202 protein-coding genes and 4 tRNA genes (1 of these 206 only partly in view) are annotated in these 230,686 nt (G+C 37.1%); 111 read left to right on the top strand and 95 right to left on the bottom strand.

Annotated elements, in window-relative coordinates:
• The first annotated feature begins 314 nt into the window (after positions 1-314).
• The 6 genes from AC3E9U_RS01775 to AC3E9U_RS01750 all read left to right on the top strand — a co-directional run bounded on the left by AC3E9U_RS01775 (position 315) and on the right by AC3E9U_RS01750 (position 10,989).
• A complete protein-coding gene (locus AC3E9U_RS01775; protein WP_488745184.1) occupies positions 315-1,064 on the top strand; it encodes a hypothetical protein in 750 nt (249 codons plus the stop codon).
• A 183-nt stretch (positions 1,065-1,247) separates the two neighbouring features.
• On the top strand, positions 1,248-3,596 hold the full coding sequence (locus tag AC3E9U_RS01770) for a type I restriction-modification system subunit M (protein ID WP_488745183.1): 2,349 nt from the start codon (positions 1,248-1,250) through the stop codon (positions 3,594-3,596).
• A gap of 3 nt (positions 3,597-3,599) precedes the next feature.
• Positions 3,600-4,898, top strand: a complete 1,299-nt coding sequence (locus AC3E9U_RS01765; protein WP_488745182.1) for a restriction endonuclease subunit S — start codon at positions 3,600-3,602, stop codon at positions 4,896-4,898.
• 13 nt (positions 4,899-4,911) lie between these two features.
• The gene (locus tag AC3E9U_RS01760; RefSeq protein ID WP_488745181.1) at positions 4,912-6,111 is read left to right on the top strand and encodes a protein NO VEIN domain-containing protein; all 1,200 of its coding nucleotides are present in this window, start codon (positions 4,912-4,914) and stop codon (positions 6,109-6,111) included.
• Positions 6,104-7,945, top strand: a complete 1,842-nt coding sequence (locus AC3E9U_RS01755; protein ID WP_488745180.1) for a DUF262 domain-containing protein — start codon at positions 6,104-6,106, stop codon at positions 7,943-7,945. Before AC3E9U_RS01760 ends, AC3E9U_RS01755 begins: the two co-directional genes overlap by 8 nt.
• Positions 7,946-7,953: 8 nt before the next feature.
• The gene (locus AC3E9U_RS01750) at positions 7,954-10,989 is read left to right on the top strand and encodes a type I restriction endonuclease subunit R (RefSeq protein ID WP_488745179.1); all 3,036 of its coding nucleotides are present in this window, start codon (positions 7,954-7,956) and stop codon (positions 10,987-10,989) included.
• Between the two features lie 146 nt (positions 10,990-11,135).
• Here the strand turns inward: AC3E9U_RS01750 and AC3E9U_RS01745 are convergent, their stop codons facing one another.
• From AC3E9U_RS01745 to mnmE, 3 genes are all read right to left on the bottom strand, one after another.
• Positions 11,136-11,534 carry a hypothetical protein gene (locus AC3E9U_RS01745; protein WP_488745178.1) on the bottom strand — a complete coding sequence of 133 codons (399 nt, stop codon included), beginning with the start codon at positions 11,532-11,534 and terminating at the stop codon, positions 11,136-11,138.
• A 63-nt stretch (positions 11,535-11,597) separates the two neighbouring features.
• Complete coding sequence (locus tag AC3E9U_RS01740; RefSeq protein WP_488745177.1) at positions 11,598-13,556, bottom strand: T9SS type A sorting domain-containing protein; 1,959 nt, start codon at positions 13,554-13,556, stop codon at positions 11,598-11,600.
• Between the two features lie 401 nt (positions 13,557-13,957).
• On the bottom strand, positions 13,958-15,391 hold the full coding sequence (mnmE, locus tag AC3E9U_RS01735) for a tRNA uridine-5-carboxymethylaminomethyl(34) synthesis GTPase MnmE (protein WP_488745176.1): 1,434 nt from the start codon (positions 15,389-15,391) through the stop codon (positions 13,958-13,960).
• A gap of 313 nt (positions 15,392-15,704) precedes the next feature.
• Between mnmE and AC3E9U_RS01730 the strand changes: the two genes are divergently transcribed.
• A complete protein-coding gene (locus AC3E9U_RS01730) occupies positions 15,705-16,541 on the top strand; it encodes a universal stress protein (RefSeq protein ID WP_488745175.1) in 837 nt (278 codons plus the stop codon).
• Positions 16,542-16,841: 300 nt separating this feature from the next.
• On the opposite strand, the gene dnaN is transcribed toward AC3E9U_RS01730, so the two are convergent.
• The 5 genes from dnaN to AC3E9U_RS01705 all read right to left on the bottom strand — a co-directional run bounded on the left by dnaN (position 16,842) and on the right by AC3E9U_RS01705 (position 21,771).
• Positions 16,842-17,960, bottom strand: a complete 1,119-nt coding sequence (gene dnaN / locus AC3E9U_RS01725; RefSeq protein ID WP_488745174.1) for a DNA polymerase III subunit beta — start codon at positions 17,958-17,960, stop codon at positions 16,842-16,844.
• A 96-nt stretch (positions 17,961-18,056) separates the two neighbouring features.
• Positions 18,057-19,745, bottom strand: coding sequence for a gliding motility-associated ABC transporter substrate-binding protein GldG (gene gldG / locus AC3E9U_RS01720; protein WP_488745173.1), 1,689 nt, complete (start codon positions 19,743-19,745; stop codon positions 18,057-18,059).
• Positions 19,745-20,470: a gliding motility-associated ABC transporter permease subunit GldF gene (gene gldF, locus AC3E9U_RS01715; protein WP_488745172.1), complete on the bottom strand. Its 726-nt coding sequence runs from the start codon at positions 20,468-20,470 to the stop codon at positions 19,745-19,747. Before gldF ends, gldG begins: the two co-directional genes overlap by 1 nt.
• A 57-nt stretch (positions 20,471-20,527) precedes the next feature.
• Positions 20,528-20,824: a putative quinol monooxygenase gene (locus tag AC3E9U_RS01710; RefSeq protein ID WP_488745171.1), complete on the bottom strand. Its 297-nt coding sequence runs from the start codon at positions 20,822-20,824 to the stop codon at positions 20,528-20,530.
• A 119-nt stretch (positions 20,825-20,943) separates the two neighbouring features.
• Positions 20,944-21,771 (bottom strand): SAM hydrolase/SAM-dependent halogenase family protein, encoded by an 828-nt coding sequence (locus AC3E9U_RS01705; protein ID WP_488745498.1) that lies wholly within the window; start codon positions 21,769-21,771, stop codon positions 20,944-20,946.
• 96 nt (positions 21,772-21,867) lie between these two features.
• On the opposite strand from AC3E9U_RS01705, the gene AC3E9U_RS01700 reads away from it, so the two are divergent.
• On the top strand, positions 21,868-22,818 hold the full coding sequence (locus tag AC3E9U_RS01700; RefSeq protein ID WP_488745170.1) for a PhoH family protein: 951 nt from the start codon (positions 21,868-21,870) through the stop codon (positions 22,816-22,818).
• Positions 22,819-22,939: 121 nt separating this feature from the next.
• Here the strand turns inward: AC3E9U_RS01700 and AC3E9U_RS01695 are convergent, their stop codons facing one another.
• On the bottom strand, positions 22,940-23,620 hold the full coding sequence (locus AC3E9U_RS01695) for a hypothetical protein (protein ID WP_488745169.1): 681 nt from the start codon (positions 23,618-23,620) through the stop codon (positions 22,940-22,942).
• A gap of 86 nt (positions 23,621-23,706) precedes the next feature.
• Positions 23,707-24,270 carry a DUF4136 domain-containing protein gene (locus AC3E9U_RS01690; RefSeq protein WP_488745168.1) on the bottom strand — a complete coding sequence of 188 codons (564 nt, stop codon included), beginning with the start codon at positions 24,268-24,270 and terminating at the stop codon, positions 23,707-23,709.
• Between the two features lie 347 nt (positions 24,271-24,617).
• Between AC3E9U_RS01690 and AC3E9U_RS01685 the strand changes: the two genes are divergently transcribed.
• Positions 24,618-25,748: a BamA/TamA family outer membrane protein gene (locus AC3E9U_RS01685; RefSeq protein ID WP_488745167.1), complete on the top strand. Its 1,131-nt coding sequence runs from the start codon at positions 24,618-24,620 to the stop codon at positions 25,746-25,748.
• A 63-nt stretch (positions 25,749-25,811) separates the two neighbouring features.
• On the opposite strand, the gene eptA is transcribed toward AC3E9U_RS01685, so the two are convergent.
• The 8 genes from eptA to tpx form a co-directional block, all read right to left on the bottom strand.
• Positions 25,812-27,338, bottom strand: a complete 1,527-nt coding sequence (eptA, locus tag AC3E9U_RS01680) for a phosphoethanolamine--lipid A transferase EptA (RefSeq protein WP_488745166.1) — start codon at positions 27,336-27,338, stop codon at positions 25,812-25,814.
• 253 nt (positions 27,339-27,591) lie between these two features.
• Positions 27,592-27,676 (bottom strand) — tRNA-Ser (locus AC3E9U_RS01675).
• A 158-nt stretch (positions 27,677-27,834) separates the two neighbouring features.
• Positions 27,835-28,974, bottom strand: a complete 1,140-nt coding sequence (ribB, locus tag AC3E9U_RS01670; RefSeq protein ID WP_488745165.1) for a 3,4-dihydroxy-2-butanone-4-phosphate synthase — start codon at positions 28,972-28,974, stop codon at positions 27,835-27,837.
• 19 nt (positions 28,975-28,993) lie between these two features.
• A complete protein-coding gene (locus tag AC3E9U_RS01665) occupies positions 28,994-30,448 on the bottom strand; it encodes an LptF/LptG family permease (RefSeq protein ID WP_488745164.1) in 1,455 nt (484 codons plus the stop codon).
• A gap of 7 nt (positions 30,449-30,455) precedes the next feature.
• Positions 30,456-31,145: an outer membrane lipoprotein periplasmic chaperone LolA1 gene (gene lolA1 / locus AC3E9U_RS01660; protein ID WP_488745163.1), complete on the bottom strand. Its 690-nt coding sequence runs from the start codon at positions 31,143-31,145 to the stop codon at positions 30,456-30,458.
• 1 nt (position 31,146) lies between these two features.
• On the bottom strand, positions 31,147-33,711 hold the full coding sequence (locus AC3E9U_RS01655; protein WP_488745162.1) for a DNA translocase FtsK: 2,565 nt from the start codon (positions 33,709-33,711) through the stop codon (positions 31,147-31,149).
• 44 nt (positions 33,712-33,755) lie between these two features.
• Positions 33,756-34,130 carry a diacylglycerol kinase family protein gene (locus AC3E9U_RS01650; RefSeq protein WP_488745161.1) on the bottom strand — a complete coding sequence of 125 codons (375 nt, stop codon included), beginning with the start codon at positions 34,128-34,130 and terminating at the stop codon, positions 33,756-33,758.
• Positions 34,130-34,627: a thiol peroxidase gene (gene tpx, locus AC3E9U_RS01645; RefSeq protein WP_488745160.1), complete on the bottom strand. Its 498-nt coding sequence runs from the start codon at positions 34,625-34,627 to the stop codon at positions 34,130-34,132. Before tpx ends, AC3E9U_RS01650 begins: the two co-directional genes overlap by 1 nt.
• 117 nt (positions 34,628-34,744) lie before the next feature.
• Between tpx and AC3E9U_RS01640 the strand changes: the two genes are divergently transcribed.
• The 3 genes from AC3E9U_RS01640 (at position 34,745) to AC3E9U_RS01630 (ending at position 36,121) form a co-directional block, all read left to right on the top strand.
• On the top strand, positions 34,745-35,068 hold the full coding sequence (locus tag AC3E9U_RS01640) for an ArsR/SmtB family transcription factor (protein ID WP_244338664.1): 324 nt from the start codon (positions 34,745-34,747) through the stop codon (positions 35,066-35,068).
• 17 nt (positions 35,069-35,085) lie between these two features.
• On the top strand, positions 35,086-35,556 hold the full coding sequence (locus tag AC3E9U_RS01635; RefSeq protein ID WP_488745159.1) for a DUF6428 family protein: 471 nt from the start codon (positions 35,086-35,088) through the stop codon (positions 35,554-35,556).
• Positions 35,557-35,704: 148 nt separating this feature from the next.
• Complete coding sequence (locus AC3E9U_RS01630) at positions 35,705-36,121, top strand: arsenate reductase ArsC (protein WP_488745158.1); 417 nt, start codon at positions 35,705-35,707, stop codon at positions 36,119-36,121.
• A 68-nt stretch (positions 36,122-36,189) separates the two neighbouring features.
• On the opposite strand, the gene AC3E9U_RS01625 is transcribed toward AC3E9U_RS01630, so the two are convergent.
• The 3 genes from AC3E9U_RS01625 to AC3E9U_RS01615 form a co-directional block, all read right to left on the bottom strand.
• On the bottom strand, positions 36,190-36,447 hold the full coding sequence (locus AC3E9U_RS01625) for a DUF6952 family protein (protein WP_244338666.1): 258 nt from the start codon (positions 36,445-36,447) through the stop codon (positions 36,190-36,192).
• 2 nt (positions 36,448-36,449) lie between these two features.
• The gene (locus AC3E9U_RS01620) at positions 36,450-36,758 is read right to left on the bottom strand and encodes a thioredoxin family protein (RefSeq protein ID WP_488745157.1); all 309 of its coding nucleotides are present in this window, start codon (positions 36,756-36,758) and stop codon (positions 36,450-36,452) included.
• Positions 36,759-36,836: 78 nt separating this feature from the next.
• A complete protein-coding gene (locus AC3E9U_RS01615) occupies positions 36,837-37,472 on the bottom strand; it encodes a peroxiredoxin (RefSeq protein ID WP_488745156.1) in 636 nt (211 codons plus the stop codon).
• 262 nt (positions 37,473-37,734) lie between these two features.
• Between AC3E9U_RS01615 and AC3E9U_RS01610 the strand changes: the two genes are divergently transcribed.
• Positions 37,735-39,675 carry an amino acid permease gene (locus tag AC3E9U_RS01610; RefSeq protein WP_488745155.1) on the top strand — a complete coding sequence of 647 codons (1,941 nt, stop codon included), beginning with the start codon at positions 37,735-37,737 and terminating at the stop codon, positions 39,673-39,675.
• 36 nt (positions 39,676-39,711) lie between these two features.
• On the opposite strand, the gene AC3E9U_RS01605 is transcribed toward AC3E9U_RS01610, so the two are convergent.
• Both AC3E9U_RS01605 and AC3E9U_RS01600 read right to left on the bottom strand, forming a co-directional pair.
• Positions 39,712-40,074: a nuclear transport factor 2 family protein gene (locus AC3E9U_RS01605; RefSeq protein ID WP_488745154.1), complete on the bottom strand. Its 363-nt coding sequence runs from the start codon at positions 40,072-40,074 to the stop codon at positions 39,712-39,714.
• 194 nt (positions 40,075-40,268) lie between these two features.
• Positions 40,269-42,437, bottom strand: a complete 2,169-nt coding sequence (locus AC3E9U_RS01600; protein WP_488745153.1) for a S9 family peptidase — start codon at positions 42,435-42,437, stop codon at positions 40,269-40,271.
• Positions 42,438-42,667: 230 nt separating this feature from the next.
• Between AC3E9U_RS01600 and AC3E9U_RS01595 the strand changes: the two genes are divergently transcribed.
• Positions 42,668-45,928: a T9SS type A sorting domain-containing protein gene (locus AC3E9U_RS01595; protein WP_488745152.1), complete on the top strand. Its 3,261-nt coding sequence runs from the start codon at positions 42,668-42,670 to the stop codon at positions 45,926-45,928.
• Between the two features lie 139 nt (positions 45,929-46,067).
• Here the strand turns inward: AC3E9U_RS01595 and AC3E9U_RS01590 are convergent, their stop codons facing one another.
• A complete protein-coding gene (locus tag AC3E9U_RS01590; RefSeq protein ID WP_488745151.1) occupies positions 46,068-47,297 on the bottom strand; it encodes an aminotransferase class I/II-fold pyridoxal phosphate-dependent enzyme in 1,230 nt (409 codons plus the stop codon).
• Between the two features lie 179 nt (positions 47,298-47,476).
• Here AC3E9U_RS01590 and AC3E9U_RS01585 point away from each other — a divergent pair, with 179 nt between their 5' ends.
• The 3 genes from AC3E9U_RS01585 (at position 47,477) to lpdA (ending at position 49,841) form a co-directional block, all read left to right on the top strand.
• A complete protein-coding gene (locus tag AC3E9U_RS01585) occupies positions 47,477-47,935 on the top strand; it encodes an Lrp/AsnC family transcriptional regulator (protein WP_488745150.1) in 459 nt (152 codons plus the stop codon).
• Between the two features lie 84 nt (positions 47,936-48,019).
• Complete coding sequence (locus tag AC3E9U_RS01580) at positions 48,020-48,220, top strand: hypothetical protein (RefSeq protein WP_488745149.1); 201 nt, start codon at positions 48,020-48,022, stop codon at positions 48,218-48,220.
• A gap of 217 nt (positions 48,221-48,437) precedes the next feature.
• Positions 48,438-49,841, top strand: a complete 1,404-nt coding sequence (gene lpdA, locus AC3E9U_RS01575) for a dihydrolipoyl dehydrogenase (protein ID WP_488745148.1) — start codon at positions 48,438-48,440, stop codon at positions 49,839-49,841.
• A 73-nt stretch (positions 49,842-49,914) separates the two neighbouring features.
• Here the strand turns inward: lpdA and AC3E9U_RS01570 are convergent, their stop codons facing one another.
• The 3 genes from AC3E9U_RS01570 to AC3E9U_RS01560 all read right to left on the bottom strand — a co-directional run bounded on the left by AC3E9U_RS01570 (position 49,915) and on the right by AC3E9U_RS01560 (position 53,164).
• Positions 49,915-50,295, bottom strand: coding sequence for a DoxX family protein (locus tag AC3E9U_RS01570; protein ID WP_488745147.1), 381 nt, complete (start codon positions 50,293-50,295; stop codon positions 49,915-49,917).
• Positions 50,296-50,352: 57 nt separating this feature from the next.
• Positions 50,353-51,267, bottom strand: coding sequence for a DUF4349 domain-containing protein (locus AC3E9U_RS01565; RefSeq protein WP_488745146.1), 915 nt, complete (start codon positions 51,265-51,267; stop codon positions 50,353-50,355).
• A gap of 172 nt (positions 51,268-51,439) precedes the next feature.
• Positions 51,440-53,164 (bottom strand): tetratricopeptide repeat protein, encoded by a 1,725-nt coding sequence (locus AC3E9U_RS01560; RefSeq protein WP_488745145.1) that lies wholly within the window; start codon positions 53,162-53,164, stop codon positions 51,440-51,442.
• 143 nt (positions 53,165-53,307) lie between these two features.
• Between AC3E9U_RS01560 and AC3E9U_RS01555 the strand changes: the two genes are divergently transcribed.
• The 4 genes from AC3E9U_RS01555 to AC3E9U_RS01540 are packed head-to-tail and all read left to right on the top strand — an operon-like array spanning position 53,308 to position 58,351.
• Positions 53,308-54,597: an anthranilate synthase component I family protein gene (locus AC3E9U_RS01555; RefSeq protein WP_488745144.1), complete on the top strand. Its 1,290-nt coding sequence runs from the start codon at positions 53,308-53,310 to the stop codon at positions 54,595-54,597.
• A 16-nt stretch (positions 54,598-54,613) separates the two neighbouring features.
• Positions 54,614-54,988, top strand: a complete 375-nt coding sequence (locus AC3E9U_RS01550; RefSeq protein WP_488745143.1) for a hypothetical protein — start codon at positions 54,614-54,616, stop codon at positions 54,986-54,988.
• Positions 54,989-55,007: 19 nt separating this feature from the next.
• Positions 55,008-56,312: a tRNA lysidine(34) synthetase TilS gene (tilS, locus tag AC3E9U_RS01545; RefSeq protein ID WP_488745142.1), complete on the top strand. Its 1,305-nt coding sequence runs from the start codon at positions 55,008-55,010 to the stop codon at positions 56,310-56,312.
• Positions 56,312-58,351, top strand: coding sequence for a protein-disulfide reductase DsbD family protein (locus AC3E9U_RS01540; RefSeq protein ID WP_488745141.1), 2,040 nt, complete (start codon positions 56,312-56,314; stop codon positions 58,349-58,351). The genes tilS and AC3E9U_RS01540 overlap by 1 nt, the downstream gene beginning before the upstream one ends.
• A 49-nt stretch (positions 58,352-58,400) precedes the next feature.
• On the opposite strand, the gene AC3E9U_RS01535 is transcribed toward AC3E9U_RS01540, so the two are convergent.
• On the bottom strand, positions 58,401-58,778 hold the full coding sequence (locus AC3E9U_RS01535; protein WP_488745140.1) for a PH domain-containing protein: 378 nt from the start codon (positions 58,776-58,778) through the stop codon (positions 58,401-58,403).
• A 390-nt stretch (positions 58,779-59,168) separates the two neighbouring features.
• On the opposite strand from AC3E9U_RS01535, the gene AC3E9U_RS01530 reads away from it, so the two are divergent.
• The 6 genes from AC3E9U_RS01530 (at position 59,169) to AC3E9U_RS01505 (ending at position 66,217) form a co-directional block, all read left to right on the top strand.
• The gene (locus AC3E9U_RS01530) at positions 59,169-60,800 is read left to right on the top strand and encodes a hypothetical protein (protein WP_488745139.1); all 1,632 of its coding nucleotides are present in this window, start codon (positions 59,169-59,171) and stop codon (positions 60,798-60,800) included.
• 11 nt (positions 60,801-60,811) lie between these two features.
• Entirely contained in the window at positions 60,812-61,180 is a 369-nt protein-coding gene (locus AC3E9U_RS01525; protein WP_488745138.1) for a hypothetical protein, read from the top strand.
• A gap of 650 nt (positions 61,181-61,830) precedes the next feature.
• Positions 61,831-62,499, top strand: a complete 669-nt coding sequence (locus AC3E9U_RS01520) for a hypothetical protein (protein ID WP_488745137.1) — start codon at positions 61,831-61,833, stop codon at positions 62,497-62,499.
• A gap of 808 nt (positions 62,500-63,307) precedes the next feature.
• Positions 63,308-64,843, top strand: a complete 1,536-nt coding sequence (locus tag AC3E9U_RS01515) for a YifB family Mg chelatase-like AAA ATPase (protein WP_488745136.1) — start codon at positions 63,308-63,310, stop codon at positions 64,841-64,843.
• Positions 64,844-65,009: 166 nt separating this feature from the next.
• Positions 65,010-65,627 (top strand): DUF4136 domain-containing protein, encoded by a 618-nt coding sequence (locus AC3E9U_RS01510; RefSeq protein WP_488745135.1) that lies wholly within the window; start codon positions 65,010-65,012, stop codon positions 65,625-65,627.
• Between the two features lie 11 nt (positions 65,628-65,638).
• Entirely contained in the window at positions 65,639-66,217 is a 579-nt protein-coding gene (locus AC3E9U_RS01505) for a hypothetical protein (RefSeq protein WP_488745134.1), read from the top strand.
• Positions 66,218-66,364: 147 nt separating this feature from the next.
• Here AC3E9U_RS01505 and ypfJ read toward each other — a convergent pair whose 3' ends face one another.
• Genes ypfJ through panB form a run of 6 tightly spaced genes read right to left on the bottom strand, consistent with a single transcriptional unit; the run spans position 66,365 to position 71,414 of the window.
• The gene (gene ypfJ / locus AC3E9U_RS01500; protein WP_488745133.1) at positions 66,365-67,219 is read right to left on the bottom strand and encodes a KPN_02809 family neutral zinc metallopeptidase; all 855 of its coding nucleotides are present in this window, start codon (positions 67,217-67,219) and stop codon (positions 66,365-66,367) included.
• Positions 67,220-67,255: 36 nt separating this feature from the next.
• Complete coding sequence (locus AC3E9U_RS01495; protein WP_488745132.1) at positions 67,256-68,005, bottom strand: hypothetical protein; 750 nt, start codon at positions 68,003-68,005, stop codon at positions 67,256-67,258.
• Between the two features lie 10 nt (positions 68,006-68,015).
• A complete protein-coding gene (locus AC3E9U_RS01490) occupies positions 68,016-69,380 on the bottom strand; it encodes a hypothetical protein (RefSeq protein ID WP_488745131.1) in 1,365 nt (454 codons plus the stop codon).
• Positions 69,381-69,423: 43 nt separating this feature from the next.
• Positions 69,424-70,059: an RluA family pseudouridine synthase gene (locus AC3E9U_RS01485; RefSeq protein ID WP_488745497.1), complete on the bottom strand. Its 636-nt coding sequence runs from the start codon at positions 70,057-70,059 to the stop codon at positions 69,424-69,426.
• A gap of 49 nt (positions 70,060-70,108) precedes the next feature.
• Complete coding sequence (locus AC3E9U_RS01480; RefSeq protein ID WP_488745130.1) at positions 70,109-70,609, bottom strand: GNAT family N-acetyltransferase; 501 nt, start codon at positions 70,607-70,609, stop codon at positions 70,109-70,111.
• Positions 70,596-71,414 carry a 3-methyl-2-oxobutanoate hydroxymethyltransferase gene (gene panB / locus AC3E9U_RS01475; RefSeq protein ID WP_488745129.1) on the bottom strand — a complete coding sequence of 273 codons (819 nt, stop codon included), beginning with the start codon at positions 71,412-71,414 and terminating at the stop codon, positions 70,596-70,598. Before panB ends, AC3E9U_RS01480 begins: the two co-directional genes overlap by 14 nt.
• Positions 71,415-71,509: 95 nt before the next feature.
• On the opposite strand from panB, the gene AC3E9U_RS01470 reads away from it, so the two are divergent.
• From AC3E9U_RS01470 to AC3E9U_RS01450, 5 genes are all read left to right on the top strand, one after another.
• Positions 71,510-71,950 (top strand): nuclear transport factor 2 family protein, encoded by a 441-nt coding sequence (locus AC3E9U_RS01470; RefSeq protein WP_488745128.1) that lies wholly within the window; start codon positions 71,510-71,512, stop codon positions 71,948-71,950.
• Between the two features lie 93 nt (positions 71,951-72,043).
• Positions 72,044-73,156, top strand: coding sequence for a sensor histidine kinase (locus tag AC3E9U_RS01465; RefSeq protein ID WP_488745127.1), 1,113 nt, complete (start codon positions 72,044-72,046; stop codon positions 73,154-73,156).
• Positions 73,149-73,832, top strand: a complete 684-nt coding sequence (locus AC3E9U_RS01460; RefSeq protein WP_488745126.1) for a response regulator — start codon at positions 73,149-73,151, stop codon at positions 73,830-73,832. The genes AC3E9U_RS01465 and AC3E9U_RS01460 overlap by 8 nt, the downstream gene beginning before the upstream one ends.
• A 122-nt stretch (positions 73,833-73,954) precedes the next feature.
• Positions 73,955-75,895 carry a KUP/HAK/KT family potassium transporter gene (locus AC3E9U_RS01455; RefSeq protein WP_488745125.1) on the top strand — a complete coding sequence of 647 codons (1,941 nt, stop codon included), beginning with the start codon at positions 73,955-73,957 and terminating at the stop codon, positions 75,893-75,895.
• 9 nt (positions 75,896-75,904) lie between these two features.
• Positions 75,905-76,987 (top strand): porin, encoded by a 1,083-nt coding sequence (locus tag AC3E9U_RS01450; RefSeq protein ID WP_488745124.1) that lies wholly within the window; start codon positions 75,905-75,907, stop codon positions 76,985-76,987.
• Positions 76,988-77,036: 49 nt separating this feature from the next.
• Here the strand turns inward: AC3E9U_RS01450 and AC3E9U_RS01445 are convergent, their stop codons facing one another.
• Positions 77,037-78,458: an L-serine ammonia-lyase gene (locus AC3E9U_RS01445; RefSeq protein ID WP_488745123.1), complete on the bottom strand. Its 1,422-nt coding sequence runs from the start codon at positions 78,456-78,458 to the stop codon at positions 77,037-77,039.
• 377 nt (positions 78,459-78,835) lie between these two features.
• On the opposite strand from AC3E9U_RS01445, the gene dnaK reads away from it, so the two are divergent.
• The 11 genes from dnaK (at position 78,836) to AC3E9U_RS01390 (ending at position 93,824) form a co-directional block, all read left to right on the top strand.
• Positions 78,836-80,722, top strand: a complete 1,887-nt coding sequence (gene dnaK / locus AC3E9U_RS01440; protein ID WP_488745122.1) for a molecular chaperone DnaK — start codon at positions 78,836-78,838, stop codon at positions 80,720-80,722.
• A 126-nt stretch (positions 80,723-80,848) separates the two neighbouring features.
• Positions 80,849-81,436 (top strand): hypothetical protein, encoded by a 588-nt coding sequence (locus AC3E9U_RS01435; RefSeq protein ID WP_488745121.1) that lies wholly within the window; start codon positions 80,849-80,851, stop codon positions 81,434-81,436.
• A 175-nt stretch (positions 81,437-81,611) separates the two neighbouring features.
• Positions 81,612-81,788, top strand: coding sequence for a CAL67264 family membrane protein (locus AC3E9U_RS01430; RefSeq protein ID WP_488745496.1), 177 nt, complete (start codon positions 81,612-81,614; stop codon positions 81,786-81,788).
• A 191-nt stretch (positions 81,789-81,979) separates the two neighbouring features.
• Positions 81,980-83,221, top strand: coding sequence for a DcaP family trimeric outer membrane transporter (locus AC3E9U_RS01425; RefSeq protein WP_488745120.1), 1,242 nt, complete (start codon positions 81,980-81,982; stop codon positions 83,219-83,221).
• A 17-nt stretch (positions 83,222-83,238) separates the two neighbouring features.
• Positions 83,239-84,315: a type II asparaginase gene (locus tag AC3E9U_RS01420; RefSeq protein ID WP_488745119.1), complete on the top strand. Its 1,077-nt coding sequence runs from the start codon at positions 83,239-83,241 to the stop codon at positions 84,313-84,315.
• 138 nt (positions 84,316-84,453) lie between these two features.
• A complete protein-coding gene (locus AC3E9U_RS01415; RefSeq protein WP_488745495.1) occupies positions 84,454-85,854 on the top strand; it encodes an aspartate ammonia-lyase in 1,401 nt (466 codons plus the stop codon).
• Between the two features lie 45 nt (positions 85,855-85,899).
• Entirely contained in the window at positions 85,900-87,213 is a 1,314-nt protein-coding gene (locus tag AC3E9U_RS01410) for an OprO/OprP family phosphate-selective porin (RefSeq protein WP_488745118.1), read from the top strand.
• Between the two features lie 64 nt (positions 87,214-87,277).
• A complete protein-coding gene (gene glsA / locus AC3E9U_RS01405; protein ID WP_488745117.1) occupies positions 87,278-88,315 on the top strand; it encodes a glutaminase A in 1,038 nt (345 codons plus the stop codon).
• A 99-nt stretch (positions 88,316-88,414) separates the two neighbouring features.
• Entirely contained in the window at positions 88,415-89,620 is a 1,206-nt protein-coding gene (locus AC3E9U_RS01400; RefSeq protein ID WP_488745116.1) for a DUF481 domain-containing protein, read from the top strand.
• Positions 89,621-89,789: 169 nt separating this feature from the next.
• Positions 89,790-91,481: an energy-dependent translational throttle protein EttA gene (gene ettA / locus AC3E9U_RS01395; RefSeq protein ID WP_488745115.1), complete on the top strand. Its 1,692-nt coding sequence runs from the start codon at positions 89,790-89,792 to the stop codon at positions 91,479-91,481.
• A 114-nt stretch (positions 91,482-91,595) separates the two neighbouring features.
• On the top strand, positions 91,596-93,824 hold the full coding sequence (locus tag AC3E9U_RS01390; RefSeq protein WP_488745114.1) for an ATP-binding response regulator: 2,229 nt from the start codon (positions 91,596-91,598) through the stop codon (positions 93,822-93,824).
• An 83-nt stretch (positions 93,825-93,907) separates the two neighbouring features.
• Here AC3E9U_RS01390 and AC3E9U_RS01385 read toward each other — a convergent pair whose 3' ends face one another.
• The 4 genes from AC3E9U_RS01385 to AC3E9U_RS01370 form a co-directional block, all read right to left on the bottom strand.
• A complete protein-coding gene (locus tag AC3E9U_RS01385) occupies positions 93,908-94,357 on the bottom strand; it encodes an Hsp20/alpha crystallin family protein (protein ID WP_488745113.1) in 450 nt (149 codons plus the stop codon).
• A gap of 185 nt (positions 94,358-94,542) precedes the next feature.
• On the bottom strand, positions 94,543-95,298 hold the full coding sequence (locus tag AC3E9U_RS01380) for a phosphatase PAP2 family protein (RefSeq protein ID WP_488745112.1): 756 nt from the start codon (positions 95,296-95,298) through the stop codon (positions 94,543-94,545).
• Between the two features lie 14 nt (positions 95,299-95,312).
• Positions 95,313-96,587, bottom strand: coding sequence for a DEAD/DEAH box helicase (locus AC3E9U_RS01375; RefSeq protein ID WP_488745111.1), 1,275 nt, complete (start codon positions 96,585-96,587; stop codon positions 95,313-95,315).
• Between the two features lie 60 nt (positions 96,588-96,647).
• Complete coding sequence (locus AC3E9U_RS01370; RefSeq protein WP_488745494.1) at positions 96,648-97,682, bottom strand: formimidoylglutamase; 1,035 nt, start codon at positions 97,680-97,682, stop codon at positions 96,648-96,650.
• Between the two features lie 107 nt (positions 97,683-97,789).
• Here AC3E9U_RS01370 and AC3E9U_RS01365 point away from each other — a divergent pair, with 107 nt between their 5' ends.
• Positions 97,790-98,665, top strand: coding sequence for a hypothetical protein (locus tag AC3E9U_RS01365; protein WP_488745110.1), 876 nt, complete (start codon positions 97,790-97,792; stop codon positions 98,663-98,665).
• A 51-nt stretch (positions 98,666-98,716) separates the two neighbouring features.
• Here the strand turns inward: AC3E9U_RS01365 and hutI are convergent, their stop codons facing one another.
• On the bottom strand, positions 98,717-99,952 hold the full coding sequence (gene hutI / locus AC3E9U_RS01360) for an imidazolonepropionase (protein WP_488745109.1): 1,236 nt from the start codon (positions 99,950-99,952) through the stop codon (positions 98,717-98,719).
• Positions 99,953-100,022: 70 nt separating this feature from the next.
• Between hutI and corA the strand changes: the two genes are divergently transcribed.
• Positions 100,023-101,105 carry a magnesium/cobalt transporter CorA gene (corA, locus tag AC3E9U_RS01355; protein WP_488745493.1) on the top strand — a complete coding sequence of 361 codons (1,083 nt, stop codon included), beginning with the start codon at positions 100,023-100,025 and terminating at the stop codon, positions 101,103-101,105.
• Positions 101,106-101,131: 26 nt separating this feature from the next.
• A complete protein-coding gene (locus AC3E9U_RS01350) occupies positions 101,132-101,827 on the top strand; it encodes a DUF1003 domain-containing protein (RefSeq protein WP_488745108.1) in 696 nt (231 codons plus the stop codon).
• On the opposite strand, the gene fumC is transcribed toward AC3E9U_RS01350, so the two are convergent.
• Positions 101,828-103,210, bottom strand: a complete 1,383-nt coding sequence (gene fumC, locus AC3E9U_RS01345; protein WP_488745107.1) for a class II fumarate hydratase — start codon at positions 103,208-103,210, stop codon at positions 101,828-101,830.
• Positions 103,211-103,344: 134 nt separating this feature from the next.
• Here fumC and AC3E9U_RS01340 point away from each other — a divergent pair, with 134 nt between their 5' ends.
• Positions 103,345-103,506 (top strand): hypothetical protein, encoded by a 162-nt coding sequence (locus AC3E9U_RS01340; protein WP_488745106.1) that lies wholly within the window; start codon positions 103,345-103,347, stop codon positions 103,504-103,506.
• A gap of 61 nt (positions 103,507-103,567) precedes the next feature.
• On the opposite strand, the gene AC3E9U_RS01335 is transcribed toward AC3E9U_RS01340, so the two are convergent.
• Together AC3E9U_RS01335 and arsC are read right to left on the bottom strand one after the other, a co-directional pair.
• Positions 103,568-106,051, bottom strand: coding sequence for a TonB-dependent receptor (locus tag AC3E9U_RS01335; protein ID WP_488745105.1), 2,484 nt, complete (start codon positions 106,049-106,051; stop codon positions 103,568-103,570).
• 97 nt (positions 106,052-106,148) lie between these two features.
• On the bottom strand, positions 106,149-106,490 hold the full coding sequence (gene arsC / locus AC3E9U_RS01330) for an arsenate reductase (glutaredoxin) (RefSeq protein ID WP_488745104.1): 342 nt from the start codon (positions 106,488-106,490) through the stop codon (positions 106,149-106,151).
• A gap of 103 nt (positions 106,491-106,593) precedes the next feature.
• Here arsC and AC3E9U_RS01325 point away from each other — a divergent pair, with 103 nt between their 5' ends.
• Together AC3E9U_RS01325 and AC3E9U_RS01320 are read left to right on the top strand one after the other, a co-directional pair.
• Positions 106,594-107,508 (top strand): CPBP family intramembrane glutamic endopeptidase, encoded by a 915-nt coding sequence (locus AC3E9U_RS01325; RefSeq protein ID WP_488745103.1) that lies wholly within the window; start codon positions 106,594-106,596, stop codon positions 107,506-107,508.
• 89 nt (positions 107,509-107,597) lie between these two features.
• Positions 107,598-108,545 carry an AMP-binding protein gene (locus AC3E9U_RS01320; protein WP_488745102.1) on the top strand — a complete coding sequence of 316 codons (948 nt, stop codon included), beginning with the start codon at positions 107,598-107,600 and terminating at the stop codon, positions 108,543-108,545.
• A 93-nt stretch (positions 108,546-108,638) separates the two neighbouring features.
• On the opposite strand, the gene AC3E9U_RS01315 is transcribed toward AC3E9U_RS01320, so the two are convergent.
• The 5 genes from AC3E9U_RS01315 to AC3E9U_RS01295 all read right to left on the bottom strand — a co-directional run bounded on the left by AC3E9U_RS01315 (position 108,639) and on the right by AC3E9U_RS01295 (position 114,974).
• Positions 108,639-109,064 carry a DoxX family protein gene (locus AC3E9U_RS01315; protein ID WP_488745101.1) on the bottom strand — a complete coding sequence of 142 codons (426 nt, stop codon included), beginning with the start codon at positions 109,062-109,064 and terminating at the stop codon, positions 108,639-108,641.
• A 212-nt stretch (positions 109,065-109,276) separates the two neighbouring features.
• Complete coding sequence (locus AC3E9U_RS01310; RefSeq protein WP_488745100.1) at positions 109,277-110,908, bottom strand: M1 family metallopeptidase; 1,632 nt, start codon at positions 110,906-110,908, stop codon at positions 109,277-109,279.
• Between the two features lie 78 nt (positions 110,909-110,986).
• Positions 110,987-112,522 carry a S41 family peptidase gene (locus AC3E9U_RS01305; protein ID WP_488745099.1) on the bottom strand — a complete coding sequence of 512 codons (1,536 nt, stop codon included), beginning with the start codon at positions 112,520-112,522 and terminating at the stop codon, positions 110,987-110,989.
• Between the two features lie 90 nt (positions 112,523-112,612).
• Positions 112,613-113,173, bottom strand: coding sequence for a hypothetical protein (locus AC3E9U_RS01300; protein ID WP_488745098.1), 561 nt, complete (start codon positions 113,171-113,173; stop codon positions 112,613-112,615).
• A gap of 157 nt (positions 113,174-113,330) precedes the next feature.
• On the bottom strand, positions 113,331-114,974 hold the full coding sequence (locus tag AC3E9U_RS01295) for an acyl-CoA carboxylase subunit beta (RefSeq protein WP_488745097.1): 1,644 nt from the start codon (positions 114,972-114,974) through the stop codon (positions 113,331-113,333).
• Between the two features lie 179 nt (positions 114,975-115,153).
• Between AC3E9U_RS01295 and AC3E9U_RS01290 the strand changes: the two genes are divergently transcribed.
• Complete coding sequence (locus AC3E9U_RS01290; RefSeq protein ID WP_488745096.1) at positions 115,154-115,798, top strand: DUF47 domain-containing protein; 645 nt, start codon at positions 115,154-115,156, stop codon at positions 115,796-115,798.
• A gap of 24 nt (positions 115,799-115,822) precedes the next feature.
• Complete coding sequence (locus tag AC3E9U_RS01285) at positions 115,823-117,130, top strand: inorganic phosphate transporter (protein ID WP_488745095.1); 1,308 nt, start codon at positions 115,823-115,825, stop codon at positions 117,128-117,130.
• Positions 117,131-117,192: 62 nt separating this feature from the next.
• On the opposite strand, the gene AC3E9U_RS01280 is transcribed toward AC3E9U_RS01285, so the two are convergent.
• Together AC3E9U_RS01280 and AC3E9U_RS01275 are read right to left on the bottom strand one after the other, a co-directional pair.
• Positions 117,193-117,954, bottom strand: a complete 762-nt coding sequence (locus tag AC3E9U_RS01280; RefSeq protein ID WP_488745094.1) for a C40 family peptidase — start codon at positions 117,952-117,954, stop codon at positions 117,193-117,195.
• A gap of 90 nt (positions 117,955-118,044) precedes the next feature.
• Positions 118,045-119,223, bottom strand: a complete 1,179-nt coding sequence (locus AC3E9U_RS01275; protein ID WP_488745093.1) for an acetyl-CoA C-acyltransferase — start codon at positions 119,221-119,223, stop codon at positions 118,045-118,047.
• A 278-nt stretch (positions 119,224-119,501) separates the two neighbouring features.
• Between AC3E9U_RS01275 and AC3E9U_RS01270 the strand changes: the two genes are divergently transcribed.
• From AC3E9U_RS01270 to AC3E9U_RS01245, 6 genes are all read left to right on the top strand, one after another.
• A tRNA-Ser gene (locus AC3E9U_RS01270) sits at positions 119,502-119,585 on the top strand.
• Positions 119,586-119,597: 12 nt separating this feature from the next.
• Positions 119,598-119,672, top strand: a tRNA-Pro gene (locus tag AC3E9U_RS01265).
• A gap of 42 nt (positions 119,673-119,714) precedes the next feature.
• A tRNA-Arg gene (locus AC3E9U_RS01260) sits at positions 119,715-119,788 on the top strand.
• 138 nt (positions 119,789-119,926) lie between these two features.
• Positions 119,927-121,135, top strand: coding sequence for a phage integrase SAM-like domain-containing protein (locus tag AC3E9U_RS01255; RefSeq protein WP_488745092.1), 1,209 nt, complete (start codon positions 119,927-119,929; stop codon positions 121,133-121,135).
• 974 nt (positions 121,136-122,109) lie between these two features.
• Positions 122,110-123,597 (top strand): hypothetical protein, encoded by a 1,488-nt coding sequence (locus AC3E9U_RS01250; protein WP_488745091.1) that lies wholly within the window; start codon positions 122,110-122,112, stop codon positions 123,595-123,597.
• Positions 123,598-123,615: 18 nt separating this feature from the next.
• Positions 123,616-124,194 carry a hypothetical protein gene (locus AC3E9U_RS01245; RefSeq protein ID WP_488745090.1) on the top strand — a complete coding sequence of 193 codons (579 nt, stop codon included), beginning with the start codon at positions 123,616-123,618 and terminating at the stop codon, positions 124,192-124,194.
• Positions 124,195-124,427: 233 nt separating this feature from the next.
• Here the strand turns inward: AC3E9U_RS01245 and AC3E9U_RS01240 are convergent, their stop codons facing one another.
• Positions 124,428-124,664 (bottom strand): helix-turn-helix domain-containing protein, encoded by a 237-nt coding sequence (locus AC3E9U_RS01240; protein ID WP_488745089.1) that lies wholly within the window; start codon positions 124,662-124,664, stop codon positions 124,428-124,430.
• A 106-nt stretch (positions 124,665-124,770) separates the two neighbouring features.
• Between AC3E9U_RS01240 and AC3E9U_RS01235 the strand changes: the two genes are divergently transcribed.
• Complete coding sequence (locus AC3E9U_RS01235) at positions 124,771-125,196, top strand: hypothetical protein (protein WP_488745088.1); 426 nt, start codon at positions 124,771-124,773, stop codon at positions 125,194-125,196.
• 594 nt (positions 125,197-125,790) lie between these two features.
• On the opposite strand, the gene AC3E9U_RS01230 is transcribed toward AC3E9U_RS01235, so the two are convergent.
• The 8 genes from AC3E9U_RS01230 to tsaD form a co-directional block, all read right to left on the bottom strand.
• The gene (locus tag AC3E9U_RS01230; protein ID WP_488745087.1) at positions 125,791-126,360 is read right to left on the bottom strand and encodes a hypothetical protein; all 570 of its coding nucleotides are present in this window, start codon (positions 126,358-126,360) and stop codon (positions 125,791-125,793) included.
• Between the two features lie 8 nt (positions 126,361-126,368).
• Positions 126,369-127,547, bottom strand: coding sequence for a THUMP-like domain-containing protein (locus tag AC3E9U_RS01225; protein WP_488745086.1), 1,179 nt, complete (start codon positions 127,545-127,547; stop codon positions 126,369-126,371).
• A gap of 1 nt (position 127,548) precedes the next feature.
• Entirely contained in the window at positions 127,549-128,640 is a 1,092-nt protein-coding gene (locus AC3E9U_RS01220; protein WP_488745085.1) for an AI-2E family transporter, read from the bottom strand.
• Positions 128,641-128,720: 80 nt separating this feature from the next.
• Entirely contained in the window at positions 128,721-129,671 is a 951-nt protein-coding gene (locus tag AC3E9U_RS01215) for a zinc metalloprotease (RefSeq protein WP_488745084.1), read from the bottom strand.
• 301 nt (positions 129,672-129,972) lie between these two features.
• On the bottom strand, positions 129,973-130,923 hold the full coding sequence (locus tag AC3E9U_RS01210) for a zinc metalloprotease (protein WP_488745083.1): 951 nt from the start codon (positions 130,921-130,923) through the stop codon (positions 129,973-129,975).
• A gap of 187 nt (positions 130,924-131,110) precedes the next feature.
• Complete coding sequence (locus AC3E9U_RS01205) at positions 131,111-131,752, bottom strand: DUF4159 domain-containing protein (protein ID WP_488745082.1); 642 nt, start codon at positions 131,750-131,752, stop codon at positions 131,111-131,113.
• 1 nt (position 131,753) lies between these two features.
• Positions 131,754-132,458, bottom strand: a complete 705-nt coding sequence (locus tag AC3E9U_RS01200) for a 16S rRNA (uracil(1498)-N(3))-methyltransferase (RefSeq protein ID WP_488745081.1) — start codon at positions 132,456-132,458, stop codon at positions 131,754-131,756.
• Between the two features lies 1 nt (position 132,459).
• The gene (gene tsaD / locus AC3E9U_RS01195) at positions 132,460-133,482 is read right to left on the bottom strand and encodes a tRNA (adenosine(37)-N6)-threonylcarbamoyltransferase complex transferase subunit TsaD (protein ID WP_488745080.1); all 1,023 of its coding nucleotides are present in this window, start codon (positions 133,480-133,482) and stop codon (positions 132,460-132,462) included.
• A 197-nt stretch (positions 133,483-133,679) separates the two neighbouring features.
• Between tsaD and AC3E9U_RS01190 the strand changes: the two genes are divergently transcribed.
• The 4 genes from AC3E9U_RS01190 (at position 133,680) to AC3E9U_RS01175 (ending at position 141,223) form a co-directional block, all read left to right on the top strand.
• A complete protein-coding gene (locus AC3E9U_RS01190) occupies positions 133,680-138,116 on the top strand; it encodes a translocation/assembly module TamB domain-containing protein (protein WP_488745079.1) in 4,437 nt (1,478 codons plus the stop codon).
• Positions 138,117-138,244: 128 nt separating this feature from the next.
• Positions 138,245-139,231 carry a 6-phosphofructokinase gene (gene pfkA / locus AC3E9U_RS01185; RefSeq protein ID WP_488745078.1) on the top strand — a complete coding sequence of 329 codons (987 nt, stop codon included), beginning with the start codon at positions 138,245-138,247 and terminating at the stop codon, positions 139,229-139,231.
• A gap of 77 nt (positions 139,232-139,308) precedes the next feature.
• Positions 139,309-140,310 carry a type I glyceraldehyde-3-phosphate dehydrogenase gene (gene gap, locus AC3E9U_RS01180; protein ID WP_488745077.1) on the top strand — a complete coding sequence of 334 codons (1,002 nt, stop codon included), beginning with the start codon at positions 139,309-139,311 and terminating at the stop codon, positions 140,308-140,310.
• A gap of 58 nt (positions 140,311-140,368) precedes the next feature.
• Complete coding sequence (locus AC3E9U_RS01175; protein WP_488745076.1) at positions 140,369-141,223, top strand: N-acetylglucosamine kinase; 855 nt, start codon at positions 140,369-140,371, stop codon at positions 141,221-141,223.
• Between the two features lie 107 nt (positions 141,224-141,330).
• Here AC3E9U_RS01175 and AC3E9U_RS01170 read toward each other — a convergent pair whose 3' ends face one another.
• Positions 141,331-141,711, bottom strand: coding sequence for a RidA family protein (locus AC3E9U_RS01170; protein WP_488745075.1), 381 nt, complete (start codon positions 141,709-141,711; stop codon positions 141,331-141,333).
• A 119-nt stretch (positions 141,712-141,830) separates the two neighbouring features.
• The gene (locus AC3E9U_RS01165) at positions 141,831-144,503 is read right to left on the bottom strand and encodes a putative LPS assembly protein LptD (RefSeq protein ID WP_488745074.1); all 2,673 of its coding nucleotides are present in this window, start codon (positions 144,501-144,503) and stop codon (positions 141,831-141,833) included.
• A gap of 121 nt (positions 144,504-144,624) precedes the next feature.
• Here AC3E9U_RS01165 and AC3E9U_RS01160 point away from each other — a divergent pair, with 121 nt between their 5' ends.
• The 10 genes from AC3E9U_RS01160 to bshA all read left to right on the top strand — a co-directional run bounded on the left by AC3E9U_RS01160 (position 144,625) and on the right by bshA (position 156,142).
• On the top strand, positions 144,625-145,692 hold the full coding sequence (locus AC3E9U_RS01160; protein WP_488745073.1) for an N-acetylmuramoyl-L-alanine amidase family protein: 1,068 nt from the start codon (positions 144,625-144,627) through the stop codon (positions 145,690-145,692).
• Between the two features lie 12 nt (positions 145,693-145,704).
• Positions 145,705-146,847 (top strand): N-acetylmuramoyl-L-alanine amidase family protein, encoded by a 1,143-nt coding sequence (locus tag AC3E9U_RS01155; protein WP_488745072.1) that lies wholly within the window; start codon positions 145,705-145,707, stop codon positions 146,845-146,847.
• 53 nt (positions 146,848-146,900) lie between these two features.
• Positions 146,901-147,857 carry an MlaD family protein gene (locus AC3E9U_RS01150; RefSeq protein WP_488745071.1) on the top strand — a complete coding sequence of 319 codons (957 nt, stop codon included), beginning with the start codon at positions 146,901-146,903 and terminating at the stop codon, positions 147,855-147,857.
• A 20-nt stretch (positions 147,858-147,877) separates the two neighbouring features.
• Positions 147,878-149,206 carry a 4Fe-4S dicluster domain-containing protein gene (locus tag AC3E9U_RS01145; RefSeq protein WP_488745070.1) on the top strand — a complete coding sequence of 443 codons (1,329 nt, stop codon included), beginning with the start codon at positions 147,878-147,880 and terminating at the stop codon, positions 149,204-149,206.
• Positions 149,207-149,266: 60 nt separating this feature from the next.
• On the top strand, positions 149,267-150,058 hold the full coding sequence (locus AC3E9U_RS01140; RefSeq protein WP_488745069.1) for a (Fe-S)-binding protein: 792 nt from the start codon (positions 149,267-149,269) through the stop codon (positions 150,056-150,058).
• A 194-nt stretch (positions 150,059-150,252) separates the two neighbouring features.
• Entirely contained in the window at positions 150,253-150,867 is a 615-nt protein-coding gene (locus AC3E9U_RS01135; protein ID WP_488745068.1) for a hypothetical protein, read from the top strand.
• A gap of 140 nt (positions 150,868-151,007) precedes the next feature.
• Complete coding sequence (locus AC3E9U_RS01130; protein ID WP_488745067.1) at positions 151,008-151,490, top strand: ABC transporter ATPase; 483 nt, start codon at positions 151,008-151,010, stop codon at positions 151,488-151,490.
• 39 nt (positions 151,491-151,529) lie between these two features.
• Entirely contained in the window at positions 151,530-154,439 is a 2,910-nt protein-coding gene (locus AC3E9U_RS01125; protein WP_488745066.1) for a serine hydrolase domain-containing protein, read from the top strand.
• A gap of 31 nt (positions 154,440-154,470) precedes the next feature.
• Positions 154,471-154,941: a DUF1801 domain-containing protein gene (locus tag AC3E9U_RS01120; protein WP_488745065.1), complete on the top strand. Its 471-nt coding sequence runs from the start codon at positions 154,471-154,473 to the stop codon at positions 154,939-154,941.
• A gap of 67 nt (positions 154,942-155,008) precedes the next feature.
• A complete protein-coding gene (gene bshA / locus AC3E9U_RS01115) occupies positions 155,009-156,142 on the top strand; it encodes an N-acetyl-alpha-D-glucosaminyl L-malate synthase BshA (protein WP_488745064.1) in 1,134 nt (377 codons plus the stop codon).
• 44 nt (positions 156,143-156,186) lie between these two features.
• Here the strand turns inward: bshA and AC3E9U_RS01110 are convergent, their stop codons facing one another.
• From AC3E9U_RS01110 to AC3E9U_RS01100, 3 genes are all read right to left on the bottom strand, one after another.
• Positions 156,187-156,708, bottom strand: coding sequence for a hypothetical protein (locus AC3E9U_RS01110; protein ID WP_488745063.1), 522 nt, complete (start codon positions 156,706-156,708; stop codon positions 156,187-156,189).
• Positions 156,709-156,813: 105 nt separating this feature from the next.
• On the bottom strand, positions 156,814-157,608 hold the full coding sequence (locus AC3E9U_RS01105; RefSeq protein ID WP_488745062.1) for a hypothetical protein: 795 nt from the start codon (positions 157,606-157,608) through the stop codon (positions 156,814-156,816).
• A gap of 52 nt (positions 157,609-157,660) precedes the next feature.
• Positions 157,661-158,491 carry a UDP-2,3-diacylglucosamine diphosphatase gene (locus AC3E9U_RS01100; RefSeq protein WP_488745492.1) on the bottom strand — a complete coding sequence of 277 codons (831 nt, stop codon included), beginning with the start codon at positions 158,489-158,491 and terminating at the stop codon, positions 157,661-157,663.
• Between the two features lie 148 nt (positions 158,492-158,639).
• On the opposite strand from AC3E9U_RS01100, the gene aroC reads away from it, so the two are divergent.
• The 3 genes from aroC to AC3E9U_RS01085 all read left to right on the top strand — a co-directional run bounded on the left by aroC (position 158,640) and on the right by AC3E9U_RS01085 (position 162,488).
• Positions 158,640-159,695: a chorismate synthase gene (gene aroC, locus AC3E9U_RS01095; protein ID WP_488745061.1), complete on the top strand. Its 1,056-nt coding sequence runs from the start codon at positions 158,640-158,642 to the stop codon at positions 159,693-159,695.
• Between the two features lie 173 nt (positions 159,696-159,868).
• Positions 159,869-160,819, top strand: a complete 951-nt coding sequence (locus AC3E9U_RS01090; protein WP_488745060.1) for a T9SS type A sorting domain-containing protein — start codon at positions 159,869-159,871, stop codon at positions 160,817-160,819.
• Positions 160,820-160,919: 100 nt separating this feature from the next.
• Positions 160,920-162,488, top strand: coding sequence for a choice-of-anchor J domain-containing protein (locus AC3E9U_RS01085; RefSeq protein WP_488745059.1), 1,569 nt, complete (start codon positions 160,920-160,922; stop codon positions 162,486-162,488).
• Positions 162,489-162,538: 50 nt separating this feature from the next.
• Here AC3E9U_RS01085 and AC3E9U_RS01080 read toward each other — a convergent pair whose 3' ends face one another.
• Together AC3E9U_RS01080 and AC3E9U_RS01075 are read right to left on the bottom strand one after the other, a co-directional pair.
• Positions 162,539-162,952 (bottom strand): thiol-disulfide oxidoreductase DCC family protein, encoded by a 414-nt coding sequence (locus AC3E9U_RS01080; protein ID WP_488745058.1) that lies wholly within the window; start codon positions 162,950-162,952, stop codon positions 162,539-162,541.
• Position 162,953: 1 nt separating this feature from the next.
• Positions 162,954-165,125, bottom strand: coding sequence for an endonuclease MutS2 (locus AC3E9U_RS01075; protein WP_488745057.1), 2,172 nt, complete (start codon positions 165,123-165,125; stop codon positions 162,954-162,956).
• Between the two features lie 73 nt (positions 165,126-165,198).
• Between AC3E9U_RS01075 and ung the strand changes: the two genes are divergently transcribed.
• Positions 165,199-165,870 carry a uracil-DNA glycosylase gene (gene ung, locus AC3E9U_RS01070; RefSeq protein WP_488745056.1) on the top strand — a complete coding sequence of 224 codons (672 nt, stop codon included), beginning with the start codon at positions 165,199-165,201 and terminating at the stop codon, positions 165,868-165,870.
• A 34-nt stretch (positions 165,871-165,904) separates the two neighbouring features.
• On the opposite strand, the gene AC3E9U_RS01065 is transcribed toward ung, so the two are convergent.
• From AC3E9U_RS01065 to AC3E9U_RS01020, 10 genes are all read right to left on the bottom strand, one after another.
• Complete coding sequence (locus AC3E9U_RS01065) at positions 165,905-166,453, bottom strand: hypothetical protein (RefSeq protein ID WP_488745055.1); 549 nt, start codon at positions 166,451-166,453, stop codon at positions 165,905-165,907.
• Between the two features lie 12 nt (positions 166,454-166,465).
• Complete coding sequence (locus tag AC3E9U_RS01060; RefSeq protein ID WP_488745054.1) at positions 166,466-167,050, bottom strand: DUF3575 domain-containing protein; 585 nt, start codon at positions 167,048-167,050, stop codon at positions 166,466-166,468.
• 44 nt (positions 167,051-167,094) lie between these two features.
• Entirely contained in the window at positions 167,095-168,027 is a 933-nt protein-coding gene (locus AC3E9U_RS01055; RefSeq protein WP_488745053.1) for a transglutaminase domain-containing protein, read from the bottom strand.
• A gap of 21 nt (positions 168,028-168,048) precedes the next feature.
• Entirely contained in the window at positions 168,049-168,891 is an 843-nt protein-coding gene (locus AC3E9U_RS01050; protein WP_488745052.1) for a substrate-binding domain-containing protein, read from the bottom strand.
• A gap of 6 nt (positions 168,892-168,897) precedes the next feature.
• Positions 168,898-169,425: a GNAT family N-acetyltransferase gene (locus AC3E9U_RS01045; RefSeq protein ID WP_488745051.1), complete on the bottom strand. Its 528-nt coding sequence runs from the start codon at positions 169,423-169,425 to the stop codon at positions 168,898-168,900.
• Position 169,426: 1 nt separating this feature from the next.
• Positions 169,427-169,804 carry a VOC family protein gene (locus AC3E9U_RS01040; protein WP_488745050.1) on the bottom strand — a complete coding sequence of 126 codons (378 nt, stop codon included), beginning with the start codon at positions 169,802-169,804 and terminating at the stop codon, positions 169,427-169,429.
• Positions 169,805-170,677: a nucleoside phosphorylase gene (locus AC3E9U_RS01035; RefSeq protein WP_488745049.1), complete on the bottom strand. Its 873-nt coding sequence runs from the start codon at positions 170,675-170,677 to the stop codon at positions 169,805-169,807.
• A gap of 86 nt (positions 170,678-170,763) precedes the next feature.
• A complete protein-coding gene (locus AC3E9U_RS01030; protein ID WP_488745048.1) occupies positions 170,764-171,096 on the bottom strand; it encodes a translation initiation factor in 333 nt (110 codons plus the stop codon).
• Between the two features lie 42 nt (positions 171,097-171,138).
• Complete coding sequence (locus AC3E9U_RS01025) at positions 171,139-171,537, bottom strand: GxxExxY protein (protein WP_488745047.1); 399 nt, start codon at positions 171,535-171,537, stop codon at positions 171,139-171,141.
• 146 nt (positions 171,538-171,683) lie between these two features.
• Entirely contained in the window at positions 171,684-172,637 is a 954-nt protein-coding gene (locus AC3E9U_RS01020; protein ID WP_488745046.1) for an isopenicillin N synthase family dioxygenase, read from the bottom strand.
• Between the two features lie 221 nt (positions 172,638-172,858).
• Between AC3E9U_RS01020 and AC3E9U_RS01015 the strand changes: the two genes are divergently transcribed.
• The 16 genes from AC3E9U_RS01015 to AC3E9U_RS00940 all read left to right on the top strand — a co-directional run bounded on the left by AC3E9U_RS01015 (position 172,859) and on the right by AC3E9U_RS00940 (position 187,802).
• Positions 172,859-174,835, top strand: a complete 1,977-nt coding sequence (locus tag AC3E9U_RS01015; RefSeq protein WP_488745045.1) for an alpha-ketoacid dehydrogenase subunit alpha/beta — start codon at positions 172,859-172,861, stop codon at positions 174,833-174,835.
• A 231-nt stretch (positions 174,836-175,066) separates the two neighbouring features.
• A complete protein-coding gene (locus AC3E9U_RS01010) occupies positions 175,067-175,642 on the top strand; it encodes a TerD family protein (protein ID WP_488745044.1) in 576 nt (191 codons plus the stop codon).
• 22 nt (positions 175,643-175,664) lie between these two features.
• On the top strand, positions 175,665-176,324 hold the full coding sequence (locus AC3E9U_RS01005; protein ID WP_488745043.1) for an HAD family hydrolase: 660 nt from the start codon (positions 175,665-175,667) through the stop codon (positions 176,322-176,324).
• A gap of 18 nt (positions 176,325-176,342) precedes the next feature.
• The gene (locus AC3E9U_RS01000) at positions 176,343-177,149 is read left to right on the top strand and encodes a phosphoribosyltransferase family protein (RefSeq protein WP_488745042.1); all 807 of its coding nucleotides are present in this window, start codon (positions 176,343-176,345) and stop codon (positions 177,147-177,149) included.
• 4 nt (positions 177,150-177,153) lie between these two features.
• Positions 177,154-177,708 (top strand): TerD family protein, encoded by a 555-nt coding sequence (locus AC3E9U_RS00995; RefSeq protein ID WP_488745041.1) that lies wholly within the window; start codon positions 177,154-177,156, stop codon positions 177,706-177,708.
• Positions 177,709-177,714: 6 nt separating this feature from the next.
• The gene (locus AC3E9U_RS00990; RefSeq protein WP_488745040.1) at positions 177,715-178,323 is read left to right on the top strand and encodes a TerD family protein; all 609 of its coding nucleotides are present in this window, start codon (positions 177,715-177,717) and stop codon (positions 178,321-178,323) included.
• 9 nt (positions 178,324-178,332) lie between these two features.
• On the top strand, positions 178,333-179,421 hold the full coding sequence (locus AC3E9U_RS00985; RefSeq protein WP_488745039.1) for a toxic anion resistance protein: 1,089 nt from the start codon (positions 178,333-178,335) through the stop codon (positions 179,419-179,421).
• Positions 179,422-179,439: 18 nt separating this feature from the next.
• Positions 179,440-180,399, top strand: a complete 960-nt coding sequence (locus AC3E9U_RS00980) for a hypothetical protein (protein ID WP_488745038.1) — start codon at positions 179,440-179,442, stop codon at positions 180,397-180,399.
• 1 nt (position 180,400) lies between these two features.
• Positions 180,401-180,955 (top strand): TerD family protein, encoded by a 555-nt coding sequence (locus AC3E9U_RS00975; protein ID WP_488745037.1) that lies wholly within the window; start codon positions 180,401-180,403, stop codon positions 180,953-180,955.
• A 40-nt stretch (positions 180,956-180,995) separates the two neighbouring features.
• Positions 180,996-181,655, top strand: coding sequence for a TerD family protein (locus AC3E9U_RS00970; protein ID WP_488745036.1), 660 nt, complete (start codon positions 180,996-180,998; stop codon positions 181,653-181,655).
• A gap of 5 nt (positions 181,656-181,660) precedes the next feature.
• Positions 181,661-182,071, top strand: a complete 411-nt coding sequence (locus AC3E9U_RS00965; RefSeq protein ID WP_488745035.1) for a hypothetical protein — start codon at positions 181,661-181,663, stop codon at positions 182,069-182,071.
• Positions 182,072-182,082: 11 nt separating this feature from the next.
• Positions 182,083-182,718, top strand: coding sequence for a vWA domain-containing protein (locus AC3E9U_RS00960; RefSeq protein ID WP_488745034.1), 636 nt, complete (start codon positions 182,083-182,085; stop codon positions 182,716-182,718).
• A gap of 25 nt (positions 182,719-182,743) precedes the next feature.
• Positions 182,744-183,802: a TerY-C metal binding domain-containing protein gene (locus AC3E9U_RS00955; protein WP_488745033.1), complete on the top strand. Its 1,059-nt coding sequence runs from the start codon at positions 182,744-182,746 to the stop codon at positions 183,800-183,802.
• An 88-nt stretch (positions 183,803-183,890) separates the two neighbouring features.
• Positions 183,891-185,243, top strand: a complete 1,353-nt coding sequence (locus AC3E9U_RS00950; protein ID WP_488745032.1) for a PP2C family serine/threonine-protein phosphatase — start codon at positions 183,891-183,893, stop codon at positions 185,241-185,243.
• 11 nt (positions 185,244-185,254) lie between these two features.
• On the top strand, positions 185,255-186,763 hold the full coding sequence (locus tag AC3E9U_RS00945; protein WP_488745031.1) for a helix-hairpin-helix domain-containing protein: 1,509 nt from the start codon (positions 185,255-185,257) through the stop codon (positions 186,761-186,763).
• Between the two features lie 22 nt (positions 186,764-186,785).
• Positions 186,786-187,802, top strand: coding sequence for a TerC/Alx family metal homeostasis membrane protein (locus AC3E9U_RS00940; RefSeq protein WP_488745030.1), 1,017 nt, complete (start codon positions 186,786-186,788; stop codon positions 187,800-187,802).
• Positions 187,803-187,880: 78 nt separating this feature from the next.
• On the opposite strand, the gene AC3E9U_RS00935 is transcribed toward AC3E9U_RS00940, so the two are convergent.
• Entirely contained in the window at positions 187,881-188,714 is an 834-nt protein-coding gene (locus AC3E9U_RS00935; protein ID WP_488745029.1) for a cyclase family protein, read from the bottom strand.
• Between the two features lie 368 nt (positions 188,715-189,082).
• On the opposite strand from AC3E9U_RS00935, the gene AC3E9U_RS00930 reads away from it, so the two are divergent.
• The 5 genes from AC3E9U_RS00930 to AC3E9U_RS00910 all read left to right on the top strand — a co-directional run bounded on the left by AC3E9U_RS00930 (position 189,083) and on the right by AC3E9U_RS00910 (position 193,963).
• Entirely contained in the window at positions 189,083-189,829 is a 747-nt protein-coding gene (locus AC3E9U_RS00930) for a nucleotidyltransferase domain-containing protein (protein WP_488745028.1), read from the top strand.
• Between the two features lie 29 nt (positions 189,830-189,858).
• A complete protein-coding gene (locus AC3E9U_RS00925) occupies positions 189,859-190,581 on the top strand; it encodes a hypothetical protein (protein WP_488745027.1) in 723 nt (240 codons plus the stop codon).
• Between the two features lie 24 nt (positions 190,582-190,605).
• Positions 190,606-192,303: a hypothetical protein gene (locus AC3E9U_RS00920; RefSeq protein WP_488745026.1), complete on the top strand. Its 1,698-nt coding sequence runs from the start codon at positions 190,606-190,608 to the stop codon at positions 192,301-192,303.
• Positions 192,284-192,655, top strand: coding sequence for a hypothetical protein (locus AC3E9U_RS00915; protein WP_488745025.1), 372 nt, complete (start codon positions 192,284-192,286; stop codon positions 192,653-192,655). The genes AC3E9U_RS00920 and AC3E9U_RS00915 overlap by 20 nt, the downstream gene beginning before the upstream one ends.
• 228 nt (positions 192,656-192,883) lie before the next feature.
• The gene (locus AC3E9U_RS00910; RefSeq protein ID WP_488745491.1) at positions 192,884-193,963 is read left to right on the top strand and encodes a nucleotidyltransferase domain-containing protein; all 1,080 of its coding nucleotides are present in this window, start codon (positions 192,884-192,886) and stop codon (positions 193,961-193,963) included.
• Between the two features lie 34 nt (positions 193,964-193,997).
• On the opposite strand, the gene AC3E9U_RS00905 is transcribed toward AC3E9U_RS00910, so the two are convergent.
• Together AC3E9U_RS00905 and AC3E9U_RS00900 are read right to left on the bottom strand one after the other, a co-directional pair.
• Positions 193,998-195,035, bottom strand: a complete 1,038-nt coding sequence (locus AC3E9U_RS00905; protein WP_488745024.1) for a helix-turn-helix transcriptional regulator — start codon at positions 195,033-195,035, stop codon at positions 193,998-194,000.
• Positions 195,036-195,081: 46 nt separating this feature from the next.
• On the bottom strand, positions 195,082-195,693 hold the full coding sequence (locus AC3E9U_RS00900) for an HD domain-containing protein (protein ID WP_488745023.1): 612 nt from the start codon (positions 195,691-195,693) through the stop codon (positions 195,082-195,084).
• Between the two features lie 116 nt (positions 195,694-195,809).
• On the opposite strand from AC3E9U_RS00900, the gene AC3E9U_RS00895 reads away from it, so the two are divergent.
• Complete coding sequence (locus AC3E9U_RS00895) at positions 195,810-197,327, top strand: TROVE domain-containing protein (protein ID WP_488745022.1); 1,518 nt, start codon at positions 195,810-195,812, stop codon at positions 197,325-197,327.
• An 801-nt stretch (positions 197,328-198,128) separates the two neighbouring features.
• Positions 198,129-199,550, top strand: a complete 1,422-nt coding sequence (locus tag AC3E9U_RS00890; protein ID WP_488745021.1) for an RtcB family protein — start codon at positions 198,129-198,131, stop codon at positions 199,548-199,550.
• A 72-nt stretch (positions 199,551-199,622) separates the two neighbouring features.
• Here AC3E9U_RS00890 and AC3E9U_RS00885 read toward each other — a convergent pair whose 3' ends face one another.
• From AC3E9U_RS00885 to AC3E9U_RS00875, 3 genes are all read right to left on the bottom strand, one after another.
• On the bottom strand, positions 199,623-200,072 hold the full coding sequence (locus AC3E9U_RS00885; RefSeq protein WP_488745020.1) for an SRPBCC family protein: 450 nt from the start codon (positions 200,070-200,072) through the stop codon (positions 199,623-199,625).
• A gap of 152 nt (positions 200,073-200,224) precedes the next feature.
• Positions 200,225-201,415 carry a DcaP family trimeric outer membrane transporter gene (locus AC3E9U_RS00880; protein ID WP_488745019.1) on the bottom strand — a complete coding sequence of 397 codons (1,191 nt, stop codon included), beginning with the start codon at positions 201,413-201,415 and terminating at the stop codon, positions 200,225-200,227.
• Positions 201,416-201,719: 304 nt separating this feature from the next.
• On the bottom strand, positions 201,720-202,397 hold the full coding sequence (locus AC3E9U_RS00875; protein WP_488745018.1) for a hypothetical protein: 678 nt from the start codon (positions 202,395-202,397) through the stop codon (positions 201,720-201,722).
• Between the two features lie 255 nt (positions 202,398-202,652).
• On the opposite strand from AC3E9U_RS00875, the gene AC3E9U_RS00870 reads away from it, so the two are divergent.
• The 9 genes from AC3E9U_RS00870 to AC3E9U_RS00830 all read left to right on the top strand — a co-directional run bounded on the left by AC3E9U_RS00870 (position 202,653) and on the right by AC3E9U_RS00830 (position 213,111).
• On the top strand, positions 202,653-203,369 hold the full coding sequence (locus AC3E9U_RS00870; protein ID WP_488745017.1) for a DUF434 domain-containing protein: 717 nt from the start codon (positions 202,653-202,655) through the stop codon (positions 203,367-203,369).
• Positions 203,370-203,569: 200 nt separating this feature from the next.
• Positions 203,570-204,073 (top strand): endonuclease V, encoded by a 504-nt coding sequence (locus AC3E9U_RS00865; protein ID WP_488745016.1) that lies wholly within the window; start codon positions 203,570-203,572, stop codon positions 204,071-204,073.
• Between the two features lie 2 nt (positions 204,074-204,075).
• On the top strand, positions 204,076-204,702 hold the full coding sequence (locus AC3E9U_RS00860; protein WP_488745015.1) for a hypothetical protein: 627 nt from the start codon (positions 204,076-204,078) through the stop codon (positions 204,700-204,702).
• Between the two features lie 50 nt (positions 204,703-204,752).
• Positions 204,753-205,883: an AAA family ATPase gene (locus tag AC3E9U_RS00855; protein ID WP_488745014.1), complete on the top strand. Its 1,131-nt coding sequence runs from the start codon at positions 204,753-204,755 to the stop codon at positions 205,881-205,883.
• Positions 205,856-206,584, top strand: a complete 729-nt coding sequence (locus AC3E9U_RS00850) for a hypothetical protein (protein WP_488745013.1) — start codon at positions 205,856-205,858, stop codon at positions 206,582-206,584. The genes AC3E9U_RS00855 and AC3E9U_RS00850 overlap by 28 nt, the downstream gene beginning before the upstream one ends.
• A 4-nt stretch (positions 206,585-206,588) precedes the next feature.
• Positions 206,589-209,144 (top strand): ribosomal protein L7/L12, encoded by a 2,556-nt coding sequence (locus tag AC3E9U_RS00845; protein ID WP_488745012.1) that lies wholly within the window; start codon positions 206,589-206,591, stop codon positions 209,142-209,144.
• Positions 209,134-210,924: a hypothetical protein gene (locus tag AC3E9U_RS00840; RefSeq protein ID WP_488745011.1), complete on the top strand. Its 1,791-nt coding sequence runs from the start codon at positions 209,134-209,136 to the stop codon at positions 210,922-210,924. The genes AC3E9U_RS00845 and AC3E9U_RS00840 overlap by 11 nt, the downstream gene beginning before the upstream one ends.
• Positions 210,925-210,933: 9 nt before the next feature.
• Entirely contained in the window at positions 210,934-211,569 is a 636-nt protein-coding gene (locus tag AC3E9U_RS00835) for a matrixin family metalloprotease (RefSeq protein WP_488745010.1), read from the top strand.
• Positions 211,570-211,695: 126 nt separating this feature from the next.
• Positions 211,696-213,111 carry a T9SS type A sorting domain-containing protein gene (locus AC3E9U_RS00830; RefSeq protein ID WP_488745009.1) on the top strand — a complete coding sequence of 472 codons (1,416 nt, stop codon included), beginning with the start codon at positions 211,696-211,698 and terminating at the stop codon, positions 213,109-213,111.
• A gap of 186 nt (positions 213,112-213,297) precedes the next feature.
• On the opposite strand, the gene AC3E9U_RS00825 is transcribed toward AC3E9U_RS00830, so the two are convergent.
• The 11 genes from AC3E9U_RS00825 to AC3E9U_RS00775 all read right to left on the bottom strand — a co-directional run bounded on the left by AC3E9U_RS00825 (position 213,298) and on the right by AC3E9U_RS00775 (position 224,465).
• Entirely contained in the window at positions 213,298-214,047 is a 750-nt protein-coding gene (locus AC3E9U_RS00825) for a maleate cis-trans isomerase family protein (protein ID WP_488745008.1), read from the bottom strand.
• A gap of 1 nt (position 214,048) precedes the next feature.
• The gene (locus AC3E9U_RS00820) at positions 214,049-214,678 is read right to left on the bottom strand and encodes a class I SAM-dependent methyltransferase (protein ID WP_488745007.1); all 630 of its coding nucleotides are present in this window, start codon (positions 214,676-214,678) and stop codon (positions 214,049-214,051) included.
• A 48-nt stretch (positions 214,679-214,726) separates the two neighbouring features.
• Positions 214,727-215,635: a fumarylacetoacetate hydrolase family protein gene (locus AC3E9U_RS00815; protein WP_488745006.1), complete on the bottom strand. Its 909-nt coding sequence runs from the start codon at positions 215,633-215,635 to the stop codon at positions 214,727-214,729.
• A 117-nt stretch (positions 215,636-215,752) separates the two neighbouring features.
• Complete coding sequence (locus AC3E9U_RS00810) at positions 215,753-216,862, bottom strand: cupin domain-containing protein (protein ID WP_488745005.1); 1,110 nt, start codon at positions 216,860-216,862, stop codon at positions 215,753-215,755.
• A gap of 74 nt (positions 216,863-216,936) precedes the next feature.
• The gene (locus AC3E9U_RS00805; RefSeq protein ID WP_488745004.1) at positions 216,937-217,917 is read right to left on the bottom strand and encodes a carbon-nitrogen hydrolase family protein; all 981 of its coding nucleotides are present in this window, start codon (positions 217,915-217,917) and stop codon (positions 216,937-216,939) included.
• Between the two features lie 74 nt (positions 217,918-217,991).
• The gene (locus tag AC3E9U_RS00800) at positions 217,992-218,426 is read right to left on the bottom strand and encodes an acyl-CoA thioesterase (RefSeq protein ID WP_488745003.1); all 435 of its coding nucleotides are present in this window, start codon (positions 218,424-218,426) and stop codon (positions 217,992-217,994) included.
• 42 nt (positions 218,427-218,468) lie between these two features.
• Positions 218,469-220,058, bottom strand: coding sequence for an AMP-binding protein (locus AC3E9U_RS00795; protein ID WP_488745002.1), 1,590 nt, complete (start codon positions 220,056-220,058; stop codon positions 218,469-218,471).
• Between the two features lie 31 nt (positions 220,059-220,089).
• Positions 220,090-221,016, bottom strand: coding sequence for an alpha/beta fold hydrolase (locus tag AC3E9U_RS00790; protein ID WP_488745001.1), 927 nt, complete (start codon positions 221,014-221,016; stop codon positions 220,090-220,092).
• Positions 221,017-223,314, bottom strand: coding sequence for an oxidoreductase (locus AC3E9U_RS00785; protein ID WP_488745000.1), 2,298 nt, complete (start codon positions 223,312-223,314; stop codon positions 221,017-221,019). It abuts the gene before it with no gap.
• A gap of 85 nt (positions 223,315-223,399) precedes the next feature.
• The gene (locus AC3E9U_RS00780; RefSeq protein WP_488744999.1) at positions 223,400-223,855 is read right to left on the bottom strand and encodes an SRPBCC domain-containing protein; all 456 of its coding nucleotides are present in this window, start codon (positions 223,853-223,855) and stop codon (positions 223,400-223,402) included.
• A gap of 4 nt (positions 223,856-223,859) precedes the next feature.
• Positions 223,860-224,465, bottom strand: coding sequence for a flavin reductase family protein (locus AC3E9U_RS00775; RefSeq protein WP_488744998.1), 606 nt, complete (start codon positions 224,463-224,465; stop codon positions 223,860-223,862).
• 104 nt (positions 224,466-224,569) lie between these two features.
• Here AC3E9U_RS00775 and AC3E9U_RS00770 point away from each other — a divergent pair, with 104 nt between their 5' ends.
• The 3 genes from AC3E9U_RS00770 to acs are packed head-to-tail and all read left to right on the top strand — an operon-like array spanning position 224,570 to position 228,215.
• Positions 224,570-226,063, top strand: a complete 1,494-nt coding sequence (locus tag AC3E9U_RS00770; protein ID WP_488744997.1) for an MFS transporter — start codon at positions 224,570-224,572, stop codon at positions 226,061-226,063.
• 11 nt (positions 226,064-226,074) lie between these two features.
• Complete coding sequence (locus tag AC3E9U_RS00765) at positions 226,075-226,302, top strand: DUF6814 family protein (RefSeq protein WP_488744996.1); 228 nt, start codon at positions 226,075-226,077, stop codon at positions 226,300-226,302.
• 5 nt (positions 226,303-226,307) lie between these two features.
• Positions 226,308-228,215 carry an acetate--CoA ligase gene (gene acs / locus AC3E9U_RS00760; protein WP_488744995.1) on the top strand — a complete coding sequence of 636 codons (1,908 nt, stop codon included), beginning with the start codon at positions 226,308-226,310 and terminating at the stop codon, positions 228,213-228,215.
• A 32-nt stretch (positions 228,216-228,247) separates the two neighbouring features.
• Here acs and AC3E9U_RS00755 read toward each other — a convergent pair whose 3' ends face one another.
• Together AC3E9U_RS00755 and AC3E9U_RS00750 are read right to left on the bottom strand one after the other, a co-directional pair.
• Positions 228,248-228,853 carry a 3'-5' exonuclease gene (locus tag AC3E9U_RS00755; protein ID WP_488744994.1) on the bottom strand — a complete coding sequence of 202 codons (606 nt, stop codon included), beginning with the start codon at positions 228,851-228,853 and terminating at the stop codon, positions 228,248-228,250.
• Positions 228,854-228,856: 3 nt separating this feature from the next.
• A protein-coding gene (locus AC3E9U_RS00750; protein ID WP_488744993.1) for a DUF294 nucleotidyltransferase-like domain-containing protein crosses the window boundary here: on the bottom strand, positions 228,857-230,686 show its 3' portion. 90 nt of this gene lie beyond the right edge of the window; 1,830 of the gene's 1,920 nt are visible here — the last part of the coding sequence; its start codon lies off the right edge, out of view; its stop codon occupies positions 228,857-228,859.

The following is a 230,686-nucleotide window of genomic DNA, read 5'->3' as shown; positions in this document are numbered from 1 at the left end:
TTTTGTGGTTGTTTTTACTGTTTTTTATTACTCAGCTTCACTCGGACTATGTACGGCTTATATACGGCTTTGGTACGGCTTAAGTACGGAGTAAATATGACGTAATTTTTTATGATTTTTCTTTCAAATCTGAAATACAAAAACAATGCCAGTTTTGTAAGAAAATATATTGTTTTGGAAATTATGGTTTAAAAAGGGCGGTTTTGGTGTTTTTCGGCAAAGGGCGGCAATTTCGGCAATGGCATGGTTTTTTGGCCTGCGCTTTGTTTTGACTTTGGCATGAAACAATTAGTAACTTTTTAAATTTTAAAATTATGGCAAAGTCAAAAGGAATTATCAAGATTGAAGGAACCGTTGAAGATTTGACGTTTTACAAACAGGAAGGTGTTTATTATGTGCGTAAAAAGGGTGGGATCGACAAGGATCGGATTGCAAAGGATGCGAACTTTATCCGTACGAGAGAGAACAACGCGGAATTTGGCGGTAGTGGCAGCAGCGGTAAATTGTTGCGTACCGCTTTGGGTACGATGGTGTTTAAGGCGAAAGACAGCCGATTGAGCAGCCGTCTGACTCAGGTGATGTCGCAAGTAAAGAGTTTCGATACGGTATCGGTCAGGGGAAAACGGAATGTAGCGGTAGGTATTTCCACCCCGGAGGGAAAACAGGCCTTAAAAGGGTTTGATTTTAACAATCATGCAGAGCTTAGCAGTGTGTTGTATGCCCCTTACGCTCTGGACACTGCGACCGGAGTGATTTCTTTAAGCAACCTGATTCCTGCCGAGCAGATCCATTTTCCTCAGGGGGCGACGCATGTGAGTTTTCAGGGGGCGATACTGGCATTGGATTTTGCTACCGAGGCTTCTGAGGTGGCTTACAGTAACATCGTTACCGTACCGATTAACCTTACCCCAACCAACATTACCTTAACACCTACCAGTGTGCCCACGGGAACCGGGCAACAGTTTTTCCTGTTATTGGTTTCGTTTTATCAGGAGGTTAACGGGGTGCAGTATTCGTTGAAGAATGAGGAGTATAATGCGCTGAATATTTTGGAGATTGTTTGATGGTTTGTAGTTTATGGTTTGGAAACCCTGTGCTTTTGGCATGGGGTTTCTTTTTTTGTGCGGTTTGTGGCTGAGGTTCTCGAAGCTACCTTCTTAATAATTTTTTAAAATCACCAATTTTAGTGATTGTACAGGAGTTTATTTATGGCTATGTTTGGGAAAAATTGAAATTTTCCAAACCACATGAATCACACCGTACATAATAAATTAGTTTCCTTTATTTGGTCTATTGCAGATGACTGTTTGCGAGATGTTTACGTTCGAGGTAAATATCGTGATGTTATCTTACCCATGGTAGTTTTGCGCCGTTTAGACGCTTTATTAGAGCCAACAAAAGAAGCTGTATTAGAAGAATTAGCTTTTCAAAGAGATGAAGCTGGATTTACCGAGTGGGATGACAAAGGTTTTACAGATGTAACCGGTTATGTTTTTTACAATACCAGTGAATGGACATTACAACGTTTGCACAATACAGCAACGAATAGCCAGCAGCTTTTATTAGGGAATTTTGAGGACTATCTAAACGGTTTCAGTGCTAATGTAAAAGAAATCGTTGATAAATTTAATCTGAAAAGCCAAATACGTCATATGGCAAACAAAGATGTTTTGTATGATGTATTGGGCAAATTTACTTCTCCCGATATTAACTTAACCCCTTTTGAAAAGTTAGACAGCAATGGAAAAAAATTGCCCGCCTTATCTAATCTGGGAATGGGTTATGTATTTGAAGAATTAATTAGAAAATTTAACGAAGAAAATAACGAAGAAGCTGGGGAACACTTTACACCTCGTGAGGTAATCGATTTAATGACACATATTATCTTTGAGCCTATTAAAGATAAAATTCCTGCCGTAATGACCATTTATGACCCTGCTTGTGGTAGTGGTGGTATGTTAACCGAGTCACAAAACTTTATTGTTGATCCTGACGGAGAAATTAGGGCGGTAAACTCAGATGTGTATTTGTACGGAAAGGAAATCAATGACGAAACGTATGCGATTTGTAAATCGGATATGATGATTAAGGGGAATAATCCTGAAAATATTCGTGTTGGTTCTACACTTTCGACGGATGAATTTGCAGGAACTACTTTTGATTTTATGCTATCCAATCCGCCTTACGGAAAATCGTGGGCCAGTGAGCAGAAATACATTAAAGACGGTAAAGAGGTTATCGACTCCCGTTTTCAGATTAAGTTAAAAAACTATTGGGAAATTGAAGAAGCTGTAGATGCAGTACCGCGTTCATCAGACGGACAATTGCTGTTTTTGATGGAAATGGTGAATAAAATGAAACCCCTTTCCCAAAGCCCTTTAGGTTCCCGTATTGCCTCTGTACATAACGGAAGTAGTTTGTTTACTGGTGATGCTGGTGGTGGTGAAAGTAATATTCGTCGTTACATTATTGAAAACGATTGGTTGGAAGCTATTGTTCAGTTACCGAATAACTTGTTTTACAACACAGGAATTACCACTTACATCTGGATTTTGTCTAACAACAAAGCTGCTAACAGAAAAGGCAAAGTGCAGTTGATTGATGCGGGGCAACTATACAAGAAACTCCGCAAGAACTTAGGAAATAAAAACTGTGAATTATCACCAGAGCATATTGCAGAAATACTAAAAGTATATTCCGGTTTGCTTCCGGTTGAACGTTTGGATGATAATAGCATTGCCTCTAAAGTTTTTGATAATACAGATTTTGGATATTACAAAGTAACTATTGAACGACCAAAACGTTTAAAAGCCCAATTTACACCAGAGCGAATTGCAGATTTACGTTTTGACAAAGGATTGAAAGATATTATGCAGCATGTTTACGAACAGTATGGTGAACAGGTATATGAAGATTTGAAACCTCATAAGAAAGAAATATTAGACTGGGCTGATAAAGAAGGTTTTGATTTGAATAAAAAACAAGAAGAAGCCTTGTTGAAAAAAGAAACATGGACAAAACAATTGACACTTGTTAATACTTCAAATGCTTTAATGAGCAAAATGGGGAATAAAGAGTATTCCGATTTTAACGTATTTAGAGACGAAGTTGAAACCCTGTTAAAAGCCCAAGGTATTAAGCTAAGTGCTACTGAGAAAAATGCTATTTTAAATGCAGTAAGCTGGTATGATGAAACCGCTGAAAAAGTAGTGAAAGGCATCCAAAAATTAAGTGGTGACAAACTAGACCAATTGCTACATCATTTAGATTGCAAAGTGGAAGACTTACCTAATTACGGCTATTATTCAACTGCTAAAAAAGGGGAATATTTAGTTTATGAAACTGAAAGCGATTTGCGCGATACGGAGAATGTGCCCCTAAATAACAATATTTACGACTATTTCTTAGAAGAAGTACAACCACATGTTGCAGAAGCCTGGATAAACCTTGACGCTACTAAAATTGGTTACGAAATAAGTTTTAACAAATATTTCTACCAACACAAACCATTGCGTTCTTTAGAAGCTGTAACCGCCGATATCTTAGAACTTGAAAGACAAAGCGACGGTTTGATTCATGAAATTTTAAATTTTTAGGCGATGGTAGAAATTAAAAATGCCTACTACGTTTATAAAGATTCAGGATCTGAATGGTTGGGTGAGATCCCTGAACATTGGGAAGCAACAAGAGTTAAAAATATATTTAGACTAATTGCAGAACCTGCTCCCAAAAACAATGATTATGAATTATTGTCTGTATATACGGATATCGGTGTTAAACCCAGAAAGGAATTAGAGGAACGTGGAAATAAAGCATCTACAACAGATGGCTACTGGCTTGTTAAAAAAGGAGATCTTGTGGTTAACAAGCTATTAGCTTGGATGGGGGCGATTGGTGTTTCCAATTATGACGGTGTAACAAGCCCTGCATACGACATTCTGAGAGCCAAAGTTAAAATAGAAAGTAATTTCTATCATTATTTATTTAGAAATGATCCTTGTATTTCTGAGCTAAAAAAACATTCGAGAGGAATAATGGATATGAGATTACGTCTATACTTTGATAAATTTGGAGACATCATAATTCCATTTCCCAACTATGAAGAACAACAGCAAATTGTTTCTTTCCTTGACGACAAAACCGCCAAAATAGAACAGGCCATTGCTATAAAAGAAAAACAAATTGCCCTGCTCAAAGAACGCAGACAAATCATTATTCAGGAAGCTGTAACCAGAGGTTTGGATAAAAACGTAAAACTCAAAGACAGCGGTGTGGAATGGATTGGGGAGATTCCAGAGCATTGGGAGGTGAAGAAAGTCACTCATTTATTCAATAAATTAGGAAGTGGAACAACTCCAACTTCTGGTGATTTGAGATACTATGATGGTGAGTTTAATTTTTTACAAACAGGAGATTTAAATGACGGGAGAATTTTAAACACTAACAAAACCTTGAAAAACAAAGCTTTAAAAGACTTTACTAGTTTAAAAATATATCCAAGAGGAAGTCTAGTCATGGCAATGTATGGGGCAACGATAGGTAAATTAGGAATACTAGAAATTGATTCTACAACTAACCAAGCGTGCTGTGTATTTACCCAACCCCAAAATATTTTAGTAGAGTATTTTTTTAATGTGTTATACTCTTTCAGAACAGAAATTATTTCATTAGGATATGGGGGGGGGCAACCAAACATAAGTCAGGATTTAATAAAATCTCTAAGATTTCCTGTTCCATCAAATATAGATGAACAGAAAAAAATAATTGAATTTATAAAAACGCATTCTGCCAAAATAGACAACGCCATTTCAATAAAAGAACAGGAAATTGAGAAGTTAAAGGAATATAAAGTGACTTTGATCGATAGTGTGGTTACAGGGAAGATAAAAGTTTGTTAATAATTTTAAGCTCATGAATTTTGAAAAATTAAAAAGTTATATCGAGTTATATAAAGATAATTTTGATTTTGTAAATCATCAGGAGCTTTATAAGTGGAAAGCTGTAAAGCAGTTTCAAGAACATTGGGATATAGAAGCGGAAAATTTTTATAGTATGCTTTCAACATCATTGAATTTAACTTCTAATTTGCTCGATTCTGGCCGATACTTTCCTAAAGGCATGTTGTTGAGATATGCTGAAGACAATCCCGAGTTAATAAGAAGTTATTTTAAAGAGCTGTATAACGAAGAGCTAGATATTAATAGTCGTATCGAGAACTTTCGGAATAGTTTAGTAGATCTCAATGATGAATATCCAGATGCTGACAACGATTATCAAGATCACAGAGCAATTATTGTTTATTTAGCATTACGATTCCCTGATCGATACTATTTTTATAAACAACGAATGTTCAAATCTTTCGTTGAAAAAGTTGAATATGACTATAACCCTGTGGCGGGCAGAATAGAAAACATAGGCCAATATCATCATTTATGTGACATTATTAAATATGAAGTTTCACAAGATCAAGAGCTTTTAAGATTACACAATCAAAGGCTTACTGAAGATTGCTATTTTGATTCCAATTTAAACATATTGACACAAGACTTTATTTATGCTATTGTTCAACATATACCGTTTGTTGAAGACAATGTAATTGCAGAAGTGAATTATCCTCAAGTTAATGTAGATATTTTTTCTCCAAACGATATTCAGGTTTCGATTTCAAATAGTAGTTTCAGTCCAAGTTCGACAAACTATATACAAAACAACATTGAAAATAAAAGATTAGGAACGTTAGGCGAATTATTTGTACTTGAATATGAAAAAGAAGAATTAAGAAAACATGATAAGTACAATTTGATAAAAAATGTAAGACATGATGCTATAAATCTTGGTGATGGGTTAGGGTATGATGTTTTATCGTTTGATATTAAAGGGAATAAAAAATTTATTGAGGTAAAAACAACAAGAGGTAATGCAGATGCAATATTTTATATTACCAGAACTGAAATGGAGAGAAGTAAAATAGAAAAAGATAATTATTACTTATATCGTGTTTATAATTTTGATGATAAAACCCTAAAAGGAGATATTCAAATTATTAAAGGAGATATAAGTAAATTGTGTATTGAGCCTGTAAATTATAAAGTAAAAATAACTAATGAGTAACAACACAAAAAATAAAATAGAAGCCTCGGATAAAAGTATTAATGATTTATTAAAAGATCAAAAGTTTTTCATTGATTATTTTCAAAGAGAATATCGTTGGCAAGAGAAGCATATGATTGCTTTAATAGAAGATTTAACCAATGCTTTTTTAAAGTCATATAACAAAGGCGACAAACGTTCTGATGTTGCAAATTATCAGAGTTATTATTTAGGACCAGTTGTTTTTAGTGTTGCCGATGGTAAGAACTCAATAATTGATGGACAACAGCGAATTACATCAATCACACTGTTTTTGATATATCTTAATCACTTACAAAAAAACAATACAACTCAGGTTAATATTGAAAACTTAGTTTTCTCTGAAAAATATGGTGAGAAGTCATTTAATATGACTGATGAAGATAGACAGCAAGTATTAAAAGGGTTGTTTGAGAATGGAGAATATAAAATAAAAGATAGTGATGATGAAACAGTAGTGAATATTGTTAATCGATATAACGATATTGACCAATCTTTTCCAGAAGATTTAGCTGATGAAGCATTACCTTACTTTATTGATTGGTTCATAGGAAATGTAATATTAGTTAAAATTACTGCTTATTCTGATGAAAATGCCTATACCATTTTTGAAACAATGAATGATAGAGGTATGAATCTTACGGCAACAGAAATGCTAAAAGGTTATGTGTTATCCAGAATTAACAATTCTAAAGAGCGTAGTTCATTGAATGAAATGTGGAAAACACACATTAAAAATCTTCATGATTTAGATGAAAATGCTGATTTAGATTTTTTCAAGGCTTGGTTTAGAGCAAAATTTGCTATAAGTGTTAGACCTAGAAAAGTAGATTCCGAAAATCAGGATTATGAACAAATAGGAACACGACTACATGAATGGTTTAAAAATAATCATATAGAAAAATTCAATTTAATTTCATCTGATGATTTTAAAGTTTTCTTTGAAAAAGAGTTTGATTATATGGTTAAAGCTTATTTCTATATATGGGAAAAAAGTACGGACTATGATAATTCGTGTCCTCATTTATTTTATGCAAATTATTGGGGTATAGCGTCTTCGTTGTCTGATGCTCTCTTATTAGCTCCATTAAAATCAACTGATTCAATGGATATTATGAAAAAGAAAATTGACGCAGTTGCCAGATTTATTGAAACCTATACAGTTAGAAGAGCAGTTAATTTTATGAAATTTGGTGCTTCCTCTATTCAATATACATTTTTTAATATCACTAAAAATATTAGAAATCTTGGTTTAGAGGAGTTATATGTTGTATTATCTAATGAAATTGATCAAATGGAACAAACGTTTGATGGTATAAATAACTTTAGATTACATCAACAGAACTATTCTTTTGTAAAACATTTACTTTGTCGATTAACAGCCCATGTGGATCAAAGTGTTGGCAAAGGAATGACTTACGAATCATATCAAATTCCAAATGGCAAAAGATTTGAAGTTGAGCATTTATGGAGTAATCATTTTAATAAGCATAAAGACGAATTTGAGCAAGAATGGGAATTTACTGAAGTACGGAATTCAATTGGAGCCCTTATTCTTTTACCAAACGGTACAAATCAATCTTTTAATAGTGATGACTATGTTGATAAATTACCTCATTATTTAAAAGAAAATACATATGCTCAAACATTGCACCCTGATTTTTATTTAAAAAATCCTAATTTTAGGAATAGCGAACTTGCAAGTATTCCTTTTACAGCTCATACTGACTTAAAAAAGCAAAGTATTGAACAAAGAGTTGAAGTTGTAAAATCGCTTTGTGAAAATATTTGGTCGACCGATTATTATAAAATTTAAATGAAACCATGCCTAGCCAAACCAACGAACAAGCTCTTGAAGCTGCAATAGAAAAAAGACTTACCGGTTCTTGTCTTGAAGATTTCAAAGAACAGGGTATTACTATAGAAACCGCAAATATGTATCGAAGCGGTAATGGATACTATATTGGTGCAGCTAATGGGTTCAATGCAAAATATGCAATTGATGAAGTTCGGTTTTGGCATTTTTTAGAAACTACTCAAGCAGAAGAATTAACCAAACTACAGAAACAATCAGATTGGAAATTAAAAATCCTTGAGCGTTTTGACAGGCTGATTAAAAAATATGGTGTTCTTCGTTTGCTGAAAAAAGGTTTGGATGTAGATGATGCGCATTTTACTTTATTTTATGTGGCACCTTTGGCGAGTAGTAGCCAAACCATAAAAGACAATTTTGAGAAAAATGAGTTTAGTGCAACCCGACAGTTGCGTTATTCTTTAAGTAATCCGCTGGAGGAAATCGATATGGTTTTCTTTATAAATGGGATTCCTTTTGCTACTATGGAACTGAAAAACCATTGGACAGGGCAAAATGCTAAAGTTCATGGTATTAATCAATATAAATTTAAACGTGATATTACTCAGCCACTACTGAGCTTTGGACGTTGTATTGTACATTTTGCTGTTGATACTGATGAAGCCTATATGACCACTAAACTTGACGGTGCATCTACGTTCTTTCTCCCTTTTAACTTAGGAAACAATAACGGAAAAGGAAATCCACCTAATCCTTTCGGACATAAAACCACTTATTTGTGGGATGAGGTGTTTACGAGGGAAAGTATTGCCAATATCATTCAGCATTTTGTGCGTTTTGATGGTAAGGATAGTGATGTGTTAAATAAAAAGACATTGTATTTCCCACGTTACCACCAGATGGATGTAGTACGCAAATTAGTAAGTCATGCAGGTAAGTATGGTACTGGCCAGTCTTATTTGATTCAACATTCGGCGGGTTCGGGTAAATCTAATTCGATTACTTGGGCTGCTTATCAATTAATTGAGACTTATCCTGAAAATGAAACTGTTTCTGGAAACAAGGGTATTACAAACCCATTATTTGATTCTGTAATTGTTGTAACGGACAGAAGAATTCTTGATAAGCAATTACGTGATAACATCAAGGAGTTTTCAGAGGTTAAAAATATTGTAGCTCCTGCATTTTCGTCAAGAGAATTAAAAGAAGCGTTGGAAAATGGTAAAAAAATTGTCATTACAACCATTCAAAAATTCCCTTTTATTATTGATGGTATAGCCGATTTAAGTGAAAAGAACTTTGCCGTAATTATTGATGAAGCACACAGTAGCCAAGGAGGTTCTACCGCTGATAATATGAACCGGGCTATGGGTAAAAATAGCTTAGAAGAAGAACCCGAAGATGCACAGGATAAAATTGTGGAAGCCATGCGATCCAGAAAAATGCGTGGGAATGCTTCCTACTTTGCGTTTACGGCTACTCCTAAAAATATTACTCTGGAAAAATTTGGAAGTAAACAAGCTGATGGCAGTTTTCAACCGTTTCATTTGTATTCCATGAAACAAGCTATTGAAGAAGGGTTTATTCTGGATGTACTGGCAAATTATACGACCTATAAAAGTTATTATGAAATTAGTAAGTCTATTGAAGAAAATCCATTATTCGATACCGCTAAAGCACAGAAAAAGTTAAAAGCGTTTGTTGAAAGAGACCCTAGAACCATTGCCACCAAAGCCGAGATTATGCTTGACCATTTTATGAGTCAGGTTGTAAATAAAAAACTTTTGAAAGGAAAAGCCAAGGGTATGGTGGTAACGCAAAGTATCGAATCGGCAATAAATTACTATTTGGCTATTAAAGATATTTTAAAATCTAAAGGCAATCCGTTTGATGTGGTTATCGCTTTCTCGGGTAAGAAAACCATAAATGGAATAGAGTATTCTGAAGAAATTTTAAATGGTTTTGCTGAAAAAGATACCAAAGATAAATTTGATGAGGATAATTATCGCTTACTGGTTGTAGCTAATAAATATTTGACAGGATTTGACCAACCAAAGCTAACTGCAATGTATCTAGATAAAAAATTACAAGGAGTTTTAGCCGTACAAGCCTTATCGAGATTAAACCGTTCTGCCAATAAATATGGTAAGAAAACGGAAGATTTGTTTGTATTAGATTTTTTTAATTCTACAGATGATATAAAAGAGGCCTTTGATCCTTTCTATACTTCTACTACTCTTAGTAGAGCTACTGATGTTAATGTTTTACATGAATTAAAATCAGCCCTTGATGATGTTGGAGTTTACGAATGGTATGAAGTGGAGGATTTTGTAAAGAAATATTTTGATAAAGTAGATGCTCAATTATTAAGTCCAATTATAGATGTAGCCGCAGAGCGATTTAATATTGAGTTAGGTTTGGAAGATTCCAATAAAGCCGATTTTAAAATTAAAGCAAAACAATTTGTTAAGATTTATGGGCAAATGGCAGCTATTTTGCCATTTGAAATGCTTGCCTGGGAAAAACTATATTGGTTCTTAAAATTTTTAATTCCTAAATTAATTGTTGTTGATAAAACGAATGAAATTGATGGTTTATTAGATTCAGTTGATTTGTCTACCTACGGATTAGAACGTGTGAAGTTAAACTCGACAATCGGTTTAGATGATTCTGAAACACAATTAGACCCACAGAATCCGAACCCAAGAGGTGCACACAATAAAGAAGAAGAAAAAGACCATTTAGAATTGATTGTAAAAAGCTTTAATGAGAGATGGTTTCAAGGTTGGGATGCCACACCTGACGAACAAAGAATAAAATTTGTTTCTTTAGGAAAACAAATTCAAGCACACCCAGATTATATAAATAAAGTAGCTAATAATCAAGATGCATCGAATAGAGAACTTGCTTTTAAAAAAATTTTAGACGATGTAATGTCAAAACAAAGAAAAAACGAATTAGACCTTTATCGTATGTATGCCAAAGACGAAGCTTTTTATCAAGCATTTTTAGATACTATGAAGCGAATGGTTAGTGCTAATAGATAATTAATTAAAAATTTGTTCGAAGTAATTTAATGATTAGCTATAGTATTGTGCTAGCAAATGAAGGTTACAGGTTTGAATCCTGTCGAGGTCACAAGAGTTTCCTTGATACAATACAATAACAAAAAACAAAATTAAAAACGGATAAATTAATTATCCGTTTTTACTTTTTCAGCAGGTTTATTTATCAAAACCAATAATAATAAAGGCAAGCACCAATTGGCGGAACGCTCTACAAATTCAACAATGGGTTCGCCGGATAAGGGTCGGCTCATGGCCGCTAAAAAAGCCCATAGGGTTGCCCACATCAAAACGCTTCTTATCGGATAAAATAAAGTAATAAACGCCACCATAATATCCATTATCCCTATGTAGGGCATGAGAGTAATGGCCTGAGCCTCTGTAAAACCAACGCAGGTTAATAACGGAATCCATTTAGGATTAACAAAATAGGCCACAATACCATGACCGAAAAAAGTGCCAAAAACACCGGCACGTGCAATCCATTCAAGTGTATTGGCTATTGATTTGTTTGCTGGGATGATCATAAATTTTAAAAATGAAGAAACCACTGATGTAAAAAATCAGTGGTTTGTTAGTGTGCTTTTATCTTATTTTACCACAATAAGACAGTTGTCTTTTTGTTTTCCGATACTTACTTCCAAATTGTAAACGCCTTTCTGATATTTTGACATATCGTATTTGAAGTTGAAGTCGCTTTGCGACTTATGGGCTTTTTCTTCTGCTACCATTCTTCCGTTCATATCATAAATCTTAATACTGACTTCTCCTAAATCGGCGGATTGGTATTCTAAAGTGAATATATCCGTTATTGGGTTCGGAACAACTTTAATAGGGTTGAAAGTCTCGCTTTTCGCAGTCCCTAAAGCAGTGGTTTTGTTGATGCAGAACGAATCAATTACCACATCGTTGTTATCGACAGAAGTTACACAAAGCGCATTGTCGGTGACATCCATCTTACAGAAATTGTATTTACTTTGATAGGATTGTATGAACCAAGTCGACGTTCCAGTGTACAATGGCGCACCGGCTCCGCCACAAACAATCTGGCATCTTCCTTCAGTTGCTGCGCTTCCGTATGTGGCCACTGCCGCAGTAGTACTTACGTTTCGGTTAATTGGTTTGGTTCTTTCGTACATATGATCGTGCCCGTTCACAATTAAATCAACACCATAATCGTCGAAAGCTTTCCACCACGTATTAAAATACGAGTTCATTTCTCCTGCATGACTTCCGATTGTATAGAATGGTTTGTGGAAGAAAACCACTTTCCAGCGCTTATTAGCATTAGCCTGTAACGTGCTTATCAGCCAGTTGTATTGTGTTGTGTCACCCGGACTTTCCGAGTTTAATGAGATGAAAACAGCATTTCCGTATTCTACAGCATAGTATAATGTGGTTCCGGTATTTGGAACCGATTTAGGAAGTTCAAAGTTGTTTTGATAATCCGGAACACTCGCTGCATCGTGATTTCCCAACGAATGGTAAACAAGGTTGTTTTCTACAAAGTTTTTACCATTATCAAACCAGCTGTCCCAATCAGCCACTGAACCACCATTATTGACAATATCTCCATTAAAGATAGTGAAAGCCGCATTTTTGGAATGTGCTAAATTTGATACCTGGTTCCAGATACTCATGCCGGAGCGGCTGTCTCCAATCGCTAAAAAAGAGAAATTTGTTGCATTTACAGGAGGAGCGGTACGGTAGGTCTTTTGTGCTGTCCAAACTCCGGATTGCGAATCGTATAATTGGTAATAAATAGTCGCATTTGCTGTAACAGTGGGGAAAGTATATTTGAAGAATTTATCGGCATAACCTGTACGCATGATTCCGTTAAACTGGCCTTGTTCATAAGCAGTAGTATAACCCCATTTAATCTTGTCGGCTGTTCCCGTATTGCGCCAGTTGATGGTCAATCCTTCCAGAGGGTTTTTGTTACTGCCCCAACGGATGTGCTTAATGGTTGTGGCAGTTGTTGTATTTCCTTCCAGGGAAAGATCGAAACTGATATCCGAACTTGTGCCGTTGTTTTGATGAATTTCGACAGCGATGGTATTTGTTCCTGCCACAAAAGCGCTTTGCGGAAGAGTGGAAGAGAAGAACGAGCCTCCGTCGTCACTGCATGCTGTTGAAGCGCCCGTAGTATAAGTTACTGATCCGGATGGCATATTGTTACGGTATACTTCTGTTCCGTTAATGTAAATAATCACGCCATCGTCGCGCTTTACTTTTAATGTATAATTTGAGTAAGCGGTTGGATTAGCAATTGTAAGTGTTTTTCGGAAGTACGTCGTGATGTATTTGTTGCTTGAACTCGGTCCGTAACTTAGAACCGTTGCTTCGTCACTGTCTCCGTAGCCAAGTTGTGCGTTACCAGTGCTCCAAGCGGCATCATTGAATGTTGTTTCTTTCCAAAGTGTACCCTGGTTGCTCCCGTTGTCCAAATATTTCCAATTGGAACCTGTTGGGATTAAAGTAGTCTGCGCTGCAATGCTTAGTGTTGCGAAAAGCATTGCAATACTTAAATAGTAATTTGTTTTTTTCATAGTTTTTTTAGTTTGGACAAAACTATACTATGAATTTTAACAAATTCTAACCAGGATTTTGTTAAATGGTTATTTTATAGTTAAATAGAAGTGCTTGAATATTATTGGATTATTGATAATACACCCCCCAGGCCCCCCTCGAGGGGGGAGTTCTCATAAGATGTTTTTATTTTTAAAATAAATTGTTGATTCTCAAGATGATATTTGTTATTGTAATTGTCCCCTTGAGGGGACTTTAGGGGTGTCTGAATATTGTCCCCCTTGAGGAGTCCTAAAAAAGACGTTTTCGTTTTTAATGCAGATCTATGTTTTCAATACAATGCTTATAATAATAAAAAAAAAGAGGAACCAATTAGGATCCTTTTTTTATATGAAGTATATTCTTGATGTTTATTGCAATGTTACTTTCCGATACAGAAATTAGCAAAAATATTACCAAGCAACTCATCATTAGTGACCTGTCCGGTAATCTCTCCGAAGTAGTACAATGCCTGACGGATATCGATAGCCATTAAATCAGCAGAAATACCGCTTTGTAATCCCCATTGTACCTTTTGGATTTCTTCCACGGCTTTCAATAGGGAATCATAATGGCGTGTATTGGTTACGATGGTTTCGTTGTTGCGAAGTGCTCCGGTGTTTACGAAAGAAAGTAACTGATTTTGCAGATCATCTATGCCTTCTTTGTTTTTGGCGGAAATGAAAATTGTTGACAATTGACGGTTAACCGTAGCCAGTTCTTCCTTATACTTGTTTAACCTGTCGTTGATTTGGGTTAGCGTGTCAGGACTGATTGCATCTTTCTTGTTAACAATAACAATTAGCGATTTTAGCGGGTATTGGTTTTGAATTTTGCCTATTTCGTTAATGAATAAGTCCAGTTGACTGTTGGCTGTAAACTGGGAACCATCCACTAAATATAAAACTACCTGAGCCTGTTCGATTTTTTCAAATGTTTTCTTGATTCCGATGCTCTCCACATGGTCTTTTGTTTCACGGATTCCTGCTGTGTCAATGAATCTGAACCCGATACCGTCAATCACCAGCTCATCTTCAATGGTATCTCTGGTTGTTCCTGCTATGTCGGATACAATGGCACGTTCTTCATTCAGCAAAGCATTGAGTAGGGTAGACTTCCCGACATTCGGTTCACCCACAATCGCTACCGGAATACCGTTTTTAATTACGTTACCCACTGCAAACGAATCAATTAGTCGCTTTAATACGAATTCAATTCGGTTCAGCAAATCGTGGAACTGGGTACGGTCTGCAAATTCTACGTCTTCTTCCGCAAAGTCTAATTCCAGTTCAATTAAAGAGGCGAAGTTCAGTAGCTCTTCACGAAGCTTGGCAATTTCGGTACTGAAACCGCCTCGCATCTGCTGCATGGCTATCTGATGGGATGCTTCATTATCCGAGGCAATCAGATCCGCTACGGCTTCCGCTTGCGATAAGTCCATTTTACCGTTTAAAAACGAACGTAAGGTGAATTCACCCGGCTGAGCCATTCGGCATCCCTTACGAAGCAATAACTGGATAATCTGCTGTTGGATATACGTTGAGCCGTGACATGAAATTTCCACCGTATTTTCCCCAGTATACGAATTTGTTCCGATGAAAAGGGATAACAGTACCTGATCCACTACTTTGTTTCCGTCCACAATATGGCCTAAATGCAGCGTATGGCTCTTCTGTCGGTTAATGTCCTTACCGGAAACCGATTGAAATACCAAAGAAGCAATGGCAATGGCATCCTTACCCGAAATACGGATAACCGCAATCGCACCTGCTCCGGAAGGCGTTGCTAAAGCTACAATTGTGTCGTTTGAAATCATTTTTTTGAGTTGCAGAGTTACAAAGGGGCAAAGGTACAAAGTTTTTTAAGAAGGAAAGGGGAGTGAGAAAATAGAAAATAGAAAATAGAAAGTAGAGAATAGAAGATAAGATATAGATATAAGAGCGAATGTGGGGCAAAGTCTTCTATTACTAATCTCTATTTCATGCTTCTTGTCTTTTACTCCTCGTCTATTATCTATTCTCTATACTCTTTTTTCTTTCCTCGGTTAAATAATTGAAAAACTGATATTAATCAGATTTTATTTGCGTTTCTTTTAGTAACTTTATGTAAGAATTTGAAAATCAATGGTTATGAAAAAGATACTTTTCCCTACCGATTTTTCCGAAACAGCGAACAATGCGTTTGTGTATGCTTTGGAAATGGCAAAATCGTTCGATGCAGAGGTAATTGTACTCCACGTTTATGATTTGCCTACGGTGTCATTCGGGGAAGTTCCGGTGACATTGGTTGAGATATACGATTCTATAGAATTGGACAACTTTGAGAATTTTAAAGACCAGATTCCGCTTTTGCGTGAAATAGCCGACAAGCATCAGCTTTCGGATGTAAAAATGAGCCACGTATTGCGTCATGGCGATTTGGTCCGCATCATGAAAGAAATGGCACATGAAGAAAAGATAGACATGATTGTAATGGGAACCAGTGGAGCCTCCGGTTTACAGGAAGTTTTCTTGGGATCCAATACCGGAAATGCCATAGTGAATGTACCGGTAACGCTTTTAAGTGTTCCGAACAATGCAAAATTCACCAGATTGCAAAACATAGGGTTTACAACGACCTTTAATGATCTGGATAGCGAAGCATTGCACCGTGTGGTTGCCATTGCAAAGAAATTTCATGCTAATGTAAAATGTATAGCTGTCAGAACTAAAAATTTCAGTGTAACAGAGGAAGGTATGGAATTCTTCAAAGCGCCTTTTAAAAATGAACCGGTAGAATTCTATTTGGTTCCTCATGATGATGTTAAGGAAACCATTCTCGACTTTGTGGAACATCAGCAGATCGATATGCTGGCAATGGTTACTCACAAACGTAACTTCTTCCAGGAGTTATTTACCCATAGCCTGACACAAAAACTTTCTTACCATAGTGAAACACCTATTTTGGCTTTTCATGAGCATAAGTAAAGTGATCAGTGGTTAGAAGGCAGAGAGCAGAAAGCAGAAGGCAGAAAGCAGAAAGCAGAGAATAGAGAATAGAGAATAGAGAATAGAGAATAGAGAATAGAGAATAGAGAATAGAGAATAGAGAATAGAGAATAGAGAATAGAAGATAAGTGTTGGTAAACAACCATATTTTAACAAAATAAAACCGCAAAGCCTCATAACAGGGTTGCGGTTTCTTGGTATAAAAAGGGTTGGTTATAGACTTTTGAACTTAGAAATATGAAATTAGAATTTAAAAATTTTGAATTTCTGCCTTCTGAATTAGTTATTCAACATTACCGGCATTACCAACATGGTAACGGTTTCGCCTTCGTCTAATCCGTCAACAGGAGTAAGGATACCGGCGCGGTTTGGTAAAGACATCTCCAATTGGATTTCATCAGACTGTAAGTTAGTCAACATCTCCGTTAAGAAACGGGAGTTGAAACCGATCTGCATATCATCACCTTGGTAATCACATGTCAGACGCTCTTCTGCTTTGTTTGAGTAGTCGATATCTTCTGCTGAGATATTCAATTCTGCTCCGGCAATTTTTAAACGGATTTGGTGCGTGGTTTTGTTTGCGAAGATCGCCACACGACGAACAGAACTTAAAAACTGTGATCTGTCCATTACCAGTTTATTTGGATTCTCTTTCGGGATTACCGCTTCGTAATTAGGGTATTTACCGTCAATCAAACGACAGGTTAATGTATAATTGTCGAAAGAGAAAGTCGCATTCGAATCGTTGTATTCAATTTTTACTTCCGCATCCGATGTGCTTAAAATTCCTTTCAAAATGTTCAAAGGTTTTTTAGGCATGATGAAGTCGGCAGCCTGAGATGCTTTTACATCAGCACGGGCATACTTTACCAATTTATGAGCATCCGTAGCAACAAAAATCAATCCTTCTGTAGAGAACTGGAAGAAAACCCCGGACATTACCGGACGTAAATCATCGTTACCTGCTGCGAAGATAGTTTTGCTCACAGCCGTTGCCAATACTTCAGCCGGAACCAATGTAGAAGAAGGTTCTTCTAAAACTACAGCTTTAGGGAATTCTTCACCCGGAGCATACGCCAATGCATATTTACCTGAATTGGAACTGATTTCGATGGTATTGTTATCTTCAACGGTAAACGTTAAAGGCTGTTCAGGGAAGGTTTTAAGTATCTCCAATAATAGCTTTGCAGGAACGGCTACACTGCCTTGGCTTGTAGAATCGATTTCTAAAGTAGAAGACATGGTAGTCTCTAAATCAGAGGATGAAACACGTAACTGGTTGTTGTCTAATTCAAATAAGAAATTATCCAAAATAGGCAGGGTGTTACTGCTGTTGATAACACTACCTAAAACCTGTAGCTGTTTTAACAAATAGGAACTTGATACTATAAACTTCATCTTCTTTCTTTTTTAGGGCTGTAAAACTTTTTTTTCATTTTAAGCTTCACAAATATATTCTAAACTACTTAACTTTTTAATATTTTTTATTAACAACTAGCGGGCATATTTACGCTTTCTCAGGAAGGTAAACAGGAATCCGAAAATACCAAGTACAAGTATTGGTAATCCGACAGTTACGGCCTGTGTGAACGTATAATTCTCATGAACTTTTTCTTTGTCCAATAAAGGTAGATCTACGTCCTTGCCTCTAATGTTGATAAGTCCGTTGTCATCCAAAAGGTAATTTACACAGTTTAATAAGAACTCTTTGTTTCCGAACAGGTTATTGGTCCATTTGTCATACCCCAATTCTAAAGGCTGATATGCCTGATCCAATTGGTTTTTGATTACATCTCCATCGGAAATAACGATCATTTTATTGTTTTTCCCCTGATTAACAAATGATTTGTCTTTAAAAGGAAGTACGCGGTTTTCATACATCGAATGGAATTTCCCTTCCAATAATACGGCTACGGGCAATAAACCACTTCCTGCAGGATAGTCTTTCGGAGAGGTTTCTTCCGTTACCATTTCAAGATTAACCTCGGTAGGAACTCCAATAGCTTTCGAATATTGGGATGATTCCATTAAAACGGTTTTCTTGATATCGTTTTTAAGCAATTCAATCGGATTGGCAAATTCGAATTTAACACCTTCAATGTTTTTTACAATTGGATGCTGTGATTGCGGATATACGAACGGAGCGTATTTCCAAGGATATTGCTGGTATTCCGTTTTGCTTCCCGGTTCACCGGTGGCCAGTTTTATCGGAGTCGCTTGTTCGTCTTTTATCAGAAGCGGATTGATTCGCACTCCGTATTTGAAGAACATGTCGGTGAGGTTCAAATCTTTCGGATAGGCTAAGATAGCTCCGGATTCATTATATAAACTATCCATTTCCGCCTGTACATTATCAACCAGCCAAAGTGTTTTTCCTCCGTTCAAAATAAACTGATCCAATACTTCTTTTTCTTCTTCTGTAAAACGTTTAGAAGGTTTTGCGATGATGGCCAAATCGTATTTTTTAAGCGCTTCAAGCGATCGCTGCGGACTTTTGGCAACAGAATCCATAGTAAACGGCCCAATATAATAACTCTCGCGGATTGTTTTCAGGAAATCAGCAATCTGCATGTCGTGTAATTCGCCAATGCCTTTAATAACAGCGATTTTCTTTTCTTTCTGTTTGGTGATTTTGTTGAATGCATCAGCAAGCGCATATTCCAAATGCTGCACGGAACTTACCACTTTTTCTTCTGTGGTAGCACCCATCATGTTTTTTAGTAATTGTACTTTGGTCGTTTTACCGTTATAGGAGGCAATCGCCCAAGGGAAAACCACTTCCTGAGATTGTTTTCCTTTGTCATCAACCGTAATGCTTACCGGCGTTAAACCTCGTTGGTATAGCATTTTCATATTGGATTCACGCTCTTCTTCTTTTTCCAACGGATTTACAAACTGGAAAATGATGTTGGAGTTGTAAGCTTTGAATTCTTCTAATGTCTGACGGGTTTCTCCTTGCAGACGCTTGAATTCCGCGGGAAACTGTCCTTCCAAAAACACATCAATGTAAAGCGGACTGTCAATCTGCTTGATAATGTTCAGGGAAGCTTCCGATAGTGTATAACGTTTATCTGCGGTTAAATCGAATCGTTTGAAAAAGTAATTTCCGAAAACGTTGATGGCAATTAATCCTGCAATAAGTAAACCTAATTGCTTTAATCCTTGTTTTTTAGCTTCTTTCATTACCACTTCAAAGATTTAAGTTGATAAACCGTTCCCGCTAAAAAGGCGATGGTAACGCTTACGAAATATAAAATATCACGGGTATCTAAAACACCGCGGCTCATACTTTTGAAATGATAATCAAATCCGAAACTTGCAAACAAACCTCCGAAATCACCCATGTATGTTGCTAAACCTTCAAATCCGAAGTAGAAAATAAAGCAAACAAAAACAGCCAGGATGAAAGCAACAATCTGATTGTCTGAAAGGGTAGAAGTAAAGATTCCGATCGAAGAATAAGCCGCGATCAGGAATAATAATCCGAAATAAGAGCCTAACGTGCTTCCCATATCAAGATTTCCTGTCGGGTTTCCTAAATCAGAAATAATGAAAACATAAATGATTGTAGGGATGATCGCAATTACAATCAACAAGAAAGCACCAAAGAATTTTCCGTTTACGATTTCCCATGTACTTAATGGTTTGGTCAGCATTAACTCGATCGTTCCTTGTTTTTTCTCATCCGAGAAACTGCGCATGGTTACGGCAGGAATCAGGAAAATTAAAATCCACGGCGCTAAAGTGAAAAACGGACTCAAGTCGGCAAATCCACTCTTTAAAATATTGAAATCTCCTTCAAAGACCCACAGAAAAAGTCCGTTGAGCAAAAGAAAAATAGCGATAACCAAATACCCGATCGGCGAACCGAAAAACGATTTGATTTCTCTTAGTAGTAATGCTTTCATCTTATCAAAGCGAGGATCGAAACCATCGTAATCCTCATGTTTATTATTATTTAATAATTATTCTAAAGTAACTAACTTATCAACGCTCCATGCTTCAGGTTTGTCGTTAAACAGTTTTTTGGTGAACGTCCAAACATCGTAAAACAATTCTGAATTCCTGTAATTTTCCAAATCCTGTTCCTGTTCCCAATAGCTGTAAGTGAAAAATATACACGGATTGTTTTTATCCTGATACAGTTCAAGCAAACGATTTCCCGGAGCGCTTCGGATTTTCTCTTTCATCAGTTCAAAATTCTCCAGAAATGCAGGGATGTTTTCTTCGTGGAAACTCAGTTTTACAATGCGTACAAACATACAATTTTTTGGTTATTTGGTTATTCGTTTATTTCGGTTATTTACTATTCATTGGTGGGCTGTTAACCCTTCGTTTATTCTTATATCGGATCTCAGGTTTCTTGCTTCTTATCTCTTCTTTAAAGAAATTGAATCGTCACTGCATCCCTAAACTTCAGTCCGAGCAACGAGGTCGCAGAACCAACGGTTGACGGATTACTTTTATAAATGGCTATTTCCAGAAAATCGGCTTCGTTGAAAAGGGCCAGACGTTCTCCTTCAAAGTCTTTTAATGTAAATTTATCACTGACTTTAAAATCCGAATAGCTTTTATGGATGCTTTTAATGGTTTTGGTTCCGAAACGAATTTCAAATGAGCGTCCCTTTCCGGTTTCGTGAATCAGTTTTTTTGAAATATTGGTCACACAGTTTCCGAAATGATCTACGTAAACGACTGCTCCCTTCACAGAACTTAAATCAGATGCGACAGTCGCCTGTAATTCATTTACTTTCTTAATAGTATTTATTTCCCTGCCGATAACACTCATTGCACCGCCTTTGGATAGGTGGCAGGCTACTTTTACAAATACGTCCATATCTGACGCTCCTTCCGGCAAACGGTCGTGAATGTTGATCTCCGCTATTTTTTGGGGAACTATTTTTTGGGTAAGAATGCTTAAGATTCCGTTATCGGCGCAAATGAAGAAATGATCGTTCCATTGCATTGCGATATGTTTGTTTTCCAAAGTGCGTTCAGAATCTACCCCAATTACATGAACAGAACCCTTCGGATAACTGTTGTAAGCAGCACTTATAATGTAGCTGGCTTCAGAAATATTAAAGAGATCTACATTATGAGAAATATCAAAAATCTGAGCCTGAGGATGTTCTGTGATAATTTTGCCTTTTAACGCGCCAACAAAGTGGTCTTTCAGTCCAAAATCGGTTGTTAGCGTAATTATTGACATCATTTTGTTTATAATTATTACAGAAAGTTTTTCTAAAATTCACTAGATTTGAGATAATGCAAAGCTAACTTATTTTTTAATTAAATCCCGCTGCTTTTGAACGAAAGAACCATCGAATTGACAGACATCACTCCAAAAGAATTTTGGGGTGCACAGGATTCACATCTTGAAGTAATTAAAAAATTATACCCAAAATTAAAAATTGTAGCCCGGGGCACGCTGGTGAAAGCCTACGGAGAAAAGGAAATTTTGGACGAATTTGAAATACGTTTTAATCGCTTAATCAATCATTTTTCGCGTTACAATTCCATCGATGATAATGTAATTGAGCGCATCGTGCAAACGAACAGTCAGGATGAGCAGCGTATGGCGGATCATGACAAGATTCTGGTACACGGACTGGGAGGTAAGCTGATTAAAGCCATGACCCCTAATCAACAGAAATTAGTTGAATACGTAAACAAAAACGATATGGTATTTGCTGTAGGCCCTGCCGGAACTGGGAAAACCTATACCGGAGTGGCTCTGGCAGTAAAAGCCTTAAAGGACAAACAGGTAAAAAGAATCATATTAACGCGTCCTGCGGTTGAGGCAGGCGAAAATTTAGGTTTTCTTCCGGGTGACATGAAGGAAAAACTGGATCCGTACATGCAGCCATTATATGATGCCCTTCGTGATATGATTCCTCCTCAGACACTGGATGATTATCTTATGAAAGGGATTATTCAGATCGCACCGTTGGCATTTATGCGTGGTCGTACATTGGATAACGCTTTTGTAATTTTGGATGAAGCGCAAAATACGACGCACTCGCAAATGAAGATGTTTCTTACGCGTATGGGTAAGAATGCTAAGTTTATCATTACGGGAGATCCAGGTCAGGTAGATTTACCGCGAAGAACCATTTCCGGTTTAAAGGAAGCTTTATTAGTGCTGAAAGATATCGAAGGAATCGGAATCATTTATCTTGACGACAAGGATATTGTCCGCCACAGATTAGTGAAGAAAGTAATTGATGCTTATAAGAGCATTGAAAACCATGATTAGAGATAATCAGTTGGATGTGTGAAGGATTTAAATTTCAGAAGAATCCAAGCATCAAAAAACCCTACATAACTTTAAAGTTGCGTAGGGTTTTTTTATCAAAAAATTTAAATGGATCCTTAGTCTATCTTGGGAAGTTGAATACAAGTCCGCCACCCAAAGTAAATTGGTAAATAGAAGAATAGCTGCTTACACCGGCTCCAGGTCCGCCCGTACCGATATATACACCACCACCAACAGATTGCGCGATGGACAGCAATTGTGCCTGAAGTTTGATTCCCACTTTTTCAGTAGCCCAAATTGTGGCACCCCCTTTCATATTCCATGCAAATTTTGTCGAGGAATCTGAATTGCCATTAGCAGGATTTTCCAGTTTTACAATACCCACACCGGCACCTAAGCCAAAAAAGCCTTCTACTTTTCCGCCGGGTTTTCTGAAACTTCTATTCCCACCTAACAAAATATAGTCCAGCCCTACGTCAAAGTTGGCATTTTGATCAAAAGCCGGCCCATTGTAATATTGTGCGGGTACGTTGGTGTCCATCATTTGCCAGGACAGCTCAACAAACGTCATCGGTGCAGCTTCAAATTCGATTCCGAGTCCATACAGGAAACCGGCATCAATTTTTCCATTGTAATAATAGCCGTAGTCATAGTATGAGTCAAAACTGTCTTCAAAAGCGTAAGAGCCGTAAAGGTTCAATCGAATTGAAGGTCCGCTCTTGGGAGCACCGCTAGTCTGCGCCTGTACAAAAAATGAGGCGAATAGTAGCAAACCTGTTATTAAAAGAGATCTTGTTTTCATTTTTTATAGGGTTTTGAGTTGTTTATACTGTTTTGGATATTTTATCGCGTACTTTTCCAACAAAGCATTTTCATGGTCTTATGGATTTATTTTTTTGATTTTGGAGGAAAATTTTCCAATATTTTAGCAACCGCTTCAGGTATGGTTTTGTCTGGATTTTTAGATGGTGAATCGATTTCCTTATTCCCCGTGCCTTGCCATATCAGTTGTTTGTTGGAAGCATCGACAACATCAATAATCAGTGAGCCTTCTTTGTATTCGTAAACATTGTATGTGGTTGTACTGCCTACGTATCCGCCTCCCCAATGGTAAGGACGATAATATCCTCCATAATTGTAATAATCGGTATTTGCTGAAACTGATTTTTTGTCTGTCAAAATAGTAGTGATGTTTATTAGAACATCTGGGTTATCTGTTGATACAACCAAGCCTTTTTTTTCCATTTCAGCTTGTACGGCATTAATAATCCGGTTTTTGTTCAATTGGCTTACAGAACCACTTTTGTCTGCCAATTCATAAAAAGAAAAGGTTTTGTATTTTGAAAAATCGACCGATTTGTCGTAGTCGGATTGGACGGTTACGGAGTTACACGATATAAATAATGCGGTAGCTGCCAGAAGAAGTAATGAGAAAAGTCTAATTGTTTTCATTGGATTGAAATTTAGTTTATTCCATTTACCGACTCTTTGCTACGGCTTTACATTGTTAAAAATGAGTTTTTTGTAGCAAATGTTGTATGTAAATTTAATTATAAACATTTGATTTAATTTATGGTTTTCATTGCTTTTTCGATGTTCTGACAATTAAATACGATGTAATATGATAAAATGTTATTTTTTTAGTGAAATTCATCGGTAAAACGCAAGTAGTATCGAAATTCTGCATCCGAAAAAACAAAAAAAAATAAATTATAGGTTTAAGTAGCGGATTATGAGATGGTGCATAGTATTTTTTTTAAGGAAAATCTGTAAATTAGTAATGCTTAAACTTCTCGGGCATGAAAAAGATTCTCTTGGTTTCAATTTTAAGTTTTTTTACGATTTGGGCTCAGGGGCAAAAGAAAATCTCAATAAAAGATTCTCTAGATCAAAAGCTAGATTTAAGCGATTGGGTTTTGGAAGCCAATGGTTTTATTCCCGTTCCGATGCTGATTACCGAACCGGCTTTGGGTGGAATAGGTGGGGCAGTATTTGCAGTATTTGTGAGTAAAAATAAGGCCTATACAGATACCATAAACGGAAATGTGGTTAAAACGAGGGTAAAACCGAATGTTTATGGAGCCGGAGGTGCATATACGGCAAACGGTACCTGGCTGGCCGGTGGCGTAGCGATGGGAGTAATCAGGAAATGGCGTGCGAATTACAGGATTGCAACTGCTTATGCCAATGTCAATATGGATTTTTACAGGGAAATTCCATCTGTCGGTGAGCAGTCGTTCGAATTTAATCTAAGAAGTTTTCCGTTAACAGGTCAGCTAATCAAACACTTTGGAAGGAGTGACTGGTTTGCCGGTTTGAATTATTTGTTTCTGTATACAGAATTAAAACGAACTAATGCCGAATTCCATACGCCTGCAGAAATCAATAGTATAATCAGTCGCCTGGGAATTTTGGTGGATTATGACGGGCGCGATAATATTTTTACGCCTGATAAGGGTTTCCGGTGGAATACTTTGATAGCGGCTTCTTCGGATGTGATTGGTAGTGATTATCAGTATCAGTCGGTTAACTCGGCCTTAATTGGTTACATACCTATTATTCCAAAGCTGATATCTGGCTATAGGGGCGAATACCAGCAAATTTTCGGCGAATTTCCTTTCTATATTAAACCTTATATAAATATGAGGGGAATTCCTGTTATGCGCTATCAGGGGAAAATTATAACGCTGACAGAAACCGAATGGCGCTGGGACGTAACAAGAAGATACAGTTTAGTCGCTTTTGCCGGTGCAGCCACAGCGATGGAAGAGTGGTCTGACTTTGCTGATTCTCCATGGAGGGTATCCGGAGGGTTAGGCGGGCGTTATCTTGTCGCAAGAAAACTAAAACTCCGTATGGGGCTAGACGTGGCACATGGCCCTGAAAACTGGGCTTATTATCTTGTATTGGGTACTAATTGGATGAGATGATTTCAGAGCAATGTCTAAACAGGATTTGTTCTTCAAATTTATAGTATAGCGGATAAGCATCAATTATTTAAAAATGTTCATGTTTTCATCATATATTGGGCTTTGTATGCCTAAAAAATTTAAAACACTGTGGAACACGTGATTTTGCGACAGGGTTTTATTGGGTTTGAGTTGTTTTGAATTATCAGATAACCAAACTATAAACGGAATCTCATATTGTTCTTTAGGTGCAATACTGAACGGTAGTCCATGCATGTAAAGATTTTTTTCTCCCAGTGATTCGCCATGATCCGAAACAAATATCATTGTGCTATTATACTCTTTTAATTGTTTTAAATCTTGAATTACATTGTCTAGGATATAATCTGTATAAACAATGGTATTGTCATAAGCATTGATTAATTCCTTTTGAGTGCAATTTCCTAATTCGACACTATTGCAAACAGGTTTGAAAGTTTCAAACTGAGGTGGGTATTTTTTACTATAGGTCGGTCCATGGGATGTGCTGGTGTGCAAAACAATTAATATTTTACTTTTCTTACTGGCTGCTATTTGCTCTTTTAGACCGGTTAAAAGAATTTCATCGTAATTGCAGCCATTACCTTTGCAATTTGATGCTAAATCTTCTCTTTTTTGATAATTTTTAATATGAACGGGAGGTTCGCCCCAGTTTGTAGTCCTCCAAATAACTTCGACATTATTTCGGTACAAATAATTGGGTAGAATTTCATATAATTTATCCGTTTTTTTGTGTTCTAAAATACATTTTATGCCTTCGGTTGTATATGTTGCACAAGATGTTGCTTTAAAACTGAATAAATTTTCTTCCTTAGAAAGTAAAGGGTTTGTATTTTTTTTATATCCATACAAAGAAAAGTTTTGACTTCTTGCCGATTCTCCAATTACTAAAACCACAATAGATTTTTTGTTGTCTTTTATTGTTGCATCGGGTAACAGGATTTCTTTTTCACTTTTTTTATGCTTGTGTATATAAAAGAGCGGGATATTTACTGAATAAGACCAAGGCATTGCTAATCCTCCTAATCTTTTTGAATTTTTATCAATCCATAGCCAATTGCTGCCATTTGCAAATACTAAGGCTCCAATGAACAGCAAGGTAAGTGAGCAATTGATTAAAAACTGTTTAAATGGTACACTTGTTATTTTAGTTTTGACAATATAAACGCCGGGAAGCACACCCAGGAAAACTATGTAAAGAATCAGCTTTACAGAAAAAAAACTAATGGATTCTTCAAAATTGGTATTAAGTATATTACCAATCATAGTCTCATCAATGATGACGCCATAGGTTGTAATAAAATAAACTGCAATTGCATTAAGGATAAAAGATAAAGCTAATAAAAGTTTTCCAGCAAATCGGAATAAAAAACAAACGAGGTAAAAAACAAAAGAATTTAGTATCACCATCAGAATTATTAAACTGATAATAGCAGTAATACCATTTAAATTTTTATAGTCAATGTTACTAAAAACAAAGGAAAAAAATGGATAATGAAATAATAAAAAATTAAGTAAACTCATTATCACTACGAAATGATTTAAGTTTAGATTATTTTTTAATACAGACATTAGCTAAGGAATTAGATTTCTAAGTAATCTGACATGCTAAAATATACGACAACATCCATCCAGCTCTATGATGTGACGGATGCTTATGACTGATATATACAAATATACCTAAAACTTTAAAGGAAAGGGTTTGAAAAATAGGAGAGAAGATTATATGCTGGCTTTCATCAATAAGTATGGTATGTCAGGAAAAGCAAAAACCCTTTAAATCGTGAGATTTAAAGGGTTTTGAGTTTGCTTGCTTTTCAGCTTGCGGAGAAAGAGGGATTCGAACCCCCGGACCTGTTACAGTCAACAGTTTTCAAGACTGCCGCAATCGACCACTCTGCCATTTCTCCAGTATGTCTCGCTTTACTTCCGTATTGCGAGTGCAAATATAGACGGTTTTTTTATTTCTGCAAACCTTTTGAGGATAAAAAAATGAAATAAAATTCAATCTATTTTTAATGCTCTCATTTCGTTTATTTTAGGAAATAAAAAAAATGAAAATATTTTTTTAGAATCCTACGTACTCCGTTATTTCAAGGCCGTATCCAATCATTCCGACACGTTTAGTTTGTGCCGAATTGGATAATAATTTGATTTTTGAAATGTCCAAATCATGTAAAATTTGTGCACCGATTCCAAAATCTTTAATATCGATCTTAATTTGTGGCGCTTTGTGAACACCTTTTTCCTGTAATTCTTTTAATTCCGACAAACGGCTTAACAGATCAGAAGCCTGGGTTTGGTGGTTTATAAACAAAATAGCGCCTTTACCTTCCTCATTGATACGTTTGAACATATCATCCAGTTTCTTGTCGGCATCGTCATTTGTAAGCGTACCTAAAATATCATTATTGATATGCGTTGAATTGATACGTGTCAGAATCGGCTCTCCGGCACTCCAACTCCCTTTTGTTAATGCGATATGTACCTGCTTGTTGGTAATCTGCAGATAGGCCCGTAAACGGAAATCTCCAAAACGCGTCTGGATTTCGAAATCTTCCTTTTTATGAATAAGACTGTCGTGCTGCATTCTGTAAGCAACCAAATCTTCGATGGAAACCAGTTTCAGATCTAATTTCTTTGCAACTTCAACCAACTGAGGTAAACGTGCCATCGTACCGTCATCGTTCATGATTTCGCAGATAACACCGGCAGGACGGAAGCCAGCCAAACGTGCAAAATCGATTGCCGCTTCAGTATGACCGGTACGTCTTAAAACGCCTCCTTCTTTTGCGATAAGCGGGAATATATGTCCGGGACGACCTAATTCGAACGGTTTTGTGTCCGGATTTACTAATGCTTCAACGGTTTTCGATCTGTCAGCTGCAGAAATACCTGTAGTTACGCCGTTTCCTCTTAAATCAACGGAAACGGTAAATGCGGTTTGCATTGGATCGGTATTGTTGCCCACCATCGCGTGAAGATCTAATTCCTTACATCTTTTTTCCGTTAGTGGAGTACAGATAAGACCTTTTCCGTAAGTAGCCATGAAATTGATCATTTCAGGGGTAACTTTATCGGCAGCGGCTAAAAAATCGCCTTCATTTTCACGGTCTTCATCATCTACAACAATGATGACTTTTCCCTGACGGATATCTTCTATCGCTTCTTCGATCGTGTTGAGTTTTATTTTTTCAGTAGTTGACATTTTTGTTTTGTTTTTTATCTCAATTCTCGTCGAGATCTGTTTTTTCTGTGTTGCTTAATGTTTTGTTTATTAATTTTTGTACCGGTTCAATGATCCAGTCAAAATTAACCATCACACCAATATCGTTAGTTGCTCTGTATGTTAGTAATATGGCTAGCGGAGACAGGACAAATGAGGATAGCCAACAGCCTAAAAATGGCGGAATACCGTTTTCCTGCGCTACTTTTTTACCGAATGTATTGATGAAATGGAAGATGATGAAAATCAGTACTGCAAAAACAATCGGTAATCCTAATCCTCCTTTTCGGATGATCGCGCCTAAAGGTGCACCTATGAAAAACATAAGAAGACAAGAGAAGGCAACTACAAATTTCTCATGTAACGCAATCCAGTGTTTGTTGATGTTTTTCTTCTTTTCAAACAAATCATTTTTATTGTTTTGAATAGAAAAATCCGTACTGGAAACGTTATTCAGTGCTGATTCCAAAATCTGACTTTTTTCATTTGTTGAAAAAGTGGCCAGGACATCATCACTGCTTTTGAATTTTCCGGTAGAAGGATAAAGTTTGGGTTTCAGAGTAAATTCAATGCCCTGAGAGATATTGTCGGTAAAGGAAATCACGTCTTTTTTATAACTTTTCTGAAGGGAATCAATGGTGAAATTCAATTCACTTACGTTAAGCATCGTATTGGTATTTACGATTTCACCTTCTGCCTGGCTGTTGTTTAAGTTCGTAAGGTCGATATTTATCGTATATTTTTTAAAATTGGCTTTGGCGAAAGGAAGTTTACGCTGTTCTTCATATTTTTTAGGGTAAACGTCCTCATAATAATAACCGTCAATCAAGTCCAGTTTAAGGATGTTAGACCCTTCTTCGCTTTTCAAAACCCCTCTGTTGGCTTTTATAACGGTCTTGTTTCCGAATCCTTGGGCCGACTTAATGTGCATCGTCACACCTTCAAGCAATTCTCCGTTTTCACCTGATTTTTTATCTACTTTGATGTTTGAATTACCGATGGTGTTAAATTGTCCTTCCGCAATAGCCATCGCCGGTTTTGTCTGCAGAATATCTTTTCGCAGATTGATGAATTTATATTCAGCTTTCGGAATTACGGTATTGGCAAAAAAGAATGCGGCAAAACTCAGCAAAAAGATAAAAACCGTTAGTGCTTTCATAGCTCTTCCAAGCGAAATACCTGCTGATTTCATTGCAGCAAATTCATAATTCTCGGCGAAACTTCCGAAAGTCATGATGGAGGCCAACAGTATCGAGAGCGGTAAAACTAAAGGAACGATCTTCGGTGAATAAAAAACAAGGAATTTAATTACGACCATGTAATCAAGATTTTTACCAGCCAATTCCGAAATGAAAAGCCAGATACCTTGTAAAATGAATATGAAAAAAAGGATTACAAATACCGAAGAAAATGTAGTCAAAAAGGATTTAAGAATGTAACGATCTAAAATTTTCACCCGAAATCTAGTCTAAATTATTGATGTAGTAATTAGGATATTTACTCTGGGTAAAGGTAAAATGATTTTTCGAAATAGGCTGATTAGTTTTAAAAGAATTAACAACGATAGTGGTTTTCGCTCCGTTCTTATTCATTTCAATCAGATTATAGATGTTTTTAGTTTGGGCATCTATGCCAAGTAGAATTTCTTTACGGTTGTCTTTTGGGTTTGTCGGAACCAGTTTTACGTATTGGATCTGTCTTCCCTTGATGTTTTGTGTGATATCCCAATAATACTTGTAACCTGAATTAAAGAAGGTCAGCATTTTGGCCGGCGTTAAATTATTGGCATCGTTATCATCGTTTTTTGAAATCGTAATCTCTTGGTCTTCAGGAACGATGGTGTAGTTCTTCTTTCCGTCAAAAATTTTGGTTACCCCCATAAAATTCAACACGTATTGATTTCCTTTCATGGTAACATTTCCTTTGCTTTCCTGATCTACGTTTTGCTTTAAATTCTGTACGGAATAGCTAAAGTTAATGACGATATTATCGTAACTTTTTACTTTGGCCGTAACATCATCCAACAGATCTTTTGCTTTTTGCGAGTTCTGTGCATTAGCCGGAAGACTCAGGAATAAAGCAAAAAATAAAGCAATCACGATTTTGCAAATAAAAAGGGGAGAAGAAGTATTATGGTGTATTTTCGATTTCATTTTACATATTGTTTTGTTCGTTAGCGAAAAAATGTTCCAGAGCTACAAGATCAGGAATATTAACGCTTCTTGCCTTACTGCCTTCAAACGGGCCAACGATTCCGGCAGCTTCCAACTGATCGATCAATCGGCCGGCGCGGTTGTAGCCCAGTTTCAGTTTACGTTGCAGTAAGGACGCAGAGCCTTGTTGTGCCGTAACAATAATTTCGGCAGCTTCCCTGAACATCGAGTCTCTTTCGGAAATATCTATATCAAGACTTATGCCACTTTCTTCGCCAACGTATTCCGGCAACATGTAAGCATTAGGGTAGGCTTTTTGTGAACCAATATATTCAGTAATTTTTTCAACTTCAGGTGTATCCACAAAGGCACATTGAACACGGATGATATCATTACCTTGTGTATACAATAAATCTCCACGACCAATCAGCTGATCCGCTCCACCAGTATCCAAAATGGTCCTGGAATCAATTTTCGAAGTTACTCTGAAAGCAATTCGGGCAGGGAAATTCGCTTTGATCATCCCCGTAATTACGTTCACCGAAGGACGTTGGGTAGCAATGATCAAGTGAATTCCGATAGCACGTGCCAGCTGCGCCAGACGGGCGATAGGCGTTTCTACTTCTTTTCCGGCAGTCATGATTAAGTCGGCGAACTCATCCACTACCAATACGATATACGGTAAAAATTTATGCCCGTTTTCCGGGTTCAGTTTTCGTTGTTTGAATTTCTCATTGTATTCCTTGATGTTACGAACCATTGCATCTTTAAGCAAAGAATAACGGTTGTCCATTTCGATACAAAGCGAGTTCAACGTGTTGATTACTTTCGTGTTATCGGTGATAATAGCATCTCCGTCATCCGGAAGTTTTGCTAAATAATGTCTTTCTATTTTGTTGAATAGCGTCAGCTCCACTTTTTTAGGATCGACCAAAACAAATTTCACTTCGGCCGGATGTTTTTTGTACAACAATGAAGTAAGTACCGCATTCAATCCTACAGATTTACCCTGACCGGTTGCACCTGCCATCAACAAGTGAGGCATTTTGGCTAAATCCACCACAAAAGTTTCATTTGAAATGGTTTTACCTAAAGCAATTGGTAATTCCATCTCGGCCGACTGGAATTTCGGAGAAGCAATAACGCTTTTCATCGAAACCATGGTCGGATTGTTGTTCGGAACTTCGATACCAATGGTTCCTTTTCCAGGGATAGGAGCAATGATACGAATACCTAATGCCGCTAATGAAAGCGCAATATCGTCTTCCAGGTTCTTGATTTTTGAAATTCGGATTCCCGCTTCCGGAACGATTTCATATAAGGTAACGGTCGGACCAACAGTGGCTTTGATTTGGGAAATCCCGATGTTGTAGTTTTTCAGTGTGTCTACAATTCGGTTTTTGTTTTCTTCCAGTTCGGCCTGATTGATGGTAATTCCGCCCGATGAATATTCTTTTAAAAGCTCAATCGATGGGAACTGGTAATTGGATAATTCCAATGTAGGATCGAATTCACCAAAATCCTGAACCAATCGTGCTGCTAAATTTTCCTCAACCGTAGTTTCTTCTTCGATTTTTTCGATTGTAAAACTATCGTCGTCGGTTTGGATAATCTCAGATTTCGGAACTTCCGGTGTAATCGGAATTACCGGTGGAACAACATGCGGAACTGCAACCGGAGGAACTGTTTTTAAAGTGATTTCCGAAGGATGTTCTATTGTCGGTTTTAAAGCTTCCTTGTTTATTTCAAAAGAGGAAGGAACCGTTTTTAATTCGATGTTCGAAAGGATCTCGTCGTCTTCCGCGTCATTGAAATCCAGACTCGGATTTGAAGTCAGAACTTCTTCGTCCTCTATTATAGGTTCATCAATAGCATTGTTGTCGTTAACATCCGTAAACAGTGGAGTAGGGATGTTTGAATTGTTTTCGGGAACTTCTTTTCCTTCGTTTAGTTCTTCTTCGAATGATCGGCTTCTGCTCTCAAAGAAATTTTTGATTCCTTCAGTGGAAACCTTGATTTTCAGAATAAGATAAACGATTACACCGAAAAGCAATACAAGAAACGTTCCGGTCTTACCAATGTAATCCTGAGTGAAAAGATTCATCTCATAGCCAATAACACCTCCCAATTGCGGGATATAATCCCAGAAAAATCCGCAAAGAACCGAAATGACCACCATGGCGAACATATCCCAGAAAATGGAACCTTTCAGTTTTGCCAGTGAAATGTCAACCAACATGTAAGCGCCGGCTAAAAAGAAAAGACGAACGAACAAAAAAGAAGCCGCTCCGAATCCTTTGTATAAAAAGAAATCAGACAGATAAGCTCCGAATTTCCCTAACCAGTTATAGGTTTTCTCGCTTCTGTCTGCGAATGAGGTAAGCGAACTCTGGTCGTATTCCCCATAGATATAATAGGAAACGAACGAAAGCAGTAATGCCACTGAAAATAAAACAAGCAAAGCCCCAATAAGGACTTTGTTTCTACGATTTAACTTCCAGCCAGATTTCGGAGTTTCTTCGTTCGATTTTGATTCAGAAGTTTCTTTTTTTGATGTCTTCGCCATTTAGAATACTGAAATTTGGTAAAAAATAGATAATCGTTTCTAAATTAGATTATTCTTGGTAAATATATAATTAATCCGATTGCGATTGCAGACATTGCAGCGAAAAAAACCGCTCCGGCAGCAATATCTTTTATAAAGCCGATGCGTTCATGGTAATCGGGGTGAATAAAATCAGCGATTTTTTCAACAGCGGTATTCAAGCCTTCAATACTTAACACCAATCCGAAAATCAGAACCTGAAACATCCATTCGGTTTTAGAAATATTAAAATAAAATCCGGCAGCAATCATCAGTACAGCAATAGAGGACTGCACCATCACGCTGTGTTCTGTTGTAATCAATTTAACAGCGCCTTTTACGGCAAAACCTACACTTTTTAACCTTCCTGTTACGAAGGAATTGTCTTTGTTGATTTCCATTAAAGTGCTGCTAAAGCTTTTTCGTAATTAGGCTCGTCAACGATATCCTCAACCTGTTCCGCATGTTTCACAACTCCGTTTTCATCCAAAACGATTACCGCACGTGAATGTAAACCAGCCAAAGGACCGTCAGTGATAGTTAATCCGTAAGTGTTTCCGAAAGAACCGTCTCTGAAATCCGATAGGTTAACCACATTTTCCAAACCTTCGGCACCACAAAAACGATTTTGAGCAAATGGTAAGTCGCGAGAAATACATAGTACTTTCGTGTTTGTGAGGTTGCTTGCCGTTTCATTGAATTTACGAACCGAAGTGGCACAAGTGCTTGTATCGATACTAGGGAATATATTTAAAACCAATTTGCTTCCTTTGAAATCGGTTAATGAAACCGTTGATAAATCAGTTTTTACTAAAGTGAAGTCTGATGCCTGTGTGCCTACCTGAGGTAATGAACCCGTCGTGTTTACTGGGTTTCCTTTTAATTTTATCTGAGCCATTTTTTCTGTTTTTTTAGAGTTTCAAAAGTAATGAATTTATTTTAGAAATGGTTTTTTGCCGAATTCCTTTTTTGTTTAATTTGTTTATCGTAATATTGCAATATAAAAATATATAAAATGGGAGCTTCAAAATCAGAATTCTTTTCGGAGCAGCAAAACGAAATGGCGTCCTTGTTCAAAGCTATCTCGCATCCGGCAAGAGTGGCCATAATTGAGTATCTGTTAAAGGTGGATTCGTGTATTTGCGGGGATATTGTAAATGAATTGCCATTGGCGCAGCCTACAGTTTCCCAGCATCTGAAGGAATTGAAAAGCGTGGGAATCATTAAGGGAAACATTGAAGGTACAGCGATTTGTTATTGCTTAAATCCGGACACTATGAAAAAACTGGAGAATTATTTTTCAGGAATATCGAATAATCTAATTATGAAATGTTGTTAATATAAAATACTGTAATTATGAGACTATCAGAAATTAAAGAAGTATTGAAAACAGTCGAGACGGTAAACTTTCAGTTGCCTGACGGAAGTTTAGTTCCGGAGCATTTTCACGTAACTGAAATAGGGGAGATTACCAAGAATTTTATCGACTGCGGAGGAACGGTTCGAAAAGAAACCGTAGTAAATTTTCAGCTGTGGGATGCTAATGATTATGAGCATCGTTTAAAACCGCAAAAGCTGTCACACATCATCGAATTATCTGAAAAAATATTGAATATTGATGATAATGAAATTGAAGTGGAATACCAGTCCGAAACCATCGGAAAGTATGATTTGGATTTTAACGGAACCGATTTTGTTTTGGCAGCAAAAAAAACAGCCTGTCTTGCGAAGGACAATTGCGGTATTCCGGCTGAAAAACAAAAAGTGTCATTAAAAGAATTGCAAACACAAACGGCATGCTGTGCACCAAATTCGGCATGCTGTTAATATTAAATTGAAATTATAATGAAAGAAAAGATTTTAAAGTTTAAAAAACCTATTATTATAACCAGTTCTGTTGTCCTTCTTCAGCTTGTTTTTGGCTTCGATCCTAAGTTCTGCATCATCAATATGATATGGTTATTTGTTTAAAATGATGAAAAAGAACATTTTGGTACTTTGTACCGGTAACAGTTGCAGAAGCCAGATAGCGGAAGGATATCTGCGTTACTTTTCAAAAGAGAAAGCCAACGTTTACAGTGCCGGTGTAGAAACTCACGGTGTTAATCCGAAGGCTGTGACAATAATGAAGGAAGACGGAATTGATATTTCCGGGCATACCTCAAATAATATTGATGAGTATACGGAAATACCGTTTGATTTTGTAATCACCGTTTGTGACAATGCAAAAGAACGTTGTCCGTTTTTTCCAAGTAAAGCAGTCAAGTTTCATCATAATTTTACGGATCCTGCCAAAGCAATTGGAAACGAAGAGGAAATCATGAATCAGTTCCGATTAGTTCGTGAAGAAATTAAATCGTATTGTAAGCAATTTGTGGAGGATAATTTATAATTCAAATCGCTGTTTCGGATACTAAAAAAGCCTTTCTTGTCAAAAGAAGGGCTTTGGTATGGGAAATGTTATTTGTCGATGGAACCCAAAACACGTTGCATGAACGTATTTAATGCTTCTTTTTTATCGGTTCCGTCCTTTATCATTTTGTTTACTTCCAGGGCGCCATACATGTTGGAAAGTAATTCACCGATAACATCCAGTTCTTCATCTTTTAATGAGGGAACTTCCGTTAAGGCTTCCAATACTTCGATCGTTTCCACAATATAATCCTGATCGTTTTCTTCAATAAACTGCGTCAGTTGTTTTATTACCGGTAACTTCATGATTATACGATTTCGTTTACCAAATCCGTCAAAACTTCCGCTTTATTGGTTTGTGTTTCGTTTACCAGTTTTCCGTTTACGAAAGTTGCAAATGTTGGAAGGTTGGAAACATTAGCCAGTTTTCTTGATTCCGGAGAATTTTCAGCATCTACCAAAACAAAAGCGATATTTTCATTTTCAGATGAAAGTTTTTTGAATTTCGGTTTCATGATTCGGCAGTTCCCGCACCATGAGGCAGAAAATTGCACTACCACTTTTTCGTTTGTGTCAACTATATTTTGAAGCGTGTCTTCGTTTAATTCTATTAACATGGCGTTTTTGATTTTTTTAATTTAAACCCCAAATCCCAATTTTCATCGGAATTTGGAGTTTTGTATAAGTTTTACTGATTAGTTTTTGCTTAAGTAAGCAGCAGTACTTAATCTGTCAGCTGTCATAGCTTCTTTTCCGTTTTCCCAGTTAGCAGGACAAACTTCACCTTTAGTCTGAACGTGAGTGTAAGCATCGATTAAACGTAAGTACTCACCAACATTTCTTCCTAATGGCATATCGTTTACGCTTTCGTGGAAAATTTTTCCAGTCTCGTCAATCAGGTAAGTAGCTCTGTAAGGAACGTTTGAACCTTCGATTAAATAATCTCCTGTTTCTTCATTGAATACTTCTTCCGCATCTAAAATCCCTAAAGCAGTAGATAAATTTCTTGTAGTATCAGCCAATAATGGGTAAGTTACACCTTCGATTCCTCCGTTTGCTTTTGCCGTGTTTAACCATGCAAAGTGAACTTCGTTAGTATCACAAGACGCACCGATTACGATAGTGTTTTTTGCATTGAATTCAGGTAAAGCAGCCTGGAACGCGTGTAATTCTGTTGGACAAACGAAAGTGAAATCTTTCGGATACCAGAATAATAATACTTTTTTATTGTTTTTTGTAGCTTCTTCAAGAACGTTGATTCTTAAGTTATCACCCATTTCTGAAATAGCATCTACGGTAATGTTCGGGAATTTTTTTCCTACTAATGACATAATGTATCGGTTTTTTAAAGATTATTTTTTTTAACAATGCAAAAGTAGCCATTCCAAAATAGTTTCAGCATTGCCCTTTATTATAATTTTTTATTTTATGATAGGAAATAGTTATCATGACGTTATTTTTAGATTTTTCAAACTTATAATGTTATTTATACAATTGGTTTTATATATTTGTTTCCCTCAAAAAAACGTGATAATCTGATGTTTTTGAGAGGTTATTTGTTAAAATCTAATCAAATTACCGAAAACAATATTTATGTCATTTTCTAATTTATTCCGAAAGAAATCGGTATCCGACATTTTAGATCAGGTTGCCAAAAATCAAGCTGACGGTCATCATTCCCTTGGTAAGCATCTTACAGCAAGGGATTTAACAGCATTTGGAATTGCGGCTATTATCGGTGCCGGAATTTTCAGTACCATCGGAAAAGCCAGTGCTGACGGCGGACCGGCCGTTATTTTCTTATTTATTTTTACCGCAGTAGCCTGTGGTTTTGCTGCTTTTGCTTATGCAGAATTCGCATCTATGGTTCCGGTTTCGGGAAGTGCTTATACTTATTCGTATGTTGCTTTTGGAGAAATTGTAGCCTGGATAATTGGTTGGGCGTTAATCATGGAATACGCCATCGGGAACATTACGGTTGCGATTTCGTGGAGTGATTATTTTACCAGTTTGCTCGAAAGTGGCGGGTTGCATCTGCCGGAATGGATTCAGATGGATTATTTATCTGCGACTAAAGGTTATCACGAAGCAATGGCTTTGATGCAAGGAGGAAAATCGTATGAGAATTTGAGTGATAGCCTGAAAATGGCGCACACAGCCTGGACCACATCACCTACAATAGGTTCTTTCCATTTAATTGCTGATTTACCGGCGCTTCTTATCATTTTGTTGATTACTTGGTTGGTTTACAGAGGGATGAAGGAATCAAGAAATGCAAGTAACATGATGGTTGTTGTTAAGTTGTGTATCATTCTATTGGTTATTGCTGTTGGAATTTTTTACGTAGATACTGCTAACTGGTCGCCTTTCGCACCTAACGGAGTATCAGGGATTTTAAAAGGAGTTTCAGCAGTATTTTTTGCTTATATAGGATTTGATGCCATTTCAACTACTGCAGAGGAATGTAAAAACCCGCAACGTGATTTACCGAGAGGAATGATGTGGGCGATCATTATATGTACGATTCTTTATGTGATCATTGCATTGGTACTAACAGGAATGGTGAAATACTCTGATTTGAACGTAGGCGATCCGTTAGCCTTCGTTTTTGATAAACTGAATCTAAAATGGATGTCAGGAATTATTGCCGTGAGTGCCGTTGTAGCGATGGCGAGTGTTTTGCTGGTTTTCCAGATGGGACAGCCTCGTATCTGGATGAGTATGAGTAGAGATGGGTTATTACCAAAACGATTCTCAAGAGTGCATCCTAAGTTCCAAACACCATCTTATGCGACAATAGTTACAGGTTTTGTGGTAGCTATTCCGGCTTTATTCTTAAATCTTACTATGGTTACCGATTTGTGCAGTATAGGAACTTTGTTCGCATTCGTACTTGTTTGTGCCGGCGTATTGGTGTTGCAGAATAAAACCGATATTCCGAGAGGTAAGTTTAAAACGCCGTACATCAATTCGAAATTCATTTTCCCGGTATTACTGGTTATCGGCTTGATTATTTCCTTTACGCAGTTTAAAGAGAATACGATGGGTTTCATTACTAATGAAAAACAAATCAATGACGCTGCTACGATAGTTACTTCTTTGGATGAAAACCAGACGAAAGAAGTTTTTAGCTATTTGCAAACGGTTAAAAAAGATGTACAATCCGCGGATTTGGAGGAAGTTTTAAGTGAAATAAGTCAGGATGAAGCAACTTATAAAACTGTGGTTGATAATATGCCGATTGATAATTCAAAGAAATATGAAAGCGGTTTTGACCTGTTTAAACATAAAATTCCAATGTGGATTTTCTTGCTGTCTTTACTTGGATTTGCCGTTTGGTCATGGAAACAAAACCTGTCTCTGATTCCTTTATTAGGGCTTGTAAGCTGTTTATATATGATGGCCGAATTAAGCGTTTGGAACTGGATTTATTTCACATGCTGGTTGTTAATCGGATTGAGCATTTATTTTGGTTTCAGTCATAAAAACAGTAAGCTGAATTTGAATAGAATTTCAGCGCGAATTGAAGATTAAGATATGAAAATCCCGGGTAACGCCCGGGATTTTTTTTTAGTTCAACAATTCAGTTTCGGTATGAAGGGAACAGTGCCACTTATTATTTTCTTTGACCCAAGTGGAGGTGCAGGCACAATTTTGTTTTTTACCGGCCATTTCGACTTCTATGTGATAGGCTATAATTGCACTGTTTTCATTAATTTCCTGTGTTTCCACGCTTGAAAATTTACCAATTTTCATAGTTGTTTCTGCACCGGAATCAAACATTTTCTTAAAAGTGGGCTCATCTACGCTTTGTACGCCATTTTTACTGGCTACAATACAAGGGAAATGGGTAAGATTCTTTACGGTTTCGTAATTGTGGCTTTCCATTCCCTTCCAATATTTTTTTTCCAATTCAATAATCTGTGGTACCATAATTTCTTAGTTTATAGATTAGACAACTGTAATTACAAAGTTCAGATAAAAACTATATGATATAAAGCACTTTAACACACATTTGTTTGTTTGATTGAAATGCTGAAACAAAAAATCCGTCCTGTTTTCACAAGACGGATTAATTTTAAAACCTTTAAATTCTCAAATTCTCAAATTCTCAAATCTTCAAATTTTTACTTCAAATGAACATTAAAGTAGTCAGCGATTTTAGCATACATATGGATTCGGTCTCTACCGGCCACATTATGCTCGTGATTAGGATATAAGAAGTAATCCACTTGTTTACCTGCTTTAATACAAGCTTCGATAAAGTTCATACTCTGTTGTTGAACCACAACCGGATCCTGAGCTCCGTGAATCACCAATAATCTTCCTTTTAAGTCTTTAGCTTTGTCTAACAATGACGCTTTTGCATACCCTTCAGGGTTTTCCTGTGGTGTATCCATGTAACGCTCACCATACATTACTTCATAATATTTCCAGTCGATTACCGGACCTCCGGCAACACCTACTTTGAACGTATCAGCTTGGCTTGTCATTAATGAAGTTGCCATGAATCCACCAAAACTCCATCCAAAAACACCAATTTTATCAGTATCTACAAATGATTTTGATTTAAGGAATTCAACACCTTTCATTTGATCAGCCATTTCGTTTACACCCAACTGACGGTGGTTAACATCGCAGAATTTCTTTCCACGGTCACCACTACCACGGTTATCCAATGTAAATACTACGTATCCCTGTTGTGCCATATAGTAGTCGAAGTAGCCTCCGCCACCCATCCAACGGTTGTTCACCAATTGCGCATGAGAACCTCCGTAAACATAAACCATTACAGGGTATTTTTTGGTAGCGTCGAAATTAGCAGGGTAGATGATTCTTCCGTTTAACGGCGTTTTACCGTCTGCCGAAGTTATCGTAACCAATTCCATTTTCGGCATCTCTACTTTTCCTGTAAATGGATTGTCCGCTTTGATTAAATTGGTTGCTTTGTTTGATTTTACGTCGATAATTGAAATCTCGTTCGGCGTACTAACATTGCTGTACTGGTCTAAAACCATAGTTCCGTCTGAAGAAACAGAAGCATTATGCGTGCCCGAAACAGTCGTTAGTTGAATTGTTTTTCCGGATTTGATATCAACCTGGAATAATTGTCTGTCTAAACCGTTGTTTGTAGTTCCGATGTAATTGATTTTCGTGTTTTTGGCATCAAAACCTAATAGATCTTTTACGATAACGTCTTTAAAACCTAAGTTTTTCAACAATTTTCCGTCGGTATTGTACAAATACATTTGGTCGAAACCATTGAAGTCTGTCTGATAAATGAATTGGTTCGGATTGTTTGGAACGAAAGTCAATGCATGTTGCGGCTCAACCCAAGTAGTAGCTTTTTCTTCAAACAATGTTTTTACGAAAGCTCCCGTTTTTGCATCGTACTTGTTGAATTTCATGTGATTTTGCTCACGGTTCAAAATTCCGATGAAAATATATTTTCCTGTTGGTTCCCAAGAAACCATTGTTAAATACTGTTCTTTAGGTTCTCCGGTTTGAATAGTGACTTTTTTACCTGATGCCACATCGAAAATAACCAATGTTACATTTTCACTGGTCATACCGGCCATTGGGTATTTAACATCTTTGTTAGCCGCTTCACGCTCATTCCAGTTAACGATAGGGTAGTTGCCCACCATGGTCTCGTCTTTTCTGTAATAGGCCAATTGTGTTCCGGCTTCGTTCCACCACATACCGCGGTCGATACCGAATTCCTGACGATGAACATAATCGTTACCATTTACGATTCCCTGGTTTTCATCATTTGTTACTTCGATTACTTTTCCTGAAGCATCAGTAATTCTGATATTGTTTCCTTTTAACCAAGCGGTGTTGTTGTTAGAAGAGAAAATCGCTGAGGCAGCCTGAGCGTCAAATGCGACGGCATTCGTGATTTGCTTAGAAACTACATCATAAATTACTTTATAATTGTTTTTCTTACCCGAGATTTCGGTTTCGAATGTAGTAGCTGTTTTCCAGCGTATTGCCATAGGGAAAACTTTTACCACAAATTCATCATTTGGAAATTTTGCTTTAAGAGCACTTTCGAACTCTGTCTTTGTTGCTAAAGTGGTTTCTTTCCACGAAGTTGCTGCACTTTTTTCCAATAAATTAGAAAAATCACTGCTTAAATAAGTGATCGCTTTAGAATCTTTACGCCATTGCTGCGCAGTTTGGGTTGTCGGAGCAAATTTTCTGCCACCCATAACAGTTTCTTCTATAGTTAGCGGTCGCTGTGCAAATACTACCGAACCGGTAAGAAGAAAGATCAAAGTAAATTTTTTCATTGTTTGATTAAAATAATTTGGAGGCTAATTTATATAAAGTTGTTTTGTGTTAGTGTTAATGAATACAAAAAAATGATTTACACTGAATTATAGTTACATTTTTCACAAAATTGTTATAAAAAACGAAATAAAAGTGTGGTTTTGAAAACGATATGTTGTTAAAAAATGCTAATTTTAGCAATGTTAACATATTAATTCTGAATAATATGAGAAAAAACTTTACTCTAACCATGTTTCTCTTATTTGTTCTGCTTCTATCCCTGCCGGGCAGATTAATGGCACAAATAAATTGTGGAACACCTACTTATTTAATGGCAACGAACATTAGTCAAACTGGGGCAGTACTTTCTTTAGGAACTACAGGCGCTACCGGTGCATACAATATTCGTTATCACGGTCCTAATTCAACGACCTGGATTACGTTGAACAATGTCACAATGCCTTATCAACTGGGAAATTTGACATGTGGCGCAGCTTACGAATGGCAGGCGCAGCAGGTTTGCGGAACAACCCCAAACAATGTGTACGTTTTAAGCGATTGGTCAGTAGGCTCAATGTTTACTACTACTCCTTGTGCACCGCCGGTATGTCCTGTACCAAGCAATTTGTCGGCTACGAACATTACGCAAACAGGAGCCGTTCTCTCTTTAGGAGCTAATCCAACTGACGGAACGTATAACATTCGTTATCATGGTCCGAATTCAGCAACATGGATTACGGTTAACAATGTTGCCTTACCTTTTCAATTGGGTAATTTAACATGTAATACTTCGTATGAATGGCAAGTACAAAAAAATTGTGCTAATGCGGCTGGTACTACAGGTGCTTTGAGTGATTGGTCAGTGGGTGCTACATTTGCGACAGCTGCTTGTCCGACGCCGCCTGAGTGTCCTGTTCCCTCTAATTTAACTGCAACAAATATCAGCCAAAACGGAGCTGTACTTCATTTTGGAACTACTGCTACGTCAGGAAGGTATAACATTCGTTATCATGGTCCAAACTCCACAACCTGGATTACGATCAATAATGTAACTGTTCCGTTCCAGTTAGGGAATTTGACTTGTGGCACGGCTTACGAATGGCAGGCGCAACAGATTTGTACTATTACAGGTGCTCAAAATTATAATTTTAGTGCCTGGTCAGCGGGAGCAGCATTTACTACTTTGGCTTGTTCAACGCCACCTGATTGTCCTGTACCGACTTATTTATCGGCAACAAATATCAGTCAAACCGGTGCGGTACTTAATTTAGGGACTATTGCAAATACGGGAACGTTCAATATTCGTTATCATAGTGCAAGTTCAGCAACCTGGATTACGATAAATAATGTTACGATGCCTTTCCAATTGGGTAATTTAACATGTCATAACGGTTACGAATGGCAAGCGCAAAAAGTTTGTTCCAACAACGCTGGTACAGCACCTGTTTTAAGTGCATGGTCAGTTGGTTCTGCATTTACTACTTTGGCTTGTCCAACGCCTGACTGTCCGGTACCAACCAATTTAACGAGTACGAACATTAGTCCGAATGGAGCGGTTCTTTCCTTGGGAGCAAACACACCTGCCGGAATATACAACATTCGTTATCACGGTCCGAACTCTGTGAACTGGATTACAGTTAATAACGTTACAATGCCTTATCAGTTAGGTAATTTAATGTGTAATACCACTTATGAATGGCAAGCACAACAGGTTTGTGCTAATTCAGGAACTACAACAGGAGCATTGAGTACTTGGTCAACAGGAGTTGCATTTAGTACACTTGCATGTCCTGCGCCAACTTGTCCGGTTCCAACTAATTTGTCGGCTACGAATATTACACAAACGGGAGCGGTTCTTTCTTTGGGATCAAACACACCTGCCGGAATGTACAATATCCGTTATCACGGTCCGAACTCGACAAACTGGATTACAGTTAATAACGTTACCATGCCTTATCAAGTGGGTGGTTTAATGTGTCATACCACTTATGAATGGCAGGCACAACAGGTTTGTACTAATTCAGGAACTACAGCAGGTGTTTTAAGCGCTTGGTCAGTAGGTGTTTCATTCACAACAGCTGCTTGTCCTACGCCAACATGTGCTGCACCATCTAATTTAACAGCTACTAATATCAGTCAGACAGGAGCGGTGCTTCATTTTGGAACTACTTCAGCTAATGGAATGTACAATATCCGTTATCATGGTCCGAATTCAACGACTTGGATTACAGTAAACAATGTTGCTGTTCCGTTCCAATTGGGTAATTTATTGTGTAACACGGCGTACGAGTGGCAGGCACAACAGATTTGTGCAACTTCTCCGGGAGCAGCACCTGTTTTAAGTGATTGGTCAGCGGGAGCAGCATTTACTACACTTGCATGTCCTACAACAACTTGTCCGGTTCCGACTTATTTATCAACAACGAATATTACGCAAAATGGAGCAGTGCTTAACTTAGGTACAATTGCAAATACGGGAATTTTCAACATTCGTTATCATGGTCCGAATTCAACGACTTGGATTACTATCAATAATGTGACAATGCCTTATCAATTAGGTAATCTAAATTGTCATACAACGTATGAATGGCAGGCTCAAAAAGTTTGTGCTAATTCAGGAACTACTACAGGTGGTCTAAGCGCTTGGTCTGCGGGCGTTACATTCACAACGGCTCCTTGTCCAACGTCTGACTGTCCGGTACCAACCAATTTGATGGCGACAAACATTAGTCCGAATGGAGCCGTACTTCATTTTGGAACTACTACTACTGCAGACAGATATAACATTCGTTACCGCGGCCCGAACTCAGCAACATGGACCACTTGGAATAATGTTACTGTTCCTTTCCAGTTAGGTAATTTAATGTGTCATACTAATTACGAGTGGCAGGCGCAAAGAATTTGCCGTACTGCGGCCGGAACAGTAAGTGGCTTAAGTCCATGGTCTGTAGGGGCTACATTTACAACGACGGCTTGTCCAACGCCAACATGTCCGATAGCAACCGGTTTAACAGCAATAAACATTACTCAGACAGGAGCATTACTTCACTGGAATGGTATTGCAGGTGTTGCTGCTTACATGGTTCGTTACAAACCGGCCAATACTGATTTAGCGTTTACTACGGTTACTACCACGACTAATTCAGTTCAAATCGATGGATTAAGAACCGGAGCGGTTTATATCTGGCAGGTATCAGTGGTTTGTCCGAATGCTACTTCAATTTCAAACTGGTCGCCGCAAGCGATGTTTGCAACAAGATCGTCATTGGTTGCTTATCCTAATCCTGCAAATCAGTCGACATCAGTTTCGTATTGGTCGGACAGGGTAAAAACTGTAGATGTTAAGATATTGGATCTTTACGGGAAAGAAGTAATCATTCAAAAAAGAGACGCTGTTGAAGGTAATAATGTATTTGGAATCAATACTTCAGGAGTAGCAGATGGTTTATATATGATCGGAGTTTATTCCGATGATGTGCTAACTACTTCGAAAGTAATTATCAAACATTAGAAAACTTTTAGAATAGAATTAAAAGTCGGTCGGGAGTATATTCCGGCCGATTTTTTTATGTGAGGAATCCAAAGTAGGAAACAAAAAAAAACCGCTAATGATTACTCAAAAGCGGCTCATAACATTTAACCAAAAAAACTTAATTATTTCTAATACTAAGTTCATCGTTCAGAATTGAAAGTTCCTTCATGCAGTCTTTCATCATGTTGTAGGTTCTTTCAATATCATTGTCCAGACCGATGGAGAAACGAATTAATCCGTCAGTCAGTCCCATTTCTTTTTGTTCGTCAAGCGGAATTTCAGAAGATGTGGAAGTTCCCGGTGCACTGAATAAAGTCTTGTAAAATCCTAAACTCACTGCTAAATAACCCAGGTTTCTTTCCTGCATCAATTCCATTAAAGCATTGGCTTTGTCTAATGATCCCACATCAATGGTCATCATTCCTCCAAAACCGTATTCCGGATTGATCATGGTTTTGTAAATCTCATGACTAGGATGCGATTTCAATCCCGGATAAACCGTTTTAATTCCGTCTGCTTCGAATTTCTCTGCCAAATATTGTGCATTGTAACTGTGCTGTTTGATTCGGATATGAAGCGTACGAAGGTTTTTCATTACAGAAGCCGAACGTAAACTGTCCATAGTCGGACCTAATAACATGCTCGCACCGTCATTTACATTTTTAAGGTCATTTATGAATTCCTGAGAAGCACAAACCACACCACCAACAGTATCACTGCTTCCGTTGATGTATTTTGTCAAACTGTGGATTACAATATCCGCACCTAATTTTATCGGTGCCACAGATAATGGAGAAAAAGTATTGTCAACAACCAATTTAAGGTTGTGTTTCTTTGCGATTTTAGCCAAAGATGCAAGATCAGCCACTTCCAATAGCGGATTACTTACCGTTTCACAGTACAATACTTTTGTGTCCGGAGTAATGGCAGCCTCAACTACATCTAATTTTGTAATATCAACAAAAGTCGTTTTCACGCCCATACGAGGTGCGAAATTTTTAAGGAAAGCATAAGTTCCTCCATAAATAGTACGGCTTGAAACAATATGATCACCGTTCCCGCACAACTGTAATAAAGTAGGAGTGATAGCGCCCATTCCTGAAGCTGCTACGTTAGCGCTTTCAGTTCCTTCCATTGCAGCCAAAGCTTTGTCTAAGTACAAATTACTTGGTGAGGAATGGCGGGAATATAAGTAACAACCTTCAGCATTACCTTCAAAAGTATCAAACATTGTCTTAGCTGAAAGGAAAGTATAAGTTGAGCTGTCAGAAATAGAAGGGTTTACGCCTCCGAATTCTCCAAAATATTGTAAATCCTGAATTTTATCTGCCGGATTGAATTTTTCCATGATAAATATCTTTATTGTGATGTTTTTAGTTATAAAAAAGCCAAAATAAGGTTATTTGTGAAAAAAAATCAATAGATAGGATTGTAATTAGATAATAAAACTATAAAAGTTAATTTTTAAAGATTATATTTAAATTCTATTTGTTAAATTTGGCCTGTAAACCAAAAAATATTCTTCCGATGACATTTGATGCAATCGATAAAAAATTACTGAAGTTGCTGCAAGCAGACAGTAAGCAGACCACAAAAGAGCTTTCCACGAAGTTAAATCTTTCAGTTACCGCTGTGTACGAACGCATTAAAAAGCTGGAAAAAGAAGGCATTATTGATAAATATGTTGCTTTGGTAAACAGAAATAAAATCGACAAAGGGTTTGTGGTTTTCTGTCATTTGAAATTATTGCAGCATACAAAGGAATTCATCAATCAGTTTGAGAAAGAAGTTGTCCAGCTTAATGAGGTTTTGGAATGTTTCCATGTGAGCGGTGATTATGATTACATCCTTAAGGTTTGCGTAAAAGACATGGAAGAATACCGTGAATTTATCATTACTAAACTAACAACATTACAGCATATAGGAAGTACGCACAGTACTTTTATGATTGGTGAAGTAAAAAATACAACTGCTTTTCATATGTAAAAGATTACAATTTTTTTTAAAAATATTTGTTTTTTGTAAATATTGGATTACTTTTATATTTATTAATCAAAAAGTAATTTTTTTATGAAATCAAGATTGTTAAACATTCAGGGAGCTGAAGTGCTTTCAGAAGAAAGTCAGAAAATGATAATCGGATCAGGAAAAGGCGGAAATCCGGATTTATCACTATGCGGTTGTTCATGCAGCGGAGCCGTTACCGGACCTGCTTATTGCGTAGAATACATCGCTTGCCCACAGGTTTATACTTGTAAAGACGAAATATAATTCAGTCGTTATAATCGTTTTGTCCCAAAGAAAGAGAAGCCCTAAAAGAAATTTTAGGGTTTTTTTTGTGTTTTTGGCTTATTTAAAACGGAAGACAGTTGTTCTGTCTAAAAAAAGGAATCATCTTTATTTTCCTAAATAATCGAACTCCGTATAAACAAAATTCCTTAATTTTGTCACTCTAAATTTTTTAAAAACACATCATAAAATAAATACTATGAGTTCATTTGACGTAGTTGTTATTGGTTCAGGTCCCGGCGGGTATGTAGCAGCAATCCGTTGCGCACAGTTGGGAATGAAAACTGCCATCATCGAAAAATATTCAACCTTAGGAGGAACTTGTTTGAATGTGGGATGTATTCCTTCTAAAGCAATGTTAGCTTCTTCCCATCATTATGAAGAATTACAGCACTTTGCAGATCACGGTATCGAAGTTTCCGGAGATGTAAAAGTAAACCTTGAGAAAATGGTTGCGCGCAAACAGGCGGTTGTAGACCAGACTTCAGGTGGTGTAAAATATTTGATGGACAAAAACAACATCACTGTTTTTGAAGGTGTAGGTTCATTCGAAAACGCAACTACGGTTAATGTTACTAAAGCGGACGGTTCTGTTGAGAAAGTTGAGACTAAAAACGTTATCATTGCAACAGGTTCAAAACCATCTTCTTTGCCATTTATCAAAATTGATAAAGAAAGAATTATTACTTCAACTGAAGCTTTAAAATTAAAAGAAGTTCCAAAACACCTTGTAATTATAGGTGGTGGAGTTATCGGATTAGAGCTTGGTCAGGTATACTTGCGTTTAGGCGCTCAGGTTTCTGTTGTTGAGTTCATGGACAGAATCATACCGGGGATGGACGGAGGTTTGTCTAAAGAATTGACAAAAGTGTTGAAAAAACAAGGAATGAAATTCTATACTTCCCACAAAGTACAAGCTGTTGACAGAGCTGGAGAAGGTGTAGTGGTGAAAGCTGAAAACGCTAAAGGTGAAGTTATCACTTTAGAAGGTGATTATGCTTTGGTATCAGTAGGTCGTCGTCCTTATACAGACGGATTAAATGCTGATAAAGCCGGCGTTAAAATTACAGAAAGAGGTCAGGTTGAAGTAAACGATCATTTACAGACATCAGCTTCAAACATTTATGCAATCGGTGATGTAGTTCGCGGAGCAATGTTAGCACACAAAGCAGAAGAAGAAGGAGTGATGGTAGCTGAATATTTAGCGGGCCAGAAACCTCACATCGATTATAACTTAATTCCTGGTGTAGTTTATACTTGGCCGGAAGTTGCTGCAGTTGGTAAAACTGAAGAGCAATTAAAAGAAGCAGGAGTAGCTTACAAATCAGGAAGTTTCCCATTCAAAGCGTTAGGTCGTGCCCGTGCAAGTGCGGATATCGAAGGTTTCGTGAAAATCCTTGCTGATGCTAAAACAGATGAAGTATTAGGTATCCATATGATCGGAGCCCGTGCAGCGGATTTAATTGCAGAAGCAGTAACAGCTATGGAATTCCGTGCATCTGCTGAAGATATTTCAAGAATGTCTCACGCACACCCAACTTTCGCAGAAGCTATCAAAGAAGCGGCATTGGCAGCTACAGATAACAGAGCGTTACACGTGTAATTCAAAGTTTGATTTAAATAAAAACCCATCCCTTTAATAGTAACGGGATGGGTTTTCTTTTTTTGGTTATTCATTAACTGCCAAATATTCCTTTATAACTTTCCCAACTTCTGTAAATCAGGAAGATGTTACTTAAGAAAACAAAGATTGCTATTGCTATCGAAAATCCCGAGTGAATCAAAAAAACATTGATAAGCAAAATATTGATGGAAACCGGTAAAAATACAAGACTGAATAACTTAATGAACTTTCCGGTCAGAAAAGATAAACCGCTAAGTAATTCGACTATTTTTACTAATGTCAATAAATATTTTGTGGCTTTGAATCCTTCAAAAACAGTTTTCAGGTCACCCGTAAGTTCCGGCTGCTTGTTAAATGTTAAAAAGTACGAAATGGAAGCAAACAGCAGCAGTAACCCCAAAAGTACCCTGATGATAATAGTTGCGACTTTCATAACTTTCAGATTTTTAAAGATTTCTACTTCAAAGTTAAGGAATTAAATAACAATGTGTTACGATTTGTTCTTTGTTTTGTAGTATTTTTTGTAAATAAAATAACCTCCGAAAAGAATCAGGAATAAGCCCCATAAACGCACAATAAAAGCAAGGATATTTTCAAGGAAGTACCAACCTGTTTTTAAGGAATCCCATAATTGTAATCCTAAATGCGGACGATAAGAATCAATACTTTCGTCACTGGCCAACATTTCGTGTTTAACCGCTTCGTTTTGATAAATCTGCAGGGTTAGCGTACTGAAATTCACTTGATCATTCAATGAAAGATCGCGCAGTTTACTGTTGTCATTCTGTTCTTTTTTATTGGCAAGATGATCTTCAGCATTAGTGATCGAGTTCAGTTTCTGTCCTTTGGAATCAATCGCTTTTTCCAGTCTTTTTTCGTTGGAATTCAAGCGGTTTTGCTCCAATTTATTAGCCAGCATCTGCAAAGAAACATCATCAGCCTTTATAACTCTGTAATCCAGAAAGTCAATTTGTTTCGCAATTGTTTTGATTACCGTATCCAATTTGGTATTGGGAACGCGGATGGTGATGTCATTCTTAACCTGATATTTCGTGGTTTGCAGTATGCTGTCCTGACTGACTTTAGTCTCATTTTTTTCCGAAATCTCACTCTGCAGGTTGGTATAGGTAACAAATCCTCCAAATTTGGTTGTTGCATCTTCAATAACATAGGTCGATTTAGCAACATTCTTGACTTTGAATTTTATGTCGGCGGTCCTCACGAATTTCCTTCCTGAATCTTTCTTTTCAACGGCTGCCGATGATGAGACGACCGCAGTTGAATCCGTTGCAGCAGATTCAGCAGATTCTCCGTACATGATTTCTTCTTCTTTTGCTCCTTGTTTACAGGAAGCGGCCAAGCCAATTACAAGCAAAGCCAAGCCAACACGAGTGACTGTTTTCATAAAATTACTATTTAAAGGGTTAATTAATGTTACTTCGTAAAGTGGTAATAGTAATTTTCAGTCAATAGCGTCCGGCTTTTTAAATTAGTGATTTTTATAGTTTTGATGCCAATAAAAACCGTGCCAGAAATTTCGGAATCCGGAATTAAGGAAAAATTTATTTTTTTGAAGGTTATTTTATTCTTGAAGTAGTAATGGTTATATCTGCAGTTGCCCAGCTTTTTGCAATCAGTTGTTCCATTTCTTTGACTTTTGCCTGATTGTTGAGTTTTTCATAAGCCAATTTCAATCCGTGATAAGCCCAGCCGTTTTTTGGTAATCGTTTCAGATCTTCTTCATACACTTTAATGGCTTCATTGTATTTGCCGTCTTCAATGAAAATGGCTCCCAAATGATGACGTACGGAGAAATACCAATCCGGTGGTTCGTTGTAATTCAGTCCGTCTTCGATGGCAATGGCTTTTTGAAGCAGATGAATGCTTTGTGTGTAATCGCCTTCTCTGGCTAAAATTTCAGCGTTTAATACTTTGGTCGCGATATTCACAATGGAACTCATCGAATTGATTTGCCAGATGGTCATTTTTTCCAACGATTTATCATTGGCCAACACTTGCAGGCGAATCAACTCGGCTTTCGCTTTACGTAAATCGTTTTTGCCTAAATATGCCATTCCTCTGGCGTAATGTGAAATGGCTTTCGGATATTTCAGGGTATCGGAAACCAATTTCATTTTCAGGATGTCATCCCATTTTCCAAATTTCACATTAACAAAATACGGAATCATGTAATAATGCTGTAACGTTGTCAATCCCGGCACGATCATGTTTTTGGGATGTACCAATTTAGCCGTTTCATTGGCGCCAAGAATTGCCCATTTCGAATTGCCTTCCAAAGTTGCCGTACCTGCCATAAAATGATAATTATGAGGATAATAACCGATGGGATAAGCACCCTGTGCGTGACACATGGTTACATAAGCACTGTCCACTTTGCAGGCATTTATATTGGCCATGGTTCCTTTGTGATAATCTCCGGTTCGGATATAGATGTGTGATGGCATATGCACTAAATGTCCAAAAGAAGCAGCATTTCCATCATCAAAGAATTTAGCAGCCGCATAACCGCGTTGTGGCGTATTGGAAGCCTCTACTGCATGAATATAAAAATGATTTGCACCAATATGTTTAGGATCTTTCTTCAGAATTTTTTCCATCAGACCAACGATTTCGGGAGTCCAGGGTTTTGGAGTTCCATTTTTCTCATACAAATCCCACGGATGCAGATCCATCACCGACTCAGCGTATAAGGCATTGATATTGGTGTCATCCGGATATTTACTGTTGACTTCTTTCATCGCATCAGAATAGGCAACGTCTAACTTGTGGCGGTCTTCAACGGGTTTGGCTACATATCGTTTTGATAAGGCATTGATTAACGCCTTTTCTTTTTCAGTTGCTTTATCCTGCAGTTTTATGGCTTGCTGAATGGCTTTATAAGCTCTTTCGTAATTATCAGGCTCCATTCCCGCATTGTAATTCGGGCCAAGTACATAAGCAAATCCCCAAAAGGCCATAGCGCATTCAGGATCAAGTTTTGTGGCATAATAAAAAGAACGGGCGGCCTCCGCATGATTAAATCCGTAAGCAAGTGCTAATCCCTGATTGAAGTACTTTTGAGCCTCAGGATTCTTGGTAGTTATAGGATAACTAACGACATCCATTCCCTTGAATAATGGCGCTTTTTTATCAGAAGTATACCATTCGGCATCGACAACGGGAGGAGCACAGCTCATACTGTTTTTAGCGGCTATCGGTTTTTCTTCCGTTTCAGGATTAGTTTTTTTACACGAAAAGAATAGGGCAGAGATAACGATCAGAAGTAAAGCAGTTTTTCTCATGGTTACGGTTTTAGTGTGAAAATTCACATAAAGTTACTTAAAATCAATGAATTACAGAGGTGGATCGGAGGTTATTTGGAACTTGGTGATTTCTTTGCACACTTTCCAGTTAAGCAGTACATTTACCGTTTAAATCATACTCTTTGAGAACTTCTGTTTTTAAGCATATTTCAGAACCTAATTCCTTTAAAGCGAATTTGTTGTCATGGGCACAACAGTTCAGGGAAATCGTTTTTCTGGACAGTAATAATTATCCGCAACAATACACCAGCTACGATGTGGTTTTGGCTGCTGATGCATTCACGTCAATTAAAACCGATTATCAGAACGCCTTTGAGGATTTAAAACAATACCAGCAACAAGCAAAAGACTGGTTGTTTGGTTATTTGGCATATGATTTAAAGAATGCTACAGAAGATTTAAAGTCTCAGAATTTTGACGGCTTGCAATTCCCGGATCTGTTTTTCTTTCAGCCGAAGAAGCTTTTTTTATTGAAAGGAAATGACTTGGAAATCCGCTATCTGAATATGTGTGACGACGAGCTTGAAGAAGATTGGATTGAAATAGAAAAAAGGGATAAGATAAAAGGGATAAGTCAAACATCTGTAACTATCCGGCAACGTATTTCAAAAGAAAACTATCTTGAAAAAGTAACCGAAATGCTTTCCCGAATTCATCGCGGCGATATTTATGAGGCTAATTTCTGCATGGAATTTTTTGCTGAAAATGCCACGATTGATCCATTAGGAATTTATGAAAAACTGAATGCTATTTCAGAACCGCCTTTTGCTGTGTTCTTTAAAAACAACACCAATTACCTGTTGTCGGCTTCTCCGGAACGCTATCTCCGGAAGGAAGGCCTTAAAATCATTTCCCAGCCTATAAAAGGGACAGCGAAAAGATCTATTGATGCAGAACTGGACGAACAATCCAAAACGGAATTGATCCAAAATCCGAAAGAACGCTCAGAGAACATAATGATAGTCGATTTAGTACGTAATGATTTATCGCACACCGCTACCAAAGGTTCGGTACAAGTAGAAGAATTATGCGGAATTTATACCTTTAAACAAGTTCATCAGATGATTTCTACCGTAGTTTCAGAGGTAGAGGAATCAACTTCGCTTGCAGAGATCATCAAAACAACTTTTCCGATGGGAAGCATGACCGGGGCGCCAAAAATTTCGGCAATGAAAATCATCGAGGACCTGGAAGAAACAAAACGGGGCTTGTACAGTGGGGCAGTGGGGTATTTCACTCCGGGTAACGACCTCGATTTCAATGTGGTTATCCGTAGTATTCTCTATAACTCAAAAGAAAAATATGTTTCTTTTTCAGTAGGAAGCGCCATAACAGCGGAATCGAAACCTGAAAATGAGTATGAAGAATGTTTGTTGAAGGCAAAAGCAATGAGAGAAGTTTTATCAGAGTAACTATAAAGATCAAAAAATGTTCGGTCAGAAAGTTTTATTTTTAGTTTCGTTAATTGGTGGGATTATCATCTCATTAATTGGTGTTTATCTTAAACTTACTGAGACAATTGCAGGAAGTTATACTTTCAGTAAATCTGGTGGCTTAGGTTATGGAACCATAGATGGGAACGGAGCAATGCTTGTTGGGATTTCAATTTTATTGTTTTCTGCTTGGACTTATTATGAATTTAAAAAAGAGCGTGTCGATAGGAAAAAAAGGATGGAAGATGAGGATAAAATGGAACGGGATACCAGAATAAAATTAATTATCAGAAGATCAAAAACAGATTTAAATACCTTTCTTTATAACAGAAAAGAATTTTACAAAAAACATAAAATAGACAAACAGTAATTACAACTAATTATAAAAAATGCTACAAAAGTTTCAGGATCATATCAATAAAATTCTTCCTTTTTTTAGAAGCAAAAGGTTATTGCTTGCTGTTAGCGGCGGTATTGATAGTATGGTTTTGTTACACCTTTTAAAGGAGTCTGATTTGGATATTTCGGTAGCGCATTGCAATTTTAATTTGCGCGGAAATGAAAGTGACGGTGACACGGAATTTGTAAAATCAGTATGTCTTAAAAACAATATTGAGTTTTTTGTAAATTATTTTAATACAAGCGAATATGCCAGTTTAAATAAACTATCCATTCAGGTTGCCGCGCGCCAACTTCGGTACGATTGGTTTAATGAATTGTTGGAAAAAGAAGGATTCGATTATTTGCTTACAGCCCATCATTTGGATGATTCCATTGAAACATTTTTAATCAATTTTACTAGAGGAACCGGCTTGGACGGACTGACCGGGATTCCGCAGCAAAACGATAAGATCGTTCGTCCGTTTTTGATTTTTACCCGTGAAGAAATTGAAAATTATGCTGATGAAAATCAAATCGAATGGCGGGAAGACAGCAGCAATGCGTCCGACAAATACCTTCGCAACAAACTTCGTCACAAAGTCATTCCAATTTTAAAAGAACTGAATCCGGGTTTTTCAGATTCGTTTTTGCAGACACTTGAAAATCTGCAACAGTCGGAATCCATGGTTGATGATGCTTCGCGAATTGTGTACCGGAAAGTAGTGGAGGACATTGATAATGAGAAAAGGATAAACCTTCCCGAACTGATGATTTTACCCAATTATCAGGCGTATTTGTATCAATGGTTGAAGCCTTTCGGGTTTACCGCCTGGGATGATATTTACGATTTGGTGAATGCACAATCGGGAAAACAGGTTTTTTCAGACTATTACCGACTGCTGAAAGACCGGAATACACTCATTTTAACCGAAAAAAACGAGTCGGAAAAAACAGTTTACTACATTGATGAAACCACTGCAAACCCTGTCGTTCCTATGAAAATATCGGTTTGTAACAAAAGTGACATTCGTTTGGATAATAAACAATGTATCTTTGTTGATAAAGATACGTTAAAGTTTCCGTTGGAATTTCGAAAATGGGAAGAAGGTGATTATTTTTACCCCTTCGGAATGACCGGAAAGAAAAAGCTCAGCAAGTATTTTAAAGACGAGAAGTTCTCGTTGATCGAAAAAGAAAATACGTGGCTTTTATGTTCTGAAAATCAAATAGTTTGGGTGGTTGGTAAAAGATCCGACAGACGATTTTCAGTCAGCGAAACAACAAATACGATTTTAAAAATAGAATTGAAATAATGAAGAAATTAAGCGCCCTGCTGTTATTGTTTTTTGTTTTTTTAAGTGCTCAGGCACAAATTGCCAACAAAGTTTCATGGAAAACTTCAGTTGAAAAAAAATCAGATACCGAAGTAGTTTTGGTTTTTGACGCCGTTATCGAACACGAATGGCACATGTTTTCGCAATTTAATCCGGAAGGTGGTTCTTTACCGGCCGTTTTTAACTTTAAAAACGCAAAAGGAAATTACGAATTAGTAGGAAAAACCAAGGAAAGCCCTTATAAGAAAGTTTATAGCGATATTTTCGAGGTGGATGAATACCTGTTTGAAGGGAAAGCGCAATTCAGACAAACGGTTAAAATTACCAATCCTAATTTAAAATCGATTTCGCTGCATGCTGAATATCAGGTTTGTAAAGAGTCCTGTATTCAGGAAGAAAAGAACCTTGAATTTAAATTGCCTCCAATGGCAGTTACAGCTGCAACTGCAACCACTGCTGAAACACCAATAGATACTTTTACTGCAACAACTGCAACAGCAGCTGAAGTAAAAACAGATACGACTTCTTTATCTGAAGCAAAGGAAACAGCGGCGTCGCCCGAAAAACCTTCAGATAAAAAAGAAGAAAGAAAAGGGCTGTGGGGCATCTTTATTTTTGCCTTTTTAGGTGGATTTGCGGCCTTACTTACCCCTTGTGTTTTCCCAATGATTCCGATGACCGTAAGTTTCTTTACCAAGCAAAGTAAGAACAGATCAGAGGGGATCAGAAATTCATTTTTCTACGGGATTTCCATCATTTTGATTTATGTAGGATTAGGTTTGTTGGTTTCAGCGATTTTTGGGATAGATGCCCTAAATGCGTTATCAACAAATGTTTGGTTCAACTTAATATTTTTCGTGATCCTGATTGTTTTCGCGATGTCATTTTTGGGTGCTTTTGAAATTGTTTTACCGAATTCATGGGCCAATAAAATTGATCGTCAGGCAGACCGTGGCGGTTTTATCGGAATCCTTTTTATGGCTTTGGCCTTGGCAATCGTTTCTTTCTCATGTACGGGACCAATTGTAGGGACGTTGCTGGGAGAAGCAGCTAAACGAGGAGGAACCGGACCAATCATTGGAATGTTAGGATTCTCATCAGCAATTGCTTTACCGTTCATGTTGTTTGCCATGTTCCCGGGATGGATGAATTCATTACCGAAATCAGGAGGTTGGCTTAATACGGTTAAAGTTTCATTAGGATTTCTTGAATTGGCTTTCGCATTTAAATTTTTATCGAATGCGGATTTAGTATTACAGTTACATCTATTGGAAAGAGAAGTCTTCTTAGCTATTTGGATCGCCGTTTTCGGGGCATGGGCACTTTACCTGTTTGGAAGTATATCTTTGCCGCACGACAGTCCGCTTTCCCATATTTCAGTGGGAAGATTGCTATTGGCTTTGTTGGTTACAACCTTTACAATTTATTTGATTCCGGGTATATGGGGCGCGCCATTAAAGATATTGAGCGGATACACGCCACCATTGGAATACAGTGAAAACGTCGGAGGAACTGCGTTTGCCTCAAACCATGGGCCGACATCCAACAGTGAAGGAACATTACCGGACGGTGCTAAAAACGGACCTCACGGAATCCTTGCTTTTACGGATTACGATAAAGGCATGGCTTATGCTAAAAGCAAGAACAAACCGGTTCTTCTCGATTTTACAGGTCACGCTTGTGCCAACTGCAGAAGAATGGAAGAAAATGTCTGGTCGAAGCCTGAAATCCTTTCCATCCTTAAAAATGATTTGGTTTTGATCTCATTATACGGGGATGATCAAAGGGAATTACCGTTAAAGGAACAATATGTTTCAAAAGCTACCGGTCAGGAAGTTACAACAATAGGAAAGAAATGGAGAGACTTCCAGATTGAAAGATATAAAATCAATGCACAGCCTTATTATGTTGTAATCGATAACGAAGGAAAAGATTTGAATAAGCCTGTGGGTTACACACCGGATTCTGAGGAATACAAAGCTTGGTTGGAAAGCGGGATTGCAGAATTCAAAAAATAGACATCAGAAGCTGATATAATTAAAAAGCCACTCAATTGAGTGGCTTTTATTATTTAAGGATATGCTGACTTAAAATCTGATATACCTCGTTGATGTTATTATCTTTCCCGAATTGCTTTTTGATCGGAAGTGTTTCTCCGGTTACCCAGATTTTCAGTTCGGCATCCAAATCCATTAATCCTGCGCTTTCTTTCGAGAACTTTTTGATGCTTGAATAAGGAATGGACTGGTAATCTACTTTGGAACCTGTAATTCCCTGCTTGTCTACTAAAATCAAACGTTTGTTGGTAAACACAAACATGTCTCGAACGATTTTGAATGCTTTTTCAATATGCTCCCCGTTGATTAAGATCGGTTGGAATTCCTGTGAAATCTTTTCGATGCTTACTTCCGAAGCATTACCCATAATGGCGTTAAATAATCCCATAATTTTCTTATATATTTAAGGTTTTAAATGTATGAAATTATTATTATCCTCAAAGCCAATGTTGCGTTAATAATTGGAAAGGTCATAAACATCTAAATAACTATTTAAAATTATGAGAAGTAAAAAACTATTTTTATAACCGTATAAAAATTATTTGTGATTTCTTTATCTGTCAGATAATTCTTTTTATATATAATCGTTTAAATGTCAATGGATTATTTGTCGCGTAGTAGAGCGTATCATTAAAAATAGTGATATTAATATCACCAAATTTGGTGATGCTTTCGTATTGTGCAAAACTGTAATTTGGGGCTCGGTAAAATATTATCAAGGGTTTAATAAATCCTTTTTCAGCCCTATAAACATCAATTGAAAAAGGTAAGAAAAAGTATGATGGTTAGAAAAAACAATTTTTTGGCTAAGTTGCTTTTAGCATCTTTTATTTTATCTTTTTTTGGTTGTACCAAAGATTTGTATGACGATAACATACAGCAGAATCAAGACAAAAAGCTCATTGTAAAGAAGCATGTTTCTATTAAGGATGTAAAGAAAAGCATAGCATCAAAAATTAACGAGAAAGTCGCTGTAATTAAAGGTGGTAAAAAGAATAGTGAAGGTAAATTTGAATACTATGATGCTTACGGTGTTTATATTGATTTAGAAGATGGTATATTAATTGAATGTGATGGAAAATATTTTTATACATTTCCTATGTTTGAGAAAGATGAAGAAAATTTGGAAAACATTTTATTTGTAATTGATGAAAGCACTGAAGACACTCAGGCAATTTTAATTAAATATGATATAACACCTGAAGAATTTAGTGAATTACCAGCAGGTGAAATACATAATTTAACTCCCGATTATGAGAAAATATGGTATAGTGCGAACCCAGGTGGGGGACCATTGTGTATGACTATTCAATATTATTCTCAAACTTATCCAAATTGTACATATCCTAATGGAACACATCCCAATGGTTTGCAATGTGAAGCACAAACAACTATAATTACGTCAACATATTGTACTGCTCCAATAAATCCATGGTCAGATGATACGATGGGTACAGGAGGAGATACAGGAAGTGGAGATTCAGGAACTGGGAATTCAGGAACAGGTCCTGGAACAGGAGCATGGAGTGGAACAGGTGGCGTTTATACTTCACCGAAAGGATTAGATGATTCTCAATTAGCCATTAAAGTATTTGTAAGAAGTTTATCGGCTGACAGATTAGTTTGGTGGAATCAACAAACACCTGAAACACAAAGCCAAATTACTAGTTACATTGGTGATTTACCATTAGACGAATCAAATGGAATGAGTGGTACACAATTTGTACTAAGTGCAATAGATTATTTAATCCAAAATCCTACAATGTCTTGGGACTATTTAATTAATAATAGAACTTCTTTTGATAATTTAAATCAAGATGAAAGTGACGATTATACTGATGGTGGTTATGATATGAATTCGTATTCAAGTTTTAATCCTCAACAACAATGGCCAACTATTTCCCCAGTTATACCAGTAAGTAGATTTGTTGGTTGGGGGGCAGCGGGGATACGTAGAAATTGTATGGACTATGCAAAAGCTCAAATTGCTAAACTTGGCTATCAAATATCAAGTTACGGAGCTGCTGGTCAAACATTTCAAGTGTATACTGCTGCAAATGGAGTGAATCAAACCGCAGTTACGAATGGTGTAAGTTATTTGCACTATGCATTATCACACGGAATTCCAGTAATAGTAGGTGTTGATGATGCGCCAGGTAGTCCAAACCCAGGAACAGATAATACAACTGACCATTTTATCGTTATTGTAGGCATGGGGTCTAATTCAAATGGAAATTATTTTTCGTTTTATGATAATGCCTCAGGTCAAAGTAGTCAAGGAGCAAGTCCGTTAAACTTACTGTACTATAATGCTACAACAGGTATAATAAGCGGGACTTCAGAAACTGATTATGCAAACGGGTTAACCTATATTGTTACAATGATAAGAAAAAGCAAACCAAGACTATAAATAAAACTATTATGAGAACAAAAAATTTAATCTATCTTTTTTTATTAGTTTTTAACTTCAATTGTAAATCTCAAAATGTTAATCAGTTGGAGACAAAAATTTTAAATGTTGAAATTGTTGATTATGGTAAAATTAGTCCAAAATATCATTTAGAGGATTTGTCGAAGGCTACTGGAATTAAAGAAAAATATTTTACTTCTAGTTTATATGTATTGAGAAATAATAAAAAAATTGAAATTCCAATTAATGATGAAGTTTTTAACCACGATTTTTTTGAAAATTATAATTATCACAATAATGATATTGTAAAAGTAAAAGTCAAGGCATTTAAAATTAATGGTAAAGAAGTTTTAATTGCTTCGAAAATTGAAAAGGGATAGTAAAATTTTAATGACGTTCTAAACATCATTAAAGTAGAAGCTGGTATAACACCAGCTTTCTTTATTTAAGATATCCCGCTGCGCAAAGTCTCCCGACTTTGAGCAATAGTAAACAAAAGTGACGGCCTTAAAGTTGTAGCTTTTTCTATTACTAAGAATTGTGATTGATTAAATTTGACATAATGATTTATAGAAAAGCGGAATAGTTATTAATTGGCTCAAAGTCGGGAGACTTTGCGGAGCGAGGACTTTACACAGCGGTGTACTATATCCAGATTTATTAAATAACTGATTTTTAATATTTTGTGTTATTGTAAATCAGTATTTGTAGGTGTATACATGCTAATCACTAAAATTAGTGAATGTTAAATTCAATTAAATTGTTAATAATAATGTTATTGATCGTAGTGGTTTGGAAATCAGGAATTTTGGTAATTGTAGGAAATAAAAAAAGGTTCTAGTTTTGCACTCGCTTTAAAATGCTAATTGTAATTACAATAAAGGCTTAGCTATCCTTTAAACAACATTTGAAAATAAAGGTTGGGTTTTCAAAATGTTTCGAGTTTCCGACCAAAATAAAAAGCAGCCTTACCTAAAAATGTTTGGCGACATATTGTAAGACTGCAATTAAAAAAATAAGTACAATAATAATGAAAAAAAAACTATTTAGTCTTTTCGCATTAGCCTTATTAACGATTTCTTTAATTTCGTGTGAAAAAGATGAACCTACGACTAAAATGACCGAGCAATTTAGAAATATGGGTGTGTCTGATATTAGTATTACTCAAAGGGAATCAGGTGATATTGAATATACATTAAATACTTTTAAAGGTTTCTATATTAATAAAAAATTTGTTGATTTAGCGAACTATTCTTTCGTTGTTGGTGAAGATGGAACAGTTTCATTAACAAAGTATGAAGGGTATAGCATTAAAAATGACGGTGACAGTTTTTATATTTACACTCCAGATTATGAAGGAAATATTAAGGACAATGCAGATGTTTATAATGATTTTAATGCAGCAGTTTTAATGTTAATTCTCCATGAACTGAATACTGATGCCAGCGACAAAGAGACATTTAATATAATGAGTAGATACCCAGCAGGTGGCGGTGGTGGTGGAACTACTCCATGTGGTTTTTTTGATACATTTTATTCAGTAGGTGTAGGTATTACTATGGCAGCTTCAGAAGCTAATTGTCTTCAAAATGCCATTGATTATGCTGGTTCACTACAAGGATGTACAAAAATTGGAGGAATGGAAACTGATTGCTTCACAATGATGTGTTGTACTCGTGTGACGTGGTGTTGTAAATAATAATAATAATAGTAATATATGAATATGTTAATAGGGCCTTATCAAATTATTTTCTTTTTGTTAATATACGTAATAATGTTTTTTTACGCATTGGTTTGTATTTATAAAAGAGAAAAGGGGATTATACAATTTATTTGGATAGCAATTGCTTTATTTATTCCTGTTTTTGGGTCATTGCTTTACATTATTAAATATTTTGCTACTAAAGAAATTAAGCATTAACTTGATTTTTTTAGGATAAAAATAGAGGGAGCATTATGCTCCCTCTATACATTAATATCTATTTTTTTCATAAAACCCAGATAGCGCGGATTTGTAATCCGTGCCTACGATCAATATCGAAACAAATTTTTCAACAATAAATTGCAAAATAAATTCTCTATTATTAGTCCACAATTAAGTTTTTTGAGAATTTTACCTAATAGATATAACACGGATATAACACGGATATAACACGGATATAACACGGATATAACACGGATATAACACGGATATAGCACGGATATAGTACTGATATAGCACGGATATAGTACTGACATAGTACTGACATAGTATTGATATAGCACGGATATAGTACTGATATAGTACTGATATAGTACTGATATAGTACCAATATAGTACTGATATAACTTATTTTCCAGATAATTGGCTCGTAAATAACTTAGGAGAAAAGCCATTTGTTTTCATTCGAAGGTCTTTACATAGGAATCGATCTTCTTGTTACACTTAAAAATAACTCCATAAATCTTCAGCAACATTTTTGTAATTAAAATAAAATTGTAATATTTGTCTTATAATTTTATAAGCCATGTTAGTTAAAGTATTTGGAAGTTCCGTATTCGGAGTTGATGCCACGACCATTACCGTAGAGGTAAACATTGATAAAGGAGTCGGCTACCACTTGGTAGGATTGCCCGACAACGCCATAAAAGAAAGCAGTTACCGCATCGCCGCCGCGCTGAAGAACAACGGTTACCAGCTGCCCGTAAAAAAGATCACCATCAATATGGCGCCGGCCGATCTGCGAAAAGAAGGTTCTGCATATGATCTCACCATTGCCATCGGAATTTTAGCTGCTACCGGCCAAATTAAATCAGAAGAAGTCGGGAACTATATTATTATGGGCGAACTTTCCCTGGACGGCGGTATGCAGCCTATAAAAGGCGCTTTGTCCATTGCAATTAAAGCTAAAGAAGAAGGGTATAAGGGCTTTTTCCTTCCTAAGGAAAATGTCAAAGAAGCAGCAATAGTAGCCGGATTAGACGTTTACGGAGTAGAGAATGTACTCGAAGTCATTGATTTCTTTGAAGGTAAAGGAACGTTGCAACCAACCGTGATTAATACCAGGGAGGAATTCTATAAAACCTTAGATTATCCCGAGTTTGATTTCGCAGAAGTAAGAGGACAGGACTCCATAAAGCGCTGCATGGAAATAGCCGCTGCCGGCGGACATAATCTAATACTAATCGGGCCACCCGGAGCCGGAAAAACCATGTTGGCAAAACGTTTGCCCAGCATCCTGCCACCAATGACATTAAAAGAAGCTTTGGAAACTACCAAAATCCACAGTGTGGCAGGAAAGGTAAAAGATGCCGGACTGATGAATCAAAGGCCGTTTAGAAGTCCGCACCATAATGCTTCGTCTGCCGCATTGGTCGGAGGAGGGAGTTATCCACAGCCTGGGGAAATATCCCTAGCTCATAACGGAGTATTGTTTTTGGATGAGCTACCCGAATTTAAGCGTGAAGTTTTAGAAGTAATGCGACAACCTCTGGAAGACAGGGAAGTGACGATTTCAAGGGCTAAGTTTACCATAACCTATCCTTCTTCATTTATGTTGGTGGCTAGTATGAACCCGAGTCCGGGAGGCTATTTTAATGATCCCGATGCCCCGGTAAGTTCATCGCCAGCCGAAATGCAACGGTACATGAGCAAGATTTCAGGACCATTATTAGACCGAATTGATATCCACGTGGAAGTAACACCCGTTCCTTTTGAAAAACTTTCCGATACCCGAAACGGCGAGAGCAGTGTGGACATAAGAAAAAGGGTAACAAAAGCAAGAGAAATCCAGTCGGTTAGGTTTGAAAATTTTGAAAGCATCCATTACAATGCACAAATGACCACAAAACAAATCAGGGAGTATTGTGCATTGGATACGACCTCACTACAATTGTTGAAAACCGCCATGGAACGGTTGAATCTGTCTGCACGTGCTTATGACAGGATTTTAAAAGTATCGCGAACTATTGCCGACTTAGACAGCTCAGAAAAAGTGGAATCCAATCATATTTCGGAAGCGATTCAGTATCGAAGTCTGGATAGGGAAGGTTGGCTGGGATGATCGTGAAGGTATCTCAAATCTTCTGTAAACACAAAAATGCTTTTCAAAGTGTTTTAATTGTATTTTAACGATTTTTTTGATTTTTATGCAATAAAAATATGAATTGTTTTGTAAGTTTAGTCGTTAGTTTTGTTAAATATTCTTTAATAACTCAAATGAAAATATTATGAAACAGAAAATTTTTGCTCTGACTTTAATGGCATCTTTTGTTTTATTGTCGGGATGTTACCCTAATGGCGCTGAGGATACCGAAGATTTTGATATTGCTTATTCGGCTTTTGATGAGGGTTTTAATTTTCAGAATGCGGGAACGTATTCCATGCCTGATAAGATCGTCATTTTGGGTAATGATGAAGAAGTGGAATTTGTTCCGGATGGACCTGCAGGCGAAATTTTAGATCGAATTGATGCCAATCTTCAGGCTTTGGGTTGGACAAAAATACCTCTTCCGACAACAGCAGGTGATCCTGATCCTGACGTAGAACTTTTACCTGTTTCATGGACAACTACAACGATTTCAGTTTGGGGAGGTGGATATTGGTGTTATTGGGATCCTTACTATTGTGGCGGCGGATGGTATTATCCATATCCGGTTGTTACCAGTTACACTACAGGAACTTTGTTAATGAGCATGATCGATTATAATACACAGAGCAATGGAAAGAGAAGATCGGTTTGGACGGGAGCGATAAACGGAATATTCTATGGAACGTATAGTACCGATAGAGCCAATAAAGGCATTAATCAGGTTTTTGCACAATCTCAGTATTTAAGAATTAATTAATTGAAGCGATTATGAAAAAACTATTTTATACTTTGTTTTTGGGATGTTTATTAACTTCCGTATCATATAGCCAGAGTCAAAAGCATGTTTATTCATTGGAATATTCAATAGGGTTTGGTTCCGATTTTGTAGACAATGTCAGTTTTAGAGGTCTTGCGTTTGAATATCGAAATATGGTAAAACCTAATATTGGTGTCGGAGTTGGCATCGGGTATAACTTCTTCTATGAAGAAAAGGATTACGCCACCTATACTTATGGTAACGAATCGCTTTCGGGAATCCAATTCCGTTATCTACATAATATTCCCATGATGATATCAGGCGATTATTATTTTAAACCTAACACAAAAGTTGATCCGTTTGTCGGAATCGGAATCGGAGGTAATTATGTGTTCCAAAGAACTGAAATGGGAGTTTTCCTTATAGATAATGAAGGATTCCAATTTGCGTTCAGACCCGAAGCAGGAGCAATTTTTGAAGCAGGTCCGAATGCTAAAATCTCGGTTACTGCTAAATATCTCATCGGTACTGATTCCGATGATGTTGACGCCGTAAACTATTTAGCATTGAATATAGGATATGTGTTTTAGTTAATTGCAGTAGATGTAATACGTTATTCTTATATAAAATTTGTTTAGTTAGTTAGTTAAAAAAAAAGTATGGATTGCATAAATCCATACTTTTTTTGTTTTTCTGATATTGTGAAAAATTATGTAATTATCTTTATATGAAAACGTTTATTTTAATTCTTCTGCAAAAGTATCGCCTTGTTTAATGTCGCCGGTTTTATAACCTTTCATAAACCATTTCATGCGTTGCTCTGAAGTGCCGTGAGTGAACGATTCCTGGTTTACATGTCCCTGCATTTTGGTTTGTATGGCGTCATCACCAACCGCATTGGCAGCACTTAAAGCTTCTTCGATATCACCTTCTTCTAAAATTTTTTTATTGTAATAAGCCCACACGCCGGCATAAAAATCGGCCTGAAGTTCCAGGCAAACGGATAACTTGTTGGCATCCGCCTGACTTTTACTGCTTTGTAATTGTCTGACTTTTGCCGATGTTCCCAATAAAGTTTGTACATGATGACCAACTTCATGCGCCATAACATAAGCAATGGCAAAATCGCCTCCCTGAGCTCCAAAGCGTGTTCTCAGTTCTTCAAAAAATGCCATGTCCATGTATACTTTTTTGTCACCAGGACAATAGAAAGGTCCTGAAGCTGAAGTTGCATTGCCACATGCAGTCTGAACCTGATCCGTGAAAAGAACCATCTTAGGTCTTTCATAGGTAATGCCGTTTTCTTCAAATATTTTACCCCAGGTATCCTCCATGAAAGCAAAATTAGTTTTGACGAAATCACCAATTTCCACTTCTTCGGCAGTAAGTGCTCTTTGTTCCGTTTGTTCGGGTTGTCCCTGCTGCATTTGCTCTAAAATGGGCGTCAGTTGCTGGGCATTTTCTCCACCAAAAAGATTTACCAGTAAAATTATGATACCAACTATGCCACCACCAACAATAGTTTTCCCTCCGGTGGACATTCCTCTTCGGTCTTCGACATTGTCACTTTTTCTGTTGCCTTGCCATTTCATAGTATACAGGATTAAAATTAGATGCTAAAATTGCTGCTATTTTACAAAACCGACACTGTTTTTATAAATCGCATAATACATACAATAAAGGTAAGGCATTGTAAAGAATATACCTATACAAAATCCGAAAATACCTAGCAGTGAGCAAATTACGGCAATCACTATAGCCAGAAAAATAATTAAGGGCTGTTTTGATACTACCATGATACTGTTAGCTATGGCGTCCAGGGCAGATAATCTACCGAAAACAATTAAGGGAATCGTCATACATGATAAAAAACCTATGAGGTAAGTCAACAGTGTACCAACAAAATTTAAATGAATTATCTGAAATCCAACTGTAATTACACTGGTTATTAATGATAGTAGGAATGAAGAAAGTAGAAGGTGTCCGACATACTTTTCCCCATAACAATCAAAAATGGTGGAAAATGAAATTTCGTCTTTAGTCTCCACATCATGGGCAACTTTGATCAAACCCGCGGTAAAGGGAGTCAGAATCATCGTTAAAACAGAAACTCCGCCAATATAGGCTACTAATTGAATAGGTGTAAATGTTTCAAAATTGATTTTTAAAGCTTCCGGGGAAAAGTTTTCCATATCCACGAAATAAGTCATTCCGAAAAAAGAAACAATAATAAGACTTAACATTACAATTAATAACGCCAAGCCTGCTAATAAGGCAATTTTCTTATAGCTTTCTATGCTCTCATTTATAAGATTTCCCAAATCCAACTGATAGCCTTTTTGTCTAATTTCGTTAAGACGTGTGTTGATGTAATTCATACTTTGAAAATTATAGTGCGATTCTAAAGCCCAGGTAAATATCCGCCTGTTTTGAATCATTTAATACTGCTGTTACTATTGAACCCGACCCTAAGAAAAAGCCGCCCGCTCGGAATCCGAAACCAGTAGTGAATCCGGAAATCTCGTTGCTTGAAAAAGGCATGTAAATCTCATAATTTTCGCCACCAAATCGAGGTGTCAAGGTTATGATATTTTGTATCGTTGTGAAATCATTATCACTGTCATCCGATAATTTTTGTTGCGTATAAGCCGAAACCGACCACTTGTTGTAAACTTTGTAATCGGCATACACGTTTATAACCGCAGGAAGTTTTATTTTAAAATCCTTTGTAGAATTTTGCTGAGTTAAGTAGCCTTTGTCTTTTAATATCTGTTCTATATCTGCAACACTTTCCGCATCATTGAACTCTTCCAGATTTAACGGATTGGTCGTAGGGATATTAAGTGTATAATTAGCCGATTTGTTATTTTCCGATTTAAAAGTCATGCTGCCCATGTTTCGGATCGAAAGACCGGCATTTAATTTATACCCGGCCGGTTGTTGAGTTGCTCCGTCAACTGCAGCAGCAGCTTTTTCTTTTAATTGATAGCTGAATCCGAAATCGGCACCAAAACCGTTTAAACCTCCGGCGAAGATTTCATCATAATTAGAACGGTTTTCATAACTTTCGGCTAATGCTCCGGAATAGGAAAAATTCACATTAGCGGTTGCATTGTACAGTAAAACATCTCCGTTAACCGGATTAACAGTTACGGTTCCATGCAGATTACTCATTCCGAAATTGGTATAAGATCCGGGGAAAAGTAATTTGAACGTTGCTCCTGCATTGAATTTATGAAGTTCATCCTCAAAGATGGTTCTTGCTGCGGAAAGGTCAATTTCTCCCCAGGTAGCACCATTCATTCTTTGGTTGTAGTCTGAATTTATTGCCGCTGTTCCAAGGAAATTATTATTAAGCGCTTGTCCCAAAGCAACATCGACATCTATAGCATTTGCTTTGATATTTCCTGCGGAAGTAAGAGCAAAAGCCCATTTGTTAACTTTCATTGCAAAGGATGGTCCTAAAATCAAAGCATCCAAACGCATATTAACCGGCTCGGTCCCGGTAAAAATTTTATCCTCAATATTTTCACCATCCAAAATATCTGAAAATTTGATTTTATTGTTGGAAACGTTGGTACTCATGTTGATGACATTAATGTCATATCGGGTCGTCATATTGTTTAATTCTGCCGGATTCACATAAGCGTTGAGTAATCCGTTTCTTTTGGAAATGTTTATTCCTGAAAAATGTTCCTGCGAAAAGGCATTAAGGGAAAGTAAAGTAAATGCAAAAAGTATTTTTTTTGTCATATGTGTTATTTAATGTGTATTCAAGTGGTAAGATACTAAAAAGTTAAATACTTTTCCAAATAGTATCGTTGGGAACAGGAGCGATGATCTCCAGAAGTTCTTTGGTGACCGGATGGCTAAAAACTAATTTCCGGGCGTGTAAATGTATCCCTCCATCAGGGTTACTGCGGTCGAAACCATATTTTAAATCCCCTTTTATCGGACAGCCAATGGCAGAAAGCTGACTTCGGATCTGATGATGTCTTCCCGTATGAAGGTTAATTTCCAACGCATAATAATTATCCAGCTTTTTGATGATTTTATAATCCAGACTGGCTTTTTTGCTATCGGGAACTTCTTTAGTATGGGCCTTAGAAGTATTGCTTTTCGGATTTCTTTTTAGGAAATGGATCAGATTATCTTCCGTTTTAGGAGGCTGGTTTTTTACAACTGCCCAATAGGTTTTCTGGGTTTCCCGGTTTTTGAATAAGTCATTTAAACGCGTTAAGGCTTTGGAAGTCCGCGCAAAAACCACAATACCGGTTGTAGGTCTGTCCAATCTGTGAACAACGCCTAAAAAAACCTCTCCCGGTTTATTATATTTCTCCTTTATGTATTCTTTTACAACATCCGACAACGGTTTATCACCAGTTTTATCACCCTGGACAATATCGCCCACACGTTTATTGACAATGATCATATGATTGTCTTCGTGCAGGATCTGCAGATTGTCTTTAGTGGAAATTATTTTATTTTGATTCGAACTCAATTTCAAAAAGGTTTAGTTTTTCGTCATTCTCAATAATCACTTCCTTGAATTTTAAACCGAGTTTTTCAAGAAGTCTGATGGAACTGTGATTATCCAAATTGGTAATGGCGGATAGTTTAGAATGTTTTTCGGCTAAGATATCCATAAAAGCTCTCGAAGCTTCATAGGCATAACCTTTGCCTTCAAATTCCGGAAGAAACGCAAATCCTATATCGGGATGATCTAAAAAATCTCGTTTGATAATGGTGAAAAGTCCAAGTTTTGCAGCGTTCGTCTTTTCAATAATTACGAAATAATTGATATTCTCGGCTTCCGCAATTTTATCGATATAGTTTTTGGCGTCTTCGATTGAATTTATATTACGGTCTCCAATGAATTTTTTCCAACCTTCCGTATTTAGAAGTCTGTAGATAAAATCAGCATCATCCTGATCCAGTACTTTTGATGAAAGTCGCTGCGTATCAATACTAATATTGCTCATTGGTATTTGGAAAGTCAACAGATTTTACATCGGTTACATATTGTCCGATGGCTTTGGACATGTCTTCATACAAGTTCATATAGCGACGTAAGAAACGCGGACTGAATTCATGGGTCATTCCGATCATGTCATGCAGTACCAAAACCTGTCCGTCAACACCGCTACCGGCACCGATTCCAATTACGGGAATAGAAATGCTTTCCGCTACTTTTTGTGCCAATGAAGATGGTATTTTTTCCAATACCAAGGCAAAACATCCTATTTTTTCAAGCATTTTGGCATCTTCAATTAGTTTTTCAGCTTCTGCTTCTTCTTTAGCGCGAACATTGTAAGTTCCGAATTTGTAAATGGATTGCGGCGTTAAACCCAAATGGCCCATTACCGGAATCCCTGCATTTAGGATCTTTTTGATACTTTCTTTGATTTCTTTACCACCTTCCAGTTTTACGGCATGTCCACCGCTTTCTTTCATGATTCTGATAGAAGAACGAAGCGCTTCTCTTGGATCCGACTGATACGATCCGAAAGGTAGATCCACAACCACCAAAGCTCTTTCCGCAGCTCTAACCACTGAAGATGCGTGGTAAATCATCTGGTCTAAAGTAATAGGTAAAGTAGTTTCATGTCCCGCCATTACATTACTGGCCGAATCGCCTACTAAAATTACATCCACTCCGGCACTGTCGACAATTTTTGCCATAGTGTAATCATAAGCTGTCAGCATGGAGATTTTTTCTCCGTTCGACTTCATTTCAATTAAGGATTTTGTAGTGACTCTTTTGTAATCTTTTTTGGCTACTGACATGATTCTAAAATTTATGAACTGTAAAATTACTACAATTTCCAGAATAGCGTAACAATATTCCCATAAATACTACTTATACTCAAAACCTTAAGATTATGAAAAAACTAGTTTTACTTTTAATGCTTTGTTTTACAATCGGTTCGCAGGCTCAAAAAGCAGAGGTAGAAAATACCGTGAAAACTTTTTTTGACGGGTTTCATGCCAAAGACACTTTAAAAATCAAATCGGTTTGTCATGACAGAATGATCCTGCAAACGATAATAGAAGGGCCGAAGGGCAGTAAGCTTGTCGACGAAAAAGCGTCCGAGTTTTACAAATCGTTTTCGACGCTTCCGGCTGATATGAAATTTGAGGAACGGATCTTAAGTTACAATGTTCAGATCGATGGAAAGATGGCACATGCCTGGACGCCCTATGAATTTTATGTCAACGGGAAATTGAGTCATTCCGGAGTAAACGCGTTTACTTTTTATAAGGACAACGACATTTGGAAAATCATTTATGTTATTGATACCCGACGAAAAGCTGCGAAATAAATCTTTATAAAATCTTTATACTTAGCTCGTTTCATCTTATAAAATACTTACAACTTATGGCTTAACTTTGTCTAGTAATTAAGTCATAAGAAAGTGAAAAAGTTTATTCAACATACACGAACCAAAAATCAATACCTGTTTAGTGTTGTTTCCGTTGCTTTAGTATCGACCTTGTTTTTATTTACACGCGATTTACTGGACTATACGGTAATTGGTTATTTATTGCTAGTATTGGTTTCAGTATTGGCAATTTTCCTTGATATTTATCCGGTGCTGGTTGCGGCTTTATTAAGTGCATTGGCGATGGATTTTCTGTTTATCAAGCCTTATTATACCTTGCATGTAGATTCGGCTAATGACGGTTTGTTATTGTTCCTCTTTTTTATCATAGCCATGATAAATGCCGTATTGACCTTTAAGATCAGAAAGGCGAATCAGCTGGCCCATACTAAAGAAGCAAAACTGCAAACCATGAAACTTTATAATACGCTATTAGATTCGTTATCACATGAATTGCGTACACCTATCTCAACCATAATGGGAGCAGTCGGAACACTGCAGGTGAACCCGAAAATTTCAGAAGAAAACAGTACGAAATTATTGTCGGAGATGGAAAAAGCATCTTTACGATTGAATCATCAGGTTGAAAATCTACTGAACATGTCACGTCTGGAATCCGGTTACATACAACCTAAAATGGATTGGTGTGATGTGAAGGAATTGGTTTATAACGTGTTGGATCATCTGAAGGAAGAATTGCTGCATCACAGAATCAAAGTAAAAAATCCCGAATACCTTCCTCTGTTTAAACTGGATTATGGTTTAACGGAACAAATAGTTTACAATCTGATATTTAATGCTTCACAATATACTCCGCAAGGAGCTTTAATTGAAGTAGGGATTGAATATTTGCCCGACGTTGATCTGGAAGGAGAAGATGGTAAAAAGATGACCTGTATCATTAGGGTAACAGATGATGGAAATGGTTTTCCGGAAGAAGAAATTGATAAAGTTTTTGATAAGTTTTATCGCTTAAAAGATTCTAAAACAGGAGGAACCGGTTTAGGTCTTTCCATTGTGAAAGGTTTTGTGGAAGCGCAAAAAGGTGAAGTCACCGTTGAGAATAAAGAAGAGGGAACCGGCGCAGTTTTTACGGTTTCATTTCCTGCCGTTGTAATGCAAACCAATTCGATTAGCCATGAATAATGCAGCCATTTTAGTAGTAGACGACGAAAGTCAGATCCGAAAATTATTGGAGATCACCCTGGAGGCCAATGGTTATAAAACAGAATTTGCGGCCAATGCGAAGGAAGGTTTAATGTTTGCAGCAAATCATCCGCCGGATCTGGTTATTTTGGATCTCGGCTTACCGGATGACGACGGTCAGAATGTTCTGGTACAGCTTAGGGAATGGTTTAAAAATCCCGTGATAATTTTATCCGTAAAAAGCGCAGAAGAAGAAATTGTAAGAGCGTTAGACAATGGTGCTAATGACTACCTGACCAAACCTTTCAGAACGCAGGAATTATTAGCCAGGGTGAGAGCCGCATTGCGAATTACAACAGGCAGTATAAGCGAGCCAGTCTTGACGATGGACAACATTCAAATCGACTTTACGGCCAGAATTGTAAAAGTTGATGATGAAGTTTTAAAACTTACGGCAACAGAATATACCTTACTCGCTCTATTAATCAAAAACGAAGGAAGAGTACTGACACATCAGCATATCTTAAAAGAGGTTTGGGGACCGAGCTACATCGACCAAACCCAATATTTAAGAGTTTTTATAGCGCAACTGAGAAAAAAAATTGAAAAAGATCCGAACCGTCCGAAACATATTTTAACCGAATCGGGAATCGGATATCGCTTTAATATCAGCTAACTAATTTATTATAAAATCATTTTAGGGATTATGGAATTCAATTTCATAGTCAGCCCTTCTGTTGCCTAAACTTTTCAGAAACAAATCAATATAAATACTTAAAAATCAAAAAATTAATTAAAATGAGCACTCAAACAGTAAATAAAGTCACTGTAGCATCCTTGCTTGTCGCACTTGGAATTATTTATGGCGATATCGGTACCAGTCCGTTGTATGTGATGAAATCGATAATAGGGAATCGTCCAATATCCGAATTATTAGTCTATGGCGGAGTTTCATGCGTATTTTGGACATTAACTTTTCAGACAACCTTCAAATATATTTTTCTGACGCTTTCGGCCGATAATAACGGAGAAGGAGGTGTATTTTCTTTATATGCTCTGGTAAAGAGATTCGGAAAAGGAAAACTTGTAATCCCTACCATTTTAGGAGCAACTACGCTTTTAGCTGATGGCATTATTACACCCCCAATTTCAGTGGCTTCTGCTGTGGAAGGTTTGGATGTTATTATCCCTGGAATTCCAACGATTCCCATTGTAATTGTAATTCTTTCTGCCCTGTTTTTCTTTCAGCGTTTCGGAACCCAGAAAGTAGGAAGTTTGTTCGGCCCCGCGATGGTGGTTTGGTTTAGCATGCTTTTAGTATTGGGAGTTTCGCAAATCATTCATCATCCGGAAATTATAAAGGCCTTAAACCCGATTTACGCTTATGAACTTTTGGTGCAATACCCACACGGATTCTGGTTGCTGGGCGCCGTATTTCTTTGTACGACAGGAGCAGAAGCTTTGTATTCCGATTTAGGACATTGCGGAAGAAAAAACATCCGTATCACATGGGGATTTGTAAAAGTTTCATTGTTGGTGAATTATTTAGGTCAGGCGGCTTGGCTAATGACGCAAACCAGTCCCAATCTTGGTGGCAGAAATCCATTTTATGCTATTATGCCCGAATGGTTTTTGATTGTCGGAATTATAATCGCCACAGCGGCAGCAATCATTGCTTCCCAAGCCTTGATCAGTGGTTCTTATACTTTAATAAACGAAGCAATTTCTCTGAATTTCTGGCCAAGAGTCGCCCTGAAAAACCCAACGGATCTGAAAGGACAAATTTACATTCCATCCATTAATGCCATTTTATGGGTTGGCTGTCTTATGATGATTCTCTATTTTAAGAATTCGGCGCATATGGAAGCGGCTTACGGTTTTTCAATTACGATTGCAATGCTCATGACGACTTTCTTATTAGGCTATTATATGATTTTTATTAAGAAAATGAAAATGAGTCTGGTCGCACCAATACTGATTATCTTTTCGATCATTGAAATTTCATTTTTTGTAGCCAATGTGGTAAAAATCAAAGAAAGATGGATGTTTTTGTTCTTCGAGCTTTTTATTTTCATGGTGATGTACGTTTGGTATTATTCCAGAAGACTTAATAATAAATTTTTGAAATTTGTCAATTTGGTCGAACAGACACCGATGTTGAAAGAACTAAGTGAAGACGATTCCATTCCGAAATATTCGACACATTTAATTTATTTGTCCAAAGCAGATCGAACTTATGAGATTGAAGAAAAGGTAATGAAATCCATTTTTGCCAAAAAGCCGAAACGAGCTGATGTGTATTGGTTTTTGCACATCAACAGAACGAATGAACCTTTTACGTTGAATTATGAAGTAGTGGAAATTTTAGACGATAAAGTCATCAAGGTGATTTTGAATGTAGGTTTCCGAGTGCAGCCTAAAGTAGAATTGTATTTCAAAAGGATTGTTCAGGAACTTGTGCAGAGAAAAGAACTGAGTCTGCATATCCGCCCCGATGGTTCTACAAAATACAATGCCGAACCGGATTTCAAATTTGTGATTATTGAAAAGTTTCTTTCAGTTGAAAACGAGTTTTCGATTAAACACGATTGGTTATTAACGTCTTATTTTATATTGAAAAGATTGTCTATTTCCGATGAAAAAGCATTTGGTTTGGACAGAAGTGATGTCGCGATTGAAAAAGTCCCTATGGTTTATCATCCGGTTTCCAATATTGCTTTGGAACGAAAATCGAGTTAAATTAGCTAAATGAAAAACAGTAAAAATAAAGTGATTTTCACATTGTTGCTTTTGATGAGCGGATTTTTTGTTTTAGCACAGGATACTATTCCTTCTTCAAAAGTGAAGATTGACTTTTCAGGATATATAGAAACGTTTTATACGTATGATTTCAATCGCCCCGAAGGTGTAAAACGACAAGATTTTCTTTATAATCATAACAGGCATAATGAGTTTAATGTGAATATGGCTTTGCTTAGAAGTGCCGTTTCTTACGAGAATTTTTACGCTAAAATTGCGATTCAGGCTGGAACTTATGTACAGGACAATTATGTAAATGAAGACATAAAGATTTTTAACGAAGCCAATATAGGCGTTTATCTTGACAAGTATCAGAAAACGAGTATCGAAGCCGGAATTTTCGCTTCGCATATCGGATTTGAAACGGCTGCGTCGGCAGGTAACCTAAACCTGACGCGTTCTCTTTTAGCAGAAGGTTCTCCGTACTTTTTAACCGGTGTAAAACTAAATTACAAACCAAACGAAAAATGGGCATTCGCAGGGATGCTGAATAATGGCTGGCAACGAATCAGTAAGCCTAATAGTAATGCACTTCCGGCTTTTAGCAGTCAGATTGTCTACAAATCTACTTCAAAAAGTACATTGAACTGGAGTACATTTGTTGGAGACGAACCAATAGGCCATAACCTGCGAACCCGTTATTTCAGCAATCTTTATTGGGATTATCAGTGGAGTGATAAATGGCGTATGATTGCAGGTTTCGATTACGGTTTACAAAAACGAATTGATGGAGACTGTTATGCGAACTGGTATAGCCCTGTTGTCATTATGCAATACGGTATTTCAGATAAATGGCAGATGGCTTATCGTTCAGAATATTATCAGGATAAGGAAAATATTGTGATTCCGGCAACTTACGGAAGTTTTAAAACCATCGGCAATTCGCTGAATCTGGATTTTCTTCCTAATGCTAAAGTAAAAATAAGGGGTGAGGCAAGATGGCTGCATTCCGATAATGAGAATTTTAAAACGCAAAGCGGTTATTCTAAAGAGAATGTATTTATCACCACTTCAATGTCATTTGAATTTTAAATAAAAAGGCTGTCATCAAGACAGCCTTTCACTTATTTTATAACGTAGATTAACAATCCGACATATTAACGGCTACTGCCAAACCTCCTTCGGAAGTTTCTTTGTATTTGTTGTTCATATCTTTGGCGGTTTGCCACATGGTATCTACCACTTTATCCAAAGGGACTTTTGCATTTTTAGGATCGGTTTCCATGGCTAATTCGGCTGCATTGATTGCTTTTATGGCACCCATTGTATTTCTTTCGATACATGGAATCTGAACCAATCCGCCAATCGGATCACAAGTTAAACCTAAATGATGTTCCATTGCGATTTCTGCGGCTACTAAAACCTGTTCCGGAGTTCCGCCCATCACTTCACATAAAGCTCCTGCTGCCATTGCTGATGATACTCCGATTTCAGCCTGACAACCTCCCATTGCTGCAGAAATGGTAGCACCTTTTTTAAAGATACTTCCAATTTCGCCGGCAACCATCAGGAATTGTTTGATCTGTTCTTCGTTAGCTTCGTGGTTTTCAATTACCAAGTAATACATTAATACGGCAGGGATAACTCCGGCACTTCCATTGGTAGGAGCCGTTACAACTCGTCCTAAAGAAGCATTCACTTCATTAACTGCCAAAGCAAAACAACTTACCCATTTTAAAATCTGACGGAATTTCACTTCGGTCATACGAATAGTTTCCAGCCAGGATTGCGGGTTGTCATACGGTAAAACGCCGATAAGGTTTTTGTGCATGTCATACGCGCGACGACGTACATTCAATCCGCCCGGTAAAGTTCCTTCAGTATGACATCCGATATAAATACATTCCAACATGGTATTCCATATGCGCATCAGTTCATGACTGATTTCTTCTTCGGAACGCATCGATTTTTCATTTTCGAAAACGATTTCGGAAATCTTCTTGTTTTCTTTCTGGCAATAGGCTAATAGTTCCTCCGCTTTTTCAATAGGAAAAGGGAAAGAACGCTTTATTTCTTTGTTTTCTTTTGAATGTTCTCTGTCTTCTTTTACCACAAATCCACCTCCGATAGAGTAGAAGGTAGAGGCATATTCCTCGTTGTCCGTGTATACCGTAAATGTCAGTCCGTTAGCATGGAACGGTAAGAAGTTCTTATTGAAGACGATGTCTTTTTCAAAATCGAAAGGAATAATGATTTCGTTGCCCAGAAAGATTTCCTTTTTGTTCTTGATAGCCGTGATGATCACATCAATGCTTTCAACAGGAATGTATTCAGGATCTGCACCGCTTAGTCCTAACATTACAGCCAAATCTGTAGCGTGACCTTTTCCTGTCAGCGAAAGCGAACCATATAAATCCACTTTGATACGGTTGATGTTATCAATCAGATTGCGTTCGCGGATTTCGGCAAGGAATTGTTCGGCAGCACGCCAAGGGCCTAAAGTGTGGGAACTGGAAGGTCCAACCCCGATTTTAAGCATATCGAAAACGGATATACATTCCATAATTTGTTCTGGTATTTATTCTTAAGAAAGATTTGTGCAACACAAAGATAAACCGATAATTTGACAGTTCATAACGTTTCACTTTTTTATAACAACCTTATTATTTGTCCCGATGTTTTAAAACAGGATTACAATTGTAATCCGTAAATGTACTAAAATCCAATTTTAAATTTTGGAGGCCTGTCAGTAACCTCAATTAAGTGCCAAATATAGGTTTTAAAGATTTAGATGAATAGGACCTAGTGTCATCCTGTCAGTTTTTTTAATTTCTTTTATTAGGAAATATGACATTTTAAGTGTTTTTTCTTCTTGGCACAATCATTGTCATTTTGCCTCTCGAGTTTCAAACTTTGAATTAAAATTAAACTATTATAAAAATGAGTAAGATTATTGGAATCGACTTAGGTACAACAAACTCCTGCGTATCCGTAATGGAAGGTGGAGAGCCGGTTGTAATTGCTAATGCCGAAGGAAAAAGAACAACACCGTCTGTAATTGCTTTTGTGGAAGGTGGCGAAATTAAAGTGGGTGATCCTGCGAAAAGACAAGCAGTAACGAATCCAACTAAAACTATCGCTTCTATCAAACGTTTCATGGGTAACAAATACACTGAAAGCGCTAAAGAAGCATCTACTGTTGCTTACAAAGTTGTTAAAGGTGATAATGATACTCCACGTGTTGATATCGACGGAAGACTTTATACGCCACAGGAATTATCAGCAATGGTACTTCAGAAAATGAAAAAAACAGCTGAAGATTACTTAGGTACTACAGTTACTGAAGCGGTTATCACTGTACCTGCTTACTTTAACGATGCTCAGCGTCAGGCTACAAAAGAGGCTGGTGAAATTGCAGGTTTAAAAGTACGCAGAATCATCAACGAACCAACAGCTGCAGCGTTAGCTTACGGTTTGGATAAATTAGGTCACGATCATAAAATTGCGGTTTACGACTTAGGTGGGGGTACTTTCGATATTTCTATCCTTGAATTAGGAGACGGTGTATTCGAAGTATTGTCTACAAACGGAGATACGCACTTAGGAGGTGACGATTTCGACCAGGTAATCATTGATTGGTTGGCAGGTGAATTCAACAGTGAAGAAGGTGTTGATTTACGTAAAGATCCAATGGCATTACAGCGTTTGAAAGAAGCTGCTGAAAAAGCTAAAATCGAGTTATCATCTTCTACACAGACAGAGATTAACTTACCATATATTACAGCTACGGCTTCAGGACCGAAACACTTAGTAAAAACGTTGACTCGTGCCAAATTCGAGCAATTGGCTGATACTTTGGTGAAACGTTCAATGGATCCGGTTGCTAAAGCGTTAAAAGATGCAGGTTTATCTACATCGGATATCGACGAAGTAATCTTAGTTGGAGGTTCTACACGTATCCCTGTAATTCAGGAGCAGGTAGAGAAATTCTTCGGTAAAAAACCATCAAAAGGGGTTAACCCGGATGAGGTTGTGGCAATTGGAGCTGCAATTCAGGGTGGTGTATTAACCGGAGACGTGAAAGACGTGTTGTTATTAGACGTTACGCCACTTTCATTAGGTATTGAAACTATGGGAAGCGTAATGACAAAATTAATTGAATCAAATACGACTATCCCAACTAAAAAATCACAGGTATTCTCTACAGCGGCAGACAATCAGCCTTCAGTGGAAATCCACGTGTTGCAGGGTGAGCGTCCAATGGCGAACGATAACAAAACTATTGGTCGTTTCCACTTAGACGGAATTCCGCCAGCACCAAGAGGAGTACCTCAAATCGAAGTAATTTTCGACATCGATGCTAACGGTATTATCCATGTAACAGCTGTTGATAAAGGAACCGGTAAATCACACGATATCCGTATCGAGGCTTCTTCAGGATTAACACAGGAAGAAATCGAAAGAATGCGTAAAGAAGCTGAGGTCAATGCTGAAGCTGACAAATTGGCTAAAGAAAAAGTAGACAAATTGAACGAGGCTGACGGAATGATTTTCCAGACTGAAAAACAATTGTCTGAATTCGGAGATAAATTATCAGAAGGAAACAAGTCAAACATCCAGGCTGCTTTAGATTCATTGAAAACAGCTTACGAAACTAAAGATGTTGATACTATTCAACCGGCTTTAGATGCTATCAATGAAGCTTGGAAAAATGCTTCAGAGGAAATGTACAAAGCGCAGGCTGAAGGACAAACGCACGAAGCACAACCACAAGCAGATGCTTCAGGAGATACAACTCAGGATGTAGACTTCGAAGAAGTGAAATAATCTTCTGAGATCATAAATTTAGAACCACGCTTAACGGCGTGGTTTTTTTATTTCGATTTTTGAAATGTTTGTATTTGTCAAAAAAAATTGTACATTTCCAAAACCAAGAAACCTATTAAACAACTTATGAAAAAAACACTTTTATTATTTGCATTAGTATTGATGACAGCTGTGGGCTACAGTCAGAAAAAGAAAAAAGGCAGTTCAAAAGGAACTTCTTCCGAAGTTTTAGCTAAATCGGATAAACTTAGCGCCGAAATTGTGAAAAACGAATTTCATCTCTATTTGACTGAAGGTGGTAAAAAAGAAGTGCTGTTTACCCGTCCGCTTGACTCCAAAAAGAAATTGTCTGAATGTAAAATTACCAGTTTCAAAGCAAAAGATACCCAGTTGTACTATATTTCCTGGATAGAAAAAGGAACTAACAAAACCGATCTGAAAACAGAAGACATGACCAGTACAGTTTCGGAAATCTGGGATGTAGCTACGAAAGCAAGAGTAGTTACCAATACACAGACCACTACCAATATTACCGAAAAAGTATTTTTGGATAAAGCCAAAGAAGTTTCTGAAACCCAACAAAGAAGAAGAAGCGAAGGATATGAGTTCAAATTGTTGCCAAACGGAGACATCCTTTTTAAAGGTAAATCTTCTGAAACGAAACAGACTTATGATGCAGCAGCAAAAAAATATGTTGCCGCAGGTAAGAAATAATATGATGAATTAAGCCGGTACTCTTACCGGCTTTTTTTATGTTAAAATATATCTTTTGATATTGGTGCAAACTACTGGACGATTAAAAACGCCAATAGAGAGATGAATTTTCGCAAAACAACTTTAATTACGATATTTACAGTCCTTAAATCAATTCTAAAATTATAAAACTATGATGAACAAAAATACAGTTTTAGGTTGGGCCACTTTTATCATGGTTATAATGGGATGTATATTGATCGGGCTTGCCATATATCGCTATGCGGATGTTGCCGGATGGGGCTTTGCTGCTGTCGGTATAGGATTCTTTGCCATAGCCTGGGTTTTTAATGCCTTAAAAGGAAGGGTATAAGCCGCTGCAGGTTACAAGGGTTTTTTACTATAATTAAATTTTTACAAAAGTCACAATTCAATATTCTTTATATTTTATTTGTAATAATTTACTTTATAACGATTATTAGTGAGTTTAATCGGATAAGTATGTTAAATTTTTCAAAACTACATACTTTTAGTCTTGCAAACAATCTAGCTGATAATTGAAATATGAAGAATTTTTTTACAGGTATAGGGCTTGTCCTGTGCGCTACGATTCTAAATGCGCAGGATGAACCGCCTAAAAAGAGCATGGAAATTTTCGGTTTCATTATGATGGATGCCGGATATAATTTCGATCAGATTCATCCGGATTGGTACGATGTTGTCAGACCGACAAAACTTCCTACGACTAAAAATGCGTATGGGACCGACGGTAACACCTATTTTTCCGTTCGTCAGACCCGATTAGGTTTCAAGAATTATTTTGATACCCCGATGGGCGAACTAAAAACTCACTTCGAATTTGAAATGTTCGGTACAGGGGACGATGCAGGACAAACCACCATTCGTCTGCGTCATGCTTATGCAGAGTTGGGTAAATTTGGAGTCGGACAAACCTGGAGCCCGTTCATGGATATTGACGTGTTTCCTAACACAGTGGAATATTGGGGACCTACAGGGATGGCTTTTTACCGAAATGTACAGATTCGCTATATGCCAATTCAAGGCGATACCCGTTTAACTATTGCTTTGGAAAGACCGGGAGCCAGTGCTGATCAAGGAGCTTATGCAGCTCGTATTCCAGACGATATAGCACCTCGTTTTCCATTACCCGATTTATCGTTCGAATACCGTTACGGAGCCAACTTTGGTTATTTGGAACTGGCAGGTATTGTGAGAAGTATACAATGGGATGATACCAATACTACAGATGGTAATGATTTTAGTGATGAGGTTGTCGGATGGGGACTTAACCTGAGTACCAATGTCAAATTTGGAAAAAGTACTGTTTTCAGAGGTGCAGTTCTCTATGGAGAAGGTATTGAAAACTACATGAATGACGCACCGGAAGATGTGGGAATTGAAAGAGATGATCCAAATGATCTTGCTTCTCCGCTTCATGGTGTCGCTTTACCTGTTTTAGGGATTACAGCCTTTATTGACCACAATTGGAACGAAAAATTCAGTACTGCCATCGGTTATTCAATGATTGATATCGATAATTCTAACGGACAGACAAAAGATGATTTCAGCAAAGGTCAGTACATCGCAGCCAATCTGATGTATTACCCAACTAAAAATGCAATGTTAGGAGTCGAATTCCAATGGGGGGACCGTACAAACTTTCATGAAGGCTTAGATCCTGTAGAGATTGATCCTTCTCAACTTATTGATGCTTCTATTACTAAGATTCAATTTTCTTTTAAATACAACTTCAGCGAAATATTCTACAAAAAAAATAATCAGTAACGCTTAATTTATCTGCTATGAAAACAACTATAGTTTCCGCAAGAACTGCAAAAATGATACTTCTTGCACTAAGTTTATTTTTTGGATTTATTGTTCAGGCTCAAAACTTACCTCGCGTAAAAATTCTTGCGACAGGTGGAACCATTGCCGGTGCCGGTGCCGCTGCGGATCAGGCAGGGTATAAAGCTGGTGCACTTCCGATTGATCAATTGTTAAGTGCCGTACCGCAAATACATAAATATGCTACTGTAACGGGTGAGCAGATTTCCAGTATCGGTAGTCAGGATATGAGTATTGAAATCTGGATGAAACTGAACAAACGCATCAACGAAATATTCAGTAAAAATGAGGCGGATGCCGTTGTGATTACGCACGGGACAGACACTCAGGAAGAGACTTCATTTTTCCTTAATTTAACGCTACGTAGCGATAAACCTGTGGTGTTTACAGGATCCATGCGTGCAGCAACAGCCATCAGCGCTGATGGGCCTAAAAATCTGTTTGATGCGGTAGTGGTTGCAGCAAGCCCGAAGAGTAAAGGCAGAGGTCCGATTGTAGTATTTTCAGAAAGTATTTTTGACGGAAGGGATATAGTGAAAACAAGTTCCACTCACATGGAAGCCTATACTGCTCCAAATGCCGGTCCGATTGGGCAGGTATATGATGCAAAACCGGTTTACTATACGGAATCTGCGCGTAAATCGGATAAAAACACTCCGTTTGATATCTCTGGAGTAACTAAAATGCCTCGTGTGGAAATCGTTTACATGTATGCTGACGCTAATCCTTCTTTAATCAATGCTTTAGTAAATGAAAAAGTCGACGGAATTATTATCGCAGGTGTCGGAAACGGAAATTTCAACAAAGCCTATTATGATGCTATTGACGCTGCAGTAAAAAAAGGGGTTGTAGTGTGCCGTGCCACCAGATGCGTCTCCGGACGAGTGGTTTTAAAAGACGAAGTTGACGATGACAAACTGGGAACCATTGTAAGTGACGATTTGAATCCTCAAAAAGCACGTATCTTACTAATGCTGGGTTTAACCAAAACCAAAGATAAAAAACAACTACAGCAATATTTCTTTGAGTATTAATCGCTCAGGTTACTAAATGTCCCTTGTAAAAACCATCGGAATGATTTTTAAAATTATTTCCGAGTAAAATAAAAAGTCATGAGAAAAGTAAAATATATCGCTCTTGTGTTGCTGATGATTGCTTCATCACAATATTCAATTGCTCAAGTCCGAACAGAAAAAGATTTGTTGGGTGAAAAGCAAATACCCGCTGATGCTTACTATGGCGTTCAAACGCTCAGAGCTTTGGAAAACTTTCAGGTTAGCGGAGTGAAGACTAATTTTTATCCCGATTATGTAAAGGCTTATGCCATGGTAAAACTTGCCGCTGCACGTGCTAATACCGAAGTCGGCCGAATGAAAAAAGAAAAACTCGATGCAATCGAGAAGGCCTGCAAAGCGGTGATGGACGGTAAATATCACGATCAGTTTTTAACCGATTTGTATCAGGGAGGTGCAGGAACTTCAGCTAATATGAATGCCAATGAAGTACTGGCAAACATCGCCCTTGAAATGATGGGGAAAAAGAAAGGGGAGTATCAGTATATCGAACCTCATGACGATTTAAACATGGGACAGTCCACAAACGATGTCTACCCAACAGCAATCCATATTGCACTGATTCTGCATAACGATAAAGTTATGAAGGAAGCACAATTGTTAGCACAGTCTTTCCATAAAAAAGGAGATCAGTTTAATCATCTGTTAAAGATGGGTCGTACAGAAGGACAGGATGCCGTACCAATGACATTGGGACAGGAGTTTCATGCCTTCGGATATCAGCTTGACGCAGCCATCGATGCCATGCGTAAATCAGAAGCCTATCTGTATGAAGTGAATATGGGGGCAACAGCAATTGGTACCGGACTTACAGCTACTCCGGGTTATGCTGAAAAATGTTCGGCACAATTAGCTAAAATCACAGGAAAACCAATTCATACATCTAAAGACCTTATTGCTGCAACAAGCAGTATGCAGGCCTTTGTAATGTATTCTTCTTCAATAAAAAATTTAGCTGTTACCTTATCTAAAATCAGCAGTGATTTAATCTTCCTGACCACAGGTCCGCGAACAGGTGTTTTTGAGATCAATTTGCCAGCACTTCAGCCCGGATCGTCAATCATGCCTGGAAAAGTTAATCCGGTAATGCCGGAATTGATGAACCAGATCTGTTTTAAAGCGATAGGTAATGATGTTACGGTTTCGATGGCATCTCAGGATGGACTTTTACAGCTGAATGCTTATGAGCCTGTTGTAGCTGTTGCAATTATGGAATCTCAGGCGTTGTTTTATAAATCAATGCCATTATTCCGTAAAAATTGCATTGACGGAATTACAGCAAACGAAAAAGTACTTCAAAATTATATTAATAGAAGTGTCGGAATTGTTACAGCTTTAAATCCTGTTCTTGGTTACGAAAAGACAACCGAGCTGGCAAAAGAAGCTCTTGAAACCAATAAAGGGATTCTTGAATTGATCCGTGAAAAGAAATTGCTTACCGAGGATCAGATTAAAAAACTGTTAGATCCTGCTGAAATGACGGGACAACAAAAAAAATAGTTGTGGAATTTGTTTCGGAGGAATCCGGAAATAAAATAGGTCCCAATGAAATTACATGTAGTGGAAGGCGAAAGCCAAGCAAAACAATCGAATAGGATAAAAAAAACCTTGTTATCACTGCTTTTTGTGGTAACAGGGTTTGTTTCGTTTGCACAAGATATTCCAAAAAAAGAGCCGTCTTTAGACGGAACTGAAGGAGAGGTTTTTAAGGAAAAGGATACGATTGCATCCGAAAAAAAATACTCAAGAATTAATGAATTCGAAAACGATTTTTCAACCTTGAGGTTTGGCGGCGGTTTCATGTACGAACATGCATTTTACAGTCAGGATGAAGAGAGTAAAGATCAAGTACAGTTATCTCCCGGATTTATTGTGAGGGATTTTAGGATCACCATGGGGGGTAAGTTAAAGACAGAAAGAGATATAAGCTGGAAAGTAGGGGTTATGTATGATGGAGCATCCAGAAGTTGGCTCGTGAGGGAAAGCGGTGTTATGATTGGATTTCCGAAATTATACGGACATATTTTCTTCGGAAGGACCAAGGAAGGATATTCGTTAAGTAAGGTAATGAACGGTTATTCAATGTGGCATGTGGAAAGAGCCATGGCTATAGATATCATTCCGATACTCGCAGATGGAGTGAAGTATATGGGGTTTCTTCCAAAACAAAAAATAAACTGGAATATTGGTTATTTTAATGATTTCATATCTGAAAAACAAAGTTTTTCAAAATATAGTTGGCAATTCGTTTCCAGAATTGGCTATCTGCCTATTTATACTGATGCTTTAAAACCAGTAATGCATATAGGGGTTAATTATAGATATGGAGAAGTTAAAGGCGGTAAATTGCAGGTAAGGTCACGGCCAGAGGTTAATGGGGCACCTTATTTCGTAGATACAGGAACGTTTTCTGTAAATAACTCAAATCATATTGGGGGTGAATTTTATTATAGGTCGGGAGCTTTCCTTTTAGGGGCTGAGTATAATCTCCACATGATGAATTCGCGAGAAACAAACAATCCGATATTCAAGGGAGGTGAAATGTTTTTGGCTTACTCGATTACAGGAGAAGTAAGACCCTATTTGAGTAACCCTGGGATATTTACCTTTCTTAAACCAAAAAAATCAGTTTTTGAAGGGGGATGCGGAGGCTGGGAGGCAATTCTTCGTTTTTCTTCCCTCGATCTGACTGACGGAACGTTACAAGGTGGTGAATTTTGGAGAATTACGCCGATGGTTAACTGGTATCTTTCTGAAAACCTTCGATTCTATTTTGCTTACGGATATGGTGTCTTAGACAAGGACAATCAGAAGGGATCTACTAATTTTTTCCAAAGTCGTGTATTGATTATGTTGTAGCGGATTTGAAGCATTACATTATATACATCAGGACAACATGATGACTTAAAATAAATACATTATCATGAAAAAAAACTATTTTGGAAAAAGGATAATGTCTTTCTCTCTGTTGTTATTTACGATTCTGATTTACAGTCAGTCTAAAGGAAAATCTGCCGATGCCATGTCTAAAGAAAATATTGAAGCCGTTTTAAAAGAAGCTTACTCAAAATTTAAAGATATAAAAGAGGGTAAGAACGCAGATTATATTAAAGAGCTTGCTAATGTAGATCCGAATATTTTCGGAATTGCGTTGGTAACCGCCGAGGGGAAAATTTACACGATCGGAGATTATGATTCCCTGGTGTCTATGCAAAGCATAAGCAAAGCTTTTGTAATGGCGCAGGTCATCGAAGAGCATGGTCATCAGGTCATTCAGGATAAAATTGGAGTGGATGCAACGGGCTTGCGTTTTAATTCCATAATAGCCATTGAAGAACATAAAGGGAGAGAAATAAATCCGCTCGTAAATCCCGGAGCCATTGCGGCAACAAGTATGGTCAAAGGAATTGATTCCGTTGCAAAATGGAAAAGCATTCTAGATAAACAAAGTGAATTTGCCGGCAGGACTTTAACCATGAACAAACCTGTATACAAAAGTGAAGCCAGTGATAATCTGCGAAATCAGGCAATTGCCCATTTGCTTTTTGCTTATGGCAGAATGTATTTCGATCCGGTTCAGGCAACGGATATCTACACGAAGCAATGCGCTATTAATGTAAGTGCAAAAGATCTTGCTGTAATGTCGGCTACTTTAGCGAATGGCGGAGTTAATCCTGTTACAAAGAGGAAAGTAGTATCACCCGAAACCGTAATGTATACGCTTCCGGTTATGGCCACAGCAGGACTTTATGATGATTCGGGAATTTGGTTTTACAATTCCGGGTTACCGGCAAAAAGCGGTGTAGGAGGCGGTATCATAGCGGTTTGTCCCGGAAAGTTCGGGATCGGAGTAGTTTCACCTCCATTAGATGCAACCGGCAATAGCTTGAAATCCCAATTGGTCATTAAATATGTGGTGGAGCAGTTAAAAGCAAATCCGTATTTGATACAACCTAAATAATTTTAATCGTGTCAGCCTGTTGAGTAGTTGTAGACCAGCAGGTTTTATTTTGTGTTTAAGTTTTTAATTGAAAAAGGGATGTGTAGTTATTTAAAAACAGTGAAAGTCTTTGCTATTATGGTCTTTCCATTGTTTTTGTATGCCCAGATCCCTGAAAAAAAAACAGACTCCATTCCTTCCCTGGAACGCGATACGGTACCAAAAGTTGTTGTGGCAGAAGTGGATACCACACTTTCCAAAAAAGAAAAAAAAATCCGAAAAGAGGCATTTACGCCCGATATTCTGCACTTGATAAATGGGGACAGGTTAACCGGTAAAATTCTATCGTTCCAACAAGGAAGGTTAAGTTTTGATGCACAGGGACCCGGTGTTGTTTCGATAAAATGGTACAAAATATTTTCTATCGATGGCGGAAGCAAAATATATAAAGTGGAAAATATTTACGGCGAAATTTTCATCGGAAAAATAGCGAAATCTACAGTTATGGGAGAAATAATTGTTTTAACCGGACCGGATGAAATTATCGAATCAAAAGAAACAGCCGAGTCAAGTGCAACAGCTGAGCCAAGGGAAGTTTTGCCAAAGGGAAAAGTAATTAAGTTTGAAGAAATTTTGAGAATTTTTCCTCTTGAAGAAAAATGGTATGAAGGATTTAAAGGCGATATTGGTGCAGGGGTCAGTTATACAAAATCATCGGAAGTATTACGGATCAGTGGCGAGAGTAATCTTTTTTATGTTATTTCACGCTGGCGGTTTGTCAACAATTTCTCCTATATAGCTACATCAACGGAAAGCGCACCGTATTCGGTGAGGATCCAGGAGAATTTACAGGAATTCTATTCGTTATACAGAAGATGGGTTTTGTATCAGGCCAACGCATTTAACAGAAATGACGAATTGGGTATCGACTCAAAGATATCATTTGGTTTCGGAATCGGAAATAATCTAATAATTACCGAACGTCAACGATTACTTTTGTTTACAGGTTTTTTACAAAATTTCGAAGACAATATCGAAACGGAGAAATTCATTGCTAACAGTGAGTGGCCTGTAACATTACAGCATACAGTTTACAGCTTTATAAGTCCGAATCTTTCTTCCACATTAAAGGCTGGTTCCTATGTGGGAATCACCGAAAAAGACAGGTATCGTTTTGATCTTAGCGCAGATCTCACCTGGGAAATTATAAATGACTTCAAAATACAATTCACTTTTTATTACAATTATGATAATAAGAATATCGTCGGTAAAAACACAAAAGAAGATAGTGGTACAGAACTGTCGCTTATATTGGAACTGAAGTAGAAAATAGAATTGCAAAATCGTCTTTTAAATTCCTTTATTTAAACCTATATTTGTCGGTGTTTTTTCAGCATTTCATATTCTTTTGATTTTATTTGGATCATCAGCTGTGAAATTTAAAAAAAAAACAATAATCAATTAAAAATCAAATCTTAAAAACAAACAATAAAGTATGTCAGACGATAAGAAGGTAATATTTTCGATGTCGAAAGTAAGCAAGACTTACTCAAGTTCGAATAAGCAGGTTTTAAAAGACATTTATCTGAGTTTTTTCTACGGGGCTAAAATCGGTATCCTTGGTTTAAACGGTTCAGGTAAATCCTCATTATTGAAAATTATTGCGGGAGTTGATAAAAACTATCAGGGTGATGTGGTTTTCGCGCCGGGTTACACTGTTGGGTATTTAGAGCAGGAGCCGCAGTTAGATGAAAATAAAACGGTTATTGAAATAGTTCGTGAAGGTGTTGCTGAAACTATGGCCATCTTAGACGAGTTCAATAAGATCAACGATATGTTCGGGCTTCCTGAAGTTTACGAAGATGCTGATAAGATGCAGAAGTTAATGGATCGTCAGGCAGACCTTCAGGATAAAATCGATGCGCATGGTGCATGGGAAATCGACACAAAATTGGAAATCGCAATGGACGCATTACGTTGTCCGGATGCTGATACGCCAATCAAAGTATTGTCAGGAGGAGAGCGTCGTCGTGTGGCATTATGCCGTTTACTATTACAACAGCCGGATGTATTATTATTAGATGAGCCTACCAACCACTTGGATGCTGAATCTGTACACTGGTTGGAGCAACACTTACAACAATATCAGGGAACTATCATCGCTGTAACGCACGACCGTTATTTCTTGGATAATGTAGCAGGATGGATTCTTGAATTAGACAGAGGTGAAGGTATTCCATGGAAAGGAAACTATTCGTCTTGGTTAGAGCAGAAGTCAAAACGTATGGAGCAGGAAGAGAAAGTGGCTTCCAAACGCCGTAAAACATTAGAACGTGAGTTGGACTGGGTAAGACAAGGTGCGAAAGGCCGTCAGACCAAACAAAAAGCACGTCTTCAAAATTACGACCGTTTGTTAAATGAAGATCAGAAAGAACTTGACGAAAAATTAGAGTTATACATCCCTAACGGACCACGTTTAGGAACTAATGTAATCGACGCTAAAAATGTTGCAAAATCGTATGGAGATAAGATCCTTTATGATGATTTAAACTTTACATTGCCGCAAGCAGGTATCGTTGGAATTATCGGACCAAATGGTGCAGGTAAAACAACCATCTTTAAAATGATCATGGATGAATTACAACCGGACAGCGGAGAATTCACTACAGGAGACACGGTAAAAATTGCTTATGTGGATCAGTCGCATGCCAATATCGATCCAAACAAATCCATCTGGGAAAACTTCTGTGATGGTCAGGAATTGATCATGATGGGAGGACGTCAGGTAAATTCAAGAGCTTATTTGTCCCGTTTTAATTTCGGTGGAAGTGATCAGAACAAAAAAGTGGCAACACTTTCAGGAGGGGAGCGTAACCGTCTTCACTTGGCGATGACCTTAAAAGAAGAAGGAAACGTACTGTTACTGGATGAGCCAACGAACGACTTGGATATCAACACGCTTCGTGCTTTAGAAGAAGGTTTGGAGAATTTCGCCGGATGTGCGGTAGTAATTTCCCACGACCGTTGGTTCTTAGACCGAATCTGTACACATATTTTAGCATTTGAAGGAGACTCTCAGGTGTACTTCTTCGAAGGAGGTTTCTCAGATTACGAAGAGAACCGTAAAAAACGATTAGGAGATGTGGCTCCGACCCGACTTAAGTACAAAAAACTTATTAGAGGATAATAAAAAACAAGGCGGCCTTCGGGTCGCTTTTTTTTAACAATTTTTATTTTGTTTATGATATTTTATTGATGTTATTTGATTTTTGTTTATTAAATTAACACTTTTAAAATATTGATGATCAAAAACATATTAAAATTCTTTCTTTTCCTTTTACTGCTGACTTTTCAGGGGGCGATCGCTCAATCCGAAAATGTCAACCGTAAAGCTATTTTGGATCTTTTGTCCAAAGCAGGAGAGCATTTTAATAATTTAGAATGTAATAAGTCCTTGTCTTATGCAAAAAAAGCATTGAATGAAGCTTATAAAGCAGAAGACAATCATTTGATTGCGCGCTCCTATAATCTTATCGGATTGAACTTTGAAGAGTTTTCAGATTATAATAAAGCAATTGGGTACTACAACAAAGGACTGAAATTCGCAAACCTGACAAAAAATGATACCTTAAAAGCATGGCTTAATAACAACCTCGGAAATTTATACTGCTACCGAAAAGTCAATTTCGAAAAAGGAATTTCAAATTATAAGAAGGCACTATACTATGCCGAGAAGATCAAAGACCCGAATGAAATCGTATTTTCAAATCTGAATATTACTTCAGCTTATTTCGGACATAATGAGTATGAAGCAGGATATCATTATTTAAAAGTCGCAGAACCACTTGTAAAAGAGATCAATATTATGGAAGCAACACTTTCCATGAAATCGTTATTTGGTTCGTATTATACTTTTAAAAATAAATTTCCGGAAGCGGAAGCTGCTTTTAAAGAAGCATTAAAAGTTAGTGAAAATAATTCTGTTGAGTTTCTGGACGCAAACATTGCCAGTCTGTATGAAGATATGTCCGCTTATTATCTGAAAAGGAAGGATTATAAAAATGCCTATCTGTATCTGGAAAAGCATAACGAACTGGATCATAAAATTTATAATCTGGCGCGAACCAAAGAAGTGAATCTGGCTGGTTCAAATATTGAACTGGACGAATACAAAAGGGAAATCGATAAAATTGAAAATGAGAAGCTTGAACAAATGGACAGACTAAAACAAACTCGCATAATCGTTGTGATGTTTATTTTCATCTTTATCATTCTGCTTTTGTTGGTTTATACATTGTATAAGAACAATCAGCTTCGAAAAAAATCAAACAAAGAATTAAAAGAGGCAAATGAAGAACTGATGATCGCCAAAGAGCAGGCGGAAGAAGCATCCTTGTTAAAATCCCAATTTATTTCAACGATCACGCATGAACTTCGCACACCTTTATACGGAGTGGTAGGGATCACCGATATGATTTCCGATGAACATAAAGAACTTAAGAACAGTACTTACCTTAAATCACTGAAATTTTCTGCTAAATATTTATTGTCGCTGGTAAATGATATTCTTCAGGTGTATAAAATCGAAGAAAAGAAAATCGTTTTGGAGAATTCCATTTTCAATCTTTCTGATGAATTGAATTCAATCGTTGACAGCTTGCAGTTTTTGGCGGTAAAAAACAACAATCAATTATTGTTGGAAGTGGACGAAACTATTCCGGAATTTATTATTACCGATAAAGTCCGTTTGTCTCAGATTTTTATGAATTTAGTAAGCAACTCGCTGAAATTCACAAAAGACGGTCAGGTTAAGATTAGTGCTAAACTGGAGCGTAATGAGGCTTCCTTCAGTTTTATCACTTTTAAAGTTATTGATAACGGAATCGGAATCGCAAAAGAACATCAGAAAAAAATATTTGAAAAATTTGTTCAGATCGAGCGAAAAGAGGATGATTATCAGGGAACAGGTTTGGGATTGTCCATAGTTAAACAGCTGATCTCATTATTCGGAAGTGAAATCCATTGTGAGAGTGAGGAAAATATCGGTACACAAATGATCTTTACGATAGGTTTTGATACTGACGAAGAGCATCGTAATAACTTACTTAAAAACCTGGAAGTTGATTTCTCGGAAGAGCATACATATAAAATCCTGGTAGTTGAAGACAATAAGATCAACCAGATTGTAACTAAGAAAATATTAGATATCCGTCATTTCGAAAGCGTTATCGTAGATGATGGTTATGAAGCAATCAAAATATTGGAAAACCAGGTTTTTGATGTCATTTTAATGGATATCAATATGCCTAAAATCAATGGTTTTGATACTTCCAAGCAGATAAGAAAAATGGGAGTAAAAACGCCGATAATTGCAGTCACGGCTTTTGATAAACAGGAAATCATGGAGCAGATCGTTGCTTCCAAAATGAATGAAGTTATCGTAAAACCGTTTGAACCTAATCATTTATACAGAATGATCGTTCATCTTTCAGATAAGAAGGATGAAACTGCAAGAACAAAAATGAAATAGGAGATATCCATACCTAAAAAACAAAACCATGAAGTTTATGATTATAGGCTTCATGGTTTCTTTTTTTATTCCAATCGGTAAGATTAGTGGATAGGAATGTTTTTTTTAGCTTTTGAACTTCTATTGTTGTTCTTCGGAATAGTCACATGTAAAATTCCGTCTTTGTAAACAGCATCAATTTTTTCTTTTTCGGAGGCATCAGGAAGATGGAAAGAACGGTGGAATGAACTGTAATTGAATTCTTTTCGTGTATAATTACCTTTTTTGTCAGTTTCCTCAAATCGTTCTTCTTTTTCAGAAACAATGGAAAGTATTTTATCTTCCATTTCAACTTTAAAATCTTCTTTTTTCATTCCCGGCGCAGCCAAATCAATGTTATATTCCCTTTCTGTTTCAGATAAATTAACAGAAGGAATTGTGCTGCCCATATCACCAAAATTTCGTAATCCCCATTCTACCATATTTTTTGGAAAGAACTCTTCTAAAAAGGTATATGGGGTCGATCTAAAATCTTTTTTTGCTAAATGTCCCATAACTTTTAGATTTAAATTAAAAAATACCTTTTTTTAAAGTTACGAAAAATGATGAGTTGCTAATAATAATAAATTATTAAAATCTGATATTTAATCATTTATGGTTTTAAAGCTTAAATCTTATTAGATATTGATGGCTATGTTTCAGAAGTAAAGGTCATAGCATTAACAAATACATCCACTAACTATTTAAATTTAAAAAGAAAACCAAGCCCGGTCTGATTACCATTGTAAAAAGGAACAACACCTACCGATTCAACATTATTATTTCGCTTTGTAAATAATTTGTTCGTGTATGGAAAAATCCAATAAGCAATTTTAGTTCCCAAAATTCCTATACCGGCTCCCGCTGCAACATCCGTTAACCAATGCCGATTGTTAAGCATGCGATAAATGCCCGTTGCTGTTGCAACTGCGTAACCTGAGACACCATACCAAATTGAAACATCTTTATATTCCTGAAACAAAAACTCCGCTCCGGCAAAGGCAGTTGCGGTATGACCCGAAGGAAAAGAATATTGTCCGCCATCAGGACGGTTTACATCGGTAATATGTTTAAGTCCGGTAACGCTCGCCGCTACAAATAGGTAAGACGTGCCCAGGATGATACTCCTGTCTTTCAAATTATTTTTTCCCGCAACTCCTACATTGTTTAAAACATAAACTGATGCTGCGGGTGCATACTGCATAAAATCGTCAATAGAAACCTTTTCGTCAATGTGCTCGTTGACCTCGGTTTTTACCTGATCATTAAAACCAAGTAATTCAGGATTTTCAAAACCGATAATTCCGTATCCGATTAAGACAGTCGGGATTATTAATTGTTTGTAATTGAACTTAAGATTGCTTTTTGCAATAGAATCATTCTGTTTGTAGTTTTGAGCATTTACGCAACAAAACTTTATCAGAATAAGCACTATGATGATTCTTCCCTGCAGCATACAAAACTAAAATTCTAATACCAGCGTTTTTTATTTTTCTTTGAAGCTTCTGATTTTCTGGAATTGGATTCCGTTTTTTTGTTTCCTCCCTGTCCCTGTGGTTTCTTTTTATTTCTGAAATCAGGTTTTGCATCCGGATTTTTTACCTCTTCACTCCATTGAAAAGGATGATCGGTAACCACTTTTACTTTTTGACGGGTTAGTTTCTCAATATCCTGCCAATAGGTTTTTTCGTCTCTTGAACAGAATGAAATGGCCATACCCGAATTTCCGGCACGTCCTGTACGCCCAATTCGGTGTACATAGGTTTCCGGGATGTTAGGTAAATCAAAGTTGATAACATACGGAAGCATTTCAATATCGATACCTCTGGCCGCAATATCAGTAGCTACCAAAACAGTAGTTTCGTTTCTTTTGAAGCTTTCCAATACACGTTGCCTTGCGCTTTGCGATTTGTCTCCGTGTATGGCTTCGGCATGGATGTTTTGTTTCTTTAATGCTTTCACCACATTGTCCGCACCGTGTTTTGTCCGCACAAAAACCAATACGCTTTCCAGTTTCTCACCTTGAATTATTTGGTATAAAAGGTTTCTCTTATTTTCCTTGTCAACGAAATAAACTTTCTGATTTACTTTTTCGGCTGTACTGGAAACAGGTGTTACGGAAACATATTCCGGTTTTGTCAAGAAAGTATCAGCCAATTCGCGGATAGCAATCGGCATCGTTGCAGAAAACAATAATGTCTGGCGATTGTCCGGCGTTAGTTTGATAATTTTCTTAACATCATTGATGAAACCCATGTCAAGCATCAAATCGGCTTCGTCCAAAACCAAATGATGTAAGTGATTTAAATCGATGAATCCTTGTTTGTTCAGATCCAATAGACGTCCCGGAGTAGCAACCAATACGTCAACACCTTTTTTTAACTGATCAACCTGGGAAGTTTGGTTTACCCCTCCAAAAATCACCAAAGATCTTATGTTGGTATATTTTCCATAGGTATCAAAACTTTCGGCTACCTGAATTGCTAATTCACGCGTAGGAGTAACTACCAGCGTACGTATGCGTTTTGACTTATCAGAAGAGCCTACAATACGGTGCAAAAGATTAAGAATCGGAATGGCGAACGCGGCTGTTTTTCCGGTTCCTGTTTGTGCACATCCCACCAAATCATTTCCGTCCAAAATAATCGGAATGGATTTTTCCTGGATAGGAGTAGGATTGGTATATCCTTCATCGGTTATGGCGTGCTGTATGTTTTTGAGTAAATTAAGTTCGTTAAATAGCATAAAAAAACGATAGTGTTTAGTGACTATCGTTTGCAAAAGTACTCTAAAATTTCGAGATTGTTATTTATCCGATTTTGCTTTCATAAAATCGGTGATCAGATAAGCAATTAATTTTCCGACGAGATGATTGTTTTTGTCAAAATCCAAGTCCGGTGCGCCTTCACAAATATGCAGATAGGAAGCATTTTCATTTTGGCCGAAATGATGCAGGAACTGACGCAATTGTTCCGCTGAAAAACCGCTCAATGTCATCGCGCTGCTTGGAATGTTGGGAACTGCATCCAGGTCGATTTCAATTCCGAACGGATCATTGGCCACATGTTTCTGAGCCACTTCGATCTCGTCTTCAAATGTTTTTTCTTTTCGGACTGCAATCTGCTCGTAAGTATTGTATCTGACTTTCTCTTCCGTTTTTTTGATGTTTTCCAGGATACTTTTAGAAGTATAACTTTCGTGTAAACCGAAAATGAAATATTTTTTCAGGAAACCTTCTTCATACGCGTACGAAAAACCATTTCCACTATGTCTTCCTTCAAGGGCTCTGAAATCAGTATGCGCATCAAAATTGATTGCGTTTACAGGTTTTCCTTTGCCTAAAGCTAAACCTTTAATGTTTCCGTAGGCATTATTATGTCCGCCACCAATTACAATCGGAATTTTTCCGGCTTTTACGATCTGACACACGATGTGTGATACTTCTTTATCAATTTTGTCAATAAGTTTAAAGAACTCTTTTTTATCTTCTTTTTTGTTGATGTCAAGATTGGCGGCCGTTTCCATTTCTTCGGCAACATCAAGTGCTCCTAAGATTATTAATCGGCTTCCTTTACAGAATTTATTGTTTTGGATATTAACCAGACTTTTTAAAGCACTTTCCCATGCTGAAGCAGTCCCTTTACGACCTAAATTGGCTCTCACTCCAATATCTTCCGGGATACCGAAAAGAACAAATTCGGCAGTACTTGTTTTAAGAAACTCAAGAATATCCATTTCCTTTGGAGCGGTTTGAATTCGTTCTCCAAACTTGATTTCGGTATTTCTGTGGTTGGTAATTTTGGTTAAATCGCTTGCTGTAAAACGGATGAGTTTCTCCATAAAAACTAAAAATGATGCTTTCAAAAATACTATTTTAATCAAAACTTTCGTTTAATAATTTAGGTTTAAATGAAAAAAAAATTAAATTTGAAAAAAACTAATTAACCATGGAAAATCAAAAAAGTAATTCTAGTTTAAAAGCTATTATCCTTGTCTTAGCCCTATTGTTGTTGGGGAGTTTAGGTTATATGTACAAGATGAGTACTGATAATCAGACTTCTGAGAATAAATTAATGTCAGAAAAAGATAAACTGAATGAAGAATTGGCGGCTTCAATTGCTAAATATGATGAAGCAATTGCAGCTAATACGGAACTATCTGATGAACTTTCTGTCGAAAGAGAAAAGCTGGTTCAACTAAAAGCCCAGCTTGAGAAATCGCAGGGCGATGTTGCGGCAATGCGAAAATTTAAAGATGATTATGCACGTTTGAAACGTGAAATGGATAATTTAATGAAAGAAAACGATGCGTTGAAAAAACAAAATACGACACTTACAACGCAGCGTGACAGTACTCAGGTTGTATTGGAAGATACACGTAAAGTTCGCGATACCTTAGTGGCTAAAAACGACAACTTAGCTAAAACTGTTGAAAGAGGTTCTAAGCTTTCTGTTTTAAATCTTCAGACAACTGCCGTAAAACAAAGAAGTTCTGGGAAACAGATTGATACGGACAAAGCAAGCAGAGCTGATGTTTTAAAAATCAGTTTCATGATTGCAGAAAATCAAATTGCTAAATCAGGCGATAAAACGTACCATATTCAGGTAATTGACAGCAAAAATAATGTTTTAGGTGATAAAAAGACAGAATCTTTCGGAGAGAAAACTTTGACCTACAGTTTTGAGAAAATCGTTAAATACGAAAACAAAACAGTTCAGGTTTCACAAGATCTACCTGTTAAAGATATCGAAGGTGGAACTTTCTTCGTGAATATCTTCGACAAAGGAGAATTGGTTTCAAAAACAAGCTTCACATTAAGATAAAAATCAATACATAAATAAAAAAGTCCCTTTCTTTTCGATTGGGACTTTTTTTTAGATCAGTTTTCCTTCTACGATAACCTGTTCAATCAGATTGCTTCCAAAAGCGTAAGGAAGCTGATAATAGGAGGTAAGCGGTTTAGTGATTATAACACTTGCCGATTTCCCTTTGGTGATGCTGCCGTGTGTTTCGGAAACTCCCATGGCATAAGCTCCGTTTATGGTTGCGGCATTTATAGCTTCCTCCGGAGTCATTTTCATTTTGATGCAAGCGGTTGCTACTACAAAATTCATATTTCCTGATGGCGTTGTTCCCGGATTGAAATCCGAAGCCAAAGCCAATGGCAATCCTGCAGAAATCATATGACGTGCCGGCGTGTAAGGAATGCTTATAAAATAAGAACAGCTTGGTAGGGCAACAGGCATCGTTTTACTGTTTTTTAAAGCGTTAATATCCTCGTCAGTTACAATTTCCAAATGATCAACCGATAATGCCTCGTGTTTTACACAAGCTTTGATTCCTTCAATAGCCGTGAACTGATTTACGTGAATTTTTGCGGTCAGACCGAATTTCTTTCCGGCTTCCATAATTCTTTCGGTTTCTTCAACAGAGAAATAACCTGTTTCCAGGAACGCATCAATGTAATCCGCTAAATTTTCAGCTGCAATTCTTGGCAGCATTTCGTTGATGATCAAATCGATGTATGCTGAATGGTTTTCTTTGTATTCCATCGGAAACGCATGCGCTCCAAGGAAAGTGGCCTTGATTTTAATTGGATAGTTTTGGGAAAGTCGTTTGATTACACGAAGCATTTTCAGTTCGCCTTCAACGGTTAAACCGTACCCGGATTTAATTTCAACAGCTCCGGTTCCCTGTTGCATCACTTCTTCCAGACGGGCTTTCGATTGATTGTAAATTTCGTCTTCGGAAGTCGCATTAAGTTTTTTAGCTGAATTCAGAATTCCTCCACCACGATTGGCGATTTCTTCATAAGTAAGCCCATTGATTCGGTCCACAAATTCCTGTTCGCGGTTTCCGGCATAAACAATGTGCGTATGACTGTCGACCCAGGTAGGCAATACTGTTTTTCCCGTAGCGTCTATGACTTGATTGAAATTACCGTCAGGACAGTTACGCATTGTTCCGAAATCGGCAATGATATTGTTTTCAATCACTAAAAAAGCATTCTCGATTTTCGGTAAAACGGCCATTTCTGGACCGGAAACTTTATCAATATGGTTTTCACGAACCTGTAAAAGTTCCTTTATATTTTTGATAAGGATTTTCATTGCTTGAATTTTTCCGTAAAAGTAAAATGGAATTTTAAAAACTCCTATCTTTATGACAAATTATTCGGTTTTGAGGAAGATTAAATACAAAAAAGGACGTAAAGCACAACCCAATTTTTACGAATACACAGGCGTTCACCGAACGGATCCTGTTGAAATGCAATTGTTTGTATATAATGAAAGTCATTATCGGGAATTGAAAAACATTTCCATTGATAAGGTTGAGGAGACACTCTCAAATCCACTTCATAATAACGATGTTAAATGGTTAAACATCCATGGGTTGCATGATGTGAACATCGTTAAGGAAATTGGTCATTTGCTTGACGTGGAACCTTATATTATCGGGGATATTCTTAATACCACACGCCGTTCCAAAATGGAAGAATTGGGCGATACGCTTTTTTTCAGCATCAAATCAATTTTGCCTGACGAAGATTTGAACAACATGCGGGTTGAGCAGATCAGTTTCATATTAAAAGAAAATTTGTTGGTTTCTTTTCAGGAGAAGAAAAGCGATTTCTTTACGCATATCCGCGAACGAATCCGAATGAATGCAGGTATTGTCTGCAAAAAGAAGAACGATTATCTTTTGTATCTCATGCTGGATGCAGTTATGGAAAATTTCTACATCACCATTGAAAATTACGAGGATCGAATTGAAGCTTTAATGGTCGAGTCTAAAACGAATCATCGCCAGGAGATATTGGTCCGAATTGAAAATAATCGTGAAAATCTGAACTATTTAAAGCGCGCTATTATTCCGTTCCGGGATGCATTATTCAGTCTGAAGAGTTTTCAGGATGACAATGAATATGACGGAATCGAAACCGCGAATTATACTTTTTTCGCACGCCTGCATCAAAAATGCCTTGAACTTTTGGAGCAGATTGATTACGATCTGAATTCCTTGGATAGTGCTTCTCATTTTCATTTTTCGGCGCAAAGCCAAAGAATGAACGAGATTATGAAAACCCTGACCGTAGTTTCGGTTGTATTCATACCATTAACATTCATAGTAGGTGTTTACGGAATGAATTTCGACTATATGCCGGAATTGCGTTGGAGGTACGGTTATTTTGAAGTTTTGGCCGGTATGTTTTTATTGGTTGTAGCCATGATTATTTATTTCAAAAAGAAAAAATGGTTTTAGGTTATTAAAAAGATAATTTTAAGGATATGAACACATTTGTCAGCGATATTTCCGGAAAAACGTTTCCGATTTCAGAAAGGGTTTCAAGCAGAACCATTCGGCAGTCTATTTTGAGTTATATTCAGAAAGATTATCCTGATTTCAATGGGAATAAAGTAATTTCCTTGACAGAATTGAATCTTTATCGTGAAAAATACATTGCCGATTTTATTTCTGATGAAGTGAAGGAATTGTCAGGTTTAGAGAAAACTGTAATCGAAACGCTCAAAAATAACACAACAATTTCTGATAAGGTTGATTCCGAAATTCAAAGCAGTACTTTTGGACAACGCGTTGCCGATAACGTTGCCGAGTTTGGGGGAAGCTGGACGTTTATATTGTCGTTTCTGTTTTTTCTTTTGCTGTGGATTTGTTTTAATGCCTTTATTCTTCTTAACAAAGGGTTTGATCCTTATCCGTTTATTCTTTTGAATCTGATTTTATCATGTATCGCGGCACTTCAGGCTCCGGTTATTATGATGAGCCAAAACCGTCAGGAAGAAAAAGATCGGGAACGGGCCAAGAATGATTACATGATTAATTTAAAATCGGAATTAGAAATCAGAATGTTACACGAAAAAATGGACCATTTGATTATGCATCAGGAACAGTCACTCATCGAAATTCAGAAAATTCAAATTGATATGATGAATGACATCATTAGCAAAATCGAGAAGAAATAATTACACCATATCTTCCGGTTTTACCCAGGCGTCAAAATCTTCTGCTGAAACATAACCCAAACGAACCGCTTCTTCTTTTAGCGTAGTTCCGTTTTTGTGAGCAGTCTGCGCAATTTCTGCCGCTTTATAATAGCCGATTTTTGTGTTTAATGCAGTGACCAACATTAACGAATTATCAACCAATTCTTTAATTCGGGCGTAATTTGGTTCAATACCTACTGCACAATGTTCGTTGAACGACATACAGGCGTCTCCTAATAATCTTGCTGATTGAAGGAAGTTCGCAGCAATCAAAGGTTTAAAAACGTTCAATTCATAATGTCCTTGGGTAGCGCCGATCGTGATCGCAACATCATTTCCCATTACCTGCGCACAAACCATAGTTAAGGCTTCGCACTGCGTAGGATTTACTTTTCCCGGCATAATAGACGAGCCAGGCTCATTTTCCGGAATAAAAATCTCTCCGATTCCCGAACGCGGCCCCGAAGCCATCATGCGGATATCATTCGCTATTTTGTTTAATGAAACGGCTAATTGTTTAAGCGCACCGTGTGTTTCCACCATCGCATCATGAGCGGCAAGTGCTTCAAATTTGTTTTCGGCTGTTTTGAAAGGAAGTCCTGTAAATTTGGCAATATACTTGGCGACTTTTACATCGTAGTCTTCCGGCGCGTTTAAGCCCGTTCCAACCGCTGTGCCGCCCAGGGCCAATTCGGATAAATGAGCTAACGTATTTTTGATCGCTTTTAAACCGTGATTCAATTGCGAAACATAACCTGAAAGTTCCTGTCCGAGTGTAAGGGGAGTGGCGTCCATTAAATGGGTTCGACCAATTTTTACAACACTTTTATATTCCTCAGCTTTTTGTTGAAGTGTATCGCGAAGTGTTTCAATTCCCGGAATTGTTGTTTCGGCAATAATCTTATAGGCAGCAATGTGCATGGCTGTTGGAAACGTATCGTTTGAAGACTGCGATTTGTTTACGTCATCATTGGCTTTTATAAATGGTTCTTCGCCAATTTTTTTGCCTGATAAAACCTGAGCTCTGTTGGCAATGACTTCATTTACGTTCATGTTGCTTTGCGTACCGGAACCCGTCTGCCAAATTACTAAAGGGAAATTATCATCCAATGTACCGGTGAGAATCTCATCGCAAACCTGTGAAATAGCGTCGCGTTTTTCAATGGGCAGAACGGTCAGATCGCAATTGGTATAAGCAGCCGCTTTTTTTAAATAAGCAAAAGCCTCAATAATTTCATGCGGCATGGAAGCCGGTTTGCCTATTTTAAAATTGTTTCGTGAACGTTCAGTCTGTGCTCCCCAGTATTTTTCTGAAGGAACGCGTACTTCGCCCATGGTATCTTTTTCTGTTCGGAAGTCCATAGTATGTCTAATTTTCCTTAAATTTAATGAATATCAATGGTTTAATAAATGTTGTTAAAATAAATTTAAGAAAGTATTGTTCAGCCTGAATTTTACCCGTATATTTGGCCTGAATTCATAAAATTCCGGAAAACATGTTTGAATTTAGTCAGTATTTAGGTTTTTTACTTTTCTTAGGAATCTTTTTAACAGGATTCTGGTTAATGCTTTTCTTGGTGAACTTTGTGTTCTACTGGGTTGGAGGAGCATTATGGGAAGGATTTAAAGAGAGAAGAAATCAAAAAAACAATGAATAGTTAGAATCTCTGGCTTTCATAAAAAATAAAAAAGTCCCGATTAATCGGGACTTTTTTTGTTTTAACCTCCAATGAAGTCATCGCCTTCACCGTTGTTTTTAGGTACTCTGTCTCTATCTGTTTTCTTTTTGTTGAAACGATAAGTGAACGACAGGTTGATTTGTCTTTCACGGCCCTGCATTTCCGTGTGCGTTATTGCAGATGGTAAATTACTGTCGAAAATTCTTTTTCTTGAGTTGAAAAGGTCATTTACGTTAAGCGTAACAGTTCCTTTATCTTTTAATACATCTTTACTGAACGCTAAATTAGCTGAAATTACACCTAAACTTTTACCCTGTGCATTTTCCTGTGGAGCGTTATAGGTGGCATTGGTTTGCCAGTCGATCGCATAAGGCAATGTGATTTTTGAGCTGACACGTGTAAACCATGTAAAAGCAACATTATCAAAATCCTGAACAACAGTTTCACCCAAGTAATTTACGTAAGTATAATCACCTTGTGTCTCATTTCTGTAGAAGTTGAAGTTCCCGTTTAATTTCCACCATTTGAAAGGATTATAATTTAAGGTAAACTCAAAACCGCCACGGTATTCAGTCGCAAGGTTAATCGGAGTAGTTTCGATTACAGGAATACCATCTACAAATTTTCCTGATTCTCTCTGTACAAACTGAAACGAGTTTTCGGTGTGATTTAAATAAGCCGAAGTAGTAAGTGTCAATTTATCCCACTGTCTCATGTATCCTAAATCAAAGGCATTTGTAAGTGACGGATTGATATCCGGATTTCCTTTGAAGTACGCAATATCACTCGAGTAACTTGAGAACGGGTTAATTAAACGGCCTCTTGGACGGTTGATTCTTTTGCTGTAGTTAACGCTAACACTACTTTTTTCGGTCAACTCATAAGTTAAGAAAAGACTCGGGAAAAGATTGTTGTATTTCTTATTGTTGAATTCGTTTGTTGTAAGCAAATTAATGTCGATATCGGAATCTTCAAAACGAAGACCGCCCAAATAACTGAATTTTCCAATTTTGCTTCCGTACTGAGCATATACCGCATTGATCTTTTCCTTATAATTCAGTTGATTTGTTAAATCAGTATTGATTGTTCCTGAACCCGGTCCCTGTGTTGGGTCGATGCCCTCTTCAACGCTGTAATTAGTTAACATGTCAGAGAAATCGCCTTTATATCCTGCTTCAATTTGTCCTTTACCAAGAGGTAAAACGTAATCGGTTTGTGCAAGTGTTCGATTTTGTTTCTGATAGTTTGTCGTTCCTGTAATTTCAGGTGTAGCTGAACTTCCAACAATACTTTCTTTAATAATGGACACATCGTTATCATGATTTCCTGAAACGGAAAAATCAGCCGTTAATTTGTGTCCTTCTTTTTTGAAGTTCTTAGTTATGTTCGAAGAGAAATTTAAATTGTTACTTTCATTGGTCTGATCATTATAACGATTTCTGATGTTGATCAACTCTTTGTTTTCATCATAGTTATAAAAATTCACATCTTCAGGATTTCCTCCTTCATTTTTTGAAAATCCAATCGAGTTAGTCCAGCTTAAGGATTTAGTTAAAAACCATTCCAAACCAAAATTGTTGTTTTTTCCTTTTCTTTCCCTGTCATTTTCTCTTGTTTCCTGAATGTACTTAGGTGAGCCTGGTGTAGGATTGGTGTACTCTGAGTTTCTTAAATAATTACCCGGACTTATGCTGTTGTTGTAACCAAGATTGGTAAAGAAATTGAAGTTCTCACCTCTGAAATTGAAATTACCCGTTACACCATAGTTTTGAGGATTTCCCACTGTACCGGTAACACTACCGTTAATTCCTTGGTTTTTCCCTTTTTTCAAAACAATGTTTACAATACCGGCTCCGCCTTCAGCTTCATAGCGGGATGAAGGGTTCGTGATTACTTCAACTTTTTCGATAGCATCCGCCGGAAGTTGTTTTAAGGCTTGTGCCACATTAACACCAATCATACCGGAAGGTTTTCCGTCGATTAATATTTTTACGTTTTCATTTCCTCTTAAACTCACATTTCCGTCGACATCCACAGAAACAGAAGGAACATTATCCAACACATCGCTCGCGGTACCACCTTTTACGGTCATATCCTTACCAACGTTGTAAACTTTTTTGTCTAATTTGATTTCAACCGCAGCTTTTTCAGCGACAATAACGACTTCATTCAACATTTTGGTGTCTTCCATTACGGAAATTACCCCAAGGTTAGTATCGGAATTGATGGCTTTATCTTTGAACTCGACTGTTTTAAAACCAAGGAATTCAATTTTAATATAATAAACACCAGCCGGAACATCAAAAGTGAATTCTCCTTTATCATCAGTCATTCCTCCGCCCACTAAAGAAGCATTCTTTGTGTTTTGTGCATAGACACTGGCATATTCTAAAGGCTGGTTGGTCGATTTTTCAATAACTTTTCCGGTTACCTTCACTTTTGGTCCTTGCGGTTTTTGTTGCGCAAATGAAAAAAGTGTAGCTGTCAGAACTAAAAAAGTCATTAAAGATTTGAAATTTTTCATGTATAACTAAGTTTGATTTGCTCCTTAAGACTGCAAAATTACCCTTTGGTTTATGCTGTAATTCCCAAATCTTTGTTAAAACGACTCTTGAATAATTCTAAATAATCTCCAGGATTTTTTCAATAGGTCTGCCAATTACTGCCTTGTTACCGTTGATTATGATCGGTCTTTCGATTAAAACCGGATTTTCAGCCATAATTAAAATCAGTTCTTCATCGGAAAGGTTTTTACCTTCATATTCATCTTTCCAAAGGGATTCTTTCGTTCGGACTAATTCAATTGGTTTACACTTTAATTTTTCAAGTATTGAGGTCAGTTCTTCTAAATCGATTTTCTCCTCAAGGTATTTTACGGTACTGAATTCAATTCCTTTTTCTTCTAATAAACAAACTCCTTCTCTGGATTTGCTGCATCGTGGGTTATGATATATTGTAACCATGTTTTTATATTTTTGACAAAAGTACTTCTTAAAAATTAAAAAATGAAGTACCTTCCGTGTCACAAAATCAGCCTCAGGCACACCAATTTTTAAAAACCTACTTATGTTTATTGAACAAATAAAGAACAAAGATTTTAATTTTATACTTTATCTGCCTGTTTTATTGGGATTTACAGGTTTGATGCTTGCCAATTATGTAATGACTCAGGATATGAGTACCGATGCGATCATGGATCAGATGATTGAAAATTGGGGCAGTAACCTGACTTTTGTTTTTGTTATCATTCCCTTGTCGCTGATGTGTCTCGGATTATTGTTTTGGGTCAAATTCATCCACCGGCAAAGCATCAGAAGTCTAACAACCGCAAGAAAAAAGGTGGATTGGGGAAGGATTTTTTTCTCGTTCGGATTATGGGCATTTATTTCAGCATTGTTGACCCTGATTTCTTATTACGTAGCGCCTGAAAATTTTGTTTTCAATTTTGAACCGGTGCCGTTCTTTTCGTTTTTACTATTGGCAACGCTATTGATTCCGTTGCAGACAAGTTTTGAGGAATATTTGTTCAGAGGTTATATGATGCAGGGCTTAGGAGTGATTACTAATAGCAGATTGATACCGTTTCTAACGACTTCGATTTTGTTTGGATTAATGCATATCGCCAATCCGGAAGTGGGAAAACTGGGCTTGATCATAATGATCTACTATATCGGGACCGGTTTTTTCCTTGGAATAATAACTTTGATGGACGACGGATTAGAGTTAGCCTTAGGTTTTCACGCCGCCAATAATTTGATCGGAGCTCTTTTGGTCACGGCCGATTGGACCGCTTTTCAGACCAATTCAATATTGAAGGACGTTTCAGAACCAACGGCGGGATTCGATATCATAATTCCGGTTTTCATAATTTTTCCAATGTTGATCTACATCTTTGCAAAGAAATACGGGTGGAGGGACTGGAAAGGGAAATTAACCGGAAAGCTTGTTCAACCATCCGACATTGAAATAAAAAATATATAGTGAATCGTTATCTGAAAATACATTCCGACTTTAGATTCAACGGAAACGCTTATGTTTCGGAGGGATTTTGTTTGTTTGCAAATAAACTTTTGAATTCAGAAGAAGAGTTTAAAAGACAATTATCCAAATTTATTCTGGATTGGTTTGATGAAAACGATTATGTGGAAGTAACTACTTCAGGTACAACCGGAATCCCTAAAATAATCCAATTAAAGAAGGAAGCTATGGTGAATTCGGCTTTAGCTACAGCCACTTTCTTCGATCTGCAAAGTAACTGTAAGGCGCTGCACTGTTTGCCGATGCAGTATATAGCAGGAAAAATGATGTTGGTTCGCGCAATGGTAGTGGGTTGGGATTTGGATTTTGTAAAACCAGATTCTCATCCGCTTGACGGAAATGAAAAACATTATGATTTTACAGCAATGGTCCCGCTGCAGGTGGAAAATTCGTTAGACGAGTTGCATCGCGTTAAGAAAGTCATTATTGGAGGTGCTAAGTTAAGCAGGGATTTATCCGATAAATTGAAAGAACTTCCGACAGCCGTGTATGAGACTTATGGAATGACGGAAACCATTACCCACATTGCAGCAAAAAAGATTCAGGATTCATTTTTTTCAGTATTACCGGATATTACAGTTTCTACAGACCAAAGGAATTGTCTGGTCATTGATGCGCCGCGATTATCGGACACAAAATTAATTACTAATGATGTTGTAGAAATAAAGGATGATAATAAGTTTTTGTGGATTGGCCGCTTTGATAATGTTATCAACAGTGGAGGCGTAAAATTATTTCCGGAAAGAATAGAGGAGAAGCTGGCAGGGAAGATCCCTTATCGCTTTTTTGTAATCGGTAAACCTGATAACAGTTTAGGAGAAAAACTGATTTTGGTGATTGAAAGCAATCCTTATGAGATCGAAAGCTCAGTTTTTGATGGTTTGGATAAATTTGAAAAACCCAAAGAGATAGTATTTGTACCTAAATTTTTAGAAACCGAAACCGGAAAAATCAAAAGGGCTGAGACCATAAAAAGATAAACCACAAAGTTGCTTTTTACAGTTCACATCGCCCATACGACGAAGGTTAAGCATACTTTGTGGTTATTTTGAAAAAAGTAGTTGCGCTTTGCTTTATTGCTCCATTTTAAAGTAATAATCAGCTGAATGTTTTCCACCACCGTAGAAAAGGAAGAAAACACAGATAACCAAGGCTACCGATGCCAGAACAAAGTTTGGCATACTAAAAGGTCCTATAAAATTTACGACAACAGCCCCGATCAATATCGGTAATTGTGCCAAAACAGCCCATCTTGTAAGTAATCCGAAGGCAATTAATAATCCTCCCACCATGTGTGCCGAGGCAATGTAATGAATCATCAACATCTCACTTCCAAAATTTTGCATGGAATTTAAAATGATCTCATGGAGATAGTGTTTGTTAGTAATAAAAACGCCACCCATGATAATTAGAAAGATTCCAAGTGTCACTCGCAACAAATCCAACGGAAAGTTGGTATGTGCGTTCGCCCATTTGTTTAAATTTTTTACAGCTTCCATGGTTTCTCTTATTTGATATGTCCTAAATTATTAATAACGAATTACTTAGTGTAATTTTTTCGTTGAAAAGAACTTTAAAATCGTTGAAGTGTTTTTTTGTATGGAATTGGCTATGAATTAAAATACAATAATTTTTAATGCCTGTTAAAGGAGTATTAAAAATAAAAAAAATCCCGAAAATTTCGGGATTTTTGTATTTGTCGGAATCTTTATTATTCTTCCAGGGTTTTCTTCGGAGCCGTGTAAAACATTTTTTCTCTGTTGAATTCCACTTGTGCTACAGTTGCATTATCAGCCAGTTTTTTCCAAGTGTTTGATATGTTTATACGGGTTGTTTTTCCATTTACTTTGTATTCTAACGGCATTTCGAAATTGCTTACGTCTGTTTTCCAGCGTACTTCCACACTTTTATCGTTCTGACGTACTTCCAATTGCGGAATATCCCGGTAACGTAAATACTGATCAAAAACAGGAGTAAGGTTCATGCCGGTTTCCTTATTGAAAAATGCTATAACGGTTTCCGTATCAATAATTTTATGACGATAGGTTTCGGAATATTTTAGGATCATTTTCCACCATTTAGCATCATCGTTTACAATGTGACGTATCGTGTTCAACATTAAAGCCCCTTTGTAATACATATCGCCGGAACCTTCATTGTTTACTCCGTAATGACCGATGATTGGTTTGTCATTTCTAACATTCGCTCCTTGACCGTTAATGTATTGCATTGCTTTTTCATAACCTAATGTGCATTCCACGAAAACGGCTTCGGAATAAGTTGTAAATCCTTCATGGATCCACATATCGGCAATGTCTTTTGAAGTCACACTGTTTCCGAACCATTCATGACCTGTTTCGTGGATGGTAATGAAATCAAAAGTCAATCCCACGCCGGTATGACTGTTATCTCTTCCCAAATATCCTTTCAGGTATTTATTTCCGTAAGCAACAGCACTTTGATGCTCCATTCCTAAATAAGAAGTTTCAACCAGTTTGTATCCGTCTTCTTTAAAAGGATAAGTTCCGAATTTCGTCTGGAAGCAATCCATCATTCTTTTCACATCCGCTTCAAAATGTTTACGGGCTTTTGCTTCGTTCTCACGTAAAACATAATAATCTAAATCCAGTCCTTTATAATTGTCATGAATATGAGCATAATCTGCAACATTAATCGTTATGTCATAAGTGTTTATCGGACTTTTAACTTCCCAATCCCAACGGGTATAACCATTTTTTAAATCTTCAGAGCCTAAAAAGCGTCCATTGGAAACATTCATCAATCCATTAGGAACTGCCACTTTAATTGAAGATCCGAAATCAGGTTCATCACTTTGCGTATCTTTAACCGGATACCATAAACTTGCTCCCGTTCCCTGCACGGCAACGCCGATCCAGTCTTTGCCCTGTGCGTCTTTTTTAAATACAAAACCGCCGTCCCAAGGTGCATTTTTAGCTACCAATGGTTTTCCGGAGTAGTAAAAACGGATTTTGCCTTCCTTTCCTATTGCCATAGTTTCGTTTAAATCGATGAAAACGGCATGATTATCTCTTTTATATTTCAATTTCTTTTTATTGAGAACAATACTGTCAACGTTCATGTTGTCAAACAAATCGATTTGAATCTTATTTGTAGGTTGAACTATTTTAAACTTTATGTCATTGTACCCAACAATTGAACGTTCTTGCGGATTTATTTTAATGTTTAGATCATAACGCTGCACATCGAAACTGGTTCGCTCGTGTCGTAAACCACCTTGGAGTGAATCTTTTCTGGTGAAATTTTGAGCCGACACCTGATGTAATCCTAAAAGGAGTAGGGAAGTGCATAAAATGTTTTTCATAATTGTTGGTTTAAATAGTATTAGTTATTTGTAGCCTAATACATTATTTTGTTACTTCTATTCGTGTTTTTTTGATCACTAATCGGGTTCAATTTGTTGCAAAATCCATTCCATCTCAGGATCTTTACCATTAATATGATCTTCTAATGTGGGAATGATTGTTTTATCCGGGAATATTCCTCGACCATCAATGGCGCTTTCGTAAATCGTTGTATTGTACATTAACCCGAAACGCATTTTCAATTTGGAATTTGGAAGTTTAGTAACGTACATTTTTCCGGCCACCGTTCCGTTAAAGGCGCCGCCCGTTTCTTCCCCGACAAAAAATGCCCTTCCGGAAGCTTTCAGATTGGTGGAAATCATGCTTGATGCAGAAATACTTCCACCGTTAATCAAAACATAGATTGGACCGGTGAAGGCCAGTGGTTTGACAGATCTTGGTTTTGTCTCGGCACTGTAATAGTAATTTCCATCCTCTTTTTTATGCACTTTAAAAAACAGGTAAGGATAGTAAACAGGTGCAACTAACACTTTAGCTATTTTGATTAGGAATGGGCCACCACTTAAGTACTCACCACTAAACATACTTGTTTTTGAAACTACCTGCGAATCATCCAGGAAAATAAAAGTATCCTCCGCTAAATAAGTATACAGATAAACAATTTCATCAAGTCGCCCGCCGGGATTGTCTCGTAGATCAATAATAAGTGTTTTAGTGTTGTTGTGCTGCATTTTGGCAAAACTTTCATCATAGAAATTATGGTAATCACCGATCATAAATTCTTTGATACTTAAGATAGCTACGCTGCTGTCGTTTTCCATGAACCGGAGGTTTCTGTTGTATTCACCGGTCTCCGGGTTGTATCCGAACTTGCTTTTTCTGATTTTGCCAAGTTCATCTTTTTCCTTTTTTTTGTTTTTGTCCGTTTTAACCGAATCAGTGACAGTTCTTTTGATCACGGTAGTTTTAACGCTGTCATTGTATTTAAAAAGATATCGGATGCTGTCCTGAATGTCATTTTCAAAAGTGTAAAAAGCGGAAAAATTTCTAGACAGCACATATTTTTTTAAAGTCTGGTTATACCCGTCTGATGCAAAACGGGTTGCATAGGTTTGCAGTAAATCGGTTGTGCTTTTGTTGTTTATGGCAACAACTTCGGTCCCTGGTTTTATTGCTTTGTCTAATGAATGATTACGTATCACATACAATTTATTATCATAAACTTCAAATTCAAACTGAGACAACGGTCCGGTTCCTTTTTTTATTAAAGCTTTTTTTTCTTTTCGCGATAGTTTTCTTTCCTGAGGATATATCGTGGTGTGACCTTGTTTTATCGAGGCAATGACCGGACTTATTTTTTTGTAAAATTCGACGCTGGTCATTGGTTTTGTAATGGTTGATTTTAAACTGTCAAATTTATAATCCAACGCTTCTTTGCTGATGTACCAGTAAAGTTTCGGATGTAGTTTTTTGAGTTTCTTGTAGGTGTACTCTACATCCGATCTTAATTTTTTTTCGGAGATAAAATTATTCGGGTAAAGACTGGTATGATTAGCTGAATCGCATCCCGCAATAATACTAAGTAATAAGAAAACCAGGAATGCTTTTTTCATTTTAGGTATATTGAAAAAACAGTACTCCTAAATTTACAAATTATTTTATAAAGTACATTTGAAAACCAGTAAGGAATTGATAATCAAATGTTAGTCGCAGTTGTATTTGCTCACTTCATTGGCAAAGGCATTAAAAACGAGTGGATTGAAAACTTCGTAATCAATGAAATAAATACCTCTGCTGTCGATTGTAATTGCTGCAGCGTAGAATTTGTGCGGTGAATCTTTTAAAAACAGATTGAAAAAATAGTCTGAAATATCATCCTTCCAAAAACTATCAGCTATTATAGATTCTGATTTGATATATAAAATAGGTTTATATATCGACGTAACATTATAACTATGCTCGTATCTGAAGTATTTGTTCTTCTCGACTGATCTGCTTTTTACGCTTTTACATTCTTTTTCATCCTTTGAATAGAAAAAGTGCAGCGTCTTAACCGAATCAAGATTCACATTCCATTTTTCCTTCATATACAATTTAAGGTCCGCTAACTGGTTCTTTCCCAAACAACCCGGAACGACTTTTTCATGATTTTTTGGAAAGGCATCCTGCAGGCTGGCATTTTCTGTGTTTATATAATTTTTATGTTGCGAAAATGCAAATTGCATAAAGAAGCAAAACAGAATCAAAAGTACTTTTTTTGACATAGCTCGAATAGGTAAGTTGAAGTTTGTTAAAGATAAAAACAACAGGAACATTAATGTGTGGAGAAAACACAATAAAATATATTGTTATAAAAAAAAACACCTGACACTTTTTTAATTGCCAGGTGCTGTTTTGAATTATTTATTGTTGGATTGAAGATTATACCTGAATCACACCTAAATTGAAAGGTTTCTCAATAGGAGCGTGGTTAGCTGCTTCGATACCCATCGAAATCCATTTTCTTGTATCAAGCGGATCAACGATAGCGTCAGTCCATAAACGCGATGCGGCATAATAAGGAGAAACCTGCTCATCGTAACGCGATTTGATTTTATTGAACAATTCAGCTTCCACTTCCGGAGTAATTTCTTCTCCGCGTGCTTTCATTGCCGATTCTTCAATCTGTAACAATACTTTAGCAGCCTGAGCGCCTCCCATTACCGCTAATTCAGCACTTGGCCAGGCGAAGATCAAACGAGGATCATACGCTTTTCCACACATCGCATAATTTCCTGCACCATATGAGTTTCCAACAACAACAGTGAATTTAGGAACCACAGAATTTGAAACGGCGTTTACCATTTTTGCTCCGTCTTTAATAATTCCGCCATGCTCCGATTTGGAACCTACCATAAATCCGGTAACATCATGTACGAATACCAACGGAATTTTTTTCTGATTACAGTTAGCAATGAAACGAGTAGCTTTATCAGCTGAATCTGAATAGATAACACCTCCGAACTGCATTTCGCTCGGTTTGGTTTTCGCTCCGGTAGTTTTTACGATTTTACGTTGGTTGGCTACAATTCCCACAGCCCATCCGTCAATACGAGCATAAGCGGTAATAATGGATTGTCCGTAACCGGCTTTGTATTCATCAATTTCAGAATTATCAACCAAACGTTTGATGATTTCCAACATATCATATTGTTCTGCTCTCGATTTTGGAAGAAGTCCGAAGATTTCATTTTCGTCTAACGCCGGTTTTTCGGCTTTGACACGGTTGAATCCGGCTTTATCATAATCGCCGATTTTTCCAACGATATTTCTGATGGTATCCAAAGCGTCTTTATCGTCTTTGGCTTTATAATCGGTTACACCTGAAATTTCACAATGCGTTGTTGCACCTCCAAGTGTTTCATTATCTATGGTTTCTCCGATAGCCGCTTTTACTAAATAACTTCCGGCAAGGAAAATACTTCCGGTTTTATCAACGATAAGTGCTTCATCACTCATAATAGGCAGGTAAGCACCTCCCGCAACACAACTTCCCATAACGGCTGCTATCTGGGTTATACCTTGGCTGCTCATGATGGCATTATTACGGAAAATACGTCCGAAATGCTCTTTATCAGGGAAAATTTCGTCCTGTAATGGAAGGTAAACTCCCGCACTGTCAACAAGATAGATGATCGGTAACCGGTTGTCCATCGCGATTTCCTGTGCACGCAAGTTCTTTTTTGCTGTGATAGGGAACCAGGCTCCTGCTTTTACAGTGGCATCATTGGCTACAACTACGCACTGCTTTCCGTTAATATATCCGATTTTAACAACAACACCTCCCGAAGGACAACCACCGTGTTCTTTGTACATACCGTCACCAACGAATGCCCCGATTTCAATGCTTTTGGCACCTTTATCTAATAAATATTCGATACGTTCACGGGCAGTCATTTTGCCTTCGCCGTGGAGTTTTGCAATACGTTTTTCACCACCGCCCAGTTTTACTTTTGCTAAGCGCTGTTTTAATTCTGAAAGTAAAAGTTTGTTGTGATCTTCGTTCTTGTTGAAGTTAATATCCATTGTGCTTTTATTTTTTAGCTGTAAAGCTGTATTTTTGGTTGGCTAAATTACGAAACTTTTTATTCTGAAAAGCAATCATTTTCCTTACTTTTCTGACTTCCAAGTTAATTACGAATTAACGTTGACTTAACGTTAACTTAACATTGAAAAGGTACTTTTGCCGCAAAATTAACATAGATATGTCAATAAACAGTATTTTCCAATTTTTGGTACCGAAAGACAAAAAGTTTTTTCCATTATTTGAACAAGCATCAAACAATCTGATATTATTAGCAGAAACGTTGCATGAAGCTGTAAACGCTCCTAAAAGCGAAAGAGAAAACTATTATAAAAAAATAGAAGAGCTAGAAGCTAATATTGAGGAGATTACACATAAGACGCATTTGGAATTAAGCCGAAACTTCATTACTCCATTTGACAGAGAAGATATCCATGCGCTGATCAAAGCAATTGATGATGTGGCAGATTATATGCATGAAGGCGGAAGCAGAATGCGTTTGTATCAGGTTGAAAAAATTACGAAATCGATCCGTAAGTTAACTGAAATCAATCTGGAAGCTTGTCAGTTGATCGGCAAAGCGGTTCATGAACTGAAAGATTTGAAAAACCTTAAATCAATCACGGATGCATGTAAACGTATCAACAAATTAGAAAGTAAAGCAGACAGCGTTTTTGATAAAGCGGTTGCAGATATTTTTGAAAACGAAACGGATGCGAAAAACGTTATTAAATACAAAGAGGTACTTTCTTCATTAGAGAGAGCTTCTGATAAGTGTAAAGGCGTTGCGAATGTGTTAGAATCGATCGTAGTTAAGCATTCTTAATTTCTTTTCAATCAGAAAGTATTTATGGATTTTACTATATTAATCATAATCATTGTTTTAGCGCTTATATTCGACTATATCAATGGTTTTCACGATGCGGCAAACTCAATTGCTACAATTGTTGCTACTAAGGTACTTACGCCGTTCCAGGCCGTATTTTGGGCTGCTTTTTTCAACTTCCTGGCCTATTGGGTCTTTGGTTTTGGAGTAGCCGATACGGTAGCTAAAACAGCTCACACAGGAAGTATTAATTTAACGGTAATTCTGGCCGGAATCATCGCGGCAATTATTTGGAATTTGCTAACCTGGTGGAAAGGAATTCCGTCTTCATCATCACACACGCTTATCGGAGGTTTTGCCGGAGCTGCAATCGCTCACGGATTATCTTCAGTTACAGATCCTGAACATGCAGGTTTTAAGATTGTTAATTGGTTAAAAGACGCCAAAGAAGGGGAGTTGCTGCCTACCGGGGTTTTAATCGTAATTCTTTTTATTGTTTTTGCTCCTTTATTAGGTATGATAATTTCTTATCTGATTTCGCTTTGGATGATGTATTCTTCTAAGAAAAATATTTATCCGAAGATTGTTACTGTTGTGATAATGTTGATGGGAGTTTGGTTTCTGTCCTCTGTTTTAACACCTTATGACGAAATCAAAGAACCAAGATTTGACAGTCATTTTTGGAGTGTAGCAACGGAACCACATAATATAAAGTTCTTGTTGGTAGGTTTTATCTTTTTCAGCTTATCAGTTTTTAACTTGGTTTTCAGTAATTTTTCAACAGCTAAATCGGAAGCTATTCTTAAGAAAATGCAGTTATTATCATCTGCTGCTTTCAGTTTGGGGCACGGAGGTAATGATTCTCAGAAAGTAATGGGTATTATTGCAGCTGCAGTTGCGGTTTATATCAAAGCAAACCCGGGTATTGATTTGTCCGCTGGTTTCTTGGATTTGAATGTTGATATTGATAAAGGAACTATGCCGGGTTGGATTCCAATCACGTGTTATACTGTAATTGGTTTAGGTACTTTAAGTGGCGGATGGAAAATTGTGAAAACGATGGGATCTAAAATCACGAAAGTTACCGCATTTGAAGGTGTAGTTGCCGAATCAGCAGGTGCATTGACATTGTTCATGACCGAGCATTTTAAAATTCCGGTTTCAACAACACACACCATTACAGGTTCTATTATCGGAGTTGGATTGACAAAAAGGGTTTCAGCCGTTCGTTGGGGAGTAACTGTTAGCTTGTTATGGGCTTGGGTGTTAACTATTCCGGTTTCGGCAGTTATTGCAGCGATTACCTATTATCTGTTAAATGCAGTATTGTAATTGTTGATTCATATAAATCATAAAAAACCACGCGATCAGCGTGGTTTTTTTTATGATTTATTTTAAACGATCTTTTTAATGACCCTAAGTTTGTGGGTATGTCTTCCTGTATCTATATTGTAAATTCCGAGATGATCCAATCGGTCAATGCGTACCTTTCCGTGAGCGTGGATGATATAGTTATCTTCCATAATTATTCCCACATGTGTAATTCGGCCTTCTTCATTATCGAAAAATGCTAAATCACCGGGTTCGCTTTCTTCAATGAAACTAAGAGCCTCTCCTTGTGTAGCCTGTTGTGAAGCATCACGAAGCAATGGATAACCGTTCAATTTGTATACCATTTGGGTAAACCCTGAACAATCGATACCAAAAGGTGTCTTGCCTCCCCACAAATAAGGTGCGTTCAGATACATAAATGCGGTACGGATTAATTCCGATTTCGGTTTAATACCGCAGGCTTTCATGCCTTCAAAGGAAAATTGCGTAGTGTTGATTTCAGCGTTGTCTAAAAAAGATAATGAACTACCTATTGAAATCGGTAATAAGGAATTATTGTTTGTTGTGATGAATTCAATCAGGTCGGCACTCATGATGCATGCTGAATTCGACAGGTAATTGTAATTAGCCTCTGAGATCAGCTGAAATTGTTTGTTGTCAATCCAGCCTTCGTATGTATCGTACGCCAATCGTATTCTGGACCATTTGTCCGTTTGTTCTAAAATTTTGAAATGTTCGCCAAAAAGCACCTGAGAAACTAATTCGCTTCTGTCGCTTGGTTCTGCACGTAATGGAACTATGGCTAAATTACAAATAGCAAACATTTAAGGAATTTATGAGTTGAAAATTATGAGTTATAAGCCGAACTTAAAAGTTCTAAACTCATAACCCATAATTTTAAAATTTATAAGTGATTAAGCTCTTTCGATAACAATGGCTGAAGCGCCACCACCACCATTACAGATAGCTGCAGCTCCAACTTTAGCATTGTTTTGCTCTAAAACGTTAATTAAAGTAACAACGATTCTTGCTCCGGAACATCCCAGAGGGTGACCTAAAGAAACAGCACCACCGTTTACGTTTACTTTGTCGTTGTCTAAGCCTAAAATTTTAGCATTTGCCAATCCAACTACAGAGAAAGCCTCATTGAATTCGAAGAAATCCACATCAGAAACTGATAAACCAGCTTTATCTAATGCTTTTGGTAATGCTTTAGCAGGTGCAGTTGTAAACCATTTAGGCTCTTGTGCCGCATCTGCGTATGATTTGATATAAGCTAATGGTTTTAATCCCATAGCAGTAGCTTTTTCTTCACTCATTAAAACTACGGCAGCAGCACCATCATTAATAGTGGAAGCATTTGCGGCAGTAACGGTTCCTTCTTTTGTAAATACAGCGTTTAACGCAGGGATTTTATCCAATTTTACGTTTGTATATTCTTCGTCTTTTGCGAAAACGATAGGATCACCTTTTCTTTGAGGAATAGATACCGGAACAACTTCATTGTCGAATTTACCTGCGTCCCATGCTTTTGCAGAGCGCTCGTAAGACTGAATTGCGAAAGCATCCTGCTCCTCACGAGTAATTTTATATTCAGCAGCACATAAGTCAGCAGAAACACCCATTGCCGTGTGATCGTATGCGTCAGTCAAACCATCTTTCTGCATTCCGTCAACTAGAGTTGTCGGGCCAAATTTAGCTCCGTTTCTCATGTGTACGTAATGAGGGATCAAGCTCATGTTTTCCATACCACCTGCAACCACCACTTCAGCGTCTCCTGCCATAATAGCTTGAGCTCCCTGCATGATTGCTTTCATTCCTGAAGCACATACTTTGTTTACGGTTGTACAAACTACTGTATTTGGTATACCTGCAAAAATAGCTGCCTGACGGGCTGGAGCCTGACCAACACCGGCCTGAACAACATTACCCATTATTACTTCGTCTACTAAATTCGGATCTAAATTGATTTTATTTAAAGCACCTTTAATTGCTGTTGCACCTAATTGCGGAGCTGTAACGGTTGATAAACTACCCATGAAACTTCCAATCGGAGTTCTTACAGCCGATACAATAACTACTTTTTTATTCATGATAAATTGTTGTTTGTTCAATTAAGATGCGAATTTAACCAAAATTGTTAAGATAACTAAAGTTTGATTTTAAAATTATGAGCTTTTTAACCTGTGCGGCCAAATTACAGTTTGAATTTGAAATTTTTTATTTTTTTTAAAAATGTATTAAGCTGACAATGAAATAGTTTAAAACTTTCTTTCAAAAAAATGAAAAAAAAGGCCGAAAATAGTTGCAGAAACAATATCCATGTTCTACATTTGCAACCGCAAAATAAGGATAAGTTCTTTGCAAAACAGGAGAGGTGCCGGAGTGGTAACGGAGCAGATTGCTAATCTGTCGACGGGTAACCGTCGCCAGGGTTCGAGTCCCTGTCTCTCCGCTTTTTTTTGCACGGGGTGTAGCGTAGCCCGGTCATCGCGCCTGGTTTGGGACCAGGAGGTCGCAGGTTCGAATCCTGCCACCCCGACATAATTTTCAGTATTCCCAATACGACTGAAAAACGACTTAAGGTCCCGTAGCTCAGCTGGATAGAGCAACTGCCTTCTAAGCAGTAGGTCTCAGGTTCGAATCCTGACGGGATCACAAGGAAGCTCAGCATTTGCTGGGCTTTTTTGTTTTTTATACTTCTGGAAAAAGTTCCTGTAGAGAAGATATTACCTCTCTAGTTTGCACAAAGTTTGCACAATTATATCAAATCTTGACCATAAATATTTCCAATTTATGGCAAATTCAAAAATTATTCTAGACACTAGAAGAGTAAAATCTGATGGTACTTTTAATGTAGTAATTAGAGTTACACATTTTAAAAAAGTTTACACCATTAATACAGGTGTTTCTACTGCAATGAAGTATTGGAGTGAGCAAAACTCAGAAGTAGTAAAGACTCATCCAAATGCAAAACTTCTAAATCTTAAAATTTCTAAAAATTATTTTCAGATTCAACAAGCTGTTTTAAAACTTGATGATAATTTTTCAATCGAAGAGTTGAGAAATCTTATAAATGGTAAGCCCAACGCAAAGGAATCAATAACATTTAAAACGTTTGCGGATGGATTAATCCTTAGAATGATGGAAACTCATAAGGCTGGAAACGCATTAGTTTATCAAACAGCTGTTAATAGATTTATTGAGTATTGTGGTAATCCTAATATCAGATTTCAAGATATTAATTATTCTATTTTGGAGCGATTTAATGATGAATTAATAAAGCATGGATTAAAGCAAAACACTATTTCAAATTATTTTAGAACTTTAAGAGCGATTTATAATAAGGCTATTAAAGAAAATTTGGTTGAACGTTCTTCGTATCCTTTCTATGAGATGAAGATAAAAACAGAGAAGACCATAAAAAGAGCAATATTGAGAGAAGATATTCTAAAGCTTTATGAAAATGACCACGAAGAAAATTCTCCTGAAGACAGAGCGTTAAAGTACTTTTTACTCAGTTTCTACCTTATTGGAATATCCTTCACTGATTTAGCTTATTTAACATCTGAAAATATCATTGATGGAAGGTTAGTTTACTGTCGAAGAAAGACTGGTAAAAACTATAGTATTAAATTGTTTCCAAAAGCAGAAGCAATTCTATTAAGTAGTTCTAGTTACAGTAGTAGGTACTTATTGCCAATTCTTTCAGATAATATCCAAGAGAACAGCCTTAGAGCTAAACGTATTATTCAGCAATGGATTAAAACAACTAATAAGTACTTAAAACGACTATCTAACAGTGCAGGCATTAAGGGAACTGTTACAACTTATGTTGCACGCCATACGTTTGCTACAACTGCTAAACGACTAGGGTATTCAAATGAGTTGATTGCAGAGGCTCTAGGGCATGAGTTCGGGAATAAAGTAACTAATATTTACTTGGATAACTTTGATAAAGAAGTTGTTGATGAAATGCACAAAAATGTTGTTTTTTCCATATAGTTCATCTTCTGATTGGTGTTGTTCTTCAGGAGATTACAAAACGTAATTTTAATCAGCAATTTAAAAACAAAAAAGCATAGAAATCCCCTTAACAAAATTTTACTTTTGGTGAGCGGGATTTTTTTTCCTGCTTTTAAAATCAAGCTTATACAATACTGTACGTCATAAGATTTAACTTATTTACACCCACACTGGATACTTAAACTCCTGTAAACTCAGGACACTTGTTACTCTGTGTAATGTTCCAGCCTATTGATTTCGCCATGATTCCATTTTCTACCTATCGGAGAAACCTCAACCACTATGATTCTGTATTATTTCAACAGCGTAGTTTACAATCCAACGTCTGACCTGCTAGTGATTCTTTTCATTGAATTCTTCCACAGGTGTGCAATCCATTATCTAGAAAGGGTAGTACAAATTTAAGGAAGATTCATAATGATTCAAAATTAAAGTGTATTGTTTGGAAGAAATTTTATAATCTTTTGCGTTATAAAAAAGAGATTCATTCCCACTGTGGAAATATATTTCCTCAGAAAGGTTGCAGATATTTCTAATTTCAATTTGATAATATAGCATTAAAAATAACTTTTCTGATTAGTCTATAATTAGTTTAGTTATTTATACTAGTTGAATTATTAAACTTATTCAAATATTTTCCACTGAGTTGCTTTATAAATGTTAATTTCTCCTTGGCTACATAGAACAAAACTGTATAACCCTTCACTTTCTTGTTTTTGAATACTTGTTCCATTAATTTGCAACACTATAAGATTAATTTGTTGTATTTTACAAAATGTTTTGTAAGTAAAATGTAAAAACATTCTGCAATATATTAATTATTAGTTTATTATCTTTTTGTAGGAAAGTTATCGTTGATTTAGGCTCTATAAATATCACCAATTTTGGTGATGGTTTGGTATTAATTAATTTCATATTCTTGCGATTAATTAATCCAAATACTACAAAATTTTATGAAGAACAAACTTAAAAAAATGCTATTGGCATCGTGCTTTGGCTTACTTTTTGCACTTGTTTCCTGTGAGTTACAAGAACATACAGTAGAAAACCACAATCATGAGCAAAAATTTAAATTGTATGAAAAGGAATTTGACGAATTAATTAATAACCAAAAATTTGCTAGTGCTTTTAGGAAGTTTACCAAAAGAAATGGAAAGATTAATTCTCTAAAGGAAGGAAATATGATGAAAGGTAATTATGATTTCACATTTGTAGATGCCCCCATAAATATAGTGGAAGCTGATGGTGGTATTTCATACACATTTTTGATCTATACTGATTCCATTTCCATCGAGTCTTTTGAAAATTTAATTATACAAACAGATTCTGTAGGGAAAACGCAAGCATTTACTGTAAAATATGATATTGTTTCTGAGATTATAGAAACGGAGCATAGTCCTAATACTTTTGATTTTGTTGTAAAGGATGCTCACCATATAGATGTTGACAGTATACAAAGTACTTCTAAAAAATATTTATATAACTGTCAAGATATTTGGACGTACACATGTACAGGAGGTGGTGGGGGTTGCAGAACAGCTCCAGAACATTTACCTTATGGAGAGTGTTATGTAAAGACACCAGAATGTATTAGTTTTAGGCTAGCGGGTTTTACGTGCGATATAGGAGATGACGGTTTAGGTGAAGGCTCTAGCCCAGGACCCTCTTCAGGTCCTGGTTCTGGTCCAACTCCAGGTGGGGGTCATGGAGGTTCAAACCCAAAAGTACACACTCTTCCTAAGGCACCAGAATATAATGAAGTTCATAAAACTCCTTGCGAAAGATTAAAAGATGGTACTGGTTCAAAAAAATATTTGCAGAATTTTAAATCTATAGATACAGAAGATAAATATAATCTAACATTTGAGTATGGTTTTTTTCTAAATCAGTCAAATGATTATGTATATTCATCTCCTCCCGCTGGCAGTGATAGTCCAAGCTTAAAGGTACCAGCAGGTTCCAAAAATTTTACACATGTTCACAATAAAATGATAAAACAAGATGATGCTGGTGACGATTATGATGGTGGAGTTAAGATGATGGCTCCTGATGATTTATTAAATTTAATCACAACTTGTCAAGCAGCTAATGGATTAGAGCCTGAAAATGCATTTGGAGTAATGATATCTAATGAAGCTTATTATGCTATTACGTTACTTCAACCATATACGCCTACTAATCAATTAAATTACGGTTGGAAAGATTTTGTAGATATTTATAAAATGTATTCGGCAGAACTTGTAGCTAACAGGACTTTGACTGTTGAGCAAAGACATACAGCTCTACAAGAACTGTTTTTAAGGGAATTAAAGAGATTAGGATTAGAAGACAAAGTAGCTCTTTTTCAAGGAGAAAAAACTGCTGGACCACTTGGTCTTCCAAATATTAAGTGGACTAGAAAAATTTTAGAAAATGGGGTAGTAAAACCGATACCATGTTAAACATAAAGAATTATAAATATGAAAAAAATATTTAAATTAGTAGTTATTTTATTATTTACAATTAATGCTAGTTGCCAAGTAACAAGTACAGTACCCATGGCAAGTTATAATCAACAGAATGGGGTGTATAAAAAAGATTTGAATAATGAATTAGCACCATATGCAGGTACGTGGGAAGGAATAGTTAATAATAAAAAATATACTTTTGTCTTTCAAATTTTCGCCCAGCATTTATATACTAGAGTTAATGGAGATTATTTCTATCGAGACGAACTAAAGGGGAAATTTAAAGTAGTTGATTTAAGTAATAATCAAACGTTGTACGATAATTTGGCTGCTACCAACTATGATGATTTCAATATTGTCGGGCTTGTTATAACAAATGGAAATTTCTCATTTTCATTTGTAGATTCCGAAGCACATTGTTACAACTCTGCGGAATTTATATTGCAAAAAATTAGTGGTCAATCAAATCAACTTAAATATTGTTATTTTACTTATAGTGGTTATGGTACTTTGCAGGGATGTAGTTATTCAAACCAGTCAAGTATCCCAATGTTCTTACCTAAAGTCCAATTAGTATTGACGAAGCAATAAAGAATATTTGATATTAATATAAAGGGAGCAATTTGCTCCCTTTTTTTAAATATAATTTATTTTTCAGCCACTTGCTACATCTCAATCTATAACTGCCAGCTTTTAAATACACGATATTCCTGTAGAAATGAATTACGTTAATGACACCTAATTTGTCTTAAAAAGAAGTGGCTACTCCCTACAACAACTCCCTAGTACTGTTAAATAAGCGGAATATACCCCCATGCATTTATTTAATAGTTTAATAGATCATTTGGAGTAACACCAAGAGTTTTTGCAATTTTCAACATTGTTGTAATCTTCATTTCCTGTCTACCATTAATATATTTTCTTAAGTTTTCAACGTCCAAATTAGAATCATGAGCTACTTCTCTTGTTTTTAATTTTTTCTCTTTAATTATCTCCTTAATACGCTCACCTAAGAGTTTAATCTCTGGTGCTATCTCAGATTTACGAATTCTTTTTTCCATAAATGAAAATTACTTTCATCTGAGTACATGTTAAGGATTGCTTTAATCAGGTTGTTTGCAACTGTATTTTTATTACTTTTATCAAAAATTTTTAAAATTCATCTTTATGAAAAAAGTTTTTACACTTATAATTGGTTTTTTGCTGATAAACCTTCATGACTTACATAGTCAATCACTTAATATTGATCCTTATTGGGAAAATTATTACAACAAATATCCTTCTTCAATAGACGATTATCATCAGGCAACTGATTTTATAAGAATTATGGAGATTGTTGACTTTGTGCCAAACAGTAGGGAATTAAGAAATAGTGCTGATTTTCTCAAACAAGTCCTTTTGAGATTATCTCAAGAGACATTAGATGACTTAAACATGCAAGGGATTTACTATTCTAGGACTTACAAACATGATGATTATTATTATTTATACATCACGAATTACAAGGAAATCAGTAAAGAAGCATGGGATAAGCACTGTCCTTATTTAATACCTTTAATGGTGATAGATAAAACTATAATACTAACTAGGTAGTTAAGAGCAATCAAGTGAGGGACAATATTTTATTACCAATTACTTCATTATTAAAACGTATTTAGTCCATATTCAACAGAATTAAATCGACGCTCAAAATAGGAAGTTAATTATAATGTTCATTCGCCACATTGGGCTATGATAATTAAACCACTAAGATTTTAAATTTAACGTCAAGAACAATATCTATTGTCTGTCTGAGGAGATAAATCTTTGTGGTTTAATTATCCAAACGTTTTAATCTAAAAATTTTAATTCCAATTTTAAATAATCAAAAACCATTCTTAAATCAGGTCAAGGTTTGCAAATAGTTTGCACAAGGAAAATTAATTGAATAAAAACTCAGGATTTTCAGTAGCTCAGCTGGATAGAGCAACTGCCTTCTAAGCAGTAGGTCTCAGGTTCGAATCCTGACGGGATCACAAGGAAGCTCAGCATTTGCTGGGCTTTTTTGTTTTCTGTAATTTCCTTTTTTGCATTTACCGATATAAAATAATATATTTTCACGGATATGAAAATTAAAATCAAACTCCGTAGAATAAAAAAACCACTGAAATTCAGTGGTTTTTTTGTTTTTAACAGGTTCCTAAATCGTTATTCGATACAGTTTAGATATTCAATGAAATACCTTTCAGGCTGATATGTATTTTTGATTTTTTCTGATTTTAATTCCTTTTTGAAAATATAATCGACCGTTTCCGTAGCATATTTTACTTTCATTATGCTTATCGGATATTTTTTCAAGTCCTCGAATCCTTCTTTGCTAAACATAAAATAGCTGTTTAAAAGACGAATATTGTTTTTTTCCTTTTCATCATAGTTCAATTGACTGCATATTTCCCCTGCACTAAGCAAGGTTACTATTTTTCCGTTAGAAAGTTGAAGCGAAATTTTGGAAGCACTGTCAAAACATTTCGGATTAATGAAATCTTTGCTTTTTTGAAGTAGCTGAAAACCAAGATAGGGTGTCCCATCTGAATTTATCAGAGAAAAAAACACAAAATCACTTGAGTTTACAAAGTCTTTTTCGTGCACAAGATAATCAGGTGTTTTTTTTATGAAAGTGGAATCTGTTTTTTCATCTACGTCGTATTCGCAATTTTTTTGTTGGGCATTCGCTATAAATCCAATAATTAAGAATAGGGCAGATAGTACGTTCTTCATGTTTGTTTTTAAATTTTTTCGCAAAGTAAAACTATTTTATCATTATTTATATCGGTTGTGAAAAGGCAATAATCGCTTCCGCCGTCTGAAATCTTCCATTTTTTTCTTATTTCATCCACAGACATGGGGAAATTTCGGGTTGTTATATTGGTTTTTTTACCTTCCAAATGTTTCTTTAGTGTCGTTTTATCAAATGGTAATATTTCCTTTACCACAAATTTCCTGCCAGGAAAATCAATTTCTGCATCAGAGGTATACAGATGGGAATGTTGATTTAATTTCTCAATGCCATAAGTAACACCAATAGCTTCAAAAGCACCAGTTTTCATCATTGCGGCATTTGGTTCATAGAGGAATTTTTTCGGAAGAGAATAGACCGCCTGAACATCAGTTTGACCATATTCCACAGAAAAAATATCGGTTTTGTCTTTTGCTAAAGCTACGGCATTTAGTGTGATTGTGCCTGTGTAATCTTTTTCAATTTCCCACAGTAGTTCTTTTACTTCATTATCAACAGCGATGCAATGGATCTTTTTGACAAATTGAAGTTCCGATAATCCGGCGGTTATATCCAAAATCGGAGCAGTTTTTATGAGAATATTATCAGAATATTCAAAATACTCCTCCAAATGATAAGGTACATTTGGCAAACAGTCTTTCAACATAAAAACTTTACCTTTTATATCGCTGCGTCTGGAAGGATCAATGTAGATCCAGCTCCATTTCATATTGAGTTTTTTCAGGGTTTCTAAACTGTCTCCTTGATAACATTCTATATTTCGCTGATTCAGAATCTGATAATTGTGTCGGACAATCTTTGAAAGTTCTTCATTGATTTCGCAATGCGCCACTTTGTTGAATTTCTGGGCAAAGTAATAGTCGTCAATGCCAAAACCGCCTGTAAGGTCTATTAATGTTACACCATCAATAAGTGAAGCCTTGTATTTTGCGGCGCGCTCAGAAGAGGTTTGTTCGATTGAAATCTTTGATGGATAGATGATATATTTATGGCTGAACCATGTGGGCAGTTTCTCTTTTGCTTTGTTTTTTGAAGCGATCTGATTTAAAATGTCATTCCATTTGATTTCCGGAAACGGGTTTTTCATCAGGGCGATTTTTGTGAAATTGGCCTGAAGTGAATCGGTTATAAAGTCCTGAACGGCTGAATTTAAAAGTGGAGAATCCAAATTAAAGGTTTTTAGTTAGTATCCGGATGATTTTGTTTTCCGGCATGAATTCTTTTCCGATCACTTTTAAGACAGTATAAACAGGCACGGCAAAAATCATTCCGGATATTCCAAATAGGTAACCGCCAATTAATATGATCAGAAAAATTTCTAAAGGGTGTGAATAAACGCTGTTTGAAAAGATATAGGGTTGACTAATGTTATTGTCAATAAACTGTACAATCAGGAACCCAATCATGATGTATAAAGAATTTGGGAGAACTACGCTGGCAAAATCGGCTCCGGCAAAGCTTAGCATTGTTAGCAAAATAGCTAAAACATTTGCGATAAGCGGACCAATGTAAGGTATAATGTTTAAAACGGCACAGATAAAGGCGATTGTGAGGGCATTATCTATTCCGACGATTAATAAGACTATCAGATACAGAATAAAAACGACGAATAATTGAACTAAAATCCCAATGAAATAACGGGATAGCAAATGTGTGATCTTATCGATGGAAGACAATATTTTCTCCTCATGCTCGTCCGGAATTATCCTAATAAAAATCAGTTTGAATAAACGCCTGTCTTTTAACATAAAAAAAGTGATAAAGAAAACAGAAGCCAAACCGATACTGAAACTGCTCAAAAGATTAATGAAAGAATTCACAAAAGAGGTTATTATGCTGACATTTAATTTAGAGGAAATGTTCAGTTTTTTATAAAGTTCATCTGAATTTATGTGATGAGAATTCAAAAAGGCTGCCAGTTGATTGATTAAGTTAATAAAATCTTTCTCGAATTCTTTTGTGTCTAAAAGAGAAAGATTTTGCCCTTGTGAAATGAATAAAGGGATAAAAAGTAAAATAAATCCCGAAATCAACAAAACATAAAAAAGCATTGTTAATGCAACGGCCAGATTGTTTTTTTTTAATTTAAGCTTTCGGGTCAGAAAATCTACCATCGGGCTTCCAATCATGGTAAGCAATAATGAAATTAAAAGATAGATTAGTACGGTTTTTATCAAATAGAGCACATAAATCAAAATGGCGATCCCGGTCAGTTTGAAAATTGCCCCAACAATGCCTTTTGAAATATCTTTTGATGTCATTTTTTAAATGATTTTAAACATTAAAAGTAAAAAAAAACTCGCTAAATAAGCGAGTTTTAATAATTTATTTTGATCTCCCATTATGGTTGAGCGAATGAATTTCTTGCTCCTCCTGTTGAGAAAATTGCTAACATTCTTGATTTCTGACCAGTAGAGAACATGTACATCCCTCTGTCATCAGTATAATCCATGTAGTTCATAGTCATTTCAATTGGAGTGCCTGTACAAGTACTGTAATGAGGATATGCAGGAACACCGTAGTTTGCAGCATTGTGTAATGGTGTATCAGTAACCTGGTCGTTTCCGCAAGTAGCATCACCCCAAATGTGACGTAAATTCATCCAGTGACCAATTTCGTGAGTTGCTGTTCTTCCTAAGTTATATGGATAAGTTGCTGTTCCTGTAGTTCCGAAATATTTTGAATCAATAACCACTCCGTCAGTTGAAGAGGATCCGCCTGGGAATTGAGCATATCCTAAAATTCCGCCGCCGATCGTACAAACCCATAAGTTAAGTTTTGTAGTTGGTGAAGTAGGATTCATTCCGCCCTGAGTTGTTTTTTTCATGGCATCAGCCGTTCCCCAAGATGTTTTTGTTGTAGATTTTCTGTAAACAGCGTCTAAAACGAAAGAAATTCCAACGTTTGCTTTTACTCCCGAAAATGCAGCTGGCACTTTATTGAAATCACTGTTTGTAGCGTTGAAATCTTTGTTCAATGCATCAATTTGCGACTGGATTTGAGCTTGTGAAATGTTTTCTGCAGTAGTTTTGTATAACACATTCACAACTACAGGAATTTGGATTTTACCATTTACTAAACGGCCTTCTCTGATCGCTTGCTCAGTGAATGATTCAATTTCATTCATTTTGATAGCTAATCCGGGATTGGCTTTCAGTTGACTTTCCAATACATCATTGGAAGCACAATTTCTGCTAACATTTGTGGTTTGGTCATTTGTTGTGGAATTCTCTTCTTTGTTACATGAAATCAACGTCAGTAACAAAGCTGCCGAAAAAAGAATTTTTTTCATAAAATTTAAAGTTAGAGTTAAATAATTGGGTAAATGATTAATTTGTTACAATTATATAACATTTTTTTTAAACTCAAAGCGAAAATTGTAGAAAAAGGATTACGGGGTTATTTTTGTAGAATTTACATAAAAATGACAATTTGAGTACAAAAAATATAATCCTTATGGTTTGTAGAATTACTTGATTGTGAAATTTGCAGAGAAATTCGGGTTGTTGCACTTATGCGGTCCGCAATTGCATAGTTATAGGAATGAAAAAACCCGCCAAATAGCGGGTTTTTAAATATTTTTTGCAAAATTTTTATGGCTGTGCAAAAGAATTGCGTGGGCCTCCGGTAGCAAAGACCGCTAACATTCTTGATTTCTGACCTTCAGAGAACATATACATGGCTCTGTCGTCTGTGTAGTCCATATAATCCATTGTCATCTCAACAGGTGTTCCTGAACAAGTACTGTAATGCGGATAAGCCGGAGCTCCATAATTAGCAGTATTGTGTAATGGCGTATCAGCCACCATATCGTTACCGCAGGTAGCATCTCCCCAAATATGACGTAAGTTCATCCAGTGTCCCACTTCGTGTGTAGCGGTTCTTCCTAAATTGAAAGGATAAGCTGCTGTTCCGGTTGTTCCGAAAGCATTGTCATCAATAACAACACCATCCGTAGCTGAAGAACCTCCTGGGAATTGCGCATATCCTAAGATTCCGCCTCCCATGTTGCAACACCATAAATTCAACACAGTAGCTGGTGTGGTAGGAGCGATGCCCTTAGGCGCTTTTTTCATGGCGTCATTGGTGCTCCATGAAGTTGTGTTTGTAGATTTTCTAACAACGCCTTGTAATACGAACGAAATGCCGACATTGGCTTTTACACCTGAAAACAGCGCAGGTACCTGATTGAAATCTGAGTTGGTTGCATTAAAGTCTTTATTAAGCACATCAATCTGTGATTGAATTTGAGCTAAAGAAATGTTTTGAGCCGCAGTTCTGTATAAAACGTTTACAACTACAGGAATTTCAATTTTCCCGTTCACCAACCGTCCTTCTCGTATGGCTCGTTCGGTAAACGATTCAATTTCATTCATTTTTACAGCTAGCGCTGGATTGGCTTTTAATTGTTCTTCTAAGACTTCATGAGAGGCGCAACCTCTTTTTGCTGTAGTTGAATTTTGTTCATTTTTTGATGTTGATTCCTGATCTGTACAGGAAACCAGCATTGCAAGTGCGGCTGTTGCTAAAAAAATTTTTTTCATAATTTGTAAGATTAAATTTAAAATTGGTGAAATGATTAAAAAACCGAAACAATTTTAGATATAAAACAGTTAATTATGAAAAATATTGTACCATCGGCAATAAAAATCGATGAAACGTATAGTATTGTTATTTTACAATACGTAAAAATTGATTTTTGTTAGAAAAAACGGGATTATTTGTAGTCTATTAATTATTAAAAACATAATAGATTAAATTAGCCCCCATTTTTAGGGCTTTTGTGCGAACGTCTATTGGGTCATTATGAACTTCCTGATTTTCCCAGCCATCTCCAAGGTCGGTTTCCACTGTATAGATCAGAACAATTCGACCTTCGATGAAAATAGCAAAAGCCTGGGGTCTTTTGCCATCGTGTTCATGGATTTTTGGCAATCCTCCTGCAAAGACAAATGGCTTTTGAAAAATAGGATGTGAAGAAGGTAATTCAACTAAAGGATTGTCAGGAAATATTTTTTTTATCTCTTTATGGATATACTGATCCATACCATAATTGTCATCTATGTGTAAAAAACCACCGGATGTGAGATAGTTTCGAAGATTTACGATGTCATTGTCGTTGAAAACAACATTTCCGTGACCGGTCATGTGAACAAAAGGATAGGAGAATAAATCCGGGCTTCCTACTTCAACAGTCGGGATTTTTGTATTGATTTTGGTATTGATGTTCTGATTGCAGAATTTCGCCAGGTTAGGAAGTGAAGTAGGGTTTGCATACCAGTCGCCACCGCCGGAATACTTTAATAGCGCGATTTCCTGGGAAAATCCCAAGTTCCAAATGAAGAAAATTCCAAGTAAAATTATTTTTTTCATATTATTCGTTTGCAAAAACAAAACTGTGGCAGGCAACAACTGCAGCGGTTTCGGTTCGTAACCTAGTGTTTCCCAAAGATACCGGAATGTAATCGTTTTTTAATGCCAATGCGATTTCTTTTTCCGAAAAATCGCCTTCAGGGCCAATCAACAAAGTATATTTATCTTTCGTTTTGATTGATTCCTTCAGCAGTTTTTTATCGGTTTCCTCACAATGAGCGATATAAAGTGTTCCTTCGTGGTTTTTACTGATGAAATCTTTAAAGGAGGTAGGTTCGTTCAGCTTCGGTAAATAATACTGCAGCGATTGTTTCATTGCCGATTGAATGATTTTGTCAAAACGTTCGGTTTTAATTATTTTTCTTTCAGAATGATCACAAATAATAGGAGTAATTTCGTGTACTCCGATTTCAGTTGCCTTTTCCAGAAACCATTCAAAACGATCGTTCATTTTCGTAGGTGCCACTGCTAAATGAAGGTAAAAATCCGTTGGTTCCTGATTGTCCGTAGAGTTTATTTTTACGGTACATTTTTTGTCGGAAGCCAAAATGATTTCAGTATTGAATAGAAATCCTAAACCATTGGTAACATGTAAAATATCACCTTCTTTTTTACGCAGAACTTTAACGATATGTTTGCTTTCTTCCTTGTCAAAAGAAAACTCGTTTAAAGTTGATTTTATATCGGGGTTATAGAATAACTGCATATTAAAATTCGATACGTGCTTTGGATACTACTGAAGCATCTTCAAACTGATTATTCAAGTATTTATGATAGCCGACAATTCCGATCATGGCTGCATTATCGGTTGTATATTCGAATTTAGGGATAAACGTTTTCCATCCGTATTTGGTTTCGGCTTCTTTCAGTGTGTTTCTGATTCCTGAGTTTGCAGAAACCCCACCACCAATGGCAATCTGATTGATCCCTGTTTCGGCTACGGCCAATTTCAGCTTATCCATTAAAATCTGAATGATAGTGTGTTGGATCGATGCACAGATATCGTTTTTATTCTCTTCGATGAAATTGGGATTTTCGGCCACATTTCTCTGGATGAAATATAAGATTTGCGTTTTTAATCCGCTGAAACTGAAATTTAAACCGTCTACTTTTGGCTTGGTAAACTGAAATGCTTTCGGATTACCTTCTTGGGCGAATTTGTCGATCAAAGGTCCGCCGGGATAGGGTAGTCCTAATATTTTTGCACTCTTATCAAAAGCTTCGCCTACCGCGTCATCAGTAGTTTCGCCGATAACTACCATTTCGAAAAAGCTATTTACTTTTATGATCTGCGTATGTCCGCCCGAAATAGTCATAGCTAAAAAAGGAAATTCCGGCTTGTCGTAGCCCGCTTCGTCAATAAAATGCGCTAAAACATGTGCATGCATATGATGTACCGAAATTAAAGGAATGTTTAACGCCAGAGCCATAGATTTGGCAAACGAACTCCCAACCAAAAGCGATCCCATTAATCCGGGTCCTTGTGTAAATGCGATTCCGGAAAGTTGTGATTTATCGACATTTGCCTTTTTTAAAGCTACATCAATTACAGGTACGATATTTTGCTGATGTGCTCTTGAAGCCAGTTCGGGAACAACGCCTCCATATTCTTCATGAATAGCCTGACGCGCCACTATATTTGATAAAACTTTATTGTTTTCAAGTACGGCTGCTGCAGTATCATCACAGGAACTTTCGATAGCAAGTATATAAATTGGCTGTTTTGTCATAAAAAAGGCACGAAATTTGTATTACAATTTAAACCGACTGTATTATCTTTGAATTCGAGTATCTTTTGCACAGAAAAAAGCTTGAGATTCTTTAGTAAAAACTTAATTTTACAAGTCGGTTCGACAAATTTAAAACAAATTAGGGTATCAAAAAATTTAAAAAAATAGCAATTCGAATAATTTTAGGAATTCTCCTATTGTTATTACTGCTTGGTATTACGCTTTCTTTACCAGTGGTACAGACAGAAATTGCCAATAGGGTAACCCAAAAACTCAACCATGATTTTGGTACTGATATCAAAATTGAAAAAGTAGCCATTTCAGTTTTCGGAAGTGTAAAACTTAAAGGAATACTGATTTCGGACCATCACAAGGATACACTTTTCTATGTCAATCGGCTTCAAACCAATATTTTAAGTTTTAAAGAAATAAAAAACTCCCGTTTGTTTTTCGGTACGGCCAAGATTGACGGACTGAATTTTAAACTGAAAAAATACAAAGGTGAAAAGAAGGCGAACATAGATTTGTTTGTGGAATTATTTGATACAGGACAGCCCGGATCTGGAAAATTCAGATTGAAAGTGGATGATCTTTCGCTGAGCAACAGCCGTTTTCGTTTAATAGATGAGAACCTGAAAAATCCAAAACCGGTAGATTTTACAAACCTGAATGGAGAATTTGAAGATTTCTTCATCAAAGGACCAAATATTACTTCGGTCATTACTAAATTGTCCTTGAAAGAACAACGTGGTTTGATTATAGAAAACCTGGCCGCTGATTTTACTTATACTAAGAGAAACATCATCCTGAAAAAAATGGATCTGAAAACAGATGAATCCACTTTTATCGGCGATGTTGTCATGAATTACAAGCCAAAAGATTTTTCCGATTTCAACAATAAAGTCGTTTTCGATGTCAAAATGGAAAAAGCTTCGATCTCTTCCAATGAACTAAATTTTTTCTATAATGAGTTCGGAAAAGACCAACGTTTTTATCTTAATACCCACCTTACCGGTCCCTTAAATGATTTTGTGCTGCACGATTTGCGATTATTGGATCGAAACAAAACAGAAATTATCGGAAAAATAAACTTCAAGAACCTTTTCAACAAGAAAAGTGAATTTTACATGAACGGGAATTTCGACAGGGTAAGTGCTAATTATGACAATCTTAAAGGGATTTTACCAAGGGTTTTAGGGAAAAAACTCCCTACAGTTCTTAGAAAACTCGGAAATATTGATTTAGTTGGTGATGTGAAACTGACCAGAAAAACTATTGATGCTGACATTCTGGTGCTCTCCGCGCTTGGGAAGCTGGAATCGAAACTTTCCATGACCAATATCAATAATATTAATAATGCGAGCTATAAAGGGTATGTTTCGTTAAATGATTTCGATTTAGGTCCGCTTACAGGACGTTCAGATATTCAGCGTGCAACTTTGAATTTGCATGTGGACGGAAAAGGTTTCGATCAAAAGCATCTTAATACTTCGGTAAAAGGTGTGATAGAACAATTTAGATATAACGGTTATACGTATCAGAATATCACTTTAGACGGAACAATGAAAATGCCTTATTTTAAAGGATATTTCAATAGTAATGATCCGAATCTTAGAATGGATTTCACCGGATTGATCGATTTAAGTTCAAAGGTTAAAAATTATGATTTCCAGGCTAATGTTGATTATGCTGATCTGCATTTGCTGAATTTCAGAAAAAATGATTCCATTGCGATTTTCAAAGGACAATTAAGCTTTAAAGCGAAAGGAAATACCGTAGACGACATTGAAGGAGTGCTTGCGGTTTCCAATGCTTCATATCAAAACCGAAAAGATGCTTACTATTTTGATGATTTCCATGTTGAATCTTCATTTGATCAGCAACGTGTCAGAACAATTACAATTAATTCCCCGGATATCATTAACGGAAAAGTAGTTGGGAATTTTAAAGTAAAAGAGGTTCCTAAAATCGTCGAAAACGCATTGGGAAGTCTATATGCGAACTACTCGCCATACAAATTAAAGCCAGGGCAGTTTTTAGATTTTGATTTTGTGATTAATAATAAGATCATCGAAGTCTTTGATCCTAATATTACTTTGGCGGAAAATACCGTCCTGAAAGGAAAGATCAATGCTGATGAAGGAAATTTCAAGATGAATTTCTCGTCTCCGAATGTAGTGGCTTATAAGACAAGTTTCGACAATATCCGTATCAATATCGATAACAAAAATCCACTTTACAATGCCTTTGTTGAGCTTGACAGCATTAAAATGAAGAATTATAAAGTTTCCGATTTCAGTTTGATCAACGTAACCATGAACGATACCATGTTCGTGCGTTCCGAGTTTAAAGGAGGCAATAAGAATCAGGATTTTTATAATCTGAATTTGTATCATACTATCGATCAGGATAATAAATCGGTTGTTGGATTTAAAAAATCAGAAGTGAATTTTAAAAATTACCTATGGTTTTTAAATGAAAACAACACCAATGACAATAAAGTCGTTTTCAATAAAAAGCTGACTGATTTTTCAATCGAAAAAATCGCATTGACCCACAATGGCCAGAAAATGGAATTGGCGGGCATGCTGCAAGGTAAAGATCATAAGGACATCCAGCTTACATTCGATAATGTCGATTTAGCCAAAGTCACGCCGGCACTGACCAATTTGTCTTTTGACGGTAACATAAACGGTCATGTAAATGTCAAGCAGGATAAAGATATCTACCAGCCTGCGTCTTCGATTACGGTTGATTCCCTCAAGATCAATAATTATGATTTAGGTAATCTGGATCTACAGGTCACCGGGGATAATTCGTTCCGGAAATTTAATGTCAATTCCACAATTAAGAACGACGATGTCGAGAATTTCTATCTGAGAGGGAATGTTGAAATTGTATCCGGCCAAAGTCTGTTGTCATTGGATACCGGTTTTTCACGATTTAATATCGGAGCTTTCGGGCCATTGTTAGGAAGTGTTTTTTCTAACGTACGAGGATTCGCTTCAGGTCAGGCAGCCATTGTAGGAACCGTTAGTAATCCGGAAATTGACGGACGTCTTTATCTGAACGATGCCGGAATGAAAGTACCTTATTTAGGTGTTGATTTCAATATGGAACCCAATGCCGTGGTTGACGTGACGGAGCATCAGTTTCTTTTCCGACATATTGAAATTACGGATACTAAGGAAGGTACTAAGGGAATTGTAAACGGTAGCGTTCGTCATAATAAGCTAGCGGATTGGAGTGTGGATTTGGATATCGCATCGAATAATTTGCTTGTGCTGGATACACAGGACAGTGAAGATGCAGCTTATTACGGTGTGGCTTTCATTGATGGTAAAGCGAGTATTAAAGGTCCAACAAATGCTTTGGTAGTTAAAGTCGATGCGAAATCAAATAAAGGTACTTCAATAAAAATCCCTGTCAACGACGCAACAAGTACAGGTAGTTATTCTTTTATCGTATTCATCACAGAACAGGAGAAAAGAAACAGAGAAAAAGGAATTGCTACCGTTCAAAACAAATCGAAAGGATTTGAAATGGATTTCAATCTTGACATTAATCAAAATGCGGAAATTGAAATAATTCTGGACAGAAACACAGGTCATGCGATGAAAGGACGAGGGGAAGGTTCCATAAATATGGAAATCAACACACTCGGGAAATTCAACATGACCGGCGACTATCAGGTGTATGAAGGAGAATATAATTTCAAATACGGAGGATTGGTCGATAAAAAATTCCAAGTGAAGAAATTTAGTACTATTCGCTGGTACGGAGATCCTTTAAACGCCGTGTTAGACCTTGAAGCGGTTTATAAAACGGAAGCCAACCCGGCAGTAATTCTGGATAACCCTTCTTTCAATAAAAAAGTTCCGACCGAAGTGGTGATTTCTGTGACCGGAAATTTAAGTAATCCGGAACCTGATTTTAGAATTGAATTCCCAACGGTAAGTTCGGTTTTGAAATCTGAGATCGATTATAAGCTGAGTGATAAAGATACACGTCAGACGCAAGCAATTGCATTATTATCGGGAGGAGGATTCCTTTCTCCTGAAAATGCGTCAAGTTCTGTTACAGGGACAGTGTTTGAGAAAGCAAGTGCGGTTGTGAATGATATGATGACCGGTGATGATGATAAATTTAAAGTTAACCTGAATTATGTTCAGAGTGACAAAGATCCGATGCTGCAAACCCAAAGTAGGGTGGCGGTTAACATGTCTACTCAAATCAACGATAGAATCACCATTAACGGGAAACTTGGGGTACCGGTTGGCGGAACGGAACAATCTGCTATCGTAGGTAATGTGGAATTACAGATGCTTTTAAACAAAGACGGAAGTCTGAAAGCAAGAGTTTTCAACCGTGAGAACGATATCAATTACGTTGGGGAAGGTGTTGGATATACGCAAGGTGTAGGTGTGTCCTATCAGATTGATTTCAATAATATGAGCGAACTTTGGCGAAAAATATTCTCCAGGAAAGAGAAAGAAAATAAAGCTCAAAATCCTACGGACCAGATTCCTGATTCTGATTTAACGCCTGAATTCATAAAATGGATTGAAAGCAAAAAAGGCAAAAAAAGCACTGAACCTAAAAAAGAACCGCAGAAAGTTCCTGAAATCGAATAAATTTCCTGCTTCGGTATTTTCGGATTTATAATCCTATGACTTAAAGAAAATCTTTTTTAACAAGAATCAGGTTATTCTTTAGGAAATCATATGTTTTATTTACTAAATTTATTAAAAACAAATTTGTAATGTCCGAAAGTATTAAGAGAATAGGAGTGCTGACTTCAGGCGGTGATGCTCCCGGAATGAATGCCGCCATACGTTCTGTTGTACGAACCTGTGCCTTTCATAAAGTGGAATGCATGGGAATTTATCGCGGATTTCAAGGCATGATTGAAGGAGATATAATGGAAATGGGACCCAGAGCCGTGAAAAACATTGTCAATAAAGGAGGGACCATATTAAAGTCGGCCCGATCCATGGATTTCATGACTCCGGAAGGACGAAAAAAAGCCTATCAAAATCTTAAGAAAAACGGCATTGATGCTTTGGTTATAATCGGGGGAGACGGAAGTTTTACCGGTGGTTTGGTCTTCAACAATGAATTTGGTTTCCCCATCATGGGAATTCCCGGAACGATCGACAATGATATTTTCGGAACAAAATACACGCTTGGTTACGATACCGCTCTTAATACGGTTGTGGAAGCCATTGACAAGATACGTGATACCGCCAATTCGCACAATCGGTTGTTTTTCGTGGAAGTTATGGGACGTGATGCCGGTCACATCGCCTTAAACGCCGGTATTGGAGCAGGTGCCGAAGAAATTCTCATTCCCGAAGAAAATTTGGGTTTGGATCGCTTACTGGAATCACTTAAAAAAAGTAAAGTTTCGGGGAAATCATCTAGTATTGTTGTAGTTTCCGAGGGAGATAAAATCGGGAAAAACGTATTCGAATTAAAAGATTACGTAGAAGAAAATTTGCCTGAATATGAGGTTCGCGTTTCCGTTCTTGGTCACATGCAGCGCGGCGGCTCACCCTCGTGTTTTGATAGGGTACTCGCATCCCGCTTAGGGGTAAAAGCAGTTGAATCATTACTGGAAGGAAAAACAAATTTCATGGTAGGAATTCAATGCGATACCATAGAACTGACGCCGCTGGAACAGGCTGTGAAAGGTAAATCTAAAATAGATGAGGAATTACTGAGAGTCTCAGATATCATGTCTACCTAATCAAAAATATATAATTTAAAGATAACAACGACTGCAGTATGGAAAGCTCATTTCTGCAGGCATAAGAAAAGTGCAATATGACGAAAGTAAAATTAGGAATTAACGGTTTTGGAAGGATAGGACGTGTAGTGTTCCGTGAATCCATCAATAGAGATAATATAGAAGTTGTGGCCATTAACGATTTGTTGACGGTGGATCACCTGGCATATTTGTTACGATATGACTCAGTTCACGGCAGATTTAAAGGGAAAATCGAAGTTAAGGACGGACGCTTATTCGTAAATGACAAAGAAATCCGTGTAACTGCCGAAAAAAATCCTGCTCTTTTAAAATGGGATGAAGTTGGCGTAGATGTGGTTGCGGAATGCACGGGGCTTTTTACCACTGTTGAAACGGCCTACGATCATATCAAGGGAGGAGCCAAAAAGGTGATAATCTCAGCACCTTCAAACGATGCGCCGACTTTCGTAATGGGAGTTAATCACGAAAAAGTAAAACCCACTGATGTAATCGTTTCCAACGCTTCCTGTACAACCAATTGTTTAGCGCCATTGGCCAAAGTATTACACGATAATTTTGAAATTGTCGAAGGTTTAATGACGACCATTCATGCTACGACAGGAACGCAGTTAACCGTCGACGGGCCGTCCAGAAGAGACTTCAGAGGAGGAAGATCAGCGTTAGTGAATATAATTCCTGCTTCAACAGGAGCTGCAAAAGCGGTTACAAAGGTAATTCCTGCGCTTGAAGGTAAATTAACAGGTATGTCAATGCGTGTGCCGGTTACGGATGTTTCAGTAGTGGATTTGACTGTTAAACTGAAAAAATCGACGACCTATGACGAAATCATGAATGTCCTGAAAAACGCGTCGGAAACTTCAATGAGCGGAATCATGGGCTATACTTCAGATGATGTTGTTTCCCAGGATTTTATTTCAGATCCGCGTACGTGTATTGTTGATGCTAATGCCGGAATTGGACTGAATTCCACTTTCTATAAGATTGTTGCATGGTACGATAACGAATATGGCTATTCTTCAAAATTGATAGATCTGTCAGTATATATTGCAAACTTGTAAAAAAATAGTATTTTTACTGAATTCCGTGGTAAAACGGGATTTTTTATAAACAGCACATATGAAATTAGTTGTAGACAGTGGTTCCACAAAAGCGGATTGGATTGCTTTGGATGAAAACGGAGATATTCAGTTCACAGCAAGTACTTTAGGTTTAAATCCGGAAGTCCTGACAAAGGAAGAAGTAATCAATCGGATCAATAATCGATTCGACATTGCTCAGAATGCACCTATCGTAAAAGAAGTCTATTTTTACGGAGCCGGTTGCGGAACCGACCGAATGAAAAATCATTTAAGTGAAATTCTTCACGAATATTTTCCTAATGCATATGTGGAAGTTAAAGAAGATACCTATGCAGCAGTATTTGCAACAACGCCAAGAGGCGAGAAGGCCATTGTATGTATTTTAGGAACAGGTTCCAATTGTAGTTATTACGACGGCCACGATTTGCATCAGAAAGTACAGTCCCTGGGTTATCTTGCGATGGATGATTGCAGCGGAAACCAATTCGGACGCCATCTGATTCGCGCTTATTATTTTAATACAATGCCAAAAGCATTAGCTGAAGTTTTCGAAAAAGAATACGATCTGGATGCGGATGTCATCAAACATAATTTATACAAAGAACCAAACCCTAATGCATATCTGGCAACTTTTGCCAAATTCCTGATTCAGCATAGAGAGGATGAATTCCTTCAGAAAATCATTCTGAATGATATGCAGAATTTTGTTGATTTCTATATCACTCAATATGAAAACTGCAGGGAAGTTCCGGTACATTTCATTGGTTCGATTGCTTATTATTTAAGAGACGAACTGGAATTGGTTTTATCCAAAAACGGCATGAAATTAGGGAATGTATATCGCAAGCCGATTGACGGTTTAATAAATTATCATTCCGTTCCGCAACAATAAGCAGATTTCGATCTAAAAGAAAACACCCTTATGAAACTATATTCATAAGGGTGTTTTCTTTTGCGGTTATTGTAAACATTAGGAAGGATTTACAAACACCTTTATTTTTATTTTATCGCAATCATTGAGATTTCAACATTGACATTTTTTGGAAGACAGGCTACCTGAACCGTTTCACGTGCCGGGGCAGTTTTTTCATCAAAATAACTACCATAAACGGAATTGATTCGTGCAAAATCATTCATGTCACTGATGAAAATAGAAGATTTTATTACATTCTCAAAAGTCATTTCTGCGGCATCCAAAACAGCTTTCATGTTTTCCATAACCTGTTTGGTTTCGGTTTCGATATCATCCATAACCAAGTCCCCGTTAGCAGGATTGATCGCGATCTGTCCCGAAGTATAAAGCGTGTTTCCAACCAAAACCGCCTGGTTATAAGGTCCGATCGGAGCCGGTGCTTTTTCTGTAAAAATTATTTTTTTCATATTTTATTAAACTTTGATTTCAGTTTACGTGAAGTAAATCACATGGAACTTCTTTCGTTTTTTATATTATCGTTTATCCCTTCTCTCTTTTCTCCTGCTTCTTGTCTCTTGCCTCTAATCTATCTCAAAGTTCTGTCCGGTAAATTACGTTTCTCGTATTTGATGTCGCTTAAAACAGAAGACTTGATACCTATGAAGAATCCCCAGTTGGTATAAGGAGCAATCGGAACCCAGTTAAAACTCATTCTCCAGCTCAATAAATCTCGTTCAAATCGCAATTGGGTAAAAGTTACTCCTTTCTGCGCAAAATCATATCCTGAAGAGAATCCCATTTTCCATCTTGGCGTTAAGTCAAGGTCACCGGCCACCATTAATGAGTTTCCTACTATTTCGTTTTCACGATTCATATTCGAATAAGTCAGGGAGTACGCCAGGGTTAAATTCCATGGAATCTTCAATGAATAAAATTCTGAATCTTCGCTGTCCTTATTTTTTTTGTCGTCTTTTTTGAAAAGACTCTGCCTCTGATCACTAAGGTCCGTTCCGCGACCAAATAAATTGTCTTCACGACCTCCGTTTAATACTGTTTGCTGTGACGCATCACCTTTTGACTTTCCGTCAGCACTCGAAAGCGCATAATTTATCGTCATATTGGCTGAAGTCATTCTGAAAAGACTTCCGCCGTTGTCAATATTGAATTTGTCGATTCGTGTTCCGGAATTATCGATCGCATAAGGATCTAAAGTAGTTCCGAAGTTCAGATTTAACTTGTTGTCAAAAAACTGGGTTCCTCCCGATATGTTCATTGGTGACCAGCGTAAAGAGTCTGCTGCAATATTATAACTTGTCGAAAAGTTTAAATTATTAAGTAACATCACCTTTTTAGGTTCTGTTTTGGTTTCGTCTTTGTCGCGTACTTTAGCCTCAAAAGTATTACTTAAAGCCATTCCAATTCTGTTGGATTTGACTTTGGCAGGTGAACCGAAAATTCCCTCTTCAAAACGCGTATATTCTCCAAATGTGGTTCCTGTAGCATCAATCGGGTAAGTGTCGTAATATTGGTCAAAACTCGGTAAATAATCATATCGGACAGACGGTCGCATCACATGTCGTATAGCCTGGATTTTTTTGTCATCGCCAAATTTAAAAGTACCATATATGGTAGTTCCTACCTGAGTTCCGAAGTTATAGGTTCGGTATGCGTCAAAACCATTTACGCGAGTTGTTTCGACTTCATTGGTTTCGGTATTAAAATCTTTTTTGATCGTCTCAAAATACCACACTTCGTTATAGGAAGTACTTGCCGTTACACTGAAGTATTTAAAAACTTTAAAGTTTGTACTGATTGGAATAGAATGCTGGATTCCGTTTTTAGCTGTGTCAAACATTCCCGGTTTGAAGAAAAGGGAATCTGTTGTTCTGATTCTGTTCTCTCCTCTGAAATTGTACTGGAAATTGATGTTCTTTAAGATTCCTTTCTTAACACCGTCTTTTGGTGCGAAAGGGAAGATACGGTCTACACTGGCCTGAATCGTAGGCAATGTCATGTCGATTTGTTCCGTATTGGTATTTTGGGAATGTGTCGCCGTAACCGAAAAGTTAACCTGTGGAACCGTCTGAAATGTTTTTGAATAGGCGATCGAGGAACTTAGGTTATTATTTAATGATGATCCGATATTGGACTGATTGTATGACTGGCGGAAGTACTGGCTACTACCAAGATTGACTGAAGCAGAAAATCTCGAGTTCGGACTGGCTTTAGGATCCTGACTGTGCGACCACTGAATGTTGTATTGTTTTGATCGGGAATAATCCGGGAATCCTTTTTCGCTGTTGATCTGGTTTTCAAATCGAAGGTTGACCCTTCCGTTGAAATTATAACGTTTGGCATAACTGCTTTCCGTTCGGAATGCATAACTGCCGTTAGTGTAATAATCCCCCAAAACGGATAAATCGACATAATCACTTATCGCAAAGTAATAACCTCCGTTTTGAAAATAATAACCTTTCTGCTCAGTGTCTCCGAAAGTCGGGATAATAAACCCGGAAACTGATTTTTCACTCATAGGAAAATAAGCGAAAGGCAAGGCAAGAGGCGTGGGAACATCCGCAATTACCATATTGGTGAAACCGGTAACCACTTTTTTTCTTGGTACAAATTTGATCTTTCTGGCAAGAAAATAATATTCAGGATCCTCAATATTTTCAGATGTCGTAAATCGGGCATTTCGCATGAAATAAACCGAATCGTTTTCTCTTTTGCTTACTTCGGCCTTTACTCTAAACTCACCTTGTTGCGTTCTTGAATTCCAAACCAGTGCTTTTTTAGTTTTAGTGTTGAAGCGGATGGAATCAGGTTCAATGACATTGTCTCCCTGTTTGAAAACCGGATTTTGAGTGTAATTTCCTAAGCTGTCTTTGATTCTTCCGGCATATACTTCATCCTTGTCGTAATTCAGGACTATAATTCCGGCTTTAAGTTCAATGTCTTTATAATATAGTTCGGCTTCATTATAAAGTGTCAGTTCTTTCTTTTTCTGATCGATTTTTTCGTAATCTTTTGCTTTACGTTTTACGATTCCTTCCAGTAAAGGCTTCTTTTTTTTAATACTGTCGTTCTTGACCGTATCTGCAGGTTTGAGAATGTCCGGAACGCCTACAATTAAGCTATCTTTCTGTTTTACAGCAGGTACAGAAATTGTTTTGGAAGGGATTTCCTGAGCTTGAAGTTCAAAATTTCCAAGTGTTAGGAAAATTGATAATAAAACGATATGAAATAAGTTTGTACGCAACGCTTTTAATACTATTTTTGTAAAAATGTGGCTTAATTTTTGACGGGTCAAACTTACATATATTTTTCGTCAAAATTAAGCATTTAGTAAAATATAATCATTCGGAATTATTAGCTCATATATGCCAAATAAAGTTAAAGTATATTTATATTTATTCGTACTGTTGGTGCCGGGTTTTCTGTTTTCACAATCTAAGTTTAGAGTTGTTTTGGACGCAGGTCACGGAGGTAAGGATCACGGGGCTATTAAAAACGGATTGAGAGAGAAGGAAATAGCGCTTGATGTGGTGCTGCGTGTCGGAAAGATTTTAAGCGGCAATAAAGATATAGAGGTGATATATTCAAGGAAAACCGATGTTTTTGTTGAATTAAGGGAAAGAGCGGATAAAGCGAACAAAGCCAAAGCGAATCTCTTTGTTTCTGTGCATTGTAATTCAAATAATTCGTCATCTCCTTATGGTTCATTGACTCTGGTAATGGGGCTTTCACGAAAATCCACTAATCTGGAGATTGCAAAAACAGAGAATTCCGTGATATTTCAGGAAGCGAATTACAAAAAGAACTATAAAGGGTTTAATCCGAATAATCCGGAAACACTTATAGGTCTTAAGCTTTTACAGGAAGAGTCATTGAATTCAAGTATCAATCTGGCAAGCTTGATCCAAAACAAATTTGAAAACAAGCTAAACAGAAAGAATAAAGGAGTACATCAACAGCCGTTATGGGTCTTAGATGCTACTTGTATGCCCGGTGTGCTTATCGAACTTGGTTTTATCTCTAATAAGAAAGAAGCTAAATATTTAGGTTCAGAGCAGGGGAAGAATGAGATGGCAAAAGCAATTGCCCAATCGATTCTTCAATATAAGGAAGAGCATTTTTCAGGTTCCGGATCATACGGTAAAGAAGAAACCGTTTCGGTTAAAGATGAACCTAAATCGGAGGAAACTTCGCCAAAGAAAAATATAGGTAAAAATTATAAAGTTCAGATCGGAACAAGCAAAAAGAAAGTAGCCACTACGCCTTCGAATTTTAAAGGACTGAAAAACGTCACCAGGATTTTCGAAAATGGGTATTATAAATATTTTTACGGCAGCGTGGATACTACTTCCGATTGTGAAAAATTGTTAGCTGAGGCTAAAAAGAAAGGATATGATTCGGCTTTTATTGTCTCGGACAATGAAAATAAATAATAAATAAGGAGTATGAAAATGAATGTGTTTTTTAAAATGACTTTATTGGCCGCATTACTTGCTACAGGAGTAAGTCAGGCTCAAAATAATGCGAGATTCAGAGTTGTTCTTGATGCCGGTCACGGGGGGAACGACTTTGGAGCAACTTATCACGGTTATGTGGAAAAGAATAACGCTTTGAATGTTGTTCTTAAAGTAGGTAAAATTTTGGAAGCGGATACCGGAACTCAGGTAATCTATACCCGCCAGACAGACGTTTTCATTCCTCTAGATGAGCGTGCTGATATCGCAAATAAATCCAAGGCAGATATTTTTGTATCCATCCACTGTAACGCCAATAAAAATCAGGCGGCCAGCGGTACTGAGACTTACGTGATGGGGGTAACCAGAAATGCTGCTAACCTGGAAGTTGCGAAAAAAGAGAATGAGGTGGTTACCATGGAGAAAGATTATAAGATTAAATATGATGGTTATGATCCAAATTCTCCGGAATCTGTAATCGGTATGACCGTTATCCAGGAAGAATATCTTGATCAGAGTATTGAACTTGCAGGCGGTATTCAGGAAGGTTTCGAAGAAGGCCTAAGCCGAAAAAGCCGAGGCGTGAAACAGGCTGGTTTCCTGGTATTACGAAAAATCTACATGCCCCGCGTACTTATAGAAATGGGATTCGTTTCCAATAAGGAGGAAGGTGCTTTTTTGAGTTCTGATGAAGGGCAGGAGCAAATCGCACAAGCCATTGCTAAAGCGATCCTTGATTATAAAAAAGAATATTTCGTACCGGGAACGGAAGAATATGTACCGGTAGAACGACCAAAAACTGAAGTACTTCAAAAAATAGATACTCAAAAAAATAAGATTGATACTCCTAAAGTAAAAGAGATTAAACCCGTAATCGATAATGGAACCGTTTTTAAAATTCAGATTTCGGCCAGTAATAAAAAGATGGATTTAATCCCAAGTAACTTTAATGGCCTGAGTACGATTTCAATGGAAGACGATGGGAACATAATCAAATACTTCTACGGAAATACAAAAGATCATAATGAAGCTAAAAAATTATTAGAAGAAGCAAAAGCAAAAGGATATGGTTCCTCTTTTATTGTAGCCTATAAAAATGGTCAAAAAGTGTCTTTAAAGGACGCTTTACGATAATATAAAACCATTCTAAACTATTTTGTTTTAATTTTGTTAAAAAATTTTTGATTTTGAAAATTACTAGAGAAGTAAAAACCGCAATTTTAGTCATTGGGTCCATCTTGTTATTCTTTTGGGGATACAGCTTTTTAAAAGGGAAAAACTTATTTGACACTACCAGAAAATTTTATGTTGTATATGATAATGTTGAAGGATTAGCGCCTTCTGCAGCAGTAACCATTAACGGATTGGTTGTTGGAAAAGTCAGTACGATAACAATTCAGGAAAAAACAGGTAAATTGTTGGTGGAACTCCAAATGGACAACGATCTTCCAATTGCAAAATCGAGTACAGCCAGTATCTATGAGCCGGGCTTTATCGGAGGTAAGCAAATCGCTATTAATCCGAATTTCCAGGACACTAATTATGCAAAATCTGGGGACTATCTTCAACCTAAAATTATATTAGGGCTGACAGCTTCTTTGGAGAAGAATCTTGCACCTATTCAGGAAAAATTGAATGCTGTTCTTGCCAATGCAGATAAATTGGTGACAAACATCAATGACATTCTGGATGCGAAAACAAAAACAAATCTTAAGCAGACGATCGCTCAGCTAAATTCTACGATGACCAACTTCAATTCGGTGTCCGGAAATCTGGATAAAATCGTAGCTGATAATAAGGATAAATTGGGATCAGTAGTAACGAATTTAGATAAGACTACCGGTAATTTCTCTAAAATTTCAGAAGATCTTGAAAAAGCTAAATTAGGGGAAACCGTTAAAAATCTTGAACAAACATTGGTTAATGTCAACAAAATGCTTGCCGATATGGAATCCGGAAAAGGAACCATGGGTAAACTTATGAAAGACGACGCCATGTATAATAACCTGACAAAAGCTTCTAAAGAATTGGAATTACTGTTACAGGACGTACGTCTGCATCCGACACGTTATGTTAACGTTTCCATGTTCGGTAAGAAAGAGAAACCTTATGTAGCACCTAAAGAAGAACAACCTAAAAAATAGAACTATTTATAATCAAGCCTATGAATTATTTAGACAATATATTGTTTGCGGTACTTCTTGTTTTAGGAGGGGGATATTTTGCGGGAAATGTTAAAAAACTAATCCGTAACATTAAGCTGGGTCGCGATGTAAATCGTTCGGATAATCCTTCTGAGCGTTGGAGAAATATGGCGATGATTGCGTTAGGACAGTCTAAAATGGTACGCAGACCCGTTGCCGGTTTCCTTCACATATTAGTGTATTTGGGATTCATCATTATCAATATTGAAGTTCTGGAAATCGTAATTGATGGTCTTTTTGGGACGCATCGTGTGTTTTCCTTTATGGGCGGATTTTATGATTTTCTGATAGGATCTTTTGAAATTCTGGCATTATTGGTTATTGTAGCTGTAGTTACTTTCTGGATCAGACGAAATGTTGTAAAACTTAAGCGTTTTATTCACGGTGATTTAAAAGGATGGCCAAGAAATGACGCAAATTACATTCTGTATTTCGAGACAGTATTAATGACATTATTCCTTTTGATGAATGCTGCTGATTTGCATTTACAATCAATTCCTGCTCCGGGTTACGAAAGTGCCGGTGCTTTTCCGATTTCCCAATTTATCGCTCCAATTTTCAATGGAATGTCTGAAAGTTTAGTGCACTTAATTGAAAAAGGAGCATGGTGGGTTCACATTGCAGGTATTTTAGTTTTCTTAAACTATTTGTACTTCTCCAAGCATTTGCACATTTTACTTGCGTTTCCAAATACCTATTTTGCAAATTTGAAACCGCAGGGACAATTCGATAATCTTGAATCGGTTACCAATGAAGTAAAACTGATGATGGATCCTAATGCTGATCCTTTCGCGGCGCCGGCTCCGGATGCTGAAGCGGCTCATGTTAAATTTGGTGCGAGCGATGTACAGGATTTAAACTGGGTACAGTTATTGAATGCTTACACCTGTACAGAATGTGGTCGTTGTACCTCTTCTTGTCCGGCGAATCAAACGGGTAAAAAATTATCGCCTCGTAAGATCATGATGGATACCAGAGACCGTTTGGAAGAAGTGGGAAGAAATATCGACAGCAATAAAGGTGTTTTTGTTCCGGATGGAAAATCGTTACTGAACGATTATATCACTCCGGAGGAACTTTGGGCTTGTACTTCATGTAATGCTTGTGTGGAAGAATGTCCGGTTAATATCAGTCCACTGTCCATTATTATGGATATGAGACGTTATTTGGTAATGGAACAAAGTGCTGCACCAAAAGAATTGAATGCAATGATGACCAACATCGAAAATAACGGTGCGCCATGGCAGTACAACCAGATGGACCGTTTAAACTGGAAAGACGAAGCATAATTAATCAAATTAAAAACTTTGCAAGCGGCTTCATGCTGATTTGCAACTAATATAGAATATATGTCAGCAAATATAGTAGTACCTACAATGGCCGAAATGATGGCTCAAGGAAAACAACCGGATGTGTTGTTTTGGGTTGGTTGTTCGGGAAGTTTTGATGATAGAGCAAAGAAGATCACAAAAGCGTTTGTGAAACTTTTAAATCAGGCCAATGTTTCGTTCGCGGTTTTAGGAACGGAAGAAAGTTGTAATGGTGATCCTGCCAAAAGAGCAGGAAATGAGTTTTTGTTTCAGATGCAGGCGATGACCAATATCGAAGTAATGAATACATACGAGATCAAAAAGATCGTTACGGCTTGCCCTCACTGCTTTAATACCATTAAAAATGAATATCCTGAGTTGGGAGGAAACTATGAAGTGATTCACCACACCGAATTCTTAAAATCATTATTGGATGAAGGTCGTTTGTCCATTCAAGGAGGTCAGTTCAAAGGTAAGAGAATCACGTTCCATGATCCTTGTTATTTAGGACGTGCCAACAATGTTTATGAAGCGCCGCGTGATTTGATCCAAAAATTGGATGCGGAGTTGGTTGAAATGAAACGCTCAAAGCGAAACGGTTTATGTTGTGGAGCTGGAGGTGCACAAATGTTTAAAGAACCTGAAAAGGGAGATAAAGACATTAATGTTGAACGTACAGAGGATGCTTTGGAAACAAAACCGGATATCATTGCAGCGGGCTGCCCATTCTGTAATACCATGTTAACTGACGGAATCAAATTTAAGGAAAAAGAAGGTTCAATCAGAGTAATGGATGTTGCCGAATTGATTGCAAATGCTCAAGATTTATAGGATTTTCTTTTGTACAATAAATAAAAAAGCCACATTTTTTGTGGCTTTTTTATTACGGTTTTCTTTCGTCGATGGAAGTTGTTTTTTTGTCGATTCTGATGTCTTTCGTCAATTTAAATAACACTTTATCGGATTTATTTATAAGATCGGATTTCAAAAAGTAATTTGGCTAAGCAATTAAGAAACAAGGGGTCATGAAACAAAATTACGTAACACAAACAGTATGTGTGGCTATATTACTGTTTGTACAGATTGGGTATTCCCAAGTGGGGATAGGGACAACTAATCCGTTATCAACACTGCATGTGCAGGGAACGATGAGGGTAACGAACACAGACAATACAACCACGACAACAAAATTGACGGGGACTTGTGCGCAAGGTATTGTTTCTGATATTCAAGTTGGGCCAAATTTGTCACTGATTAATAATGTGTTGAGTGCGGCTGGTACTGATAATTCTTCGTACAGAGTCGCGGCGATCAAAATGCTTACACCGGTATCAAATTATGTATTTGATAATCTTAATTTGGATCTTAACGGCGCTAATGCTGGTGTAGCGGTTTTTAGGTTATACGGTTCCACACAAAATTTTAACATCCGTGGAATTACTGGCGGAACAGATGGTAGACATATTATCCTGTATAACTCTTCCGCGGTAAATATGAAAATGGAGCATTTGATGTCATCTACTGCAGCAAACACTATAGATACCATTGGTTCGTCTACGTCAACTAGCGGAGTAGGTACTGTTGAAATGGTATATGACGGAGCTGCGTCAAAATGGATTGTTATCAGTATTAGGGATTGATTAAAAATAGGGGTTAGTTATAATTGTGGCAAAAAACCATTGTATTCTTACAGATGCAATGGTTTTTTTTATGCTAAAAAAAAATTAAGTTTTCGGCATTCTAATTCTAAAAGGTTATTTTTGTGGTTTACTTAAAAATTATGTACGTAGATTTTAATACACTTCCCGAAGAATCAAGAATTTGGATTTATCAGTCTAACAGAAAATTTTCTGATGATGAGATTGCTGAGATTGAAGCTTCCTTAAAAAATTTTATAGAAGAATGGACTGCTCATGGTAGTGGCCTTCATGCGTCCTTCGTGACAAAATACAATCGTTTTATCGTGTTGGCTATCGATCAGACAATTCACGCGGCAACCGGATGTTCTATTGATGCTTCGGTTGGATTTATCCAAAGTCTGGAGAAAAAATACGAAGTAGATTTATTAGACAAAATGAATGTTACTTTCAAATTAGGAGAACATATTTCGTACAAGCCGTTGATCGATTTCAAGAAAATGGCCAAAGAAAAAGCAGTTTCCGAAAATACTGTTGTTTTCAATAATCTCGTTAATACAATTGGAGAATGGCAGGATTTTTGGGAAGTTCCGGCTAAAGAAAGTTGGCATAACCGATTTTTTTAAGACAAGATCCAAGATTCAATAATCACCAAGTGTTTTTAAATGAGATATTTCCTTTTTATAATAGTTTTTATAAGCCAGTTTGCCTTTGCCCAGGACGAAATTTATTTCAATAACCATACGTTAGCGAGAGAGAAAGTCTGGGTAGACAGCATTTACAATCAACTTACTTTTGAGGAAAAAGTGGGCCAGCTTTTTATGGTTGCCGCTTATTCTAACAAAGATGCCGAGCATGTGAAGTCGATTGATAAACTTATAGAAGATTATAAAATCGGTGGTCTTATCTTTTTTCAGGGCGGGCCGATCCGTCAGGCAAAACTGACCAACAGATATCAGTCAAAATCAAAAATTCCTCTTTTTGTAGGTATTGATGCTGAATGGGGATTAAGTATGCGTCTTGATTCGACTTACCGCTATCCTTGGAATATGACCTTAGGTGCGGTTCAGGATCTGAAACTCATCGAAAAAATGGGTAAGCAGATGGCTAAGCAAACAAAACGTCTCGGACTGCAGTTCAATTTCGCTCCGGTTTTGGATATCAATACCAATCCGAACAATCCGATTATCGGGAATCGTTCCTTCGGAGAAAATAAAGAAAATGTTACTAATAGAGCATTGGCTCTGATGAAGGGAATTCAGAGTGAAGGAGTCTTTGCAACAGGGAAACATTTCCCGGGTCACGGAGATACCGCAACGGATTCCCATCATACCTTGCCATCTGTCAATTTTTCCAAAGAGCGTTTGAATGAGGTAGAATTTTATCCCTATAAAAAACTTTTCAAAGAAGGATTGGCAAGTGTTATGGTCGCGCATTTGAATGTTCCGAGTCTTGAATCAAGAGAAGGATATCCAACTTCAATATCTTATCACGTTGTTACCGATGTTTTGCAGAAAGAACTGGGTTTTAACGGATTGATTTTTACGGATGCCTTGAATATGAAGGGTGCCAGCAATTTCAAGCAACCCGGCGATATTGATCTGGAAGCTTTTCTCGCAGGAAACGATATTTTGCTTTTCGCGGAAAATGTTCCGGTGGCAGTGGATAAATTCTGTAATGCATATTATACTGACAGTTTAATTACTGATGCACGTTTAGAGCAGTCAGTTAAAAAGATCCTTAAGTATAAATTCAGATCCGGATTATCAAATTACAAGCCAATTGAGCTTAATAACCTATACGAAGATCTGAACGCACCGGAATATGAAGATCTGAATTATGAATTGTACGAAAGTGCCATAACCGTTTTAAAAAAGGAAGAAAACCACTTTCCTATCAAAAAAGTTGAAAACGAAAAAATAGCATATATTAAACTTGGTGATGATAAAAACCAGGCTTTTTTGAATTCGTTAAAAACCTATGCACCCGTGACCGAAGTTTATGTGGATAGTATTCACCTGCTTCTGAAGGAACTGAAAGGATATTCAAAAGTGATCGTCGGTTTCCATAAAGCAGACGGAGCATGGAAAAAACACAATTTCGAAACAAATGAGCTGGCACTTCTGGATTCGATTTCAAAGCATAACAATGTTACTTTAGCTGTTTTTGCAAAACCTTATACTTTGTTGCCGATTTATTATTTCGGAAATATTAAAAATGTAGTTCTGGCATATCAGAACAACGACATTGCTCAAACAGTTGCCGGAGAGATTATTTTTGGAGCTACAGAAGCAAAAGGTAAAATTCCGGTTTCTATCAATAATTTCTTTAAAGTTGGTGATGGCTTTAAAACAATCAAGACAAACAATATTTTGTCCTTTTCAACTCCGCAAAGAGTGGGGATGAATCCTAAAATACTATCGAAAATTGATATTCTCGCTCAAAAAGCTCTTGACGGAAATATGACACCGGGAATGCAGATTTTGGTAGCCAGAAGAGGAAAAGTGATTTATCAGAAATCATTCGGATATCAGGACTATACAAAAAAGGTGAAAGTGACAAATCAGGATGTTTATGATCTTGCTTCATTGACAAAAATCCTATCCACATTACCAAACCTGATGCAGCTTTATGACAGGCATAAGATAACTTTGGAAACAAAACTGGGTGATATGCTGCCGGTATTTGAAAATACAGATAAAAAAAATATTCATTTAAAAGAATTACTGACGCATCAGGCAGGATTGCAGGCTTGGATTCCATTTTACCAGTCAACGCTTGACAGTACAAAACATCCTTCCAAAAAATATTACAGAAAAACATATTCTTCTGAATTTCCATTACAGGTTTCCGAGAATTTATTTTTGAAAAGAACTTACAATGATACCATTATGAAACGTATCGCAGAGAGTAAACTGTTGCCAACGAAACAATACAAGTACAGCGACTTTACTTTTATAATTCTGAAAGAATATCTTGAAAAAACGTCACATCATTCACTGGATTATTTAAGTCAGAATAATTTTTATAAAACAATGGGGATGAGTACGATGACCTATAATCCGTTGAGAAAAATGGATATTAGCCTTATTCCTCCTACAGAAATGGATAACTATTTCAGATATACAAAAGTGCAGGGTTACGTTCATGATATGGCTGCCGCTATGCAAGATGGAGTAGGAGGTCACGCCGGATTGTTTTCAAATTCCATGGATGTTGCCAAAATGATGCAGATGTATCTGCAAAAAGGGCAGTATGGTGATCATGAATATTTTTCGGATAAAACATTTGATGTTTTCAATACTTGCTACTACTGCAGTACCGGAAACCGCCGCGGATTGGGCTTTGATAAACCGCAGCTGAGTGGGGAAGGACCAACATGTGGCTGTACTTCAATGTCAAGCTTCGGACATACAGGATTTACTGGAACCATTGCCTGGGCTGATCCGAAAGAAGAATTGGTTTATATCTTTTTATCGAACAGAACCTTTCCGAATGCCGCTGAAAACAAATTGTCGAAAGGAAATATCAGAGAAGATATCCAGAAAGTAATTTATGAATCGATTGTAAAATAATTTTTTTACATTAGATAAAAATTCAATTTTGATGCAATCAACAGCAAAAGCATCTCAGGAATATATTGAGTCGTTGCCGGAAGACAGACGAATAGCTATCGAAAAACTTCGTTCGGTAATTTTAAATAATCTGCCAAAAGGATTTAAGGAAACCATGGGTTATGGAATGTTAGGGTATGTAGTGCCACATTCGACTTATCCGAATGGTTATCACTGCAAACCTGAGACGCCGCTTCCGTTTTTGAATATTGCTTCTCAAAAGAATTTCATTGCAGTATATCATATGGGCATTTATTCCGACAAGAATTTGCTGGATTGGTTTACCGCCGAGTATGCAAAACGCGTCAAAACGAAATTGGACATGGGTAAAAGCTGTATCCGATTTAAAAAAATGGATCAGATTCCGTTTGATCTGCTTGGAGAATTGTTTCAGAAAATGACTGTGGAAGACTGGATTTCAAAATACGAGTCGATTTTAAATCAGAGTTCAAAACAACGTTAATATTATCTAAAAGTAAGGCAAACCCTTACTTTTTTGCTTTAAATTAGTGTCCACTTAAAACAAGAAAATGAAGATTGCAATCGTATGTTACCCGACCTTTGGCGGTAGTGGTGTTGTTGCTACTGAATTAGGCTTAGAGCTTGCCCGTCGCGGTCATGAAGTCCATTTTATAACGTACAGTCAGCCAGTTCGTTTAGCACTTTTAAATCCGAATATCCATTATCACGAAGTAAACGTACCGGAGTATCCGTTGTTTCATTATCAGCCTTATGAATTGGCATTGTCAAGTAAATTAGTTGATATGGTAAAGCTTCATAAAATAGAAGTTTTGCATGTTCATTATGCGATTCCTCATGCCTATGCCGGTTATATGGCTAAACAAATGCTGAAAAGCGAAGGGATAAAAATTCCGATGATTACCACTTTGCACGGTACGGACATAACTTTGGTAGGTAATCATCCGTTTTACAAACCCGCTGTGACATTCAGTATCAACAAGTCGGATTATGTTACATCAGTTTCCCAAAGTCTGAAAGATGAAACATACCGACTGTTCGATATTAAAAGGGAAATTGAGGTAATTCCGAATTTTATTGAAATAGGACAAGAACCAGGTGATTTCACTGGAGATTGTGAACGTTCTGTGATGGCAAACGAAAATCAGAAGATCATTACGCACATATCAAATTTCAGAAAAGTTAAACGCATTCCTGATGTTATTAAGGTGTTTTATGAAATCCAAAAGCAGATTCCGTCGAAATTAATGATGGTAGGAGAAGGGCCGGAGCGTGAAGTTGCCGAGCAAATGTGCGAAGACTTAAAAATCGAGGATAAGGTTATTTTCTTCGGAAACAGTAATGAAATTGACAAAATTTTAAGTTTTTCAGATTTGTTTTTATTGCCGTCTGAAACGGAAAGTTTTGGTTTGGCCGCATTAGAAGCCATGGCTAGTGGCGTCCCTGTTATTTCAAGTAATTCGGGCGGTTTGCCGGAAGTTAACAAACAAGGGTTTTCAGGTTATCTGAGTGATGTAGGCGATGTGGAATCTATGGCAAAAAATGCCATTTCAATATTAGCAGAAGATTCCGAACTGTTTAAGTTTAAGAGAAATGCTTTTGAACTGGCAAAGGAATTTGATATCATGAATATCATGCCTATTTATGAAGATCTCTACCAACGGGCTATAAAAAAGTTTAAATAAAAAAGGCTGTCTTTCTGGGACAGCCTTTTTTTTGATATTAAATTTTAGAAACGATATCTGGCACTTAAACCGAAATCGGCACCGTACGGATTGTCTCTTACGTCGTTATATTCAGAACTTACGTAAATTTCAGGACGTAAGTCGAATGAAAGCTGTAACGGAAAATCAAAATTGTATTCAATACCAATATCTCCTGTAGCGATTAAGAACGCGCCTGAATCATCGTGGTCATAATAGTAATCATGACCGTGATCGTGATAGTAGTGATCGCTGTTCCATAAACCGACTCCAATTCCAGGACCCGCGTACCATTTGAATCCTTTTTCAATGTTCCAAACCCACTGATAAATTCCCGTTAATTTTACGGCGTTATAGTGCTCTGAATCATTCCATCCGAAATCAAATTCAAGACGGTTTTTGGTAGATACCCATCTTTGGTAAGATACTTCGGCACCAAATCCATCGTTATCGCCTAAACGCAAACCAATAGCATTCTTTAATTTTTGTGCTTGTGCTCCATAGGATAATCCCATTAGCATTACTGTGGATAAGATTAATTTCTTCATAGGTAATTTGTTTTAGCGAATCAATATGTCTTTTTTCAGGCAATTGTTCCGCATAAGATTTGAGATTGTTTTTATTAGTTAACTCCCAAACGTCATTTTAATTAATTAATTGTGTGTATCTAAAAATTCTTCTTGCACACGTGTGTCTGTCGCAGGTATACCCAATTGCGTAGCCATACTTTCATTTATGGTGTACGTTGTAATCGTTTTAGAATAAGCTACACCGATACCGTCAGCCAAATATTGGGTAGAGGTTACAACATCCTGCGCCGGTAAAACAGTAACTGTGAAGCCTGACAATACTGTTGTTACAGTTACATTCAAGACAATTTTTGAAGTTCTCACGTTTGTATAAGTCTCACCTCTGGGAGTAGTAAAACTTGATAAGCTTTGACCTCCTTTAGATTTTAAAGTATAGTTTATTGTTAGAGGTAATCCTGAAACAGTTTGTTGGAATGAACCTGATTTTGTGGAAAGAACTTCGTCTGTGCCTGCATTTTTCTTGAAGATGATAAAGTCAACCAATGAAAGATCTAATCCGATTGGTAATTGCTGCCCTTGCGCTAATGATAACTCACCGGTTAGCAGTAGTTTGTTGTCTGATTCTCGTACACCATTGTTTCTTAAAGAAGAAGAGTAAAAGCCGGTAGCCACATCATCTTTGGTTTTGAATTCCTTATATGTTTTTCCTGACATGACGATATCACCATTTATGTATAATGAATCTCTGGTGTCAGGCATTGCTTCTTCAGCAACATCGTACGTCCAATATTTGCCCGTGCTTAACGGAACGGTAAAATTTGTATCGGGATTGTTGTTTCCGTCGTTGGAATCGTCGGAAGAACAGGAAAAAAACAGTCCGCTAGCGATAGCGGCTAATAGGTAGATTCTTTTTTTCATTTTTTTGGTTATTGATTAGCTTGGCTAATATAGTAAAAATGAAAAATCATCTTTATTTTTTTGTTAAAATATTTGTTAGACTTAGTTGCTCCGCAAGCTTTTCTTCAAATTGAAAATATTCTGTGTCTTCCTCCGGAATGCTGTTTCGTTCATGTCTGTACAGTTTCCATCTTTTTTTATTGTATTCCAATGCCGTTAGATTTTCGATCCAATCACCTGAATTAAGATAAGTTACCGATCCTTTCTTGTTCTGACGCTCTTCAATTTTTGGCTCGTGTATATGTCCGCATATCACGTAATCATAATGTTTGTCAATGGCCAGTTCGGATGCGGTAGTTTCAAAATCGGAGATGAATTTTACAGCTTTTTTGACACTGGCTTTTACTTTTTTGGAAAGCGAGTAAGGTTCTTTACCGATTTTTACCAGGCACCAGTTTATAAAACGGTTTAGTAAAATGAGGTAATCATAGCCCATTCCGCCGAGTTTGGCTATCCATTTTGCATGAGTAACGGAATTGTCAAAAATATCGCCGTGAAAAAACCATCCTTTTTTCCCGTCCATTTCCAATACCAATTTGTCGGTAATCGAGAAATTACCCATTTTGGTGTCGCTAAATTTGCGCAACATTTCATCATGATTTCCTGTAATATAATACACCTTGGTTCCTTTGGACGTAAAGTCGATAATTTTTTTGATAATTTTTAAATGTGATTTTGGGAAATATGATTTTCTAAATTGCCAGATATCAATGATATCTCCGTTGAGTATGAGTGTTTTGGGTTTGATTGTTTTTAGGTAGTCCAGTAATTCATGGGCGTGGCAACCGTATGTGCCAAGATGTACATCTGAAATGACAACAATTTCAACAGTTCTTTTTTTCAATGGCATGTTTTATTGCAAAAGAAGTAATTGAATATAAATTAGATGTTATTCAAATATTAAGGAATGTTTACTTGAGAAAGAAAAACGAGGCTTATTTTTAAATTTTATCTTGAAAAAACTTATATTTGTTTAAATAACAGCAAAAAATATGGCAGGAAACTCATTTGGAAATATTTTTAAACTGATGACTTTTGGAGAGTCACACGGGGAAGCCCTTGGCGGAATAATTGACGGATGCCCTCCCGGTATTGAATTGAACTTCGAAGGCATTCAAAAAGAAATGGAAAGAAGGAAGCCAGGTCAATCTGCAATTGTTACCCAACGTAAAGAGGCTGATGAAGTACAGTTTCTTTCCGGGATATTTGAAGGAAAAACTACCGGTACACCGATTGGATTCGTAATTCCGAACACTAATCAGAAATCAGATGATTATTCGCACATTAAAGATACCTATCGTCCCAGCCATGCCGATTATGTTTACGAAAAGAAATACGGAATAAGAGATTATCGCGGCGGTGGAAGAAGTTCTGCCCGGGAAACCGCGAGTCGTGTGGTTGCCGGGGCTATTGCCAAGCATATTATTCCGGAAATTAAAATCACTGCTTTTGTTTCGTCTGTGGGAGAGTTGTTTATTGATAAACCTTATCAGGAACTGGATTTTTCGTTAATTGAAAGTAATCCCGTGCGTTGTCCGGATATTGAGACTGCAGCCAAAATGGAAGAGTATATCAAAAAAATAAAAAAAGAAGGAGATACCGTTGGAGGAACAATTACCTGCGTGATACAAAATGTTCCTATTGGATTGGGTGAGCCTGTATTTGATAAGCTTCATGCGGAATTAGGGAAGGCGATGCTTTCCATAAATGCAGTTAAAGGTTTTGAATACGGAAGCGGATTTTGCGGTGCCAGAATGAGAGGCAGTGAACACAACGATTTGTACAACCCGGACGGGACGACCAAAACTAATTTGTCGGGCGGAATCCAGGGCGGTATTTCAAACGGGATGGATATTTATTTTCGGGTAGCTTTCAAGCCGGTTGCTACTTTAATCCAAAAACAGGAAGTATTGGACAATCAGGGAAATCTGCTCGAACAACAAGGTAAGGGCAGGCATGATCCTTGTGTTGTGCCAAGAGCTGTTCCTATTGTTGAAGCGATGGCGGCACTGGTTTTAGCGGATTATCATCTTTTGAGTATGCGATAGGGAGTTATTTCATTGAAATTTATTTGTAAAATTTGAAGTAGGTTTGTTTAAAGTTGATATTTTGTCGATTTTTTATGGTTTTTTAACGATAAGTTGTGTTAAAAAACTGTCAATTTGATAATTGATTAAGAAAAAAAAATTATCTTAGTGTAATCAACAAAAAAACTACTTTTATGAAAAAACTTTTACTTTTATCTTCATTATTCGTTTCATCACTTGGATTTTCCCAGGTAACACTTTTTCAGGATAGCTTCGATACATATACTGACTTCTTGATTACCGGTTTTGGACAATGGGGAAGTCTTGATTTGGATATGCTTAGTACATATACCGGAGGAACAGTAGCGGATCCTGCTTGGCCTAACGCCGGCGCGCCGCAGGCATTTCAGATTTTCAATCCAACCACAGCTTTGACCCAAAATGGGACGGGAAACTGTACAACTACGGAAAACCTTAATTTTACGCCAAGAACCGGAGCTAAATATGCCGCTTGCTGGGCAGGAGTTCCTTCATCAAACGGACAAACTGCTACTGCAAATAATGATTGGTTGATCAGTCCTCCTATCAGTTTAGTCGGAGCAACAGCACCACAGTTGAGTTTTTGGTATAAAGCTTTGTCAGATTGTTATGGTGCTGAAAAATTTACCATTGGAATTTATATCGGCAGCGGTAATCCAACGCAGTCTTCAGATTTTACACTACTTACACCGCTACCTGTTTCTGCGGCTACTTATACTGCCTGGACAGAACGTACTCAATCATTAAATACTTATATCGGACAGACAATTAGAATTGGTATCCACTGTATTTCTGATGACAGATACATGTTTCAGGTAGATGATTTTAAAGTTACTGCGACTACTTTAGCAACAGATAGTTTTGTTTCCTCTAAATTTTCGGTTTATCCAAATCCGGCAGACAATATCTTAAATGTTTCTAACAACGGTAATATTCAGATAAATAAAGTATCAATCACAGATATTAACGGTAGAACAGTTAAAGCAATGAATTTTGATGCTGTAAACGAAACTCAGATTGGTATCTCTGAATTAAATCAGGGCGTTTATTTTATGACTATTGATACTAACGAAGGTATTGTGACAAAGAAAATTATGAAAAAATAAGAATTTCGTTATATTTTAAAAAAAAAGCCTTGAATTTATCAAGGCTTTTTTTTTTAAATCTATAAAAAAATTATTTTTGATAAAATTAAATAAGAAAACTATGAAGAAAAAATTACTTTCATTACTGTTGCTTGGCTTAGGTGCAACAAATTGTGTTGAAGCACAGGTTTTTAAAGAGAACTGGGATGGGATAGGTCCTGGTATAGCGGGATGGACTCTGTATAATCAGGATAACCTTGCTCCGAATTCTGGCGTTAGTTTTGTAAATGCAGCTTGGGTAATGTACCCTGAGGAATTTGATAATAAGGTGGCAATGAGTACATCATGGTATACACCAGCTGGTACTTCGAACGATTGGTTAGTATCTCCTGCAATTGTATTGCCTGCAGGTACAAACAAGTTGTATTGGGATGCTCAATCATATGATGCAACTTATAAGGAGTCATATAAAGTGTATATTTCAACTACAGGAAATGCTGTTGCTAACTTTACAACAGAGTTGTTTTCTCAAGGTAACGGTACCACTGGGTCTACCGGCGAAAATATAACATGGACAAGAAGATCCGTAGATTTATCTGCGTATGCCGGACAGACAGTTTACATTGCGTTCAGAAACTTTTCAACTGATATGTTTTTGTTAGGTTTAGACGATATCAGCATTATGAATCATGCAACTTGTACAGCTCCTGACAGAGTAGCTTCTGCAACTTCAACAAACACTACGGTTACTCTTAACTGGAACGCTGTAGCTGGTGCTGCTGGCTACGATTTGGCAATTGGTACTGCTGGTTTTACACCAACAACAGCGACAAATACATCACCAACAAATTCATATACTTTTACTGGTTTGACTGCTAACACAAGATATCAGGTATATGTAAGAAATTCATGTGGTAGCATGTGGATGGGGCCTTACTCTGTATTCACGTCTAGAAACTTACCTTACACATACGGATTTGAAACACTTCTAGCTAATGGAGGATTTGAAGCAGATGGATGGTCAGGAGATTTCTCATTAAACAATACTGCAGGTGCTGCATTTTATGCTGACGGAGTTCAAATGGTATTCAGTAATTCGTCACAAACAGCTGCTACAAACAGATGGTTGTTTTCAAGACCTGTTACTTTAGCGGCAGGAGAGCAAGTTACTATGAAATTCTCAACACGTTCAACCAGCGCAGCTATACCTAATACATTATTAGCTAAAGTTGGAAATGCACCAACAACAGCAGCTCAGACAACAACATTATCTACTGTAAATGTTATTGGAACTTCTTTTGTTGAAACAACGGCTAATTTCACTGCTCCAAGCGCAGGAGTTTATTATTTCTCATTCAATCATAACAATGCAGCAACTACTGGTGGCGCAACATCTTTAGTTTTGGATAAAATTGTTATGACTACAAACTTAGCTACAAATACTTTTGTATCAACTAAATTGTCAGTTTATCCTAACCCTGTTAACAACGTTGTAACTGTTACTAACGATGCTAACGTGCAAATCAATAAAGTAGCTATTACTGATATTAACGGAAGAACAGTTAAAACTCTTGAATTTAATGGTGTTACAGAAACTCAGATCAATGTTTCAGATTTAAATTCAGGAATTTATTTCATGAACATAGATACTAATGAAGGTATTGCAACTAAAAAGATAATCAAGAACTAAAATCTGGATTAGATAAATAAAAGAAAAGCCCTGAAATTTCAGGGCTTTTTTTATTCTAAGAATTTAGCTTTTATTTCCGGTCCGGGAACCATACAGCTTTCTTTTTTACCGTACCATTTATAACGGTTTCGTGCTACAAAATCATATGCGATGTCAGTCAGCCACTTCGGGAAAATTGAAAATATCCCCAAAAGAGAATAGATTCCACCAATGGTATTTGCTATTTCAAACGCAGCTTCCGACTTAATATGATAAGCGACACCCGGCTCATACAAAATTATGCTGTCTGTCTTTGCTGTGTCTAAACCGATATAGCGAGCAATTTCTCTTCCCAAATCTGATTGCAATGATACAAATCTGAAAATGTCTTTTTTATCCCGTTTAATTACTATTTGTACCGTTACATCGCACAAATTGCAAACGCCGTCAAAGAGTATGATTTTTTTATCTTTCGGTAATTCCATGTTATTTCATTCGTTCAACCAGTTCCAGGTTCTCTAAATCCACTTTTGAAGTGAAAAAACCATAGTTTACAGTGGCTTTCTTTTTTTCAATCGAATCAATGGTTCCAACGGCTTTTCCGTCAATCATTCTTACCCGATCTCCAACTTTCAAAGGAATTTTCGGTTTGTTGGCTTCTTCTTTCTGGGCTTTGGCTTTTTTCTCTTTCTTTTCTTTACGGATTTCCTCTACTTTTTCTTTTACTTCTTCAACAACTTGTTTTTCAATTACTTCTTTGGCTTTTTTCTCTTTAGCAGTGATCTTTTTTCGTTTTGAATTTTCAATTTCGACCATCTTTAAAAACTCTCCGATGAGTTCTTTTTTATTCTTGTTGCTGAAGTACTTTTCAGAAATATCATCCATTTTTTGTCCCATGTATATCAGACGCTGATTCGCATCAAACATTTCCTGATAACTCTCCAGTTTCTGCTGAATCTTTGTATTGATGTTCTCCATCTTCTTACTTTCCTCACGTGCACGGATTTCCTCTTCTTTTAAATTCTGAGAAGTTTTTTCCATTTTGGAACGTTCTTTCTGAAGATTGGCAATAGTCTTGTCAAAACGAACTTTGTCACCTTCGATTTTTTTCTTTGCACGATTGATCAAACCGAATGGGATTCCGTTTTTCTGAGCCACTTCAAAAGTGAATGAACTTCCCGCCTGACCCAAATGAAGCTTATACATCGGCTCTAAAGATTTTTCATCAAAAAGCATGTTGGCGTTGATGGCAAAAGGCAATTCATTCGCTAATATCTTCAAATTAGTGTAATGGGTCGTAATGATTCCGAAAGCTTCCCTGTGATAAAACTCCTCCAGGAAAACTTCCGCTAAAGCTCCTCCCAGTTCAGGATCGGAACCGGTTCCAAATTCATCGATAAGGAACAACGTTTTTGAATTGCATTTTTTCAAAAAGTAATTCATGTTCTTTAATCGGTAGCTATACGTACTTAAATGATTTTCAATGGATTGATTGTCGCCAATGTCCGTAAGTATGCGATCGAATAAAAATGTTTCACTGCGCTCATGTACCGGAATCAGCATTCCGCTTTGTAGCATTAGTTGCAATAAACCGATCGTTTTCAAGGTAATACTTTTTCCTCCGGCATTCGGACCCGAAATCACAATGATCCTGCTTTCGTTTTCAAGTTCGATGGTTTGCGGATAGGTTGGTACATCTTTCTGTTTGTTATTCAACAATAGGATAGGATGGAAGGCATCTCTGAATAACAACCTTTTTTCCTCGGTAATTTTTGGCAATAATCCGTTTATTTTATTGGCATAACGCGCTTTTCCGGATACAACATCAATATCACTTAAAAAATCCTGATACTGTTTTAGCAGTTCAAGGTGTGGACGGATGACATTGGTTAATTGTTTTAGAATGCGAACGATTTCTTCTTTTTCTTCATATTCCAGATTATTCAATTCTCTTGAATAACGTAACGTGGCTTCAGGTTCGATATAAGTAATGCTTCCGGTTTTGGAATTCCCTAAAATGGTTCCTTTTACTTTTCTTCTGTACATCGCCAAAACGGCTAATACACGTCTGTTGTCAACAATAGTTTCTCTGATATCGTCTAAATAACCCAAACTGTTATAGCTCGATAAAGCCGCAATAAAACTATGGTTTATTTTTCCGCGAACAAGATTCATGCTTTTTCGGATTTCAACAAGTAACGGAGAAGCATTATCTTTGATTTCTCCATATTTGTCGACTACTTCGTCCACTTTCTGAATGATGAATTTCGTTAATTCAACTTCAGAAGCTCTCTGGTTTAATTTCGGATAATAGTCCTCAAACTTTTTAAGAAAGACCAATAAACTGTTAGTGGTTTCTGAAATTGTGGCAATCTTTCTGAAACTGCCAACTTCCAGAAAACTGTCTTCAATGGCAAGGAATTTTATTTCGTTTGTAATCTCGTCGAAATAGTGATTCGGAATTGCATTATTGTTGGAATAAGAAGAAACATATTCGGAGGTCTGCAATAAAGCATCCATCAATGCTTCCTTATCATTGAAAGGTTTTATTTCTAAAGCTTTTTGTTTACCGATTTCCGTGTTGCACAGTGCCGAAATGGTTTCTAAAACTGTATTGAATTCTAAATCTTGTAATGTTTTGGTATTTATTGAAATCATCTTATAGCATCAAAGCCTCAAAGTTACAAAGTAGTGGAATTAGAAAGTGATTATATTTGTAAAAAATTAGCAAATGTTTGTCGGACCCATTCATTCTTCCTGGCAGGAATTTTTTAATACCGAGTCACAAAAGAAGTATTTTGTTGACCTGATGCTGTCTGTAGATGAAGAATATCAAAATCATATTTGTTTCCCGCCGAAAGAATTAATTTTTAATGCGTTCAAACACTGCGGTTTGGGTGATCTGAAAGTTGTTATTATCGGGCAGGATCCATATCATGGGGATGGGGAGGCGAATGGATTGTGCTTTTCGGTTAATGATGGTGTACCGATTCCTCCATCTCTACGCAATATATTCAGAGAAATAAACGACGATTTCGACAGCATTTTTTTTCCGACTTCAGGGAATTTAGAGCGATGGGCCGATCAGGGAGTATTGCTTTTAAATGCCGGGTTATCCGTTCGGAAGGATTTAGCTAACAGTCACAAACATTTAAAGTGGAATCTTTTTACGGATGCTGCTATCAAGAAAATTTCCGATGAAAAAGAAAATATTGTTTTTTTGCTTTGGGGTGGATTCGCCCATAAAAAAGGGCTGAAAGTTGATCGTACAAAGCATCTTGTTCTAGAAAGCGGCCATCCGTCACCTTTAAGCGCAAATCAGGGTAAATGGTTTGGTAATAAGCATTTTAGCAAAGCCAACGCCTTCTTGAAGAAAAATGGAAAAACAGAAATTATATGGTAAAAAAATCCACCGGTGCGGTGGATTTTTTTTGTATTTAGTTTACCGTAAAGTAATAATAACCTTCATTGTTCGTATTATTAGCATTCGTAGTAATCCTAACTGAAGTTTCATTTTCAGGGTTATTGGAAATCAAATCAGTGGATGCGATTCCGGTATAACTCTCACCGAAAGCTAATCGATAATTCCCTGCTGAATTCAAAGGTTTAGCTACATCACACTTATAAGTCTCGGTACCCGATTGGTAATGGGCTGCTGCTACACTGTATTCGTCCTGATTGTTAAAAACAGAAGTCCAAACCCCCGGAGAAGTTTCCTTTTCGATACGGTATGCGAATTCAAAGGACTCTGCTTTGCTTGTTTTATAGATATCTAACGGTTCTGTAAAACCGTCTTCCTGCAAATATCTTGAAAAGTCAGTATGGAACGAAACATTATCACCAACAGCATAGCTGGACGGAGTGTCGATGGTTATCAAATCCGGAACCGATACATAAGCTGCATTGTAAAATTCATCATCTCCATTGCATGAAACTAAGCAAAGTATCCCTAAAACGGCTATTGCGAATAATTTTATTTTTTTCATCTTAATTGCTTATTAAAATCTGTAACCAAAATTTGCACCAACTCGCTCAACATATTTCGGACTAATTTCCATATTTGTAATGTTTCGTCCTGATCCGACAAAGACCTCAATTCCGAACTTTTCCTTAATATACAATTTGTATCCTATCGCAGCGCCAAGAGCAAAAGCGGTATAATTGTTTTCAGTAGCTTCCCAATATCCGTAACCGTTTTCGACAAAACGTTCCAATTCGCGGTATTTTCCTCCGTTCACAGATGCAAAGGCTTCGATAAAATAGTAGCTGACCTTACTTTTTGAAAGCGAATAACGAACAAAGGGATTCACTTCATATTGCGGTAAAGTCTTGTTATAACCTTTGTCAAAATCATCTTCTTTTTTATTGCTTTTGGATAAAACACCACTAACACCAACTGAAAAATCATCGTTCAGAAAACGTTCGTAACTGATATGGAATTTTGACATAATCAGCGAAACCACATCAATTTTAATTTCATTTTTTTTGAACTCGAATGGTTTTACGGTTCCTGTTGCAGTTGAATCCTGAGCAGATGCCAATTGAAAAAAGAGTAAAGCTCCCAGAAAAGCTATTTTGTTCATAGTAGATTTTTTATTAAAGGATGGTAAATATAACAAAAGGTTGCTTAATTCAAAGTTAGGGCACCCAGAATTTCTTCGCTCATAAAAGGTCCACCGGGATATTTTGCCGTATAGTCCAGATTCAGCCAGATCTGACCGCGTTCATCTATATGGTAATGTAATTCCTTGCCCTCACTTTCCTGTTTAAAAAGCACTTCTTTAACGAGGTAGTTAATATTTTCAAGATCGGATTTATTTCCTATCAGCATTTCCGGATATAAATGCCCTCCGGTATGAATAATACGAGGTGTTCCGCCGATCGCGCGAACAAGAGCCGACATCAGAATCGCATGATCATCACAATCACCTGAGAAATGCTGTAACGATTCGCTGGCGTACGCAATGTATTCTTTTCCTTTGGGATCATTAACATAATTCCAACGATTGCGAACTTCGGTGAAAGCAGCAAAACATTGAATAATCTGACGGTATTGTTTGAAACCCCTAACATGATTAAAATGTTTGGTTGTGGTCATGAGCGCAAAATTTCTGACTTTAGGATTGTCGAAATCTACGGCGTCAATAATCTTACTTTTGTTAGGGAAAGGAAGCAGTTTTGAAATGATTATGTCTTGCGGATTAGGATCTTCCGCCATCGAATAAACCATAGATCTGTAATCTTCAAACACGGCATTGAATCCGTAGCCTCCGAAAACAGTTCCCCATGCCAAAGCAATCAGATACAGGAAAATGCAAATGATTATCACAGTTTTTAGCATTCTCAAAATCAACTGAATGGCCACCAATATAATCAGGAAAAGCAAAATCCTGTCGGATTGTATCCACCATTCGGGATCTATTAAATTCTGGTGAGCAATGATAAATACAGGGACGGCGATAAGAATGTTCAGTAGAAAAATAACAACAGTATCCCATGGCTTCGGTAAAGAAAACCTGTCTCTTAATTGTTTAAGTCTTGGGGGAATTGTTGGAATCATCAGACCGTTTCCTTCACTATTTTATTTTACAACCGATTCGTAACCGCGTTTATCCGCAATCAAATTTAAATCAAATAATTGATTTTGAACTTTTTCGAAGGTTGGTTTATCCAGTTTTTTTTGAGACCAGCGTGTCAGCTTCAGCCATTCCTGAATATCGTTTAGCTTTTGGTTATATTTTGTTGATAATGTTCTGTCGATGCTTGGAATATCTTTAAATTCAATAGTAGTATTATTGATGATTTCCAAAATCTGTTCTACAACATGTTTGTTGGATTGCAGGAATTCATTTCGAACCGCAATCACGAAACAGGGCCACGGAGTAGGACAGTCGGCAATTCTTCTGAAAGTTCCGTTGTCCACCAAAGGTTTTGTCATGAATCGTTCCCACATGAAATAATCCGCAGTACCGTTTGATAAAGCTTCGACCGCACCATCAATAGTATTAACGATTTCAAGCTGTAAATCAGTATTCCAATTTTGATTTTTAGCATTTACGATTGCCATTAAATGTGAACCGGAGCCCAATCTGCTGATAGCTACTTTTTTATTTTCCAAATCGGATAATTCCTGGAAATCAGATTTTGCATCCACATGAATTCCCCAGATTAGCGGTGATTGCACGTAAACCTGAACTATTGAACTTTCGTTTCCGGCAGCAATATCTTTTATAATTCCTTCGGTCAGGATTACGGCCATATCGGTAGTTCCTTCACGAAGCATCTGGCACATTTTTCCGGTACCTTCCGGAACGTCTGTCCATTGTAAATCGATATCCACTTCATCAAATTCACCATTTTCCATGCACAAATGCCATGGTAAATTAAAATGTTCGGGAACGCCTGCTATTCTTATTCTTTTCATATTTGCTTAACTATTTTTATTCTCTAAATCATACCAGTTCCATACAATTCCGTCTTCCGTGTATTGATCTGTTAACTGCATTCCAATTTTTTGCAGAATTCGGTTTGAAGCCTCGTTTTCTGCTTGAGCTGAAGCTGTCATTGTTTTGATTTTCATAGTGTTGAATCCATAAGTCAGCCAGGCAAAAGAAGCTTCGGTCGCATACCCTTTTCCCCAGAACGGTTCATCTAACCGGTATCCGATGTCATAAAAATTGATTCGGCCGTTCAGTTCCTTATCGTTGTATTTCAGACCTGCCCAACCGATAAATTCATTGGTTTCTTTTAAAACAACGGCAAATCTTCCTATGCTGTAATCGATGTATTGCTGTCGTACGTATTCGATTATTTTTCGTGTTTCATCTATGGTCTCCGTTGGTTTGTTCCAAAGATATTTGTGAACATTCGGGTTGGAGTCCATTTTGAACATCGCTTCAGCATCGGAAAGCAATAGTTCCCGCAATAATAAACGTTCTGTTTCTATGATTAGATTCATGTTATTTTGCTTTTAAATCTGAAATAATAATTCTGAAACCATCGGGATCAAGAAACATTTTACCGTTGTTGTTCCAATAACCATTTTTTGAAGCAATAGTTGATATGTTGCTTTCTAATAATTTATTAATCAATCTATTGTATTCTTTAGGTGTTTCCGGATATAAAACTGTGATGTCGTCTTCATCAGAAAAATGATCAGCTTTAACATCGGATTGTGTGAATTCGAAATGCCAGTCTGAATCCTTTCTTCCGATGAAAATTCCATTGTAATTATCATGATTTTCAAAACTACCTAGCAGCTCAAAACCTAAAATATCTATGTAAAATATTTTGATTTTTTCAAGGTCATCAGTGTGTCGGGCAATTCTCAACTTCATTTACTTCGCTAATTTATTCAAAACGTAAATAATCAATGCATCGACTCCTTTGTAAGGATCTTTACTGAAAGTTCCATTGGCGCGATTTGCTATGATTGCATTCATTGACAAAGTCTCGTGTCCCAGCAATTTTCCTAAGCCGTAAATGGCGGCAGTCTCCATTTCAAGATTCGTCATCCGGATTCCTTTGTAATTGAAGTTGTCCATTTTGCCGTTTAACTGCTCATCCTGAATGTTCAAACGCAAAACACGTCCTTGCGGCCCGTAAAATCCTCCTGCAGTTCCGGTAAATCCTTTATAGGTCAAATCGCTTTCGACTAGTTTTGACAATTTTTCGCTTCCTTTCACAACATAAGGTCTTCCTTTTCGTAAATCCCAATTAGTATGACTGATGAACGCATCTTCAATTTCATTATCTGTAACAGCATCAATCAAATAGGAGCGAAGCATATTGTCTAAACCGATGGCATATTCCGACATGACAATACTGTCTACCGGAATGTCAGCCTGCAAAGAACCGGATGTTCCGATACGTACAATGTTTAAAACCGTCAAATCGTTTTTTGGCTTGCGCGTGTTCAAATCGATGTTCACCAAGGCGTCCAACTCATTCATAACAATATCAATATTGTCCGGACCGATTCCCGTTGATATGACTGTCAATCGTTTGCCTTTGTATGTTCCTGTTTGGGTCTTAAACTCTCTTTTTTGGGTTGAAAATTCAATGCTGTCAAAGTGTTGTGTGATTTTTTCTACACGGAATTGATCACCAACGAAGATGATATCATTTGCTATATTTTCCGGTTTAAGGTTTAAGTGATAAACACTTCCGTCCGGATTTAAAATTAATTCTGATGATTTTATATCTGCCATAATCTTTATGGATTATTTAGTTTCTGAGTTACTTAGTTGTGTGTTTTTTAGTAGCTCAATTACGACTGCGACTGTAAACTGATTTATCACCCACCAACGCGTTTCACTTTAAAACCTTTCTCCTTAAGGATTGCCATGATTTTATCGCGGTAATCTCCTTGGATAATAATGGATTCGTCTTTAAAACTTCCGCCTACGCTGAGTTTCGTTTTAATTTCTTTCGCTAATATTTTAAAATCTTCGATGTCACCTTCGTAACCTTCAATGATGGTTGTCGCTTTCCCTTTTCGCTTTTCATACTTACAGATTAATGGTTCTTTTTGAATGAAAAGTGTATGCTCTTCTTCGTGAACTTCTTCCGGTTCATTAGAAGGAACATGGTCCGGAAACAGGTTTTTTAGTTGGTCTTGTAAATCCATTTTTTTATAGAACGCTGATGAAACGGATGTTTCAACGCGGATTTAAATTGTTACTTTTCTAGTTTTACGATTATTCTGAAATACTTTTCTTTTGAATTCAGGCTTCTTTCCGAAATTCAAAAGTAATCCCACTTCGCAATCTGTTGCTCGAAGATAATTTAGAAGTTGGAATTCGAATTCTTCGACTATATAATCACATGCTTTTAATTCTAAGATAATACTATTGTTAACGATCAAATCTGCATAATAGTCGCCAACGGCTTGACCTTTAAAATAAACAGTTAATTTTTTCTGTGGAACAACCTCAAGCCCGCGTTTTTTTAATTCTAAATATAATGCATTTTGGTATACTTTTTCTAGAAAACCATAGCCTAACTCATTGTATACTTCGTAAAATGTTTTTATAATTTCATTGGTTAATTCTTTGTGTAATAGCTGCATATATCTGTTTTTATCTGCGTTGAATCAATTTATCAGTATTATCCGCGTCCAATATAAAGTCGTAACCTTCAAAGTTATTTAAAAATTAAATTCCAAACCCCAATTTTACTTGGAATTTGGAATTTATAACGATAATCTTAGGATGTTTATTTTTTGATCAATCCTAAATCAACTAAACGCTCATATAAGAAATCACCTGCAGTGATATCCTCGTAAAGTTTAGGATGATCCGCATCGATGCAATTGTCCAGACAGTTCAAAGGCATTTCACTGATAGGATGCATAAAGAACGGAATAGAAAAACGGGATGTACCCCATAATTCCCTAGGAGGATTAACTACCTGGTGGATAGTTGATTTCAGTTTGTTATTAGTATGACGTGATAACATATCACCTACGTTGATAACCAATTCATCCGGTTCTGCAATAGCATCGATCCATTGTCCGTCATGGTTTTGTACCTGTAATCCTTTCCCTTGCGCTCCCATTAAAAGTGTAATCAGGTTGATGTCGCCATGAGCAGCAGCGCGAACCGCACCATCTTTAGGTTCATCAGTGATTGGAGGGTAGTGGATAGGTCTTAAAATACTGTTACCGTCTTTGATGAAGTTGTCAAAATAAAATTCGTCCAATCCGATATAAATCGCCAAAGCACGCAGAACATAAACTCCGGTTTTTTCCAACATCTGATAAGCTTCTTTGCCAACCGAGTTGAATTTTGGTGATTCTTCAACAATAACATTTTCAGGGTATTCCGATGCATATTTTGAACCCTTGCTTACATACTGCCCAAAATGCCAGAATTCTTTCAAATCTCCGGCGGAACGCCCTTTAGCATGTTCTTTTCCGAAAGAAACATAACCTCGCTGTCCTCCGATACCCGGGATCTCATACTTGCTTTTTACTTCTAAGGGAAGGTTGAAGAAATTGCGAACTTCACTATAAAGTTCATCTACTAATTTGTCATCTAAGAAATGACCTTTTAATGCTACGAAGCCGATTTCTTCGTAGGCTTTTCCGATTTCATTTACAAATTTTTGTTTACGTGCCGGATCATCCGACAGGAAATCACGTAAGTCAACACTAGGAATGTTTTGCATTGTACTTAGTTTTTGTTAATAAGATTTTCGGTTTGAAACCGTTATAAAAACAAATGTATAGAATAAAATCTGGAAAAAAAGAATAAAATATCCAACAAATCGAAAGTTTATGAAAGCTTAAACTTGGAACGGATTGATTTATTGTAAATAAAATATCAAACAAATTGGCCTGAAACTGTTATTTTTTATACTTTTGGGAGCGTTTAAAAAAGCACAATACCATGAATTTTGACAGAAAGAATCTGACCAACGAACAATTATTAGATTTATATAAAAAATTAATCAAGCCAAGATTAATTGAAGAGAAAATGCTTATTCTTATCCGTCAGGGTAAAGTTTCCAAATGGTTCTCCGGAATTGGTCAGGAAGCTATTTCTGTCGGGATTACTTCAGTTCTTGATAAAGACGAATACATTTTGCCGATGCACCGTAATTTAGGTGTATTCACAACCAGAGAAATTCCTTTACACCGTTTGTTTTCACAATGGCAGGGAAAGCGCAACGGATTTACAAAAGGACGTGATCGTTCGTTCCATTTTGGTACTCAGGAGTATAACATCATTGGGATGATCTCGCACCTTGGTCCGCAGATGGGCGTTGCAGACGGTATTGCTTTAGCGAACAGATTAAAGAAGAACGGTAAAGTAACCGCTGTATTTACAGGTGAAGGTGCTACTTCGGAAGGTGATTTCCACGAGGCACTGAATGTAGCTTCGGTTTGGGATTTACCGGTTTTATTTGTGATTGAAAATAACGGCTACGGATTATCCACTCCAACTAACGAACAATACCGTTGTGAGCAATTGGCAGACAGAGGTGTGGGTTATGGAATGGAAAGCCATGTGGTAGACGGTAATAATATCTTAGAAGTTTATAATCTGATTTCAGAATTGAAAGCTTCCATGATCGAAAACCCGCGTCCGGTGTTGTTGGAGTTCATGACGTTCCGTATGCGCGGACACGAAGAGGCGAGTGGTACCAAATATGTTCCTCAGGAATTGATGGACATGTGGGCAATTAAAGATCCGGTTGAAAATTATCGTAAATATCTAAAAGCGAATGCTGTTTTATCAGATGAAGATGATGATGCTTTTAGAGCAGAAATTAAAAAAGAAATCGATACGGATTGGGCTAAAGTTCAGGAAGAGCCTGCTATTGTAGCGGATCTGAATGAGGAATTGAACGATGTTTACGCTCCGTACGCATTTGAAAATATAGAACCGAAAGGTGAAAACGAGAATATCCGTGTAATTGATGCGATTTCACAAGGATTAAGTCAATCGATGGAACGTCATCCTAATTTAGTGGTGATGGGACAAGACATCGCGGAATATGGTGGGGCTTTCAAAATTACGGAAGGATTCGTAGATAAATTTGGTAAAGACCGTGTTCGCAACACACCAATCTGTGAAAGTGTAATTGTTTCTGCAGCCAACGGATTATCAATCAACGGACACAAAGCAGTTGTGGAAATGCAGTTCGCGGATTTCGTATCGACAGGATTCAACCCAATTGTAAACTTATTGGCAAAACAACACTACCGTTGGCAAGAGAAATCCGATGTGGTAGTGCGTATGCCTTGTGGAGGAGGGACCCAGGCAGGACCGTTCCATTCACAAACAAACGAAGCGTGGTTTACCAAAACTCCGGGATTAAAAGTGGTTTATCCGGCATTTCCTTATGATGCAAAAGGATTGTTGGCAACAGCAATTAATGATCCAAACCCGGTAATGTTCTTCGAACATAAATTATTGTACAGAAGTATTTATCAGGATGTTCCGAAAGATTATTATACGTTGCCGTTAGGAAAAGCGTCTTTACTTAAAGAAGGTAATGATGTAACGATTATTTCCTTTGGTGCGGGTGTTCACTGGGCTTTGGAAACTCTAGCTAAAAATTCTGAAATTTCAGCTGATTTATTGGATTTAAGAAGTTTGCAGCCTTTGGATTGGGAAGCGATTTATACTTCGGTTAAGAAAACAAACCGTGTGATCATTCTGCAGGAAGATTCTTTGTTTGGAGGAATTGCAAGTGATATCTCATCAATGATCATGGAGAACTGTTTCGAGTATTTGGATGCTCCGGTAAGACGAGTGGCAAGTTTGGAATCGGCAATTCCGTTTATGAAATCGTTGGAAGATCAGTATTTACCGAAAGAGCGATTTGAAAAAGAGCTATTAGAGCTGTTAGAATACTAATTTTATCACTTACAGAAGCAAAAAGCCATAATTACCAGTTATGGCTTTTTGCTTTTTATCCAGAGCGAAATCCGTCATGTTGTTGTGCTTGTCGGACTTAACTGTTTTTTGATTTTCCTGTAAGAAAAATTAGGTCGATTTGTTTTAAAACAACGGGAAAAATAACAAAAAATAAATTTAAGATTACAAATTATAGTCTATATTTAGCACTTAAAAATATAAAATTAACCTATGGCTATAAATTTACAAAAAGGGCAGAAAATAGAACTTGGTTTATCTAAAATAACCATCGGATTAGGTTGGGATCCCAATGAAGGAACCGGATTTGATTTTGATTTGGATGCTTCGGCAATTATGATCAATGAAAGCAGAAAACTGATCGGCGAAGAATATTTTGTGTTTTACAATAACTTAAAATCTCCGGATGGTTCACTTGAGCATACGGGTGACGATCCAAACGGTAAAAGCAGTGATGGCGCTGATGATGAAGCGATCCGAGTTGATTTGGATAGAGTGGATCCGAACGTAAATGAAATCCTTTTTGTAGTTACAATCGCCGATTTTGAGAACAGAAAGCAAAACTTCGGACAGGTACGAAATTCCTATATCAGAATTGTAGATGAGACCGCAAATGTCGAAATTGCAAAATACGAACTTGATGAGGATTTCTCAATTGAAACCGGTATTGAATTTGGACGTTTATACAAAAGAAGCGGGCAGTGGAAGTTTGAGGCATCGGGAATCGGGTACAGAGCAGATTTAGGTTTCTTTCTTGAAAAATATTATTCGGGCGAAATCATCAAGTAGTATAAGCTAAAAGAAAATATTTTTGAAAATAAATTATAAAAATTATAAGCACATTTCGTTTGATCTCTGGTTAACGCTTATACGATCTAACCCTGAATTTAAACAGAAGCGAAATACTTTATTCAGGGATTTTTTTGAGATCGAAAGCACTATTGAAAAAGTGGCTGAGAAAATCAGATATTATGATGTATTGTGCAACAATATCAACGAAAAAACCGGACTTAACCTTGATACAAATGAAATTTACTGTTTGATTTTAGGTTCGTTGGATGTTGAGTTGAAAAATATCAATACGGACAAACTGAATACGTTTTACGTTGAATCGGAGAAGTTATTTCTGGAGAATATGCCGACGCTGATTTATCCGGACATTCAGGAAGTTTTAAAAAATATAAAGGAAGAAGGCATAACAACAAATATTTTGAGTAATACCGCTTTTATAAAAGGATATACGCTCAATAAAATGCTATCTTTTTATGATTTGGAAAAGTATTTCACGTTTAAGATTTATTCCGATGAATGTGGTTTTTCAAAACCAAATCTTGAAATATTCCGATTGGTTTTTGATAAGGTAAATTTATCCGCTCCTGTTTCCAAATCGGAAATTTTACATGTGGGAGACAATGTAGCAGCGGATTATAATGGTGCAAGGGAATTTGGATTTGAGGCGTTGTTGGTATAAAATAAATAATTGATTAAAGTGAATAAAACATACAGTTTACATAAGATTACAAGTCAGGAAATTTGTCCTTTTAATGAGGATCACTACAGTTGGTTCAAATTTGGAGACAAACACTATGCAGAACAATTTGCCAATGATTTATTTGAGGGTTTTATCGAAAAATATGGCGACCTGATTCTTTCACAGGAAGAGATAATAATCTTACCAAGTCCTTATTTATCAATCCCTACAGCTTCCAATTTTTTATGCCATTATTTCAAGAAAAGGCTGAATACGTTTTTATTTAAAAATGAGAGGAAAGCTTCCTTGGAATCAAAGATCTACAGGAATCAAACCTATGTTACCGATTATGGGAATCTTGATTTCGAACAAAGGGTGAAATTGATTTCGAATGACACCTATTATATGGACCGGAATTTCATTGAGGGCAAATTCTGCATTTTTGTTGATGATATTAAAATCACCGGAAGTCATGAACATACGATCAATAAAATTTTAAATCAGTATAATATACAAGGGGATTTTATTTTTGTGTATTTTGCGGAGCTGGTAAATAAAGAAATTCATCCAAAAATCGAAAATCACTACAATTATTTTACGATTAAAGGGGTCAAGGAAATCGTTACTGTAATTAACCGAAACAGTTTTCAGTTTAACACGCGCATCATAAAATACATTTTAAATTTAAACAGGGAAGATTTCAGTTTTTTGATCGCAAACATTTCAAGCGAAAGAAGCGATGAACTTTTTCATCTTGCAATAAGTAACAATTATCATCAGATATTGGAATATAAAGAAAATATTAATTTAATAAAAATCGGATAAAAACATGGCTATTAATTTACAGAAAGGACAGCGCGAAAGTATTAACGCTCCGAAATTCACAATCGGATTAGGTTGGGATACTAACCAGACATCAACAGGTGCGAGTTTTGATTTGGATGCTTCAATATTTATTTTAGGTGGAGATGGAAAACTGTTGTCAGATTCCCATTTTATCTTTTATAATAATCTGAAATCTCCAAACGACGCTGTAATCCATACCGGAGATAACTTAACAGGAGAAGGTGACGGAGATGATGAGCAGATTTTGGTTGATTTATCAAAAATAGAAAGCACTGTAAATGAAATTTGCGTTGTGGTAACAATCCACGATGCGGAAGCCAGAAAACAAAATTTTGGACAGGTTCGTAATTCCTTCATCAGAATCATGGACGGAGCAACCAATCAGGATATTGTAAAATATGAATTGGATGAAGATTTTTCAATCGAAACCGCGGTTGAATTCGGAAGAATATACAAACGCAACGAAGAGTGGAAATTTGAAGCGGTAGGAAATGGGATGAAAGGCGGATTACAAGATTACTTAAACAAATATAACTAAGAAAAGATGGCAATAAATTTAGAAAAAGGGCAAAGAATAAACCTTGAAAAAAGCAACGGAAGCAAATTACAGAATATTTGTGTTGGGATTAACTGGGGAGCGATAGAAAAGAAAGGCCTGTTCGGTACTAAAAAAGAACCTGTGGATTTAGACGGTAGCTGTTGTGTTTATGACAGCAACAAGAACTTACTTGATACGGTAAGTTTCCAAAAATTAAAATCATCGGATATGGCCATTATTCACAGTGGTGATGATTTGACAGGAGATTTGAATGGCGATGACGGTTTGGATAATGAAGTGATCACTTTGGATTTCGGAAGACTGAACCCATCAGCGCATCACGTGGCATTTTTTATCAACAGCTTCAGAGGTCAGGATTTTAAAGACATTCCGTTTGCGTCTATCCGTATTTATGAAGGTACGCCAGGCCGTGTACAGGAAGTTTTTGCAAAATACGATGTTGCTAATGACAGCGCTTTCGCAGGAAGTGTAAGTATGGTGTTAGGTGTATTCTACAAAAGAAATGAAGATTGGAAATTCAACGCGGTAGGTGTGCCGACTGCAGACAGAAAATTAGAACAGACTGCGGTTACGATTCAGCAGAATTACTTATAATTTAAAGATATGGAAACAACGCAACTTTCAGTAATGGAGAATTCCTTGGCCATGGACAAAGAGGGAAATGTAAATCTCGATCAGATTCCTGCAGGGGAAATGGCTGCTTATGAGGATATATCCAATAAATTGAATGAAAACGATTCAAATTCGATAATCAATTTCGGTGCTGAGATTCAACAGAATATCTCCAAGCAAAGTGATACTTTTTTAAATTCGGTAAGAACTTATAATTCCGGAGAAGTAGGGAATCACATTAACGAATTGCTTACGGAGCTGAATTATATCGATGTGGATGAATTGAATCATAAAGGGTTCAAAAAAATCCTCGCGGCGATTCCGTTCGTGAAAAATCTGGTAGTTAATGTTGAAAAGATTTTTCAGAAATACGATAAGATTACAGCCAACGTAGATAAGATCAGCAACAAGGTGAAAGCCGGGATGATCAATTCTGCGAAAGACAATGCGTCGCTTCAGACTATGTTTGACAGTAATGTGGCTCAGATCAAAGAAATTGAAAAGTACATTATCGCGGGTAATATTAAGTTTAAACAACTTAATGAAGAACTTGCAGTAATGGAAGGTAATCCTTCTAATTATCAGGATTATCAGATTTCAGATAAACGTGATTTTATCAACCGTTTGGACAAAAGACTGGCGGATATGAAAATCGTGCGTTTTATCATGTTGCAGTCTTTGGCTCAGATCAGAGTAGTGCAGAACAACAATACTTCAATTGCTGAAAAAGCGCAGTCTATTTTAACAACGACGATGCCGGTTTGGAAAAACCAGCTGACTCTTGCGGTGGCGCTTCAAAGACAAAAACAAAATATTGAAGTTCAAAGAAAAGTTTCGGAAACGACCAATACCATTTTACAGAAAAATGCCGAGATGCTGAAACAAAACAGTATCGAGGTTGCCAGAGAGAACGAAAATACTATTGTTTCGCTGGATACGCTTAAAATGACAACCCAATCGTTGATCGAAACACTTTCTGAGGTAAAACAAATTCATCAGCAGGGAGCGGAAACCAGAAGACAATTGGATGCCGGTTTACAATCTCTTGAAACTGAATTAAAAAAGAGTGTTGTAAATTAAACCGGTAAAGAGAATACTTTGGAATTTTCCGAAATCATTAAGGCGAGCGAAAAAAGAGTAAACAGATTAAAAATATTGACTAATTTTTTTAATCAGAGTTATCTTGTTTCCATTTTGGTGAGGACCAGAGTTATCCATGACGTTTTTGCTGCAAATGAATCGCTCGATGCCAATAAATTGGAATTGTTTCATTTGCAGTTTACAGATTCGGTTTTGGAATTGCTTACCAAATTAAAAAAGCAGAAAGAACAGAAGTATTTATTGATTACCAATGAGATACAGATCAATAATGATATTGTTGCGTCTTATGAAGATGAAATAGGTACTGATATTCTGGCTGCTGAAACCCGTAAGCATAATGAAGTAATGCAGAAATGTATTGAGAATTTATACATGCAATTGGCGTATCAAAATGATCCGTCAGCAGATTTTGATCTGGAAAACATGAATAACTTATCAAATACATTGGGTTTGGAGTATTATCGAAAGATTTCTCCGGAAGATTATAATGCATTGAATCAATTAGAGCCCAGTACTTTCTACGAAAAATTCAATTTGAGAATGGAAAAGAAACTATTGGGAAGATTGAATATTCAGAAGTTTAAATTCAAATTTTCATGCGGGTTACAGTATAATAATTTGTTTATAGAAGTTTATGAGTTCATAAATACCAATGAATGTTTTATTTTTCTGAAAGAAAAAAGAGAAATGTGCTTTTTTGCGAAAGAACATTTTAGTACGATTGATTTTTCAAGGAACAATTCTAATAAAAACGAGATTATCAGGGATTTGAAGGCAAAAAACAATTTGTTAAAAAATAAAGCCGAAAAAACACTGAAAACAATAGCAAATGATATTGAAACCGTTCTGAAAAGTTACCTTGAAAAAATTTCAGGAATTGACTTTTTGGATGATTTACAAAGCGTTGACGAGCAAACTAATATTTTAAGAACCATGTTAAATATTAATATAAAATAGAATGGCAATAAATTTAGAAAAAGGACAAAGAGAAAAAATAGACGTACCTAGTTTTAAAGTTGGACTTGGGTGGGACAGTAATTCAAGTGCAACCGGAGAAGCATTCGATATTGATGCGTCAGTATTTTTATTAGGAGACAATGGGAAACTTATCAGCGATAATCATTTTGTGTTCTTTAATAACCTTCAATCACCGGACGGCGCTGTAGTTCACAGCGGAGACAATTTAACCGGAGACGGTGAAGGAGATGACGAAGTAATCAATGTTGATTTGTCGAAAGCGATTAATCAGCTATCAGAAATTACTTTTGTGGTGACCATTCATAAAGCTTCGGAAAGAAGACAAAATTTCGGGCAAATCAGAAATTCCTTCATCCGTATTGTAAATAAAGCAAACAATGAAGAAATTGTGAAATATGAATTGGACGAAGATTTTTCAATTGAAACAGCCGTTGAATTCGGAAGAATTTACAAACGAAACAACGAATGGAAATTTGAGGCTGTAGGAAACGGTCTCAAAGGCGGATTGCAAGACTTTCTTACTAAATATCAATAAACCAACAAATTAATTTTAACCAATTAAAAAACATTGAATTATGGCAATTAATCTAAGCAAAGGACAAAAAATTGATTTACGAAAAACATCCGGTGAAACCCTGACCAACTTTTGTGTAGGAGTTAACTGGGGAGCAATTGAAAAGAAAGGTATGTTCGGACTTTCAAAATCGCTTCAAAACGTTGATTTAGATTTGAGTAGTATTTTAATTGATGATCAGAATAACATTTGTGATCATTTATATTCTCCACTATACAGAGTGGAAGTGTTACAACAGTTTGGATTACCTAAAGGAAAATTGCTTACTTCTGACGGTGCTTTAAAGCACACAGGAGATGATTTGGAAGGTGATAAAGGAGGAGATGACGGTCTTGATAACGAAATCATCACTGTTGATTTATCAAAATTAAACGCAAACGTATCGCAGATTTTCTTCTTCTTAAATAATGCGGGTAAGGAAGATTTTTCACAAATTCCTTATGCGAAAATCAGAATGTACGAAGGTACGCCAACGCGCGTGAATTCAGTATTCGCTGATTATAACGTGGCATCTGAAAATCAATATGTTGGTAAAAGATCGATCATCATGGGTAAACTTTACAAACGCAATGGAGAATGGAAATTCAGCGCAATCGGAGATCCTACCGATGATACGTTCTTAGGCCAGACAATTCACAAAATTGTTAAATCATATCTGTAAGAGCCATGCAAATCAAAAACATCGAGGGATTGAGCGTTGCTCAGATAAAAGAAATGGTGAACAGAGGGGGGAAATTTGTAGTTTTCCCCTATACTGTTTCAATCGTTTTAATGACTTTCAAAAGAAACTCCAGCATTTACTTTATTCGTCCGGGAGAAGGAACGCTTAAGTATTCTTACGGACATGTGGGCGTAAATTTATTAATGGGATGGTGGGGTCTTCCTTGGGGACCTATCTACACTATTGGTGCTCTTTATAACCATGCTATGGGAGGGAAAGATTTTACGCAGCCGGTTTTAAGCGAATTGATCCAAAATGATCCTGATGCCGATACGAGCACATACGCAATTAATGGTATGATTAATACTACTGAAAATTCTACGTCAACGTCACAAACCTATAATATTCCAGGTTAATTCTGAAATTTATGAGAAGACTGCCGGTATACCTATTGTTAGATACATCGGGTTCTATGTATGGAGAACCCATTCAGGCCCTCAATAACGCTTTGAGCGGGATGATCAATACATTACGACAAGATGCGCAGGCCTTGGATTCCTTATGGATAAGTATTATCACGTTTGACAGGGAAGTAAAAGAGATTTGTCCGCTTACAGAGTTAGCCTTATTTCAATTGCCGGAAATCACCTGTCCTCAGAGTGGTCCTACACATACAGGCCGGGCTTTGGAAGTACTTCATGAAAAAGTTGAGTCCAATTGGATTAAAGGTTCAGCTACTCAAAAGGGTGACTGGAAGCCGCTTCTTTTTCTTTTTACCGATGGAAAACCAAATGACCTGCAGGTCTACAGAGAGATGATCCCTAAAATCAAGACCTTGAATTTTGGAGCAATTGTTTGCTGTGCTGCGGGGAATTTAGCGAATGATTCTCTTTTAAAGGAACTTACGCATGATGTTGTGCATTTGGATAATACCGACAGTACAGCCCTAAAGCAGTTCTTTAAATGGGTTTCTGAAACCATAGAACAGGGAAATAAAAGTCAGGGAACAGGAGAAAGTGTGACTTTGCCACCTCCGCCAAGCGAGATAACTTTAGTGATATAAAAGTTTTACTAATAACCATTAATTTATGAGAAAACTCCCGATATACTTCCTGATTGACGTATCCGAATCAATGGTTGGGGATCAGATCCAATTTGTTGAAGAAGGAATGGCAACGATTATTAAAGCCATTAAGTCGGATCCTTACGCAATAGAAACCGTTTGGGTATCCATAATCATTTTTGCAGGACAGGCTAAAACACTTGTTCCGCTTCAGGAAATTGTGAATTTTTATCCGCCAAAATTTCCAATAGGCGGAGGTACATCGCTGAGTAAAGGTTTAGGACATTTAATGTACGAGCTTCGTAAGAACACTGTCAAAACAACTTTTGAACAAAAAGGAGACTGGAAGCCTATCGTGTTTCTCTTTACTGACGGAGTTCCAACAGACGACAGCAGAAATGCAATCGCGGAATGGAAGCAAAATTGGCAAAAAACGGCGAATTTGGTTGCCATCTCATTTGGTGATGAAACCGATACGAGGATTTTAAGCGAATTAACGGAAAACGTACTTCATTTCAGAAACTCAACCGATGAGGATTATAAGAAATTCTTTAAATGGGTGACTGATTCCATAAAAACAAGCAGCATCAGCGTTGAGAATAATTCAAGCGGTTTTGAGTTGGCTAAATTAGATGATGATGTATTAACCAAAACGGATAGTTTTAAAAATCCTCCGCCTAATTTATACGCAGATCCGAATTTTGTTGTTTTGTCAGCAAAATGCCAGAATACAAAACGTCCCTATCTGATAAAATACAGAAAAGTATCAAGTCCGTCCGGTTTTGCCGGTATGGATCTGCAGACGCGTTCCTACAGAATGGTTGGCGGTTTCCAGGTGGATAATTCTTATTTTGAACTTTCGGAAGAGTACCAAATGAATAATACAAGGATAAACAGTGAAGAGCTTATTGGAGCTCCGGCCTGTCCTTGCTGCGGAAATCAGTTTGGATTTGCCATGTGCAGTTGTACCAAGATTCACTGTATCGGTGATGAGGGCGTAAGTACTTGTCCGTGGTGCGAAAACCAAGGTTCCTATAGTCACGGTGACGGGGGAGGGTTTGATGTAAACCGAACCCTGGGATAATTCCCCTTAGCTCATGTCGGATACTAAAAGATACCTTGAAAGATTACTTTCAGCACACAACATTGTTGTAAACTCCAGCCGGAATGAAATGTTTGAACATTTTGCTCTGGACGAAGAAAATATCGGAATCGTTAAAAGAATAATTGAGAGTCAGAAAATCATGGTGGATAAATGGATACTGAAAAACAGGATTACAGATATTATTCAATCGCCCGTTAGAATTCCCAACGCAACAATTGGAAAATTCTATGAGGCTAAAATTGATTTTACTGAATTAGGCTGGAATCATATAATTTTTGCTGAATTTGAAGGCCTTGAAGACCATGGCTTTGCGTACGATTTTGAATCAACGACCATTTCCGGAAATCCTGTTGAAAAAGGGGACGTAAAAATCCATTTAAAGTTTCGGGTTGAAGGAGAACCGGAAGATTCTGAGTTAAACACAAAACCGATAGCTTTTTATGTGAATGCTGATCCTAAATCGTTATGGGCCAATAAACCCAGCGATGAAAGTGATCTTTTCTGGAAAGAAGATAACGCGCAGGATTTTAAACCATTGGGCGATAAGCACATAGTTGTCGCGTCCAAAAGAGGACGTTCACATGCTAATGTAGGAGCCTTTAGAGAAGATGATTACGCTTTTAAACATATTTCGAATTTAGGATGGAATGTTGTAGCTGTTTCTGACGGAGCAGGAAGTGCCAAATATTCCCGAAAAGGTTCTCAAATTGCATGTCAAACGGTAATCGATTATTTTGAGACTGTTTTTGATGCAAAAAAATCAGAGGATTTAGACACTCTTGTGAAAAGTTTAAATCTAAATGGAAATCTAACTACAGGTGCTTCGGAAAATGCTGAAATTGAAATTGGTAAGGTTGCCAATAACTACCTTGGTGATTGTGCGAAATTCGTTCATAGCGGACTTGAAAAATTCGCAGGTGAGAATCAATTAGATATTGAGGAATTACACAGCACACTGATATTCACATTATTTAAAAAATACGATTTCGGATATGTTGTTCTTACGTTTGGCGTCGGAGATTGTCCTATAGGGATAGTAAACAAAGACCAGACGGAATTTAAATTGATGAATTGGCTGGACGTCGGTGAATTTGGCGGCGGAACCCGATTTATTACCATGTCGGATATTTTTGTAAACGAAAAATTCGCTACAAGATTCAGTTGTAAAATAATTGATGATTTCTCATTTCTTATGCTGATGACAGACGGTATTTACGATGCAAAATTTGTTGTAGAAGCCAATCTGGAAAAATTAGAATCGTGGAAAGCATTTATTTCTGATTTACAAGGAAATAACGACGATAAAGCGAAGGTCGATTTTAAAACAGACAATGTTGAAATTGCTAATCAGCTTTCAGCGTGGATGGATTTCTGGAGTCCCGGAAACCATGATGACCGAACTTTAGCTATTGTATTTTAAATTTTAGAAGCATGTCGATAATTACAGTTAAATCCATCATCAACGGAACAAGCTATCAGTATGTTGACAACGGAGATCCCAAGAGCGGGACGGCAAAAAATGTCTATTTCAGTCCGGATCGAAAATATGTCGTGGCTATCTTCAAAGAAAAACAGGATTCCAATCAGATTGAAAGACTGAAAAAAATAACATCGGAGTATTTAAACCGAATCAAAAATAATGAAGGCGGCGATTATTATTTAGATGAAATTTACCGCTGGCCTACTGATGTTGTTGAAAGTAAAGGATTAACGGGAATCATAGTTCCGGTTTACAATCCTAAATTTTTCTTCGAGAAAGGTTATGCCGGACAGGATATAATCCGAGGTGAGGAAAAAAACGGAAAATGGTTTGCCGGAGCGAAATTCAGAAACAAACAATTTCCACTAAGTTTAGACAAATCGGAGTTAGGAAACTGGCTTAATTATTTTCAGATAGGGATCAATCTTGCCCGTGGTGTAAAAAAAATGCATCAAATGGGACTGTCGCATTCCGACCTGTCCTATAACAATGTTTTGGTAGATCCTACCACAGGATCAGCTTGTATGATTGACCTGGATGGTTTAGTTGTACCCGGACTTTTTCCGGCTGAAGTAATCGGAACTCCCGATTTTATTGCACCAGAAGTATTGGCTACCAAGCATTTGGGTAAATCGGATCCTAACCGGAAATTACCTAATCGGTTAACGGATCTTCACGCATTAGCCTGTTTGATTTACATGTATTTGTTGCACCGACATCCGTTAAAAGGAAGCAAAGTTCATGATCTGGAAACAGAAATAGACGATTTGTTGTCGATGGGGGAAAAGGCATTGTTCATTGAGCATCCGACAGATAAAAGCAATAAGCTAAAGCTAAATCAGGTTTCAAAATGGGATGTATATTGGTCTGACACGGATAAGATTCCGTACAGCATTACCGGTCCTTATCTGAAACCTCTTTTCGACAGAGCTTTTATCGACGGACTGCACAATCCGACGCAAAGACCAAGAGCCGAAGAATGGGAGGCTGCTTTACTGAAAACTACAGATCTGATTCAGACCTGCCATAATGTTTCCTGTGAACAAAAATGGTATGTGTTTGACAATACCAATACGCCAAGCTGTCCTTTTTGCAATACAAAACATGAGGGAACATTACCGGTTTTGGATATGTATTACCGATTTGATGAATCAACCTGGAAGCCTGACAATCATCGATTAATGGTTTATAATAACCAGTATCTGTACCAATGGCACGTCAATAGAAACATCGTCAGAAACGAGCGTTTATCTGCTGAACAGAAAGTTCCGGTTGGATATTTTACTTTTTATGAAGACAAATGGGTCTTCGTAAATCAAAAATTAGCATCTTTGGTGGATAAAACCGAGGAGAAAGAAATTCCGATGGGTCAGATGGTTGAATTGACCGACGGTAAAAAACTACTGCTTTCCAAAGAAGAAGGAGGAAGGGTAGTGGTAATTACAATGGCAAATAAATAATTAAATTTTATAAATTAAACACATGAACGATCATCCAATTTTTTCAGAACATCCGGGCTTGATAGCCACTTTTGCAATAGCTGTTGTAGTTATGCTTTTATTAGACTTAGGGGTCTTCAATAAAAAAAGTCATGAGGTTTCCAATAAAGAAGCTGTAGGTTGGTCAATCGTATGGATTTCCCTGGCGATGGCATTCAGCGGTTTGGTGTATTACTTTGCCGGTGCTGCTAAGTTTTATGAATTCCAGTCGGCGTATTGGATCGAAAAAGCACTTTCGGTAGATAACTTATTTGTATTCATCTTAGTGTTTAAGTTTTTCGATGTTGCTAATACTAACAAACACAAAGTGTTATTTTGGGGTATCGTTGGAGCTTTGGTATTGCGTGCCCTGTTTATTTTCTCGGGCGCTTTCTTGATTGAGCTTACGTACCTGAACAAAATATTAGGTTATTTTGGAGTGGAAGGCTTTAAATACAACATTAACATTATCATGACATTGTTCGGATTGTTTCTTGTGTATGCGGGAATTAAATCATGGTCTTCCGGAGATGACGATGATGAAGAAGATTACAACAACACACGTGGAGCAAGATTGATCAGAAGATTTTTCAGTGTCAGTGATAAATATGACGGAGATAAATTCTTTACCATTGAAAACGGAAAGAAACTGGCAACACCTTTATTGGTTGTAGTAGCTGTAATTGAGTTTACGGATTTACTTTTCGCGGTAGATTCCATCCCGGCGATTTTTGCTATCTCTAACGATCCGTTCATTTTATATACGTCGAATATCTTTGCAATCTTAGGATTGAGAGCCTTATTCTTCTTATTAGACAACTTTATCCATTTGTTCAACAAATTGCCTTATGGTTTGGCTGTAATCTTATCATTTATCGGTTTGAAGATGATCATTGCGCCATTCTACCATATTGAATCTATGGTTTCCTTAATGGTTATTGGCGGTGTTCTTTTATTGTCGGTAGTATTATCGATCATGTTCCCGGATGCCAAAGAGGAAATGGAAGAAGAAAACGCATAATCAGCGCTTAAATAAAATAGAGAATCCTAGCCATTTTGGTTAGGATTTTTTGTTTGTAATAAGAACTAAAATAAATTATTAAGGCTGTTCGCCAATACTTGCTATGATTCGTAACGGAGCGCCACTTCCACCTTTGATTTTCATTGGTAAAGCTGTTATTTCAAATCCTTTACTTGGTAGTTGGTCCAGGTTTGCCAGATTCTCAAAGACTGGAATGTTTTTAGAGAGTAAAGTGACATGGCTTTCAAAATAGGTTGATTGCCCGTAATCGATGCTTGGTGTGTCTATCCCGATTGCATTAATGTTACGATTCTCAACCAGCCATTTTGCTGCTACAGGGGAAAGTCCGGGGAAGTGCAATTCCTTTACCGCATTATCGCCACGATCAGCGGTTCCGAGATATTTTACTTTATCCGGATAGTATTTGGAATAGCCGGTTTGCAATAAGACGATACTGCCATCCGGAATCTTGGTTCTCTCTTTTTTCTCCCAGTCAAGAAGATCCTGTACACTTACCAGATAATCAGGATTAGTTAATGCTTTTGAAGAGATATCTATTTTTATAGCTTTCCCGATTAGTTTTTCGAGAGGTATTTCATCTACGGTTTGACCAGTTTTTGAGAAGTGGATTGGAGCATCCACGTGGGTTCCGCCATGTTCTGCCGCACTGAAGTTATTGGCGGAATAGTAATAGCCTTTTGGTGTGTCTCCGTTATAGACCGTATCTAATTTGAATTCCTCGGCAGTTACCCAGTAAATGGTTTCATCCGAGAAATCATGAGACAGGTCAATTAGTTTTCCTTTATTGGTTCCGGCTGGGTTTGTTGTATCAGCTTCCTCAGACGATTTGGATCTGGTATCACAGGAAATCAATAGAGAAAGGATTGCGATATAAAATACAGTTGTTTTCATCTGGTAAAAATTATACTATAAATTTACTAATAAAAGAAGCAACTTTTTAGGTCGGATTTTTAACCTCCTTTGATGAAGAAGACGCTCCTAATTATGAAGTAGTGAAAAGTGTCTTTATATGTCTTTTTTGAGGTGATTTTTTTATACGGCTTTCCTCGGCTTATGTACGGCTTATATTCGGCTTAAGTACGGCTTTGGTACGAAGTACCATCGGAGTGTTTTTTGGGTGATTTGGCTTGGGTGAATGGAGGGTTTTATGGAAGTGGAAATGCAGCCAAAAGCAGTAGTAATTATTCACAGTTTTATGTTGATTACAATCGTAAGAAAATGACAACAGTTTCAGCGATTTTACTTATTTTTGAGTTGACATGAAAGATAAAATACTAGCAAAATTACAGGAAATAGAGCAGCAAAAGAATATTGAAATAGTGTATGCTGTGGAATCGGGGAGTCGTGCCTGGGGATTTGCATCTCCGGACAGTGATTATGACATCCGGTTTATATATAAACACCAGCCGGAACATTATTTATCCCTTTGGGAAAAGCCAGATGTGATTGAGTTCATGACGGCAGAAGATTTAGATGGCTCGGGATGGGATTTACGGAAAACTTTACTATTGTTGGCAAAGTCCAACGCACCGTTACTGGAATGGTTGTTTTCGCCCGTAGTGTATAAACAGAATGATGTTTTCCTGAAGCAAATGCAGGGCTTTGCACAAGATTGTTTTTCTCCCATTGCCACTTTCCACCACTATTTAGGCACCACAAAAAACTTCATGGAGGTTTGTACTGCTGAGGAAGTAAAGCTGAAAAGCTATTTCTATGCGTTGCGAACCGCTTTGGCCGGAAAATGGATCATTGAAAACAATACGTTTCCTCCGGTTGCTTTTGAGGAAGTATTGCCTATTGCACCACAAAACATACAGGAAAAGATCTTGGAACTGATGGCAATAAAAGCCCGGCAGGACGAAAAATACCTTCACCCGAAAGAAACCCTGATTACTCAGTTTTTAATGGATACGATACAATTCAATCAGGAGCATGCGAGTGGTTTGGGGAGTGGGAAGAAGATTAATGGGGAGTTGGAGGAGTTTTTTAGGGTATTGATAAAATAATAAATAGTAATACAACGTAATTTTAGTTAATGGAAGAAAATGAATTAAGAAAAGGTGTTGAAATGAAAGAAGTTTTGTTTCAACAGTTATTTACTCAGTACCAAACTAACATAAGGAAAGAACCAAATTATATTAAATTTGATGCTTTTAAAGATTTAAAACTCATTTTTGAATTGTACTCTGAAATATTTCATTTAAGAGGGTTTAATTATAGTAAGTTATCTAATGTAAAATTACTAAAGATCATAAGACCTTACAGTATTTCAGAAAAAAGAGAATTGATAAGTCATTTGATAAAAGCCTTGGTGAAAAACGGAAATGAAGAGGAAGCCAAAAGTGTTATGGAGTTGCTAAGTAAGATTGAAATTTCTTATTATTGGTATAATGTTAAAAAGTTTAATAATCCACTTGTTAATTTTTTAAAACTAGTTCTAAAGATAATATCATATAATATAATTGTTTTATTATTGTTTGTTTCCATTTATTTGTTCTTATCTACTATTATGTTTTGTCAAGCAAAGTCAGATTATTTTGCCGTTCTAGAAGTTAAAAAAATTAAATTTTGTGAAATTAATTGGTTAAATAATCTAGGAAATTTATTTACTTATATTTTTGATTTGGATGAAAAAATGGAAGTTAAACCACTTAGTTTTTTTGGAGTTTTAGTATTAGTTTTTCAAAAATCTTTTTTGTTTTTGATACTGGGTAATTATTTAGTAAAGGAAATTTTTAATAAAATAAAACTTCAATGATTTTGGCTATTAGAGATAATGATTATGACAATTAGAGATATAGATTACGATTTAAGAAGAGTTAATTCATTAATACTAAGAACTGTATTGATAGTTCTGTTAATGTTTATTCAATTTTATAATTCAAATATTTTTCCTACATGGATATACATATCTGCAATATCGGCTTATACCATATTATTGATATTAAATTTAATATTTGTAAAGACAACATATAAGGGCATAGTAAGATTAATCCTTGATTTAACAGTTATATGTGTTTTCTTATATCAAAAAGATTTGAATCACATTCTAAATTTCTTGCCATTCATTTTATTACTTTACAATGTTCAGAGTCACTCAAGTAAGAATGGTAAGTTCATTTTCTTTATTATTTTAATCCATTCAAGTATTCTTTTTATTGATAATTTTAGACTTAACTTAACACATCAATTAATACCAATCATTTTTTATTTATTTATCTTTATTCTAAATGTTAGAAAAATATTTTCAAGTATTAATGAAGAAATAATTCTTTTGGTTGGTGACCTCTTTATTGAAAATGTAAATGAAAATAATAGTCATAGAATTTTAAGAAATGTAATTAATAAAATTAATGATTCCAAAGTGAGAATTATTAATCAAATTGATGAACTTTTTTTATTCGTTAATTACGACGGAAAATTTGTATTGATAAAAGGATCCAAGTTTGTAATAAATAATGAAATTGAAACCGTTCAAGGATTAGAAAAAATAATTAGAAAGGATATTTCAATTAGAAATGCAAAAGTTATAAAAGATACAGTTGTAATCGATGGATTAAAATACGAGAAATGTTATTGGTTAAATCATAAAGTTTTAGATAAAGACTATTATTTTCTTGTTTCACTCAAAAAAGATAGTGTATTTAATGAATCTCTAATATTGAATTTCAGACCTATTTTTGAATATATAGCAAGGATATATTACATAAGTAATTCACTAATTGAATTGAATAATTCTAACTTAAAAATCATAAAACAAAAAATTGCATATGTTTTCGATGCTCAGAATGCTTTACACTTTGTTAAAAATAAACTTTCACCAATAACGTCTACAATTGACCTAATGGATAGATATTTTAAACAAAAAGATTTGACAAAAGAACAAAAGGAATACATTGAAAAAAGGCTACTAGAGAATAATAATAATGCAGAGATAAAAACAATCATAAAAAAAGCAGAAGTTTTAATCAAAGGAGTTGATAATATTCTAAATGAGGACGATAAGATTATCACATTAAAATCATTCATTGATGACCTTAGAAAAAATTGGCTGTTTCATTTTAATAGTATTGATGGTGTAATTATTCAAGTGGAAAATCTAAATAATATAAAAGTTCTTATCAATCAAATGATGTTTGACTTTGTTTTTACAGATATAATTGAAAACATTAATAAATATGGTGAATCACATAAAAAAGAAGTTGTTTTGTCGATTCAAGAAGATTTTGTAAAAATATTGTTCTCGAATAAGATAAACGAATACGAAAAAAACAAGCAGGAACTCGAAGAGATTGTTACCCTATATAATTTAAGAGATAATGATGAAATATATAGTAGAAAAACACATGGCTTGAATTTTATTAGAAGATTGCTGAGAAGAAAAAATATTGATAATAGGATTTTTGTGGATAAATTTCAATTCACATTTAATCATGAAATAAAAATGAAAATACACAAAGATGGAAATATTAGTGTTTGAAAATGAAATTCCAAAAGTTAAAAATGCTTTTTCAGATGTCAATGAATTAGATTTTAACAGAAAATTAAAAATAAAATATATTGATAAATCACAAAATTTTGGTGATTATAAAGAGTCTATAAATTATGATTTAATATTTGTGGATATTGACTTATCACCGACAAGTGAAAAGGATGGTTATGGCGTGATTGAAGAAATAAAAAAATTTGGTAATAATAATATTGTTGTTTTAACTGGAAACATGGTTGAAGATGAATTAAAAAAAAGAGGTTTAGGAGACATTAAAATATTATCAAAACCAATTTTTTTAGATGAATTAAAGGATATTATTGAAATTTACAATAATGATTGATAAAAATATTATATATATAATAATCCTTTTAAAGCGAATTTTCAACCATCCGAAATCTCCTGATTTCGGATTTTTTTCAAGAAGAATATCTATCGGCAAAATAGAAAAAAATTGCTGCACGCTTTTATTGTTTTGATGACAGTCTTCTAAAGAGTAATCTCAAGAAGTAAATTATCTTTTTTAATTTTGACAAAACCTTGCAGGTTCCCGAAACTTGTCAGGTTTAAAATTCAACAAAATAAAGGGAGCTATGACCCTCCAAACCCTAAATCCCAAAACCTAATCCTCTTCGAAGCCATCTCCGGAAGCAAGTCCTTTGGGCTGGATACGCCAACTTCCGATACGGATATCAAAGGCGTATATTATTTACCGAAAGAACAGTTTTATGGTTTGGAGTATGTGCCGCAAATCAGTAATGAAACTAACGATATTGTTTATTACGAATTGGGCCGGTTTGTGGAACTGTTGCTTAAAAACAATCCGAATATTTTGGAATTACTGGCGACTCCGGAAGATTGTATATTGTTTAAACATCCTCTGATGGAGGAACTTATCCTGGAAGATTTCTTGTCGAAGTTGTGCAAAGACAGTTTTGCAGGTTATGCTGTAACTCAAATTAAAAAGGCGCGCGGACTGAAAAAGAAAATAGTCAACCCAATACCAAAGGAAAAGAAATCGCTTTTGGAATTTTGTTTTGTGCTTCAGGGGTATAGCAGTGTTCCGTTAATCAAATGGTTAACTGTGAACAACAAAGCACAGGAACAATGCGGTTTGATTAATCTTCCTCATTCGAAAGGAATGTATGCCTTGTTTTACGATGATGCACAAACACTTGGTTATCGCGGTATCGTTAAGAATGAAAATTCTAATGATGTTTTGCTTTCATCCATCGCTAAAGAGGAAAAAGAAATCGCCTATATGTATTGCAATCTTGACGGCTATTCAACCTACTGCAAAGAGTATAGGGAGTATTGGGACTGGATTGAAAAACGCAATGAAGACCGTTACAATACAAATCTGCAGCATGGTAAAAACTACGACAGTAAGAACATGATGCACACCATCCGCTTATTGCAAACTGCAGAACAGATCCTGAAAGAAGGAAAGTTGAATATACAGGTTAAGAACAGGGAAGAATTACTTTCCATAAAATCAGGCGCCATGGAGTATGACGATTTACTTCAGAAAGCCGATGATTTAATTGCTTCCATAGAATTAGCTGAGAAAACTACGTCATTGCCTGATTTGCCAAATTATGAAAAGGCCATAGCTACTTTAATAAAAATAAGAGAAGTACTTTATACTTAAAAGCCTCAATAGTTGAGGCTTTTTTGTTTGCATCCTACAAAGCAGTATCCGTATTATCATTATCTTCATAACGCAAAGCGGCAGCACCTATAATTTTCCTCATGCGGTTGCGTAGCATTTCCGGTCGCAATACTTCCAAACCACTACCGAAACCCAGTAGGATTCGTTCGAATTCGTAATTCACTGTCAGGAACACATGAATGATGATGCTCCCGTCTTCGTTGGTTGTGATAAGCCGTTGCGAATTGTGTATGGGTTTTGTAATCACGTAAGGAGCGTTGAGCGCATCGATCCAAAGTTCGATGCGTTGCGGACGTAAGCCTTCGTTTACCGTAACTCCGATTACATTTCGGTAGAACTTTTCCGGATTGAAGTTGTCTTCCAGATACGGAATATTGAAATCGTAATCGATCGAAATGATTCGGTCCAAAGCTAAATTTGTTATGGGTTGCCCTCTTTTTTTTCGTCCGATCAAGAACCATCGGTTGTTGAATTCTTTTAAGATGAAAGGATGGAAAATAAATTTCTGTTCGTCCTTGGATTTGAATGACTTATAACGGATTACTAAAACTACTTTTTTAATAATGGCCTGATAGATTTCATCCAGAAAATGAAGCCCTTTCAGGTTGTCGTTTTTGTCCAGATGAATGACCGGCTGCGTATGTGATTTTTCGGCATAGATCTTATCTTCCAACCGTTGAAGGATGTCCGAAACATCATTGAAAAGTGAAAAGTCCTTGAACTGCTTCAGCATGGAAACAGTTTCGGTCAACACGTTTATATCGGTTTCCGTTAACGGAATATCGGTAATGGTATATTCGTCGTCTTCGTAACGGTAGAATTTCTTGTCGTAGACTTCAATAGGCGCATTATAGCCCAGTTTTTCACTGCGCATCATCTGTATATCCAATTGAATGGTGCGTTTGCTTACCGGCGATTCCTTTCCTTCGTATTCATACAGCGCATCAGAACAGGCTTCAATGAGATCTTCAAGTGTCCAGGTGCGGTATTTGTTCTGAAGGCATTTATCTATGGTTTTATAGCGGATGAGTGCGTTTTTATTTTGAGCCATTTTTTTGAGTTGCTAAGTTGAAGCGTTACGAAGTATATAAGTCCCGTTATAATAAATTAATTTCCTTTTGAATATTGTCCCGGGCTTGTTGTTCGTATTGGCTTTGGAAAGTTTTGGTCTGATAAATGAATTCGTGTTCCAGAAAATGTTCCAGTGCTTTTTTGCGGCCGGGATTGTATAGAAAATCAGGGTAGATGCTGTATTCTTTTCGTATCTGCTGATAATAGGTTTTGTACTCTTCCCAGTCTTTAGACAGTATTTTCAGGTCGAAGTCGATTAGCCATTTTTCATCTTCCGTATTTTTCGGCTGATGGTTTTTGGTTGCCATTATCAGGTCGAAAACCAATTCTTTGTTAATAGTCGTTGTACTAGGCAGGATTTTAACAGCAAACTCGGCGCTTTTCAGTTCATTGTCTTTTCTGGAACTATTGTAAACATAATCATGATAGAAAATGGCATATAAAACCTCATCGGGAAACTGAAGTTCATTTTTATGCTTGTCGAACCAGAAAATCATTTCTTCCAAATGCGTCAGATTGTGATAATGTCTTGATTTATGGGAATAAGCTTTTTGAAGTTCATTCCACCGAATAAAAATTTCATCAGCCGAAAAGCCAATGTTTGCAAGCAGTTCTGTGAATAATTGCTGTAATTCCATCGCAGTAATTTTATCAAAAATAACTTTCTTTTTTTACTGCGCAAAATAATTGCGTACATGACTGCGCATCTTTGTCATGTCAAAAGGAACAAACGTTTAATTTAAAAGTATCCAAGATGAAATTTAATTATTTTAACAGAACAAAAAATGTGGTAACCAACTACGAAGGTGCAAAAGCTTACAGCATGACGCCGGAAATGGAATTGTATTCCGCTGTGGTAACTTCGGGATTAAATGATGTTACTTATGAAAAAGGCCGTGACCGTTTAAAAAGAATCATCTCGCTGATTCAGAAATGCGATCCAGAATTTACCGCAAAGTTGGCCGTGTATGTTCGTAACGAAATGTACATGCGTTCCGTTCCGATGGTGTTGACGGTTGAATTAGCCAAAATCAATTCAGGTAACGGTTTGGTGAACAAAACGGTACAGAAAGTTATACAGCGTGCCGATGAGATAACGGAGTTGCTTGCTTACTACCAAATGGCCAACAACCGTAATCAGACAAAAAAACTGAACCGATTGTCAAAGCAGCTACAAAAAGGTTTGGCCGATTCTTTCAACCGATTTGATGAGTATCAGTTTGCCAAATACAACCGTCAGGGTGAAGTGAAATTGCGAGATGCCTTGTTTTTGGTGCATCCGAAAGCAAAAGATGAAGCCCAGCAAATGATTTTCAATAAAATCGCCGATAATAAACTGGCTGTTCCTTATACCTGGGAAACCGAGTTGTCGCAAGTAGGTCAGCTTTCGTTTAAAAATGATGTGGAAAAGAAACAGGCCTTCAAAGAAAAATGGGAAGAACTGATCGATAGTAGCCGAGTGGGTTATATGGCTTTGATGCGTAACCTTCGTAACATAATTGAAGCGGAAGTGTCTTTCGCCCATATGGAAAAGGTTTGCCAGTATTTGAGCAATGCCAATGCGGTGGCCAATTCAAAACAATTGCCATTCCGATTCCTGGCAGCTTATCGTGAAATCAAAGTATTGAAATCGCGATATACCACAATGGTTTTGGATGCGTTGGAAGATGCGGTGATGTACAGTGCCCAGAATATCAAAGGTTTTGATGGTCGTACTTCGGTTGTGATTGCGTGTGACGTTTCGGGTTCGATGCAGCATCCGATCTCAAAAAACAGTAAAGTATTATTGTATGATATCGGTTTGATGTTGGGTATGTTGATGCAGTCACGCTGTAAAAATGTGATCAGCGGTATGTTTGGTGACAGCTGGAAAGTAATCAACATGTCGAAACGAAATGTTTTAGCTAATGTTCAGGAGTTTTACCGACGTGAAGGCGAGGTAGGTTATTCCACTAATGGTTATTTGGTAATTGAAGATTTGATCAAGCGAAGAGAAATTGTGGATAAAGTGATGTTGTTTACCGATGTTCAGATGTGGAACAGCCAAGGGACTTCGCATTCCTTTGAAAATTCGTGGAAGCGCTATAAAGCCATTGCGCCAAATGCTAAATTGTATTTGTTTGATTTGGCCGGTCATGGCAGTACGCCATTGGATATCAAGAATAATGATGTTTACCTGATTGCAGGTTGGTCGGATAAAGTGTTTGACATATTGCATGCCCTGGAGGATAAAACCTCAGCTTTGCAATACATCAACCGAATTGAATTGTAAAAAAAGTGCCGCAGTTGCAAGGGCTGCGGTAATTTTTAGATACTGCGCAAAATAATTGCGTACCAGAAATAGATCTTTGTATCAGAAAGTTCATTGAAACAGTATAAACAAGTGCCGTAGGTTAGTGTTACTTCGATTCACCGACGGGGTCGCGGGTTCGAGTCCCGTCTCTTCCACTAAATAAACAGGAAATGGGAGAGTAGCTCAGCAGGTAGAGCACGTAAAATTTCACTTATCGTTTTTTGCCTTGGTTGTACTGTTTCAATGAAAGCTCTGAAAAAAAATAGAAGAATAAAAAGAATGCCGTAGTAGCGTGTTACTTCGTCGCCAATTAGGGGAGGAATAGCGAAGTTGTAAAACCAGCAAGGCTATCCGGTTCGACTCCGGCTTTGACATGCCCCGTTTCATGCTACGCCTTTTGCTTCTTTTTAAAAATATAAGATGCCGGTTATAAGTGTTACTTCGGTTGGTTTGATTTTACATAGGTTCGAGTCCTATAGCAACATTTATAAATTATTGCTCTTATGCATAAAGAGTGTCGTACTGTATAGTTACTTCGTTTTGGACATGAAATTCAAACTATGCAGACCTGTTACCTCTTTTTTTAAAAAATAGTGCGCAGAATAATTGCGCAGCAGGTTTTGAACTTTGCATCAGTAAACAAAGGGAAGTAACCCGGCAGCACGCAGGAGGTTGTCGGGTTTGCCAAAACGATATTGCAGATTAGAAATAAAGAAATATATTTAATAACCAGCCTGGCATTGCAGAGGGAGTGATGTCAGGTTCGCAAAAAAGAAAATTATGAATGCACCTATCAACGGAAACGATTTAATAGCTATCGGTTATGAAACGAGCGAAGCTTTAGGTATAGCTTTGAAAATAAACAAAAAAAGACTTGGTTTTACCCGAGAGGAGATGATGATGCATTATAAAAATGTATTGGCAATTCCTGAGAATTATCTTGATGATAAGATTTTCTGCAAATTAGCTTCGGCTTTAATTGAAAAAGCGAATGAGAAACCGGAAGATTTCATTAGTTTAAACCAAACACCGAATGATTATACGCTTTTCGGAGCGGAACATATTGAGGAAGGCGCCAAAAAACAAATGGAAACAGCCATGAAGTTACCAGTTACGGTAGCCGGCGCCTTAATGCCTGATGCCCATCAGGGTTACGGATTACCTATTGGAGGTGTATTGGCAACGAACAATGCCATCATCCCGTATGGAGTTGGTGTGGATATTGGTTGTAGAATGGCGTTATCAGTTTATGATATTCCGGAGTTCTTTTATTATGAGAACGAAGCTAAATTCAAACGTGAATTGGTTGCGCACTCTAAATTTGGAGCAGGACACGGATTTTTGGGACAATACAGATCCGATCATGAAGTGTTGGGAAGAAAAGAATTCGATGACCATTCGTTTATCAAAAACCTGAAAGATAAGGCCTGGTCGCAATTAGGTTCATCAGGTGGCGGAAATCACTTTGTTGAATTTGGTATTATGGAATTCATGGAGGATGATGCCGAGTTGAATATCCCGAAAGGAAAGTATGTGGCGCTTTTAACGCATTCCGGTTCTAGAGGTTTAGGAGCTACAATCGCGGGTCATTACACAAAAATGGCAAAAGAGGTTTGTAGATTACCTTATGAAGCACAAAATTTAGCTTATTTAGATCTGAACTCCGAATTAGGTCAGGAATACTGGATCGCTATGAATCTGGCCGGGGATTATGCTTCAGCCTGTCACGAGGTTATTCATGATAAAATGCAGAAGGCCTTAGGCGCAACGGTTTTAGCTAAAGTTGAAAACCATCATAATTTCGCCTGGAAAGAAGTTTGGAATGGTGATGAGGTTATCGTCCACAGAAAAGGAGCCACACCAGCCGGTAAAGGTGTTATGGGGATTATTCCGGGTAGTATGACCGCACCGGGTTTCCTTGTGAGAGGAAAAGGTGAGGAGGAAGCTATAAACTCTGCATCGCATGGCGCAGGTAGACAGATGAGCAGAACACAGGCTATCAAAAACATCACTAAAAATGAGATGCAATCCATTTTGAAAGACCACGGAGTAACTTTAATCGGCGCAGGTTTAGACGAAGCTCCGATGGCGTACAAAGACATCAATTTAGTGATGGAATCACAAAAGGATTTGGTGGACGTTGTTGCTAAGTTTACACCTAAGATGGTTAGAATGGCGGATGATGGAAGTAGGGAGGATTAATGACAGCATGCAATAAACAAAAAGGGGAAAGTCAAATTTCCCCTTTTTTATTTAAAGAATATCTCTTAAAAATTAATTATCCGGAATTTCAGGCTCAACCAGTCGGATCAATTTATCCAAAGAATCCTGCCAGCCTAAATAACAGGCTTCCGTCGGAATGATGTCCGGGATTCCTTCTTGTGTAATTCTTATTTCGGTTCCAACAGAAACTTTGTTCAACCAGACAGTCGTAATCATTTCACCGGGAAGGTTTGGATCATCAAAACTATCTGTGTACTTCAAAAATTCGTTAGGTTTAAGTTCCAGATATTTGCCGCCGAAGGAATGACTGTTACCAGTAGTGAAATTTTGGAATGACATTCTATAGGTTCCACCAACCTCTGCGGTCATTTCATGTACCGTACAAAGGAAACCGTAGGGAGGGAGCCAGGATGCCATTGCGGTTGCTTCGGTAAAGGCACGGTAGACTTTTTCAGGAGTTGCTTTTATAACTCGGTGAAAAGAAACGCTGTTGCTTGACATAAAAAGGATTGATTATTAATTTCTACCCGTTTGGCTCTTGGGTTTTGCCCGTTTTTTTAAGTGGTCGCTGCTCCACTGAATTTATAAATTTAGTAATTTTCAAGTAAATAATGTCGGATTATACTGTAAAAACCAGTTCTTTCTGTTTTTGTTTACTTTTTAATCTCTTCCATGAACGAATACCTGAAAGTAAATTGAATTTTTGTGCCGGATGTAGACCAGCCGTCTTTATAATTTTCCCTGTTGATCCATATAACTTCAACGGCTGATGTTACATTTGGGAAAGGTTTGTATAAAAGATTGGTGCTTGCAAAACGACCATGGCGGAACGCATCCGCAGTTTGAGCATTGGAATTATCCACTTTTACTGCGGAATAACCCAGTATGCTGCTGAATTTCTCATTCCACTGATGATTGATATAGGTGGTGAAACCATAAATAGGTAATGTTACTCCTTTAACGGGAGCATTTGGATTTCCGTAATTAGTTTCGATTCCGATATCAGTAGGAGCATCATTCATGAAATTCTGAATTCCTTCTCCGATGACTGTTTGTCCGAGGAATAAAGTTTTCTGACTTAATTTAAGATTGGTGCTGAAGTTAAAGCCCCAGCCATAAGCCTTACCACTCAGGTCATAAGCATCCGTGCCTTGGTCAACCCATTCAATTTTTCGAGCAGCGGCGGCTAATTCTGCATAACCCCATTCACGTGTAATACGAAATTCTGCAGTTAAATCAGGAACGTCAAATTTTGGTTTTACGTCGGCCAGTTCAATTCGGTCACGGTATACGCCCTGATCTGCACTGGCTCCCGGTTTTTCAAGGGCAATTGCCAATCGGTTACGTCCTTTAAGCGGTATAAAACGTATTTGGACATTTTTACACAGTGACATACCTGCAGGGCCCCAATAATCGACGGAATTCGGAAACCCGTCAAAATCGCAGAATAAGCCCCAGTTATGACCTATGCCCAACATACCTAACTCGGCATAAGCGTAAAGTAAGTGGAAGGTAGTTTGGCCTGCATCAACACCAACGCCAAACATATCAAATGCAAAACGGGTTTCTAATTGACCGTAGCGCGTTTGTGTCGAACCAAGAATATCCAGCATGGATTGTCGAACGCTAAAATAAGTGTTCCCGTCAGTACCCCATTGATTTTCATAGGCAGGCAATTGTGTCGGACGCATCACATCAAAATAATCGGGATTGACTTGGTTAAAGTTATAACCGATGTCCGTCATTATCTGTCCGCGTATTGTAAAAACAGACTGCGGCTCCTGTTGCGCAACAAGGTTCAGGCAAATGAGGTTTATCCCCAATGTTAAGCAGAAGTTTCTCATAGACAAGGAGGCAATGACCTCTGTATTTTGACAATCAAAATCTGAATAGCACAATAGATCTGTTGGGGAGCGGCAGAAAATAAAGCAAGTAGTTAAGCCCTAAGTTATTTGTTTAAGATTAAACTTACCTGTATTTCCTTTTATAAAATTAAGAAAAATATTGATAAACTATTGATTTTTATCTGATTAAGATTTTAGATAAGTATGCGTTCCCTTAGGGCAGCGGATCAAGTGCTGTCCTAAAAAATTCTCCGATATTGTGGTCTGATAGATTGTCTGCCAGAAAAAGTTCCGGAAATGAAATTTACTTTTTTGGATACAAGCGAAAGCCGTAAATAGATTTATCAGTATCGCTAAATACCCATAGATCAAAAATACCGTCCTTTAAAGCATAAAGGCCATAATTATATACCTCTCCTTTTACGCTTAAATTTTTGCGGGTCAGGTTGTTACTTTCAATGAACTCCAACTGAAATTCACCATTTTTTTTAGGAACGAACACTAATTTTGAAAAGGTCTTGTCTTCAAAAGTCTCCGTCCAACTTTTTGGAGTAAGGTCTACATTGACAATTTTTCCGTTATATTCCTTATAATAGAATTTCCCGCCTTTAAAGAAATTTTGGATATCCTTGCCCGCAATCTTACATTCCGGTTTTTGGGTTAAGGTTTTCCAATCACTTTTGTTTTCTTCCAGACTGGTCAGGAGATCTAAAAATTCTTTACAGTTTTTTTGAAGTCTGAAGTATAGTTTTTCGCTAAGGGAATCTGCTTTGGCTTGTGTCGTGACATTCATATTTCTATAAAAATCCGGAAGGTGCTTTTGGAAAACCATTGCAATGTGTTCTTCACTTTTAGGGCCTTTTATACTTGAAAGGGTTTCGCACATTTTAAAGGAAACTGAATCTATTTGTTGGATAGTTTGTGCCTTAACAAAAGTGTTTTGAAGGAAGAAGCAAATCAGCAAGCAATAATATTTTCTCATTGTCGGATTATGTTTGAAGTTTTATGTCGTATGATTTTTAATTTTTCTGAAGAGCAATAGTATTTGACCACAGCAGAAAGAGGAATCGCATCCTCAAACAAAGATATCATAATACACCAAGAAATGAAATTTAAAACGATAGTTTTCCGCTTTAAATCCTAAAATAAAAATAATTGTTTAAATTGTGATTACTTGAAAGATCAGAACTGAGACGATGATCAATAACGCAATCAATTATAAAGCAAGTATGTAAGTATGAGTAAGCAAACCAGCAGAGGTAAAGAAGCTAAAGATGATGTCTTGTTTGATGACCCCACCAAGCTAATTTTTAAAGAAGCATTAACCGATCTGCATTATCTGCTGACGCGAAATTATTCGGATAAGAATGCCTTGCAGGTTGTAGGTACTCGTTATAAATTGACGCAAAGGCAGATTCGTGCAATTCAGAGCATGGCCGCATCGGAAGAGCAGTTGAATATCGTCAGAAGCAAAAAAGTTACCATTGAACAGTTAGTAGATAAGGATTTGGTGTTTGATGGGTTCAATGTTCTCATTTTACTGGAAAGTCTGTTTTCCAATGCGTACCTGTTTAAAGGATTGGACGGTTGTTATCGCGATTTATCAAGTGTGCACGGAACCTATAAAAAAGTCAGCCAGACTACACTTGCTTTGGATTGTGTTGCCGGGTTTTACAAAAGGCATAAAATAGGGAGTATTGTCTGGATATTTGATAAGCCGGTTTCAAACAGCGGCAGAATCAAAAAGATGATTCAAGAATTGGCGGAAAAAGAAAATCTGAATTGGAATGTTGTTTTAGAAAACAATGCAGATCAGGCCATCATCGAGCAGGATAAAATTACAGTTTCATCCGATGCTTTCATTCTCAGGAATTGTTCGCAATGGTTTAATTTTATTGGTTATCTTATTGAAGAAGAAAAAATTCCGGCTACGGTTTTTGACCCAGGTTTCTAAAGCAATAGGAAGATTGCCTTAACCGTAAAAAGAAAAATGGAAAAGAAAGGCGAAACCGGACTCGAACCCATAACTTCTGCGATGGTGCAGGTGCTTTTCCAATTAAGCTATCTACCTTTCTGTCTGCTACAAATATAGAAAAGAATATTCAGTTCTTGTAAAGAATTTAATTCTATATTTGTTACCCTAACCCCCTGGATATGCTAGTTGCCGTCGATGTACATTATAAGGAAGATTATGCCAAGACGGTTTTGGTTTTGTTTGAAAATTGGTCCGATGAAACTTATTCAGAACTTATTGAGGTAAAAGTCAGTCATGTGGAAGAATATATTCCCGGTGAATTTTACAAAAGGGAATTACCCTGTATTCTGGAGGCGCTGAAAAAAGTCGATCTGAACAAAATCGATCTGTTTATTGTTGACGGTTATGTTTATACCGATAATGAAAAGTCATTTGGTTTAGGCGGACATTTGTTTACAGCCCTGGAAGGAAAAATTCCCGTTGCAGGTGTGGCCAAAACAAGATTTCAGAACAATCAGGAAACTGTTGAGGAAGTTTACAGAGGAGAAAGTAAAAACCCTTTGTATATATCAGCGATAGGGATGGAAAAAGAGACTGTTGCCAATTATGTAAGGGAAATGTACGGTGATTTCAGATTACCTTATTTATTGCGATTAATGGATCAGAAAACAAAGGAAGAGTAAACATGTCGGATATAAAAATGCCTTTTTCCGAGACGATTTATCATCTCAGAACTATAGAACAGATCATCTTATACAATAAATTACTTTCGATATCCACTACGGATGAAAAAGAAACCCTTTTGTTTTTAGAAACAGAGTACGAAAAGGAAGTTTTGGATTATCCGTTTAAAGTCCCCAAATTTAACCCGGCGGCATCACTTTGGGCGGCAAAACTTGTTTATGTAGCAGCTCAATTACTTTTGTACAGAGATCATAAGATCAGTGAACTGAATACGCTTTTGCCAAAATATGACGGTCCAAAAGATGCCGGAGTGTTTTTGTCGGCCGACCTTTGTCTGCGTTTTCTTCCCCAAATCCTCATGCAAATGAAACTAATCGATGCGGAAGACGAAGCCGCTTCAATTTTAGAAAGCCATTTACAGGAGTTTCATTACTCGGCTATCGGTTTCGACATTGATGTTCAGAAATGCGATATGGGAACTGTTTTTTCGGATGCCTGTTTCGGACAGTTGTACCTCAACCGGATCGTAGAACGCAAAGCGATTAAATTTGCAGAAATACCTGAAGTAAGTCAACAATTAGCAGCAGGCTTCGGAGATTATAAACAGATTTACTGGCGGGAATTGTAATGGCAATTGACATTAAAATAATTGACTAAAAATATAAAATACAAGCATAAATGAATCCTACAGAAAAATTAAATACCGTTTTACAGCACATTAAAGAAACCTTTGTAGGTAAAAACGAAATCATAGATTTATTGGGAATCGGATTGCTGGCCAAAGAGAATGCATTTTTATTAGGTCCTCCGGGAACTGCGAAAAGTGCAATTGTACGTGCCTTATCTGATGGTATAGCCGATGGTAAGAATTTTGAATACCTGTTAACCCGATTTACGGAACCGAACGAAATTTTCGGACCTTTTGACATTCGAAAACTGAAAGAAGGCGAGCTGATCACCAATACCGAAGGGATGATGCCTGAAGCTTCAATGGTTTTTCTGGATGAAATTTTCAATGCGAATTCGGCCATTCTGAACAGCTTATTAATGGCTTTGAATGAAAAGATATTCCGAAGAGGTAAGGAAACCAAAAAATTACCGGCACTGATGTTCGTAGGTGCCAGCAATGTTTTACCGGAAGATGAAGCGCTTAATGCTTTGCTTGACCGTTTTCTGATTCGTGTAAAATGTGATTACGTTAATCCGGATTTGCTTCAGGAAGTACTTTTGGCAGGCTGGAAACTGGAGAGCATGATTTCCGGGGAAAAACCAACCATTACTGCAGATGAAATTCGCGGGTTGCAGTTGCTCTGCCGTAAAGTTGATCTGACAAACATCCGTAAACAATACGTTGACATTGTTCACAGTTTAAGAAATACAGGAATAAAAGTATCCGACAGACGAGCGGTAAAACTGCAGAACCTGATTGCTGCCAGCGCATTGATGTGTGGCAGAAATGAGGCGGTTCTTTCCGATCTATGGGTTTTGAAATACATTTGGGATACCGAGGAACAAATAGAAATCCTGGAAGGAATCATTAACCAGATTATTGAAAAAGATGATTCCGGAGCAGCACATCCGCAGGCGTTATTCAATAAAGTACCTAATGCTGAAGACGTAATGAAAGAAGTACAGTATCTGGCTGAAAAATGGCAGGATGAAACGCTTTCCTTCGAAGAGCAGAATGTGATAAAAGATAAATTACGCTATGTTCAGACGCGTTGTGACTGGGTGAAAAACAGTGAGCAGAAGCAATACATCCAAAATGAAATAGAAGCCTTGTGGCAAAAAATCCTTCAAACGGTGTAAACATGTATTATCTGGAAATTGATAAGGAACACAAAGCACATTTGGCAGGAATCCGTCATTTTGATACGCTCAAGATTGCTTTTGAAGGCGAGTCGGTTTGGGTGAAGGACATTTTGCCTGATCATTTGAATGCTCCGGAAATGCACCATATTCCTTATAAAACAATTTATGATTTAAAAGAGAATCTGTTGTTTAAAAAGGGAAGTCTGTTACCCGAAAAAAAGTTACCGTCAGGTTTGTTGTGGACGCCTATTTTGAGAGCGTTGCCTGTTGCATTGCCAAAATTCAACCATAATTATTTTGGGATAGATCAAAAGATAGAAATGCAATTGAAAATCTCATATCAAGAGCGCGAGGCTTATGCTTTGCTTGCAGATTATGATGAGGTTAAATCCTATATTGAAACGGCTCCCGACTTTCGTTTAAAACCTTTAAATTGGTTGGTTGTAGACGATAAGGTACTGATTCTTGGTGCTCCGTTGCTGCCGATAAAGGGTAAGACTTTCTGGAGAAACGAAGATTTTTTAATCCCTACAGGATATGATTTTGAATATGCAGTATTGTCAAATACGATGCAAAATATACTAAATCCCAGTGGGACGAACCTATTTGTATGGCAGACCGATAATGAATATGTTGCTTTTTCTAAAACAATGATGAAACCGATGTCCATAAGTTCATTTCGCTTAACCTTTTCGTAAAAAAATGGAATTCCAAAGATATTTTCAAGCGTATGAAGATTACTTCTGGGTAGTGAAAGCTTACCGGGATGATTTCGGGGAATCTCATTTTATATATGAAGTTCCTTTCGGAAGCACTATTGCCTATACGCATTACATTGTTGAGGTTTTACAGTTTTTATCGGATGATTCCATTCCTCCTTTGGGATCCTTATTATTGGCTGTTTTGGCAACGAATCCGGAAAGTAACGATTCGATTGAGGGGATTCAGAATTATTTAAAATCCAAAGAGAAAAACAATTCTTTTCCCAACACGAATTCCTTCAGAACCGGTGTGGTAACTGAGTTTTTACAGCTTTTGGCATCGCTGCCTGAAGAATTTAAAAAAGGAGAAAAACGCCTGCACTTGTTCCAGACGCTTTTTCATAATTGCCACAATAGAGTTTCAGGAGAAAAAGCAAAAATTCTGATTCAGGATTTTAAGGAAAATGAATATAGTTTTTGTTCTAATTCATCAGCAATGGCTTTTAACGAGGCCAATTTTATAAAAGACATTAGGACAATCGCCTTACTGAAAACAAAGTTTCCAACAGTGCAGTCCATTCTTAATGCCATGGAGAGCTTGCCGGATGAAGATGTGAGCGACAGGCTTACTGATGAAGTTTTTGAAGAAGATAATCTGTCTGATGCGCCTGCCGATTTTGTTCAGCAACTTATTGATGAGGACAAGACATTTCAGGTGGGAAGTCTGATAAAACATATTTGGTCGGGACTGAACATACCTTTGCATCATAATGTTCCGAGTGAACAGCCTTTGGGAGGTGTTTCGGATTTAACGAATAAAGGGGATTTCGATAAATTGCTTATATCCGAGTTTGCTCATGACGACGATGTTTTCATGTCGCGGATCGCTAATCACGAAGCTTTGTATATTCAGAGAGAAGTTCCGCCGGAAGCTGATAAATTCACGAGAATATTATTGATCGACAGTACGTTAAAGAATTGGGGAAATCCGAAAATTTTGGGATTTGCGTCGGCATTGGCTATTGCGAAACATCCTAAAACAGATATCGAGTGTTCCGTTTTTGTGATTGGCGACCAGTTTAAGGAAGTGCAGTATGAAAATGTATATCAGGTAATCAACGGAATAAGTGAGTTGAGCGGGAAACTGGATTGTGCCGACGGACTGAACCGTTATTTTACGGAGAATAAAATCAACACCAAAAGTCAGGAAATTTTTCTTATCACTTCCAATGACAGTTTGAAGTTGGCTCCGATGCAAAGAGTAATGAGCGAGAATTTTGATGCGATAAAGTATGTTTTTGCCACGGATGCTGCTGGTGAGTTAAGTATTTTCAGAAATCAGAATAAAGGAAAAAAACTACTTCAGCAAATTGTCCTGCCACTGGATGAGTTATGGGTTAAAGATACTTCCGGCAGACATTTGAGTCGATCCGGAATTAGCGAAGGATCCATTCCGTTATTGTATCCTTCCGAGCGCAATTACCAATATATTTTTCGCGACGGTTCTGATTTTTACATGTATTCCAATGGGAATTTGCTACTGTTTCCAAAAGACGGTTTTAGTAAAGGTTTTGATAAAATAGCGTCGAATCTTCCGTTTTACAATGGTGAATATGCCGTCAAATCAAATATAAAGGGAGAGAAGGTACTTTTGCACTATGCCTATAGTTCGCATGAGGAAATTACTTTATTGAATCTGACGACAAAAGAATATAAGAGGCATAAAATTTTCGGTTCTGATTTCCGAAATAAAAACCTTACTTTTTTTGGGTTTGAGGATGATTTTTACGTAACCGATAATGCGGAATTCTGGCAGATAAGTAAAGATCTGAAAGTGACAAAATGTACTTCTGACAAAATAAAAGCAACTTTTGATGATTATTTTAATGAGCGTTCTTTGTTTATACAGAATTACAAAAGAAGTAAGCCAAAATATACGGTGATCAAACGAATGGAAACCGTTGTGATTGACGAGAATGAATTCAGAATCAACGGATACACCCTATACCATGGTGAATTTGTAGCATTGAATGAGTATTACGCCAGAAATTTTTTGACAGAAAACAAGCAAATGATACGATTTACATGCAAAGTGAATCTTATTTTGAAACGTAAAGGAAACAGACCATTAGAACTGGTGAAATTGATTAAAGAGTATGTAAATAAATCATTAAAGGACGCTAAAAGTATTGTGGATGGCCATTTGGAGGTAATACTTAATAATGTTTCTTTGGATGAAGCTAATTACCTGAAAGTGATATTGGAGAAAAATGGCGCGGTCTGTTATACGGAACCAACTTCTTTTGAATCGGAGGATGGAAGCAGCATTGTTAATCAAAACGGGATTTTGATCTTTAAAAGCAGCAATGATCAAATCCCTGAATTTTACATTCCGTTTGTAACCAAGACCAAAACGATCATGGCAACTGCTACGGAATATACAGGGAATTCATTTTTTCTCCCTGAAGAAAGCCTGCTGGAAAATACGGAGATTGATGATTTTAAAGAAAAATACCTTAACCCATTCATTTCAAATATAGTAAAGTATGGAACTTAAACTAAAAATGCACGTCGGAAACCGCTTTCCGAAAGGAGGTATTTTTATCAAAAGTGCTTCCATATATGAGTGGTTACAAGAAATTCAAAGTATGAACTTGGCTTTGGATGCTGTGAGGGTTTTCCCCGTTCCCGGACCAATAGCCAATGAATTATACGGATGTCTGGTGATTTTTAAACAACCCTCCGTTTCCATAAATGATATCAGAAAAAACAATTTCGTTCAGCTCGTTGAAAGCAAGCTGTTCATTCCTGAAAATACAATTGTGTCACCTGAATTATCTAAACAGGAATTGGAAACTTTATTTTCGGAAAACTATCATTTTCTGCATCCCGAAACCGGCTTATTTGAACTGGATAATGAAATCCTATGGTCGAATCTGCTCCAACCGGCCACGCGGAAGAACGTAAATTGTATTGAGCCGTCAAAAGGCGTTTCAATCCCGCAGTTGATATCATCGTTTCGCATTGAGGTGGATCAGGAAGCGATTCTGAAAGAGATTGAAAATCCACCAACAGAAGCCGAATTGATCGAAAAACTTCCTTTCGACATGAACAAACTGATGCGGGGAAATCAAAGAGAGCTTGATAAATTTTTGGCTTTTTTGGAGAAAAATCCGGAGTTGGCTTTACAATATGCTATTCCTTTGGATAAAATGGGGACCACAAGAGGAGGGACCTGGGGCAGCATTTCTTTTGGATCGGGTTTCGGCCTGGGATTAGGCTTTGGAAAAGGATTTAATTTTAACTGGATCGGCAGAATTTTAAGCGGATTGGGTTCTTCATCGTCTAAAAGAGAAGGAGGTTTTTTTAGCGGAATGCGTCTTGTTTACATCGTATTTTTTATCATAGTTCTTCGTAGTTGTCAATCATCACATTTTGGTTCCGTAATGGGGCTGTTGCTCGGAATCCTGTTTGTGGCGGTAATTCTGGGTATTGTTTTTTCGTCTTTGTTTGGAGGCGGTAGCTCATTTTCAGGTTCTTCAGGCCGATCTGCCTTAATTGATTCGGCACGTTTCAATACATTGGAAAACAGGTATGAAAAGCTTGCAGAGCATTATATCGAAAATAAAGACTATCAGAAAGCGGCGCACATTTATCTGAAATTATTAAAAAACCATTACAAAGCGGCTTCAGTTTTGGAACAGGGTAAGTTGTATCACGAAGCGGCTGCTGTTTACCTGAAATACCAGCATAATAAAACTAAAGCGGCAGAATGTTATGAGAAAGGTCATGCTTATAGTGAAGCGCTGCAACTTTACAAAGAACTGAATGAACATGAGAAAGTAGGAGATATGCATCTTCTTCTAAAAAATAAAACGGAGGCGGATAAGTATTTTCAAAAAGTCATCGACAATTACAAAACAAATTTTCAATATGTAAAAGCAGCTTTGCTTTATAAAAAGAAAATGGGTTGTGTTACGGAAGCGCAGCAGCTTCTTTTGGCCGGTTGGACTACTAAAAGAGACGCATCAAACTGTCTTACTAATTATTTTGCGAATATTGATACACCGGAAGAATTGTCTGAAGAAATTGTCGCGATCTATGAAAAGGAAACAAATCAGGAAAATCAGGAAGTATTCCTTCAGTTACTTAAACATGAATACAGTAAGCACGAATTGCTGCAGGATGTGACTAAAAATATCGCGTATGAAATTGTAGCTTCCAAAATTGATAAGAAACCGGAAATTGCATCGGAACTGATTCATTTCAACAGAACTAATAAATCACTGACAAAAGACGTTATGAAGTTCAAGTTACGAAAGAAATTAGGCAAATAATCAGAAATTATGAAAAAGCGTCTTATAAGATGTATTTTGATTTTTCTGCCGATGGTGTTACTACTATCGTGTTCTTCCAAAACAGATAAGACAACTTGGGTCGGTATTCAGACTTACAATGGTTTTTCTGCCGCAAAAGCAACTATGGTAGCAAAAACCATAGCAGATTTTTATGGAGTAAAGACTGTTGTTCTAAAAGAAAAGAACATTGACAAAAAGGCTTTTATCAACGTAAAGTCCCCAAGATACAGGGCGGATAGTATCATTTTATTTCAAAAAAGACATCTGCCGGATTCGCTTGATTTCATACTTGGCTTAACCGCAAAAGATATCTCTACCACCAAATATGAAAAAGGCCATATAATGAAATTACCGGCTTATAAGTATAAAGACTGGGGCGTGATGGGGTTAGGTTATTGTCCGGGCAACAGTAGTATTGTTTCCACTTTTCGCATCAAACATAAAGACAGCCAAATCGCTCTTACCAGGCTGAAAAAAGTAGCCATTCATGAATTCGGACATAATCTTGGGCTGCCTCATTGCGAAGATAAAAAGTGTGTCATGACCGATGCCGTGGAAAGTATTTCGACTATTGATAATGCCAACTTGGCCTTATGTGTGAAATGCAAATCAAAAATAAGATAAATGGTTGATTGTTAGTTAATTACAAAGTTAAAACCACCGACTTTCTAAGAAAAAAGGGCGATAAAATCGTAACTTTATACACCTCAAATTTTTCCTGATTGTTTAATTCTTAAAAAGATTAACGTTATGAGAAAAATTATTTTTTTAATCAGTTTTTTAGCCTCATTAATTGGTTTTGCTCAGGACGGTTCTTTGGATATGAGTTTTAATGTTCAGGGGACAATCAGTCCGTCGTCGACCTTGAAAATTCAGCCCGATGGTAAATTATTGTTAGTGGAAAGATTCCACGGAACTAATGGTTTGGTGGAATCGACCAGAATAACCCGTTTGAATTCTGACGGATCTTCTGATTTGACTTTTGCTGGAGGAGTTGGACTGTCAGTGATGCCAAATGTTGCTTCTGTAGCAATACAGTCAGACGGTAAGATTTTAATTGGCGGTAACTTTTTTAAAGTAGAAAATGATTTTGTAGGCAATTTAGTCCGTCTAAATCAAGACGGCACTTTGGATACCAGTTTTACAAAAGTAATTCAAGCCGGTATAGAAGTAGTGGCAATTCAGCCTGACGATAAAATAATTATAGGAGGAAATTTTCCAAAAGGAATCGCAAGATTATATTCAAATGGATTTACAGATCCGTTTTTTAATTCTCCAATCGATATCGCTGCGGAAAATGAAACGGTGTCTAATCTTGTTCTGCAGAACGATAACAGGATTTTAGCCGTTGGTTTTGTTACTATTGACGGAAATCCAAGAAGAGTTTTTTATTTAAATTCAGATGGGGAACTTGATCCGGGTTTCAATGAACCTTCTAATATTGACTGGACAGGAGGCGATTTGTTCACGCCAAAATTTTTGGTTAGGGAAAAAAATGATAATGTGCTGATCGGATGGCCTTTCAGGATTTTTGATGCATCCGAACAGACGATCGGCTATAACTTTGTTCGATTATCGCCGGATGGAAACTTAGTCAATATTTTCAATCCTGTTCCTTTGACTGACAATTGTGTTTTAGGCGTTTTTCCCGCTGGTCTGCAGGTAGACGGAAAAATAGTGATGACAGGGTATCAATGTCCGGATTATTATGGAATCGAATTTAACGGAATCATGAGATTTAACAATGATGGTTCGTTCGATGACACTTTTATCCCAGGTACCGGACCTAATAACAATATAACTGATTTAGTTATTCAACCTGATGGTAAAATACTGATTGCTGGAAATTTTACGGAATATAATGGAGTTGCGGTTCCTAACCTTATTCGACTGTCCAATTCCACACTTGCAAGTGATGAATTTGGCGGCACGACAATAAATGTTTATCCGAACCCGGTAGCTGAACATCTGTACATTGAATATCCGAGTGATATGGATGATACAGATATAGATGAGATTGAAATTTATGACGTTACGATGAAAAAAATCGAATTTGATGGATTAAATAAAGACGTAATCGATGTGAGTGGATTCTCTGACGGTGTGTATCTGTTAAAAATCAGAACGGAAGACCTGACTTACACAACTAGATTTGTGAAAAATTAAAAATAAAAAAGAGTTTCAAGCGAAACTCTTTTTCAGTCAACATTGTATAATTATTTCTCAGACTTACGTCTCGGTTTCAATCATGAGTCAAAATATATTGATCATTCCGGTGAAAGTTTAAATTCATAAAATGGTTATGATTACGAGAATTTATCCTGCGTCGGAATGATTTTTTGTGGTAAGATATTAATATTTACCACTTAACAATTCGCCACCGATTGCTGCTTTGGCTTCAATGCCTAATTTCTTCATCATTTCATACGTGGTACAAACTGCAGCAGAAATTACAGGAATTCCAACTTCCTTCTGAATCTGGTCAATCGCTTCCAAAGACGGCATCTGTACACAAGCCGATGCGATCAATACATCAACTCCGGTTAAATCCAGTCTTTTGTAGATTTCCAATAAATTTAATGGATTCTGAGCTGCAACTTCCAAGTTGTCCGGGATTTCCAAAGCGATAGAATCTACTACTTCAAAACCTTGATGTTCAATGTAATCCACAACTAAATCAGTAAGCGGACGCATATATGGAGTAATGATGGATACCTTTTTAGCTCCCAGAACTTTCAAGCCATTGATTAACGCTCCGGCAGAAGTTACAATTGGAGTAGGGAAGTCGTTCGCAATCGTTTCCTGATGTAAATTCACTTCAGAAACACAGTGATAACCGCGGCCCATACTCATAATGGCTACCAAACAAGCGTAACCCATAACATCAACATGCGCATCGGATAATTCCTGAGCACATTTTAAACTCATGGCATCCATAGCTTCCAACTCTTCTTTGGTTACTTTTTTCATTCGCATTCTGCTTGAATGGAAGGTAAAGCGCTCCGGTAAAATAGTTTCACGGGAACGGAAAATAGCTGGTATTTCGGTTTCCATTGTTACGTTAGACGACGGAACAATTTGTCCTATTCTGAATTTTTTCATTTTATTTTTTTGCAATTAGTATTAAATCTGTTGTGTATGTCCCGTCTTTCTCGGGAAATTTTTTTCGCTGCAAAGCTATTATTTTAAAACCATTTTGGTTAAGTGCTTCCATCAAATAATCTTCCTGATGGTAATACATGAAAATCTCATCTCCGGTACTTCCTTTTTTAAGGCCTGATTTACTATAATCGTCTTCCATGGTGCTCAGATACAAAACGCCATTATCGTTCAAACAATCACTGGCATCTTTTATTAGCTGAACGGCGTCTTCTTTCGATAAATAAGGTAGACCAAAACCACAGACAATCCCGTCAAACTGTTTTTTAAGTTTACGGAAATCACGGCAATCCATCAATTGGAAACTGGCATTGGGATTGTTTTTCTGAGCCAGTTCAATCATTTTTGGCGCTAAATCAGTACCAAGAATCTTAAGAGCCGGACGTTTTGCCAAAAGATAGTTTGTAATGTTTCCGGGACCGCAGGCCAGTTCCAAAACAGCAGCATTTTCTTTTTCAACGGAATCACAAAATAAGTCAAAGGTATCGTTATACAAATCAAAATCCATGAAACGCTCTTCATAGAGATTTGCACATTTATTAAATACTTCGACTGCCTTTTGCGTTTTATCCATCAGAATTGAAACCTTTCAAAAAGAACTGAGATCAAGAAAGTTTTTTAATTAAATCTCCTTAATCGTATTAACGATCGTTCCGATTCCTTCCACGGTTGCTTCAACAACATCACCGTTCCACATCCATTCCTGTGGATTTCTTCCCGCACCAACACCTGCAGGAGTTCCAGTTGCAATAATATCACCCGGCTCTAAAGTGAAAACAGTACTTAAGTCGTTGATTAAATCGTTGATGTTGAACAACATGAATTTTGTGTTTGAATTCTGTTTTTCAATTCCGTTTAATTTCAATGATAAGTTTAGGTTGTGCGGATCTTCAATCTCGTCTTTAGTTACCAAAACCGGCCCCATTGGTGCAAAAGTGTCCTGACCTTTAGAAACGATCCATTGTCCGGAACGACGGCAATCTCTCGCAGAAATATCATTAATTACAGTGTAACCGAAAACGTAATCCATCGCATTTTCTTTCGGAATATATTTTCCGTCTCTACCGATAACCACTGCTAATTCTACTTCCCAGTCTAATTGCTGAGTAAGTTTTGGGTTGTGTAAAATTTCTGTATTGGTAGCCGTAACTGTTGTTGGTGGTTTAGAGAAAATTACCGGTTGTTGCGGCAATTCGTTTGATGTGTCTAATGTACGCGCGCTTTCTGCCACGTGCTCAGTATAATTCAATCCGATTCCGATGATGTTCTTTCTCGGCTTTTCGATCGGAGCCAAAATCGTTACGTCTTTCATCGGGAAAGAAATCATCTCAAAATCGATATCTCTGGTATTCCCAATCATTTCATTGATTTCAGCAATAACTTCAAATCCCATATCGATTAAGTCCAACATATCGTCAGGAAGAGGGAAGTTGTGGATTCCTCCAAAATCTTCCATGTCCACCACGCGGTCATTGTGAATAAATCCTAATCTTGATCCTGAATCGGCTGTTTTGTATGTAAGTAGTTTCATTTCTTTTAAGTTGCTGAGTAACTAAGTTACTAAGTTTTTAATCTGTTATCTATTTTCTTTATTCTTTTCTCTTTTGCTTCCTGCATTCTGCGATCTGCCATCTGTTTTCTGCAGTCTCTAGCTCAATTCCTGATGTCCGTTGTTCTCAGTATATTCTCTGTCCTGATACAAACCTAACGATTCAATTACCGGTAAGTCATTGAAAGAGAATAAACAAGCGTCTTCGGTTTCCGATAAATTCACATGCTCGTGCCAAGCCCATGAAGGTACGCAGAAAATATCCCTTTCTTTCCAGTCGAAGCGTTTTCCATTAATGATGGTATAACCGTGACCTTTAGCACACTGATATACGAAAGAACCGGTATGTTTGTGCGCTTTACCTTTAAAACCTGCCGGTAATAATTGCATTGAAGCACCCATGGTTTGCATTACATGTCCGCCTGTTAACGGGTTGGAATATTGCATGATAATTCCGTCGAAAGGCGAACCTTCATTCACTTTGGCGACTTCTAACAATGCCGGATAAACGTTCTTCCATGAATATTTGAACAAAGGTGAATAGGCTTTGTCCCATCCTTTATCGGCTGGAATTAATCCTGTTCCACCATAAGTCATCGGAGAGTGATTAATTGGTGAAACTAACGGTTGTTTTCCGTCAAAAACCGCATAGTCATTAGCTTCCAACGCATTTACCAGCGGAATGTCCAATCCATCCTGCCAGATGCATGTTTCGCCATCCGCTTCCACGCCGTGCTCGTGCCAGGTTGAATTGGGAGTAATCACGAAATCGTTCACTTCCAACATAATTTTGTTACCATCAACAACAGTATACCCTTTGCTTCCCTCCATGATAAAACGAAGGGCAGAAGCTCTGTGACGGTGCGCCGATGTACTTTCGCCCGGGCGTGTAACCTGAATTCCGGTGTACAACCATCCCACAGCAGCACTCACATCTTTACGTTTGTCGTTTACTAAATAAACCACACGACGGCCTGCCTGTTCCGGAGTTACCAATTCGGATGATTTTAAAACCAGCGAACGTAAATCTTCATATTTCCAAAGCATCGGAACGGAAGAAGAACGCGGTTCCCAAGGTTCGATATCGTTAGCAACGGTCCACAAAGCGCCGGCACCAAGATCTTCTAATTCTTTGTAATAAGCTTCCAGTTCCGGAGTGTCTTGTACTCTTGCACGACCAATCTGATCGTCTGAATATTTATCTGCCATAATTTTTATTTTTTGAAGCGATGGTTCAAAATAGAAAACCACAAAAAGCTAAATAGCCATCTGTTCGCCTTTATTTATCTTTTATTGAATTCTTCGTGATTGTCTATAAATGTTATTTTTCTAGTAGGAGCTACATTGACTCTCAAATCGAAAATATCAAAACGGTTGTAATGCCCAAGAATATCGTGCATTTGCTTCGGCTGAATACATTTCTGTAAATCAATTTCAGCATATGCAATACCTTCATCATCGATCAACGGTTCGCCGATAACAGCGCCATTCGGACCAACAAATCCGGAGAAAGCCGAGTTTTTACGCGTCAGCAATTCATCCACATTCGGAACATCCTCGCGTAACGCATCCATAATTTCTTTTGAAATCGTAGAACATGAAACGATAGTAAACAATTTACCTTCGAAAGAATGCGCCGCTGCACGGATTTTTATAGCTTCCGCCATATTGTAATCTGGTGGAGCAACCGGTAGGGAAATGTAATTAGCAATGTGAATCAATTCGCCTTGAGAAAGAAGGGTGAAACGTGCTAATGTATTAGTGTTTTCACCACAAGCTAATGTTCCGATCGGACCGATTTCAGTATCATAAACCTTTAAGGAGGAACCGTCTCCGGAAGTCCATGTCAGTTTTTCTGCCCATGTTGGTACCAGTTTTCGGTGCTTCCCGATAAGGTTTCCTTTGTTGTCGATGATTAAATTGGTATTGTAAATCTCTCCGTAACTTTTGCCACGCTCGTTAATTCCCATAACAATATGAATGTTATAGTCTTTGGCGGCTTGGTATAAGGCTTGCATCGATTCATCATCAATGGCAACCGAATTCTTATATAATTCTTCGTACCATTTGCTGCCCTGAACCGGAGTCATGATCCAGTTCCAATACGGGTACCCCGCGATGAATACTTCCGGGAAGGCAATTAATTGCGCTCCGTTATCGCTGGCTTCTTTGATGAAAGAAATCGCTTTTTCGATCGTTTTTTCCACGTTTAAAAAAACTGGAGACGTCTGTACGGTGGCGGCTTTAAATTTTGAAAAATCCATAATTCTGTTATTTCACAAAGTTCCTCAGGTAAAATGTCTGAGGCACACAAAGTTAGTTATTTAAAAATCAAAAATTAATTAGAATTTTCGATTAGGTATTTAGTGATTTTAGCTTTCATTTCGTCAGAGAAAGTCTCGGCAGAAATGGTGTGGCGGTCCTCAGCAATTTTTACGTTGACCAATGTTACTTCGCCCTCCACACAGGTTTTACCGTTTTCATCTTCAAATTTAAAACCGCATAGGAGCGAGGAATCACCCATTTTCTTAACCCAAAGTTTTTTGGTTAAGGTTTCGCCTAAACGCGCCGCTTTTTTGAACTGCACTTTTAAATCTACTGTCGGAATCCCATTCGTTTCATGCATTTTTGAAAACGGTCGGTCTAAAGCTTCTTCAAACCAGTCTTCAACGATTCCGTTCAGCATTTCCAGAAATCTTGGGTAGAAAACGATTCCGGCGTAATCAATATGCTGGAAACGGATTTTCTCTTCTTTTATAAAATAATTACTCATTTTGGTCTGTTTTCGATTCTCTATTTTCTTTTTTCTGAAAGATTACTTCAATTTAAAACGTTGTATTTTACCTGTTTCGGTTTTAGGTAGCACATCCAGGAAATTGATTACCCTGGGATACTTATAAGGAGCAGCTACTTCCTTGAACCACTGTTGAATATCTTTTGCGAATTGATCTGTTGCTTTAGTTTTTTCTTTTAACACGATATGTGCACAAACTAACATTCCGCGTTCCTCATCCGGTAATCCCACTACGGCGCATTCCAGAATTTCTTCGTGAGTTAAAAGTACACTTTCCACCTCGATAGCTGCAATGTTATAACCTGAAGAAATGATCATATCGTCCCCACGGGCCACAAACCAGAAATAACCATTCTCATCCTGACGGAAAACATCACCGGTAATATTCCAACCGTTTTCCACATAATCGCGTTGTTTCTCTTCGCGATTAAGATATTTACAGCCTGTGATTCCTCGAACCGCCAATCTTCCAGGTTCATTTCTTGGCACTTCATTTCCTTTTAAATCGATGATTTTGGCTTCGTATCCTGTTACCGGAACTCCAGTAGCACCGGGAACCATATTTTCTTCGTTGGAAGAGATGAAAATATGAAGCATTTCAGTGGCTCCAATACCGTCGATGATTTTTAATCCGGTTTCGTTATACCAGTCTTCCCAGACTTTTAAAGGCAATGTTTCTCCCGCAGATACACATTTGCGTAAACTTGAAATGTCAAATTCGTTTACTTTTGTAGTGATTACTCTCCAAGCGGTAGGAGCGGTAAAGCAAATGGATACTTTATAATCCTGAATCGCCTGTAAAAGCAAATCCGGGCTCGGTTTTTCGATTAAAAATGTTGAAGCACCATAATACAATGGGAACAATACTAATCCTCCTAAACCAAAGGTAAAGCCAAGAGGTGGACTTCCGATAAAAACATCATCTTTAGTCGGTTGTAAGGAATAGGCAGGGAAGGCTTCACAAATATTCAGAATATCTCTGTGATAATGCGCGGTCATTTTTGGCAAACCGGTAGTTCCGGAAGTAAATCCGATCAAGGCAATGCTATCTGATTTTGAATGGTAGTTGGTAAACGTTTTTGGTTTGTCCTTCATTAATGTTTCTAAATCAGCATTGCTGTAATAGCTGATTATCTTCAGAAAAGAGGATTCTACCAATTCCATTTCTTCTGCCAGTGAACCATCGCAAAAAGCATGTGAGATTTCAGCACATTCGATAATGGTTGTCAGTTCTTTAGAGCGCAATAAAGGCATTGTTGCTACAACGATTCCGCCGGCTTTTAGGATGGCAAACCAAGTAGCTACCATCATAGGATTATTTGCAGAACGGATCAGAACACGGTTTCCGGATTTTAAACCTAAATCCTCAACTAAAACGTGTGCAATCTGATTTGCCTTTTCGAATAGATCATTATAAGTCCATTTCTCATCGAACGTCTGAATGCAAACCGCATTTCCATGACCGTTTCTGATATGCGAATCCAATAACCTGTCAACACAATTTAACATATCGGGTTGTTGGAATTGAGGCAATTCTAAAAAATTATATTCCGGTTGTAAATCCGGAGTTGGTAAACTTTGGTGAGCGAAATTGTCTTCGTAATGCTTCATTGTGTATTTAAGTACTGAAATCTTCGTTAATTTATTTAGTTGTGTTGGTGTTTTTATTTTTTAAAAACTGCTTTAAGGCTTTGAAATAGGCCTCTTTCGCGTCTAACCATCCGTAATGACCACAATTCGCTAAAGTTGTTAATTGTGAATTCGGAAAGGCGTTTTCTATTTCTTTGGCTGTATCAATGCTGATAATGTCATTCTCTCCTTGAAGTATCAGAACCGGATTTTGGAAATTTTTGAATTTTCCTGAGCAATCGAAATGGTTATTTGTCAGACTCTGAAATACAATGTTATTGACATCAAAATTGACCTGAGTAAGCCGTTCAGCAATTACCGGTGCATTCTTTTTATCGAAAACATAGGCATTGGCAAGATATTTTGCCCTCAGCTTTTTAGTTTCCGCGGAATTATCACCACGATCCATTTTGTTTTGATAGTAAGTAACGCTGTCTCGTTGGTTTTTTGTCAGATTGGCACTTATACGATTCTGAGCATATCGGGTGAAATTCATGTTTATTCCGCCTGACGATGAAAAAATCATTTTATCAATAGTATTCGGATATTTGGTCGCATAATAAGCAGCTAACATTCCTCCAAATGAATGCCCAAGAATAGTCCATTTTTCAATTTTGAGATGGTTTCTCAGGTTTTCCATATCCTGAACCATTAAATCCATCGAAATCGTTTCGTTGTTTATTTTTTCTAAGGTCGATTTTCCTGTGCCTCTTTGGTCGTAGATAATGGTTTGAAAGCCTAATTTGGAAATTTCATCTGCTACAAAACCAAAACCTTCGCAGTTCATTCCGGGTCCGCCATTGATGATTAAAATCGGTTTTCCGGAGCCAAAAGTCTTGTAATGCAATTTTGAATTTCCGCTGACGATTATATTCTCACTTTTCTGAGCGTAAACTGAAAAATGAAGTAAAAAAAGAAATATGTAGAATATTTTCTTCATTTAGTCCTTTTTATGGCTTTCTGGTTTTAATGCTTTTTTCATACCTTCAGTTGCTTTTCGTTCCGAAGCTTTTAGCGGATACAAATGCGACGTTCCTGCCATAAACTGTTTTGGAATATCTGTCGGCTGGAAACCTTCATATGCCTGAGCGTGTCTCACAAAATACGGATCCAGTAATAAAGGTCGGCCAAGCGAAACCAAGTCGGCTCTACCGTTTAATATGATGGTGTTGATTTGATCGATATCCTGAATATAACCTGCTGTAATCGTTGGGATGTGAACGCTGTTTCGAACCATATCCGAGAAAGGAGTCTGCCACATTCTTCCCGTTTGCGGATTTTGATCAACCACTGTATTTCCGGTCGAAACACTAATGATATCTGCTCCGGCATTTTTGAAAGCTTCCGCGATGGTAATAACGTCTTCTTCTGAAATTCCGTTTTCTGTCCAGTCTGTTGCTGAAATTCTAACCGACATAGGTTTGTTTTGCGGAAACACATTTCGCATTTCGGTGAAAACACGGATCGGGAATTTCAAACGGTTTTCGATACTTCCGCCAAATTCATCCATACGCGTGTTGGTTAATGGAGATAGGAAAGAAGCTAATAAAAATCCGTGATGTGACTGTAATTCGATGATGTCGAATCCTGCTTCGTCAGCATTTTTGGTTGCCTGAACAAATTCGGAAACGATTTTATCCATGTCGGCTAAAGACATTTCTTTCGGAGTAGCCGTATTGTCTTTGAACGGAATCGCGGATGCCGAAAGTAATTCCCATTGCGGATCTATCGGTTGCCCGCCTTCCCAAGGTTTTGTGATGGCACCTTTACGTCCGGAATGCCCTAACTGAATACCAATTTTTGATTGTGTGTATTTATGGGTAAAATCAGTTATCCTTTTCCAGTTAACTATCTGTTCTTTAGTATAGATACCTGCGCAACCTAAAGTGATTCTTCCGGTTTCTGAAATCGCTGTCTTTTCAGTTAAAATCAATCCGATACCGCCTAAGGCTCTTGTTGTATAATGTGAAAAATGCCAGTCGTTTACCACGCCGTTCTCTGCAGAATATTGCCCCATAGGAGACATTACAATTCTGTTTTGCAGTTTCATTTCACGCAGCGAGAAAGGAGTAAAGGCTGCCGGTGTTTTTTTATTTTCAGTATTGTTAAGCGTGTTGAATTCGTTTAAAACCTTGTCGGTGAAAGAAGCATCACGCAATTGGAGGTTTTCATACGTAACCTTTTTGGCGCGTGTCATCACACCAAAAGCGAACTGATAAAAAGGGTGTTGCATGTGTCTGTCCATGTGCTCAAACCAATCCAATGATACTTTTGCGGCGTATTGGATCATTTCCACACGATTTCTTCTTGCTTTTTCATATTGCATGAAAGCGGTCTGAACGTCGTTTGGATTTTCAATAACTGCATCTGAAAGCGCAATAGCACATTCCATAGCCAGTTTTGTTCCCGATCCGATGGAGTAGTGGGCTGTAGCTTTGGCATCACCTAATAAAACGATATTCTCGTGGGACCATTTTTCGTTGGTTACATGCGGAAACTGACGCCAATGTGATTTATTGGTAATTAGCGGATGACCGTCAAGTTCTTCCTTGAAGAATTCTGATAATTTCTGAACCGTATCCGCTTCGTTTTCCACTTCGAATCCTGCATTTTTCCAGGTTTCATCCGAACATTCGAAAATCCACGTACTCATTCCGGACTCGTACTGGTAAGTATGTGCCGCGATTGTTCCGAAAGGTGTTGTTCTGAAGAAATAAGTAAATGCGTCCAAAGGTTTTGTGGAACCCAACCAAACGAAACGGTTTTTCTGCAATTCTACTTTGGTGCCGAATTCGTTTTCATGCTGTGAACGGATCATACTTGCGATTCCGTCGCTTGCTAAGATGATGTCGCTGTCTTTGAATTGGGAAAGGTCATCTACGTTTTGTTCAAAGTGCAGATTCACACCTTCCTCAAGACAACGTTGTTGTAGTAATTGCAATAATGTTTTACGGGAGCAACCGCAGAATCCATTTCCTGAAGCGTTCACGGTTTCGCCGTTTCTTGCTACGATAATGTCGTCCCAATAAGCAAATTTGCTTCGGATTAATTCATAGGATTGCGTATCGCGAGTTAAGAATTCGCCTAAAGTTTCATCGGAAAAAACTACTCCGAATCCAAAACTGTCGTCGGCTTTATTGCGTTCATACACATCGATCTGGCAATTAGGCATTGCTTTTTTGGTAAGGATTGAAAAGTAAAGTCCGCCCGGACCGCCACCTATAACTGATATTTTCATATTTTAATCTCTTTCGGCTTTGCCTATTCGTCGCTGGCCGAAAATTTTGTTACTATTTAAATTTTGATTCGATATAATAATCGACTTATTTTTTCATGAAATCGAATGAACCTTTTCTTAAGTTGATTCCGTATTCAAGATATGCTTTCAAACAAGCCAGGAAATTGGACCATCCAAAAGAATTTCCTGACAACCACTTTAAACCGTTTTCGTCATGAGGCATGCTCTTTTCTGAAATGGAAACCAAGGTTGTGTTGTTTTCTTTTTCGGTTAAGGTCATTTCTACTAATAATTCACTTCCGCTGTTTTCCCAGTAAAACGAAACGTATTTGTCTTTTTCGATCTTGTCGACGCGAACCGGACATTCGAAATCAAACTCAGGAAATTTCCAGATCAGTTTTTTGCCTTCTTCCATCATTCCGGTGCTTTCGGAGATGAAATAATTGGTCATTTTTTCCGGATTTACAATGGCTTCAAAAACCTCACTTACAGGTTTTCCGATTTGCATTGCAACGTTGATTTCTAATTTTTCAGGTGTCATAATCTTAAGTTCTTTTGATTGAAAATATTTCTCCTAATTTAGAATAATTGGATCCGGCCAGACGGGCAACAGGCTTGTAAGTTTCCATGTTGATTCTGAAATCGTCCAGTAAGATGCTCTCGTCCACATGAAACATCACAACGCGGCCGATAATGATAGTAGCTCCTCCAAATTTATTGTCTTCCAAAGTGTAATGATGTACCAGTTCGCATTCCATGTTTACCGGACTTTCCTTTACTCTCGGCGCCTTTACTTTTAAAGACGGAATTGGAGTAAGGCCTGCCAGTTCAAATTCGCTAACGTGAGATTCAACTGATTGCGAAGTGGTGTTCATTTGCTCAACAATATCTTCCACAACCATATTCACGACGAATTGTTTTGTAGCCAAAATATTATTCAGGGTATCCTTGTTGGAATTGTTCGGACGAACCGTGGAAAACATAATATGCGGCGGATCTTCACCTACAGCATTGAAGAAAGAAAACGGAGCCAGATTTAAAATTCCGTCTTCGCTGATACTTGAAACCCAGCCAATTGGCCTTGGGATAACAGTGCCGGTCAATAATTTATAAGTTGCCTTCTGGTCAATTATTTCAGGGTCAAAATGCATTATTGTGTAGTTTGTACAAATAAAACAAATTATTTGTAATTACAACGCATTCACTTTCACTAAATAATTAAAGAAATTTTGTATTTTAGTTACAAATCTCAGGCATGGAAAAAACAGATACTAAAGGAATTTGGCGCGTTATTTCAGCTTCATCGATGGGTACATTGATCGAATGGTATGATTTTTACATTTTCGGAAGTCTGGCCGTAGTTATTTCAACAAAATTCTTTCCTGCCGGGAATCCCACAGCGGCATTTCTATCGACTTTGGCAACGTTTGCTGCCGGTTTTGTGGTTCGGCCTTTCGGGGCTTTGTTTTTTGGAAGACTAGGCGATTTGATAGGTAGAAAATATACTTTCATGGCAACTTTACTTTTGATGGGAGGCGCTACTTTTTTGATTGGTTGCATTCCCAGTTATGAAACTATTGGTTTTCTTGCTCCTTTATTGGTGCTTATTTTAAGGCTTTTACAAGGTTTGGCGTTGGGTGGAGAGTATGGCGGTGCTGCGACATATGTTGCCGAGCATGCACCCGTTCATCAGCGTGGTTATTGGACGTCATGGATTCAAACAACTGCAACGGCAGGCCTTTTCGTTTCATTAATGGTGATTTTAATAACACGTTCTTTGCTCTCGGAGGAAGCATTTGATACCTGGGGATGGCGTGTTCCTTTTTGGATTTCAATACTGATGGTTTATGTTTCTTATCTCATTCGTAAAAAAATGCATGAATCGCCCGAATTTGCAAAGGCGAAAGCGGAGGGAAAAACGAGTAAGAATCCGTTAAAAGAAAGTTTCGGACATAAATACAATTTGAAATTTGTCCTTTTGGCTTTGTTTGGAGCGACGATGGGGCAAGGCGTAGTTTGGTATACCGGACAGTTTTATGCCATGAGTTTCATGAAGACCGTGATGAATGTAGATAGTTCTCAGGTTGATACTTTACTGGGAATTGCTTTGCTAATGGGAACGCCTTTCTTTGTTTTTTTTGGCTGGCTGAGTGATAAAATCGGAAGAAAGAAAATCATGATTGCAGGAATGTTACTGGCCGTGTTGTTGTACCGACCGATATATAAAACTATGTATGAAACCGCTGATGTGAGTAATAAAACGGTTGCAACAACAGAAAGTTCTACTGATTTGGACAGAGAAAAAAATATTTCCACCGCCACTTTTCATTATAGTTTTACCGACGGATCAAAAGCAACGAGAATCATTGCAACCGATTTTAATAAAATGCCTTTTGCTCCCGAAACGAAATCAACAATAATTACAGTTGCTCCCAATGATAAATGGCTATTGGTTTTTCTGGTGTGGATACAGGTGCTTTTTGTAACCATGGTTTACGGACCTATCGCTGCTTTTTTGGTTGAATTGTTTCCCACAAGAATACGCTATACTTCAATGTCATTGCCCTACCATGTAGGTAACGGTATTTTTGGAGGATTGCTTCCTGCCATATCCACTTATTTGGTGACCAATGCAAAAGAAAACGGCGAACCTGAATTTTACCTTGAAGGCTTATGGTATCCTATTATTGTGGCTTCACTGAGTATGATAATCGGATTTATTTATCTGGATCACAAAAAGAGAAATTAAAGAACAAAATTATGGATCTTTTAAAACGTATGTTAGGCTTAGTGTGTGTGTTTCTGTCAGTTGTGGCGGCGTATTTCTGCGTAATGCATTTCGGATTGCCAAAACTGAATTCCGGTAAACAGGATGATCTGGTTTTCGGGGTCATTATTTTATTCATATTAACGCCATTAATTGTATCAGGTTTGGCAATTTTCGGTTACTTTGCATTAAATGGTGAATACGATAAAAACAAAATGTAATTTTTATGAGCTACTACAAGATAAGCAACCTTGAACAATACTTTAAACATTATAACAAATCCATTCGTGAGCCTCGGAAATTTTGGGGTAAAATAGCGGAAGAAAACTTTGTATGGTACCAGGCCTGGGACAAAGTAGTGGATTTTAATATGGGTGAAGCCGATGTGAAATGGTTTGTAAATGCAAAAGTAAATATCACCAAAAACTGTATCGACAGGCATTTAGCCAAACGAGGCGAAAAAACAGCCATAATTTTTGAGCCCAACGATCCTAACGAAAAAGCCCTTTACATTTCTTATAATGAATTGTATGACCGAGTAGCAAGAATGGCTAATGTTCTTCGCGAGCAAGGCATCAAAAAAGGGGATAGGGTTTGTATTTATTTACCGATGATTCCTGAATTGGCTGTTGCGGTCTTAGCATGTGCACGAATTGGGGCAATCCATTCCGTGGTTTTTGCCGGATTTTCTGCTTCTGCGGTAACATCGAGAATTAATGATTGTGAATGTAAAATGGTAATTACCTCTGATGGTGGCTACCGTGGTAATAAATCTATTGATTTAAAAGGGATTATTGATGAAAGTCTGGAAAAATGTCCAACAGTAGAAAAAGTTCTTGTCGTAAAAAGAACCAATTCGGCTATAAATATGAAAGAGGGTAGGGATTATTGGTTACAACCGCTTTTAGACAACGCCATTCCTAATAATGTGGCAGAAATCATGGATGCTGAAGACCCGCTATTCATTCTTTATACATCAGGTTCGACAGGAAAACCAAAAGGAATGCTGCATACCACGGCTGGTTATATGGTTCAGACGGCTTACACTTTTAAAAATATTTTCAATTACGAAGAGAATGACGTGTTCTGGTGTACGGCTGACATCGGTTGGATTACCGGACATACTTATATTTTATACGGACCATTGTTAAATGGGGCTACCACTGTTATTTTTGAAGGAATTCCAACGTATCCAGACTTTGGTCGTTTTTGGGAAGTAATTGATAAACATAAAGTTACTCAGTTTTATACCGCTCCGACAGCTATCCGTTCTTTAGCAAAAGAAAGTACTTCATGGGTAGATAAATACGATTTAAACTCGTTAAAAGTTATCGGTTCGGTAGGGGAGCCTATCAATGAAGAGGCGTGGCACTGGTATAATGATCATGTCGGAAAGAAAAAATGTCCGATTGTAGATACCTGGTGGCAAACCGAAACAGGAAGCATCATGATTTCACCGGTCCCGTTTGTAACGCCTACAAAGCCAACGTATGCGACGTTACCGTTACCTGGAATTCAGCCGGTTTTGATGGATGAATTGCGAAACGAAATTGAAGGAAATCAGGTGGTTGGAAGCTTATGTATTAAATTCCCGTGGCCATCGATGGCCAGAACGATCTGGGGTGACCATCAGCGTTATAAAGACACTTATTTTTCAGCTTTCCCAGGGAAATATTTCACTGGTGACGGGGCGCTACGCGATGAAGTAGGTTATTACAGAATTACCGGAAGGGTAGATGATGTGGTGATCGTTTCCGGGCATAATTTAGGAACAGCTCCGATCGAAGATGCCATTAATGAACACCCTGCAGTTGCGGAATCTGCAATTGTTGGTTTCCCTCATGATATTAAAGGAAATGCATTATACGGATTTATTATCCTGAAAGAAACAGGGGAATACCGTGATCGTGATAATTTGATGAAGGAAATTAATGAACACGTTTCCAGTCATATTGGGCCAATCGCAAAATTGGATAAGATTCAGTTTGTAAGCGGATTACCGAAAACGCGTTCGGGAAAAATTATGCGCCGCATCTTACGTAAAATTGCTGAAGGTGATTTTTCAAATTTCGGAGATACTTCGACATTATTGAATCCTGAAATTGTAGATGAAATTAAAGACCAAAAAGTATAAGAAAGATAAAAGCCCTGAATTTCAGGGCTTTTTTATGTCATTTTCAGCTTCTTTTTTAGTTTCAAAAACAGAAGTGCTGTTATATAAGCATCGTTTGAAGCTGTATGTCGGTGGCTTTTCTTGATTTTGAATAAATCGCATAATTCCTCTAATGTATAATGCTGATCTTCCGGAAGATTTTTAAAACGTTGGTACATTACATTGACATCCAGTACGTTGTTTTTCAGTTTGCCAAGATTCAACCTTTTCAATGCCTGATTCAGCATTTCAATATCTAAATTGGTATTATGGCCAACCAAAGTTCCGTTTTTAATATGACCCAGGAATTGCATCATAGCATCTAATTCGGAAACTGATTCATGCGAATGGGTTTTGAAGAGTTTTTCAACCGCTTCATTTTGATGTTTTTCCTTTTTATTTTCGATGAAAATTTCGAAAAAGTCTTTTATTTCAATCTGATCGTTTGTAACGCCGATGCAGCCAATCGAGATAATGGTGTCATGCTTCCAATCCAAGCCGCTTCTTTCACAGTCAAAAATCACATAACGTGTCGGAGCACTCGAATCCTCTTTTTCAAAATTATCCAAATACTCTTTCCAAAATGTCGGATCACCTTTTCCTTTTAACCAATCCAGCATAGTTTATGTAAAATAAGTTAATTGAAAACGGTTCTTGATCAAATCCTGAATTTCGTTGATAGGCTGGAAACAGTTTTTGAGTTTAACCTTGTCGACTTTAGTCAGTTCTTCGATATTGACATAACTACCGTTGGAATCATTCTTTAAACCATCCTCAGTTCGGAACCAGTGGAGTGTGTGAAAAGCTTCAGCACATTCGATATACAGATCCGCGTTTTGAGGTTCCAAGTCAGCTAATTTTTTGAAACGCTGATAGGTATTGGTAATCCCTTTAATTCCTTTACTTATTGCAAAAACACGGGCAGCATCCACTAACGGAGTTATAGCTCTGTTTTTAATATCGAAAGTATCTTTGTGTTCTTCGTCCTGTTCCACTAAAAACTGTCTGAAGAAGCCAAGCGGTGCCGGTTTTTTGATAGCATCAGTAGCCAGAAAAGCATAGAACAATTGATTGTTTGCTGCTTTGGAGAAAATTTCCTCTGTTAATGTTTTTTCTAGAAACGGATCGCCATAGATAAAGTTATAATCAAAGAAAATAGAACTCACATGGATCCCTTTTTCCCCTGGAGTATTGATCCAGGTGTTGTATTGTTTTATCCAGTCAGTCAATGATTTACACCATAATTCATTATTGGCGTTCAGACCTTGTTCGCTTTTTTCATAACCGATTTTTTCAAAGGTTTCCAAAACGCGTTCTGCTAATCGCATGAAGTATTTTTTAACCTGATCATATTTGTCGGCAGGGACATCTTCAAAAATTAAAGAACTGTTTATATCCGATAATAAAAGTTGCTCTTTTCTTCCTTGGCTTCCTAAATTAAACCATGCAAAACGTACCGGTGGTTCACCTTCTTTTTCGATGGCTAAAGCAATTGCTCTTTTGGTAATGGCGATAGTAATCTCGGAAGCGACATTAGTAATATGTGAAATCGGGATATTCTTGTCGATTGAATTTTGGATAAGATCCGTTAATTTATCACGTACAACTTTGAGGTCTTTCGATTTTTCTGCGCGTTTTATCTGTTTTAAAAGTACGCCGGGATTATTTGCCTGAGCAGCAACAACATGATGTTCGGAAATGATTCCGGAGATGGTGCTTTTTTCCGTTCCGTCGCGGGTTACGCATAAATAGGGAACGTTGTGCTTCAGCATCATCATTTGTGCTTCGGCAATTGAGATGTCTTCCGGAACAGTAACAACCGGAACTGTCATTATTTTATCTACAGTTACATCAATCGGATAAATTCCTGTGGCGATTTTTGATGTTAAATCGTAATCGGTCACAATTCCGATCGGCATTTGGTTTTCCTGAATGATTACACTGCCGATTTGTCTGCTGGCCATGGTTTGGGCAATGTACTTTACCACATCGTTAGGGCTGGCAGTGATTGGTTTTTTGGTGTATTTGATAGGTTGGAAATACTGGATATCTGTTGCGGTTTGCTCATTAAAGAGTACGTTTTCAGAGATCAGTTTTCCGCGATGATCTTTGTCGTATGGATTTCTTGTGTTCGATGCAAAACTTTCAAGTAGAAAGCTTAGTACGTGGCTGTTGCCTGTTACATAAGGTTTGAAAACTTCAATCGGAATAGCATAAATGATAGAATCTTCCCTTGATTTTGCGGTCATCAGGTAATTGTTTTTGGCAAAAAAAGGACGTAATCCCAGGATATCACCCTCATCACATTTGTCGATAAGGGTTTCTTCGGCATCAGAAATCACAGAAAGACCGATTGCTCCGGAGGCTACTACATAAAAAGAATCGTGAGTAGGGTCGCCGATTTTAAACAAGATCTGATTTTTTTCCAGATAGAGCACTTTAACCTGCTCCGA

Source organism: Flavobacterium sp. 21.1, from assembly GCF_057801535.1.
The sequence above is the reverse complement of the archived record's forward strand: the minus strand, read 5'-3'. Positions and strand labels throughout refer to the sequence as shown.

Bases quoted from the DNA above. Each gene is read 5' to 3' on its own strand.
- AC3E9U_RS01775 (WP_488745184.1), top strand. From the start codon at position 315: ATGGCAAAGTCAAAAGGAATTATCAAGATTGAAGGAACCGTTGAAGAT.
- AC3E9U_RS01770 (WP_488745183.1), top strand. From the start codon at position 1,248: ATGAATCACACCGTACATAATAAATTAGTTTCCTTTATTTGGTCTATT.
- AC3E9U_RS01765 (WP_488745182.1), top strand. From the start codon at position 3,600: ATGGTAGAAATTAAAAATGCCTACTACGTTTATAAAGATTCAGGATCT.
- AC3E9U_RS01760 (WP_488745181.1), top strand. From the start codon at position 4,912: ATGAATTTTGAAAAATTAAAAAGTTATATCGAGTTATATAAAGATAAT.
- AC3E9U_RS01755 (WP_488745180.1), top strand. From the start codon at position 6,104: ATGAGTAACAACACAAAAAATAAAATAGAAGCCTCGGATAAAAGTATT.
- AC3E9U_RS01750 (WP_488745179.1), top strand. From the start codon at position 7,954: ATGCCTAGCCAAACCAACGAACAAGCTCTTGAAGCTGCAATAGAAAAA.
- AC3E9U_RS01745 (WP_488745178.1), bottom strand. From the start codon at position 11,534: ATGATCATCCCAGCAAACAAATCAATAGCCAATACACTTGAATGGATT.
- AC3E9U_RS01740 (WP_488745177.1), bottom strand. From the start codon at position 13,556: ATGAAAAAAACAAATTACTATTTAAGTATTGCAATGCTTTTCGCAACA.
- mnmE (WP_488745176.1), bottom strand. From the start codon at position 15,391: ATGATTTCAAACGACACAATTGTAGCTTTAGCAACGCCTTCCGGAGCA.
- AC3E9U_RS01730 (WP_488745175.1), top strand. From the start codon at position 15,705: ATGAAAAAGATACTTTTCCCTACCGATTTTTCCGAAACAGCGAACAAT.
- dnaN (WP_488745174.1), bottom strand. From the start codon at position 17,960: ATGAAGTTTATAGTATCAAGTTCCTATTTGTTAAAACAGCTACAGGTT.
- gldG (WP_488745173.1), bottom strand. From the start codon at position 19,745: ATGAAAGAAGCTAAAAAACAAGGATTAAAGCAATTAGGTTTACTTATT.
- gldF (WP_488745172.1), bottom strand. From the start codon at position 20,470: ATGAAAGCATTACTACTAAGAGAAATCAAATCGTTTTTCGGTTCGCCG.
- AC3E9U_RS01710 (WP_488745171.1), bottom strand. From the start codon at position 20,824: ATGTTTGTACGCATTGTAAAACTGAGTTTCCACGAAGAAAACATCCCT.
- AC3E9U_RS01705 (WP_488745498.1), bottom strand. From the start codon at position 21,771: ATGTCAATAATTACGCTAACAACCGATTTTGGACTGAAAGACCACTTT.
- AC3E9U_RS01695 (WP_488745169.1), bottom strand. From the start codon at position 23,620: ATGAAAACAAGATCTCTTTTAATAACAGGTTTGCTACTATTCGCCTCA.
- AC3E9U_RS01690 (WP_488745168.1), bottom strand. From the start codon at position 24,270: ATGAAAACAATTAGACTTTTCTCATTACTTCTTCTGGCAGCTACCGCA.
- AC3E9U_RS01685 (WP_488745167.1), top strand. From the start codon at position 24,618: ATGAAAAAGATTCTCTTGGTTTCAATTTTAAGTTTTTTTACGATTTGG.
- eptA (WP_488745166.1), bottom strand. From the start codon at position 27,338: ATGTCTGTATTAAAAAATAATCTAAACTTAAATCATTTCGTAGTGATA.
- ribB (WP_488745165.1), bottom strand. From the start codon at position 28,974: ATGTCAACTACTGAAAAAATAAAACTCAACACGATCGAAGAAGCGATA.
- lolA1 (WP_488745163.1), bottom strand. From the start codon at position 31,145: ATGAAATCGAAAATACACCATAATACTTCTTCTCCCCTTTTTATTTGC.
- AC3E9U_RS01655 (WP_488745162.1), bottom strand. From the start codon at position 33,711: ATGGCGAAGACATCAAAAAAAGAAACTTCTGAATCAAAATCGAACGAA.
- AC3E9U_RS01650 (WP_488745161.1), bottom strand. From the start codon at position 34,130: ATGGAAATCAACAAAGACAATTCCTTCGTAACAGGAAGGTTAAAAAGT.
- tpx (WP_488745160.1), bottom strand. From the start codon at position 34,627: ATGGCTCAGATAAAATTAAAAGGAAACCCAGTAAACACGACGGGTTCA.
- AC3E9U_RS01640 (WP_244338664.1), top strand. From the start codon at position 34,745: ATGGGAGCTTCAAAATCAGAATTCTTTTCGGAGCAGCAAAACGAAATG.
- AC3E9U_RS01635 (WP_488745159.1), top strand. From the start codon at position 35,086: ATGAGACTATCAGAAATTAAAGAAGTATTGAAAACAGTCGAGACGGTA.
- AC3E9U_RS01630 (WP_488745158.1), top strand. From the start codon at position 35,705: ATGAAAAAGAACATTTTGGTACTTTGTACCGGTAACAGTTGCAGAAGC.
- AC3E9U_RS01625 (WP_244338666.1), bottom strand. From the start codon at position 36,447: ATGAAGTTACCGGTAATAAAACAACTGACGCAGTTTATTGAAGAAAAC.
- AC3E9U_RS01620 (WP_488745157.1), bottom strand. From the start codon at position 36,758: ATGTTAATAGAATTAAACGAAGACACGCTTCAAAATATAGTTGACACA.
- AC3E9U_RS01615 (WP_488745156.1), bottom strand. From the start codon at position 37,472: ATGTCATTAGTAGGAAAAAAATTCCCGAACATTACCGTAGATGCTATT.
- AC3E9U_RS01610 (WP_488745155.1), top strand. From the start codon at position 37,735: ATGTCATTTTCTAATTTATTCCGAAAGAAATCGGTATCCGACATTTTA.
- AC3E9U_RS01605 (WP_488745154.1), bottom strand. From the start codon at position 40,074: ATGGTACCACAGATTATTGAATTGGAAAAAAAATATTGGAAGGGAATG.
- AC3E9U_RS01600 (WP_488745153.1), bottom strand. From the start codon at position 42,437: ATGAAAAAATTTACTTTGATCTTTCTTCTTACCGGTTCGGTAGTATTT.
- AC3E9U_RS01595 (WP_488745152.1), top strand. From the start codon at position 42,668: ATGTTTCTCTTATTTGTTCTGCTTCTATCCCTGCCGGGCAGATTAATG.
- AC3E9U_RS01590 (WP_488745151.1), bottom strand. From the start codon at position 47,297: ATGGAAAAATTCAATCCGGCAGATAAAATTCAGGATTTACAATATTTT.
- AC3E9U_RS01585 (WP_488745150.1), top strand. From the start codon at position 47,477: ATGACATTTGATGCAATCGATAAAAAATTACTGAAGTTGCTGCAAGCA.
- AC3E9U_RS01580 (WP_488745149.1), top strand. From the start codon at position 48,020: ATGAAATCAAGATTGTTAAACATTCAGGGAGCTGAAGTGCTTTCAGAA.
- lpdA (WP_488745148.1), top strand. From the start codon at position 48,438: ATGAGTTCATTTGACGTAGTTGTTATTGGTTCAGGTCCCGGCGGGTAT.
- AC3E9U_RS01570 (WP_488745147.1), bottom strand. From the start codon at position 50,295: ATGAAAGTCGCAACTATTATCATCAGGGTACTTTTGGGGTTACTGCTG.
- AC3E9U_RS01565 (WP_488745146.1), bottom strand. From the start codon at position 51,267: ATGAAAACAGTCACTCGTGTTGGCTTGGCTTTGCTTGTAATTGGCTTG.
- AC3E9U_RS01560 (WP_488745145.1), bottom strand. From the start codon at position 53,164: ATGAGAAAAACTGCTTTACTTCTGATCGTTATCTCTGCCCTATTCTTT.
- AC3E9U_RS01550 (WP_488745143.1), top strand. From the start codon at position 54,614: ATGTTCGGTCAGAAAGTTTTATTTTTAGTTTCGTTAATTGGTGGGATT.
- tilS (WP_488745142.1), top strand. From the start codon at position 55,008: ATGCTACAAAAGTTTCAGGATCATATCAATAAAATTCTTCCTTTTTTT.
- AC3E9U_RS01540 (WP_488745141.1), top strand. From the start codon at position 56,312: ATGAAGAAATTAAGCGCCCTGCTGTTATTGTTTTTTGTTTTTTTAAGT.
- AC3E9U_RS01535 (WP_488745140.1), bottom strand. From the start codon at position 58,778: ATGGGATTATTTAACGCCATTATGGGTAATGCTTCGGAAGTAAGCATC.
- AC3E9U_RS01530 (WP_488745139.1), top strand. From the start codon at position 59,169: ATGATGGTTAGAAAAAACAATTTTTTGGCTAAGTTGCTTTTAGCATCT.
- AC3E9U_RS01525 (WP_488745138.1), top strand. From the start codon at position 60,812: ATGAGAACAAAAAATTTAATCTATCTTTTTTTATTAGTTTTTAACTTC.
- AC3E9U_RS01520 (WP_488745137.1), top strand. From the start codon at position 61,831: ATGAAAAAAAAACTATTTAGTCTTTTCGCATTAGCCTTATTAACGATT.
- AC3E9U_RS01515 (WP_488745136.1), top strand. From the start codon at position 63,308: ATGTTAGTTAAAGTATTTGGAAGTTCCGTATTCGGAGTTGATGCCACG.
- AC3E9U_RS01510 (WP_488745135.1), top strand. From the start codon at position 65,010: ATGAAACAGAAAATTTTTGCTCTGACTTTAATGGCATCTTTTGTTTTA.
- AC3E9U_RS01505 (WP_488745134.1), top strand. From the start codon at position 65,639: ATGAAAAAACTATTTTATACTTTGTTTTTGGGATGTTTATTAACTTCC.
- ypfJ (WP_488745133.1), bottom strand. From the start codon at position 67,219: ATGAAATGGCAAGGCAACAGAAAAAGTGACAATGTCGAAGACCGAAGA.
- AC3E9U_RS01495 (WP_488745132.1), bottom strand. From the start codon at position 68,005: ATGAATTACATCAACACACGTCTTAACGAAATTAGACAAAAAGGCTAT.
- AC3E9U_RS01490 (WP_488745131.1), bottom strand. From the start codon at position 69,380: ATGACAAAAAAAATACTTTTTGCATTTACTTTACTTTCCCTTAATGCC.
- AC3E9U_RS01485 (WP_488745497.1), bottom strand. From the start codon at position 70,059: ATGATCATTGTCAATAAACGTGTGGGCGATATTGTCCAGGGTGATAAA.
- AC3E9U_RS01480 (WP_488745130.1), bottom strand. From the start codon at position 70,609: ATGAGCAATATTAGTATTGATACGCAGCGACTTTCATCAAAAGTACTG.
- panB (WP_488745129.1), bottom strand. From the start codon at position 71,414: ATGTCAGTAGCCAAAAAAGATTACAAAAGAGTCACTACAAAATCCTTA.
- AC3E9U_RS01470 (WP_488745128.1), top strand. From the start codon at position 71,510: ATGAAAAAACTAGTTTTACTTTTAATGCTTTGTTTTACAATCGGTTCG.
- AC3E9U_RS01460 (WP_488745126.1), top strand. From the start codon at position 73,149: ATGAATAATGCAGCCATTTTAGTAGTAGACGACGAAAGTCAGATCCGA.
- AC3E9U_RS01455 (WP_488745125.1), top strand. From the start codon at position 73,955: ATGAGCACTCAAACAGTAAATAAAGTCACTGTAGCATCCTTGCTTGTC.
- AC3E9U_RS01450 (WP_488745124.1), top strand. From the start codon at position 75,905: ATGAAAAACAGTAAAAATAAAGTGATTTTCACATTGTTGCTTTTGATG.
- AC3E9U_RS01445 (WP_488745123.1), bottom strand. From the start codon at position 78,458: ATGGAATGTATATCCGTTTTCGATATGCTTAAAATCGGGGTTGGACCT.
- dnaK (WP_488745122.1), top strand. From the start codon at position 78,836: ATGAGTAAGATTATTGGAATCGACTTAGGTACAACAAACTCCTGCGTA.
- AC3E9U_RS01435 (WP_488745121.1), top strand. From the start codon at position 80,849: ATGAAAAAAACACTTTTATTATTTGCATTAGTATTGATGACAGCTGTG.
- AC3E9U_RS01430 (WP_488745496.1), top strand. From the start codon at position 81,612: ATGAACAAAAATACAGTTTTAGGTTGGGCCACTTTTATCATGGTTATA.
- AC3E9U_RS01425 (WP_488745120.1), top strand. From the start codon at position 81,980: ATGAAGAATTTTTTTACAGGTATAGGGCTTGTCCTGTGCGCTACGATT.
- AC3E9U_RS01420 (WP_488745119.1), top strand. From the start codon at position 83,239: ATGAAAACAACTATAGTTTCCGCAAGAACTGCAAAAATGATACTTCTT.
- AC3E9U_RS01410 (WP_488745118.1), top strand. From the start codon at position 85,900: ATGAAATTACATGTAGTGGAAGGCGAAAGCCAAGCAAAACAATCGAAT.
- glsA (WP_488745117.1), top strand. From the start codon at position 87,278: ATGAAAAAAAACTATTTTGGAAAAAGGATAATGTCTTTCTCTCTGTTG.
- ettA (WP_488745115.1), top strand. From the start codon at position 89,790: ATGTCAGACGATAAGAAGGTAATATTTTCGATGTCGAAAGTAAGCAAG.
- AC3E9U_RS01390 (WP_488745114.1), top strand. From the start codon at position 91,596: ATGATCAAAAACATATTAAAATTCTTTCTTTTCCTTTTACTGCTGACT.
- AC3E9U_RS01385 (WP_488745113.1), bottom strand. From the start codon at position 94,357: ATGGGACATTTAGCAAAAAAAGATTTTAGATCGACCCCATATACCTTT.
- AC3E9U_RS01380 (WP_488745112.1), bottom strand. From the start codon at position 95,298: ATGCTGCAGGGAAGAATCATCATAGTGCTTATTCTGATAAAGTTTTGT.
- AC3E9U_RS01375 (WP_488745111.1), bottom strand. From the start codon at position 96,587: ATGCTATTTAACGAACTTAATTTACTCAAAAACATACAGCACGCCATA.
- AC3E9U_RS01370 (WP_488745494.1), bottom strand. From the start codon at position 97,682: ATGGAGAAACTCATCCGTTTTACAGCAAGCGATTTAACCAAAATTACC.
- AC3E9U_RS01365 (WP_488745110.1), top strand. From the start codon at position 97,790: ATGGAAAATCAAAAAAGTAATTCTAGTTTAAAAGCTATTATCCTTGTC.
- hutI (WP_488745109.1), bottom strand. From the start codon at position 99,952: ATGAAAATCCTTATCAAAAATATAAAGGAACTTTTACAGGTTCGTGAA.
- AC3E9U_RS01350 (WP_488745108.1), top strand. From the start codon at position 101,132: ATGAACACATTTGTCAGCGATATTTCCGGAAAAACGTTTCCGATTTCA.
- fumC (WP_488745107.1), bottom strand. From the start codon at position 103,210: ATGGACTTCCGAACAGAAAAAGATACCATGGGCGAAGTACGCGTTCCT.
- AC3E9U_RS01340 (WP_488745106.1), top strand. From the start codon at position 103,345: ATGTTTGAATTTAGTCAGTATTTAGGTTTTTTACTTTTCTTAGGAATC.
- AC3E9U_RS01335 (WP_488745105.1), bottom strand. From the start codon at position 106,051: ATGAAAAATTTCAAATCTTTAATGACTTTTTTAGTTCTGACAGCTACA.
- arsC (WP_488745104.1), bottom strand. From the start codon at position 106,490: ATGGTTACAATATATCATAACCCACGATGCAGCAAATCCAGAGAAGGA.
- AC3E9U_RS01325 (WP_488745103.1), top strand. From the start codon at position 106,594: ATGTTTATTGAACAAATAAAGAACAAAGATTTTAATTTTATACTTTAT.
- AC3E9U_RS01315 (WP_488745101.1), bottom strand. From the start codon at position 109,064: ATGGAAGCTGTAAAAAATTTAAACAAATGGGCGAACGCACATACCAAC.
- AC3E9U_RS01310 (WP_488745100.1), bottom strand. From the start codon at position 110,908: ATGAAAAACATTTTATGCACTTCCCTACTCCTTTTAGGATTACATCAG.
- AC3E9U_RS01305 (WP_488745099.1), bottom strand. From the start codon at position 112,522: ATGAAAAAAGCATTCCTGGTTTTCTTATTACTTAGTATTATTGCGGGA.
- AC3E9U_RS01300 (WP_488745098.1), bottom strand. From the start codon at position 113,173: ATGTCAAAAAAAGTACTTTTGATTCTGTTTTGCTTCTTTATGCAATTT.
- AC3E9U_RS01295 (WP_488745097.1), bottom strand. From the start codon at position 114,974: ATGGATATTAACTTCAACAAGAACGAAGATCACAACAAACTTTTACTT.
- AC3E9U_RS01290 (WP_488745096.1), top strand. From the start codon at position 115,154: ATGTCAATAAACAGTATTTTCCAATTTTTGGTACCGAAAGACAAAAAG.
- AC3E9U_RS01285 (WP_488745095.1), top strand. From the start codon at position 115,823: ATGGATTTTACTATATTAATCATAATCATTGTTTTAGCGCTTATATTC.
- AC3E9U_RS01280 (WP_488745094.1), bottom strand. From the start codon at position 117,954: ATGTTTGCTATTTGTAATTTAGCCATAGTTCCATTACGTGCAGAACCA.
- AC3E9U_RS01275 (WP_488745093.1), bottom strand. From the start codon at position 119,223: ATGAATAAAAAAGTAGTTATTGTATCGGCTGTAAGAACTCCGATTGGA.
- AC3E9U_RS01255 (WP_488745092.1), top strand. From the start codon at position 119,927: ATGGCAAATTCAAAAATTATTCTAGACACTAGAAGAGTAAAATCTGAT.
- AC3E9U_RS01250 (WP_488745091.1), top strand. From the start codon at position 122,110: ATGAAGAACAAACTTAAAAAAATGCTATTGGCATCGTGCTTTGGCTTA.
- AC3E9U_RS01245 (WP_488745090.1), top strand. From the start codon at position 123,616: ATGAAAAAAATATTTAAATTAGTAGTTATTTTATTATTTACAATTAAT.
- AC3E9U_RS01240 (WP_488745089.1), bottom strand. From the start codon at position 124,664: ATGGAAAAAAGAATTCGTAAATCTGAGATAGCACCAGAGATTAAACTC.
- AC3E9U_RS01235 (WP_488745088.1), top strand. From the start codon at position 124,771: ATGAAAAAAGTTTTTACACTTATAATTGGTTTTTTGCTGATAAACCTT.
- AC3E9U_RS01230 (WP_488745087.1), bottom strand. From the start codon at position 126,360: ATGAAGAACGTACTATCTGCCCTATTCTTAATTATTGGATTTATAGCG.
- AC3E9U_RS01220 (WP_488745085.1), bottom strand. From the start codon at position 128,640: ATGACATCAAAAGATATTTCAAAAGGCATTGTTGGGGCAATTTTCAAA.
- AC3E9U_RS01215 (WP_488745084.1), bottom strand. From the start codon at position 129,671: ATGAAAAAAATTCTTTTTTCGGCAGCTTTGTTACTGACGTTGATTTCA.
- AC3E9U_RS01210 (WP_488745083.1), bottom strand. From the start codon at position 130,923: ATGAAAAAAATTTTTTTAGCAACAGCCGCACTTGCAATGCTGGTTTCC.
- AC3E9U_RS01205 (WP_488745082.1), bottom strand. From the start codon at position 131,752: ATGAAAAAAATAATTTTACTTGGAATTTTCTTCATTTGGAACTTGGGA.
- AC3E9U_RS01200 (WP_488745081.1), bottom strand. From the start codon at position 132,458: ATGCAGTTATTCTATAACCCCGATATAAAATCAACTTTAAACGAGTTT.
- tsaD (WP_488745080.1), bottom strand. From the start codon at position 133,482: ATGACAAAACAGCCAATTTATATACTTGCTATCGAAAGTTCCTGTGAT.
- pfkA (WP_488745078.1), top strand. From the start codon at position 138,245: ATGTCCGAAAGTATTAAGAGAATAGGAGTGCTGACTTCAGGCGGTGAT.
- gap (WP_488745077.1), top strand. From the start codon at position 139,309: ATGACGAAAGTAAAATTAGGAATTAACGGTTTTGGAAGGATAGGACGT.
- AC3E9U_RS01175 (WP_488745076.1), top strand. From the start codon at position 140,369: ATGAAATTAGTTGTAGACAGTGGTTCCACAAAAGCGGATTGGATTGCT.
- AC3E9U_RS01170 (WP_488745075.1), bottom strand. From the start codon at position 141,711: ATGAAAAAAATAATTTTTACAGAAAAAGCACCGGCTCCGATCGGACCT.
- AC3E9U_RS01160 (WP_488745073.1), top strand. From the start codon at position 144,625: ATGCCAAATAAAGTTAAAGTATATTTATATTTATTCGTACTGTTGGTG.
- AC3E9U_RS01155 (WP_488745072.1), top strand. From the start codon at position 145,705: ATGAAAATGAATGTGTTTTTTAAAATGACTTTATTGGCCGCATTACTT.
- AC3E9U_RS01145 (WP_488745070.1), top strand. From the start codon at position 147,878: ATGAATTATTTAGACAATATATTGTTTGCGGTACTTCTTGTTTTAGGA.
- AC3E9U_RS01140 (WP_488745069.1), top strand. From the start codon at position 149,267: ATGTCAGCAAATATAGTAGTACCTACAATGGCCGAAATGATGGCTCAA.
- AC3E9U_RS01135 (WP_488745068.1), top strand. From the start codon at position 150,253: ATGAAACAAAATTACGTAACACAAACAGTATGTGTGGCTATATTACTG.
- AC3E9U_RS01130 (WP_488745067.1), top strand. From the start codon at position 151,008: ATGTACGTAGATTTTAATACACTTCCCGAAGAATCAAGAATTTGGATT.
- AC3E9U_RS01125 (WP_488745066.1), top strand. From the start codon at position 151,530: ATGAGATATTTCCTTTTTATAATAGTTTTTATAAGCCAGTTTGCCTTT.
- AC3E9U_RS01120 (WP_488745065.1), top strand. From the start codon at position 154,471: ATGCAATCAACAGCAAAAGCATCTCAGGAATATATTGAGTCGTTGCCG.
- bshA (WP_488745064.1), top strand. From the start codon at position 155,009: ATGAAGATTGCAATCGTATGTTACCCGACCTTTGGCGGTAGTGGTGTT.
- AC3E9U_RS01110 (WP_488745063.1), bottom strand. From the start codon at position 156,708: ATGAAGAAATTAATCTTATCCACAGTAATGCTAATGGGATTATCCTAT.
- AC3E9U_RS01105 (WP_488745062.1), bottom strand. From the start codon at position 157,608: ATGAAAAAAAGAATCTACCTATTAGCCGCTATCGCTAGCGGACTGTTT.
- aroC (WP_488745061.1), top strand. From the start codon at position 158,640: ATGGCAGGAAACTCATTTGGAAATATTTTTAAACTGATGACTTTTGGA.
- AC3E9U_RS01090 (WP_488745060.1), top strand. From the start codon at position 159,869: ATGAAAAAACTTTTACTTTTATCTTCATTATTCGTTTCATCACTTGGA.
- AC3E9U_RS01085 (WP_488745059.1), top strand. From the start codon at position 160,920: ATGAAGAAAAAATTACTTTCATTACTGTTGCTTGGCTTAGGTGCAACA.
- AC3E9U_RS01080 (WP_488745058.1), bottom strand. From the start codon at position 162,952: ATGGAATTACCGAAAGATAAAAAAATCATACTCTTTGACGGCGTTTGC.
- AC3E9U_RS01075 (WP_488745057.1), bottom strand. From the start codon at position 165,125: ATGATTTCAATAAATACCAAAACATTACAAGATTTAGAATTCAATACA.
- ung (WP_488745056.1), top strand. From the start codon at position 165,199: ATGTTTGTCGGACCCATTCATTCTTCCTGGCAGGAATTTTTTAATACC.
- AC3E9U_RS01065 (WP_488745055.1), bottom strand. From the start codon at position 166,453: ATGAAAAAAATAAAATTATTCGCAATAGCCGTTTTAGGGATACTTTGC.
- AC3E9U_RS01060 (WP_488745054.1), bottom strand. From the start codon at position 167,050: ATGAACAAAATAGCTTTTCTGGGAGCTTTACTCTTTTTTCAATTGGCA.
- AC3E9U_RS01055 (WP_488745053.1), bottom strand. From the start codon at position 168,027: ATGATTCCAACAATTCCCCCAAGACTTAAACAATTAAGAGACAGGTTT.
- AC3E9U_RS01050 (WP_488745052.1), bottom strand. From the start codon at position 168,891: ATGAAAAGAATAAGAATAGCAGGCGTTCCCGAACATTTTAATTTACCA.
- AC3E9U_RS01045 (WP_488745051.1), bottom strand. From the start codon at position 169,425: ATGAATCTAATCATAGAAACAGAACGTTTATTATTGCGGGAACTATTG.
- AC3E9U_RS01040 (WP_488745050.1), bottom strand. From the start codon at position 169,804: ATGAAGTTGAGAATTGCCCGACACACTGATGACCTTGAAAAAATCAAA.
- AC3E9U_RS01035 (WP_488745049.1), bottom strand. From the start codon at position 170,677: ATGGCAGATATAAAATCATCAGAATTAATTTTAAATCCGGACGGAAGT.
- AC3E9U_RS01030 (WP_488745048.1), bottom strand. From the start codon at position 171,096: ATGGATTTACAAGACCAACTAAAAAACCTGTTTCCGGACCATGTTCCT.
- AC3E9U_RS01025 (WP_488745047.1), bottom strand. From the start codon at position 171,537: ATGCAGCTATTACACAAAGAATTAACCAATGAAATTATAAAAACATTT.
- AC3E9U_RS01020 (WP_488745046.1), bottom strand. From the start codon at position 172,637: ATGCAAAACATTCCTAGTGTTGACTTACGTGATTTCCTGTCGGATGAT.
- AC3E9U_RS01015 (WP_488745045.1), top strand. From the start codon at position 172,859: ATGAATTTTGACAGAAAGAATCTGACCAACGAACAATTATTAGATTTA.
- AC3E9U_RS01010 (WP_488745044.1), top strand. From the start codon at position 175,067: ATGGCTATAAATTTACAAAAAGGGCAGAAAATAGAACTTGGTTTATCT.
- AC3E9U_RS00995 (WP_488745041.1), top strand. From the start codon at position 177,154: ATGGCTATTAATTTACAGAAAGGACAGCGCGAAAGTATTAACGCTCCG.
- AC3E9U_RS00990 (WP_488745040.1), top strand. From the start codon at position 177,715: ATGGCAATAAATTTAGAAAAAGGGCAAAGAATAAACCTTGAAAAAAGC.
- AC3E9U_RS00985 (WP_488745039.1), top strand. From the start codon at position 178,333: ATGGAAACAACGCAACTTTCAGTAATGGAGAATTCCTTGGCCATGGAC.
- AC3E9U_RS00975 (WP_488745037.1), top strand. From the start codon at position 180,401: ATGGCAATAAATTTAGAAAAAGGACAAAGAGAAAAAATAGACGTACCT.
- AC3E9U_RS00970 (WP_488745036.1), top strand. From the start codon at position 180,996: ATGGCAATTAATCTAAGCAAAGGACAAAAAATTGATTTACGAAAAACA.
- AC3E9U_RS00965 (WP_488745035.1), top strand. From the start codon at position 181,661: ATGCAAATCAAAAACATCGAGGGATTGAGCGTTGCTCAGATAAAAGAA.
- AC3E9U_RS00960 (WP_488745034.1), top strand. From the start codon at position 182,083: ATGAGAAGACTGCCGGTATACCTATTGTTAGATACATCGGGTTCTATG.
- AC3E9U_RS00955 (WP_488745033.1), top strand. From the start codon at position 182,744: ATGAGAAAACTCCCGATATACTTCCTGATTGACGTATCCGAATCAATG.
- AC3E9U_RS00950 (WP_488745032.1), top strand. From the start codon at position 183,891: ATGTTTGAACATTTTGCTCTGGACGAAGAAAATATCGGAATCGTTAAA.
- AC3E9U_RS00945 (WP_488745031.1), top strand. From the start codon at position 185,255: ATGTCGATAATTACAGTTAAATCCATCATCAACGGAACAAGCTATCAG.
- AC3E9U_RS00940 (WP_488745030.1), top strand. From the start codon at position 186,786: ATGAACGATCATCCAATTTTTTCAGAACATCCGGGCTTGATAGCCACT.
- AC3E9U_RS00935 (WP_488745029.1), bottom strand. From the start codon at position 188,714: ATGAAAACAACTGTATTTTATATCGCAATCCTTTCTCTATTGATTTCC.
- AC3E9U_RS00930 (WP_488745028.1), top strand. From the start codon at position 189,083: ATGAAAGATAAAATACTAGCAAAATTACAGGAAATAGAGCAGCAAAAG.
- AC3E9U_RS00925 (WP_488745027.1), top strand. From the start codon at position 189,859: ATGGAAGAAAATGAATTAAGAAAAGGTGTTGAAATGAAAGAAGTTTTG.
- AC3E9U_RS00920 (WP_488745026.1), top strand. From the start codon at position 190,606: ATGACAATTAGAGATATAGATTACGATTTAAGAAGAGTTAATTCATTA.
- AC3E9U_RS00915 (WP_488745025.1), top strand. From the start codon at position 192,284: ATGGAAATATTAGTGTTTGAAAATGAAATTCCAAAAGTTAAAAATGCT.
- AC3E9U_RS00905 (WP_488745024.1), bottom strand. From the start codon at position 195,035: ATGGCTCAAAATAAAAACGCACTCATCCGCTATAAAACCATAGATAAA.
- AC3E9U_RS00900 (WP_488745023.1), bottom strand. From the start codon at position 195,693: ATGGAATTACAGCAATTATTCACAGAACTGCTTGCAAACATTGGCTTT.
- AC3E9U_RS00895 (WP_488745022.1), top strand. From the start codon at position 195,810: ATGAAATTTAATTATTTTAACAGAACAAAAAATGTGGTAACCAACTAC.
- AC3E9U_RS00890 (WP_488745021.1), top strand. From the start codon at position 198,129: ATGAATGCACCTATCAACGGAAACGATTTAATAGCTATCGGTTATGAA.
- AC3E9U_RS00885 (WP_488745020.1), bottom strand. From the start codon at position 200,072: ATGTCAAGCAACAGCGTTTCTTTTCACCGAGTTATAAAAGCAACTCCT.
- AC3E9U_RS00880 (WP_488745019.1), bottom strand. From the start codon at position 201,415: ATGAGAAACTTCTGCTTAACATTGGGGATAAACCTCATTTGCCTGAAC.
- AC3E9U_RS00875 (WP_488745018.1), bottom strand. From the start codon at position 202,397: ATGAGAAAATATTATTGCTTGCTGATTTGCTTCTTCCTTCAAAACACT.
- AC3E9U_RS00870 (WP_488745017.1), top strand. From the start codon at position 202,653: ATGAGTAAGCAAACCAGCAGAGGTAAAGAAGCTAAAGATGATGTCTTG.
- AC3E9U_RS00865 (WP_488745016.1), top strand. From the start codon at position 203,570: ATGCTAGTTGCCGTCGATGTACATTATAAGGAAGATTATGCCAAGACG.
- AC3E9U_RS00860 (WP_488745015.1), top strand. From the start codon at position 204,076: ATGTCGGATATAAAAATGCCTTTTTCCGAGACGATTTATCATCTCAGA.
- AC3E9U_RS00855 (WP_488745014.1), top strand. From the start codon at position 204,753: ATGAATCCTACAGAAAAATTAAATACCGTTTTACAGCACATTAAAGAA.
- AC3E9U_RS00845 (WP_488745012.1), top strand. From the start codon at position 206,589: ATGGAATTCCAAAGATATTTTCAAGCGTATGAAGATTACTTCTGGGTA.
- AC3E9U_RS00840 (WP_488745011.1), top strand. From the start codon at position 209,134: ATGGAACTTAAACTAAAAATGCACGTCGGAAACCGCTTTCCGAAAGGA.
- AC3E9U_RS00835 (WP_488745010.1), top strand. From the start codon at position 210,934: ATGAAAAAGCGTCTTATAAGATGTATTTTGATTTTTCTGCCGATGGTG.
- AC3E9U_RS00830 (WP_488745009.1), top strand. From the start codon at position 211,696: ATGAGAAAAATTATTTTTTTAATCAGTTTTTTAGCCTCATTAATTGGT.
- AC3E9U_RS00825 (WP_488745008.1), bottom strand. From the start codon at position 214,047: ATGAAAAAATTCAGAATAGGACAAATTGTTCCGTCGTCTAACGTAACA.
- AC3E9U_RS00820 (WP_488745007.1), bottom strand. From the start codon at position 214,678: ATGGATAAAACGCAAAAGGCAGTCGAAGTATTTAATAAATGTGCAAAT.
- AC3E9U_RS00815 (WP_488745006.1), bottom strand. From the start codon at position 215,635: ATGAAACTACTTACATACAAAACAGCCGATTCAGGATCAAGATTAGGA.
- AC3E9U_RS00810 (WP_488745005.1), bottom strand. From the start codon at position 216,862: ATGGCAGATAAATATTCAGACGATCAGATTGGTCGTGCAAGAGTACAA.
- AC3E9U_RS00805 (WP_488745004.1), bottom strand. From the start codon at position 217,917: ATGGATTTTTCAAAATTTAAAGCCGCCACCGTACAGACGTCTCCAGTT.
- AC3E9U_RS00800 (WP_488745003.1), bottom strand. From the start codon at position 218,426: ATGAGTAATTATTTTATAAAAGAAGAGAAAATCCGTTTCCAGCATATT.
- AC3E9U_RS00795 (WP_488745002.1), bottom strand. From the start codon at position 220,058: ATGAAGCATTACGAAGACAATTTCGCTCACCAAAGTTTACCAACTCCG.
- AC3E9U_RS00790 (WP_488745001.1), bottom strand. From the start codon at position 221,016: ATGAAGAAAATATTCTACATATTTCTTTTTTTACTTCATTTTTCAGTT.
- AC3E9U_RS00785 (WP_488745000.1), bottom strand. From the start codon at position 223,314: ATGAAAATATCAGTTATAGGTGGCGGTCCGGGCGGACTTTACTTTTCA.
- AC3E9U_RS00780 (WP_488744999.1), bottom strand. From the start codon at position 223,855: ATGACACCTGAAAAATTAGAAATCAACGTTGCAATGCAAATCGGAAAA.
- AC3E9U_RS00775 (WP_488744998.1), bottom strand. From the start codon at position 224,465: ATGCATTTTGACCCTGAAATAATTGACCAGAAGGCAACTTATAAATTA.
- AC3E9U_RS00770 (WP_488744997.1), top strand. From the start codon at position 224,570: ATGGAAAAAACAGATACTAAAGGAATTTGGCGCGTTATTTCAGCTTCA.
- AC3E9U_RS00765 (WP_488744996.1), top strand. From the start codon at position 226,075: ATGGATCTTTTAAAACGTATGTTAGGCTTAGTGTGTGTGTTTCTGTCA.
- acs (WP_488744995.1), top strand. From the start codon at position 226,308: ATGAGCTACTACAAGATAAGCAACCTTGAACAATACTTTAAACATTAT.
- AC3E9U_RS00755 (WP_488744994.1), bottom strand. From the start codon at position 228,853: ATGCTGGATTGGTTAAAAGGAAAAGGTGATCCGACATTTTGGAAAGAG.